217 protein-coding genes (2 of these 217 only partly in view) are annotated in these 223,976 nt (G+C 70.1%); 117 read left to right on the plus strand and 100 right to left on the minus strand.

Annotated elements, in window-relative coordinates; genetic code table 11:
* Window positions 1-101, plus strand: the 3' portion of a protein-coding gene (locus tag AC4PMY_RS08110) for a zinc-dependent alcohol dehydrogenase (protein ID WP_491622409.1). 904 nt of this gene lie to the left of the window's left edge; the window shows 101 of its 1,005 coding nt (coding positions 905-1,005); its start codon lies off the left edge, out of view; the stop codon is at window positions 99-101.
* A 6-nt stretch (window positions 102-107) separates the two neighbouring features.
* Here AC4PMY_RS08110 and AC4PMY_RS08115 read toward each other — a convergent pair whose 3' ends face one another.
* Window positions 108-350 carry a hypothetical protein gene (locus tag AC4PMY_RS08115; protein WP_064295884.1) on the minus strand — a complete coding sequence of 81 codons (243 nt, stop codon included), beginning with the start codon at window positions 348-350 and terminating at the stop codon, window positions 108-110.
* A gap of 123 nt (window positions 351-473) precedes the next feature.
* On the opposite strand from AC4PMY_RS08115, the gene AC4PMY_RS08120 reads away from it, so the two are divergent.
* Window positions 474-1,322, plus strand: coding sequence for a DNA/RNA non-specific endonuclease (locus AC4PMY_RS08120; RefSeq protein WP_064295993.1), 849 nt, complete (start codon window positions 474-476; stop codon window positions 1,320-1,322).
* Between the two features lie 45 nt (window positions 1,323-1,367).
* On the opposite strand, the gene AC4PMY_RS08125 is transcribed toward AC4PMY_RS08120, so the two are convergent.
* The gene (locus AC4PMY_RS08125) at window positions 1,368-1,868 is read right to left on the minus strand and encodes a MarR family winged helix-turn-helix transcriptional regulator (protein WP_071261330.1); all 501 of its coding nucleotides are present in this window, start codon (window positions 1,866-1,868) and stop codon (window positions 1,368-1,370) included.
* A gap of 107 nt (window positions 1,869-1,975) precedes the next feature.
* Window positions 1,976-2,587 carry a TetR/AcrR family transcriptional regulator C-terminal domain-containing protein gene (locus AC4PMY_RS08130; RefSeq protein ID WP_491622410.1) on the minus strand — a complete coding sequence of 204 codons (612 nt, stop codon included), beginning with the start codon at window positions 2,585-2,587 and terminating at the stop codon, window positions 1,976-1,978.
* A 96-nt stretch (window positions 2,588-2,683) separates the two neighbouring features.
* Between AC4PMY_RS08130 and AC4PMY_RS08135 the strand changes: the two genes are divergently transcribed.
* From AC4PMY_RS08135 to AC4PMY_RS08160, 6 genes are read left to right on the plus strand one after another with little or no spacing between them, the layout of a single operon-like run.
* Window positions 2,684-3,289 carry a biotin transporter BioY gene (locus tag AC4PMY_RS08135; protein ID WP_491622411.1) on the plus strand — a complete coding sequence of 202 codons (606 nt, stop codon included), beginning with the start codon at window positions 2,684-2,686 and terminating at the stop codon, window positions 3,287-3,289.
* Window positions 3,286-4,443 (plus strand): class I adenylate-forming enzyme family protein, encoded by a 1,158-nt coding sequence (locus AC4PMY_RS08140; protein WP_491622412.1) that lies wholly within the window; start codon window positions 3,286-3,288, stop codon window positions 4,441-4,443. Before AC4PMY_RS08135 ends, AC4PMY_RS08140 begins: the two co-directional genes overlap by 4 nt.
* Window positions 4,436-5,593, plus strand: coding sequence for a thiolase family protein (locus AC4PMY_RS08145; RefSeq protein WP_491622413.1), 1,158 nt, complete (start codon window positions 4,436-4,438; stop codon window positions 5,591-5,593). The genes AC4PMY_RS08140 and AC4PMY_RS08145 overlap by 8 nt, the downstream gene beginning before the upstream one ends.
* Window positions 5,590-6,300: an energy-coupling factor ABC transporter ATP-binding protein gene (locus AC4PMY_RS08150; protein WP_491622414.1), complete on the plus strand. Its 711-nt coding sequence runs from the start codon at window positions 5,590-5,592 to the stop codon at window positions 6,298-6,300. The genes AC4PMY_RS08145 and AC4PMY_RS08150 overlap by 4 nt, the downstream gene beginning before the upstream one ends.
* Before the next feature lie 4 nt (window positions 6,301-6,304).
* Window positions 6,305-6,901: an energy-coupling factor transporter transmembrane component T family protein gene (locus AC4PMY_RS08155; RefSeq protein ID WP_491622415.1), complete on the plus strand. Its 597-nt coding sequence runs from the start codon at window positions 6,305-6,307 to the stop codon at window positions 6,899-6,901.
* Entirely contained in the window at window positions 6,898-7,230 is a 333-nt protein-coding gene (locus tag AC4PMY_RS08160; protein ID WP_314137968.1) for a CHY zinc finger protein, read from the plus strand. Before AC4PMY_RS08155 ends, AC4PMY_RS08160 begins: the two co-directional genes overlap by 4 nt.
* Here the strand turns inward: AC4PMY_RS08160 and nhaA are convergent.
* Window positions 7,184-8,500, minus strand: coding sequence for a Na+/H+ antiporter NhaA (gene nhaA / locus AC4PMY_RS08165; protein WP_491622416.1), 1,317 nt, complete (start codon window positions 8,498-8,500; stop codon window positions 7,184-7,186). The genes AC4PMY_RS08160 and nhaA overlap by 47 nt on opposite strands.
* Before the next feature lie 160 nt (window positions 8,501-8,660).
* On the opposite strand from nhaA, the gene AC4PMY_RS08170 reads away from it, so the two are divergent.
* The 3 genes from AC4PMY_RS08170 (at window position 8,661) to AC4PMY_RS08180 (ending at window position 11,256) form a co-directional block, all read left to right on the plus strand.
* Entirely contained in the window at window positions 8,661-9,389 is a 729-nt protein-coding gene (locus tag AC4PMY_RS08170; protein ID WP_491622417.1) for a VIT1/CCC1 transporter family protein, read from the plus strand.
* Window positions 9,390-9,590: 201 nt separating this feature from the next.
* Window positions 9,591-9,764 (plus strand): CsbD family protein, encoded by a 174-nt coding sequence (locus AC4PMY_RS08175; RefSeq protein ID WP_064295874.1) that lies wholly within the window; start codon window positions 9,591-9,593, stop codon window positions 9,762-9,764.
* Between the two features lie 175 nt (window positions 9,765-9,939).
* Window positions 9,940-11,256, plus strand: a complete 1,317-nt coding sequence (locus AC4PMY_RS08180) for an HNH endonuclease signature motif containing protein (protein WP_491622418.1) — start codon at window positions 9,940-9,942, stop codon at window positions 11,254-11,256.
* A gap of 68 nt (window positions 11,257-11,324) precedes the next feature.
* Here AC4PMY_RS08180 and AC4PMY_RS08185 read toward each other — a convergent pair whose 3' ends face one another.
* Complete coding sequence (locus AC4PMY_RS08185; RefSeq protein ID WP_064295872.1) at window positions 11,325-11,978, minus strand: hypothetical protein; 654 nt, start codon at window positions 11,976-11,978, stop codon at window positions 11,325-11,327.
* 207 nt (window positions 11,979-12,185) lie between these two features.
* On the opposite strand from AC4PMY_RS08185, the gene AC4PMY_RS08190 reads away from it, so the two are divergent.
* Window positions 12,186-13,706 (plus strand): glycosyltransferase family 39 protein, encoded by a 1,521-nt coding sequence (locus AC4PMY_RS08190; RefSeq protein ID WP_491622419.1) that lies wholly within the window; start codon window positions 12,186-12,188, stop codon window positions 13,704-13,706.
* 10 nt (window positions 13,707-13,716) lie between these two features.
* The gene (locus tag AC4PMY_RS08195; RefSeq protein ID WP_064295870.1) at window positions 13,717-14,208 is read left to right on the plus strand and encodes a GtrA family protein; all 492 of its coding nucleotides are present in this window, start codon (window positions 13,717-13,719) and stop codon (window positions 14,206-14,208) included.
* 10 nt (window positions 14,209-14,218) lie between these two features.
* Here the strand turns inward: AC4PMY_RS08195 and AC4PMY_RS08200 are convergent, their stop codons facing one another.
* The gene (locus tag AC4PMY_RS08200) at window positions 14,219-14,710 is read right to left on the minus strand and encodes a MarR family winged helix-turn-helix transcriptional regulator (RefSeq protein ID WP_064295869.1); all 492 of its coding nucleotides are present in this window, start codon (window positions 14,708-14,710) and stop codon (window positions 14,219-14,221) included.
* Window positions 14,711-14,832: 122 nt separating this feature from the next.
* Here AC4PMY_RS08200 and AC4PMY_RS08205 point away from each other — a divergent pair, with 122 nt between their 5' ends.
* The 11 genes from AC4PMY_RS08205 (at window position 14,833) to AC4PMY_RS08255 (ending at window position 25,279) form a co-directional block, all read left to right on the plus strand.
* Entirely contained in the window at window positions 14,833-16,059 is a 1,227-nt protein-coding gene (locus AC4PMY_RS08205) for a TerC family protein (RefSeq protein WP_491622420.1), read from the plus strand.
* Window positions 16,060-16,187: 128 nt separating this feature from the next.
* Window positions 16,188-16,781: a TerD family protein gene (locus AC4PMY_RS08210; RefSeq protein ID WP_064295867.1), complete on the plus strand. Its 594-nt coding sequence runs from the start codon at window positions 16,188-16,190 to the stop codon at window positions 16,779-16,781.
* Between the two features lie 58 nt (window positions 16,782-16,839).
* Window positions 16,840-17,418 carry a TerD family protein gene (locus AC4PMY_RS08215; RefSeq protein ID WP_064295866.1) on the plus strand — a complete coding sequence of 193 codons (579 nt, stop codon included), beginning with the start codon at window positions 16,840-16,842 and terminating at the stop codon, window positions 17,416-17,418.
* A gap of 52 nt (window positions 17,419-17,470) precedes the next feature.
* Window positions 17,471-18,682, plus strand: coding sequence for a toxic anion resistance protein (locus AC4PMY_RS08220; protein WP_079000817.1), 1,212 nt, complete (start codon window positions 17,471-17,473; stop codon window positions 18,680-18,682).
* Window positions 18,683-18,736: 54 nt separating this feature from the next.
* On the plus strand, window positions 18,737-19,252 hold the full coding sequence (locus AC4PMY_RS08225; RefSeq protein ID WP_491622421.1) for a hypothetical protein: 516 nt from the start codon (window positions 18,737-18,739) through the stop codon (window positions 19,250-19,252).
* Window positions 19,252-19,803 carry a TerD family protein gene (locus AC4PMY_RS08230; protein ID WP_064295863.1) on the plus strand — a complete coding sequence of 184 codons (552 nt, stop codon included), beginning with the start codon at window positions 19,252-19,254 and terminating at the stop codon, window positions 19,801-19,803. Before AC4PMY_RS08225 ends, AC4PMY_RS08230 begins: the two co-directional genes overlap by 1 nt.
* Window positions 19,804-19,806: 3 nt before the next feature.
* Window positions 19,807-20,643: a hypothetical protein gene (locus AC4PMY_RS08235; protein WP_491622422.1), complete on the plus strand. Its 837-nt coding sequence runs from the start codon at window positions 19,807-19,809 to the stop codon at window positions 20,641-20,643.
* A gap of 2 nt (window positions 20,644-20,645) precedes the next feature.
* The gene (locus AC4PMY_RS08240; RefSeq protein ID WP_071261351.1) at window positions 20,646-21,839 is read left to right on the plus strand and encodes an HpcH/HpaI aldolase/citrate lyase family protein; all 1,194 of its coding nucleotides are present in this window, start codon (window positions 20,646-20,648) and stop codon (window positions 21,837-21,839) included.
* A gap of 85 nt (window positions 21,840-21,924) precedes the next feature.
* Window positions 21,925-23,319, plus strand: a complete 1,395-nt coding sequence (locus AC4PMY_RS08245; protein WP_491622423.1) for a phosphoribosyltransferase domain-containing protein — start codon at window positions 21,925-21,927, stop codon at window positions 23,317-23,319.
* Entirely contained in the window at window positions 23,316-24,470 is a 1,155-nt protein-coding gene (locus AC4PMY_RS08250) for a cysteine protease StiP family protein (RefSeq protein ID WP_491622424.1), read from the plus strand. The genes AC4PMY_RS08245 and AC4PMY_RS08250 overlap by 4 nt, the downstream gene beginning before the upstream one ends.
* Entirely contained in the window at window positions 24,467-25,279 is an 813-nt protein-coding gene (locus AC4PMY_RS08255; RefSeq protein ID WP_064295858.1) for an HAD family hydrolase, read from the plus strand. Before AC4PMY_RS08250 ends, AC4PMY_RS08255 begins: the two co-directional genes overlap by 4 nt.
* A 12-nt stretch (window positions 25,280-25,291) precedes the next feature.
* On the opposite strand, the gene AC4PMY_RS08260 is transcribed toward AC4PMY_RS08255, so the two are convergent.
* The 3 genes from AC4PMY_RS08260 to mobA are packed head-to-tail and all read right to left on the minus strand — an operon-like array spanning window position 25,292 to window position 27,476.
* Window positions 25,292-26,530: a molybdopterin molybdotransferase MoeA gene (locus AC4PMY_RS08260; RefSeq protein WP_491622425.1), complete on the minus strand. Its 1,239-nt coding sequence runs from the start codon at window positions 26,528-26,530 to the stop codon at window positions 25,292-25,294.
* Window positions 26,527-26,799: a DUF6457 domain-containing protein gene (locus AC4PMY_RS08265; RefSeq protein ID WP_064295856.1), complete on the minus strand. Its 273-nt coding sequence runs from the start codon at window positions 26,797-26,799 to the stop codon at window positions 26,527-26,529. The genes AC4PMY_RS08260 and AC4PMY_RS08265 overlap by 4 nt, the downstream gene beginning before the upstream one ends.
* Window positions 26,796-27,476 carry a molybdenum cofactor guanylyltransferase gene (gene mobA, locus AC4PMY_RS08270; protein ID WP_491622426.1) on the minus strand — a complete coding sequence of 227 codons (681 nt, stop codon included), beginning with the start codon at window positions 27,474-27,476 and terminating at the stop codon, window positions 26,796-26,798. The genes AC4PMY_RS08265 and mobA overlap by 4 nt, the downstream gene beginning before the upstream one ends.
* Window positions 27,477-27,569: 93 nt before the next feature.
* Here mobA and fdhD point away from each other — a divergent pair, with 93 nt between their 5' ends.
* Both fdhD and AC4PMY_RS08280 read left to right on the plus strand, forming a co-directional pair.
* On the plus strand, window positions 27,570-28,448 hold the full coding sequence (gene fdhD, locus AC4PMY_RS08275) for a formate dehydrogenase accessory sulfurtransferase FdhD (RefSeq protein ID WP_491622427.1): 879 nt from the start codon (window positions 27,570-27,572) through the stop codon (window positions 28,446-28,448).
* Window positions 28,445-30,736: an FdhF/YdeP family oxidoreductase gene (locus tag AC4PMY_RS08280; protein ID WP_491622428.1), complete on the plus strand. Its 2,292-nt coding sequence runs from the start codon at window positions 28,445-28,447 to the stop codon at window positions 30,734-30,736. Before fdhD ends, AC4PMY_RS08280 begins: the two co-directional genes overlap by 4 nt.
* Window positions 30,737-30,776: 40 nt before the next feature.
* Here AC4PMY_RS08280 and AC4PMY_RS08285 read toward each other — a convergent pair whose 3' ends face one another.
* From AC4PMY_RS08285 to AC4PMY_RS08300, 4 genes are all read right to left on the minus strand, one after another.
* A complete protein-coding gene (locus AC4PMY_RS08285; RefSeq protein WP_064295852.1) occupies window positions 30,777-31,037 on the minus strand; it encodes a hypothetical protein in 261 nt (86 codons plus the stop codon).
* A 90-nt stretch (window positions 31,038-31,127) separates the two neighbouring features.
* Entirely contained in the window at window positions 31,128-32,072 is a 945-nt protein-coding gene (locus tag AC4PMY_RS08290; RefSeq protein WP_491622429.1) for an alpha/beta fold hydrolase, read from the minus strand.
* 209 nt (window positions 32,073-32,281) lie between these two features.
* On the minus strand, window positions 32,282-33,469 hold the full coding sequence (locus AC4PMY_RS08295) for a hypothetical protein (protein WP_491622430.1): 1,188 nt from the start codon (window positions 33,467-33,469) through the stop codon (window positions 32,282-32,284).
* Window positions 33,470-33,601: 132 nt separating this feature from the next.
* Window positions 33,602-34,003 carry a (R)-mandelonitrile lyase gene (locus tag AC4PMY_RS08300; protein ID WP_491622431.1) on the minus strand — a complete coding sequence of 134 codons (402 nt, stop codon included), beginning with the start codon at window positions 34,001-34,003 and terminating at the stop codon, window positions 33,602-33,604.
* 132 nt (window positions 34,004-34,135) lie between these two features.
* Between AC4PMY_RS08300 and AC4PMY_RS08305 the strand changes: the two genes are divergently transcribed.
* Window positions 34,136-35,029: a DUF808 domain-containing protein gene (locus AC4PMY_RS08305; RefSeq protein WP_491622432.1), complete on the plus strand. Its 894-nt coding sequence runs from the start codon at window positions 34,136-34,138 to the stop codon at window positions 35,027-35,029.
* Window positions 35,030-35,053: 24 nt separating this feature from the next.
* Here the strand turns inward: AC4PMY_RS08305 and AC4PMY_RS08310 are convergent, their stop codons facing one another.
* Entirely contained in the window at window positions 35,054-35,548 is a 495-nt protein-coding gene (locus AC4PMY_RS08310) for a GNAT family N-acetyltransferase (protein ID WP_491622433.1), read from the minus strand.
* Window positions 35,549-35,708: 160 nt separating this feature from the next.
* Here AC4PMY_RS08310 and AC4PMY_RS08315 point away from each other — a divergent pair, with 160 nt between their 5' ends.
* Window positions 35,709-36,644 (plus strand): alpha/beta hydrolase fold domain-containing protein, encoded by a 936-nt coding sequence (locus AC4PMY_RS08315; protein WP_491622434.1) that lies wholly within the window; start codon window positions 35,709-35,711, stop codon window positions 36,642-36,644.
* Window positions 36,645-36,717: 73 nt separating this feature from the next.
* On the opposite strand, the gene AC4PMY_RS08320 is transcribed toward AC4PMY_RS08315, so the two are convergent.
* Window positions 36,718-37,029: a metalloregulator ArsR/SmtB family transcription factor gene (locus AC4PMY_RS08320; protein ID WP_064295846.1), complete on the minus strand. Its 312-nt coding sequence runs from the start codon at window positions 37,027-37,029 to the stop codon at window positions 36,718-36,720.
* 65 nt (window positions 37,030-37,094) lie between these two features.
* Here AC4PMY_RS08320 and AC4PMY_RS08325 point away from each other — a divergent pair, with 65 nt between their 5' ends.
* Window positions 37,095-37,994 carry an NAD-dependent epimerase/dehydratase family protein gene (locus AC4PMY_RS08325; protein ID WP_491622435.1) on the plus strand — a complete coding sequence of 300 codons (900 nt, stop codon included), beginning with the start codon at window positions 37,095-37,097 and terminating at the stop codon, window positions 37,992-37,994.
* Window positions 37,995-38,045: 51 nt separating this feature from the next.
* On the opposite strand, the gene AC4PMY_RS08330 is transcribed toward AC4PMY_RS08325, so the two are convergent.
* Window positions 38,046-39,104, minus strand: coding sequence for a LacI family DNA-binding transcriptional regulator (locus AC4PMY_RS08330; protein ID WP_491622436.1), 1,059 nt, complete (start codon window positions 39,102-39,104; stop codon window positions 38,046-38,048).
* 162 nt (window positions 39,105-39,266) lie between these two features.
* Here AC4PMY_RS08330 and AC4PMY_RS08335 point away from each other — a divergent pair, with 162 nt between their 5' ends.
* On the plus strand, window positions 39,267-41,705 hold the full coding sequence (locus AC4PMY_RS08335; protein ID WP_491622437.1) for a glycoside hydrolase family 2 TIM barrel-domain containing protein: 2,439 nt from the start codon (window positions 39,267-39,269) through the stop codon (window positions 41,703-41,705).
* 51 nt (window positions 41,706-41,756) lie between these two features.
* Here the strand turns inward: AC4PMY_RS08335 and AC4PMY_RS08340 are convergent, their stop codons facing one another.
* The 3 genes from AC4PMY_RS08340 to AC4PMY_RS08350 all read right to left on the minus strand — a co-directional run bounded on the left by AC4PMY_RS08340 (window position 41,757) and on the right by AC4PMY_RS08350 (window position 44,721).
* A complete protein-coding gene (locus AC4PMY_RS08340; RefSeq protein ID WP_071261372.1) occupies window positions 41,757-42,743 on the minus strand; it encodes a helix-turn-helix domain-containing protein in 987 nt (328 codons plus the stop codon).
* Window positions 42,744-42,807: 64 nt separating this feature from the next.
* Complete coding sequence (locus tag AC4PMY_RS08345; protein WP_064295841.1) at window positions 42,808-43,776, minus strand: alpha/beta hydrolase; 969 nt, start codon at window positions 43,774-43,776, stop codon at window positions 42,808-42,810.
* A 189-nt stretch (window positions 43,777-43,965) separates the two neighbouring features.
* Window positions 43,966-44,721: an SDR family oxidoreductase gene (locus AC4PMY_RS08350; protein ID WP_491622438.1), complete on the minus strand. Its 756-nt coding sequence runs from the start codon at window positions 44,719-44,721 to the stop codon at window positions 43,966-43,968.
* A 100-nt stretch (window positions 44,722-44,821) separates the two neighbouring features.
* Here AC4PMY_RS08350 and AC4PMY_RS08355 point away from each other — a divergent pair, with 100 nt between their 5' ends.
* Complete coding sequence (locus AC4PMY_RS08355) at window positions 44,822-45,667, plus strand: helix-turn-helix transcriptional regulator (RefSeq protein ID WP_491622439.1); 846 nt, start codon at window positions 44,822-44,824, stop codon at window positions 45,665-45,667.
* 21 nt (window positions 45,668-45,688) lie between these two features.
* Here AC4PMY_RS08355 and AC4PMY_RS08360 read toward each other — a convergent pair whose 3' ends face one another.
* Window positions 45,689-46,105: a hypothetical protein gene (locus AC4PMY_RS08360; RefSeq protein ID WP_491622440.1), complete on the minus strand. Its 417-nt coding sequence runs from the start codon at window positions 46,103-46,105 to the stop codon at window positions 45,689-45,691.
* Window positions 46,106-46,210: 105 nt separating this feature from the next.
* Here AC4PMY_RS08360 and AC4PMY_RS08365 point away from each other — a divergent pair, with 105 nt between their 5' ends.
* Both AC4PMY_RS08365 and AC4PMY_RS08370 read left to right on the plus strand, forming a co-directional pair.
* On the plus strand, window positions 46,211-46,780 hold the full coding sequence (locus AC4PMY_RS08365; protein WP_064295837.1) for a hypothetical protein: 570 nt from the start codon (window positions 46,211-46,213) through the stop codon (window positions 46,778-46,780).
* A 62-nt stretch (window positions 46,781-46,842) separates the two neighbouring features.
* Entirely contained in the window at window positions 46,843-47,655 is an 813-nt protein-coding gene (locus AC4PMY_RS08370; protein WP_491622441.1) for an isocitrate lyase/PEP mutase family protein, read from the plus strand.
* Between the two features lie 13 nt (window positions 47,656-47,668).
* On the opposite strand, the gene AC4PMY_RS08375 is transcribed toward AC4PMY_RS08370, so the two are convergent.
* The 4 genes from AC4PMY_RS08375 to AC4PMY_RS08390 form a co-directional block, all read right to left on the minus strand.
* Window positions 47,669-48,211 carry a P-loop nucleotide/nucleoside kinase family protein gene (locus AC4PMY_RS08375; protein ID WP_491622442.1) on the minus strand — a complete coding sequence of 181 codons (543 nt, stop codon included), beginning with the start codon at window positions 48,209-48,211 and terminating at the stop codon, window positions 47,669-47,671.
* Complete coding sequence (locus tag AC4PMY_RS08380; protein ID WP_064295991.1) at window positions 48,208-48,525, minus strand: helix-turn-helix domain-containing protein; 318 nt, start codon at window positions 48,523-48,525, stop codon at window positions 48,208-48,210. The genes AC4PMY_RS08375 and AC4PMY_RS08380 overlap by 4 nt, the downstream gene beginning before the upstream one ends.
* 20 nt (window positions 48,526-48,545) lie before the next feature.
* Window positions 48,546-48,803, minus strand: coding sequence for a type II toxin-antitoxin system RelE/ParE family toxin (locus AC4PMY_RS08385; protein ID WP_071261382.1), 258 nt, complete (start codon window positions 48,801-48,803; stop codon window positions 48,546-48,548).
* A 73-nt stretch (window positions 48,804-48,876) separates the two neighbouring features.
* Complete coding sequence (locus AC4PMY_RS08390; protein WP_491622443.1) at window positions 48,877-49,509, minus strand: Type 1 glutamine amidotransferase-like domain-containing protein; 633 nt, start codon at window positions 49,507-49,509, stop codon at window positions 48,877-48,879.
* A gap of 108 nt (window positions 49,510-49,617) precedes the next feature.
* Between AC4PMY_RS08390 and AC4PMY_RS08395 the strand changes: the two genes are divergently transcribed.
* The 4 genes from AC4PMY_RS08395 to AC4PMY_RS08410 all read left to right on the plus strand — a co-directional run bounded on the left by AC4PMY_RS08395 (window position 49,618) and on the right by AC4PMY_RS08410 (window position 54,159).
* On the plus strand, window positions 49,618-50,502 hold the full coding sequence (locus tag AC4PMY_RS08395; RefSeq protein WP_491622444.1) for a hypothetical protein: 885 nt from the start codon (window positions 49,618-49,620) through the stop codon (window positions 50,500-50,502).
* Window positions 50,503-50,674: 172 nt separating this feature from the next.
* Entirely contained in the window at window positions 50,675-51,598 is a 924-nt protein-coding gene (locus AC4PMY_RS08400) for a pentapeptide repeat-containing protein (protein ID WP_491622445.1), read from the plus strand.
* 1 nt (window position 51,599) lies between these two features.
* A complete protein-coding gene (locus AC4PMY_RS08405; protein WP_064295832.1) occupies window positions 51,600-52,133 on the plus strand; it encodes a hypothetical protein in 534 nt (177 codons plus the stop codon).
* Between the two features lie 133 nt (window positions 52,134-52,266).
* The gene (locus AC4PMY_RS08410) at window positions 52,267-54,159 is read left to right on the plus strand and encodes an FAD-binding monooxygenase (protein ID WP_064295831.1); all 1,893 of its coding nucleotides are present in this window, start codon (window positions 52,267-52,269) and stop codon (window positions 54,157-54,159) included.
* A 54-nt stretch (window positions 54,160-54,213) separates the two neighbouring features.
* Here the strand turns inward: AC4PMY_RS08410 and AC4PMY_RS08415 are convergent, their stop codons facing one another.
* The 6 genes from AC4PMY_RS08415 to AC4PMY_RS08440 form a co-directional block, all read right to left on the minus strand.
* Window positions 54,214-54,435, minus strand: a complete 222-nt coding sequence (locus AC4PMY_RS08415; protein ID WP_491622446.1) for a hypothetical protein — start codon at window positions 54,433-54,435, stop codon at window positions 54,214-54,216.
* A gap of 9 nt (window positions 54,436-54,444) precedes the next feature.
* Window positions 54,445-55,821, minus strand: coding sequence for an acyltransferase family protein (locus AC4PMY_RS08420; RefSeq protein WP_491622447.1), 1,377 nt, complete (start codon window positions 55,819-55,821; stop codon window positions 54,445-54,447).
* Between the two features lie 118 nt (window positions 55,822-55,939).
* Window positions 55,940-56,608 carry a response regulator gene (locus tag AC4PMY_RS08425; protein ID WP_064295829.1) on the minus strand — a complete coding sequence of 223 codons (669 nt, stop codon included), beginning with the start codon at window positions 56,606-56,608 and terminating at the stop codon, window positions 55,940-55,942.
* The gene (locus AC4PMY_RS08430; RefSeq protein ID WP_491622448.1) at window positions 56,605-57,843 is read right to left on the minus strand and encodes an ATP-binding protein; all 1,239 of its coding nucleotides are present in this window, start codon (window positions 57,841-57,843) and stop codon (window positions 56,605-56,607) included. The genes AC4PMY_RS08425 and AC4PMY_RS08430 overlap by 4 nt, the downstream gene beginning before the upstream one ends.
* Before the next feature lie 5 nt (window positions 57,844-57,848).
* Window positions 57,849-58,529 carry a DedA family protein gene (locus tag AC4PMY_RS08435; RefSeq protein WP_064295827.1) on the minus strand — a complete coding sequence of 227 codons (681 nt, stop codon included), beginning with the start codon at window positions 58,527-58,529 and terminating at the stop codon, window positions 57,849-57,851.
* Window positions 58,530-58,642: 113 nt separating this feature from the next.
* Complete coding sequence (locus AC4PMY_RS08440) at window positions 58,643-59,962, minus strand: ammonium transporter (protein WP_491622449.1); 1,320 nt, start codon at window positions 59,960-59,962, stop codon at window positions 58,643-58,645.
* Window positions 59,963-60,125: 163 nt separating this feature from the next.
* On the opposite strand from AC4PMY_RS08440, the gene AC4PMY_RS08445 reads away from it, so the two are divergent.
* Both AC4PMY_RS08445 and AC4PMY_RS08450 read left to right on the plus strand, forming a co-directional pair.
* Window positions 60,126-60,590 carry a type II toxin-antitoxin system Phd/YefM family antitoxin gene (locus AC4PMY_RS08445; RefSeq protein ID WP_064295825.1) on the plus strand — a complete coding sequence of 155 codons (465 nt, stop codon included), beginning with the start codon at window positions 60,126-60,128 and terminating at the stop codon, window positions 60,588-60,590.
* A 2-nt stretch (window positions 60,591-60,592) separates the two neighbouring features.
* Window positions 60,593-60,943 carry a hypothetical protein gene (locus tag AC4PMY_RS08450; protein ID WP_491622450.1) on the plus strand — a complete coding sequence of 117 codons (351 nt, stop codon included), beginning with the start codon at window positions 60,593-60,595 and terminating at the stop codon, window positions 60,941-60,943.
* A 4-nt stretch (window positions 60,944-60,947) separates the two neighbouring features.
* On the opposite strand, the gene AC4PMY_RS08455 is transcribed toward AC4PMY_RS08450, so the two are convergent.
* From AC4PMY_RS08455 to AC4PMY_RS08480, 6 genes are all read right to left on the minus strand, one after another.
* Window positions 60,948-61,685, minus strand: a complete 738-nt coding sequence (locus tag AC4PMY_RS08455) for a TetR/AcrR family transcriptional regulator (RefSeq protein WP_491622451.1) — start codon at window positions 61,683-61,685, stop codon at window positions 60,948-60,950.
* 58 nt (window positions 61,686-61,743) lie between these two features.
* Window positions 61,744-62,742 carry an alpha/beta fold hydrolase gene (locus AC4PMY_RS08460; protein ID WP_491622452.1) on the minus strand — a complete coding sequence of 333 codons (999 nt, stop codon included), beginning with the start codon at window positions 62,740-62,742 and terminating at the stop codon, window positions 61,744-61,746.
* A gap of 5 nt (window positions 62,743-62,747) precedes the next feature.
* Entirely contained in the window at window positions 62,748-64,109 is a 1,362-nt protein-coding gene (glnT, locus tag AC4PMY_RS08465; RefSeq protein ID WP_491622453.1) for a type III glutamate--ammonia ligase, read from the minus strand.
* 191 nt (window positions 64,110-64,300) lie between these two features.
* Window positions 64,301-65,347 carry an NAD(P)-dependent alcohol dehydrogenase gene (locus AC4PMY_RS08470; RefSeq protein WP_079000745.1) on the minus strand — a complete coding sequence of 349 codons (1,047 nt, stop codon included), beginning with the start codon at window positions 65,345-65,347 and terminating at the stop codon, window positions 64,301-64,303.
* Between the two features lie 142 nt (window positions 65,348-65,489).
* Entirely contained in the window at window positions 65,490-66,023 is a 534-nt protein-coding gene (locus AC4PMY_RS08475) for a P-loop NTPase family protein (RefSeq protein ID WP_491622454.1), read from the minus strand.
* Window positions 66,024-66,056: 33 nt separating this feature from the next.
* Entirely contained in the window at window positions 66,057-66,425 is a 369-nt protein-coding gene (locus AC4PMY_RS08480) for a VOC family protein (RefSeq protein WP_079003789.1), read from the minus strand.
* Window positions 66,426-66,489: 64 nt separating this feature from the next.
* Here AC4PMY_RS08480 and AC4PMY_RS08485 point away from each other — a divergent pair, with 64 nt between their 5' ends.
* Window positions 66,490-66,936, plus strand: coding sequence for a MarR family winged helix-turn-helix transcriptional regulator (locus AC4PMY_RS08485; RefSeq protein WP_071261399.1), 447 nt, complete (start codon window positions 66,490-66,492; stop codon window positions 66,934-66,936).
* Between the two features lie 8 nt (window positions 66,937-66,944).
* Here AC4PMY_RS08485 and AC4PMY_RS08490 read toward each other — a convergent pair whose 3' ends face one another.
* The 5 genes from AC4PMY_RS08490 to AC4PMY_RS08510 form a co-directional block, all read right to left on the minus strand.
* Window positions 66,945-68,075 (minus strand): epoxide hydrolase family protein, encoded by a 1,131-nt coding sequence (locus AC4PMY_RS08490; RefSeq protein WP_491622455.1) that lies wholly within the window; start codon window positions 68,073-68,075, stop codon window positions 66,945-66,947.
* A gap of 57 nt (window positions 68,076-68,132) precedes the next feature.
* Window positions 68,133-69,407: an alpha/beta fold hydrolase gene (locus AC4PMY_RS08495; protein ID WP_491622456.1), complete on the minus strand. Its 1,275-nt coding sequence runs from the start codon at window positions 69,405-69,407 to the stop codon at window positions 68,133-68,135.
* A 396-nt stretch (window positions 69,408-69,803) separates the two neighbouring features.
* Window positions 69,804-70,772: an NAD-dependent epimerase/dehydratase family protein gene (locus tag AC4PMY_RS08500; protein ID WP_064295814.1), complete on the minus strand. Its 969-nt coding sequence runs from the start codon at window positions 70,770-70,772 to the stop codon at window positions 69,804-69,806.
* Window positions 70,769-73,447 carry an alpha/beta fold hydrolase gene (locus AC4PMY_RS08505; RefSeq protein WP_491622457.1) on the minus strand — a complete coding sequence of 893 codons (2,679 nt, stop codon included), beginning with the start codon at window positions 73,445-73,447 and terminating at the stop codon, window positions 70,769-70,771. The genes AC4PMY_RS08500 and AC4PMY_RS08505 overlap by 4 nt, the downstream gene beginning before the upstream one ends.
* The gene (locus tag AC4PMY_RS08510) at window positions 73,441-74,427 is read right to left on the minus strand and encodes a 3-oxoacyl-ACP synthase III (RefSeq protein WP_064295813.1); all 987 of its coding nucleotides are present in this window, start codon (window positions 74,425-74,427) and stop codon (window positions 73,441-73,443) included. Before AC4PMY_RS08510 ends, AC4PMY_RS08505 begins: the two co-directional genes overlap by 7 nt.
* A 252-nt stretch (window positions 74,428-74,679) precedes the next feature.
* On the opposite strand from AC4PMY_RS08510, the gene AC4PMY_RS08515 reads away from it, so the two are divergent.
* Window positions 74,680-75,906, plus strand: coding sequence for a pyridoxal phosphate-dependent aminotransferase (locus AC4PMY_RS08515; protein ID WP_064295812.1), 1,227 nt, complete (start codon window positions 74,680-74,682; stop codon window positions 75,904-75,906).
* A 32-nt stretch (window positions 75,907-75,938) separates the two neighbouring features.
* Here AC4PMY_RS08515 and AC4PMY_RS08520 read toward each other — a convergent pair whose 3' ends face one another.
* Window positions 75,939-76,607, minus strand: a complete 669-nt coding sequence (locus AC4PMY_RS08520; protein ID WP_079000727.1) for a YitT family protein — start codon at window positions 76,605-76,607, stop codon at window positions 75,939-75,941.
* A 91-nt stretch (window positions 76,608-76,698) separates the two neighbouring features.
* Here AC4PMY_RS08520 and AC4PMY_RS08525 point away from each other — a divergent pair, with 91 nt between their 5' ends.
* Complete coding sequence (locus AC4PMY_RS08525; protein ID WP_079000726.1) at window positions 76,699-77,190, plus strand: Lrp/AsnC family transcriptional regulator; 492 nt, start codon at window positions 76,699-76,701, stop codon at window positions 77,188-77,190.
* 5 nt (window positions 77,191-77,195) lie between these two features.
* Here AC4PMY_RS08525 and AC4PMY_RS08530 read toward each other — a convergent pair whose 3' ends face one another.
* A complete protein-coding gene (locus AC4PMY_RS08530) occupies window positions 77,196-78,431 on the minus strand; it encodes an MFS transporter (protein ID WP_205847560.1) in 1,236 nt (411 codons plus the stop codon).
* An 83-nt stretch (window positions 78,432-78,514) separates the two neighbouring features.
* On the opposite strand from AC4PMY_RS08530, the gene AC4PMY_RS08535 reads away from it, so the two are divergent.
* Both AC4PMY_RS08535 and AC4PMY_RS08540 read left to right on the plus strand, forming a co-directional pair.
* Window positions 78,515-78,829 (plus strand): ArsR/SmtB family transcription factor, encoded by a 315-nt coding sequence (locus AC4PMY_RS08535; protein WP_079000723.1) that lies wholly within the window; start codon window positions 78,515-78,517, stop codon window positions 78,827-78,829.
* A 101-nt stretch (window positions 78,830-78,930) separates the two neighbouring features.
* Complete coding sequence (locus AC4PMY_RS08540; RefSeq protein WP_491622458.1) at window positions 78,931-79,248, plus strand: DUF7882 family protein; 318 nt, start codon at window positions 78,931-78,933, stop codon at window positions 79,246-79,248.
* 284 nt (window positions 79,249-79,532) lie between these two features.
* On the opposite strand, the gene AC4PMY_RS08545 is transcribed toward AC4PMY_RS08540, so the two are convergent.
* Entirely contained in the window at window positions 79,533-80,054 is a 522-nt protein-coding gene (locus tag AC4PMY_RS08545; protein WP_491622459.1) for a MarR family winged helix-turn-helix transcriptional regulator, read from the minus strand.
* A 131-nt stretch (window positions 80,055-80,185) separates the two neighbouring features.
* Here AC4PMY_RS08545 and AC4PMY_RS08550 point away from each other — a divergent pair, with 131 nt between their 5' ends.
* Genes AC4PMY_RS08550 through AC4PMY_RS08565 form a run of 4 tightly spaced genes read left to right on the plus strand, consistent with a single transcriptional unit; the run spans window position 80,186 to window position 82,041 of the window.
* On the plus strand, window positions 80,186-80,488 hold the full coding sequence (locus tag AC4PMY_RS08550) for a hypothetical protein (RefSeq protein ID WP_064295807.1): 303 nt from the start codon (window positions 80,186-80,188) through the stop codon (window positions 80,486-80,488).
* A gap of 7 nt (window positions 80,489-80,495) precedes the next feature.
* On the plus strand, window positions 80,496-81,047 hold the full coding sequence (locus AC4PMY_RS08555) for an RNA polymerase sigma factor (RefSeq protein WP_491622460.1): 552 nt from the start codon (window positions 80,496-80,498) through the stop codon (window positions 81,045-81,047).
* Complete coding sequence (locus tag AC4PMY_RS08560; RefSeq protein WP_314138055.1) at window positions 81,044-81,658, plus strand: Asp23/Gls24 family envelope stress response protein; 615 nt, start codon at window positions 81,044-81,046, stop codon at window positions 81,656-81,658. Before AC4PMY_RS08555 ends, AC4PMY_RS08560 begins: the two co-directional genes overlap by 4 nt.
* The gene (locus tag AC4PMY_RS08565; RefSeq protein WP_314138057.1) at window positions 81,658-82,041 is read left to right on the plus strand and encodes a hypothetical protein; all 384 of its coding nucleotides are present in this window, start codon (window positions 81,658-81,660) and stop codon (window positions 82,039-82,041) included. Before AC4PMY_RS08560 ends, AC4PMY_RS08565 begins: the two co-directional genes overlap by 1 nt.
* A gap of 6 nt (window positions 82,042-82,047) precedes the next feature.
* On the opposite strand, the gene AC4PMY_RS08570 is transcribed toward AC4PMY_RS08565, so the two are convergent.
* Window positions 82,048-82,986 (minus strand): DMT family transporter, encoded by a 939-nt coding sequence (locus AC4PMY_RS08570; protein WP_491622461.1) that lies wholly within the window; start codon window positions 82,984-82,986, stop codon window positions 82,048-82,050.
* Window positions 82,987-83,058: 72 nt separating this feature from the next.
* Here AC4PMY_RS08570 and AC4PMY_RS08575 point away from each other — a divergent pair, with 72 nt between their 5' ends.
* Window positions 83,059-83,982: a LysR family transcriptional regulator gene (locus AC4PMY_RS08575; protein ID WP_314138059.1), complete on the plus strand. Its 924-nt coding sequence runs from the start codon at window positions 83,059-83,061 to the stop codon at window positions 83,980-83,982.
* A 90-nt stretch (window positions 83,983-84,072) separates the two neighbouring features.
* Window positions 84,073-85,254: an alcohol dehydrogenase catalytic domain-containing protein gene (locus AC4PMY_RS08580; protein ID WP_491622462.1), complete on the plus strand. Its 1,182-nt coding sequence runs from the start codon at window positions 84,073-84,075 to the stop codon at window positions 85,252-85,254.
* An 84-nt stretch (window positions 85,255-85,338) separates the two neighbouring features.
* Here AC4PMY_RS08580 and AC4PMY_RS08585 read toward each other — a convergent pair whose 3' ends face one another.
* The 5 genes from AC4PMY_RS08585 to AC4PMY_RS08605 form a co-directional block, all read right to left on the minus strand.
* On the minus strand, window positions 85,339-86,775 hold the full coding sequence (locus AC4PMY_RS08585; protein ID WP_491622463.1) for a glucose-6-phosphate dehydrogenase: 1,437 nt from the start codon (window positions 86,773-86,775) through the stop codon (window positions 85,339-85,341).
* Window positions 86,776-86,859: 84 nt separating this feature from the next.
* A complete protein-coding gene (locus AC4PMY_RS08590; RefSeq protein WP_491622464.1) occupies window positions 86,860-87,873 on the minus strand; it encodes a LacI family DNA-binding transcriptional regulator in 1,014 nt (337 codons plus the stop codon).
* A 73-nt stretch (window positions 87,874-87,946) separates the two neighbouring features.
* Window positions 87,947-88,849 carry a carbohydrate ABC transporter permease gene (locus AC4PMY_RS08595; protein WP_079000706.1) on the minus strand — a complete coding sequence of 301 codons (903 nt, stop codon included), beginning with the start codon at window positions 88,847-88,849 and terminating at the stop codon, window positions 87,947-87,949.
* 4 nt (window positions 88,850-88,853) lie between these two features.
* On the minus strand, window positions 88,854-89,840 hold the full coding sequence (locus AC4PMY_RS08600; protein ID WP_079000704.1) for a carbohydrate ABC transporter permease: 987 nt from the start codon (window positions 89,838-89,840) through the stop codon (window positions 88,854-88,856).
* A gap of 59 nt (window positions 89,841-89,899) precedes the next feature.
* Window positions 89,900-91,201, minus strand: a complete 1,302-nt coding sequence (locus tag AC4PMY_RS08605) for an ABC transporter substrate-binding protein (protein WP_064295800.1) — start codon at window positions 91,199-91,201, stop codon at window positions 89,900-89,902.
* A 228-nt stretch (window positions 91,202-91,429) separates the two neighbouring features.
* On the opposite strand from AC4PMY_RS08605, the gene AC4PMY_RS08610 reads away from it, so the two are divergent.
* Both AC4PMY_RS08610 and AC4PMY_RS08615 read left to right on the plus strand, forming a co-directional pair.
* Window positions 91,430-93,466 (plus strand): beta-galactosidase, encoded by a 2,037-nt coding sequence (locus AC4PMY_RS08610; protein WP_314138065.1) that lies wholly within the window; start codon window positions 91,430-91,432, stop codon window positions 93,464-93,466.
* 317 nt (window positions 93,467-93,783) lie between these two features.
* Window positions 93,784-95,073: an HNH endonuclease signature motif containing protein gene (locus AC4PMY_RS08615; protein ID WP_491622465.1), complete on the plus strand. Its 1,290-nt coding sequence runs from the start codon at window positions 93,784-93,786 to the stop codon at window positions 95,071-95,073.
* Window positions 95,074-95,206: 133 nt separating this feature from the next.
* On the opposite strand, the gene AC4PMY_RS08620 is transcribed toward AC4PMY_RS08615, so the two are convergent.
* A complete protein-coding gene (locus tag AC4PMY_RS08620; protein WP_491622466.1) occupies window positions 95,207-96,007 on the minus strand; it encodes a sugar phosphate isomerase/epimerase family protein in 801 nt (266 codons plus the stop codon).
* A gap of 188 nt (window positions 96,008-96,195) precedes the next feature.
* Between AC4PMY_RS08620 and AC4PMY_RS08625 the strand changes: the two genes are divergently transcribed.
* The gene (locus tag AC4PMY_RS08625) at window positions 96,196-96,384 is read left to right on the plus strand and encodes a hypothetical protein (RefSeq protein WP_064295796.1); all 189 of its coding nucleotides are present in this window, start codon (window positions 96,196-96,198) and stop codon (window positions 96,382-96,384) included.
* Between the two features lie 20 nt (window positions 96,385-96,404).
* Here AC4PMY_RS08625 and AC4PMY_RS08630 read toward each other — a convergent pair whose 3' ends face one another.
* Window positions 96,405-96,608 (minus strand): three-helix bundle dimerization domain-containing protein, encoded by a 204-nt coding sequence (locus tag AC4PMY_RS08630; RefSeq protein WP_064295795.1) that lies wholly within the window; start codon window positions 96,606-96,608, stop codon window positions 96,405-96,407.
* Window positions 96,609-96,822: 214 nt separating this feature from the next.
* Here AC4PMY_RS08630 and AC4PMY_RS08635 point away from each other — a divergent pair, with 214 nt between their 5' ends.
* Together AC4PMY_RS08635 and AC4PMY_RS08640 are read left to right on the plus strand one after the other, a co-directional pair.
* On the plus strand, window positions 96,823-97,266 hold the full coding sequence (locus AC4PMY_RS08635) for a YciI family protein (protein ID WP_491622467.1): 444 nt from the start codon (window positions 96,823-96,825) through the stop codon (window positions 97,264-97,266).
* Between the two features lie 22 nt (window positions 97,267-97,288).
* Window positions 97,289-97,417, plus strand: a complete 129-nt coding sequence (locus tag AC4PMY_RS08640; RefSeq protein WP_491622468.1) for a hypothetical protein — start codon at window positions 97,289-97,291, stop codon at window positions 97,415-97,417.
* Between the two features lie 18 nt (window positions 97,418-97,435).
* Here AC4PMY_RS08640 and AC4PMY_RS08645 read toward each other — a convergent pair whose 3' ends face one another.
* From AC4PMY_RS08645 to AC4PMY_RS08665, 5 genes are all read right to left on the minus strand, one after another.
* On the minus strand, window positions 97,436-98,071 hold the full coding sequence (locus tag AC4PMY_RS08645; protein WP_491622469.1) for a DUF805 domain-containing protein: 636 nt from the start codon (window positions 98,069-98,071) through the stop codon (window positions 97,436-97,438).
* Between the two features lie 52 nt (window positions 98,072-98,123).
* Window positions 98,124-100,100: a glycoside hydrolase family 127 protein gene (locus AC4PMY_RS08650; RefSeq protein ID WP_491622470.1), complete on the minus strand. Its 1,977-nt coding sequence runs from the start codon at window positions 100,098-100,100 to the stop codon at window positions 98,124-98,126.
* A gap of 2 nt (window positions 100,101-100,102) precedes the next feature.
* On the minus strand, window positions 100,103-101,026 hold the full coding sequence (locus tag AC4PMY_RS08655) for a carbohydrate ABC transporter permease (protein ID WP_491622471.1): 924 nt from the start codon (window positions 101,024-101,026) through the stop codon (window positions 100,103-100,105).
* 2 nt (window positions 101,027-101,028) lie between these two features.
* Window positions 101,029-101,946, minus strand: coding sequence for a carbohydrate ABC transporter permease (locus AC4PMY_RS08660; RefSeq protein WP_064295793.1), 918 nt, complete (start codon window positions 101,944-101,946; stop codon window positions 101,029-101,031).
* A 76-nt stretch (window positions 101,947-102,022) separates the two neighbouring features.
* A complete protein-coding gene (locus AC4PMY_RS08665; protein WP_491622472.1) occupies window positions 102,023-103,318 on the minus strand; it encodes an ABC transporter substrate-binding protein in 1,296 nt (431 codons plus the stop codon).
* 159 nt (window positions 103,319-103,477) lie between these two features.
* On the opposite strand from AC4PMY_RS08665, the gene AC4PMY_RS08670 reads away from it, so the two are divergent.
* Both AC4PMY_RS08670 and AC4PMY_RS08675 read left to right on the plus strand, forming a co-directional pair.
* A complete protein-coding gene (locus AC4PMY_RS08670) occupies window positions 103,478-104,524 on the plus strand; it encodes a LacI family DNA-binding transcriptional regulator (RefSeq protein ID WP_175116743.1) in 1,047 nt (348 codons plus the stop codon).
* Window positions 104,525-104,594: 70 nt separating this feature from the next.
* Window positions 104,595-104,864 carry a hypothetical protein gene (locus tag AC4PMY_RS08675; protein WP_175484387.1) on the plus strand — a complete coding sequence of 90 codons (270 nt, stop codon included), beginning with the start codon at window positions 104,595-104,597 and terminating at the stop codon, window positions 104,862-104,864.
* A gap of 29 nt (window positions 104,865-104,893) precedes the next feature.
* Here AC4PMY_RS08675 and AC4PMY_RS08680 read toward each other — a convergent pair whose 3' ends face one another.
* Window positions 104,894-105,472 (minus strand): hypothetical protein, encoded by a 579-nt coding sequence (locus AC4PMY_RS08680; RefSeq protein WP_491622473.1) that lies wholly within the window; start codon window positions 105,470-105,472, stop codon window positions 104,894-104,896.
* Between the two features lie 73 nt (window positions 105,473-105,545).
* On the opposite strand from AC4PMY_RS08680, the gene AC4PMY_RS08685 reads away from it, so the two are divergent.
* A complete protein-coding gene (locus AC4PMY_RS08685) occupies window positions 105,546-106,691 on the plus strand; it encodes a hypothetical protein (protein ID WP_491622474.1) in 1,146 nt (381 codons plus the stop codon).
* Window positions 106,692-106,757: 66 nt separating this feature from the next.
* Here the strand turns inward: AC4PMY_RS08685 and AC4PMY_RS08690 are convergent, their stop codons facing one another.
* Window positions 106,758-107,324, minus strand: a complete 567-nt coding sequence (locus tag AC4PMY_RS08690; protein ID WP_491622475.1) for a TetR family transcriptional regulator — start codon at window positions 107,322-107,324, stop codon at window positions 106,758-106,760.
* A gap of 100 nt (window positions 107,325-107,424) precedes the next feature.
* On the opposite strand from AC4PMY_RS08690, the gene AC4PMY_RS08695 reads away from it, so the two are divergent.
* A complete protein-coding gene (locus AC4PMY_RS08695; RefSeq protein ID WP_491622476.1) occupies window positions 107,425-108,540 on the plus strand; it encodes a zinc-binding alcohol dehydrogenase family protein in 1,116 nt (371 codons plus the stop codon).
* Window positions 108,541-108,565: 25 nt separating this feature from the next.
* Here AC4PMY_RS08695 and AC4PMY_RS08700 read toward each other — a convergent pair whose 3' ends face one another.
* On the minus strand, window positions 108,566-109,150 hold the full coding sequence (locus tag AC4PMY_RS08700; RefSeq protein ID WP_083397322.1) for an NADPH-dependent FMN reductase: 585 nt from the start codon (window positions 109,148-109,150) through the stop codon (window positions 108,566-108,568).
* A gap of 59 nt (window positions 109,151-109,209) precedes the next feature.
* On the opposite strand from AC4PMY_RS08700, the gene AC4PMY_RS08705 reads away from it, so the two are divergent.
* A complete protein-coding gene (locus tag AC4PMY_RS08705) occupies window positions 109,210-110,298 on the plus strand; it encodes a GrpB family protein (RefSeq protein WP_491622477.1) in 1,089 nt (362 codons plus the stop codon).
* A gap of 51 nt (window positions 110,299-110,349) precedes the next feature.
* Here the strand turns inward: AC4PMY_RS08705 and AC4PMY_RS08710 are convergent, their stop codons facing one another.
* Together AC4PMY_RS08710 and AC4PMY_RS08715 are read right to left on the minus strand one after the other, a co-directional pair.
* Window positions 110,350-111,624, minus strand: coding sequence for a threonine/serine exporter family protein (locus AC4PMY_RS08710; protein WP_491622478.1), 1,275 nt, complete (start codon window positions 111,622-111,624; stop codon window positions 110,350-110,352).
* A 50-nt stretch (window positions 111,625-111,674) separates the two neighbouring features.
* Window positions 111,675-111,881, minus strand: coding sequence for a hypothetical protein (locus AC4PMY_RS08715; protein WP_064295384.1), 207 nt, complete (start codon window positions 111,879-111,881; stop codon window positions 111,675-111,677).
* Window positions 111,882-112,028: 147 nt separating this feature from the next.
* On the opposite strand from AC4PMY_RS08715, the gene AC4PMY_RS08720 reads away from it, so the two are divergent.
* Entirely contained in the window at window positions 112,029-112,241 is a 213-nt protein-coding gene (locus AC4PMY_RS08720; protein ID WP_064295385.1) for a hypervirulence associated TUDOR domain-containing protein, read from the plus strand.
* A 69-nt stretch (window positions 112,242-112,310) separates the two neighbouring features.
* Window positions 112,311-113,219 (plus strand): cation diffusion facilitator family transporter, encoded by a 909-nt coding sequence (locus tag AC4PMY_RS08725; RefSeq protein ID WP_064295386.1) that lies wholly within the window; start codon window positions 112,311-112,313, stop codon window positions 113,217-113,219.
* A 21-nt stretch (window positions 113,220-113,240) separates the two neighbouring features.
* Here the strand turns inward: AC4PMY_RS08725 and AC4PMY_RS08730 are convergent, their stop codons facing one another.
* The 3 genes from AC4PMY_RS08730 to AC4PMY_RS08740 form a co-directional block, all read right to left on the minus strand.
* The gene (locus AC4PMY_RS08730) at window positions 113,241-114,428 is read right to left on the minus strand and encodes a cobalamin-independent methionine synthase II family protein (RefSeq protein ID WP_491622479.1); all 1,188 of its coding nucleotides are present in this window, start codon (window positions 114,426-114,428) and stop codon (window positions 113,241-113,243) included.
* A gap of 46 nt (window positions 114,429-114,474) precedes the next feature.
* Window positions 114,475-114,678: a hypothetical protein gene (locus AC4PMY_RS08735; protein ID WP_124768057.1), complete on the minus strand. Its 204-nt coding sequence runs from the start codon at window positions 114,676-114,678 to the stop codon at window positions 114,475-114,477.
* Between the two features lie 169 nt (window positions 114,679-114,847).
* Entirely contained in the window at window positions 114,848-115,405 is a 558-nt protein-coding gene (locus AC4PMY_RS08740) for a GNAT family N-acetyltransferase (protein ID WP_491622480.1), read from the minus strand.
* 53 nt (window positions 115,406-115,458) lie between these two features.
* Here AC4PMY_RS08740 and AC4PMY_RS08745 point away from each other — a divergent pair, with 53 nt between their 5' ends.
* From AC4PMY_RS08745 to AC4PMY_RS08780, 8 genes are all read left to right on the plus strand, one after another.
* Complete coding sequence (locus AC4PMY_RS08745) at window positions 115,459-115,746, plus strand: hypothetical protein (protein ID WP_071261441.1); 288 nt, start codon at window positions 115,459-115,461, stop codon at window positions 115,744-115,746.
* Between the two features lie 62 nt (window positions 115,747-115,808).
* Entirely contained in the window at window positions 115,809-116,537 is a 729-nt protein-coding gene (locus AC4PMY_RS08750) for an alpha/beta hydrolase (RefSeq protein ID WP_064295390.1), read from the plus strand.
* Window positions 116,538-116,676: 139 nt separating this feature from the next.
* Complete coding sequence (locus AC4PMY_RS08755; protein ID WP_079000664.1) at window positions 116,677-118,029, plus strand: purine-cytosine permease family protein; 1,353 nt, start codon at window positions 116,677-116,679, stop codon at window positions 118,027-118,029.
* Between the two features lie 81 nt (window positions 118,030-118,110).
* The gene (locus AC4PMY_RS08760; protein WP_064295392.1) at window positions 118,111-119,664 is read left to right on the plus strand and encodes a hydantoinase/oxoprolinase N-terminal domain-containing protein; all 1,554 of its coding nucleotides are present in this window, start codon (window positions 118,111-118,113) and stop codon (window positions 119,662-119,664) included.
* Window positions 119,661-120,755, plus strand: coding sequence for an S-methyl thiohydantoin desulfurase family protein (locus tag AC4PMY_RS08765; RefSeq protein ID WP_491622481.1), 1,095 nt, complete (start codon window positions 119,661-119,663; stop codon window positions 120,753-120,755). The genes AC4PMY_RS08760 and AC4PMY_RS08765 overlap by 4 nt, the downstream gene beginning before the upstream one ends.
* A complete protein-coding gene (locus AC4PMY_RS08770; protein ID WP_491622482.1) occupies window positions 120,752-121,900 on the plus strand; it encodes an S-methyl thiohydantoin desulfurase family protein in 1,149 nt (382 codons plus the stop codon). Before AC4PMY_RS08765 ends, AC4PMY_RS08770 begins: the two co-directional genes overlap by 4 nt.
* Window positions 121,901-121,909: 9 nt before the next feature.
* On the plus strand, window positions 121,910-122,950 hold the full coding sequence (locus AC4PMY_RS08775) for an S-methyl thiohydantoin desulfurase domain-containing protein (protein WP_491622483.1): 1,041 nt from the start codon (window positions 121,910-121,912) through the stop codon (window positions 122,948-122,950).
* Window positions 122,947-124,455, plus strand: coding sequence for a PucR family transcriptional regulator (locus AC4PMY_RS08780; RefSeq protein WP_064295396.1), 1,509 nt, complete (start codon window positions 122,947-122,949; stop codon window positions 124,453-124,455). Before AC4PMY_RS08775 ends, AC4PMY_RS08780 begins: the two co-directional genes overlap by 4 nt.
* 73 nt (window positions 124,456-124,528) lie before the next feature.
* On the opposite strand, the gene pdxY is transcribed toward AC4PMY_RS08780, so the two are convergent.
* Window positions 124,529-125,377 carry a pyridoxal kinase PdxY gene (gene pdxY / locus AC4PMY_RS08785; protein WP_491622484.1) on the minus strand — a complete coding sequence of 283 codons (849 nt, stop codon included), beginning with the start codon at window positions 125,375-125,377 and terminating at the stop codon, window positions 124,529-124,531.
* Between the two features lie 170 nt (window positions 125,378-125,547).
* On the opposite strand from pdxY, the gene AC4PMY_RS08790 reads away from it, so the two are divergent.
* A complete protein-coding gene (locus AC4PMY_RS08790) occupies window positions 125,548-126,558 on the plus strand; it encodes a diacylglycerol/lipid kinase family protein (RefSeq protein WP_064295398.1) in 1,011 nt (336 codons plus the stop codon).
* Window positions 126,559-126,569: 11 nt separating this feature from the next.
* Here the strand turns inward: AC4PMY_RS08790 and AC4PMY_RS08795 are convergent, their stop codons facing one another.
* Together AC4PMY_RS08795 and AC4PMY_RS08800 are read right to left on the minus strand one after the other, a co-directional pair.
* Window positions 126,570-127,898 (minus strand): MFS transporter, encoded by a 1,329-nt coding sequence (locus AC4PMY_RS08795; RefSeq protein ID WP_491622485.1) that lies wholly within the window; start codon window positions 127,896-127,898, stop codon window positions 126,570-126,572.
* A 10-nt stretch (window positions 127,899-127,908) separates the two neighbouring features.
* Window positions 127,909-128,187, minus strand: coding sequence for a hypothetical protein (locus tag AC4PMY_RS08800; protein ID WP_064295400.1), 279 nt, complete (start codon window positions 128,185-128,187; stop codon window positions 127,909-127,911).
* A gap of 176 nt (window positions 128,188-128,363) precedes the next feature.
* Between AC4PMY_RS08800 and AC4PMY_RS08805 the strand changes: the two genes are divergently transcribed.
* Window positions 128,364-128,879: a GNAT family N-acetyltransferase gene (locus AC4PMY_RS08805; RefSeq protein ID WP_491622486.1), complete on the plus strand. Its 516-nt coding sequence runs from the start codon at window positions 128,364-128,366 to the stop codon at window positions 128,877-128,879.
* Window positions 128,880-128,886: 7 nt separating this feature from the next.
* Here the strand turns inward: AC4PMY_RS08805 and AC4PMY_RS08810 are convergent, their stop codons facing one another.
* From AC4PMY_RS08810 to AC4PMY_RS08845, 8 genes are all read right to left on the minus strand, one after another.
* Window positions 128,887-130,818: a D-apionate lactonase family protein gene (locus tag AC4PMY_RS08810; protein ID WP_491622487.1), complete on the minus strand. Its 1,932-nt coding sequence runs from the start codon at window positions 130,816-130,818 to the stop codon at window positions 128,887-128,889.
* A 10-nt stretch (window positions 130,819-130,828) separates the two neighbouring features.
* Window positions 130,829-131,581, minus strand: coding sequence for an SDR family NAD(P)-dependent oxidoreductase (locus tag AC4PMY_RS08815; RefSeq protein ID WP_064295403.1), 753 nt, complete (start codon window positions 131,579-131,581; stop codon window positions 130,829-130,831).
* Between the two features lie 223 nt (window positions 131,582-131,804).
* Window positions 131,805-132,719 carry a phosphogluconate dehydrogenase C-terminal domain-containing protein gene (locus AC4PMY_RS08820; RefSeq protein WP_254773616.1) on the minus strand — a complete coding sequence of 305 codons (915 nt, stop codon included), beginning with the start codon at window positions 132,717-132,719 and terminating at the stop codon, window positions 131,805-131,807.
* Complete coding sequence (locus AC4PMY_RS08825; RefSeq protein WP_491622488.1) at window positions 132,674-133,471, minus strand: sugar phosphate isomerase/epimerase family protein; 798 nt, start codon at window positions 133,469-133,471, stop codon at window positions 132,674-132,676. Before AC4PMY_RS08825 ends, AC4PMY_RS08820 begins: the two co-directional genes overlap by 46 nt.
* Window positions 133,468-134,271, minus strand: coding sequence for a triose-phosphate isomerase family protein (locus AC4PMY_RS08830; RefSeq protein WP_491622489.1), 804 nt, complete (start codon window positions 134,269-134,271; stop codon window positions 133,468-133,470). Before AC4PMY_RS08830 ends, AC4PMY_RS08825 begins: the two co-directional genes overlap by 4 nt.
* Complete coding sequence (locus AC4PMY_RS08835; RefSeq protein ID WP_064295405.1) at window positions 134,271-134,741, minus strand: ribose-5-phosphate isomerase; 471 nt, start codon at window positions 134,739-134,741, stop codon at window positions 134,271-134,273. Before AC4PMY_RS08835 ends, AC4PMY_RS08830 begins: the two co-directional genes overlap by 1 nt.
* Window positions 134,738-136,522 carry a dihydroxyacetone kinase family protein gene (locus AC4PMY_RS08840; RefSeq protein WP_491622490.1) on the minus strand — a complete coding sequence of 595 codons (1,785 nt, stop codon included), beginning with the start codon at window positions 136,520-136,522 and terminating at the stop codon, window positions 134,738-134,740. The genes AC4PMY_RS08835 and AC4PMY_RS08840 overlap by 4 nt, the downstream gene beginning before the upstream one ends.
* On the minus strand, window positions 136,519-137,898 hold the full coding sequence (locus AC4PMY_RS08845) for an MFS transporter (RefSeq protein WP_231884344.1): 1,380 nt from the start codon (window positions 137,896-137,898) through the stop codon (window positions 136,519-136,521). The genes AC4PMY_RS08840 and AC4PMY_RS08845 overlap by 4 nt, the downstream gene beginning before the upstream one ends.
* Window positions 137,899-138,038: 140 nt before the next feature.
* Here AC4PMY_RS08845 and AC4PMY_RS08850 point away from each other — a divergent pair, with 140 nt between their 5' ends.
* Window positions 138,039-138,776, plus strand: a complete 738-nt coding sequence (locus AC4PMY_RS08850) for a FadR/GntR family transcriptional regulator (protein ID WP_064295407.1) — start codon at window positions 138,039-138,041, stop codon at window positions 138,774-138,776.
* A gap of 111 nt (window positions 138,777-138,887) precedes the next feature.
* On the opposite strand, the gene AC4PMY_RS08855 is transcribed toward AC4PMY_RS08850, so the two are convergent.
* Complete coding sequence (locus tag AC4PMY_RS08855; protein WP_491622491.1) at window positions 138,888-139,487, minus strand: NAD(P)H-dependent oxidoreductase; 600 nt, start codon at window positions 139,485-139,487, stop codon at window positions 138,888-138,890.
* Between the two features lie 117 nt (window positions 139,488-139,604).
* Between AC4PMY_RS08855 and AC4PMY_RS08860 the strand changes: the two genes are divergently transcribed.
* Entirely contained in the window at window positions 139,605-140,735 is a 1,131-nt protein-coding gene (locus tag AC4PMY_RS08860) for a VanZ family protein (RefSeq protein WP_491622492.1), read from the plus strand.
* 96 nt (window positions 140,736-140,831) lie between these two features.
* Here AC4PMY_RS08860 and AC4PMY_RS08865 read toward each other — a convergent pair whose 3' ends face one another.
* The gene (locus AC4PMY_RS08865) at window positions 140,832-141,542 is read right to left on the minus strand and encodes a TetR/AcrR family transcriptional regulator (protein WP_254773617.1); all 711 of its coding nucleotides are present in this window, start codon (window positions 141,540-141,542) and stop codon (window positions 140,832-140,834) included.
* A 97-nt stretch (window positions 141,543-141,639) separates the two neighbouring features.
* On the opposite strand from AC4PMY_RS08865, the gene AC4PMY_RS08870 reads away from it, so the two are divergent.
* From AC4PMY_RS08870 to AC4PMY_RS08910, 9 genes are all read left to right on the plus strand, one after another.
* On the plus strand, window positions 141,640-143,160 hold the full coding sequence (locus AC4PMY_RS08870) for an ABC transporter substrate-binding protein (RefSeq protein ID WP_491622493.1): 1,521 nt from the start codon (window positions 141,640-141,642) through the stop codon (window positions 143,158-143,160).
* A 207-nt stretch (window positions 143,161-143,367) separates the two neighbouring features.
* Window positions 143,368-144,309, plus strand: a complete 942-nt coding sequence (locus tag AC4PMY_RS08875) for an ABC transporter permease (RefSeq protein ID WP_064295411.1) — start codon at window positions 143,368-143,370, stop codon at window positions 144,307-144,309.
* On the plus strand, window positions 144,306-146,165 hold the full coding sequence (locus tag AC4PMY_RS08880) for a dipeptide/oligopeptide/nickel ABC transporter permease/ATP-binding protein (RefSeq protein ID WP_064295412.1): 1,860 nt from the start codon (window positions 144,306-144,308) through the stop codon (window positions 146,163-146,165). Before AC4PMY_RS08875 ends, AC4PMY_RS08880 begins: the two co-directional genes overlap by 4 nt.
* On the plus strand, window positions 146,162-147,013 hold the full coding sequence (locus AC4PMY_RS08885; RefSeq protein ID WP_491622494.1) for an ATP-binding cassette domain-containing protein: 852 nt from the start codon (window positions 146,162-146,164) through the stop codon (window positions 147,011-147,013). The genes AC4PMY_RS08880 and AC4PMY_RS08885 overlap by 4 nt, the downstream gene beginning before the upstream one ends.
* A gap of 138 nt (window positions 147,014-147,151) precedes the next feature.
* Entirely contained in the window at window positions 147,152-149,629 is a 2,478-nt protein-coding gene (locus tag AC4PMY_RS08890) for a beta-glucosidase family protein (RefSeq protein WP_491622495.1), read from the plus strand.
* The gene (locus tag AC4PMY_RS08895) at window positions 149,626-152,454 is read left to right on the plus strand and encodes a family 78 glycoside hydrolase catalytic domain (RefSeq protein WP_491622496.1); all 2,829 of its coding nucleotides are present in this window, start codon (window positions 149,626-149,628) and stop codon (window positions 152,452-152,454) included. The genes AC4PMY_RS08890 and AC4PMY_RS08895 overlap by 4 nt, the downstream gene beginning before the upstream one ends.
* Window positions 152,455-152,544: 90 nt before the next feature.
* The gene (locus AC4PMY_RS08900; RefSeq protein WP_491622497.1) at window positions 152,545-154,287 is read left to right on the plus strand and encodes a DUF5605 domain-containing protein; all 1,743 of its coding nucleotides are present in this window, start codon (window positions 152,545-152,547) and stop codon (window positions 154,285-154,287) included.
* A gap of 247 nt (window positions 154,288-154,534) precedes the next feature.
* Window positions 154,535-154,885 carry a hypothetical protein gene (locus AC4PMY_RS08905; RefSeq protein WP_071261463.1) on the plus strand — a complete coding sequence of 117 codons (351 nt, stop codon included), beginning with the start codon at window positions 154,535-154,537 and terminating at the stop codon, window positions 154,883-154,885.
* Window positions 154,886-155,000: 115 nt separating this feature from the next.
* On the plus strand, window positions 155,001-156,632 hold the full coding sequence (locus AC4PMY_RS08910; RefSeq protein WP_491622498.1) for a beta-N-acetylhexosaminidase: 1,632 nt from the start codon (window positions 155,001-155,003) through the stop codon (window positions 156,630-156,632).
* An 81-nt stretch (window positions 156,633-156,713) separates the two neighbouring features.
* On the opposite strand, the gene AC4PMY_RS08915 is transcribed toward AC4PMY_RS08910, so the two are convergent.
* From AC4PMY_RS08915 to AC4PMY_RS08935, 5 genes are read right to left on the minus strand one after another with little or no spacing between them, the layout of a single operon-like run.
* A complete protein-coding gene (locus tag AC4PMY_RS08915) occupies window positions 156,714-157,211 on the minus strand; it encodes a DUF2087 domain-containing protein (protein WP_491622499.1) in 498 nt (165 codons plus the stop codon).
* 18 nt (window positions 157,212-157,229) lie between these two features.
* Window positions 157,230-157,949, minus strand: coding sequence for a 4'-phosphopantetheinyl transferase family protein (locus AC4PMY_RS08920; protein ID WP_491622500.1), 720 nt, complete (start codon window positions 157,947-157,949; stop codon window positions 157,230-157,232).
* Window positions 157,942-158,949: a nitroreductase family protein gene (locus AC4PMY_RS08925; RefSeq protein ID WP_491622501.1), complete on the minus strand. Its 1,008-nt coding sequence runs from the start codon at window positions 158,947-158,949 to the stop codon at window positions 157,942-157,944. The genes AC4PMY_RS08920 and AC4PMY_RS08925 overlap by 8 nt, the downstream gene beginning before the upstream one ends.
* Window positions 158,950-161,106 (minus strand): MMPL family transporter, encoded by a 2,157-nt coding sequence (locus tag AC4PMY_RS08930; RefSeq protein ID WP_491622502.1) that lies wholly within the window; start codon window positions 161,104-161,106, stop codon window positions 158,950-158,952.
* A complete protein-coding gene (locus tag AC4PMY_RS08935; RefSeq protein WP_491622503.1) occupies window positions 161,103-165,806 on the minus strand; it encodes a type I polyketide synthase in 4,704 nt (1,567 codons plus the stop codon). The genes AC4PMY_RS08930 and AC4PMY_RS08935 overlap by 4 nt, the downstream gene beginning before the upstream one ends.
* A 251-nt stretch (window positions 165,807-166,057) precedes the next feature.
* Here AC4PMY_RS08935 and AC4PMY_RS08940 point away from each other — a divergent pair, with 251 nt between their 5' ends.
* On the plus strand, window positions 166,058-166,801 hold the full coding sequence (locus AC4PMY_RS08940; protein WP_071261472.1) for a dienelactone hydrolase family protein: 744 nt from the start codon (window positions 166,058-166,060) through the stop codon (window positions 166,799-166,801).
* Window positions 166,802-166,896: 95 nt separating this feature from the next.
* Here AC4PMY_RS08940 and AC4PMY_RS08945 read toward each other — a convergent pair whose 3' ends face one another.
* The gene (locus tag AC4PMY_RS08945) at window positions 166,897-168,288 is read right to left on the minus strand and encodes a glycine--tRNA ligase (protein ID WP_071261474.1); all 1,392 of its coding nucleotides are present in this window, start codon (window positions 168,286-168,288) and stop codon (window positions 166,897-166,899) included.
* 184 nt (window positions 168,289-168,472) lie between these two features.
* Here AC4PMY_RS08945 and AC4PMY_RS08950 point away from each other — a divergent pair, with 184 nt between their 5' ends.
* Together AC4PMY_RS08950 and AC4PMY_RS08955 are read left to right on the plus strand one after the other, a co-directional pair.
* The gene (locus AC4PMY_RS08950) at window positions 168,473-169,777 is read left to right on the plus strand and encodes an alpha/beta hydrolase (protein ID WP_491622504.1); all 1,305 of its coding nucleotides are present in this window, start codon (window positions 168,473-168,475) and stop codon (window positions 169,775-169,777) included.
* A gap of 93 nt (window positions 169,778-169,870) precedes the next feature.
* Window positions 169,871-170,305 carry a hypothetical protein gene (locus AC4PMY_RS08955; RefSeq protein ID WP_064295426.1) on the plus strand — a complete coding sequence of 145 codons (435 nt, stop codon included), beginning with the start codon at window positions 169,871-169,873 and terminating at the stop codon, window positions 170,303-170,305.
* 36 nt (window positions 170,306-170,341) lie between these two features.
* Here the strand turns inward: AC4PMY_RS08955 and AC4PMY_RS08960 are convergent, their stop codons facing one another.
* A complete protein-coding gene (locus tag AC4PMY_RS08960) occupies window positions 170,342-171,355 on the minus strand; it encodes a LacI family DNA-binding transcriptional regulator (protein ID WP_231884346.1) in 1,014 nt (337 codons plus the stop codon).
* Window positions 171,356-171,538: 183 nt separating this feature from the next.
* On the opposite strand from AC4PMY_RS08960, the gene AC4PMY_RS08965 reads away from it, so the two are divergent.
* The 6 genes from AC4PMY_RS08965 (at window position 171,539) to AC4PMY_RS08990 (ending at window position 177,973) form a co-directional block, all read left to right on the plus strand.
* Window positions 171,539-172,768, plus strand: coding sequence for a Gfo/Idh/MocA family protein (locus tag AC4PMY_RS08965; RefSeq protein ID WP_071261477.1), 1,230 nt, complete (start codon window positions 171,539-171,541; stop codon window positions 172,766-172,768).
* Window positions 172,769-172,838: 70 nt separating this feature from the next.
* Window positions 172,839-174,098, plus strand: a complete 1,260-nt coding sequence (locus AC4PMY_RS08970; RefSeq protein ID WP_491622505.1) for a sugar ABC transporter substrate-binding protein — start codon at window positions 172,839-172,841, stop codon at window positions 174,096-174,098.
* 5 nt (window positions 174,099-174,103) lie between these two features.
* Window positions 174,104-175,102 carry a carbohydrate ABC transporter permease gene (locus tag AC4PMY_RS08975; RefSeq protein WP_491622506.1) on the plus strand — a complete coding sequence of 333 codons (999 nt, stop codon included), beginning with the start codon at window positions 174,104-174,106 and terminating at the stop codon, window positions 175,100-175,102.
* A gap of 14 nt (window positions 175,103-175,116) precedes the next feature.
* Entirely contained in the window at window positions 175,117-175,998 is an 882-nt protein-coding gene (locus AC4PMY_RS08980) for a carbohydrate ABC transporter permease (protein ID WP_082916066.1), read from the plus strand.
* A 59-nt stretch (window positions 175,999-176,057) separates the two neighbouring features.
* A complete protein-coding gene (locus AC4PMY_RS08985; protein ID WP_491622507.1) occupies window positions 176,058-176,837 on the plus strand; it encodes a ThuA domain-containing protein in 780 nt (259 codons plus the stop codon).
* Complete coding sequence (locus AC4PMY_RS08990) at window positions 176,834-177,973, plus strand: Gfo/Idh/MocA family protein (protein WP_491622508.1); 1,140 nt, start codon at window positions 176,834-176,836, stop codon at window positions 177,971-177,973. Before AC4PMY_RS08985 ends, AC4PMY_RS08990 begins: the two co-directional genes overlap by 4 nt.
* A 50-nt stretch (window positions 177,974-178,023) precedes the next feature.
* Here AC4PMY_RS08990 and AC4PMY_RS08995 read toward each other — a convergent pair whose 3' ends face one another.
* Complete coding sequence (locus tag AC4PMY_RS08995; protein ID WP_491622509.1) at window positions 178,024-178,800, minus strand: hypothetical protein; 777 nt, start codon at window positions 178,798-178,800, stop codon at window positions 178,024-178,026.
* A gap of 87 nt (window positions 178,801-178,887) precedes the next feature.
* On the opposite strand from AC4PMY_RS08995, the gene AC4PMY_RS09000 reads away from it, so the two are divergent.
* Both AC4PMY_RS09000 and AC4PMY_RS09005 read left to right on the plus strand, forming a co-directional pair.
* A complete protein-coding gene (locus tag AC4PMY_RS09000) occupies window positions 178,888-180,432 on the plus strand; it encodes a leucyl aminopeptidase (protein ID WP_491622510.1) in 1,545 nt (514 codons plus the stop codon).
* A 240-nt stretch (window positions 180,433-180,672) separates the two neighbouring features.
* On the plus strand, window positions 180,673-181,317 hold the full coding sequence (locus tag AC4PMY_RS09005; protein ID WP_064293892.1) for an SAM-dependent methyltransferase: 645 nt from the start codon (window positions 180,673-180,675) through the stop codon (window positions 181,315-181,317).
* A 223-nt stretch (window positions 181,318-181,540) separates the two neighbouring features.
* On the opposite strand, the gene AC4PMY_RS09010 is transcribed toward AC4PMY_RS09005, so the two are convergent.
* Complete coding sequence (locus tag AC4PMY_RS09010; protein WP_064293893.1) at window positions 181,541-182,611, minus strand: LacI family DNA-binding transcriptional regulator; 1,071 nt, start codon at window positions 182,609-182,611, stop codon at window positions 181,541-181,543.
* A 208-nt stretch (window positions 182,612-182,819) separates the two neighbouring features.
* Between AC4PMY_RS09010 and AC4PMY_RS09015 the strand changes: the two genes are divergently transcribed.
* The 5 genes from AC4PMY_RS09015 (at window position 182,820) to AC4PMY_RS09035 (ending at window position 187,535) form a co-directional block, all read left to right on the plus strand.
* Entirely contained in the window at window positions 182,820-183,692 is an 873-nt protein-coding gene (locus AC4PMY_RS09015; protein ID WP_064294108.1) for an ABC transporter substrate-binding protein, read from the plus strand.
* Between the two features lie 69 nt (window positions 183,693-183,761).
* Window positions 183,762-184,550, plus strand: coding sequence for an amino acid ABC transporter permease (locus tag AC4PMY_RS09020; protein ID WP_064293894.1), 789 nt, complete (start codon window positions 183,762-183,764; stop codon window positions 184,548-184,550).
* Entirely contained in the window at window positions 184,547-185,317 is a 771-nt protein-coding gene (locus tag AC4PMY_RS09025) for an amino acid ABC transporter ATP-binding protein (protein WP_064293895.1), read from the plus strand. The genes AC4PMY_RS09020 and AC4PMY_RS09025 overlap by 4 nt, the downstream gene beginning before the upstream one ends.
* Entirely contained in the window at window positions 185,317-186,402 is a 1,086-nt protein-coding gene (locus AC4PMY_RS09030) for a Gfo/Idh/MocA family protein (RefSeq protein WP_491622511.1), read from the plus strand. Before AC4PMY_RS09025 ends, AC4PMY_RS09030 begins: the two co-directional genes overlap by 1 nt.
* Complete coding sequence (locus tag AC4PMY_RS09035) at window positions 186,399-187,535, plus strand: NAD(P)/FAD-dependent oxidoreductase (protein WP_064293896.1); 1,137 nt, start codon at window positions 186,399-186,401, stop codon at window positions 187,533-187,535. The genes AC4PMY_RS09030 and AC4PMY_RS09035 overlap by 4 nt, the downstream gene beginning before the upstream one ends.
* A gap of 249 nt (window positions 187,536-187,784) precedes the next feature.
* On the opposite strand, the gene argG is transcribed toward AC4PMY_RS09035, so the two are convergent.
* Entirely contained in the window at window positions 187,785-189,224 is a 1,440-nt protein-coding gene (gene argG, locus AC4PMY_RS09040) for an argininosuccinate synthase (protein ID WP_071261487.1), read from the minus strand.
* 361 nt (window positions 189,225-189,585) lie between these two features.
* A complete protein-coding gene (locus tag AC4PMY_RS09045; RefSeq protein WP_491622512.1) occupies window positions 189,586-191,565 on the minus strand; it encodes a M13 family metallopeptidase in 1,980 nt (659 codons plus the stop codon).
* Window positions 191,566-191,715: 150 nt separating this feature from the next.
* On the opposite strand from AC4PMY_RS09045, the gene AC4PMY_RS09050 reads away from it, so the two are divergent.
* The 7 genes from AC4PMY_RS09050 to AC4PMY_RS09080 all read left to right on the plus strand — a co-directional run bounded on the left by AC4PMY_RS09050 (window position 191,716) and on the right by AC4PMY_RS09080 (window position 200,676).
* Window positions 191,716-194,616, plus strand: a complete 2,901-nt coding sequence (locus AC4PMY_RS09050; RefSeq protein WP_491622513.1) for a VTT domain-containing protein — start codon at window positions 191,716-191,718, stop codon at window positions 194,614-194,616.
* A gap of 65 nt (window positions 194,617-194,681) precedes the next feature.
* Window positions 194,682-196,022, plus strand: a complete 1,341-nt coding sequence (locus tag AC4PMY_RS09055) for an MATE family efflux transporter (RefSeq protein WP_491622514.1) — start codon at window positions 194,682-194,684, stop codon at window positions 196,020-196,022.
* A 92-nt stretch (window positions 196,023-196,114) separates the two neighbouring features.
* Window positions 196,115-196,687, plus strand: coding sequence for a hypothetical protein (locus tag AC4PMY_RS09060; RefSeq protein ID WP_491622515.1), 573 nt, complete (start codon window positions 196,115-196,117; stop codon window positions 196,685-196,687).
* Between the two features lie 221 nt (window positions 196,688-196,908).
* Window positions 196,909-197,832 (plus strand): ABC transporter ATP-binding protein, encoded by a 924-nt coding sequence (locus AC4PMY_RS09065; RefSeq protein WP_079003784.1) that lies wholly within the window; start codon window positions 196,909-196,911, stop codon window positions 197,830-197,832.
* Window positions 197,829-198,689 carry an ABC transporter permease gene (locus AC4PMY_RS09070; protein WP_079000574.1) on the plus strand — a complete coding sequence of 287 codons (861 nt, stop codon included), beginning with the start codon at window positions 197,829-197,831 and terminating at the stop codon, window positions 198,687-198,689. The genes AC4PMY_RS09065 and AC4PMY_RS09070 overlap by 4 nt, the downstream gene beginning before the upstream one ends.
* Before the next feature lie 86 nt (window positions 198,690-198,775).
* The gene (locus tag AC4PMY_RS09075; RefSeq protein WP_064293903.1) at window positions 198,776-200,050 is read left to right on the plus strand and encodes a sensor histidine kinase; all 1,275 of its coding nucleotides are present in this window, start codon (window positions 198,776-198,778) and stop codon (window positions 200,048-200,050) included.
* Window positions 200,047-200,676, plus strand: a complete 630-nt coding sequence (locus tag AC4PMY_RS09080) for a response regulator (RefSeq protein ID WP_064293904.1) — start codon at window positions 200,047-200,049, stop codon at window positions 200,674-200,676. The genes AC4PMY_RS09075 and AC4PMY_RS09080 overlap by 4 nt, the downstream gene beginning before the upstream one ends.
* A gap of 101 nt (window positions 200,677-200,777) precedes the next feature.
* On the opposite strand, the gene AC4PMY_RS09085 is transcribed toward AC4PMY_RS09080, so the two are convergent.
* The 4 genes from AC4PMY_RS09085 to AC4PMY_RS09100 form a co-directional block, all read right to left on the minus strand.
* Window positions 200,778-201,020, minus strand: a complete 243-nt coding sequence (locus tag AC4PMY_RS09085; protein WP_314138171.1) for a hypothetical protein — start codon at window positions 201,018-201,020, stop codon at window positions 200,778-200,780.
* A gap of 144 nt (window positions 201,021-201,164) precedes the next feature.
* A complete protein-coding gene (locus AC4PMY_RS09090) occupies window positions 201,165-201,566 on the minus strand; it encodes a YbjQ family protein (RefSeq protein ID WP_064293905.1) in 402 nt (133 codons plus the stop codon).
* Complete coding sequence (locus tag AC4PMY_RS09095) at window positions 201,563-202,849, minus strand: amidohydrolase (protein ID WP_491622516.1); 1,287 nt, start codon at window positions 202,847-202,849, stop codon at window positions 201,563-201,565. The genes AC4PMY_RS09090 and AC4PMY_RS09095 overlap by 4 nt, the downstream gene beginning before the upstream one ends.
* A 79-nt stretch (window positions 202,850-202,928) precedes the next feature.
* Entirely contained in the window at window positions 202,929-203,996 is a 1,068-nt protein-coding gene (locus AC4PMY_RS09100; protein ID WP_491622517.1) for a LacI family DNA-binding transcriptional regulator, read from the minus strand.
* A gap of 114 nt (window positions 203,997-204,110) precedes the next feature.
* On the opposite strand from AC4PMY_RS09100, the gene AC4PMY_RS09105 reads away from it, so the two are divergent.
* Both AC4PMY_RS09105 and nucS read left to right on the plus strand, forming a co-directional pair.
* Window positions 204,111-205,355, plus strand: coding sequence for an MFS transporter (locus AC4PMY_RS09105; protein WP_314138179.1), 1,245 nt, complete (start codon window positions 204,111-204,113; stop codon window positions 205,353-205,355).
* Between the two features lie 94 nt (window positions 205,356-205,449).
* Window positions 205,450-206,145 (plus strand): endonuclease NucS, encoded by a 696-nt coding sequence (gene nucS / locus AC4PMY_RS09110; RefSeq protein WP_064294112.1) that lies wholly within the window; start codon window positions 205,450-205,452, stop codon window positions 206,143-206,145.
* Between the two features lie 199 nt (window positions 206,146-206,344).
* Here the strand turns inward: nucS and AC4PMY_RS09115 are convergent, their stop codons facing one another.
* Genes AC4PMY_RS09115 through AC4PMY_RS09130 form a run of 4 tightly spaced genes read right to left on the minus strand, consistent with a single transcriptional unit; the run spans window position 206,345 to window position 211,474 of the window.
* On the minus strand, window positions 206,345-207,814 hold the full coding sequence (locus AC4PMY_RS09115; RefSeq protein WP_491622518.1) for a GntP family permease: 1,470 nt from the start codon (window positions 207,812-207,814) through the stop codon (window positions 206,345-206,347).
* Window positions 207,815-207,852: 38 nt separating this feature from the next.
* Window positions 207,853-209,490, minus strand: a complete 1,638-nt coding sequence (locus tag AC4PMY_RS09120; RefSeq protein ID WP_491622519.1) for an N-acyl-D-amino-acid deacylase family protein — start codon at window positions 209,488-209,490, stop codon at window positions 207,853-207,855.
* Window positions 209,487-210,146, minus strand: a complete 660-nt coding sequence (locus AC4PMY_RS09125) for a bifunctional 4-hydroxy-2-oxoglutarate aldolase/2-dehydro-3-deoxy-phosphogluconate aldolase (protein ID WP_064293910.1) — start codon at window positions 210,144-210,146, stop codon at window positions 209,487-209,489. Before AC4PMY_RS09125 ends, AC4PMY_RS09120 begins: the two co-directional genes overlap by 4 nt.
* 23 nt (window positions 210,147-210,169) lie before the next feature.
* Window positions 210,170-211,474, minus strand: coding sequence for a type III PLP-dependent enzyme domain-containing protein (locus AC4PMY_RS09130; RefSeq protein ID WP_491622520.1), 1,305 nt, complete (start codon window positions 211,472-211,474; stop codon window positions 210,170-210,172).
* Between the two features lie 158 nt (window positions 211,475-211,632).
* On the opposite strand from AC4PMY_RS09130, the gene AC4PMY_RS09135 reads away from it, so the two are divergent.
* From AC4PMY_RS09135 to AC4PMY_RS09150, 4 genes are all read left to right on the plus strand, one after another.
* Window positions 211,633-212,682: a sugar kinase gene (locus tag AC4PMY_RS09135; RefSeq protein ID WP_079000554.1), complete on the plus strand. Its 1,050-nt coding sequence runs from the start codon at window positions 211,633-211,635 to the stop codon at window positions 212,680-212,682.
* Complete coding sequence (locus tag AC4PMY_RS09140; RefSeq protein WP_071261505.1) at window positions 212,679-213,452, plus strand: IclR family transcriptional regulator; 774 nt, start codon at window positions 212,679-212,681, stop codon at window positions 213,450-213,452. The genes AC4PMY_RS09135 and AC4PMY_RS09140 overlap by 4 nt, the downstream gene beginning before the upstream one ends.
* Before the next feature lie 79 nt (window positions 213,453-213,531).
* The gene (locus tag AC4PMY_RS09145; RefSeq protein WP_064293914.1) at window positions 213,532-213,936 is read left to right on the plus strand and encodes a RidA family protein; all 405 of its coding nucleotides are present in this window, start codon (window positions 213,532-213,534) and stop codon (window positions 213,934-213,936) included.
* A 239-nt stretch (window positions 213,937-214,175) separates the two neighbouring features.
* Entirely contained in the window at window positions 214,176-215,066 is an 891-nt protein-coding gene (locus tag AC4PMY_RS09150; RefSeq protein ID WP_491622521.1) for an EamA family transporter, read from the plus strand.
* A gap of 116 nt (window positions 215,067-215,182) precedes the next feature.
* On the opposite strand, the gene manD is transcribed toward AC4PMY_RS09150, so the two are convergent.
* From manD to uxaC, 3 genes are all read right to left on the minus strand, one after another.
* Window positions 215,183-216,421, minus strand: coding sequence for a D-mannonate dehydratase ManD (gene manD / locus AC4PMY_RS09155; RefSeq protein WP_491622522.1), 1,239 nt, complete (start codon window positions 216,419-216,421; stop codon window positions 215,183-215,185).
* Between the two features lie 80 nt (window positions 216,422-216,501).
* Window positions 216,502-217,962, minus strand: a complete 1,461-nt coding sequence (locus tag AC4PMY_RS09160; RefSeq protein WP_491622523.1) for a mannitol dehydrogenase family protein — start codon at window positions 217,960-217,962, stop codon at window positions 216,502-216,504.
* 5 nt (window positions 217,963-217,967) lie between these two features.
* On the minus strand, window positions 217,968-219,386 hold the full coding sequence (gene uxaC, locus AC4PMY_RS09165; protein WP_491622524.1) for a glucuronate isomerase: 1,419 nt from the start codon (window positions 219,384-219,386) through the stop codon (window positions 217,968-217,970).
* Between the two features lie 184 nt (window positions 219,387-219,570).
* Between uxaC and AC4PMY_RS09170 the strand changes: the two genes are divergently transcribed.
* The 5 genes in view from AC4PMY_RS09170 to AC4PMY_RS09190 are tightly spaced (at most 52 nt apart) and all read left to right on the plus strand, a layout consistent with a single transcriptional unit that may run on beyond the window.
* Complete coding sequence (locus AC4PMY_RS09170) at window positions 219,571-220,833, plus strand: ABC transporter substrate-binding protein (protein ID WP_168223364.1); 1,263 nt, start codon at window positions 219,571-219,573, stop codon at window positions 220,831-220,833.
* Window positions 220,833-221,807, plus strand: a complete 975-nt coding sequence (locus AC4PMY_RS09175; protein ID WP_491622525.1) for a carbohydrate ABC transporter permease — start codon at window positions 220,833-220,835, stop codon at window positions 221,805-221,807. The genes AC4PMY_RS09170 and AC4PMY_RS09175 overlap by 1 nt, the downstream gene beginning before the upstream one ends.
* Window positions 221,804-222,748, plus strand: a complete 945-nt coding sequence (locus AC4PMY_RS09180; RefSeq protein WP_491622526.1) for a carbohydrate ABC transporter permease — start codon at window positions 221,804-221,806, stop codon at window positions 222,746-222,748. Before AC4PMY_RS09175 ends, AC4PMY_RS09180 begins: the two co-directional genes overlap by 4 nt.
* A 2-nt stretch (window positions 222,749-222,750) precedes the next feature.
* Entirely contained in the window at window positions 222,751-223,584 is an 834-nt protein-coding gene (locus AC4PMY_RS09185) for a sugar phosphate isomerase/epimerase family protein (RefSeq protein WP_491622527.1), read from the plus strand.
* A gap of 52 nt (window positions 223,585-223,636) precedes the next feature.
* A protein-coding gene (locus AC4PMY_RS09190; RefSeq protein WP_491622528.1) for a Gfo/Idh/MocA family protein crosses the window boundary here: on the plus strand, window positions 223,637-223,976 show its 5' end (the start). 758 nt of this gene lie beyond the right edge of the window; the window shows 340 of its 1,098 coding nt (coding positions 1-340); it begins with the start codon at window positions 223,637-223,639; the stop codon falls past the right edge of the window.

Consider the following 223,976-nt stretch of genomic DNA (forward strand, 5'->3'; position numbering starts at 1 on the left):
TGATCGGCACGGTCATCGGACTGGACGACGTGCCACGGGTGTTGACCGACGGCCTCCCCCGCGCGGCCGGCGCCGGACCGAAGACGCAGATCCGCTTCTGAGTCGGCTCAGGCGATCGACGCTCGGGCGAGGCGAGCGAGGACGACGACGACCACGAACTGCACCGCGAAGAGGACCGCGGTCAGGATCGTCGCCGTCGCCACGGTGACGCCGCCGTCCATCCCTGAGACGCCGGGGAGGAATCCGATTCCGAACACGATCAGGGCGTCGACGAGGAAGGTCGCCGACACGAGCGCCGCGAGGATGCGGGCGTCGCTGGCTCGGTGCGGGTTCTGATAGATCGTGGTCATGAGTAAAATATATCAAACTTCATACTGAAACAAAAGTATGAGCATTGCAGCGCTCGCGCCGGTGACAACAGCGCCACCGCTCCGCGCTTCCTTTCCACCCGAAATCATGATCGACTCATGTTCATGACTGGCTTCGATTCAGGCTTCCTCGACCTCTCCGAACCACTCACCATCCCCGCTCCAGCCGACCCCACGGCCAAGGCGCGACTCCGGACCCTCGACTACACGCACTTCTCCGTGCTGCTCGACCCCGACCGCCGCCTGGCAGCCGCGACCGGGGTCGACATCGACGGCGCCGCCCTCCTCGACCTCGGGCGCGGGGACGACTGGCACCTCGACGACCGCGTGCCGGTCGAGGAACAGGCCGGCCCGGAGCTGTACGCCCGCAACGACCTCGACCGCGGCCACCTCGTGCGCCGGAGGGACCCGGTCTGGGGGTCCGTCGAGATCGCCCGGCAGGCCAACGTCGACACCTTCTGCTACACGAACGCCGCACCGCAGGCTGCGGACTTCAACCAGTCTCTCGAGCTGTGGAACGGCCTGGAGGACCTCGTCCTCGAGTACGCCTCGGCCGGGCGCCGGCGGCTGTCGGTCTTCACCGGGCCGGTGTTCGCCGACACGGACCCGCTCTACCGAGGCGTACAGATCCCACGCCGATTCTGGAAGGTGGCGGCGTGGTCGAACGGCGGAGCGCTCGCGACGAGCGGCTACCTCCTCGACCAGTCGGCGCAGCTCGACGACATCGACCTCGGCCGGTCCAGTGCGATCGACGACACGCAAGACGCCACCGCCGTCCCCCCACTCGGCCCGTTCCGGACCTTCCAGCTGCCGATCCTCGACCTCGCGAGCCTCACCGGTCTCGATTTCGGGGCCCTCGCCTCCGCCGATGTCCTCGAGCCGGCTCCCGCGACGGTACGTCCCGACACCGACACCTGGATCGAGCTGAGCGACCCGTCCGACCTGCGGTTCTGAGGCGGGTCCGGTCCCTGAGCTTGTCGAAGGGCGTCGAGCAGACCCCTACCGACGCTCGAGCGCCGCGCCGATGACCCGCAGGCTCTCGATGAGCACGGCCACCTGCTCATGGCTGAGGTCGGCGAGCATCGCGTTCTCGTCGTCCACCAGCCGACGCATCGCCTCGTCGACCCGCTGCTGACCGAGGGTCGTCAGCACGACGATCTTGCTCCGGCCGTCGGCCTCGTTCTTCTGACGGGCGACGAGTGAGCGTGCTGCCAGGCGGTCGAGCTGACTCGCGAGGTTGCCGCTCGTGATGCCCAACCGCGTTGCGAGCATGGACGGCGTCAGCCCGTCCGCTCCGTGCTGGCGAAGGATGGAGAGGAACTCGAACTCCCACGGCCGCAGGTTGCTCGCGGCGAACGACAGGCGTCGGACCTCCTGCAGGTGCGGCACGAGCCGGCGGAGGCGGGACACCACGTCGAGCGGTGCGAAGTCCACATCGGGCAGCGCGTTCGCCCAGGCGTCGATGACGATGTCGACGTCGTCGTCATCACCCTTCGCCATCACCGGCCTCCCTCACGTCCTGCCTGCTCCAACGCTACCGTGGGCCGCCGCCGATCCAGACGGTGGGCGGTTCCATCCACGCTGTGCTATCGGCGTACCGAGAGCCGTCAGCGGACGGAGAGCGCCGCCAGGCCGTCGACGAGCAGACCGACCCCGAAGGCGAACGCGTGGGCCTGGTCCTCCTGGCCGAGCGGATCCGTCGCACCGTCGGCCAGCACACCGACGCTGTCGTACTGCATCCGTTGCTGCTCGTGCGACACGTGCCCGAGGATGAAGTGGAGCAGCACCGTGCCCGCACGTCGACTCGTCGACTCGTCGAACCCGGCCACCGACACCGCGTCCGTCAGCCGGGTGAGCGCCCGTCCGGAACCGAGCCCGAGCGCGTAGGTGCTCGACACCACCTCGGCGCCGTCGCGATAGGCGAGGAGGGCGTCACGCAGCGCCTCCGCCTCCACGCGCGTCCGCTCGCGCCAGTCGGAGCCGGCCTCGGACACGGCGTCGACCGGTGCCGGGTGGGCGTCGACGATCCGGTCGGCCAGCTCGGCGATGAGGGTCTGCTTGTTCTCGAAGTGCCAGTACAGCGCACTCGGCTGGACGTCGAGGGACGCGGCGAGGCGGCGCATCGTGAGGTCGGCCAGGCCGTGATCGTCGAGGATCCGCAGCGCCACCTGAGCCACGTCGTCGCGCCGATGGCGACGCACTGTTTCGGGACCGGACATGAGCACCACTATAGTGAACGCTGTTCAGGTGAACACCGTTCAGGTGCGATCCACCCGCCCCCAAAGCGAACCGACCATCCCGACGAAGGACCCAGCATGAGCAGACTCCGGATCGACGCGACCGACATCGCACGCATCGCCGTGTTCGCCGCCATCGTGGCCGCCCTCGGCCTGCCCGGCGCGTTCTCGGTGCTCGGCGCGGTGCCCATCACGGCGCAGACCCTCGGCGTCATGCTCGCCGGCGCGATCCTCGGCCCGTGGCGAGGCATGCTCTCCATGCTCGTGCTGCTGGCGCTCGTCGCCATCGGCCTCCCGCTCCTGTCCGGCGGTCGCGGCGGGGTCGGCGTCTTCGTCGGACCGAGCGCCGGATACCTCCTCGGCTGGATCGTCGGCGTCTTCGTGATCGGGCTCATCGTGCACGCCGGTGGGCGTCGGCTGCGCTGGTGGCGCACCGCGCTCGGGGTGTTCGTCGGCGGCATCGGCGTCATCTACGCGTTCGGCATCCCGGTGCAGTCGCTCGTCACCCGCCTGCCACTCGGCGAGACCGCCCTGCAGAGCCTCGTGTTCGTACCCGGCGACCTCGTCAAGGTCGTGCTCGCGACGGTGATCACGATGACGCTCGCCCGCGCCTACCCGCGCGCGTTCCGCAACGCGGCCGGCGCCGGCTCCACGCGTCCCGGCGAGCCCGCCCGGATCGGATGACCGTGCGTCCAGGGCACCTCGTCCCGCTGCGCGGCGGGGCGCCGACCGACCTCGTCCGTCGGGCGCTCGAGGTGCGGGCGTCCGGCGGCGTGCCGTTGCTCGGCGACGATCGATGGAGCGAGTCGTACTGGCGTTCCGTCCGCGACCGCAGCACCGCAGCCGGTCCACAGCCGGACCAGGGCTGGGCGACGCTGACCTCCGGCACGACGGGCGAGCCGCGCATCGTGCTCCGGGCCGCCGCATCGTGGGCGGACTCCTTCCCGGCCGTCGGCGCGCTGCTCGACCTCGGGCCGGACGACGTCCTGGCACTGTCGTCGCCGCCCGCGTCGTCGCTGTCGCTGTTCTCGGTCGCCCACGCGGCCGCCGTCGGTTGCTCGCTCGCCCTCCCGACGTCTCACGCGCTCACCCCCGACGACGCCCGTGACGCGACCCGGTTCCACGGGACCCCGAACGGCCTCCGGGCGCTCCTCGACGGCGAGGTGCCGCCCCGCCTGCGGGTGGCGTTGATCGGAGGCGCCTCACTCGACCCCGGACTCCGCGCCACCGCGGAGGGCCTCGGCATCCGCGTCGTGTCCTACTACGGTGCCGCCGAGCTCTCCTTCGTGGCCGTCGACGACGGTGTCGATCCGGATCGACCCGGCCTCCGCGCGTTCCCCGGTGCCGAGCTCGAGGTCCGGGACGACGATGTCCTGTGGGTCCGATCGCCGTTCGTCGCGACCGGGTACCTCGAGGGCGATGGCCCGCTCCGACGCGACGGCGACTGGTCCACCGTCGGCGACCGCGCGCGGATCGACGACGGAATCGTCACGCTCCTCGGCCGAGCCGACGACGCGATCCTCACGGCCGCGGCGACCGTCATCCCCGCCGATGTCGAGGAGGCCCTGCGCCGACTCGACGAGGTGGACGACGCCGTCGTGCTCGGTCTGCCGAACGCCGGGGTCGGATCGCTCGTGACGGCCGTGTTGGAACTGCGCCCGGGCTCGCGGCCGAGCCGTGCGATGCTCCGCGACGCCCTCGAACCGCTGTTGCCGCCGACCCACCGGCCCCGACGCTGGTTCGTCGTCGACGAGCTCCCGCGGACCGTCACCGGCAAGGCCGCCCGCGCGGAGCTCGCCGACCGACTCGCGGCCGGGACGGTGGCGTCCCTTGACTGAGTCGCACACCCTCCCGCGCATCGTCGCCGCCCGACGGACGCCGATCGCGACGCGCGGGCGCGCTCTCGCCACGCTCACGGTCGAGCAGCTGGCGGTCCCCGCCGTCCGGGCCGTGCACGACGACGCGACGCACATGCTGGGTCTGCCGCCGGTGGTGGCGGACGTCGTCCTCGGCAACTGCATGGGGCCTGGCGGCAACCCTGCCCGCGTCGCCGCACTCGGAGCGGGCCTCGGCTTCGCCGTGCCAGGGGTCACCGTCGACCGGCAGTGCGGCAGCGGCCTCGCGGCGATCATCGAGGCGTCCACGGCGATCAGCGCCGGCGACGGTCGGCCTCGGATCGCCGGCGGTGTCGAGAGCGCGTCGACCGCGCCGACCCGTTCCGTCGACGGCGTCGCCTATGCACGCGCACCGTTCGCGCCGGCGGGTTGGCACGACCCCGACATGACCAGGGCCGCCGAGGATCTCGCGGAGCACGACGGGATCTCCCGCGAACGCCAGGACGCCTACGCGGCGCGCAGCACGCACCGTGCGGCGAGCGCCGTCGCCGCCGGGCGGTTCACCGGCGAGCTCGTCCCGCTGGTCGGGGCGGCCGAGCACGATGAGGCGCCGCGCAGCGGGATCGAGCGGCTCCTCCCCCGGTTCGCGCCGCTCTTCAGCGACGGCTCCCTCACCGCAGGCAACACCTGCCGGGTGAGCGACGGTGCCGCCGCGGTGCTCGTCGTGCCCGGCGGACTCGGCGGGCCCGCCCACGGGAGCGCGACGCCCGGTCTCGCCGTCCGGGCGCACGCCGTCGTCGGCTGCGACCCGGCACTCCCGGGGATCGGGGCCGCGCCGGCGATCCTCGACGCCCTCGAACGGGCCGACGTGGACCTCGCGCAGGTCGCCGCGTTCGAGATCGTGGAGGCGTTCGCGGCCCAGACGCTCGCCGTGCTCGACCGGCTCGGTGTCGCCGAGGACGATGAGCGACTCTGCGCCGACGGTGGAGCCCTCGCGCTCGGTCACCCGTGGGGCGCGAGCGGTGCGGTCGCCGTGGTCCGCCTGTTCTCGCGGCTCGTCCGCGGCGGGGCTCCAGCGGGCACGATCGGGGTGGCGGCAGCGTCGGTCGGCGGCGGTCTCGGCGTCGCCGCGGTGTTCGAGGTCGTGCGATGATCGGGGACATCGACCAGTCATCCGCCATCCGTCTCGACCGCGTCACCGCGCGTCTCGGCGACACCGTCGCACTCGACGATGTGACGCTCCACCTCGAAGACGCGCGCATCGCGGTCATCGGCGCGAACGGCTCGGGCAAGTCCACCTTCGCCCGGCTCGTCGGCGGCCTCACCCGCGCGACCGACGGCAGCGTGCAGGTCCACGGGGTCGACGCCGCGAAGGACACGGCGACCCTTCGACGACTCGTCAGCATCGTGTTCAGCAACCCGGACGCGCAGATCGTCATGCCGACGGTGGCGGAGGACGTCGCGTTCTCCCTCCGCGGCACGAAGGCGTCGAAGGCCGACATCGCCACGCAGGTCGCCGATGCGCTCGACGCGTTCGGCCTGACGGCGCTCGCCGACCGGTCCGCCTACGAACTCTCCGGTGGCCAGAAGCAGCTGTTGGCGCTCTGCGGGGCCGTGATCCGCCGGCCGGCGCTGCTCATCGCCGACGAACCCACCGCCTACCTCGACGCCCGCAACAGCGCCGCCGTCGCCGACCACCTCCTGCGTCCCGAGGCGGGCCATCAGCTCCTCCTCGTCACCCACGACCTGGAACTCGCCGCCCGCTGCGACACCGCGCTGCTCTTCGACGGCGGGCGGGTCGTCGCGCAGGGCGCACCGGACGACGTGATCGCGGCCTACCGCGCGAGTCTGCGGTCGTGACGGCGTGATCACCCTCTACCGCCCCGGCTCCGGCTGGCTCCATCGCGCGCCGGCCGGCCCGAAGGCGCTCGGCATCCTCGTCGTGGTGCTCGCGATCTCGCTCCTACCGACGAGCTGGTGGACCGCGGGCATCGCCACCACCGTGACCGTCATCGCCTACCTCGTCTCGGGTCTCGGCCTCGGCGAGCTCGGACGGCAGCTCCTGCTCATCCGCTGGATCATCACGATCACGGTGGCCGGCCAACTGCTGTTCCTCGACGTCGAGTCCGCCGTGTCGAACACGTCCCGCATCGTCGCCGCCATCCTGCTCGCGGGCCTCCTCGTGCTGAGCACGCGCGTCGCCGACCTGCTCGACGCCTTCGAGCGCGTCCTCCAGCCCCTGGGTCGCTTCGGTGTCGACCCCTCGCGCATCGCCCTGATGCTCGCCGTCGCGATCAACACGGTGCCGGTCCTCGCCCGCTTGGCCATGAGCGTCCGGGAGGCGCAGCGGGCGCGCGGGGCGGGGTCGAACCTGGTGACCTTCGTCGTGCCGTTCCTCGTGGTGTCGCTGAAGCACGCCGACGAACTCGGTGAGGCCCTCACCGCCCGGGGCGTCCGATGAGCGGCGGCGGCGACACCGTGCACGTCCTCGGGAAGACGGTCGACGACGAGACGCGCTGCGTCCACTACGCGACCACGCTCGACGTCATCGCGATCCGCTTCGCCTGCTGCGGCGAGTACTACCCGTGCCACCTGTGCCACGCGGAGTGCGCCGACCACCCGGCCGAGCAGTGGCCGCGCGAGCAGCGCGACCGCGAGGCGATCCTGTGCGGCGTGTGCTCGACGGAGTTGACGATCGACCGATATCTGGAGGTCGACGCCTGCCCGAACTGCGACGCCCGGTTCAATCCGGGCTGCCGCCTGCACTCGGCGTACTACTTCCAGCCGTGACCGCACGCCGGTAGACCCGGTTGCGGGCGGCGAGGATCGCGGCACCGATGGCGGCGGCGATGAGCGAGCCGGCGAGCACGCCGACCTTGACGTGGTCGTCGGACTCGCTGCCGACACCGAAGGACAGTTCACCGACGAGCAGCGACACCGTGAATCCGATGCCCGCGACGAACGCCATGCCGACGAGGTCGACCCAACGGATCGACGGGTCGAGGCCGAGGCCGGGCAGTCGGGTGACGAAGAACGTCGTCACCAGGATGCCGATCGGCTTGCCGAGGACGAGTCCGGCGATGATCCCGAGTGCGATGGTGTCCTGGAAGGACTCGACGAGCCCGGAGATCCCGCCGATGACCACGCCCGCGGAGAAGAAGGCGAAGATCGGGACGGCGACCGCCGTGGACACGACGCTCCAACGATCGGCGAAGTGCGCGGCGAGCCCGTCGTAGACCGGGCGCCCCTCGGCGGTGGTCCCCACCTGGACGCGGGCGCGCTTCGTCGCGAAGACGGGCACCATGAAGCCGAGCAGCACGCCGGCGACGGTCGCGTGGATACCGGAGGCGTGGATGAGCGCCCAGGTGCACAGGCCGAGCGGGATGAGGACCCACCAGGCGCGGACGCCGCGCTGGACGAGTACGGCGAAGATGGCGAGCGGCACCGCGGCGAGCGCCAGCGGCAGGAACTCGATGTGGTCGGTGTAGAAGATCGCGATGATGCTGATGGCGATGAGGTCGTCCACCACGGCGAGCGTGAGCAGGAAGGTCCGCAGTGCCGGCGGTAGGAACTTGCCGACCACCGCGATCACGGCGACGGCGAACGCGATGTCCGTGGCGGCCGGGATCGCCCAGCCCTGCAGCGCGTCGGGCCCTGCGCTCAGGTTCACGAGGACGTAGATGACGGCGGGCACGACCACACCGCCGACGGCTGCGGCGATGGGGAGCGCCGCGGTCTTGGGGTTCCGGAGCTTTCCGGCGACGAACTCCTCCTTGAGTTCCAGGCCCACGACGAAGAAGAAGATCGCGAGGAGGCCGTCGGCCGCCCAGGCGCCGACGGAGAGGTTCAGATGGAGCGCCTCCGGACCGAAGGTGAAGTCGCGGACGCTCAGGTAGAAGTCTGAGGCACCGGTGTTGGCGAGCACGAGCGCGAGTGCGGTTGCGACGACGAGGAGGGCACCACCGACGGTGTCCTGTTGGAGCGTCTGGTGGATGCCACGCCAGATCGAGTGCGGGGCCTGGTCGGCCGGCAGGTCGTGTGAGCGGTGAGCGTCGGGCATACGGATCCTTCGGGGGAGGGTTCGGTCGAGCAGCAGAGCGATCCCGATCGATCGCCCGCCGACCAGACTTCCCGGCGCACCAGCCTCCAGTCTAGGCGACCGGGCACGCGATCGGGCGGGAACCGTGCGCGGGCGGCCCGCGGAGTGCTTGGATGCATCCATGAGCTCCTCACCACCGACCGGCGGCCACCCGGACGAACCGCACCGCGGTGACCTCGCTGGCCGCTTGAACTGGCTCCGTGCTGGGGTGCTCGGCGCGAACGACGGCATCGTCTCCGTCGCGTCCCTCGTCGTCGGTGTCGCCGGTGCCACGACCGACAGCGCCCCGCTCCTCGCCGCGGGTGTCGCCGGGCTCGTCGGTGGTGCGATCTCCATGGCGCTCGGCGAGTACGTGTCGGTGAGCAGCCAGCGGGACAGCCAGCGCGCCCTCATCGCGAAGGAGCGGCGGGAGCTCTCCGACGACCCCGAGGCGGAGCTCGCGGAACTCGCCGGGATCTACGAGGCGAAGGGGCTCCAGCCGACGACCGCGAGGCGGGTCGCCGAGGAGCTGACCGCACACGACCCGCTCACGGCGCACCTCGAGGCCGAACTCGGCATCACCGAGGACGCCGTCGTGAGCCCGTGGGCGGCCGCCGGCGCATCGGCGCTCGCCTTCACGATCGGGGCACTGCTCCCCCTGCTCGCGATCCTGCTGCCGCCGCCCGAAGTGCGCGTCCCGATCACCTTCATCATCGTGCTCATCGCGCTGGCGCTCACCGGGTTCACGAGCGCGAGGATCGGCGGCAACCCCGCGCTCCGCCCGACCATCCGGGTCGTGATCGGTGGAGCGCTCGCCCTCGCCGTCACCTTCGCGATCGGCACCCTGCTCGGCACGAGCGGCGTGGTCTGATGGCCAGGGTCCTGGTCGTCGACGACGATCCGACGACGGGCGCACGGGCACAGCGCGGTCCGGGGAGTTCTCTGGGAGTCTGCTGGAGCCCCGCCCGAGCCTGGGGCTCCCGGGTGTACAAGTGAAGGGCGTCCACCCGGTCGCCCTGTCGGATTCGATCAGTGCGGATCGACAGCCCGAAGAACATGTGAGGAGCACCATATGAGCGCAGGAGACAAGATCAAGAACGCCGCCGAAGACCTCGCGGGCAAGGCCAAAGAGGCCGTCGGCAAGGCGACAGACAACGACAAGCTCATCGCGGAGGGCAAGGCCGACCAGGCCAAGTCCGACGTGAAGCAGGCCGGTGAGAACGTGAAGGACGCGTTCAAGAACTGACCTCCCGATCACACGGACGCCGGTGACCCGCTCGGGTCACCGGCGTTCGTCTGTCCTCCCCCGGTCCCTGACTCCCCTCCCCGGTCTCTGAGCCTGTCGCAGGGCCCACGAGCAACGTCCACAACCGGTGCGACTCGGCATCTGGAATGTCAGTGGTCCATGATGGACTTGTTCCATGACCGAGACCACCGCCTCCGCAGTTCGAGCTGGCGACGAGTACGCCGCGCAGCTCGCGGAGTTCTCGGATGAATACGCAGAGATCCAGCGACTGCGGGCGGCTCTCGATGCACGCGAGGCCCGCCTCCTAGCCCGCTCCGCCGCCTACGCCGACGCCTTCGCCGACTCGGTCGTTCCGGCCGTCTTCCCGGCGGCCGAGCGTCAGGCGCTCTCGCGCCGCTCCACCTGCGCGGCCCTCGCCATGGCGACGCGCCGGCCGGAGCAGACGGTCCAGCGGGCGACGAACGACGCCGAGCGGCTCGTCAACGACGCACCGGCCGTGCTCGCCTCCCTCGAGGCCGGTCGCATCTCGGCCAGGCACGCGCAGACGATCATCGACCAGCTCAGCGACGTCCCGACCACCGGGCGGACGGTGTTCCTCGCGGAGGTCCTGCCGGTCGCGGAAGCGTCCACCAACGCGAACCTCCGCAGGCGCGCCCGCGTGCTCCGCGAGCGCCTCCACCCAGAGTCCATCACCGCCCGAGCCCGGCGGTCCGAGGCCGACCGCCGGGTGGAGTTCGAGCCCGCCGCCGACGGGATGGCGTGGGTGCACCTCTTCACGACGGCGCCGATCGCCCAGGGCATCGCCGAACGGATCGAGGCAGCCGCGGCGGCATCGCGCGCTGCGGGCGACACCCGCACCTGCGCACAACTGCAAGCGGACGCCCTCGTGGCGCTCGCGCTCACCGGTGTCACGCCGGAAGATGTCTTGTCGAGCCCGGTGCTCCCGCACCCGATCGAAGTGCAGGAGCACATCACGCCCACGGTGCAGATCACGGTCCCGGCGCTCAGCATGGCCGGCGTTTCCGATGCCCCGGCTACCCTCGACGGCTACGGTCCCATCGACCCCGAGACCGCGGCGCGTATCGCGGTGAACGCGCCGAGCTTCACCCGGATCCTCGTCCAGCCCGAGACCGGCGCGGTCTTGTCGGTCGGGCGGAATCAGTACCGCGTTCCGGCCGACCTGCAACGCGCGGTGCGGCTTCGGGACGGCACCTGTCGGGCACCGGGCTGTGGGAGGCGCGCCAGGGCGTGCGACCTCGATCATTCGGTCGCGTGGGAAGACGGCGGCACCACAGACGTCGGGAATCTCGCCTGCCTGTGTCGACATCACCACCGCATGAAGCACCTGCCCGGGTGGAACCTCGACCACGGGCCAGGGTGTGCTCGACTGGACGACACCCGACGGGAAACACCACCGAACGGAACCGGACCCCGCGCCGTTCCGACCCCGCCGACGAAGGGGTTCTCGTGGGCACTTCGACAGGCTCAGTGACCGGGAGACGTGACCCCAGAACGACGCGGTCCCTGAGCCTGTCGCAGGCACTCAGGCCCGCAGGACAGCTAGTCCTTGATGAGCAGGATCGGGTCGCCGTCGAAGGAGTCGTAGGGGTTCGGGTCGGTGAAACCGCCGTCGTACATGAGGCCGGCCGGAGCCTTGCCACCGGCGGGAGCCGCCGCGACGTAGCACTGCGTGATCGGCTCGCCGCCATCGAACTCCTCGGTGAACGACTCGGATCCGCACTCGTCCCACCCGATGAGCGTGGCCTCCTGGACCTTCTCACCATCGGCGTCGACGGGTGCGAAGGAGGTCGCGTCGCTGTTGAACGCCACCGGGTCGCCCGACACCTTGGTCATCTCGAGGCGGATAAGTGTGATGTCGTAGCCGTCGAGTTCTCCGCCGTCGAACTGCGTCTTGAGGAACGCGACCTGGTCGGCGGTCGCGGGGGTGACCTCGGTCAGCTTCGCGCTGATGAGCGCGGTGACGCCGTCGGTGCCCTGCGACTCGTAGACGATCGGCTCATCGATCCCGACCTGCGCTCCAGGCTCGGTGACCTCACCATCGGCCGATCCGGTCGAGGTCGGCTTCGACGTCGCGGACGACGAAGCCTTCTCCGTCGGCTTCGCGTCGGGGGCCGACGGCGTGGAGCATCCCGCCAGCACGAGCATGGCTGCGACAGGGAGCGTGATCAGGGCGGTGACTCGGGAGAGCTGCATCGGGGTTCCTTTCGGCGGCGGACCCCTGCAGTCTGTCCCGCGCGCCGACGCCGCGCGATGGGGACAACTCCCCACCGGGACGGCCCGCCCCCGGCCGTCAATTTCCGGCAGGATCCCCCACGCCCTCTCAGGAACCTCTCTGCTCGCGTTCATCCGAGCGGCGGACGATGAGACGACGCGCCAGGTTGTCGCGTCCGAGGGGAACCCATGACTGCGACGATCACCGTCCCGACCGCGCCCTCGCGCCGTCGGTGGGACGCCCTCCACACCCTCCTCGGCGGCCGCGCCATACCCTGGGTCGTCGGCCTGTTCGCCACCCTCGTCTCGCTCATCGGCATCGGGACGCCGTCGTACTGGGGTGACGAGGCGGCGAGCGTCCTCGCCGCCGAACGTCCGCTCCCCGTCATGTTCGGGATGATCGGCCACATCGACGCCGTCCACGGCCTGTACTACGCGTTCCTGCACGTCTGGACCGGAGCCTTCGGTACCGCCGAGGCCGTCACGCGGTTCCCGAGTGCTGTCGGGGTCGGTCTGGCCGCGGCCGGCACGGTCGTGCTCGCGAGGGCGCTCTTCACCCCGGCGATCGGCATCACGGCTGGCCTCGTGTTCGCCGTGATCCCCCAGGTCACGAGGATGGGCGCCGAAACACGTTCCTATGCGTTGGGCATGGCTGCGGTCGTGTGGCTGACGGTGTGGTTCGTGTCGCTCGTGCGTCGTCGGTCCACATCACGCCGCAGCTGGGCCCTCTTCGCCGTCGCGAGCGCCGCCTCGATGTACCTGTTCCTGTACCTCGCGATGCTCCTCCTCGTGCACGCCACGTGGATGGTGCTCCAGCGCCCCGGGCGGCGGGTGATGCGAGCCTGGGGCTGGTCCCTCGTCGGGGCACTGGTCCTCGGCGCTCCGATCGTGATCGCGGGCATCGCGCAGCGCGAGCAGATCGCGTTCCTGGGCAGGCGGGACTACGCGACGCCGGAATCGGTGCTCGTCGGCCAGTGGTTCCAGACGCCGGCCTTTGCCGTGTTCGCGTGGCTGCTGATCGTGCTCGCTCCCATCGGAGTTCTCGTGGTCCGCCGATCCTCCCGACAGCGTCGCGCACTGGCGATGATCGCCGTCTGGGCCCTCGCACCGACGGCGCTGCTCATCATCGGCAACACCCTCGTGACGCCGATGTACAACCTGCGCTACGTCACCTTCTGCGTCCCGGCCGTCGCGATCATGATGGCGCTCGGACTCCGGACGATCGTCGACGTCCTGCCGAAGCGGGTCGACCGCACGGTGGCGACCGCGGCCGGTGTCGCGCTCGTGCTGGCGCTCGCGACCCCGGTCCTCGTGGAACAGCGTGGCCCGTTCGCGAAGGACGACGGCAGCGACCTCCGGCAGACCGCGGAGGTCGTCCAGGCCCACGCCTCGCCGGGCGACGCGGTCGTCTTCGACCAGTCCGTGAAGCCCTCGCGCAAGTCGCGGCTCGCGATCGACCTCTACCCGCAGGCCTTCGCCGGCCTCGACGATGTGGCGCTCGAGACGAGCTACCGCGACCGCCCCGAGCTCTGGGACCTTGCCGCGCCGCTGGCGGACATCCACGACCGGCTCATCGGCCACGACACCGTCTGGGTCGTCGAAGGGTCGAGCACCTCCCCGGACGTAGCGGATCTGGAGGCCCTCGGCTACCGCGTCGAGCAGCGCATCCCCGTCAACCGCAGCATCGTCTTCGAGCTGGTCAGGTCGTGATGCAGTGGTGATGCGGCCCCTCCCGAACCCGCGCGCGCTGCTCCGGCGCCCGATCGTCCGCGAGGTCGCCGCCTTCGGCCTCGTCGGCGGCGTCGGCTTCCTCGTCGACGTCGGGGTCTTCAACCTCCTCGCGTACACCGTGTTCCTCCACACCGGCACCTCCGGGCTGCTCGTGGCGAAGGGTGTCTCCACGACGCTCGCCATCGTGGCCAACTGGGTGGGCAACCGGCTCCTCACCTTCCGCGCCCATCGGCGCTCGGACGTCGCCCGCGAAGCGCTCGAGTTCGGCATCGTGAGCCTCGCGGGAGGCGCGATCGCCCTGGGCTGCCTCTGGGTCTCCCACGACGCACTGCACCTGACGACACCGTTGGCGGACAACGTGTCGGCGAACATCGTCGGCCTGGCCCTCGGCTCCGCGTTCCGCTTCGTGCTGTATCGCTTCTGGGTGTACGGGCCACGGGCGGAGCGGACCGGGTCGATCCCGGTGCGCGTGGACCCGTGAGGTCGTCCGGTCAGCGACTCGCGTTGTGCCGGGAGACCGCGTCGCTGACCCAGGAGAACTCGTCGACGAACCGCGAGAGGAGTCGGGCGAGCTCCACGCGATCGTGTTCGCTCCACTTGCCGACGAGCGTGTTGTAGACCTGCTGGGCCGCCTGCCGGTGCCGCTCGAGGGCCGTGCGTCCCTCCTCCGTGGCGCTGACGAGCACCGCTCGACGGTCGCTCGGATCCGTCTCCCGGACGACGAGACCACCCTCCTCGAGGCGACGGACCTCGGCCGTCGCGGTCGACTTGTCCACGTCCATCCAGCCCGCGACCGTCGACATGCGGATCGGGCCGGCGGTGATCACGTACTCGAGGAGCCACGCGTCCGTGCCGGTCAGGGCTGCGCCTTCGGCGTCGTGCAGGGAACGGCGGTTGTCGGCCCGGGTGGACCATCGGAGCACGGACGCGAGCGACGCCTGGATGACGGCGCCGGCGTCGGCTGGGTCGACCTCATCGCTCATAGCTGAATTCTTCCTGAATACCGGCGTTCGGGTGTTGGTTCGACCATACCAACTATATAGTGGGACGGCACCAACTAAACGTCACCCGTCCCCCACCTCGAGCGCTGCGGAGAATACAGCCCATGGAAATCCCCGGATACGTCTGGCTGCTGACGATCGTCGGCATCCTGGCCCTCCTCGCCTTCGACTTCATCTTCCACGTACGCAAGGCCCACGAGCCGACGCTGCCGGAAGCCGCGAAGTGGTCGGCCCTCTACGTCGGTTTCGCCCTCATCTTCGGTGTCGGCGTCCTCATCTTCGGCGGCGGGACGCTCGGGTCCGAGTACTTCGCCGGCTACATCACGGAGAAGGCCCTGTCGGTCGACAACCTCTTCGTCTTCCTCATCATCATGTCGAGCTTCCGCGTGCCGCGTGCCGACCAGCAGAAGGTGCTGCTCTTCGGCATCGTCTTCGCGCTGATCGCCCGTACCGGGTTCATCTTCCTCGGCGCCGCCGCGGTCAACGCGTGGTCCTGGCTGTTCTACATCTTCGGCGCGTTCCTCATCTTCACCGCCGTCAAGCTGCTCCGTCCGGAGGAGGAGAACGACGACGAGGCGAACAACTTCGTCATCCGACTCGCCAAGCGCCTCTTCAAGACGACCGACCGCTACGACGGCGACAAGCTCGTCACCATCGAGAACGGCAAGAAGGTCCTCACCCCGATGCTGCTCGTCATGGTCGCCATCGGCGGCACCGACCTGCTCTTCGCGCTCGACTCGATCCCCGCGATCTTCGGCCTCACGCAGAACGCGTACATCGTCTTCACGGCGACCGCGTTCTCGCTCCTCGGCCTCCGTCAGCTCTACTTCCTCATCGACGGCCTGCTCGACCGCCTCATCTTCCTCAGCTACGGCCTGGCGGCGATCCTCGGTTTCATCGGTGTGAAGCTCGTCCTGCACGCGCTGCACGAGAACACCCTGCCGTTCATCAACGGCGGTGAGCACGTCCCGGTCTTCGAGATCGAGACGGGCCTCTCGCTCGCGGTCATCGTCGGCATCCTCCTCGTGACGGTCCTGCTGTCGCTCCTCAGCCCGGCGGGCCGTGCCCACACGATCATCAGCGACGCCCGCAGCCAGGCCAAGAAGATCGTGCTCCACGCGGACTCCCCCGAGGACATCCCGGTCGGCCACCACGTGGACGAGGTCGAGCTCGAGACGAGCTACACCCGCATGGTCGAGCGCCAGAAGTCCTTCGCCAACCTGAAGCCCAAGCACCAGGCGAAGGCGGCCGACGACGAGGAGCTCCAGCGGCTGCTCGCCCGAGCCCACGAGCTGCAGACCAAGGGCTCCGACTCACGCGGCCTGCTCTGAACGGACCGGGAATCCGGGCGCTCGCCCGGCTGAACCGATAACGTGGACGTGCGCTCCCGGCTTCGGCCGGGGCGCACGTCCCACACCTCACCACCAGCTACACGATGAAGCATCAAGGAGACGGAACCATGGGTCTGAGTCTGGAAAAGGGCCAGTCGCTCTCACTGACGAAGCAGGACGGTGGCTCGCTCACGCGGATCCGTCTCGGCCTCGGCTGGGACGGCGTCGCACCGGTGAAGCGCGGCTTCTTCGGTCGTGCAGCCTCCGCGCCCGACATCGACCTGGACGCCTCGGCGATCTTCTTCGACGCCACCGGCAAGGTCCTCGACACCATCTGGTTCCAGCAGCTCGCGAGCAAGGACGGCTCGGCCACCCACACCGGCGACAACCTCACCGGCGCCGGCGACGGTGACGACGAGACCATCCTGGTCGACCTCTCGAAGGTGGCGCCGTCGGTCCAGCAGATCGTGTTCGTGATCAGCAGCTACAGCCGGCAGACCTTCGACACGGTGCAGAACGCCTTCAGTCGCATCATCGACGACTCGACCCCCGGCTCGCCCGAGGTCGCCCGCTACCAGCTCACCGACTCCGGCCCGCACACGGCGATGATCATGTCGAAGGTCTCGCGCGAGGGCAACGGTTGGACCTTCAAGGCGATCGGCGAGCGCGCCAACGGGCGCTCCGTCATGGATCTGCTCGGTCCGGCCGCCCAGGCCCTCTGAGCACCACCCGCAGTAGTCCCCCGCGCGTCAGCGCAGTTCCGAAGGAGAAGCGATCACCATGGCAGGACTCACCCTCGAAAAGGGCAACAACCTCTCGCTCACCAAGACCAGCCCCGGCCTGACGGTCGCGACGGTCGGCCTCGGGTGGGACCCGCGCACCACGAGCGGTGAGGCCTTCGACCTCGACGCCTCGGCGCTGCTGATCGGCGCGAACGGCAAGGTGCGCTCCTCCGCCGACTTCATCTTCTACAACCAGCCCGCCTCGGCGGACGGCTCGGTCAAGCACCTCGGTGACAACCGCACCGGCGACGGCGAGGGCGACGACGAGCAGATCTCGGTCGACCTGAACGCGGTCGGCGCGGACGTCGAGCGCGTGGTCATCGCCGTGTCGATCGACAAGGCCGACGAGCGTCGCCAGAACTTCGGCCAGGTCCGCGGCGCGTACTGCCGCATCGTCGACCAGGACGGCACCGAGATCGTCCGCTTCGACCTCAGCGAGGACGCCGCTCCCGAGACCGCCATGCTGTTCTCGGAGCTCTACCGCAACGGATCCGAGTGGAAGTTCAAGGCCGTCGGCCAGGGCTACACCACCGGTCTCGCCGGCATCGCCGGCGACTTCGGCGTCCCGCTCGGCTGAGCACCGACGCCTCCACCACGAGCAAGCCACACACGAGAGCAAGGTCGACCGCATGAGCACGCCACTCACTCCGCCAGACGCCAACGAACAGGCCGCAGCCTCCCTCGTGCTGCACGCTCCGGACGCACCGGACGTCGTGCAGGCCGAAGAGGCGCCGGGCATGGTCCCGGTCCCGGCGGAGCGCCAGACGGAGATCCAGCAGCAGGCACGCTCGTTCGTGTCCGAGGTCGCGACGCTCGACCCGCGCTCCCCCGAGTTCACGCAGAAGATCGAGGGCATCTCCCAGATCGGCGGCAAGGAGATGGTGCAGTCGAGCGGGTACTCCTCGCGCATGCTCGACCGCTCGTCGACCTCGGTCGCCGGGGCGAAGCGTTCGGGTGACAGCGCGCAGATCAAGGTCGCGACCACACTCGGCGACCTCCGCAGCACCGTCGAGGACCTCACGCCCAACCAGGCGGACCTCGGCGTCGGCCGCAAGATCCTCGGGTTCATCCCAGGCGGCAACAAGCTCGCCAAGTACTTCCAGAAGTACGAGTCCGCGCAGACCCAGCTCGACAAGATCATCAAGTCGCTCATGGCCGGACAGGACGAACTCCTGAAGGACAACGCCTCGCTCGCGGGAGAGAAGGTCCAGCTCTGGGAGACCATGCAGGCGCTCAGTGAGTACGCCGTCTTCGCCAAGGCGCTCGACGCCGCGTGCGTCGCCAAGATCGACGAAGCCCGGTCCGCCGGACGCATCGAAGAGGCGCAGAAGCTCGAGGCCGACGTCCTCTTCCCCGTCCGTCAGCGCCACCAGGACATCCTCACGCAGCTCGCCGTCTCGGTGCAGGGCTACCTGGCGATGGACCTCATCCGCAAGAACAACCTCGAGCTCATCAAGGGCGTCGACCGCGCTCGCACCACGACGATCGCCGCTCTTCGGACCGCCGTCGTCGTCGCGCAGGCCCTCGCGAACCAGAAGATGGTGCTCGACCAGATCGACGCGATCAACACCACGACGAACAACATGATCCTGCAGACCAGCGAGATGCTGAAGGACCAGACGACGCGCATCCACCAGCAGGCGTCCACCTCGGGCGTCAGCGTCGAGACCCTGCAGCGCGCGTTCGACAACGTCTTCCAGACCATGGACGCGATCGACACCTTCCGTGCCGAAGCCGCCAAGAACATGGAGGGCACCGTCAACGCGCTCGAGTCGGGCCTCGAGAAGGCGAAGCCGTACCTCGAGCGCAGCCGTCAGGCCGAGCAGCGCGAACTGCGGTAGCCTCACGCTCGGGTGACCGGGCGCACGGGTCGCTGAGGACGAAGGGGACGAGGGATGGCATTCGGACGACTGCTGAACGCACTGCGAACCGGCGGGGCCGAGCCGCTCGGCGTCGTCGACGCCACGCCGGCGCCCGTCGGTGAGACGGAGGACGAGCAGACCGCTCGCCACCTCGACGAACTCCGCGACTCGGTGCGCTCCGTGGGGCGCGACCTCCCCGCGCTGATCACCTCGCAGCTCCGACAGATCGACGACCAGTTGCGCCTCGTCGTCGCGACGATCGCCGACCAGGGTGCGTCGACCGAGCAGCGCGTGCTCCTCGCCGCGATGGTGACGGACTACCTCCCGAGCCCGCTGCGTTCCTTCCTCGCGCTGCCGGCCGCGGACCGCACCGACGACTCCCGCAGCACGATCGTCTTCGCCCGTCAGCTGGAGCTCATCGAGGAGACCATCCGCGACCTCCTCAACCAGATCCGCATCGGTGCGATCGCCGAACTCTCGACGCACGGTCGGTTCCTCTCCGACAAGTTCCAGGAGCCCGACGTCGGTCTCGTGCTGGGTGCACACTGATGGCGTCGCTGATCGCGGGCGCGAACGCCGCGCTCACCGCCGAGAACCCCGGTCTCGACGCCGTGCTCATCGGGTTCGGCTGGGACGTCATCGCGAGCCGTGGGCCGCAGAGCGAACCCGTGCCGCTGGCGATCATGTGCGGCGACGACGGCAAGGCGCTGTCCGACGACCACCTCGTGTTCTTCAACCAGGTCGAGAGCCAGGACGGCGCGGTCACCTTCTCGTCCGAGGCCGACGACGAGGAGATCGACGTCGAGCTGTCGCGCGTGCCGGACGCCGTGTCGAAGATCGCCTTCCTGCTCTACATCGACCCCGACGTCCGCGGTCCCGGCGACTTCTCGCCCGTGCGCTCGGCGTTCGTCCGCGTCGCCACACCCGACGGTCGGGAGCTCGTGCGCTTCGACGTGCCGATCGCCGAGGTCCGCAGCAGCCAGGCGCTGCTGCTCGCCGAGCTGTACCGGCACCGCTCGGACTGGAAGTTCCGTGCCCTCGGGCAGGGGTACGCCGGCGGTCTCGCGGGCGTGGCGCGCGACTTCAGAATCGACCTCTGAGCCGTGCCGCTCAACACCTCCCCGGTGCGACGGGACATCGACTACCTCCGTCGTCGGGTGAAGCCGAGACCCGCGCCGGTCACGCAGGCGGAGCCCGTGGCGAGCGCCCCGGCGGCACCTGCTCCTGCAGCGCCGGCCGCATCGGCAGCACCGTCGACCGGACTCACGCTCGGTGGGCCGTCGACGCCCGCCGCCGCGACTCCTGCAGCGACGGCATCGGCAGCGTCTGCACCGTCGACGGGACTCTCGCTCGGCGGATCCTCGTCGACCGCTCCCGCTGCGCCGTCGGCACGCCCGGCCACCACGCCCGCCGCAGCTCCGACGACCCCACAGCCCTTCCCCGCCCCGACGGCCGAGGAGGTCCGCGTCCTCGACGACGAGACCCCGCTGGTCCGGCTCGACCCGCGTCAGTCCGCGATCGGCAGCCTCATCGTCGGCGGAGCGACGGCGATCGTGTGGGAGACCGTCGAGCTCGTCACGGGTGTCGCGACGGCCGACGGTGTCGACGGCACGCCCGTGACGACGCCCGGCAACCGGCCGCTGCTCGGCTTCGACGGCGGCGACGCGATCCTCGCCCTCCGACACGTGCACCTCATCCGTCGAGCGCTGTTCGTCGGCACAGCCGGTCGTCCGCTGACGGTGCAGCTCTTCGACGGCGAGAGCTTCGCAGCCGCCGATGAGACCGGTGCCGCCCCGGTCGTCTCGCTGCTGCGCATCGGTTCGAGACTCGAACTCCGCCTCGAACCGCTTCCCGCCGAGATCCCCCTCCAGACGCTCCTGCAGCAGTTCGGCTTCGAGCCGACGCCGTACGTCGTCGCCCGCGAACCCCGGAGACGATGACCATGCGCCACTTCAGTTACGTCGACGACAAGCGCGCGTCGCGGTTGTTCCACAAGCTCCCGAGCCCCATCAGCATCGACTCCCCACCGGAACACGTGGCGGCGGCACTCGGCGCGACGCTCTACAGTCCCGGCACGCGCCCGACGCTCGCGAAGGACGTCGTGAAGCAGGCGAAGCACGGCTGCCTGAGCATGGTGCTGTGCCTCGAGGACTCGGTCCCCGACGACGCGGTCGAGTTCGCCGAGACGAACGTCGCGGAGGCCATGCAGCAGCTCGCCGCCAAGAGCTCAGGGTCCAAGCGCCCGGTGCTGCCGCTGCTCTTCATCCGCGTCCGCACGCCCGAGCAGCTCGAGCGGGTCGCCGGGCTCCTCGGTCCGGGACTCGACCTCCTGAGCGGCTTCGTCATCCCCAAGTACGAGAACAGCGACGGGGTGGCGGACCGCTTCTTCGAAGCACTCGGTCGCGTGCAGCGCGACTACGGGCAGGACGGGTCGAACGGCGCGCGTCGGCTCCGGGTCATGCCGATCCTCGAGTCGCCGCGGATGATCCACCGCGAGACCCGCGACGACACCCTCTCCGGGATCGTCGACGTCACCAAAGCACACCGCGAGGACGTCCTGGCGGTCCGGATCGGCGCCACCGACCTCTCGAGCGCCTTCTCGCTCCGGCGCTCCCGCGACCTCACCGTGTACGACGTGAAACTCGTCTCCTCGGTCATCGCCGACGTCGTCAACGTCTTCGGTCGACCGGGCGACGACTTCGTCATCACCGGCACGGTCTGGGAGCACTTCCACAACGCGGAGCGGCTCATGCGCCCACAGCTGCGCATGACGCCGTTCCAGGACGCGAACGAGGCGCAGCTGCGTCAGAAGCTCCTCCTCAAAGGACTCGACGGCCTCATCCGCGAGATCGCGCTCGACCAGGCGAACGGTTTGCTCGGCAAGACGGTCATCCACCCGAGCCATGTGCCGGTCGTCCACGCGATGTCGGTCGTGAGTCACGAGGAGTACGTCGACGCCCTCTCGGTCGTCGGCGACGTGGGCGGCGGCGCCAACGCCTCCCCGTACCGGAACAAGATGAACGAGATGAAGCCGCATCAGGCGTGGGCGCGCAAGACCCTGCTCCGCGCGGAGGCCTTCGGGGTGGCCGCGGAGGAGACGACCTTCGTCGACCTCCTCGAGACGAGCATGCGGTGACGGTTCGGACGGGCCGCTACTGGGCCACGGCAGAGAACACGACCTTCGTCGACCTCCTCGAGACGAGCATGCGGTGACAGTATCGATGGGCGCATGGACAGGCGGTTTCGTGCGCGACGCCGTCGGCATCGGCCTGCGCTCGGACGCGTCCCGGAGCCTGATCCCGGTGGAGGACCTCGTCGGTCTGGCACTCCGCGACAACCCCAAACGCGCGCAGCTGCTCGTGTCGACGGTCCTCGCCAAACACGTGCCGACCGTGCCCGGCCTAGCGCTCGCCGCCGGCGAACTGCTCGGACTGCTGGTGCGCAGCGCGCTCGACGGCAGCGAACCCGAGACCGCTCCGTTCGACACGGTGGCGCACCTCCTGGCCCGTCGGGAACGGCCGGATGCCGACGGTCTCTCCGCCCTCACCGCCGTCCGTGAGCACCTCGCCCAGCTCCGCGATGCAGCCCCAGCGGCCGGCCCGGAGCTCGTCACCGTCGGCTACGCCGAGACGGCGACCGGGCTCGGCCACATCGTCGCCGACGCGCTCGGCTCGCCCTACCTCCACTCCACGAGGCACGAGGCGGACGTGCCCTTCACGCCGTTCGAGGAAGAACACTCGCACGCGAGCGACCATCGCCTGTATCCGAGCGACCCCGCGTGGGCCACGGCCGGCGGGACCACGGTGCTCGTCGACGACGAGTTGAGCACCGGCCGCACCGTCCGCAACACGATCACCGCGCTGCACGCCACCACGCCGCAGGCGCACTGGGTGGTCGCGGGACTCATCGACCTCCGTTCGGATGCGGACCGACAGCGCTTCGAGGAACTCGCCGACCGCCTGGGGACACGGATCACCGTCGTGGCGCTCGGCGTGGGTGCCGTCGACCTTCCGGAGGACGTCCTCGCCCGCGCGCGAGCGGTCATCGACGCCGCACCCGCCACGTCGGCCGCCGGATCGGCCGCAGCCGGCGACGTCGTCGTCGTGGACGCCTCCGACCTGCCGCCCGTGCGGAGCGCGCGCTTCGGTGCGCCTGGACGCCTGGACGACGCGGTGACCGCCGCGATCACCGACCGGGTCCTTCCGGAGCTGCCGGACGGCGAGGTCGTGGTGCTCGGCTCCGAGGAGTTCATCGCGGTACCGCTGGCCGTCGCCGCCCACCTCGACCGCACGCGCGGAGCGACGCGCTTCTCCACCACCACGCGGTCCCCCATCGCCGTCATCGACCGTGACGACTACGCCATCGCGAGCGCGGTGTCCTTCACCAGCCACGACCGCACGATCGACGGCTTCGGACCCCGCTTCGCCTACAACCTCTCCCGCGGTGGTTCACGGTTCGCGGCGGTGGTCCTGTTCCCGGAGCCGGGCGCCGACCGCGAGCTCCTGCTCCGGCCCGACGGCGTCGTCGAGGCATTGCGGACCGCCACCGACCACGTCATCGTCGTCCTCCTCTCCGAATCCGTCCCGACCCCAGCCGAATGGAACCCCGCACCGTGACCATCGACGCCGCCGCCCTCCCCGAGCCGCTCACCGGACCGGACTTCGGGTCCTACGACGCCTCGGAGGTGCGCTGGCTCCTGACCGACCTCGGCGACACCCGCCTCGAGGCCGACGCCTCCGAACGCGAGGCCGCGATCCAGAGCGGGCGCGCGCATTACGCCGAGTCGCTGCCCATCGAGTACCTGCCCTCCCCCGAGTACGAGGAGCTCTATCGCGACGCCCTCGCGCGGTCGAGCCGGCGCCTCGCGGTGGCCGTCGGCGTCGTCACCGACCTCGTCCTGGCCTCCCGTGCGGACCGCCCCGTGTTGGTCTCCCTCGCCCGCGCCGGAACGCCCATCGGGATCCTCATGCGTCGCTGGGCGATGGAGGTCCGTGGGATCGATGTGCCGCACTACACGATGAGCATCGTGCGCGGGGTCGGCGTCGACGGGACCGCGCTGCGCTACCTCGCGGCGCATCACGACCCGGAGCAGATCGCGTTCGTCGACGGCTGGACCGGCAAGGGCGCCATCGCGCGCGAGCTGACGGCGGCGCTGGAACTCTTCGCCGAGACCGACGGCATCCGCTTCTCCGACGAGCTGGCTGTCCTCGCCGACCCCGGCCACTGCGTGCCCGTGTACGGCACCCGCGACGACTACCTCATCCCCTCGGCGTGCCTCAACTCCACCGTCTCCGGCCTCGTGTCCCGCACGGTGTACAACCGCGAGCTGCTCTCCGACGACCAGTTCCACGGTGCCAAGTTCTACCGCGAGCTGAGCAGTCACGATGTCTCCGGCGCCTTCCTCGACGCGGTCTCGGGCCGCTTCGCCGAGGTGGTCGACGACGTCGCCGCGGGTGTGGAGGAGGCCTCGACGGCCGACCGTGAACCGAGCTGGATCGGCTGGGAGGCCGTCGAACGGATCCGGGAACAGTACGACATCCCGACCGTGAACCTCGTGAAGCCGGGTGTCGGCGAGACCACCCGCGTCCTGCTCCGCCGAGTTCCGTGGAAGGTGCTCGTGTCGCCGGACGCCCTCGACGACGTCGCGCACGTGCTCCTGCTCGCCGAGCAGCGCGGTGTGCCGGTCGAGATCGTGCCCGGGTTGCCCTACAGCTGTGTCGGCCTCATCAACCCGTTGAGCGACGCCGCGGCGGGAGACGCCCAGTGAGCGCCCTCGTCGCCTGCGACCTGGATCGCACCCTCATCTACTCGCCGAAGGCGTTCTGGCTCGAGACGCCGGACCCCGAGGCGCCGTCGATCATCGTCTCGGAGCTCTGGAACGGCGTGCCGATCTCGTTCATGACGCGCGACTCGGAGCGCCTGCTGATCGAGCTGCGCTCGCAGGCCGTGTTCATGCCGGTCACGACGCGGACGGTGGCGCAGTATCAGCGGGTGCAGCTGCCGGGCGGCGCGCCCGCCTACGCGATCACGAGCAACGGCGGCGAGATCCTCGTCGACGGCGTCCCGGACGCCGATTGGCGCGACCGGGTGCGAGCGCACCTCACCGACCACACCGCTCCGCTCGCCGAGGCGCTCGCGCGCTTCGAAGAGCTGGCTTCGCCGACCTGGATCCTCAAGACGAACGTCGCCGACGCGCTGTTCTTCTACTCGATCGTCGAGCGCGACGCGATCCCGGCGGGCTGGCTCGAGCAGGTCGAGCAGGAGTGCGAACGGCTCGGGTGGACCGTGTCCCTGCAGGGACGGAAGCTCTACTGCGTGCCGCGGACGCTCACGAAGCACGATGCGGTCAGTGAGGTCGCCCGCCGCCTCGACGGACCACTCGTCCTCGCGGCCGGTGACTCGCTCCTCGACCAGTCGATGCTGGAGACCGCCGACCTCGCGTTCCGGCCGGCGCACGGCGAGCTCGACGACGAGGGCTTCACGATCGACACGCTGACGGTCACCGAGCGGCGCGGCATCCTCGCCGGCGAGGAACTGCTGCAGCTGATGACGGCTGCGGCCGTCCGGGGCCGCTGACCCGAGGCCCGATCACCAGGGCAGGTCGAGACTCGGTACCAGGCCGCCCGCGGCCGCGCCGGAGCCCGGGCACACGAGCACGCCATCGGCGTCGGCGAGCCCGCGGAGCATGGCTGCTCCCTGCCATGGCGTCGGCTCCGCATGCGGCGTCGCCGAATCGGGATCGTGCACCGAGCGGTAGGGGCGCAGCACCGTCCCTGAGCGGGCCCCGTCGACGGGCGAGGCGAGCACCGCCGGTCGCAGGGCCGGGAGCTCGAGTCCCTGGAGGCCGGCGAGCACCGGGTGCACGAGCGTGAGGACGCTGAGCAGGGCGGCGAGCGGGTTGCCGGGCAGGCCGACGAACAGGCGACCGTCCGGCAGCCGCGCGAGCAGCGCAGGGCCACCCGGGCGGACGTCGACGCCGTCCACGAGGAACTCGGCACCCGCGTCGCGGAGCAACGCTCGGACGTGATCGGCTCGGGAGTCGCCGGTACCACCCGTGGTCACGACGAGGTCCCGCTGGTGGCGGGCGGAAGCGGTGACCGCACTCGTCAGCCCGAGGGCGTCGGCCGTGGTGGGCGCGTCATCGCCGACACGGACGCTGGATGTGACGACGCCTCCGAGCGAGGCGATTACTCCCGGGAGCGATGGGCCGAAACTGTCGCGGACGAACCCCGGGCCGGGAACACCGCTCGTGACGACCTCGTCACCCGTGAGGACCAGGCGGACCCGCGGTGTCGGCACGACGGGCACGCGGTCGAAGCCGGCGCCGGCGGCGACAGCGAGGTGGACGGGACTGAGACGCGTGCCGGCGTCGAGGACGGTCGACCCCGCGGGTGACTCGGTTCCGGCGGGTCGGATGTGCCGCCCCGGCCGCGGTTCCCCGCTCGGGGCGGACGGTGCGGGGTGGAGGCGCGCTGATCCCGAGCCATGCCCGATCACGCCGTGCTCCAGTTGGAGGACCGCATCGGCGCCCGACGGGATCAGCCCACCGGTCAGGACGTCGACCGCGACACCGTCGCTGAGTCCGACCGACCGCGCGCGCTCGGCGTCCTCACCGGTCAGCAGGGTCCACGGGCCGCTCCCGGCCACCACCCAGCCGTCCATCGCCGAGGAAGCATAGTGCGGGATCGCGATGGGCGAGACGAGCGGCGCCGCGAGCATGTGTCCGAGGGCCTCGGCGAGCGTCAGGGTGTCGACGACGTCGGACCGATGCGCCGCACCCGTCGCATGCGCGATGCTGCGAGCGTCCCACCAGGAGGCCCTCGTCATGCGGTCGTGTCCGAGGCGACCAGCCGTTCGACGGCCGCGGTCGCAGCCTCGGCGGCGGCGACCGGATCCGCACCGCTCGCGAGCGCCTTCCCGACCGCGATACCGACGAGGTAGGTGGTGAGCGGGGCGGCGGGACGCCGCACGGCGTGCGCGGCCGTGCCCGCGAGTCCGAGGACCGCGTCGATGTCGACCGCGACGTCGCCGAGCTCCAGCTCGGCGGACACTCGTTCGGTCCAGTCCGCGAGGACGGCATGCAGGTCATCGGTCATGGGAGACGCTCCTCAGGGTCGGCGGTCGGCGTGGTGGACATGTTCGGCACCGGCGACTCGGCGGCGGCACCGACCCCGAGTTCGGCGGCGTCGGCCCAGGTGTCGACGTCGGCCGAGCCGCCGTCGGGAACGGACACCTGGCGGAGGACGAGTCCGGCGAGCAGCTGGCGGACGGAGACACCCGCGAGGTCACCGCCGGGTTGTGACGTCCGCAGTGCGGCGACCCGGCGTTCCAGGGCCTCCCGGTGGTAGACGGCGAGCAGCGACTGCTCACGACCGGAGTCGTCGACCGCGACCCAGCCGTCGGCATCGGTCCCGGCCGCGGCGGCTGTGGCTGCTTCGAGCACCACGGTGAGCGCCGGCGCGGCATCCGGCATGTCGCAGGCGAGGACGGCGACCTGTGCGGGGCCCTCGGTCGCGACGCCATCACGCAGGGCGTCCAGGCCCGCGGCGATGGCCGCAGCGGGGCCGCCGAAGGCGGGGCGCTCGCGGACGAAGCGGACCGGAGCGGTCGTCTCGAGCTCGGGGCCGACCACGACGACACGGCCGCCGGCCGCCCGCGCAGCATCGATCGCGAGCTGGAGGAGCGTCCGCCCGTCGCGGAGCAACGACGCCTTCGCGACGCCGCCGAGGCGGGAGGACCGCCCTCCCGCGAGGATGATCGCATCGACGGACATGGCACCAGCCTAAGCCGCGATCCAGCCCTCGAGGCGGCTGCGGATCCGGTGAGGCACCTTGCCCTCGTCCGATGGTGGTGATAGCCATGAGCCATGACTCGCATCACGGCGCGCAGACGCGTCACCCGCATCACGGTGGGACAGCCCGCACGCACCCGCGAGGACGTCCTCGCCGTCGAGGAGCCGCTCGAGATCCGCGTCGGTGGTCGTTCGCTCGCCATCACGATGCGGACGCCCGGCCACGACGTCGACCTCGCGATCGGCTTCCTCGTCTCTGAGGGCGTCATCGGTCGGGGTGACGACGTCCGGACCGCGCGGTACTGCGCCGGCGCGACGGACGAAGGTGTCAACACGTACAACGTGCTCGACGTCGCCCTCTCGCCCGGCGTTCCCGCTCCGGATCCGAGCCTGGAACGGAACTTCTTCACCACCAGCTCGTGCGGCCTCTGCGGCAAGGCGAGCATCGACGCCGTCCGGACGAGTTCGCGGTACTCCGTCGCGGACGACGACTTTCGCCTCGATCCGGCGCTCCTGGTGACCTTCCCCGACCGCCTCCGGGCACAGCAGGCGGTCTTCGAGCGCACCGGCGGTCTGCACGCCGCAGGCCTGTTCGACGCCCGGACCGGCGAGATGCTCGTCCTCCGCGAGGACGTCGGCCGACACAACGCCGTCGACAAGGTCGTCGGATGGGCGGCGAAGGAGGGGTTGATCCCGCTCCGCTCCATGGTCCTGATGGTGTCGGGTCGCGCGAGTTTCGAGCTCACGCAGAAGGCCTCGATGGCCGGCATCCCGATGCTCGCAGCCGTCTCCGCTCCGTCGTCGCTCGCCGCCGAACTGGCCACCGAACTCGGGATGACGCTCGTCGGCTTCCTCCGTGGCGACTCGATGGTCGTCTACAGCGGAGCACGTCGACTCGCCGACCCGGCCGAAGGCTCGGCACCAGCAGCACTCCAGACCGGAGCGAACGCATGAGCGCCGAACCGCCCGTCGAGGACGTGACGGACGCCGACATCGAGGTCAGCCAACCGAAGCACGTCGCCGTCGGCCTGCCCGGCATCCTGCACTCGATGGAGCCCGCCCTCCGGCAACTCGGGCCGAAGCGGACCGCGGAGCTGTTCACCTCGATCAACCAGCGCGGCGGCTTCGACTGCATGAGCTGCGCCTGGCCCGACCCGGACGACCGCAAGAAGCTCGAGTTCTGCGAGAACGGCGCGAAGGCCGTCATCTGGGAGGCGACGCCGGTCGTCATCCCGAGCGCCTTCTGGGCCGAACACTCGCTCACCGATCTCGCCGACAAATCGGAGTACTGGCTCGGCATGCAGGGGCGACTGTCGGAGCCCGTCTACAAGCCGGCCGGTTCGGACCACTACCGGCCGGTGAGTTGGGACGAGGCGTTCGCCATCGTCGGCGAGCAGCTGCGCGGTCAGGAGTCCCCCGACGAAGCCGTGTTCTACACGAGCGGCCGGGCGTCGAACGAGGCGGCGTTCGTCTATCAGCTCTTCGTTCGCGCCTTCGGGACCAACAACCTCCCCGACTGTTCGAACATGTGCCACGAGTCCACCGGCACGGCGCTCGGCGAGGTCATCGGCGTCGGGAAGTCGACCATCCGGTACGAGGACTTCGAGCAGGCCGACCTCATCATCGTGATGGGCCAGAACCCGGGCACGAACCATCCCCGCATGCTAACGGCGCTCGAGGACGCGAAGCAGGCGGGCGCGACGATCGTCTCGGTGAACCCGCTGCCAGAGGCGGCGCTCGAGCGGTACAAGAACCCGCAGACGGTCCGCGGCATGGTCGGGCGCGGCACGGTCATCTCCGACCAGTTCCTGCAGATCCGGCTCGGCGGCGACATGGCGCTGCTGCAGGCGGTCTCGAAGCGGGTCCTGGAGGCCGAGGCGGCGGCTCCGGGGACGATCCTCGACCACGCGTTCCTCGCCGAGCACTGCCTCGGACTCGAGGAGCTGACGGCCCACCTGGCCGACCTCGACGAGGCTGCGGTGCTCGAGGCGACCGGCCTCACGAGCGAGCAGATCGACGAACTCGCCGAGCGCTACATCGCGTCGAACGCGACGATCGTCACCTGGGCCATGGGTCTGACCCAGCACAAGGCGGCGGTCAACGGGATCAAGGAGATCATCAACCTGCTCCTCCTCCGCGGGAACATCGGCAAGCCCGGCGCCGGTGCGTCGCCGATCCGCGGGCACAGCAACGTGCAGGGCGACCGGACGATGGGTATCTGGGAGCAGATGCCCGAGTCCTTCCTCGCCGCCATGGAGCGTGAGTTCGCGGTCCCGATGCCGCGCGAGCACGGGGTCGACGCGGTGAACGCGATCCGAGCGATGCAGCGGGGCGAGGTCCGCACCTGGATCTCGCTCGGCGGCAACTTCGTCGCGGCGATCTCCGACACCGCCGCCGCCGAGGCCGCGATCCGTGGAACGCAGCTGTCCGTGCAGATCTCCACGAAGCTCAACCGCTCGCACGCGGTCACGGGCGAGGCGGCGATCATCCTGCCGACCCTCGGGCGCACCGAGATCGACCTGCAGGCGAGCGGGCCGCAGATGGTCAGCGTGGAGGACTCGGTGTGCGCTGTCCACGCCTCGCACGGCCGCATCCCGCCGGCAGCGCCCGGTCTGCTCTCCGAGGTCGCGATCATCACGCGCCTCGCGCGAGCGACGCTCGGCGAGGACTCGGGCATCGCCTGGCAGGCGTTCGAGGACGACTACGACACGATCCGCGATCACATCGGACGGGTCGTGCCGGGCTGCGAGGGGTACAACGAGCAGATCCGCCGCGAGGACGGCTTCGTCCTGCCGAACGGGCCGCGGGACTCCCGCACGTTCACGAACCCCGAGGGTCGCGCCCTGCTGACGGTCAACGAGCTCGAACCGATCCACTGCCCGCCCGGTCGGCTGCTCCTGCAGACCCTGCGCTCACACGACCAGTTCAACACGACGATCTACAGCCTGAACGATCGGTACCGCGGCATCAAGAAGGGCCGGAACGTCGTCTTCGTCAACCCGGACGACCTCCGCGACATCGGCCTGGAGGACGGGCAGACGGTGGACGTCTTCAGCGAGTGGGCCGGGCAGCCGGATCGGGAGCTCCGCGGCTTCCGCGTCGTCTCCTACCCGACCGCTCGCGGATGCGCCGCGGCGTACTTCCCCGAGGCGAACGTCCTCGTCCCGCTCGACTCGACGGCCGACCGCAGCAACACCCCGGTCTCGAAGGCGATCGTGGTGCGGTTGCAGCCGGCGGCCTGACAGCCGGAGCGACGTCGACCCGGGCGACGGTCTGAGCGGTTCATTCGTACGCTCGGAGGAGTTGCCAGCGTCCGCGCGCGGCATCGAGTCGGATGTCGAAGACGAAGGACCGGCCGTCTGCAGCGGTCGCCTGGAACCGCCAGGCGGGGGTCGCCGCGGGCGGATGGGTGACGAACGAGACGTTCGGCTCGAGCGGGGTCGGGGTGTCGGTGACGAGGTACCGGGCTCCATCCCAGAACAGTCGCTCCGGCACGCCTGCCGGCGTCGTCCAGACCGCGATCTCGGTGCTCGTGATCAACATGCGTGGCCTCCCGTCGTTCGAACATACGTTCGATAGAGAGTGAGCCTAACCCGACATCCGACGACACGCCAGCCCGGATCGGCCGGGGATTCAGTCTCCCGGCGTGTCGGCGAGGAACCGCTCGATGTCCTCGCCCATCACCGTCGCCTCGGTGTGGTGCAGGTAGTGGCCGCCGTCGAGTCGGACGAGCTCACCCCGCTCGACTCCGGCGAGCTGCTCCTCGTGGAGGGGCACCCAGTCGGAGAGTTCCGGGTCGTCGCCGACGACGAACATGAGGATCGGCAGGTCGGCCGGGAACGCTTGGGATCGGGCCGCCTGGAAGTTGCCGGGCGTGTGGGCGATCTCGTCGAGCAGCGTCGGCGACATCGCATTGCGGTTCGTCAGGATCGCGAGTTGGCGCTTCGTGTCGGCGTCGTACGGGAGGCCCTCGTACGGGTCGGGCGCGATGGCGGTGAGGAGGCGGAGGATGCCGAGTGCCTGCAGCGCCTCGACCCCGTCCGTCGGCGTCGGCTCGTCGCTTCCGGGCTGGGTCGGGACGCTCGTGTCGATCCCGATGAACGCCGTCACCTCGGCGCGGAACCGCTCCAGATACTCGAGGGCGTAGACACCGGCGATCGAGTGTCCGGCGAGGACGTAGCGGTCGATGCCGAGGTGCCGCAGGGCGGCGTGCACCTCGCCGGCGATGTTGGCCGAGGTCCGGGGCACGTCCGTCTGATCACTGAGGCCGTAGCCGAACGGCTCGACGACCACCACCCGGTACTGGTCGCGGAGCTCGTCGACGAGCGGCTCGAAGTCGAGGCCGGGTGCCGCGGTGCCCTGACCGGGCAGCAGGACGATCGTCTCGGCGCCGGATCCACTGATGACGACGTTCATGTCCTTGCCGTCGACGTCGACCGTCTGCCCATAGGGCTGCAGTTCGCCCGCTTCCGACGAACTCGCGACGGCGTTCACGATGCTCGTCGTCGCGAGGCCCGCCGCGACGAGACCGGCGATCGTGGCGATCGAGATCAGTGGAACCTTCAGGAGCTTGCGCATCGTCACCCATCGCGTGGAGTCTGTGGCGGGCGGTCGCACCGCGCCGATTCCATACTCACGGGGCGAGCGCATCACCACATCCGCCGCTGGGCGAAGACGTGCCGGGTGTGGCTACGCAGTTGTACGCAAGCAGAACCCGGCTCCGAATGCGACCGACGACGGAGCCGGCTGGAAGCGGTCGGCTTCCAGCCGGCTCGGGGTCGGTTCGCCTACTCGGCCGGCGGCGGGCTCTTCGGCTGCGCCGGCTGCTGTGACTCCGCCGGCTGCTTCGGCTCCTGCGGAGGGCGGGACTCCTGCGGACGCTCCTGGTCCTGCTGCGGAGGCGCGGGCGGAACCGGCGACGACGGAACCTGCGGCTGCGGAGGGCCCCACTGTTGCGGCGCGGGCTGTGCCGGAGCAGGCTGGCCGGGCGCGGAGCCCTGCCAGGACGGCGTGGGCCACTGCTGGCCCGGCTGCGGCGGGGTGGGCTGCTGCGGTGCGGGCTGCCCCTGGTACGGCTGCCCCTGGTAGCCCTGCCCGGGGTGCCCCTGCCCGTACTGGCCGGGGTTCGGCTGGGCGGGGTTCGGCTGGCCGCCGTACGGCTGCTGCTGCCCCTGGCGCGGCGGCTGCGGGTACGGCTGGGCCTGATACGACTGCTGCGGCTGCTGTCCCGGGTAGAACTGCTGGCCCTGGTATCCCTGCTGCCCCGGATAGCTCTGAACCGGGTAGCCGGGTGCGGCCTGCTGGTACACCTCCGGACGGTACGGCTGCTGCCCGTAGGTCACCCGCTCACCCTCCGGCTTCGGAGAGAACGCCCGCACGATCACGGGGATCACGGCGGAGATCGCCGCAGCGAGCGTCGTGGCCGCGGCGATGCGCCACCACCAGTCCGCCCAGGTGCCCTCGGGGAACGCCATGGGCAGCACGAGCACGAGGACCGTGGCGATGATCAGCGCGATCGTCACGATGCCGGTGGCCCTGACCACGGTGGACGTGGCGCGGGTGACGAAGTGGAGGAAGTACACCTGGATGATGATGAGCGCCAGACGCACGATGATGAGGATGCCGAGGAACAGCATGATCTGCGTGGACCAGACGAACCCGTCGGAGGTGTTCGGCGGCTGGAGCCACCCGTTCCACAGCTTCAGGAGGCCGACGGTGACGAGGAAGATGTTCACCAACGTCGACGCCGCGAGATACCACTTGTTGGGCCCGTGCCCTGCTGCGGCGTCGAGTGACACGGCACCGACGAAGGCCGCGAGCAGCAGCAGCGTGAGCCAGACCCGCCCGGCGATGTCGGCCTGATCGCCGACGATGATGAAGTACCCGCCGATGATCGCCGCCGCGACGAGCGTTCCGATCGTCAAGGTCAGCGCGAGCACGGCCGACCGTGAGCGGCGCGGTGTGGTCTCGACCATTCGAAATCCCCAATCTGTCGTGAGTGCCAACAGTACCGGGGTGGCATCCGCATGGAAGGGAGGCCTCCCTACCTCTGGGGAGGACGCCCGCTTCTCCACAGCGGAGAAGCGGGGTCGCGGTCAGGCAGTCGGTCAGGCGCGGTGGTAGTCGGCTTCGGCGACGTGCTCGAGCCAGGTCGTGCTCGCGGCCGGGTCGTCCGCCCGCTCGAACATCGCGAGGTGCTCCATGTAGTCGTCCGGCGTGGCCCCGTGCCAGTGCTCCTCGCCGGGCGGGGTGTAGACCGTCTGGCCCGGCTGGACGACGAGAACGGTACCGTCGCGCGTGCCCATGAGGGCGACGCCCTCGGTGACGTGGAGGGTCTGCCCGTTGGCATGGGAGTGCCATGCGGTGCGGGCGCCGGGGAGGAACCGCACCTTCGCGACCACCATGTGCTGGCCGTCCTGCTGCGGCGCGGCCAGCAGGTCGAGGTAGACATCGCCGGTGAACTGCTCGGCGGGGTTCTTGATCGTCGCGGGTTTCGGTTGGATCTGCATACGGACGACGCTACGGCCGTGCACGTCGGCGAGGGAGTGTCCAGCAGTACACCCTTCGGCGATCACGACAGTACTGTGGACTCCGTCCCCGCAGAGCCCGCAGCGGTGTGACCCCGAGCCAAGGAGAAGCACATGTCGGTCGGCCTGCTCGCCGTTGTCGATGACATCCTCAGCGCAGCCCTCAAGGCGAGTGCGAAGACCGCCGGCGTCGTCATCGATGATGCGGCCGTCACCCCGCAGTACGTGCAGGGCCTCACCCCCGCCCGGGAGCTGCCGGTCGTGTGGCGGATCGCCCGCGGCAGCCTCATCAACAAGTTCGTCATCATCATCCCGATCGCCCTGCTGCTCACGGCGTTCGCCCCGTGGGTCCTGCCGTTCCTCCTCATCATCGGAGGCACGTACCTCTGCTTCGAGGGTGCGGAGAAGGTCATGGAGTGGTTCGGCATGCACCACGCGGAAGCGGAGGAGGACGTCCGCGACGAGAAGAAGCTCGTCTCCGGCGCCGTCCGCACCGATCTCATCCTCAGCACGGAGATCATGCTCATCTCCCTCGCCAGCCTCGACTCGGGGCTCGGCATCTGGATGACGCTGGGGGCCCTCCTCGTCATCGGCCTCGTCATGACGGCGGTCGTCTACGGCGCGGTCGCCCTGCTCGTGAAGATCGACGACATCGGACTCCGGCTCATGAAGAACCCGTCACGCGGCGTCCGCCGCACCGGTGCGCGGATCGTCGCCTCGATGCCCGCGGTCTTCCGCGTCATCAGCATCGTCGGCACGGTCGCGATGCTCTGGGTCGGCGGCCACCTCGTGATCGCGAACCTCGCCGAGACCCTCTGGCACGGCCCGTACGACCTCCTGCACGTCGTCACCCACGCGATCGAGGCCGCAGGACCGGTCGTCGTCTGGATCGCCGACACCGCGATGTCCGCCGTGTTCGGACTCGTCCTCGGCCTGATCGTCGTCGCGATCGTGACCGGGATCTCACGCCTGCGCTCACGGAACCGGCCCGCGAAAGCTGCTCACTAGCGGCGACAGCCGCGCTGCCGACCGTCAGCGGAGCGGGCGGGCGTAGCAGAGCGACATCGGGATGACCTCGTACGGCGAGTAGATCGGGATGGGTTCGTACCCGAGCCACTCATAGAGCCGCACGGCTTCGGGCTGGCGGTCGCCGGTCTGCAGGATGAGGCGGGAGGCCCCCTCGACACGGGCGGTGTCCTCGACGGCTGCGATCAGGCGCTTCGAGACGCCCCGGCCGCGGTGGCTCGGGAGGGTGACGACGCGCTTGAGCTCCCATTCGCCGCGCAGACGGCGCAGGGCGGCGTGGCCGACCGGCTCGCCGTGGATGAGGGCCAGGAAGGTGGCGCTGATGTCGGCAGGATCGACGGTGAACGCGGTCTGCGCGCGCTCTGCGGCCTCGGGGTCCCAGTCCTCCCAGGCCGACGCGTACCGCGCACCCATCTCCTCGTCCATCGCGGCGCGGAGCCGTACGGCCCGCTCGTCGTCCCAGGCGACTCGCTCGATGACGACGGGGTTCAGCTCGGGCATGCGGTTCCTTCGGGACGGGCTGCTGCGGCGCGATCGGCACGTCGACGCCGTCTGCCAGTGTCCCACGCGAAATCCGCACCGGCCCCGCCAAGGGCGATCCGTCCCCGCAGCGACCGAGCAGAGCGGCGATGGGGACTCCTGCCCAACCTGCGCTGCTAGCGTGGCGATCCCCAGAGAACCCGTCAACCGCGGAGGCACCGTGCTCACCATCCCAGGCGTCGTCGTCGGCCCCGCCCTCCGACTCATCCGGGCGAACCGGGCCTTCGTCAGCGAGGCCGGAGCGCGCCGCCGGATCCGGGAGCGCACCCTCAGGCCGGCGTCATACGGTCCGCCCGGCACCCTCCGAAGCGATGTCCGGGTCGACGTCGAACGTGTCGGTGACTGGCCGGTGTACACCGTGTCCCCCACGCGGCGACCGACGATCGGCGGGGTCGTGTACGCGCACGGCGGCGGCTGGGTCGGCGAGATCGCACCGCAGCACTGGACGCTGGCCGCCACCATCGCCGCGGAGACCGGCGCCGTGGTCACACTCCCGATCTACCCGCTCGTGCCCTACGGCACCGCGGCCGAGGCACAGACCGGCGTCGTCGAGCTCGTCCGGCGCAGCATCGAGCGGCACGGGCCGACCGTCCTCGCGGGCGACTCGGCCGGCGGTCAGATCGCCCTATCGGCTGCGCTCCGACTCCGGGACGAGGGCGTCGTCCTGCCGATGACCACCCTGTTGTCACCGGCGCTCGACCTCACCTGGAGCAACCCGCGGATCCCCCTCGTGCAGCCGAGTGACCCCTGGCTGGCGACGCCCGGCGGACGCGTGTTCGCGGAGCACTGGCGCGGCGATCTGGACATCACTGATCCGACCGTGAGTCCGCTCTTCGGCGACCTCGCCGGGCTCGGGCCACTCACGGTCTTGAGCGGGACCCGCGACGTCCTCAACCCCGATGCCGAGGTGCTCGTCGAACGAGCCGAAGCGGCCGGCGTCACGATCGACTACCACGAGGGCGCCGGACAGTTCCACGTCTGGGCACTGCTGCCGACCCGTGCCGGACAGGCCGCCACGCAGACGATCGTCCACAGCGTCACGCGCGGGCTGCGCTGAGTCGCCCGAAACGGCTCGAGATCGCGGCGGAATCGAACACCTTCGGGCGACTCAGGGCCGGATCGAGACCAGGCTACGCGGTGCGGCGTTTGCGGACCTCACGCAGGACCATCTGCTCCGGGCACACGGTGGACAGGAAGTCGCCCACCGAGAGAGCGAGGCGCTCACCGACGAGTGAGTAGAGGATGCGGTTCGCGTCGCGGCGCTCGGAGACGAGGCCGGCCTGGCGCAGGACGCTCAGGTGCCTGGAGATGGTCGGACCGGTGGCGTCGAAGCGTGCGGCGATCTCCCCCGCGGCGAGCTCGCCGTCTTTGAGGTCCTGCAGGATCTGCCGTCGCGTCGGGTGAGCGAGCGCGGCGAAGATGTCCGACGCTGTATCTGCCATGTTTGCAATCTAGCACAATTGCGATATACATTTTCGCTATATTGCTAACAAGCGAAGGAGACAGCATGCGAGTGGCCATCACCGGTGGGACCGGATTCGTCGGACGGCACCTCGTCGAGCGGCTGCGGCACGACGGGCACGAGATCGTCGTCGTCTCCCGACGCACCGGCGTGGAGATCGACGACGTCGAGGCGTTGACCGCCGCGTTCGCCGACTGCGACGCGGTCGCGCACTGCGCCGGGATCAACCGCGAGCTCGGTGATCAGACCTTCCAGCGCGTGCACGTCGACGGCACCCGGGCGGTCGTGGACGCGGCCCGTCGCGCCGGCGTCGGTCGCATCGTGCTGGTGAGCTTCCTCCGCGCGCGCCCCGACTGCGGCTCCGGGTACCACGAGACGAAGTGGGCTGCCGAGGAGATCGTGCGGGGCTCGGGTATCGCGCACACCGTCCTCAAGTTCGGCATGATCTACGGCGCAGGCGACCACATGGTCGATCACGTCACCAAGGCCGTCCGCACCTTCCCGGTGTTCGCGACCGTCGGCTACCGCGAGCGCCGCGTGCGTCCGGTGCCGGTCGCGGACGCCGTCGACGTCCTCGTCGCAGCGCTCGAGGGCCGGGTGCCGGAGCCGACCGTCGCGGTCATGGGCGCCGAGGAACTCGAGCTGGGTGCGGCCGTGCGCCGGATCGCGCACGTGGCCGGACGCCGCCCGCTGTACGTCCCGGTACCCGTCTGGACGATCCGCCTGCTCGCGCGCGCGACGGAACGCCTGATGAAGACGCCGCTCGTGGCGAAGGCGCAGGCGCAGATGCTGGCCGAAGGGGTGAGCGAGGCGGCTCCACCGGCACCGGAACTCCCTGCGGACCTCCGTCCCTCACGCCGCTTCGACGAGTCCCGGATCCGCGCCGCGCTCCCGGTAGGCCGCTTCACGCTGCACGACCTCCGCCTGCCGCGCTCGTCCCACTGAGTCGCCCGAAACTGCTCGAAATTCGGGCTGAAACGCACAGATTCGGGCGACTCAGGGCGTCGAGGGCGGGACCGGCCCCGTCGACTCCCGCACGATGAGCGTCGTCGCGAGCTCGAGATGATGGGAGAACGGCTTCTCGCCGGCATGCAGGCGGAGGACGGTGTCGACCGCCGCCCGGCCGATGTCGTGCATCGAGGTGTGGACGGTCGTCAGGAGCGGAACGGTCAGCATCGCCGAGTACGTGTCGTCGTAGCCGACCACGCTCACGTCCTCCGGCACGCGGAGACCGGCCTGGACGACCGTGCGGATGACGGCGAAGGCGTCGGCGTCGTTGGTCGCGAACACGGCGGTCGGCGGGTCGTCGAGTGCGAGCATGCGCTCGACCGCCCGCGCCGAGGTGCCCATCCCCTCCTCCGAGACGAGCCCTGGGTCGAGCGTGACACCGGCCGACAGGAGCGCCTCTCGATAGCCGGCCGCCCGCGCACGGAGGCCGGGATTCGCCGGATGTCCACCCACGAAGGCGATCCGCCGGTGCCCGAGGCCGACGAGGTGCTCGACCGCCTGCTGACCACCGGCCGCATGGCTCGACCCGATGCTCGCCACCGAGCGGTCCAGCGGATCCGGTGAGTCGACGGCGACGAGCGCCAGCCCCGTGTCCAGGCAGGCGTCGACTACGTCGGCGGCGAGCGGCGTCGTCACGACGATCATGCCGAGTGCGCCTCGCGACGCGACGTCGTCGACGAAGGCGCGATCGAGCGGCACGTCGTCACCGCTCGCCCCGGCGGCGCCGAATCCGGAGGCGGGCGACAGCACACGGGTCACGAGGTCGACACCGACGCGCTGCGCCGCAGCGACCATGCCGTCGAGGACCCTGAGGGAGTAGACGCTGTGGAGGGTGTCGAAGACCACGTGCACCTGACGCACACCAGGCAGCCCTGAGCGCGTCGCCCGACGGTACCCGACTTCGCGGATCGCCGCCTCCACCCGCGCCCGCGTCGCCTCGGACATCCCCGGCCGCTCGTTGACGACCTTCGAGACGGTCGCGACGGAGACGCCGGCGCGTTCGGCGATGGACGCCAGGGTGGGACCGGTCGTCCTCGTGCGTGCCATCCGGCCCTCCGTCCGACGGCGGTCGAGCCGCCGTGCGGTCCAGCGTAGCGAAAGTGTTTCGTCACTGGCGCATTGCTCTGGCAGCTGCAGCTCGCCTACCTTCGGAAAGGCGGCGAACAGCCGCCGAAATACTTTTGTCATCGACCCGCACTGGAGCGCCCCATGGCCATCGCCTCGTTCACCGACGGCTGGATCGTGCGGGCCCCGCGCGGGCCCTTCGCGGCCGTGCAGGGCGGAGCGGACGACTCCCGAGCTGTGACCCTCCCGCACGACGCCCTGCGCGACGCCGAACGCTCGCCGGACGTACCCGCCAAGGGAGGGGCCGCGTACTATCCGGCCGGGGCGTTCAGCTACGTGAAGGAGTTCGAGGTCCCCGCCGAGTGGGCGGGTCGAGTGGTGCGCCTCGAGGTCCAGGGCGCCTTCCGTCACGCGATGGTGTACCTCAACGACGAGTTCGCGGGCAACCGCTCCGACGGCTTCGCGCGGTTCTTCGTCGACCTCACGCCGTACCTCCGGTTCGGTGCGGTGAACGCGCTGCGCATCGAGGTGCGTTCCGGTCAGGACTCACGGTGGTACGCCGGCGCCGGCCTGCACCGGCCGGTGCTCCTGCACGTCGACGAGCCGACGCACGTCGCACCCGACGGCGTCCGCATCACCACTGTCCGGATCGAGGACGATCAGGCCGTGCTGGAGGTCACGACCACCGTCGCCAACCGCGGTCTCACGACGAGCTCGAGCGTCCTCACCACCCGGCTCACCTCCCCCGAGGGCGTCGTCGTCGAACAGGACCGCACACCCGTCACCGTCGCACCGGCCGGCACGGCGACCATCCGGCAGCGGCTCTACGTGCAGGATCCAGCGCTGTGGAGCGTCGACTCCCCGTCGTTGTACTCGGCTCGGACGACCCTCGCGCCGAGCGGCGAGGAGGCGGACGACGGAACAGTGGTGCACACGGTCCACGGCATCCGCACGGTCACGGTCGACCCGCGGAAAGGTCTCCGCATCAACGGCGAGCCGGTGCTCCTCCGCGGCGCCTGCATCCACAGCGACAACGGTCCGCTCGGTGCAGCGTCGATCGCGCGCGCCGAGGAACGGCGTGTCCAGCTCCTCAAGGACGCCGGCTTCAACGCGATCCGGGCGGCCCACAATCCGGCGTCGCCCGCCATGCTCGACGCCTGCGACCGCATCGGCATGCTCGTCATGGACGAGGCCTTCGACATGTGGGGTCGGGGCAAGACGGACAACGACTACTCCCTCGACTTCGCGCAGTGGTGGCGGGCCGATCTGGAGTCGATGGTGGCGAAGGACATGAACCATCCGAGCGTGATCATGTACTCGATCGGCAACGAGATCGTCGAGGTCGGCACCCCGCACGGCGCGATCCAGGCGCGGGAACTCGCCGAGCACGTGCGCTCGTTGGATCCGACACGACTCGTGACGAACGGCGTGAACGCGACCCTGGCCGTGCTCGACGATCTGGACGGCATCATGGCGTCGGACCAGGGGTTGAACGAGCTGATGGGCGAAGCGGGCGCGAACATGATGAGCCTCATCGGTTCCTCCGACGCCGTCACGACGCGCACCGAAGAGTCCAGTGCAGCCCTCGACGTCCTCGGCCTCAACTACGCGGACGGCCGCTACGCGAGCGATGCCGAGCGGTTCCCGCACCGCGTGATCGTCGGCTCGGAGACCTTCCCGACCCAGATCGGCGACCTCTGGCCACTCGTCGAGGCGAACCCGAACGTGATCGGCGACTTCACCTGGACCGGCTGGGACTACCTCGGCGAGGTCGGCATCGGTGCGACCTCCTATGCCGAGGACCCCGAGTCGAACGGTGCACTCGAGCGCGAGTTCCCCTACCTCACCGCGTGGTGCGGCGACTTCGACATCACCGGCTGGCGGCGGCCGGTGTCGTACTACCGGGAGATCGTCTTCGGTCTGCGGTCCGAGCCGGCCATCGCGGTGCTCCGACCGGAACGGCACGGGCAGACGATCACGATGCAGTCCCCGTGGGCGTGGAGCGACTCGGTCGACTCGTGGACGTGGCCCGGTTTCGAGGGCGCGCCGGTGAGGGTCGAGGTCGCCGCCGACGCCGACGAGGTGGCCCTGCTGCTCGACGGTGTCGAGGTGGCGCGGGGCCCGGTGGGTGGACGCCGGCCGAAGCTCGCCGAGTTCGAGACCGTCTACCGGCCGGGCATGCTCGAGGCGGTCGCGTTCCACTCGGGCGCGGAGGTCGGCCGCACTGCGCTCGTCTCCGCCACCGGCCCGACCAGACTCGTGGCGACCGCAGACCGGACGACACTCCGCGCCGACGACACCGATCTCGCCTTCATCGCGATCGAGCTGCGTGACGCGGCCGGCGTCCTGGTGACCGGCGCCGACCGCGAGGTCTCGGTCAGCGTCACGGGCGCGGGTCGGCTCGCGGGCTTCGGAACCGGTGCCCCGAAGACGACCGAGCGCTTCGACGCGACCACGCGCACCACGTTCGACGGACGGGCGCTGGCGATCGTCCGGCCGAGCCGGGCCGGCGCCATCACCGTGACGGTGAGCGGTGCCGGCCTCTACGACGTCGTCCTGGATCTGGAGGCAGCGGCTTACTGAGTCGCCCGATTCTGCACGGATGTCGCCGGATTCCGTGCAGAACCGGGCGACTCAACGCCCCATGGATCTGAGCAACAGCGAGGCGAGTTCGTAGCGCGCCCGTCCGACTGGCTCGCGAGGGTCGTATCCCAGGATCCGGGCGAAGTGCTCGTGCTTACCCTGCAACGTCGAGTGGTGGATGCCGAGTTCCTGCGCAGCGGACCGCACGCTGTCGCCTCGCACCAGCGCGTCGAGTACCCGTGCGGCACGGTTGTCGAGTGCGGCGAGCGCCGAGACGTCCGGAGACCGAGCGGCGGTGGCGGCCAACTCCCGGACGGCGTCGGCGAGAACGCCGAGGTCGGCGATGTCGACGACCCGGTGGGCGGCGTCCGTCAGGGTGATCGCCTGCTGCGCCTCCGCCCATGATCGCACCAGCTGGGTCGCGACGCCCGCGCGTCCGATCCCGGCGACGCCGTCGACATCCGACAGACCTGCCGCCCCGTCCGGCCCACTGACGATCGTCGCCCGCAGCATCCCACCAGCGCCGACCACGAGGGCCGACGGACCACCCGGTGGGTGCACCGACGGCGCCGTCGCGACCGCCCGCAGGGCGGAGCCGGAGAGGGACAGTCGTTCGGCGGCCTGCGATCGTTCCGATTCGGAACGGTCGGCATCGAGCAGGATCTGCACCGACGAGTCCGCCTGCGGGTGACGCCGCGACCGCAGCAGGGCCACGGCGAGCGCGAACCGCTCGAGCACGATCGCGTCGTTGGCGTGGGCGGCTCCGACGCGTTCCAACCAGACGGACCCGTCACCGGCGACCGTGCGCGTCGGCCAGTCCGAGGGGCCGACGGGCAGGCGGTGGCCGGCAGGATCTACGCGGACGGCGGCCTCCGGGCTACGCACTCCTGCGGGTACCCCGGTCAGAACGGCTGCGCCGCGGGCAAGCGCTTCGGTGTTCACCCCGCCCGCGACGAGCGCGTCGAAATAGGCGATGACCTTCAGGCCTTCACTCGCCTCGGGATCCAAAGCGGTGAGGCGGCCGACGAGTTCCTGCATGGCGTCACTCCGATGTGCCTGTGACGACCCAGCATAGGGAACCGGGCCGTCACAGGCGATGACCTCAGGGCGCGAGCAGGCGAGCGACCCAGGCGTTCCGAGCCGCGGTCATGGCCCGAGCGAGTTCGGCGTGCGGCGCGAGCATGTCGAACCCGTGGAACCCACCCGGCCACACGTGGAGCTCGGCTTGGACACCGGCCTGCCAGAGCGACGTCGCATAGGTGACGTCCTCGTCACGGAAGACCTCTGCACTGCCGCAGTCGATGAAGGCGGGTGGGAGGCCGGTCAGATCGGTTGCGCGTGCCGGGGCGGCATAGATGGAGACGTCCTCGCCACCGACACGGTCGCCGAGCAGTGCGGTCCAGCCGGTGATGTTGCTGCCCCGGTCCCAGACGCCGACGCCGTCGATCTGGGCGGTCGAGACGGTGGCGTCGCGGTCGTCGAGCATCGGGTAGATGAGGACCTGGCCGGCGAGCTCCGGGCCGCTCCGGTCGCGGGCCAGAAGCGCGACACCAGCGGCGAGCCCTCCACCGGCACTCGCTCCGGCGATGATGAACCGAGCTGGATCGATGCCGAGTTCCTGCGCATGCTCCGCCGTCCAGACGAGTGCGGCGTAGCAGTCCTCGACGGGATACGGATCGGGGAACTCGGGCGCGAGTCGGTACTCGACGGTCACGACGGTGGCGTCGAGTTCGACGATCCACGGCAGGAACTGGCCGAGTCCCACGAAACGGTCGCCCATGACCATCCCGCCACCGTGGGTGTGGAACACGCCTGGCCCGGTGCCGGTCTTGCCCGCTCGCGCGAGCACGGACACGGAGATCTCGGCACCCTCGTACCCGGCGATGGTCACATCGCGGCGCACGACCCCGGCGTCGGCGAGCATCTCGTCTACGGGGAGTGAGACCGGCGACGCCTGGCGCAGCATCGGGATCATGTCGGCGGTGAGGGTCGAGGGCATCAGATCACCGACGGCAGCGAGGACCGCGGCGAGCTCGGGATCGAAGGGTGGGTGGTTGACGGTCGCGGTCATGATGAACTCCTCTGTCCACAGCGGATGACGGTGTCCCCAGTCTGCTGCTCGCGGCGATCCACCTCACCCGCCGAATGTGCCCGAATTCCGCACATCACACCGCCATCTGGCGGGCTCCGGGCGCGCCGAGTCGCCCGGATCTGCACGGATTCAGGCGGAGATCGTGCAGATCCGGGCGACTGAGTCCGCCTAGTGCGGGTCGAGGCGGTTGAGCATCGCGACCGTCTGATCGTACTCGCCGCGCACCTCGGCGTAGCGGAGGAACTTGACGTTCTCGACCTGGATCTCGGTGGCGTCGGGCTGCGACTCGATGAGGCCCATGACCTCGTCGGCGAACGCGTCGAGGGGCATCGCGAAGTCACTCTCCTCCTGGCCGGGCATGAGCGAGGTGCGGACGGCCGGCGGGACGAGCTCGACGACGCTGACGCCCGTGTCCGCCAGCTGAAGGCGGATGGACTCGCTCAGCATGTGGATGGCCGCCTTGCTCGCGTTGTAGGTCGGCGTCACCCGCAACGGGGTGAAGGCGAGCCCTGACGAGACGGTCATGATCGTCGCGTCCGGTCGACTGCGGAGCTGCTCGATGAACGCACCGATGAGCCGGATGGGCCCGAGGACGTTCGTCGTGATGATCTCCTCAGCGGTCGCGACGAAGTCGGAACCGGTCCAGTCCTCCCCGCGCATGACGCCGGCCATCGTGATGAGCACGTTCAGCTCCGGGTGCTCCGCGATGACCTGCCTCGCCGCGGCTTCGATGCTCGCGGGGTCGGCCGTGTCGATCCGCACGGTGTGGAGGCCGGGCTCGTCGACTGCGATCGACTCGAGGAGTTCGGTGCGTCGCCCGCCGATGATGACGGTGTTGCCGGCTGCGTGGAGGCGTCGTGCGAGAGCGAGGCCGATGCCGCTCGTCGCGCCGGGGATGAAGACGGTGTTTCCGGTGATCTGCATGCATCGAGTCTCCGTCGGCGACGACGGCCGCACCAGGGTCCGGCCATCCATGGATCCGCGATCCCTGGATCGCCTGGCCGCGGAGGCGGATACTGGCGGGATGGATCGCCAAGCGCTCGCCGACTTCCTCCTCCGACACCGATCGACGTTGCAGCCCGCGGACGTCGGTCTGAGCAGCGGACCTCGGCGACGGACGGCGGGGCTCCGACGCGAGGAGGTCGCGCAGCTCGCAGCGATGTCGACCGACTACTACGCGCGGCTCGAGCAGCAGCGGGGTCCACAGCCGAGCACGCAGATGCTGGGTTCACTCGCCCGCGCCCTCCGGCTGAGTGCCGAAGAACGCGACTACCTGTACCGGATCGCCGGGCACAACGCTCCGACCCGTCTCGCAGCGACCGACTACGTCGCGCCGGCACTCCTGCGCGTCCTCGACCGACTCACCGACGCACCAGCGCTCATCCTGTCGGCGCTCGGCGAGACGCTCGTCCAGAACGATCCTGCCCGGGCGCTGTTCGGGGATGCGAGCCGGTACCGGGGCCTGGAGCGCAGCGCGATCTACCGCTGGTTCGTGCACCCGGAGGAACGCGAGCGATATCCCGCCGAGGACCGGGACCGGCAGAGCCGAGCGCAGGTCGCGTCGCTCCGCGCGGCCTACGGCTCGCTGGGGGCGCAGTCGCCGGCGGGCGAGATCGTCGAGGCACTCACCGGGCACAGCGAGGAGTTCCGGCGGCTGTGGGCGACGCACGAGGTCGGGCGGCGCTTCGAGGACCACAAGGTGCTCATCCACCCAGAGATCGGCCCCATCGAGCTGGACTGTCAGGCCCTGTTCACCGAGGACCAGTCGCAGGCGCTGCTCGTCCTCACGGCCGCGCCGCACACCGAGGCCGCAGGCAAGCTCAAGCTCCTCGCCGTCCTCGGCACCCAGACCTTCGAGGGTGCGCGGTAGCGGAGGCGCCGGCCGAGCGGTTCAGGCCGTCGGTGCTGTCCGCAGCTTCCGACGCCGGACAGCCCCGCCGATCGCGACGCCGACGACCCCGACGACCACCGGGACGACGAGCCCGAGGACGACGACCGCGAGGAGCGCCAGGACGAAGCTCGGCATCAGGCCGCCGCCGATCAGGTCGACCACGAGCAGCGGGACGAACGCCAGCAGGACGAGCCAGGCGAGCCCCGGCTGACGCGACACCGCGAGGATGCCGACCGCAAGCCAGACACCCGCACCCCACAGCAGGAGGCCGAGGACGAAGCGCCACGAGTCGTACGCCTGGTACGGCAGGAGTTGCGGACCGGGAGCGGCCAGATCCGGGTTGCCGATCACGACCAGCGAGGCGACCACGAGGCCGACGGCGGCGAGCACGAGGGCAAAGACTCCGAAGACACGCACGGCTACCTCCTAGGGTGACGCATTCAATCAGGTGTGGCCCAGCCAACCACACCGAGGGGAGATGTCCCCATTCCCCAGCCGTCGCCCACCGCGTACGTTCGAGGGATGAACGACGACGGACGCACCGAGACCGGCGAGCAACCACACGCACCGGAGCAGGACAAGCTGCTGATCGAGTGGCTGGAGATCATGCACCCGCGCCTCGCACGATTCGAGGACTTCCTCACACCGCGCGAGGTCGTCACCGATTACTCGCGGGACTCGCTCGTCTCCCTCGAGCAACTCATCCTCCACCGTTGGCCGGACCGCCACGCCTTCGCGCAGGAGCAGGACACCGATTTCAACGACGGTGCCACGCGATACATCGGCGAGACCTACCTGCGGATCGCCGGGGGCGGGTGGTTCGTGAACCACGATCCGAAGTTCTTGTACTCGGGTCGGCTCTGCATCCTGCTCGACGTCGAGATGCCCGTCCCGATCTCGCCGCTCAACCTGATCATCACGATGTTGAGCCGGCGCACCGGCAATGTCCTCACAAGGATCTGGGACGGGCAGACGACGAACGTCACCGAGCGTCGTCTCGCCGAACCGGGCTGGGAGCCGAAGCGCGAGCCGTTCCCCGGCGCGATCCCGATGTCCCGCTTGAGCTCAGCCCTCACGCCTTCCGTCCGCTGACCCCTTGGGTCTCAGCCACCCACGCGGTCGAACGGCCAGGCGAGATGTGCTGGACTTGCCTGATGACCACACCGCTCGAACGCGCGCTCGCCCTGCAGGCGATGCACGTCCCCGGAGACCCGCTGATCCTCCCGAACGCCTGGGACGTCGCCTCCGCCCGCGCCGTCCTGGCGTCCGGCGCCCGCGCCATCGCGACGACGAGTGCCGGGGTCGCCTGGTCACTCGGGCACCGCGACGGGAACGAGCTGACCCGCGACGTCGCACTCGATACCGTGCGACGGATCGCATCGTCGGTGTCCGTCCCGGTCACCGCGGACATCGAGGGCGGCTACGGGGAGACACCGGACGAGGTCGCCAGCACGATCGCCTCCTGCATCGACGCGGGCGTCTCCGGGGTGAACCTCGAGGACTCGCTGCGCCCGATCGAGGAACAGGAACGACGGATCGCGGCAGCGCGGTCCGCCGCTGACGACGCGGGGGTCCCGCTGTTCATCAACGCCCGCATCGACACGCATCGACTCGGCGACATCGGAAGCGACCGCTGGTTCGACGAGACGGTCACGCGAGCCGCCGCGTATGCACGGGCCGGCGCGAGCGGGATCTTCGTGCTCGGCGCCCTCCGAGCCGACACGATCGAGCGGCTCGCCGATGCGACGACCCTGCCGCTCAACGTCGCCTTCGGCCCGGGCACACGGTCGATCAGCGAGCTCGCGAGAGCCGGAGCGAGTCGTATCAGCGCGGGTTCGTCGATCGCGGAAGCCGCCTACAGCCTCGCGCAGCAGTGGGCGACGGGGATGCTCGAGACGCCCGATGCGGCTCCCGCATCACCGCCCACGCTCGGCTGGGCCGCACTGAACCAGCTCATCCGGGACTGAACCCCCGGCGGGATCAGCGGGACACCGACCACACGCCGCGGATCGCCTCGAGCTGTCGGTCGATCGTGAAGCCGGAGACGTCCAGGACGACGTCGACCTCCGGCGGCGACGCGAGCAGGTCGTGCAGCAGATCGAACTCGGCGTCAGTCAGATACGCGGGGCGCGTCGCGGCACGTGCTCGCGCCTCCTCCACCGGGAGTGCGAGCTGGACCACGAGGCAGTCGGGGAGTTCGGAACGGTAGGCCGCGAGCGCGTCGGCCGGCACGACATCCGCGATGACCACGTCGAAGCCGGCGTCACCGAGATTGCGAGCGAGCGCCGCGGCGTTCCGGACCGCGAGCAGGTGCTGTGCTCGCCCCTCAGGACCGCTCCAGAGCGTCGCGTCACCGGCGACGATCAGCTGTCGAACGTCGTCGGCATCGATGAACGCCGCTCGTTCACGCTCGTCGGCCAGGCGCCTGCCGCAGGTCGACTTCCCGACCGCAGGACCGCCCGAGAGCACCAATGGACGCTTACTCATCTGCTCGATGCGATCACCGGCCTGCGAGAAGGTCAACTCGCAAGGGTGACGCTGCGATCCCCGAAGTCGGCGACAACCCGGACCTGACCGCCCAACGCGGCGACGTACTTCCTGATGGTGTCGAGTTCGAACGACTCAAGCTGCCCGTGTTCGATGGCCGACACGCGACGCTGCGATACGCCCATCGTCTTACTGAGCTCAGTCTGCGTCAGATCAGCTTCCTTCCGCAGCGTGACCAGTTGATAAGCGAGCACTTCTGCCTCGGCGGCGTGGCGAGCGGCTGCGACGCGCTCCGGATCTCGGCCCAACTTCGCGCGCGCGCTCCCCCAACTCACTGGCTTCTCACTCATCGTCATCACCCTTCTGCCATTCACGAAATCGCTGTTCTGCGGTCTTGATCGCCGGCGGATACCAGCCTCTCCAGTCGCCGCGCTTGAAGCTCCTCCATCTTGTGGATCGTGCTGCCTGTGATCCGATCCACGATGGGACGTCCCAGCGACGGGCCATATTCGGACAGCATGTCGATACGGGCGGTGATCTGGTCGCAGAGATCAGGATCGAGCTCGGCTAAAGCAAGGATCTGCTTCTCGACATCGGGCCAGAGTCGAATGTCCCAGGTGTACTCCACCACGTCATTTTAGAATGCTTGAGTTCTCAAGACAACCCGATCGAGCATCCCGATCCGACGCCGCGCGATACCCTCACGGACTCGACGGGATCACCGTCGCCGTCGCGCCGTCGATCAGCAGGGCCTGATCGTCGCGGAGCGGGACCAGCGGGTAGTCGTCGGCATACTGCTCCAGCGTCCGGCTGATGAGCTCCGGCGGGTACGGCGGCAACTGGCCGTCGGCGTGCGGGATCACCGTTCGGTCGACCAGCGCGAGCCCGGCGAAGCCGGTGAGTGTCGGGCCGTCGGCAGGGTCGTCCAGGAGCGAGGCTGGGGTGGCGTCCGGTCCGGCGATGATCGATCCGGCGCTGGCACCGATGTACGGCAGGCCCGCCCGCACGTGCCTGGTGATCACCGTGTCGTTCCCGGAGCCCCGCAACGCCTCGAGCAGGGCGAAGGTGCTTCCACTCGCGACGTAGACCGCGTCCAGGTCCGCCAGCGTGCGGTCGAGGTCGGCAGGCGCGGTCTCGCGGACGGTGACCCGGACGACCTCGTGGCCGAGGGCCTCCACCGACTCGCGCTCGGCGCGGACGAAGGGAGCCTCGGCGAACGCCACCTGTGCGTCGTCGACGTACCCGAGTCGCAGCCGACGACCCGCCGCATCGGTCGACTCGGCGAGGAACGGCGCCATGGCGCCCGGTTGGCGGGACAGCAGGAGGATCTTCACGGAGACACGCTAGAAGATACCGCCGACACGGCCGCTCCGGGCCTGTACCACCATCACCGCGAATGCGCGGGATTGGACCGGCTCCCGTGGCTGTGCTGGAGTGGACGTATGACATCACCGCAGGTCCTGGACCGGGAACAGGTCCGTGCCGCCGTGGACGTCGAGCAGCTCACCGAGGAACTCGGTGCAGCACTCCGCTCGTACACGGGTGAGGGTGCGCCGCAACGCATCCGCGTCCCGATCAACGACGACCTCACGGCCATGGTCCTCGTGCCCGGTCGCCACAAGGGCATCCCGGCCTACACGGTGAAGGTCCATGCGAAGAACCCGACCGCACGCGAGGCCGTGCACGGGACCATCCTGCTCCACCGCCTGCCCGACGGCGCCCTGTTGTCGATCATGGACAGCGGCTGGCTCACGGCACAACGAACCGCGCTCAGTGCCGCGTACGTCCACGACTACCTGACCGCAGCCGCGACACCGGGACCGGTGGCGATCATCGGAGCCGGCGTCCAAGGGGCGACCTTCGCGCGAGCCCTGCAGCGTCGACGCCCCTCGGTCGGATTCCGGATCCACGACCCGGATGCCGCCCGAGCCGAGTCACTGCGGGCCGAGCTGGGCGAGGGCTCGACGGTCACGGCGACGGTCGAGCAGGCGTTGACGACAGCGACCTCGGCGATGACCGCGACCTGGGGACGCCGGCCGGTCGCCGAAGCCGCGGCGCTCGCGGCCTGCGAGCACATCACGGTGCTCGGCATGGACGAACCCGGCAAACGCGAGCTTCCCGAGGAGACCCTGGCGGGTGCGACCCGCTACGCCGACGACCCAGCCCTCGTCGAGCCGATCCTGCGGCAACCGACCACGCCGATCAGCCTGGTTCTCCGGGGTGAGCGGATCGCCCGGTCCGCGCACGATCGCACCGTCTACCTCGCCGTCGGCCTGCCGATGCAGGACTGCGTCGCAGCCTGGCACGTGCACAACCGGGCGGGGTAGCCTGAACGCAGTGAACCGTTCTTCCGCTCTGTGACCCAGAGGCCTTTCAGCGACACCCGTTCGCTCCTCCCACGAGGGGCGGTGATTTCGTGCGCCCGGAACGGGAGCTCCCTGCGGAGTTCCCCTGCACCCCGGCCTCCACTCGAAACCGCTCCGGAAAGAACACCCACGCATGACGTCCATCAACGCTTCTTCCACCCCCTCCGACGGCCGCTCGGCGCTTCGCGCGAACTGCGCTGACTGCTTCGCGCTCTGCTGCACCGCCTTCGGGTTCCAACGATCGACCGACTTCCCGATCGACAAACCAGTGGGAACGCCCTGCCACAATCTGGCGGACGACTTCTCCTGCACCATCCACGAATCCCTGCGTCCGAGAGGATTCCGCGGGTGCACCGTCTTCGACTGCTTCGGCGCGGGCCAACTCGTCTCGCAGGAGCTCTTCGGCGGCACGAGCTGGCGGGAACGCCCCGACACGAGCGCCGAGATGTTCGCCACGTTCTCCGTGGTGCGCCAGCTGCAGGAGATGCGCTGGTACCTCGTCGGAGCCGCCGAGCGGACGACCGCGTCAGACCTGATGGCGCACATCAGCCGGCTCCGTACCGGGATCCAGCGGACGCTCGACGGTGGCACCTCCGAGGTGCTCGCCTGCGACGTCGATTCCCTCCGCGCCGAGGTCCGGCACCTGCTGATCGACGTCAGCGAGGAGGCGCGGGGCGGGTACCTGGCCGACACCGCGCCGGACGACGACCTCCGCTCCTCGGCGGACCTCGCCGGCCGCGACCTGCGCGCTCGTCGACTGTGCGGAGCCGACCTGCGCGGTGCGGTCCTGATCGGCGCAGACCTCCGCGGAGCGGACCTGGCAGGCGTGGACCTGCTCGGTGCCGATCTCCGCGGCGCACGATTCGACGGGGCCGACCTCTCGGACGCCCTGTTCCTCACCCAGATGCAGCTCAACGCGGCCCGAGGTGACGAAGTGGCTCTGCTCCCCACCACCCTCGACCGACCGGGTCACTGGACTGGCCCCTTGCCCGCCTTCCCGACGGATGGGGAGTTGTCCCCGTGGGCCTCGAGCACCCATCCCCGATACCGTCGATGACATGATCCGGAAGAACCGCACCCTCGCACTCGCCGCACTCGTCTCCGCAACCGTCGGGATCGCCCTGACGGGCTGCTCGAGTCCGCAGCAGGCACCCGACGACGCCCTGGCTCTCGGCACGGGCGTGGCGGTCGAGGTCGGGACGGGCGTCGAGATGTCGTTCGCCATCGACGACGTCCGGGAGGGGAAGCTCAGCGACCTCGCCGACATGGGTGTCCAGTCGAGCCCGTCGGATGAGGGGAAGACTCCGTACTTCGTCACCTATTCGGTCACGCTGACGGACGGCGACATCAAGGACGCCGACCGATCCGCCCTCCCGGTGCCGACGACGGACGAGTGGAAGCTCAGCGGCACGGGCAGCTACCAGCCCATCAAGGTCCTGGGCCAGTTCGACTGCACCCCGGACGGCAACGCGACGGCCGGGGTGTCCCCCGACGCCCCGCTCGTCGCCTGCCAAGCCTTCCTCGGCGACGAGGACGCCCTGCCCACGGTCATCGAGGTCAAGGACCTCGGCACCTGGGCGACGAAGGACTGAGCTTCCGCGACTCGAGCTGCACCTGCACCGGCGAACGGTCTTCCACCGTGCGCCGGTGCAGGGTAGTGTCTGCCGTGCGATAAGCGAACAGCCTGTTCCATTATCGAATTCTTGACGATGAAGTGAGGAATCGATGCAGTTCCACCACCACGGCTATGTCTCCGGTGATCCGCGGGTCCTGCCTGCAGCGGGCGTCGGGGTCGATCGACCCGACGAGCTCCCGGACGAGGTCGACGTCCTCATCGTGGGCAGCGGGCCGGCGGGCATGATCGCGGCCGCGCAACTGTCCCGATTCCCCTCCATCATCACGCGTATCGTCGAGCGCCGACCGGGACGCCTCGCGATCGGCCAGGCGGACGGCATCCAGGCGCGCAGCGTCGAGACCTTCGACGCCTTCGGCTTCGCCGAGCGCATCACCGCCGAGGCCTATCGCATCACCGAGATGGCGTTCTGGCAGCCCGACGCCGACGACCCGGGTCGGATCGTCCGCGGCGCCCGACCACTCGATGACACCACCGGCGTCAGCGAGTACCCGCACCTCATCGTGAACCAGGCCCGCGTGCTCGACTACTTCGCCGAGTACATGGCGAACGCCCCGACCCGGATGCGCCCCGACTACGGGTGGGCGTTCCAGCGACTCGAGATCGACGATGCGGAGCACCCCGTCGCGGTCACGCTGCTGGACACGAGCGACGAGTCCTCCGGCGCGACCAGGACCGTCCGCGCGAAGTACGTCATCGGAGCCGACGGCGCCCGGAGTGCCGTCCGCCAGGCGATCGGGTGCACCTTGGCCGGTGACCAGGCGAACCACGCGTGGGGCGTCATGGACGCCCTCGCCGTCACCGATTTCCCCGACATCCGGACGAAGTGCGCCATCCAGTCGGGTTCCGGCGGCAGCATCCTGCTCATCCCCCGCGAGGGCGGGCACCTGTTCCGCATGTACGTCGATCTCGGCGAGGTGCCGTCCGGCGGAAGCGAAGCCGTGCGGTCGACCTCGATCGAGCAGATCATCGACCACGCGAACACCATCCTGAGCCCCTACCGGCTCGACGTGAAACACGTCGCCTGGCACAGCGTCTACGAGGTCGGCCATCGCCTGACGGACCGCTTCGACGACGTCCCGATCGACGAACTCGGCTCGCGCACACCGCGTGTCTTCATCACCGGCGACGCCTGCCACACCCACAGCGCGAAGGCCGGGCAGGGGATGAACGTGTCGATGCAGGACGGCTTCAACCTGGCGTGGAAGCTCGGCCACGTGCTCGAGGGTCGGAGTCCCGAGAGCCTGCTGGCGACGTATTCGGCCGAGCGTCAGGTCGTGGCCCGGGAGCTCATCGAATTCGACCGCGAGTGGTCGAGCCTCATGGCCAAGCGGCCGGAGGAGTTCGCCGACCCCTCCGAGCTCGCCGACTTCTACGTGCGGACGGCGGAGTTCCCGGCCGGCTTCATGACGGAGTACGGCCCGTCGGCGATCGTCGGCGAAGCGACCCACCAGCACCTCGCGAGCGGCTTCCCGATCGGCAAGCGGTTCAAGTCCGCCCTCTCCTCCCGTGTCGCGGACGCGAACCACATCCATCTCGGACACCACGCGACGGCCGACGGACGCTGGCGGATCTACGTCTTCGCGGATGCCGCCTCGCCAGCGTCTGGCCGATCGGCGGAGCTCGCCGTCTGGCTGCAGGACGCACCGGAGTCACCGCTCCGCGCGGTGCCCGACGGCGTGCGGGCCGACGACTGGTTCGATGTGAAGATCGTCTACCAGCAGCGCCACACCGACATCGACCTCGGCACCGTTCCGCAGGTGTTCCTGCCGCGCGTCGGCCCCTTCGACCTCGTCGACTACGAGAAGGTCTACGCCCGCCATCCCGACGTCGACATCTTCGCCGAGCGCGGCGTCGACCGAGCGGGTGCCGTCGTCGTCGTGCGGCCGGACCAGTACGTCGCCCATGTGCTCCCGCTCACGGCCACCGCGGAGCTCGCGGCGTTCTTCGACGGCGTGATGGGACGGCAGACGACGCACTCCTGATCGTCAGGCGAGCGCGGCGTCGATGCCACAGCGCCGGCCGCGACGACGCCGCCGTCACCAGCTGTCGGGCGTCTGCTGGTGGTTCGTCGAGCCCGGCTTGGCGACGCGACCGCGCTGCGACCGACGTCCCCCGGCGTGCCGCGCAGCCGCGTCGCCGTACTGTTCCTGTCGGCGACGGGCGTCACGTCGCTGCCGAAGATGGTTCAGCACGAGCGCGAGCACGGACAGCACCACGAATGCGACACCGACGACGAGCGCCACGGTCCAGAACTCCATGGGCCAACCCTATGCGCCGGACGCTCCGACGACCTCTGCACCTGTCACATCGGAGCGCAGCAGACGGATCGTCGGTCGCTCCGATCGCGAGGACGACCGCGATACGCGCAGCGCGGTGAGGACCGCCAGCACGGCGAGCGTCGCCGTGGTCATTGACGTGCCCGCCACGAGGAGGAGCACCACAGCAGCCAGCCCGAGGAGGACGGCGACCGTGATCCGGCCGCGCGAGTGCGTCGCCATCGGCGTCGGAACCGCCTCGACGCGGGCGAACACCGTCGCGACCAGCGCGGTCAGTGTCAGTGCCGCCCCCAGCCAGAGGGGTCGCCCGAGCCACCACCCGAGGCTGTCCGGCGCGGGGAGGACGACGCCGGTCGTCAGCGCGAACACGGCGGACGCACCGGCCATGGCGAGGAGCACCGGCATGTGCCAGAGGTAGATCGTCATGGCGCGACGGGTGACGAAGTCGGTGACGAACGCGACCCGGCGATGCGCGCTCAGCCGAGCGAGTCGCTCGCGGACGAGCGACAGCAGTGCCGTGTGGGCGACGCCGACGAGGAGCAGCGCCGCGGTGGGCGGGTTGATGTTCGCGATGAGGTCACTCGAGTAGACGCCGGTCCACCAGGTGACGACGAGGACGACGACCGCCCCGACACCGGCGAGCGACCGGACACGTCGGCTGAGCGCGCTGATCGAGCCGTCGGCCAGGAAGAACCCGAGTTGCTGGAGCGCGGTCCAGACGAGGACGAGGTTGATGAATCCGAGGGCGTCGACACCAGTGGCCGCACGCAGGACGTCGACCAGCACGGCCGCAGAGGCGAGCGACGCGATCGACCGGAGCGGTGCGCGCTCGTGGGCGGCGGCGAGCGCAGGCAGCAGTGCCTGGCAGAGCAGGAAGACGCCGAGGAACCAGAGTGGCTGGCCGAACCGGAAGCCGGCCATGGCGACGAGGTCGGCGGGGACACCGGCCAGGGTCAGCATCGCGAGGGCTACACCCACGCAGCCGATGGTGACGACCGCGGGGAGCAACAGGCGATGGAGTCGCGCGGCGACGAACGCCGAGGCCGGTGCACCGTGCGACCGGTGGCGTCGGTACGCGAGCAGGCCGGCGAATCCACCGATGACGAAGAAGAGCGGCATGACCTGCAGAGCCCAACTGAGCGGGGCGATCCAGGCGGTGCCGTCACTCGCATTCTCGAACACGGGACCGGCGGAGGTCACCGTCACGCCGACCATCATCGCGTGCAGGACGACGACCCCGACGATGCAGCAGGCACGCACGAGGTCGATGCCGCGGTCGCGTTCGCCCCGGGTGCGATCGAGCCCGGTGCGGACCGGTCTGGCGCGATCGGTTCCGGCGTCGATCCGTACTGCGTGGGTGATGGCCATGTCGGTCCTCCTCGGTGGTGTCCGAGGAGGTTACGAACGCGGTACCCGAGGGCACATCACCCGGCGGTGTCGTCGCGCCCCGTACCCAGGGGTGAGGTGTCGACGCGCGGCGTCCGGGTCAGGACGGGGCGACGAGTCCGGTGTCGTAGGCGAAGATCACGGCCTGCACGCGGTCGCGCGCGCCGACCTTGGCGAGCACTTTGCCGACGTGGGTCTTCACGGTCTGCTCCGCGATGAACAGGGTCGCGGCGATCTCGCTGTTCGACCGCCCCTGGCCGATGAGGACGAGCACCTCGCGCTCGCGCTCGGTGAGCTCCGCCAGCCGCGCGGCACCATGCGAGGCACGGGGCTTCTGCGCGGCGAACTGGGCGATCATCCGCCGGGTGACGCTGGGTGCCAGCAGTGCATCACCGGCCGCCACCACCCGGACGGCGTGCACGAGGTCCTCGGGCAGCGCGTCCTTGAGGAGGAAGCCGCTCGCCCCGGCCTGCAGGGCGTCGTAGACGTAGTCGTCGATGTCGAAGGTGGTGAGCATGATGATGCGAGGCACCTTCGCCGCCGGGTAGCCCGGGCCGAGGATGCGCTTCGCCGCCTCGATGCCGTCGAGCTCGGGCATGCGGACGTCCATGAGGATGACGTCGGGGTCGAGTCGCGCCGACAGCGTGACCGCTTCGGCACCGTTCGCGGCCTGCCCTGTCACCCGGATCCCGTCGTGGGCGTCGAGGAGCGCGGCGAACCCGGCTCGGACCATGGCCTGGTCGTCGGCGATGAGGACGTCGATGGTCACTGGCGTTCCTTCGTCGAGCTGGGTCGGGGGCGGGATGGCGTCGAGGTCGGTTCCCCGGTGGGCAGCACGGCCGTCACGAGCCAACCGCCTGCGCCGTCGGGGCCGGCGTCGAGGGTGCCGTCGAGGAGGGCGGCGCGTTCGAGCATGCCTCGGAGGCCGTGTCCGGCGCCGTGCTCCCCCGTGCTCTGCGCAGGACCGTTGTGGATGCGCAGCTGTACCGCGGTCGTATCGACTCGGACATCGACGACGATGGGCGCGCCCGGCGCGTGTCGGACGGCGTTGCTCATCGCCTCCTGCACGATGCGGAACGCGGCGATCTGCACGGTCGGAGGGACGGGCAGCGCGCCCTCGTCGCCGCGGTCCATCGAGAGGGTGATGTCGGCACCCACGCGGCGCAGGCCGTCGGCGAGTGCCGGAAGGTCGTCCAGGCCCTGTTGCGGCGCGAGTTCCGCGATCTGGTCCTCGGTGCGCAGCACCCCGAGCAGACGCCGCATCTCGACGAGCGAGCCCCGAGCGGTGGCGGCGATGTCGTCGAACTCCGCTGCGGCGTCCTCGGCGAGGCCGGGCACGCGGTACTTCGCCGTCGAGGCCTGCACCTGGATCACGGACATGCTGTGCGCGACCACGTCGTGGAGCTCGCGGGCGATCCGGGTGCGCTCCTCGACGAGCACGCGCCGGGACTGCTCAGCGGCGGAGGTCTCGCGCTCACGAGTCAGCTCCTCTCCCAACCGCACCCGCCCGGAGATGAGCAGAGCCACGAGGTACGCCACCCCCGCAACGGAGGACGCGACGATGAGGTCCGCGGCCATGGCGGTCGCGTCGGCGGCGGACGGGACGAGGAGTGCCGCGACGAGCGAGCCCGCGATGCCGACGAGCAGCGGGATGAGTCCCAGCAGCCAGCCGTGGAGGAAGGTGACGACGCCGACGAACACGGCGAAGGCGATGAGCGCGGGCACCGACCACGGCCACGGCCAGACCGGGTCGTGGTCGGGCGAGGCGACCAGCGGGAGCACGAAGGCAGCAGCGGAGAACAGCACGATCGCGACGCGCGGGAGCACGACGGACAGGAGCGGCGCGCCGCAGACCGCGGCTCCGAGGAGGAACGACGCCGGGAGCACGGTGCCGTAGAGGAGGCTCTGGATCGGAACGAGGACGCTCAGCAGGACGACGCCGACGCCCGCGAGGACGAAGCGTCCGACGGTGCGGCGGGAGGTGCCGCGCGCCGTCCGATCCATGAGGGTCATTGTCCCATCAGCGCCAGGGCCGGCGGGTGTTCCTCGGTGTCTGACCCGGCCGGCGTCCCGTCGCTGGCCGCATCGGACCGCTCACGGCGACGACGACGGACGGCTGCGACCCGGTCGACGACCAGACCGAGGACGAGCGCGACGCCCACACCGAGCACGGAGCTGAGGAACGGCTGGTCCTCGAAGAGCTTGCCGGCGACGACGCCGATGATCGCGCTGTAGGCGGCCCAGGTCACTCCCCCGATGACACTGAGCGGCAGGAACCGTCGCCACGGGTATCGGAGGGCACCGGCGGACATGTTGACGACGACGCGGCCGACCGGGATGTACCGCGCCCCGAGGATCAGCGGGGCGCCTCGACGCCCGAGCGTCCGCCCTGCCCGATCGAAAGCCGCCGCGATCCGGGGACGCCGCATCCACGCGAAGCGCGTCGTGCCGACCCCGCGGCCGATGAGGTAGGCGATGTTGTCGCCGATCGCCGCGCCCACGGCCGCGACGGCGCAGAGGAGCAGGAGGTTCGATCCGCCGGTCGAGACCGCGACGGCCGCCGCGGCGACGAGCACCGTCTCGCTCGGGATCGGCGGGAAGAACCCGTCGATGACGGCGGTCGCGAACATCACCACGTACAGCCACGGTGAGGTCACTGCGTTGAGGATGAGCTCGTTGATGACGTCCATGCTCCGACGCTACGAAGCGGACGGCACCGCAGCATCACCCTGGGGTATCGCGGACCCCCTACCCCGGTGGTGTTCTGCGGCGCCGTCAGTGCCGTTCCCCCTCGGTGCCGGTCCTAGTCGACGACGGCCGGGACCGTCGGTTCGGCGTGCCCACGCGGGGCGAGCGCTTCGTGCGTGCTGATCTCGTAGGCGTTCTCGGCGTGGAGGACGACGTCGAGGCCCTGCGCCTCCGTCTCGGCCGGGACACGGATGCGCATCGTCTTGTCGAGCACCTTCGCGAGCACCCAGGTGATGGAGAAGGTGTAGACGAAGACGCCGACGATCGCGAGCGCCTGCTTGCCCAGGAGCAGGAAGCCACCGCCCGCGAGGAGCCCCTCTCCACCGCTCGGCGCGAGCGGCACGGCGAGGACACCGATGAGGAGGCCGCCGACGACACCGCCGACGAAGTGCAGCGCGGTGACGTCGAGGGCGTCGTCGAAGCCGAGGCGGACCTTGAGGCTCACCGCGAAGTAGCAGACGACCGCCGCGGCGGCACCGATCGCGAGGGAGCCGAGCGGGGTGACCGCACCGCAGGATGGCGTGATGGCGACGAGTGCGGCGATCGCGCCCGAGCAGGCACCGAGGGTGGTGGGGTGACCGTCGCGCAGCTTCTCGACGACGAGCCAGACGATGACGCCCGCGCAGGTCGCGGCGACGGTGTTGAACACGGCGACGGCGGCGTTGTTGTCGGCGGCACCGAGGGCGCTGCCGTCGAAGCCGATCCAGCCGACGAAGAGCAGGCCGGCGCCGAGGAGCGTGAGCGGGAGGCTGTGCGCCTTGGGCTGCGACGGGAAGCCGTTCCGCTTGCCCAGGACGATGGCGAGGGCGAGGGCGGCGACCCCGGAGTTGACGTGGATCGCAGTGCTGCCGGCGTAGTCGATCGAGCCGATCGTGTTGGCGAGCCACCCGCCCTGCACGCTGCCGTCGGCGGAGTCGAAGGCGAAGACCCAGTGCGCGACCGGGAAGTAGACGAGCGTCGACCAGACACCGGCGAAGACCATCCACGCGCTGAACTTCATCCGACCTGCGGCCGCTCCGGCGACGATCCCGATCGTGAGACCGGCGAACATCAGGTGGAGTGCGGCGAGCGCCAGCGGCGGGAGCGCGCTTCCCTCAGGGGCGACGAGCAACTGACCGAGGCCCGGGTACTCGGTGGGGTCGCCGACGAGTCCGAGGCCACCGAGGCTGTCGCCGAAGACCATCGAGTAGCCGAACGCGACCCAGAGGATCCCGACGAGACAGAACGACGCGAAGATCATCATCATCATGTTCATGGTGATGCGACGACTGACCATGCCGCCATAGAACATCGCCAGGCCGGGCAGCATGAGCGCCACGGCCACCACCGCCGTCAGGAGCCATGCCGTGTTGCCCGCGATTGCAGCCGTGTCCATCCGGACCTCCAGGGTTCGCGCGGGATCCGAAACGGACGACCGCATTTTCAATAGGTCATCCAATTGTCGTGACGACCGGTTTCGATGCAGTATCGAATCCGTTTCGTGTTCGTTACGTCGCGTCTCCATAGACTTCCGAACACATTCCGAATACCATGAGTGGATGAGCGCTTCGACCTACCTCCCGACACTCAGCCGCCGTTCTTCCGATCTGAGCAAGCACTCGGCCGAGGTCTTCGCCGAGGCCGACGATCACCCAGTCACGGTGACCCGACGTGACGGCGAGCCACTGGTCCTCATGTCACAGCGTGAGGCCGAAGCCCGCGCGCACCTCCTGGACTTCGCTGCACAGCTCATCACCGTGACCCTCGACGACACCGGCACACTCGCTGAGCGGATGTCCCGGGCGTTCCCCTGGATGCTCGCGCTCTCGAACGCGGACCGGGCTACGTGCGCGCAAGACCTGGTCGACGCAGCCCGCGCGTCGATCGCGACCGATCAGCCGCACCTGGCGATCACCCGGCTGACCTCCTGGAAGGAGACGGCCACGGCCTTGGCTGCGGGCCTCGGCGCGGTCGATCTCGTGTGGCTCGAGACCGACGAGGTCGGGCCGGTGGAGCGCCCCTGACCGTGGCGGCATCCAAGAGAGGAGCGCTGGTTCCGCGCCCGCCGAAGAAGATCCAGTACGAGATACGCTTCGCGACCGCCGAGGCCAGCCGCGGGTGGCAAGACCTCGTCGCCACCATTCGGAACTCCATGGCCGACACCTGGGACTTCCTCACCTCGACACCGTTGGACACCACGCTCACGAATTACCGACTCATGGGCGATCTCGGCGTCATCACCCGAGCTGGGCAGACGCACGAACGCTGGCAACACAAGCCGACCGCGAAGGGGACGGCGCGTATCTGGTACTACGTCGACGGACGCACCGTCTATCTGAAGCAGGTGCACACGAGCCACCCGAACGAGACGAAGTAGCGGCTCACTCCCCGGCGAGGTCGAGGTGGAGCGCAGCCCGCTCGACGTCGGCGAGCGCTGCGCGGTCGACCAACAGGCTGTGGAGGGTGGCGGAGGCGGTGCGCCGCGCGAAGGCCCTGATGCGGTCCGCCTCGCTCGCACCCTCGGCGGCCTCGACCGGCGGGTACTGGGCGGCGATGTCGCCGGAGCCATAGCGGAAGGCCTTCTGCATGCCCTCGTTGGCGTGGAGCGCGGCGGCCGCAGCCCACTCCGGGGTCTCGCTGCCGCCGAGGACGAGGGCCCCCTGCTCGACGCCGTCTCGGATGAGTCCGGCGATGAATGTGAACAGCGTGCGGTAGTCGTCCCAGAACGACGCGAGGTCGTCGGGATGCTCCGCCGCGAGCCGCTCGATCTCGTTGTAGTCGAAGGGCGCCTCGCAGATCGCGACACCGTCCTCGTAGAGGACGCGGTAGAGCTTCGCGGGGACGTCGGCCTCGATCGGACCGAGGGCCTCCGCGGCGCCGACCGACTGGCGGTTCGAGGCGGCGGTCGCCCGCAGCACCTCGCGCTTGTTCGCGAACCAGTAGTAGAGCGAGGACTGCTTCATCCCGCACGCCTCGGCCAGCATCGTCATGCTCGTGCGCTCGTACCCGCGCTCCGCGAACAGCCTGGTCGCGACCTGGATGATCTCCTGACGAGGATCCTCGGCGGCGACCCCGCTGGCGCGAGGACGCCCGGGCGATGCTCCTGTGCGGCCGGCCATCGATCACCACTCCCTGCTCGCGGACACCTCCGCCAATCCTACGGGCGGGCACAGCGCCTCAGCCCTCGGCCAGCAGCTCCCGCATGGCCGCCTCGATCACGGCCGTCTCGGCGGCACGCACGCCAGGCCGCCCAGCCACGTGTCCGAGGTCGGACTCGATCACCCGCACCTCGCTCCGACGCATCATCGCCGACTCCAGGACGTTGTCCTCGACGGTGAAGTAGAGGTCGGTCGACGACGGCATGACGATGCTCCGCGCGCGCACTCGCCCGAGCGCCGCAGCCAACCCGCCCTCGACCCCCTGCCCGGGATCCGCCCGCTGCCAGGTGCGCAGCATCGCGAGCAGGTCGTTCGCGTCCCACCGCTCGTGGTCGGCCGCCCAGTCCTCGAGGAGGTCTGCGACGTCGGTGTACCCGAGCTCGCGGTAGGTGCCATCCCGGAAGAACGCCTGCGAGTAGGCCCACCCCGCATAGACCGTCCCGAATGCGCGGAGTCCGGCCCGTGGCGGTGTCGTGTAGCGGCCGCCGTCGAAGGCCGGATCCGCCCGGAGCGCCGCCTCGACGCCCGCCAGGAAGACGGCGTTGTGGGGCGAACACCGCGCGGCACCGGCGACCGGGAGGAACGCGTCGACGAACTCCGGATACCGCACCGCCCACTCGTAGGCCTGCAGCGCGCCCATCGACCAGCCGGCGATCAACCGCCAGCGGCGGACACCGAGGTGGTCGGCGAGCTGCCGTTGCGCACGGACGTCGTCACCGATCGAGACCTCGGGGAACGCGGCACCGCGCACCTCCTCAGCCGCGTTCGACGGCGACGTCGAGACGCCGTTGCCGAACAGGTTCACCGAGACGATGAACCAGCGGTCGGGGTCGAGCGCCAGGCCCGGACCGACCCACGGCTCGTAGCTCGCGTGCGTCCCGGTGTAGTAGCTCGGGAGCAGGACGGCGTTGTCACCGTCGGCGTTCAGCGCGCCCTGCGTCGTGTACGCGAGCCGCGCCTCCGGGAGGTCCGCGCCGGACTCCAGCGCGAACCTCCCGAGGTCGAGGACCTGGTGCATCGGGATCAGAAGAACTTCAGGTAGCGGGCGGTCTCCCAGTCCGACACGTGCGCCTGGTACTCGTTCCACTCCTGACGCTTGTAGTCGATGAACGCGTCGTACATCGCCTCGCCGAACACGGCACGCGACAACGAGTCGGTGGCGAACTCGTCGACCGCCTCACCGAGGCTGCGCGGCAGCATGCCGATGCCGAGCTGCGCGACCTGCGCCTCGGTGTAGTCGTACATGTTCTCGGTGTGCGGAGCTCCCGGGTCGAGGTCCTCGCGGATGCCCTCGAGGCCCGCGGCGAGGATGAGCGCCGCCCCGAGGTACGGGTTGCAGCTGATGTCCGCAGCCCGGCACTCCACGCGCCCGCCCTGGAGCGGCACGCGCAGCATGTTCGTCCGGTTGTTGTTGCCGTAGCTCACGAAGACCGGAGCCCAGGTGGAGCCCGACATGCTCCCCTGACGCACGAGCCGCTTGTAGCTGTTGACCGTCGGCGCGATGACCGCCGAGAGCGCGGGCGCGTGCTTGAGGACACCGGCGATGAACTTGTAGCCGAGCTCCGAGATGCCGCAACCACGTGGGTCGTCGTCGGTCTCGAAGAGGTTCTCTCCGGTCTCGATGTCGGCGAGCGACATGTTGAAGTGCGCACCCGACCCGCTCCGGTCGGCGAAGGGCTTCGGCATGAAGGTCGCGAAGTAGCCGTGCTTGCGGACGATCTCGTTGGCCATCAGCCGGAAGAACACGGCGCGGTCGGCCATGGTGAGCGCGTCGGAGTAGTTGAAGTCGATCTCGAACTGCCCCGGGGCGTCCTCGTGGTCGAACGAGTACACACCCCAGCCCATCTCGGTCATCGCCTCGACCAGCTCAGTGAGCCAATCGAGGTTGTCGAGCGCGGCGGTCGCCGTGTAGCAGGGCTTCGCGAGGTCGTCGCGGTCGCTGACCTCGGTCACACCCTCCGGGGTGTCCTTGAGGACGAAGAACTCGGTCTCGATCCCGAGGTTGAAGGTGAAGCCCATCTCGGCCGCGGCATCGAGCTGGCGCTTGAGGATGTTGCGCGACGCCGCCTCGAACGGCTCGCCCTTCGTGTAGAGGTCGCTCGCGAAGAAGGCGACGTCCTTCCGCCACGGCAACTGCACGGCGCTGTCGAGGTCGGGACGGGCGGAGAGCTCCTCGTCACTGATCGCCTGCGGGAGGCCGTCGAGCGCAGCCCCCGTGAAGAGCTCCGATCCCCCGGCCATGCGCTCGAGGTGGGACAGCGGGACGAACTTGGTCTTGATGCTGCCGTGCATGTCCACGAAGCTCGCCATCGCGTACTTGACGCCGGCCTCCTGCAGGCGGGCGCGGACGGAATCCACGGTGGTAACGGTCTCGACGACGGTCATGGGATGCTCCTCCGGTTGCGTCGCGGCCCTCGCCGCGACTCATTTCGATACTGTATTGAAAGTATGCGCGGATGGAGTTTCGATGCAGTGTCGAAAGTGTTTCGAGGGTGTGAACGCTGTGCCGAGGTGCACTGGAACACAGAACCGGCGCCCGCCGCGAGTGCGACGGACGCCGGTTCCGAGCGTCGTGGTTACGGAACGATGACCGCACGCCCGCGGATCGTTCCCGCGTGCAGGTCCTCGTAGGCCTTCGGGGCGTCGGCGAGGGAGTACGGCTGCACCTCGACGTCGACCTTGCCCGCCTTCGCGAGCTCGAAGACCTCGATGAGCTCGCTCCGCGAACCCCAGTACGGCACGCGCACGGCGGCGTCGTAGGCGATCGACCCGAAGCCGACGGTCGCCGAACCGCCGCCGATGCCCACGATCGTCACGTCGGCCTCCATGGCGGCGACCGCGGTGGCCGTGGCGATGGTCGGGCCTGCGCCGACGAAGTCGAACACGGCGTCGACCCCGATACCGCCGGTCAGCTCGCGGATCTTGCCTGCAGCCGACTCGTCGCTGATGAGCGTGACGTCGGCACCGACGTGCTTGGCCAGCTCGAGCTTCTCGTCGCTCACGTCGAGGACGATGACCGTCGCACCGGAGAGCGCCTTGAGCATCTGGATGCCGACGTGACCGAGGCCACCGGATCCGATGACGACGGCGAAGGTGCCGGCACCGAGCTTCGGCAGGCTGCGCTTGATCGCGTGATACGGCGTGAGGCCCGCGTCGGTGAGCGACACGTTCTTCACGGGGTCGAGGTCGCCGATCGGCACCAGGTGACGCACGTCGTCGACGATCATGTACTCGGCCATCGAACCCTGGCTGCCGAGCCCGGGAGGACGGATCCCCTCGGCGACGGCGTTCGTGCAGTAGTTCTCCTTGCCCTGCGAACAGTTCAGGCAGTGGCCGCAGCCCCACGGCCCGTAGACGGCGACCGCGTCACCGATCTGCAGGCCCGTCTCGACACCCTCACCGAACGACTCGATGACACCGGCACCCTCGTGTCCGAGCGTGAGCGGCAGCGGGTACTGCTGCGCGAGGTAATCCTCCTCGGGGAGGCTCATGACGTAGTCGTCGGAGTGGCAGACACCGGCGGCGGTGACCTTCAGCAGGATCTCACCCGGCCCCGGTGTCGGCTTCTCGATCTCGACGACCTCGGGGGCCGAGCCGATCTTCGTGTACCGCAGTGCCTTCATGGTGAGACATCCTCCTCGAGCGTCGGAACCGCACGCCGCAGTCGCTCACTAAGCGACGTGTGTCAGATAAGTCTGACCGTTCCAGTATGCGCCTCGATCCGTCGGCCGGCACCCCGTTGACAGGCCGGGCCGTCGACACCCGTCAGGACGGTTCCCAGGCCAGGACGACGTCGAGGAGCTCAGCACGCGACAACCCGCTGTCGACCTGGAGGATCGGTTGCGGCAGCGTCGCGAGCCAAGCCTCGTGCGACGCCCGACTCCGGCCGTCGAACGCAGGGTCGTCGTAGCCACTCGCCCAGGCTCGGAACTGCCGCCACGCACGGTCGTCGTGCGGTTCACCGGCCCGCCGCTCGATCTCTCGGGCCTCCAGACGCCGCAGCCGTTCCGCCGGGTCGAGGGTCACGAAGACGATCGCGTCGCATTCGGCGACGATCTCGTCACCCCAGCCGGGCATCGAGCCCGACAGGACCCAGGCCTCGCGCGGCACGAACAGCTCACGCATGAGCCGCACCCGCTCCGCGTCCGAACGCTTGGTCACGTAGGGCGGGTCGGTCGGCACCCAGAAGTAGTCGTCGGCGTCGGCGTGCGGGACGGACCAGTGGTCGGCGAGCGCCCGCCCGAGCGTCGTCACGCCACTCCCGCTCGCCCCCATCACGTGCACTCTCGATCGTCGCATCCGTCCATTCTGACCGGTCGGACGCGGACGAGGTCAGGCGCGGTCGTGGAGGGTCAGCTGGTAGCCGTCCGGGTCGGCGAAGGTGAAGGTGCGACCGAACGGGCCGTCGATCGGCGCCGAGACGATCGTGTGCCCGTCGGCGACGAGGGCGTCGTGGATCTCCTGGACGTCCGTGGCGTGCAGCCAGATCGCCGCGCCGATCCCAGGCTGGGGCGCGGAGGCGAGATCGGTTCCGGGGACGATGTCGCGCAGGGCGAAGGCGGTCGGCGTCGTCTCGAAGACGACCGCGTGCGGCGGGCCGGCCTGCGAGCGGACGAGGCCGAGGTACTGCTCGTAGAAGGCCTGCGAGGCGTCGAGGTCGGCGACCTGGAGGGAGATGAAGTCCGGTCCGGTGACGGGCATGATGTGCATCCAATCGTGTCGTGTCAGTTATCTGACACATACCACTCTATGTCAGAATACTGACATGGGTCAAGATCGGATCGAACTGGACACGTCGCTCGGCTACCTCCTGAAGGAGGCGGCGAGCGCGCTCCGCTCGGCGATGGAGGCGGTCTTGCGGCCACTCGGCATGACGATCACGCACTACTCCTGCCTCGAACTCCTCGCCCAGCGACCTGGGCTGTCGAACTCCGAGCTCGCCCGCGGGGCCTTCGTGACCCGCCAGTCGATGAACGTCCTCTTGCAGGCCCTCGAGCGCGACGGCTTCGTCAGCCGCCCCGAACAGGCCCCCGTCGGCAAGGCGCTACCGACGCGACTCACCCCGCTCGGCCGCGAGCAGCTCGCGCAGGCGTCCGCCGCCGTGCGATCGGTCGAAGTCCGGATGCTGAGTGGCATGACCCCCGATCAGCAGCGGGAGGCGCTCGTCGTCCTGCGCAGCATGATCCGATCACTTCGCGACGACGAGGACTGAGGAGCCGATCAGTCGGTGACGGGAAGCGTCTCGACGAAGGCCTGGATCCGGTCCGCCACAGCGACCGGCACCTGCCAGGCCGTGAAGTGCGCCCCGCGATCCAGTTCCGTCCAGCTCCGGATGTCGCTGTACGCCCGCGCCGCGTAGGAGCGCGGGAGTCCGCGTTCGCCCGTCTGCACGGCGACGGTCACGGGCACCTCGATCAGCGGGAGTTCGGGCTGCTTCGGGTGGTCGCGATACGGCCGGAACGATGATCCGATGCTCTGCGTGAACCAGTACAGCGAGACCGTGGTCAGGAGCTCGTCGTCGGTCCACCAGGTGCCGTCACCCGCCCACGCGAGGAGCTTCTCCGCGATCCATGCGGCGAGGCCCACCGGTGAGTCGTTCAGGGCCGTCGCGAGGATCTCGGGCCTGGTGGCCTGCACCCGGGCGTAGGCGAGACCGCGAGCCCACTCCTGGTCGTGTCGATCGAGCCAGCCCTGCTCTTCGGCGGTGAGGTCGCGGGCTCGGGACGCCGCCGGGAAGGCGGCGTGGGTCGCGAACTGGCCGATCACCGATTCGGGATGCAGCGCCGCGAGCCAGTCGCTCGTCGTCGAACCGACGTCCTCGCCGTAGGTGAGGTAGCTCACGTGCCCCAACACCTCGGTCATGAGCGCGTGCATCAGTTCGGCGACCACCGGACCGGTGAACGGCCGGTCCGAGAGCGGCGCCGAGAACCCGTACCCGGGCAGGGAGGGGACGACGACCTCGAAGCCGAGTGTCCGGCCGCCGCCGAGGTCGACCGTGCGTCCTGCGAGTTCCCTCGCCAGCGGCAGCATCTCGACGAAGGAGTACGGCCAACCGTGGAACGCGATCACCGGGACCGTCACCGTGACGCCGCCCGACGGCGGTAGCCGCGCGACATGCAGCAGCTGCCCGTCGACCTCCACCTCGAACTGCGGCACCTCCTGGAGCTCGCGTTCGACGCGCCGCCAGTCGAAGCCGTCCCGCCAGTGGGCGACGAGTGCCCGCAACCGGTCGAGCGAGAGCGCGCTCTCCTCGGCCGCATCACCGATCGCGGCGGGGAGGCGAACCGTGTCGAGTCGCCGCCGCAGGTCCTCGAGGTCGGCATCGGGCACCTGGATCCGGAACGAACGCATGCGCTCGACGCTAGAGCAGAGGTCCGACAGGGGAGGCGAACCGGATCCGCTAGCGCATCACAGTGTGCGCATCCAGGCCCGGAGGTCGGCGAGGGCAGTGAGGGCGACAGTGGCGTGATCGGCGTCGGGGTAGACGCGTGAGGTCACCGAGGCGCCGGCCTGTTCCTGCGCGGCGACGTAGGCGGCGGTCACGGCAGGCCGGATGAGCGTGTCCTTCGATCCCTGCGCGACGAACCGCGGCACGGTGATCCGCTCGGTGGGCGTGTTCTCCCGCAGGAGGTCACTCCAGACGGGGGCTGTCGCCGGGTCCTCCGTCAGGAACGAGCCGATCATCGGGTCGGCGATGTCGTGCAGCTGCTGGTTCTCGCCGAGGAGACACAGCTTCGCCATCGCGGGCACGGCCGCCACTCCGGCCGGAGAGAGGATGGTGCTGAGCGGCTCCGCAGGGAGTCGGTCGGCATAGGCCTCGGCGTAGGCGTTGAAGGCGTAGGCCCCGATCGTGACACCGGAGACGTCGCGGATGTCGTCCTCGAGGAGCGCCGCCAGGTCGCTCGCCGGAGCCGCGACCGCGGCGCCCCGCACGTCGAGGTCCGGCGCGTAGGTGGCGGCACGCTGCGCCGCGAACAGGGCGGCGTGTCCACCCTGCGAGTGCCCCCACAGCACGACGCGGTCGCTCGCGCCGATGCCCTCGACGTGCTGCGCGGCACGGGCGATGTCGAGGACGTTCGCCGCCTCGGTCGCGCCGATGAGGAACGACGCCGGGCCGGGGATCCCCATACCCGCGTAGTCGGTGGCGACGACGACGTTGCCGTCCGCGAGGAGGTCGGTGAGCCCCTCGATGAGCGCGAACGGCGCGATACCGCTCGACGGCGCACAGTGCGGTGCGGTGCCGGTCGTCGGGTGCGCCCAGGACACGACCGTTCGGCTCCCGGCCGCCGCCGGTCCGCTCGGTGCGACGATCAGGCCGGAGACGAGGATGTCGGCGCCGTCGACGTCGGTCGAGTGGTAGACGACCCGCAGCGCCGTGGCACCATCCGGCGCGCCGACGACGGGCTCACTCCGCACGATCGTCCCCGGCGTCGCGGAGGTCGACGCCGGTGTGGGCGTAGCCGACCCGTAGAAGCCCTCCACCGAGGACTCGACCGCCGCCCCCTCCCCCACGCGGACGCCGAAGTCGAGCAGCCGCGCGACGGCAGGTACCGCCACGATGAACGCCACCAACGCGGCGACGCCGATGATCCGTCCGACCACCCGACGACGGGACGTGGGCGCCTGCTCGCGTCGTCCACCGTCGTCTGCTGGACCGGGTTCGGAGTCACCGCGTGTCGCCATGACTCATACGGTAGACCGAGGATCGGACGGGCGCGATGGCGAACGCCCACTGATGACATGGCCCGGCCTGGCGCGTACCATCGTCCGTACCGGGACTTCCCTCCCCGGTCGTGGCCCAGACCCCGCCGCCGCTCGAGCCGGCACCCGAATGTCTGGATCGCTGCGGCGGGGCTGGGTCGACGCACCGGGAGCGGGATGGCCATCTTGCGAACGGATGGGCCCTTCCGACGACACAGACCAGGCCCAGCACGTACCATGATGCGTACCGGGCTCCCTCGCCCGGGTGTGGCCCAGACCCCGCCGCCGCTTGAGCCGGCACTCGGGTGCCTGGACCGCGGCGGCGGGGCTGGGACTGCGCATCGGTGACCGCCCCCAGGCCGCACCGGCCGGCCGGGGTCAGCCGCGGTAGTGGGCCGCCAGGCGCTCGAGACCCTCATCGATCGAGACCGCCGGCGTCCAGTGCAAGGCCGCGCGGGTCTGTCGCTGGTCGAACCAGTGCGCGGTCGACAGCTGCTCCGCGAGGAAGCGCGTCATCGGCGGCTCATCGGCGCCGGGGCGGATGCTCCACAGGCGCTCGACGAGCCCACCGGCAGCTCGCGCGACGCCGGCGGGGACACTGAAGGCGGGCGGCTTCACGCCGGCAGCACGGCAGATGCCCGCGAGCAGCTCGCCGACCGGACGCGGCTCCCCGTTCGTCACCACGAACGCCCGACCGTGTGCCGTCTCCGCGTGTTCGAGTGCCGCGGCGATGGCCGACGCCGCGTTCGCGACGTACGTGCTGTCGATGAGCGCGGTGCCGTCGTCGAGCAGGGGCAGGCGACCGCGGCGCGCACGGTCGACGATGCGCTCGACGAGCTGTGGATCGCCCGGGCCCCAGACGAGGTGCGGCCGCACGACGACGACCGCGAAGCCGCGGCGGTCCCGCGCGAGGGCGAGCAGCTCGCCCTGCGCCTTCGTGCGCGCGTACTCACCGCGAGCCGCGCCCGGATCGGCCGGTTCCGCACCCACACCCACGAGCGCCGAGCCACCGTGCGCGACGGACGGCGAGGAGATGTGGACGAACCGTGAGACGCCTGCGGTCTCGGCCGCGTCGAGGACGACCTCGGCCCCGGCGACGTTGACGCGTTCGAACTCCGCCGGGTCACCCGCCAACGAGACCTTCGCGGCCAGATGCACGACCGCGTCGACACCGTCCATCGCCGACTCGACGACGGCTGCGTCGGTGATGGATCCGCGCACCTCTTCGACGTCGGTGAGCGCCGACGGTCCACGCTGCAACACCCGGACGCGATGTCCGCCACGGAGCAGCTCGAGGGCGACCTCGCGGCCGAGCATGCCGCTCGCACCGGTGACGAGGACGGTCACGGGGTGCTCAGCCGTTCACCGGCCAGGATGCCTTCCGCCCACACCGACAGGCGGGTGCGGTCGATCTTGGAGTTGTGGCGGATGTCGGTCGGCAGCTCGGGGACCACGAAGACGGCGACGAGCGGCTGCGGTGAGGCGTCGCGCACCTGCCCTGCGAGCTGGGCCTCGGCGAGCTGGACCCGCTTCGTACCCGTGGTGGTCTCGACGATCGCGACGCACTGGCGGAGACCCTCGGGACCGACGCCCACGACGGCGGCGCGGCGGACGAGCGGCACCGTCTCGATCGCCTGCTCAGGTCCGACCGGAGCGATCGGTCCGTCCTGGGTCGCGATCACGTGCGGCAGACGGCCCTCGATCCAGAGGCGGCCATCGGCGTCGAGATGCCCGACGTCACCGGTGCGGTGCCAGCGTCCGTCCTCGGCGACGTCGCGGACGGCGGCCCGGTCGGTCAGCCAGAGCCGGTCGTACTGCGACTTGAGGTGCTCGGCCGAGATGATGACCTCGCCGAGGCGGTCCGCGTCCTGCGTCGGCGCACCGGTGGCGCGTCCGGCCTCGTCGAGCGGGCTGATGCGCACGTCGACCCCGCCGATGGGCGTCCCGACGCACACCCCCGTGTGCTCGGTGTCCTCGTCGGGCAGCGTGTCGAGGGTGATGTCCGAGACGAGCAGACACTCGGTCATGCCGTACACCGCGTGTGCGGACGCATTGGGCAGGACACCCACGAGTGCCGTGAGGAGCTGGCGGCTGACGGGTGCGCCCGTCGAGAGCACGGTCCTGACACCCTGGAGCGCCTGTCGGTCCCCTGCGTCGAGCGCATCGGCGGTCGCGACCACGTTCAGGATGGCGGCCGGCGAGAGGAAGACGATGTCGGCGTCCGTCTCGGCCACGGCCGCAGCGACCGCTCGAGCGGTGAGTGTCCGGGGCGCCGAGATGTCCATCTCCGGCGTCGAGGAACGGGCTCCGAGCGCCGGGCCGAGCAGCGCGAACGGCGCGAACCCGGTGACGAGCCCCGAGTCGGCGGTGATCGAGAAGTGCTCCGAGAGGACGTCGCGCAACGACGACAGCTGAGCGTGGGTGTACTTCACGCCCTTCGCCGGACCGGTCGATCCCGAGGTGTAGAGGATCGCCGCGAGGTCGGTCGGGCCGGGTTCGCCGGGCAGCTCAGGCGTTGCACGGGCGTCGAGCAGGTCCTTGAGGCTGTGCGAGACGCCGAGAGCCGTCGCGGTCGCGCGGGGGAGGCGGGCCGCGGAGATCTTCACACCCGGCCAGCCGAGCGCACGAGCGGCGGCGAGGCCCTTGGTCTCGCCGATGACGTAGGCGGGCCACGCGCCTCGGACCGCACGGTGGAGGCCCTTGACGCCGAGACCGGCGTCGGCGACGACCACGACCGCGCCGATGCGCAGGCAGGCGTAGATCACGGCGGTGAGCGTCGCGCCGGGCGTGACGAGCAGGGACACGCGGTCGCCGCGCCGGACGCCGATGCGGTGCAAGCCGGCGGCCAATCGCGTCACGCGGTCGTCGAGCTGCTTCCAGCTGACGCGACGGGCCGCACCCGAACCGCGCTGTTCGACGATCGCGTCGCTGTCGTCGGTGCGTCGCTCGTCCAACCGCCGCCAGAGCGGTTCGAAGTCGGGCTGCTCGGTCGCAGCGGCAGCGGACTCCACAGGCGTCGCTTCGACCGGCGCGCCCTGCGGCAGCCGGTCGTCGAGCCAGGCGAGCAACGACTCGGCGACCGGGGCGTCCTCGATGACGAGGTGACCCGCGCCGGCGAAACGGTGGACCTCGGCGTGCGGGAGGCGGTCGGCGAGGTCGTCGAGGTAGCGGTCGCTGAAGATCGGGTCTCGCGGACCCCACAGCATGAGCGCAGGGACGCGGAGCTGGGCGACGTCGTCGGCGAGGCGCTCGAGGCGCGGGAAGCTGACATGCTCCGGGGTCGCCGGGATGTCGGCGACGAACGCACCGATGCCGCGGCGTCGCGCAGGAGCGGAGTAGGGGCTGCGGTACGCGTCGCGGACGTCGCGGTCGAGCGGCGGGGACGCGAGCGACAGCGTCGTGTCGAGGAAGGCGGTCGTCTGGACCGAGCCGGCGCCGAGCATGCCGCGAGCGCCGGCGAGCCGCAGTGGCGCGGGGATCGGGGTGCCCTCCGGGTGGTGCACGGCCGTGTTGAGCAGCATCGACCCGACGAGGAGCTCAGGATGCTCGGTGGCCCAGCCGAGGGAGATGACGCCGCCCCAGTCGTGGCCGAGGGTGACGACGGGACCGGTGAGGCCGAGCGCGTCGGAGAAGGCTGCGAGGTCGGCGATCCGCTGTTCGAGGGTGCGGGTGACCTCGGTCCGCTCGGACCAGCCCATCTCGAGCTGGTCGACGGCGACGACGCGCCAGGCGGTCCCGCCGGCCTGGGCCTGCTCGACGGACCGGGTGATGAGCGAGCGCCAGAGGTACGACCAGGTCGGGTTGCCGTGGACGGCGAGGACGGTGCCGACCGGCTCGACACCGGCTTCGCTGAGCGCCTCGGCGGTGTCGAGGTAGTGCCAGTTCCTCGTCACGCCGTCGTCCGCCAGCCGACCGGGGACGTCGACGCGGCGTGAGTACCGCGCGGGGAGGCCGGGCAGACCGGCGGCGCGCACACCCATGGTCCGCAGGCCGACGTTCGCGGCGACCGTACCCGCTACCACGCGAGTTCCATGAGGCCGGTGTTCAACCCCGAGCCGACGCCCATGAGGAGGACGCGGTCGCCCTTGTTCAGGGTCGACTGCTGGTCGGCGAGGGTGATCGGGATGGAGGCCGGTCCGACGTTGCCGAGGTAGGGATAGGTGACCGGCACGCGACTGCGGTCGAGGGATGCGGCCTTCACCATGGAGTCCGTGTGGATGGACGACACCTGGTGGGTGATGTAGCGGTCCATCTTCGACCACCGCCACGAGTCGCCGGCGGCTTCCTTCCACGCGGAGACGACGAGGTCGAGCCCGCCCTTGAGGAGTGCTCGGGCATCGGTGAACATGCCGTCGACGCTGCCGACACAGAGGTGGTTGAACTCCGTCGCGGCGCGGGTGACGCCGCCGAGGATGCGGTGCCCCTCGGGGTGGCGGTCGGCCGGCCCGATGACGGCGGCGGCTGCCCCGGAGCCGAGGGTGAGGGAGGCGAACTCGCTCATGAAGTCGTCGCGGTCGATGGTGCTGCCGCTGAGGCGCTCGATCGTGTTGGCGTGCACCTCGCTCGCGTCCTCGCCGTTGACGATGAGCGCGTACTCGATCTGGCCGGACTCGATCATCGCGGCCGCCATGGTCATGCCGGTGACGAAGCCGAGACAGGCGTTGGCGATGTCGAAGTTGATGGCCGAGCTCGGCAGGCCGAGGCCGTCGTGGATGCGGACGGCGACGGAGGGCTCGAGGTGCTGCCGCGTCACCGAGGTGTTGATCATGAGCCCGATCTGCGAGGGCGAGATGCCGGCCTCGGCGAGCGCGCGGCGACCGGCCGACACCGTGGCGTCGTCCGAGTTCTCGCCGGGCCCCCAGTGTCGTCGCTCGACCACACCGGCGACGCGTCGCAGGATGCCCTTCGGGAGGCGCGCGCGTTTCATCGCACCCGCGAGACCTTCTTCGATCTCGACCGAGGTCACCACTGCGGACGGCAGCGTGCTCGCCACCGACAACATGGCCACATTGTCGAATCGGGTAGTTGCGTTTCCGGTCACGATTCCTCCGTGCCTCTGACCAGGCAGTCTTGACCGCCAGCGTCTGACGGTACTCCTCTACCCTGAACGTGGACGAATCGTGTCCCCGTTGTTGACAGCGGGTACCCAGCCCGACAGCGTGACTCGGGCTCGCCGAAGCGCCGGTGCAGCCAGGAGCCGCGATCCTGCAATCGGCAGTGCCACGCGCGCAGGTCGCCGCAGTAGCCTGTGGGGATGACCACCCGCCGCACCCTCGACCAGTCCTCCAAGCTGAAAAGCGTCCTCTATGAGATCCGGGGGAAGGCCCTCGTCGAGGCCGTGCGTCTCGAGGCCGACGGGCACCGCATCCTCAAGCTCAACACCGGCAACCCCGCCATCTTCGACTTCGAGGCACCGCACCAGATCGTCCGCGACATGATCGCCGCGCTCCCCCACTCGCACGGGTACAGCGACAGCCGCGGCATCCTCTCCGCGCGCCAGGCCGTCTCCTACCGCTACGAGGAGATGGAGGGGTTCCCCCGCGTCGACCCGGAGTGGGTGTTCCTCGGCAACGGCGTCTCCGAGCTCATCACGATGACGATGCAGGCCCTGCTCGACGACGGCGACGAGGTCCTCATCCCCGCGCCCGACTACCCGCTGTGGACCGCGATGACGAGCCTCGCGGGTGGCACCCCGGTGCACTACCGCTGCGACGAAGAGGCGGACTGGGCACCGGACATCGAGGACATCCGCTCCAAGATCACGCCGAACACCAAAGCGATCGTCGTCATCAACCCGAACAACCCCACGGGTGCGGTGTACTCCCGCGAGGTGCTGGAGCAGATCGCCGGCGTCGCGCGTGAACACGGGCTCCTCCTACTCGCCGACGAGATCTACGACCGCATCCTGTACGACGACGCGGTCCACATCCCGATGGCGACCGTCGCCCCCGACCTCCTCTGCCTCACGTTCAACGGCCTGTCGAAGACCTACCGGGTCGCCGGCTACCGGTCCGGCTGGCTAGTCATCACGGGGCCGCGTGACCATGCGCGCGGCTTCCTCGAGGGCATCACCCTCCTGGCGTCCACGCGCCTGTGCCCGAACGTGCCCGCGCAGCACGCGGTGCAGGCGGCGCTCTCCGGCGTGCAGTCGATCGACGCCCTCATCGCACCCAGCGGCCGTCTGCTCGAGCAGCGCGACGCCACCTGGGCCGGCCTCAACTCGATCCCGGGCGTCTCCTGCACGAAGCCGATGGGTGCGCTCTACGCCTTCCCGCGCCTCGACCCGGAGGTCCACGAGATCCACGACGACGAGCTGCTCGTCCACGATCTGCTCGTGGCGGAGCACATCCTGCTCGTCCAGGGCACGGGCTTCAACTGGCCGGACCCCGACCACCTGCGGGTCGTCACCCTGCCGGAGGAGCGCGTCCTCACCGACGCGATCGAGCGGCTCGGCAACTTCCTGTCGTCCTACAAGCAGTAGGCGCAGCGGGCACGCACTCGGCGTCCGGCCTGCTACACCCCCAGGTACCGGCCCGGCCGATGGTTGAGCGCGAGGATGAGGTTCAGCAGGACGGCGCCCAGCGCCGAGACGAGCACGTTGAGCGGCGGCACGGCCACGAGTGACACGAGCACCACCACGGTGTCGACGGCCATGAGCACGTAGCCCGCGCGGATGCCGAACCGGTCCTGGAGGATCAGCGCGACGATGTTGAACCCACCGAGACTGGCTCGGTGTCGGAACAGGATGAGGATGCCGACGCCGCAGAGCACGTTGCCGACCACGGCCGCGTAGAACGGGTCGATGTGCCCGACCGGCAGGAACAGCGGGTGCACCCCGGACAGGACGGACACGAGCACGATTGCACCGCCGCTCCGCAGCGTGAACACCCAGCCCTTGCCGCGGATCGCGAGCAGGAAGAACGGCAGGTTGATCGCGATGAAGAGCACCGGGAACGGCACGGGTGCGAGGTAGCTGACGAGGAGCGACAGGCCGGCCGTCCCGCCGGTCACGGCCGATCCCGCCTTCAGGATGAACAGCCCGAACGACACCACGGTGACGCCGACGAGCAGCCCGAGGATGTCCTCGACCACCCCGTGTCGGACCGGAGAGGGCGCCGGGGCAGGTGTGGAGGGAGCCTGCTGCGCGCTCGACGTCGCGGTGCTCGGCTGCTGGGTGCTCATTCCGACAACGATGCGTAAGCTCATCGTGTTGCGCAACACGAGTAGAGTGCAGTGGTCATCGTGCTCGATTCCCAGCCCGAGAGTGAGCAACATGCCTCATCCCGCGACCATCGACCACCTCGACGCGCGCATCCTGACCGCGCTCGACGACGACCCGTCCATGACGGCGCTCGCCCTCTCACGCACCCTCGGCGTCGCGAGGAACACCGTCCACGCCCGCCTGCGCCGACTCGAGACGAGCGGCGCACTTGGCGCTCCGAGTCGCCGGGTGCGACTGTCGGCGCTGGGCTACCCGCTCACCGCGTTCATCGAGATCTCCATCCGGCAGGACCTCGCGACGGAGGCCTACGCGGCCCTCGAGTCGATCCCGGAGATCGTCGAAGTGCACGCGACCACTGGCGATGCCGACCTCTTCGCGAAGGTCGTCGCGCACGACACGGAGGACCTGCACCGCATCGCCGGTGTGCTGCTCGCGGCTCCGGGCGTGGTCCGGACGAACACGAAGGTCTCGCTCATCGAGGTCATCCCCTACCGAGCGTCGACCCTCCTCGATCGCCTCGCCGAGGGGTCGTCAGCGCACTGAAGCCCTCAGCGGGCTGAACGGGCACGCACCACGGCGGCCGTGCCCGCGGCGATCGCGACGACCGTGCCGTAGCCGAGGACCGTGGCGTGGAGCCCGATCGCCGAGGCGAGGAGACCCGCGATGACGGCCGGGACCCCGAAGGACAGGTAGGCGACGATGTACAGCGCGGCGAACAGCTCAGCGCGTTCGTCCGCCGGCGCGAGCGGGACGAGCGAGGCGATCGTGCCCATGAACGCCGTGCCGAACCCGGTTCCGGCGATCACGACGGCGACCACCGCGATCGGGAGCGACCCGAGGATCAGGGCGACGAGCAGGAGCACGGTCCCGGCGGACAGTGCGGAGGCGCCGTAGACGGCCGCGACGACGGGTCGGCGACGGTGCAGCACCGCGGCGGCGACGGCCCCCGCGGCCGGCAGCAGCCCGATGAGCAGTGCCCCGCCGAGCTGGCCGTCCACGCCGAGCTCCGTGTGCATGATGCTCGGCCCGAGGGAGAGGAACAGGCCGCCGGTCGCCCACCCGCCGAGGACGATCGGGATGCTCACGACGAACAACCGTCGAGCGTCGACGGGGACGGCTGCGCGAGGTCGGATGGCACGGGCCCATCCGGGAGCGCGGGCGGAGGTCTCCGGCACGATCCAGATGGACACCGCGATGAGCAGGTAGGCGACCGCCAGCGGCAGGAACGTCCAGCTCGACGGATCGGCGACCGTCTGCAGCAGAACACCCGCGAGGATCGTGCCGGAGGCGAGACCGATCATCGGTGCGATGGCGTTCAGCAGGGTCGCCGCCCGTGGCCGCTCGGGCGGGGCCAGGTCGATGATGGTCGCCGACAGCGTGGAGAGCAGCGCCCCGCTGGCAAGACCTTGGAGCACGCGGGCGAGGTACAGCAGCGCGCCGGAGTCGACGTGCCACAGCAGCAGCATGCTCGCGGCGAGCACGACGAACCCGGCGGCGATCACCGGGCGGCGTCCGAGGTGGTCCGAGATCGAGCCGATCGTGAGGAGCGCGACGAGCAGGGCGAGCGCGTAGGCCGAGAAGGCGATGGTGACGCCGATCGGTCCGATGCCGAGGCGCTCCTGGAGCTCCGGGTAGAACGGTGATGGAGCGCTGGCGCCGGCGAGCATGAGCGTGCTGCCGAGTCCCGCGAGGACGAAGCCGAAGCGGCGACGCGGAGTCGCCGGCACGGCGGCGGCCGCGGTGGGCATGGGTCGGGTCGAGGGTGACGGGGTCGTCGTCTGCACGGGGCGGGCATCCTTTGGTTCCAAAAATATCGAACGATTGGACGATACGCGCTTTCCACCGATTGTTCAACTATTATCGAACCATGCCTGCACCCGCCGATCTCACGCACCCCGACCGCGAGGCGATCGAGCTGCCGGCCGTGCTCTTCGCGCTCAGCGATCCCGACCGGCTCGAGATGGTCCGGCAACTGCGAGACGGCCCGATGGACGCCGCGAACTGCACGGCCCTCGACCCCGCGATCCCGAAGTCGACGAAGTCCCACCTCATGAAGGTGCTCCGCGAGGCCGGCGTCATCCGGAACGAGCCGAACGGTCGCCACCGCACACTCACCCTGCGGCGTGACGACCTCGACACCCGGTTCCCGGGCCTCCTCGACGCCGTCCTCGACGCCGACTGACCGGCACCCCCACCCCTCGGGTTCGCAGCCCATGGACGGGAGCTGCCAGAATTGTCGGCGCGGTGATCCACCGCGCACACGACGACAGGGGGCTGGGGAACATGGGAACGCTGCGGTACGGGAACGAAGCACTCGAGCTCGAGGACCGGACCCTCGCCCACGTGCAGATGGTCGTCGTCTCGAAGCTCCGCAAGGGTGAGGCGTTCCTCCTCTCGTGGACGATCGACCCCGCACACGGCTCGGGCCGCTACGCGATCTGGATCGAGACCGGCGTCCCCATCGTCTTCCGGTTCACCGGCTCCCGCCCGGTCGCACTCAACCGCGCCTGGTTGCAGGCCATGCTCGACCGCACCTACACGCCGGCGGGGCTCGAGCTGATGCCGGAGACCGACTACCCGGAGCTGGCCGCCGACAACTGAGGCGCGGCAACCGGAACGACCGCGAGTAGCACAAGCGATCCGACCGTTCAAGCATCGGCCGTCCGACACGTGCTCGATTACCATCGGATCATCGAAGGTCGGGGACTTCTGAGAGTCGGCTCGAGCGGTGCCTGGAGGGCCCGCAGCGCGCGGTCGAAATCGTCGAAGACATTCGGAGGCGGGTCACACGGATCAGACCGTGCGGCCCGCCTCGCTGTTTCACATGAGGCCAGGTGGAGCCGGCCGAGTGGCCTGCCGGCTCATCGACGGCTCGGCGCCACCGTTCAGTGTTGCGACTGCCCCTCGGGCTCGGTGCGATCGATCGAGTCGACGGCCTCGCGCATGCGGTCGAGGAAGTCGACGATGCCGGCCGCCATCTCGGGGTCGATCCCGGTGGTGGCCTCCATCATGCGGTGGTGCATGTGACTGAGCGTCTTGCGGACCTCGGCGTCGGCGAAGTCGGTGGTCGAGACCGTGACGCGACGGCGGTCCGTCTCGCTCGGCTGCCGGACGACGTGACCGGCCGCTTCCAGGCGGTCGAGCATGACCGTGACCGACGAGGTCTTGATGCCGAGGTAGGCACCCAGATCGGTCGGACTGACCAACCGGTGCTCCTGCTTGGCCCGCAACATGAAGCGCAGGGCCAGCAGATCGTTCTCGCCCATGTGCATCTCGTCGCGCGTGCGACGACGCATGGCGGCCTCCGCCGCGCGGTACAGCCGCATGGCTTCGAGGATGTGGCGGCCGCGCTCGTGCTCGTCCTGCTCGTACCAGTAATGCTGCGCTTCAACGGCTTGGGCGGTCATGAAGTTCAACAGTAGTGGTTCTCGTAACGAGTTTGTCTAGCGGAGTCCGAATCGCAATGTCAAGTGGGGTACATGCAGACGCATGAATCGCTAGATTCTCTAACAACACGACGGTTGAGCAAGGAGAAGTCATGAGCACGGTGTTGGAGCGAGGCACGACGACCACGGTCGCCTGGGCTGAGCCGGACGCGACCCTCTGGGTCGCCTCGATCGACGGCGAGTACGCCGGCATGGTCGAGTTCCGGGACGGCCGCTTCGTCGCCGCCTCGAGCACCGGGAAGGACCTCGGGGTCTTCGTCTCCCTGCTCCGTGCCAAGGAGGCGGTGGAGAACGGCCCGGCGAGGACGCTCCAGTTTCCGTACGTCGCCACGGTCGCCGCGTCCGCGATCGTGTCCGCGACCGCCGTCGCCCTCACCGCGTTCGCCGTCCTCTAGCCACACCGTGAAGCGCTCGCTCGAGGTCCTCTCGGACGGCATCCTCGCCGAGCGCGCGGCCGACGGAGACGTCACCGCCTTCGAAGTCCTCGTCTTCCGGCACGGTTCCCTCATGCGCGCCTACGCCGTCCGCGTGTTGGGCAACCAGTCGGAGGCGGAGGACGTCGTACAGGACGTCCTCATCCAGGCTTGGGGTCAGCTGGACCGACTGAACGACCCGAACGCGGTGAAGTCCTGGCTGATGCGCATGGTCTCGAACCGGGCGATCGACCGCATCAGGCGCCGCCGTGAGCACAGTGAGATCGAGGATTGGAATGCACCCGCCCCGTCCCATCAATCCCCGGAACGGGTCGTCGAGGTGCGCATGCAGATGAGCGCCCTCGCTTCGGTCCTGGACCGACTCCCCGCCATGCAGCGTGAGTGCTGGATGCTCAAGGAGACGGGCGGGCTGTCATACGTCGAGATCGCCGAGTCGCTCGGGGTCCCGGTGTCGACGGTGCGCGGTCAGCTCGCGCGGGCCAGACAGACCGTCCTGCGGGAGATGGAGGTGTGGCGATGAACGACGACGACGAGTCCATGCTCGACGGCCTGGCCGGCGCCGACCTCGACGGGCACACCATCGACGAGCTCTCCGACTACCTCGACAGCGGCCGCGAGCCCCTCGACCCCGACATCGAAGCCTCCCCCGGCTGCCAACTCGCCCTCGACGCCCTCCTCCGGCTGCGCACCCAGACCTGGGCGCTGCTCAAGTCGGAGGCCGCGACGCACTCCGAGCAGGACCGCTCCTGGATGCACGCGGTGCTCCAGAACATCTCGCTCGAGGCGCACGCCGGTCGGGACATCCCGCTCAGGCATCCGGACCCCGAGGTGCACCTGCGCATCACGGAAGGTTCGGTCCGCACCCTGATCCGCGGGGTGGGCGACAGCGTCGGCGGGGTCATCGTCGGTCGCGTCCGCCTCGACGGCGATGTGACGACCCTGGACGCGCCCATCACGGTGGCGATCACCGCCTCGGCCGCGTTCGGCAACAACCTCGAACGACTGTCGCAGCTCATCCGGGATCGCGTCGTCGCGGAACTCTCCACGCACACCGAACTCAATGTTGTCGCCGTCGACGTCACGATCATCGACATCCACACGCAGCGCGTCGCCCGGCCGGAGGACTCCTGATGGACACCGATGCCGCACTCTCGCAGCAGCTCACCGCCGTCGTCGCCGCGACACCGGGGGTCACGACGGTCTACGCGACCGGGTCGCCGATCCGTGTGGTCCTGCGGACCGTCGCCGATGCGGTCGGTCCTGACGACGAGGAGCCCGCGAAGGTGGCCGTCGGTCGCGAAGCAGACGGTGCGCTGACGATCGGCGTGACCATCGGCGTGACCGACGGCGCTCCGGTGCCGGCGACCCTCCGCCTCGTCGGCGATGCGATCCGCGGGGTGCTCGCGACGTCGAGGGAGGGGACACCGATCCATGAGATCGACGTCCGCGCCTGCCGGATCGAGGACGCAGCACCGCTGGGAACGCCGTTCACCGGCTCGGCGACCACGCTGTAGACCCCGTCAGACGGGCGCCGGCTCCTGCTGCGCCGTGGGTGCCGTACCGGTCGTCCGCGCGCGGTGGCGACGTTCGATCGCCTGGCCGACATAGCTCGCCACGATGATCAGCGCCGCACCGAGCACACCGAGCGGGCCGATCACCTCCCCCGCGATGAGCACGCCGACGAGGAGCGCCCAGACGGGTTCCGTCCCCATGAGGATGCTCGCGCGCGAGGCCGAGGTCCGCCGCACCGCCCACAGCTGGACGACGAAGGCGAACACGGAGCACAGGAGGCCGAGGAACAGCACGTCCAGCCATCCGCGCACGTCGAGCCGGGTGACGGCCGCGGCGAGCCCGTCACCGGCGATGAGGCTGAACGCGCCGGCGCACACGAGCATCTGGACGAAGACCACGCCGAGCGTGCTGTCGGTGCGGCCTCGGGTCAGGTGCGCGCTCGACGTCACGTGCACCGCGCGGACGACGGCGGCGGCGATCACGAGCGCGTCGCCCGCGGTGGGTGCGCGGAGGCCGCCGTCCGACACGAGCAGCGCGACACCGACCACGGCTGCGACCGCGGCGACGAAGTAGGACCTCGGGAGCCAGGACCGCGAGGCGACACCGTCGAGCACCGGCGTCATGACGAGCGCGAGGCTGATGAGCAGCCCGGCGTTCGTCGCCGAGGTCAGGTGCACGCCCCACGTCTCGAGGCCGATGATCGCGGCCTGCGAGCAGCCGAGTGCCGCCGCGATCAGCAGGCCCCGTCCGCGCGGCAGGCGCTCCCGCCGCACGAGGCAGATGAGCCCGATGGCGATCACCGCCACCAGGAAGCGCAGGGCGACCGCGGCCGGCACACCGGTGACGGCCGCGAGGTCCTTCGCCGCGAGGAAGCTGGCGCCCCAGACCGCTGCGACCCCGACGAGCAACACGTCGACGATGAGTTCGGAGGGTGCGCGGCGAGCCATGCCGCTACTCTCCAGGAGACGGACACGATAGAACAACGGCCAGTGTCTGGATCGACGATGAAGGAATCACTTATGGATCCTGCCCGCCTCCGGCTCCTCCGCGAACTCGGCGACCGCGGGAGCGTCGCTGCGGTCGCCGCGGCCATGCACGTCAGCGCCTCGGCCGTGTCGCAACAGCTCGCCGCACTGCAGGCCACCATGCCGGTGCCCCTCACCGAGAAGCACGGGCGTCGCCTCGTCCTCACCGAGGCCGGTGAAGCCCTCGCCGTCGCCGCCGCGCGCGTGGAGGAGGCACTCGCCGAGGCCAGGGACGCCGTGGACTCCTTCCTCCAGCACGAGCAGCGCCCCGTGAGCGTCTCCGCGTTCCACAGCGCTGGGCTGGCGTTCTTCGGACCGCTGCTCGCGGGCGGTCCCGTCCCCGGAGTCGATGCGACCGGTCCGGTTCCGCGGCTCCTCCTCGCCGACGCCGACGTCGCGCAGGACCGCTTCGCCGGTCTCACCGCCGATTACGACCTCGTCGTCGCCCACCGCCTCCCGCACGAGCCGGCGTGGCCGCTCGACCGCCTCGTCGTGACGCCGCTGCTCGTCGAGCCCCTGGACATCGCGATGCACGAGACGCATCCGCTGGCCGCACAATCGGAGGTACGGCCGGAGGATCTGCGGGACGAACGCTGGATCTCGACGCACGAAGGGTTCCCGCTCGCCGGCGTCCTCCACCAGCTGGGCGCACTGAGCGGACGGGCGCCGCGGATCGACCACCGCATCAACGAGTTCTCGGTCGCCGCCCAGGTCGTCCGCACGGGAGCTGCGATCGCCGTCATGCCTCGCACCACGGCGGCGCCGTTGGCCGTCGACGGCATGATCCTCCGACCGGTCGCCGGCGCGGTCCTCGTCCGGCACGTCGACGTCCTGGCCAGACCGGAGGCGATGGCGCGGTCCGCGGTCCGGTCGGTGCTCGCCAGTCTCCAGCGCGTGGCCGCCGACGCGGCACGCTGAGCTCGTATCAGCCCTCCGACGACACGTCCACCCCCGGTCGCCGGACGCCCGGGAGGCGCAGGGTGGACGGACAACGACGAAGGAGCATCCATGCGCGCACTCACGTACCAGGGTCGCCGGTCGGTGTCGGTCGAGACCGTCCCGGACCCCGCGATCACCGCCCCCACCGATGCGATCATCCGTGTCACCTCGGCAGCCATCTGCGGCTCCGACCTCCACCTCTACGAACTGTTCGGCCCGTTCCTCGACCGCGGCGACGTCCTGGGCCACGAGACGATGGGTGTCGTCGAAGCCGTCGGCTCCGAGGTCACCCGCGTCGCGGTCGGCGACCGGGTCGTCATCCCGTTCACCATCGCGTGCGGCGAGTGCTTCATGTGTCGCAACGGGCTGCAGTCGCAGTGCGAGACGACCCAGGTCACCGAGCACGGCAGCGGCGCCTCCTTGTACGGCTACACGAAGCTCTACGGTCAGGTGCCGGGTGGACAGGCCGAGTTCCTGCAGGTGCGGCTCGCCGACGCGAACTGCATCGTCGTCGGTCGCGACCTGCCCGACGAGTCGTACCTCTACCTGAGCGACATCCTCCCGACCGCCTGGCAGGGTGTCGACTACGCCGCGGTGCCGGACGGCGGCTCGATCACCGTGCTCGGCCTGGGCCCGGTCGGCCAGCTCGCGGCCCGCATCGCCAAGCACCGCGGTCTCGAGGTCTTCGCCGTGGACCCGGTGCCGGAGCGCCGCGCCCTCGCCGAGCGCCACGGCATCCGTGCCCTCGACCTCTCGGACGACGTGGTCGCGGAGCTCCGCGACGCCACCGGCGGACGCGGCCCTGACGGGGTCGTCGACGCCGTCGGCATGGAGGCCCACGGCTCACCGATCGCGGCTGCGGCACAGACGGCCGTCGGCGTGCTGCCCGACGCGATCGCGCGACCGGCCATGGAGCACGCCGGCATCGACCGACTCGCCGCCCTGCACACCGCGCTCGAGCTCGTCCGCCGTGGCGGTGTCGTCTCCCTGAGCGGCGTGTACGCCGGTGAGGCGGACATCATGCCGATGAAGTCGATGTTCGACAAGCAGGCGTCGCTGCGGATGGGTCAATGCAACGTCGCCCGCTGGATCCCGACGCTGCTCCCCCTCGTCGAGGACAGCACCGACCCGCTCGGCGTGCTCGACCTCGCGACCCACCGGGTCCCGCTCGCCGAAGCTCCGGCGATGTACGAGACCTTCCAGAAGAAGGAGGACGGCTGCATCAAGGTCGTCCTGAAGCCGTCGGCGTAACCACCCACTGAGCGAAACGACCCGCGCCGATCATTCGGCGCGGGTCGTCTCATGTCAGGCGGTCAGCAGTGCGTCAGAGCCCGGTCACCAGTCCGTCGGACCGGCGCTCCCCGCCTCGTACTCCTCGAGCGGCGTCTCGCCGGCGGCCCAGGCGGTGACGACCGGGGTGACGATGCGCCAGCACTGCTCGGCGATGTCGCCGCGCACCGACAGCAGCGTGTTCTCCTGCAGGAGGCCGGCGAGCACCTGCGCGTAGGCACTCAGGGTCGCGGCTCCAGGGTCCGTCTCGAGCTCGACCCGGCGCAGGCCGTCGACGTCATCGGCTCCGGTCACGATGAGGTCGAGGTGCACCGCGCCGCCCTTGAGTGACATCCGGAGGACGGTGTCGGCGTGTCCGTCGGGAGCGTCGAGCCCCGTCGGCGCGGCCGAGCGGCGGAAGTGGACGGCCACCTCGCGGCGCGGGTCGCCGATCCCCTTGCCGGAGCGCAGGACGAACGGCACCCCCTGCCAGCGCGGGGTGTCGACCTGGAGCAGGAGCTGTGCGAGCGTCTCCGTCTCACGGGAGGCGTCGACGTCGGGCTCGTCCACGTAGGAGGGGAAGAGCCGGTCGCCGACCCGACCCTCGGTGTACCGGGCGCGACGGGCGGTCGACGGGTCGTCCTTCCACAGCCGGACGGCGCCGAGGACCTCGGCGATGCGGTCGTGGACGTCGGTCGGCGTCACCGCGTCCGGCCGCTCCATCGCGGTGAGCGCGAGGACCATCAGCAGGTGGCTCTGCAGCATGTCGCGGAGCGCGCCGGTCTGGTCGTAGAACGCCGCACGACCCTCGAGCCCCAGCTCCTCGTCGTAGAGGATCTCCACCTTCTCGATCTGTTCCGCGTTCCAGCCCGCCTCGAGGAGTCGGTTGCCGAAGCGGAGGCCGAGCATCCCGAGGACGGTCGCGTTACCGAGGAAGTGGTCGATGCGCCACAGACGCTCCTCCGGCACGACCTCGGCGAGCGCCGCGTTGAGCGCCTGGGCGTCGGCGAGGTCGTCGCCGAAGGGCTTCTCGATGGCGATGAGGAGGTCGTCGGGCAGGTCGATCTGCGCGAGCGCCTCGGCGACCTTGCGCCCTGCGGACGGTGGGAGCGCGATGTAGAGGATCGGCGAGCCGGTGCAGGCGTCGAGCAGTGCACGCAGTTCGTCGGGGTCGGAGGCGTCGGTCGGGATGAACTCCGTCGTCGACACCAGCGCATCGACGGTCCGGGCCCCGATCCCGGCGTCCTCGAGGCTGGCGCGGACGGTCGCACGCCACTCCTCGTTCGGCTGCGGCGTGCGGGCGGCACCGATGATCTGCAGCGAGATGTCGCGTGCGGCGTCGACGACCTCGCCGAGGCCGGGGATCAGGAGCCGCTTGGCCAGGTCGCCGTTGGCACCGAGGATCGCGATGGTGCGCTTCGTCGGTTCCAGCGACTCCGCGTCCGGGATGCCGGGTACGGTGTCGGGATCGTGCTGGGTGGTGGTGTCGGACTGGTCGCTCATGCACTCAATCCTCATGGACGGAGCCGCGAGACGCTCGGGGTTGCGCAGGCGGGCGCCCCTCGACAAGCTCCCGGACAGATCCGCTCACGCCGAGTCGCGGACCACGAGTTCCGTCGGGAGCGTGATCGCCGCGGGACGCTCGCCCTCGATGACCTGCAGGAGGAGGCGCACCATCTCGGCGCTGATCCGCTCGAACGGCTGGCGCATCGTCGTGAGGGCGGGATCGGTGCCGACCGCGATGCTCGAGTCGTCGAAGCCGCCGACGGCGACGTCCTCCGGCACGCGTCGGCCGGTGGTTCGCAGAGCGTCGATGGCGCCGGCGGCCATGCGGTCGTTGGCCACGAAGACGGCGTCGATCGTCGGGTCGGCCTCGAGCAGCTCGCGCATCGCCGCTTCACCACTCGCGCGGCCGTAGTCGCCGTGCCGGACGAGCCGGTCGTCGTACGCCTCGCCGAGTTCGAGCCGGTAGCCCTCGAGCCGTGTGACGCCGCCCGGGGTGTCCTCGGGTCCGGCGATCGTCGCGATCCGCTCCCGGCCGAGCCCACGCAGGTGCGCCACCATCTCGCGGGCGCCCTCGAGGTCGTCCGCGGCCACGTACCCGAGGCGCTTCTGGAACCCGAGCGGGATGCCGCACGCGATGGCCGGGACCTTCGAGTCCACGATGTCGCTGATGAGCCGCTGTCCGCTGTGCGCCGAGACGAGCAGCACGCCGTCGACGTGACCCGCCTCGATGTAGGCGAGCGCGCGCTCCTGCTCGGCAGCGCTGCCCGCCATGATGAGCACGAGCGACAGCTGCCGTTCGGCGAGCGCCTGCGCGGCCCCCGTCAGCAGCATCGAGAAGTTCGGGTCCTCGAAGAGCAGCTGGTGGTCCTCGGTGAGGAGGAACGCAACCGATCCGGTGCGGTTCGTCGCGAGGCTCCGCGCGTGCGGGTTGACGCGGTACCCGGTCTTCCGGATGGCCGCGTCGACGGCCGCCTTCGCGTCCTGGCTGACCCAACGCCCGCCGTTCAGCACCCGTGACACCGTGCCGCGGGAGACACCGGCGGCCTCCGCGACGTCGTCGATCGTCGGGCGCCGACGGGACGGGACGGTGGTCATCCCTTCAGCCTAGTGCTGAGGCTTCGCGCACGACGGCGGCACGTTCTGATGCCACCGCGCGGGCCACGGCGGCTCATGCCTTCACGGCACCGGCCGCGAGGTCCACCCGCCAGAAGCGCTGCAGGATGAGGAAGATCAGGATGAGCGGCACGATGGCGAGCAGGGCACCCGTGATCACGAGGGTGTACAGCGCGGGGGCGGAGGCGCCCTGGTTGAGCAGCCCGTTGAGGCCGACGGTGATCGGGAACAGCGAGTCGTCGCCGAGCATGATGTACGGCAGCATGAAGTTGTTCCAGATGGCGACGAACTGGAACAGGAAGATCGTCACGAGTCCGGGCAGCATCATCGGCATCGCGATGCGTCCGAAGATGCGGAACTCACCCGCGCCCTCCGTCCTGGCCGCCTCGATGACGTCGGTCGGCACCGCTGCGGCCGCGTAGATGCGGGCGAGGTAGATGCCGTACGGGCTGATGATCTGCGGCAGGAGCACACCCCAGAAGGTGTTCGTCAGCCCGACGTTCGCGAGCAGGAAGTACTGCGGGATCGCGAGGATGACCCCCGGCACGAGCACGCCCATGAGCAGGATGCTGAAGACGGTGCGCTTGCCCGGGAAGTCGAACTTGGCGAGCACGTAGCCCGAGATCGCGGAGACCCAGGTGGAGGCGATGGCGCCGATGCCCGCGTAGAGCGCGGTGTTCACCATCCAGCGCCAGAAGAGTCCGTCGCGGTACTGGGTCAGCTCGACGATGTTGTCGAACAGATGGGTGCTCGGCACGAGGGTGAAGGTGGAGAACAGTTCGCCGCTGCTCTTCGTGGAGGCCATGAGCACCCAGAAGACGGGGAAGAGGCAGTAGATCGCGCCGAGGATGAGGATGCCCGTCGAGATGCCGCTGGGCCGGTCGGAGCGCATGGTCGTGCTGCCGGCGCGTTCGCGGCGTCGCGCACCGGCGGGTCGGTCGAGTCGAAGTGTGGTCATGGTGTCAGTCCTCCTGACCGAAGGCTCGCTTCTGCACGACCCGGAGGAAGAGGAAGGAGACGATGAAGGTGGCGACGGCGATGATGATCGAGGTCGCGGCGGCCGAGTAGATGTCGTCACGGGTGAACGCGTCGCGGTAGACGAGCATGAGCGGCGACCAGCTCGTGGAGAGGCTGTTCGTGAGCGGCCGCAACGTCGTCGGCTCGGCGAACACCTGCAGGGTGGCGACCATCGAGAACAGGGCCGTCATGACGAGCGCTGGGGCGACGATCGGGATCTTGATCCGCAGTGCGATCTGGATCTCGCTCGCACCGTCGATGCGGGCGGCCTCGTAGATCTCACTCGGCACGGCCTTCAGCGAGGTGTAGATGACGATCATGTTGAAGCCGACGCCACCCCAGAGGGCGATGTTCGCGATGCCGAAGATGATGGTCCCCGAGGACAGGATCTCCGGGGCGTCCCAGCCGAGGCTGTCGAAGATCGCGTAGAAGGGGCTCACGGCCGGGAGGTAGAGGAAGCCCCAGAGCAGCGAGCTGATCACCGCGGGCACCGCGTACGGCAGGAAGATCGAGATGCGCGAGAACGAGACCGCCCGGGTGCGACGGGAGTCGAGCAGCAGCGCGAAGAGCAGGGCGAGTCCGAGCATGCACGGGATGAGGATGAGGCCGTACAGCAGCACTCGTCCGACACTCGCCGCGAACTCCGGGTCGTTGAATGCACCGAGGTAGTTCTCGAAGCCCGCGAAGGCCGTCGTGCGAGCACCGGAGCCGAGGCCGAGCCCCGTGACCTGCTTCTTCTGGAAGCTCAGGAACAGCGTGTAGACGATGGGCGCCGCCATGAACACCAGGAACAGGATGATGCCGGGGGCGAGCATCGCGTACGGGATGAGCACCCGACTCTTCAGGTTCTTGCGCGATCGGGCCGGCGGACGCGAGCCCGTCGGCGGATCCTGGGTGGGCCGGATCGTGTCCAGCGCGGATGGTGCAGCCATGCCGATTCCTTGGGTCGAGGGCGGGAGCGGGGCCGGCTCGATGAGCCGGCCCCGTGGGACTACTTGACCGAGAAGCCGCTCTTCTTCAGGTCGTCGATGGTGATGGACTGCATCGCGGCGACGGCGTCGGAGAACGCCTGCGCGGTCTTCGCCTCGGCCGCCTTCGCGAACTCGTCGTTGTAGGCGCTGAAGGCGACGTTGACGTTCGGGCCGTAGGTGAACGGCGCGACGGTCTCGGAGGCCTTCGACGCGATGTCGTAGAAGTCGCTCTGCTGGCTGAAGAACTCGGGCGACGTCTTCAGGGCGTCGGCGGCGACCTTCGTCGCGGCCGGGTAGACCCCGGACACGTCGGCGAGCGCGGCGACGGCCTTCGGGTCGGTGTTCAACCAGGTGGCGAACTCGACGGCGGCTTCGGCGTGCTTCGACTGCGTGGTCACCGCGGTGGACGACCCACCCCAGTTGCCGTTGGAGGGCTTCGAGGCGTCCCACTGCGGCAGCTCGGCCGCGGTCCACTTGCCGGCAGTGTCGGGGGCGTTGCCGCCGAGGACGCCGGGTGCCCAGACGGAGGAGATCCAACCGACCTGCGAACCGTCGTTCAGCCCGGCGTTCCACTCGGGCGTGTACATCGGTTTGTTGTCGATCGCACCCTCCTCGACGAGTCCGCCCCAGTACGAGGCGACCTGCTCGGTCGGGCCGGCGTCGATGTCGACTCCCCAGCTGTCGCCGTCGATCGACCACCACGAAGCACCCGCCTGCTGCGCGAGTCCGGCGAACCAGCCGGCGTCGTTCGCGGAGAAGGTGCCGAGGTACTTCGTCGGGTCGGCCTGGTGAACGGCCCGGGCGACCTGTGCGTACTCGTCCCACGTCGTCGGCACGCTGAGGCCGAGGCTGTCGAGGATGTCGGTGCGGTAGTAGGCCATCATCGGGCCGGAGTCCTGCGGGACGGCGTAGACCGCATCGCCACCGAGCGTGACCGAGTTCCACACGCCGTCGGAGAAGTCGTCCTTGAGATCGGCTGCGCCCTGCTTCGAGATGTCGGCGAGCGCGTCGGACGCCACGAGCGTCGGGATCTTCTGGTACTCGGCCTGGATGAGGTCGGGAGCGCCACTGCCGGCCTTGATGGCCGTGAGCAGCTTGGTGATGGCGGGGTCGCCGCCGTCCTGCTTCTGCACGACCACCTGGATGTCGGGGTGGTCCTCGTTCCACAGCTCCACGACCTGCTCGAGGTTGGGCGCCCAGGCCCAGTAGGTGAGTTTGACGGGGCCGGACTCCGTGCCGCCCGAGGATGCCGAGCATCCGGAGAGCAGTAGGGCCGTCGTGGCGACCGTGGCGATGCCGATGTGGCGAAGCGTGCTGCGCATTCGTCCTCCTTGTCGAAAGCTGGGGCGCTCTGGTGCGGGGCAGCGACGTTTCGATGGAGAACGTCGTTGTACCTGTGAGCGGTTACAGTTATTCACAACCGTTTCACGTTGTCAACATCGAAAATCCTTCGAAATGTGTCGCACGAGTCTGTGATAAAACTGGGAGCGCACACAGCCAGGCGATCGAATGGATTCGCTCTCGGCCCACTGAGTCACAGGAGACGCAGCATGACCATCGAGCTCGACCCGCTCACCGCACGAGCCACCTGGATCCCCGGCACCACCGGCCTCCGCTACGGCGGCGACTACAACCCCGAGCAGTGGCCGCGGGAGACCTGGCTCGAGGACATCGCCCTCATGCAGGCGGCCGGTGTCGACCTCGTGAGCGTCGGGATCTTCTCCTGGGCGGTCCTCGAACCGCGCGAGGGCGAATACGACTTCAGCTTCCTCGACGACATCATCGGTCTGCTGCACGAGGCCGGCATCTCGGTCGACCTCGCGACGCCGACGACGGTGCCACCGGCCTGGTTCTGGAAGCGCCACCCCGAGGCTCACCCGGTCACCCGCGAGGGACTGCGACTCGGCCACGGCTCACGCGGCATCGCGAGCCCCAGCTCCCCCGCCTACCGTCGCGCTGCAGCCGCGATCACCGAGCAGCTCGCCGCCCGCTACGGATCGCACCCGGCCGTCGTCCTCTGGCACGTGCACAACGAGTACGGCGCACCGATCAGCGAGGACTACTCCGACGGCTCGGTGCTCGCCTTCCGGGCGTGGTTGCAGCGGCGCTACGGCTCGATCGAAGCACTCAACGCCGCCTGGGGCACCCGCTTCTGGGGCCAGGACTACGGCGAGTGGGACGAGATCGACGCACCGCGCGTCTCGGCCTCCGTCGTCAACCAGACGCAGCGACTCGACTTCGCCCGCTACACCTCGGACATCCTGCTCGAGTGCTACGTCGCCGAGCGCGACATCATCAAGCGGTACGCACCGGAGACCCCGGTGACGACGAACTTCATGGCCACGAACTGCCGCTCGATCGACTACTGGGCCTGGAGCCGCGAGGTCGACATCGTCGCCAACGACTACTACCTCGTCGCGGAGCGGGAGGACAACCACATCCTGCTCGCGCTCGACTCGGACCTCACCCGCTCGCTCGCCGGCGGCGACCCGTGGATCCTCATGGAGCACTCCACCTCGGCGGTGAACTGGCAGCCGCGCAACATCGCGAAGCGCGCAGGCGAACTCGCCCGCAACAGCGCCAGCCACCTGGCCCGCGGGGCCGACGCGATCCTCTACTTCCAGTTCCGCGCCTCGCGGTACGGCGCGGAGAAGTTCCACTCGGCGATGCTCCCCCATGCCGGCACGGAGAGTCGCATCTGGCGTGAGGTCATGGCGCTCGGTCATGACCTCGGCAAACTGGACGAGCTGGTGGGCTCCCGGGTGCGCAGCGAGGTCGCGATCCTCTGGGACGTGCAGTCGTTCTGGGCCCAGGACCTGGAGTGGCGCCCGTCGGTCGAGCTCGACCATCGCGAGCGCGTTGAGGCCTATTACGCCGCCCTCTGGCGGGCTGGCGTCACCGTCGACTTCGTGCACCCGCACGACGACCTGAGCGGCTACCGCCTCGTCCTCGCCCCGTCGCTGTATCTGGCGGACCGCGAGACCTCCGAGAACCTCACCGCGTATGTCGAGGGCGGCGGCGCCTTCGTCGTGTCGTACTTCTCGGGCGTCGTCGACGAGCACGACGCCGTCTGGGAGGGTGGCGCACCGGGAGCGTTCCGTCGCGTGCTGGGCCTCTCGGTCCCGGAGTTCCTGCCGTTGCACGAGGGCGAGACCGTCCAACTGGACGACGGACGGACCGGCTCGAGCTGGAGCGACGACATCGTGCTCGAGGGCGCCGAGGCCGTGTCGGGCTACGTCACCGGCCCCGCCGCCGGTCAGCCCGCAGTGACCCGCAACCGGTTCGGCGCCGGCACCGCCTGGTACGTCTCCACGAAGCTCGACGAGGCCGGACTGTCGGAGCTGCTGTCCGAAGCCTTGGAGCAGGCAGGCGTCGACGCGCCGCCGGTACCGCCGCTCGGGCTGGAGGTCGTGACCCGCTGGGGCGAGGAGGCGTCGTTCACGATCGCGATCAACCATGGCGACGAGGATGCGCAGCTCACGACGACCGGTGCGGTCGAGCTCTTGACGGGCGAGCCGGTGGTCTCGGATGCGGTGGACATCCCGGCGGGTGCGTTCCGCGTGATCCGGACCCCGCTCGGCGGCTGAGCGAGGAGCGGGCTCAGACGCCCGTCGACAGGCTCGGGGACCGGATTCCCGTTCACCGATCGCGCCCGTCGACAAGCCCGCGGACCGCGTTCCCGTTCACCAGTCGCGCCCTCCGACAAGCTCAGGGACCGGGTCTCCGTTCATCAGTCGCACCCCTCGACAAGCTCACGGACCGGGGTCCCGGTCACTGAGCCACACACCCGGTCACTGAGCCTGTCGAAGTGCGACCCCGCTCCACATCCCGACCGCTCGTCGAATCCATCAGAGCCTCGTCACTGACCATCTCGAATGTCAGTGGTCCGTGGTGGACTGGAGTCATGACCGAGACCTCCACCACCCTCCCGGTGCGCGCGGTGGACGTCTTCGAAGAGCGCCTCGCGCAATTGTCCGACGAGTTCGCCGGCATCGCGCGCGAGCGTGCAGCACTCGACGCCCGGGAGGCTCGTCTCCTCGCGAGGTCGGCAGCCCTGGCCGACGCCATGGCGGACAGCCTCGTGTCGCACGACGAGACGCCCGCACAGCGGAAGGCGCTCATCCGTCGTTCCACCTGCGCAACGCTCGCCATGGCGACGCGTGCCTCCGAGCAGACCCTGCACCGAGCCACCGGCGATGCCGAACGGCTCGTCGCCGATGCCCCGGCCGTCCTCCGTGCGCTGGAAGACGGTCGCATCTCGAGCCGGCACGCGCGGACCATCACCGACCAACTCCAAGACATCCCGGTGCACGGGCGAGCCGCGTTCCTCGAAACGGTCCTCTCCATCGCGGAGCAGTCCACCGTCGCACGACTGCAGCACCAGGCCCGCACCCTCCGCGAGCGCCTGCACCCGGAGTCCATCACCGTGCGGGCGGCCAGGTCGGAGGCCGACCGTCGGGTGGAGATCGAGCCTGCAGCAGACGGCATGGCGTGGGTGCACCTGTTCACCACGGCACCCGTCGCCGTCGCGATCGGAGAACGCCTCGACGCGCTCGTCGGTGCCGCCCACCTGACGGACGACGACCGCACCTGCCAGCAGCTGCGCGCCGACGCGCTCGGCTCGCTCTGCATCAGCGGTACCACCTCGGCCGACCAGACCGACCCCGAGGGCCGGCGCTCACCGATCGCCCGGCCGGTGGAGGTGCTCGACGACATCCAGCCCACGGTGAACCTCACCGTGCCCGTGCTCAGCCTCCTGGGGCTGAGCGAGGCCCCGGCGACCCTCGACGGCTACGGCCCGATCGACCCCGAGACCGCGGCGCGGCTCGCGGTCAACGCCCCCTCGATGACGAGGGTGCTCACGCACCCGGAGACGAGTGCGGTCGTCTCCGTCGGGCGGCAGCAGTACCGCGCGCCCGCGGATCTGCAGCGAGCGGTCCGCCTCCGCGACGTCACCTGTCGCGCGCCGGGTTGCGGGAGACGGGCTCGGGCCTGCGATCTCGACCACTCCGTCGCCTGGGCCGACGGCGGCACCACGAGCGTCGGCAATCTGGCGTGCGTCTGCCGACATCACCACCGACTGAAGCATCTGCCCGGGTGGTCGCTCGACCATCGACCCGAAGGCGTCCTCGAGTGGACCACACCCGACGGCAGGCGACACCGCACGGAACCGGACGCGGTCCCGCCGTTCTGAGTGCCGGCCGCCGAGCCGACCCCGGTCACCGCGCCAGCCCCGGTCACTGAGCTTGTCGAAGTGCCCCGAACACTCGTCCACGCCTAGAACACGCATCCCCGCGGGCCACCGAGCCTGTCGAGGTGCCGCGCGCCTACTTGTCGTTCTCGGCGAGCCAGGCGTAGGACTCGGCGACGCCGCCGAAGATCTCCTTGCTGTAGCCGTCGAACTCCACGACGCGGGTCGCGTGCGGTGCGGCGGCGAGGATCGCCGGGATGTCGACCTGGCCCTGACCCGCGGGCTGCTGGTTCGCGAACGCCTGGGCGAGCGCGTCGGGCACGACGAGCGCGCTCTCGCTACTCGGCAGTGCGGTGGCGATGTCACCGGAGATGATGCCGTCCTTGATGTGCAGGAACTGCACGCGGTCCCCGAGCGAACGGAGGAACGCCGGGGTGTCCGCTCCGCCGACCGTCGACCAGAAGGTGTCGATCTCGAGGACGACCTCGGGCGACAGCTGCTCGACGAAGAGCTCGAAGATCGGGCGCCCGTCGACGTGGGTCGAGAACTCCCAGTTGTGGTTGTGGTAACCGAACTTCAGGCCGGACGCCGCCGCCTGGACGGCGAGCTCGTTGACGCGCTCGGCGAGACGTGCGGCGTCGTCGGCGGTCTGCCAGCGGCCGGTGGGGATGAACGGGTCGATGACCGTTCCGATCCCGAGCCGCGACGCCGCGTCGAACGCGACCGCCGGGTCGGCGGCGTCGATGACGGGCGCGTGGCCGGACGGGGCCGTGACGCCGGCCGCGGCGAAGGCGGTCTCGAACTCGGCCGCACGCTCGACGAACGCGTAGGGCTCGACCTTCGTGAAACCGATCTCGGCGATGCGGGCGACGGCGCCCTGCAGGTCCTCGGCGATGGCGTCGCGGACGGTGTACAGCTGCACGGACGGTGCGCTCATGGGTACTCCTTCGTAGCTTCGGGCGGGCACCGACGGACGCTTCCCCGCCTGTCTCACACGGCACGGAACCGCTTCTGTCGACTCGTCGACAAAAGTACCCGAGGTGAGTCTACCGACTGAGACTGGACGCGCGGGTGGCCGGGCACTCATCGTCTGGAGATTCGACCGACCATCAGCGAGGGGGCACCATGGCAGACCTGGACCGGACGAGGCGGAGATCACCACGCCGTGCGATCGTCATCATCGGTGTCCTGGTCCTGGTCGCCGTCGTCGTCTATGCGCTGACCCTGAACCCGAACGTGTTCACCCTGCTCGTCGTCTGCATCGTCATCGTGGTCGCGATCGAGGCGCTGACGAGCAGACCCCACCGGCCGTAGTCCGACTCGGGCCGGGACCGCTACTTCTCGGAGCGCTTGAGCGACTTCTTGACCGCACGCTCGGCGAGGACGGTCACGTAATCCTGGACCGGACGCTCAGCGAGCGCGCTGACCTCTTCGCGCACGAGCTCACCGATCCGAGCGGAATCGACCCCCGAGTACTTCTCGCTCAACTTCGCGGTGAGCTGACGGATGATCTCTTCGTGGTCGATCTCAGTTGCCATGGACCCAGTATCGACCCACAGTTGTTGCCTGGGCTGTGAACGTCGACGTCCGTCCGCCGCTGTTCTCCGGCCGGACACCTGATCGCCGCGCTCCGTTCACCCTCCCCGTCGGGCACCCGCCGAGGATATTCTGACCGCGATGTCGATCTCCGTGTTCGCCGTTCGACGTCAGAGTGAGGCGGGCGATCGGCGCCCCCGACGACAGGAGAAGACGATGTCGAGATACATGCTCATCATGCGCAACAGTGGGTCCGTCGAGAAACTCGAGGACATGGACTTCGAAGCGGTCATCAACGCGATGGGCGCCTACAACGAGTCGATGATCAACGCCGGCGTGATGGTCGGCGGTGACGGCCTCACCGATGCCGCGCAGGGTGCCGTCGTCGAGTTCACGACCGAGGCGCCGATCGTCACCGACGGCCCCTACGGCGAACTCCACGAGCTCTTCAACGGGTTCTGGACCATCGAGGTCGCCACGCGCGAGGAGGCCATCGAATGGGCGAGCCGCGCTCCGCTCGGCCCCGGCAACAAGATCGAGGTGCGCCGCGTGACCGACGAGACGGACTTCGCCGACCACGCCGACAACGAGTACCTCCAGAAGGAGAAGGAGTGGCGGGCACAGGAAGGTGTGGCGAAGCCGTCGGTCGACCCGGCCTGAGCACGACCGGCGCGAGACGGACATGACCGGCGCCGGCGCGGAGGACGACGACGAGGAGGCGCGCTCGGACCTCCTGACCGCCGCGCACCTCGCAGCGAACGACCGCGAGCGTGAGGTCCTGCTGCGGAAGGTCGCCGCACTACCGCAGTGAACCGCGTCTCCTGCGACCTCAGCGTCCGGACGACACCTGTGAGGGGCGATCGAAGCGCTGCCCCTCGGGCTTCGACGGCAGCAGCATGAGGACGAGGACGATGATGCTCCCGACCGACGGCACGAGGGTGAGGAAGTAGTAGGGGCCGGGGAACCCTGCATCGTGCAGGCGCCGCCAGGCGATCGCCAGACTCGGCACGATGAGCGCCACCCAGGCGACGAGCAGCAGCACGACGCCGGCGATGAGCAGGACGCGCACGCCGAACCCCATGGGCCCAGGGTCCGCGAAGTCGTATCCGCTCCCCGACAGGTCTCGCTCCTCTGCAGCGGCCGCTGCCGCGGAGACAGCGGTCATGATCGCGCCGACGGTGATCAGCAGCGTCGGGACGAGCATCAGGAGCGTCGTCAGCAGCGAACTCCACCAGTACTCACTGAGCGATGCACGACCCGAGAAGTTCGCGTACTGCTTGAAGAACCGCTTGGTCGCCTGACGGAACGTCGCCCCGTAGAGCGGCAGCGTCAGGTCGTCCGGCGAGCTGGCGCCCCGGGGCGGGGGCGCGACCCACTGCGGCTGGCCGTACGGCGCCTGGCCGTAGGGTGCCTGGCCATACGGCGGCTGGCCAGAAGGGACCTGAGGGTTCGGAGGATACGTCATGGCTGCTTCCGGATCGCTGGTCGACGGGACACCAGTATGACGCGCTCCGCCCTCACGCCCGGGCGATCGGGATCCAGACACGCATCGTGGACGGCCCGCGCTCGGCCCAGGAATGGTACGGCGCGATGCTCGCGGTGAACGTCTCGTCGGCTCCCGTCGCGACGAAGGCGTCGCCGTACGGCCAGGCGGTGTCGGCGAGACTCCGGGTGCGCAGCTCGATCGACAACCGACCGTCCGCGTCCTCGACGGGGACGACACCTTCCCCCACCTCGATGCGGGCGATCGTCTCGTCACCGCCCGGGAGGTCCACCGACTCGACGCAGTAGACCTCGGGTCCGCGCTCGATCGCGACGCTGCCACGGATGGCGTCCACGCGGGGATCCGGCAGGGTGACCCGCGGACGGACGCTGAACGTCAGCTCCACGACGTCACCGGGGACGAAGGGCCGCTCGACGTCGGCGTAGCCAGGGGCGACGGCACGATCCACGGATGCACCGCCGACGGGTCGGACGGTCACCACCGCGTCATCAGCCCACGACGGCACCCGGAGCGAGACGGTCACCGGTCCGCTCGGCGCCTCCACGATGCGCACGGTGACGACACCGGACCGCGGGTAGTCGGTCACGAGCTCAACCCGGAACCGCCCGCCGTGCTCGCCGCCGATGACCATGTCGATCGTCGCCGACGCGAACTGGTGGATCTGCACGCCGTGGTCGTCGCTCGTGGCGACGAACGCCGCCAGGCTCGCGAGCGTCCGGGCCACGTTCGGTGGACAGCACGACACGTCGAACCAGGGCGCACGCTCGGAGGACGACGCCCGCGGCGACACCTCGTCGTCCGGACTCGACTCCCCCGGCGTGCGCTGGTGCAGGGTGTTGGCGTAGAAGAACGCGGTGCCGGCGGCCGACGGCGAGGTCGCGACGACGTTGTACAGGACGCGCTCGATGTGGTCGGCGTAGCGGACGTCGCGGTCTTCGAGCAGCAGCCGCCAACTGAACATGACCGATGCGATGCCCGCACAGGTCTCGGAGTACGCGCGGTCGGACGGCAGCTCGAAGTCCTCGCCGAACGCCTCGTCCTGGTGGTGCGATCCTTGACCGCCGGTCAGGTAGGTGCGGCGTGCGATCGTCCGGCCCCACTGGCCGCGGAGCGCGTCGAGCAGGCCGTCGTCGCCGTGCTCGACCGCGATGTCGGTGGCACCGGCCGCGAGGTAGTTCGCGCGGACCGCATGGCCCCGCAACGCCTCCGCCTCGCGGATCGGCATGTCGTCCTGGAAGTACGCGCGGCCCCACTCGATGTCCTGGAGCACGCCGGTGCCGCGACGCTCGACGAACAGCGACGCGAGTTCGAGGTAGCGCGGCTCGCCCGTCACCCGTGACAGCTCTGCGAGCCCCACCTCGACCTCGGCGTGCCCGCACACGGACTGGATGCCGTCAGTGCCGAAGACCTCGCAGATGAGGTCCGCAGCCCGCGTCGCGATCCCGAGGAGCCCGTCGTCGGAGCCCGGGCTCGTCCGCTCCCGGGCGACGGCCGCCTGGAAGAGGTGGCCGAGGCAGTACAGCTCGTGCCCCCACTCGAGATCCGACCAGCGCTCACCCTGACCCGGGCGACCGAAGCGGGTGTTCACGTACCCGTCGGCCTCCTGCGCGGCGGCGACCCGGTCGACGATCGCGCGGAACCGCGACTCGAGCGCTTCGTCACCGCCGAGCCGTCCGAGCTCCCACGCGACGGCCTCGAGGTACTTGTAGACCTCGGAGTCGGCGAACTCGCGTCCGCGGCGCCCATCCGGAAGGGTCCCGGCGGCGGCGAGGTCGAAGTTGCGGAGCCACCCCTCCCGCTCGAGCCAGTGCTCGACGTGGGGCAGCGTCGCCGTGCCGTTGACCTGCTGGCGGTCGGCCCAGAAGCCGTCGGTGATGCGCACCTCGTCGAGGCCGAGCGGCGTGAGCGCGCCGGTGGTGGGGACGACCGGGGCTGCGACAATCACCGACGTCGTTGGCGTCGTGGGCGTGGTGCTGGTGGTGGTGCTCATGGTTACCCCTTGAAGGCGCCGGACATGAAGCCGCGCACGTAGTGACGTTGGAGGATGAGGAAGAGGAGGATGCACGGCAGCGCGAGGACAACGACGCCGGCTTCGGTCGCGCCGTAGTCGACGACGCCCTGGACCTGGCCGCGCAGGTTCGAGACCGCGAGCGGCAGGGTCATCTTCGCCGAGTCGTTGATGAGGATGAGTGGCGCCATGAAGTCGTTCCACGCCGCGAGGAACGCGAACAAGCCGACCGTGATCAGCCCCGGCTTCACGGCCGGCACGAGGACCTTCCACAGCACGCTCCAGGACGTGCAGCCGTCGACCATCGCGGCCTCGTCGAGCTCCTTCGGGATCGACTCGAACGCGATCCGCATCATGAAGGTCGAGAACGGCAGCTGGAACATGGTGAGCACGAGCGCCACGCCGACGAGCGAGTTGGAGAGCCCGACCAGGTTGAGCAGCACGTAGAGCGGGATGAGCAGCGTCGCGTACGGGACCATCAGGATCGCGATGGTGGCGAGGAACAGGGCGTTCTTGCCGCGGAACTGGAACCTCGCGAAGGCGTACCCGCCGAACAGCGAGATGACGAGCGTGAGGATCACGGTCAGCAACGAGACGAACACCGAGTTGCCGATGTACTGCAGGATGCCGTCCTGGTACCCGGCGAGGGTGATGTAGTTGCCGAGCCCCCACCCCTCGGTCTGGTTCGTACCGGCGAGCGGCGACACCGAGCGGACGGTGGTCCAGACGAGCGGGTAGAGGAAGATCACGGCGAGCGCCGCGGTGAAGATCCAGAACGGCATCCGGATGGCGATGCCGAAGAAGTTCGTCGGCTTCCCGTCGCGTCCGCGGCCGCGCGTGCGCCCGTGACCACGGACGTCGGGCATCGTCGAGGTGACGGTGGCCGGTTCCTTTCGGGTGATGGTCATGCTCAGTCCTCGACCTTCTTGCTGAACGCGCGGATCTGCACGATGTTGATGACGATGAGCGCGGCGAGCACGATGACCGACAGCGCGCCGGCGACGCCGAGGTTGTTCGGGCCCTGGAACGCCACGTTGTAGATGAGCTGCACGATGGTGATCGTGCTGTTGTCGGGACCGCCCTTGGTGAGGATGTAGAACTGCTCGAACGCGAGGAGTGAGCCGGTGACGCACATCACCGTCGTGAGGGCGAGGGTCGGCTTCAGCAGCGGGACGGTGATGTCGCGGAAGGTCTGCCAGCGGGATGCACCGTCGATGCGCGCCGCCTCGTAGACCTCCTCCGGGATGCCCTGCAGGCCCACGAGCATGAGCAGCATGTAGAACCCGGCGAAGCGCCAGACGATGAGGAACACCGTCGACCAGAGCGCCGCGTCCGGAGTCCCGAGGAAGGTGAAGCCCATGGCCTTCGTGAGGTCGGCGAAGGGCCCCGCGATCGGCGAGTACAGCACGTAGAAGAGGAGCGACGCCGAGGCGAGGCCGAGGGCGCTCGGGATGAGGAACGCGGTGCGCAGGAAGCCTTTCCACCGGCTGGACTCCTGCACGAGGAGCGCGAGGCCGAGGCCGAGGCCGATGAGCAGGACCGTCGCGATGGCCGTGTACTTGAGTGTGAAGACCACCGAGTCGAGGAAGAACCGGTTGTCGATCGCCTTGGGGAAGTTCTCGGGGAGGTTCCACCCCTGGTTGCCACCGAGGAGCGGCCAGTCGGAGGCGGCCATCTGGAACACGAGACCGAGCGGGACGAGGAACAGGAGGATGACGAACACGGCGGTGGGGAGCGCGAACAACCAGCCGGTGCGGGCGTGCACGGCGCGACGCTTCCTGGCACCGACCGAGTCCGTCGGGCCTCGTCTGGCGAGGGTGGTACTCATGGGTGGACCTTTCAAGACGAGTGGGTGCCGGTGCGCCGTCGCGGTGATGGATGCGGCGGCGCACCGGCGGATCGGACTACTGCGAGAGCACGTCCGTGATCGCGTCGTTGTCGGCGTCGACCGTGTCGGAGCCCTCGAGGACCGCGTTCCGCACGAGCGTCAGCCACGGGCTGGTCGGCGAGTTGAAGGCCTCCTGGAAGTTCAGCGAGTACGGGGTGTCGCCCTTCGAGGCGACCTCGTTGATCGTGACGAGGCGCGGGTCCTTGCTCGAGTACTCGTTCTCGGCGAGGTCGGAGCGGGAGACGACGTCGTTGTCCTTCGCGAGGACACCGACCTGCGCGTCCTCGGACATCAGCCAGCTGAGGAAGTTCCACGACTGTGCGGCCTTCTTGCTGTCCTTCGAGACGCCGATCCCGTCACCGCCGACGAAGGTCGAGTCGCCGCCCTTCGGGCCCGGGATGCCGGACACGCCCACGTCGAACGGGGTGGATGAGAGCAGCGTCGCCGGGTACGGCATGACGCCGACCTTGCCCTCGGTGAAGCCGGCGGTCCAGGTGGGTCCGGCCTCGTCCTTCGAGGACGGGAGCACGGCGCCCGACTTCCAGAGGTCGGCCCACGTACTGTAGACCTCCTTGGCGCCGTCCTCGGCGAGGAGGGACTCGGTGCCCTCCTCGTTCATGACCTGCTCGCCGTCGGCCCACACACTGGGGAACCAGGTGAAGACGAGGCAACCGCCGCAGTTGAGGCCGGTCGCGGTGCCGTAGGTGTCGGGCTTGTTCAGGGCTTGGACGGCCTTCGCGTCCTCGGCGAACTCGGCAAGTGTGGTCGGGCCCTGCTCGGGGTCGAGCCCGGCTTCCTTGTAGAGCTCCTTGTTCCAGAACAGCATCGAGAGGTCGAGGACGAACGGCAGGACGTGCTCCTTGCCGTCCGCGGTGCCGGCGGCGAGGTGGCCCTGGTTGATCTCGTCCTTGAAGTCGAGCCCGTCGATGTTCGCGGTGAGGTCCTGGAAGAGGCCCTGTTCGACCCAGTTCGGGACGTACACGATGTCGGCGGCGATCAGGTCGGGGAGGCTGTCGGAGCCGGCCGCCGCACCGACCTTCGCGACGTAGTCGTCGTTCGGGACCACGGTGAGCTTCACCTGGTTCTCGTGCGAGGCGTTGTAGGCCTCGACGAGGAGCTTCGCCTGCTTCTCGAGTGGGGCGCGGGTCCAGAGCGTGAGCTCGGATCCATCGTCGACGCCCTCGGGCCCGGCGCTGGCGAGTGGGGAACTGCCACCGCCCCCGGAGGAACAGGCGGCGAGGCCGACGAGGAGGGCGCTGGCGGCCAACACCCCTCCGACCCGCTGCATTCGTCTGGTGTGCGTGCTGCGCATGGTGACTCCTCTGACTCATCGTTGAGCGGACCGGTCGGGCCCGGCGGTGCATGGGAGGTTTTCGAAACTGTCGAAACGCCTTTCGGTAAAGCTAGCCTGGGATCGGTGTAGCGTCAAGAGCGAAGTCCGGTAACGTTTCGGAAACGAAGAGGGGGAGCAATGCCAGACAGTGATGTCGGAGCTTCGGCAACCGGTACCCCCGGTCGTGCTGCGACGTTGGGCGACGTCGCCCGGATCGCAGGCGTCTCGATGGCCACCGCTTCAAAGGCCATCAACGGACGGAGCGAGGTCGCCCCGAAGACGCGACAGCGGGTGCTCGACGCCGCGAAGGAGGTCGCCTTCACCCCCAACGAGCTCGCCCGGAGCCTGATCAACGGGCGCACCGGCACCGTCGGCCTCCTGACGAGCGACCTCGAGGGCCGCTTCGTCATCCCCATCCTCATGGGCGCAGAGGACGCGTTCGGCGCCGGGCAGGTGAACGTGTTCCTGTGCGACGCCCGCGGGGACGCCATCCGCGAACAGCACCACCTGAACGCGCTCCTCACCCGGCGCGTCGACGGCATCATCGTCGTGGGCCGCACGACGGATCCACGCCCCTCGCTCGGCCACAAACTGCCCGTCCCGGTCGTCTACGCCTACGCGCCGTCCGACGACCCGACCGATGTGTCGATCACCCCCGACAACCGCGACGGCGGGCGCCTGGCCGTCGAGCACCTGATCGCGTGCGGCCGTTCCCGCATCGCGATGATCACGGGCGAACCGCAGTACGCGGCGGCCAGGGACCGCGTGACGGGCGTGCAGAACGCCCTCGCCGCGGCGGGCCTGGACCTCGTCGGCACGCCGATGTTCTCGGAGTGGACCGAGCATTGGGGTCGCGATGCGGCGGCGATGCTGCTGGCACAGCACCCGGAGATCGACGGCATCGTCGCCGGTTCCGACCAGATCGCCCGCGGCGTCCTCGACACCGTCCGCGACCTCGGGCGCGACGTCCCGAGCGACGTCGCCGTCGTCAGCTTCGACAACTGGGAGATCCTGGCCACCAACTCGCGGCCGGAGCTGTCGTCGATCGACGCGAACCTGCAACAGCTCGGCCGACTCGCCGCCACCCGCATCTTCGAGGCGATCGAGGGCACGGACGTCGCGCAGGGTGTCGAGTATCTGCCGGGCCGCCTCGTCCTCCGCGGTTCCACGATCCCGAGGCGCTGAGGTCCGGCCTGACGCCGATACTCGCCGCGCGGGTGATGCGACAGCCGTCGGACATCGCTACGGTCGAGCCATGGACAGCTCAACCGTCATCATGATCGTGGTCCTCGCCGTCGTCGCGGTCATCGTCGTCACGATCACCGTGCAGGCCGGACGACGTGCCGGCGGGTCGAAGCATCGCGGTGGTACGACGTCGGACTCCGGCATGCCGTTCATCGTCGGCAGCGACGGTCACCACGGCGGTGGCCACCACGGCGGCTCCGACTCCGGCGGTTGGGACGGCGGCGGCGGTGGCGACTCCGGCGGCGGAGGAGACGGGGGCGGTGGGGGCGGCGGCGACTGAGCGGTCGACTCCGTGATCACCTCGACCGATCAGCGGCGTCGCTGCTGCTTCGAGCGGCGCTTCGGCTTCGTGCGCGGCTTGCGCTTCGATGGCGGCACAACCGCGTCCCCCTCGCCCGAGCGCTTCCGGCGCGAGACGTCGACGCCGCCTGCCGGTCCACCGATCCACATCGGCACCCCACTCCCCCAGCCGGCGACGAAGAACAGCACCCCGCCGACGACCAGGCCGGCGACCCCGACGACCTGCCAGATCGCCTCGTCATAGATCACGGGCCCGACGGCCTGACCGTCGAAGAGCAGATGGAACCCGTTGTCCACGACGACGACGAGCAGCGTCAGCCACCCCACACCGAACACCGTGCCGGCCACCCACCCCCATGAGGCGATCGCCAACCCGCCCAGAACCGCTGCCGCAGCGACGGGCACGCCGAACGCCAAGAACAGGACGATCGCGACCCAGGACTCTGCACTGTCGCCGCCGATGGCGGCCAAGACGATCGCGACGACGACGAGCAGCACCACGGAGGCGATGAGCGCGCCAGTCCACGTCGTGATGCGCCGTCGACTCATCCGGTACGGGTTGGCGGTGGACGATTCCCGGTTCGGCATGGCTCCATCCTCGACCATCGGAGGCCCCGCCGCCCGCCGGACGACGAGCGCGGCGTCGCGATAGCCTCCCTGCATGGGGGAATCACGAGGCGCCCGCGCGCGCCGGAACGCACAACGGGCGATCGCCGTCGGACTCGGCGCGATCACAACCGCCGTTCTGCTCACCGGATGCGGTTCGAGCGCCGGCGCCGACGCGGCACGAGCGTCGATCATCGAGGCCGTCGAGGGCCTGCCCGATGTGGCGGACGTCACCGGAACGGTCGAAGCGTCGAACGGCGGCGGGCTGGAGACGTATTACAACGCCAGGATCACCGTCGAAATGGACGACGGCGCTCCGCCCGAGTCCTACACCGACGTCGCGACGGCGGCTGCCCGGTCGACCGATGGCAAGGAATCCGGCGAGGTGATCGTGGAGGATGCCGCGGGTGGTTCGGTCACATTCGACACCGGTGCACCGCGGAAGACGATCGACGCGACCGTGACGGCCTGGCGCGACTGGGCGGCCGACCCTGATCCGGTCGCGGTCGATGCGGTCCAGGTCGCATCAGTCGAGGTCGAGCTCATCGCGATCTCCGCCCGCGAGAACCGGCCGGCATCGTCCGAGCTCAAGGTCTTGTTCCTGTACGCCGACCCGCTGACGCCGACGGATGCCGCGCGACTGGTGGGCGGGTTCCAGGCAGAGCTCCCGAAGCCGCTGGCGTCCGCGGACATTTCGCTCGTGTTGACCAACCGCGACCCCGGATCCGCAGGCGTGCACGTCCTGGCATGGGGCCTGCCGGTGCCGACATCCGTGCTGGAGACCATCGCGGCGATCGAGGGGACGACCGCCGCCCTCGGACCCGTCGGGGGCTCGGTGACAGCCATCGATTGGTACGGGCAGCAGCATGATCGCGGCCGCGACCGGCCCGATGAGCTCCGCATCGCGGTCGCGTTCCTCGAGGACGCGCGACTGGGAGGAGCGCCCCTCGCGGAGCTGCAGGCGAGTCCGCAGTGGGCGGCCTACCAACAGGTGACGACGCTCGCGAACACCTCGGAGACGACCATCTCGTTCACGATGAGCGCTGACAATCCGCGGATCGCCGGCTTCACGGCCCAGCCGTGCGGGAGTGCCGACGACGAGCTGGACGCACCACGCGACCCCAGCGAGGCTGACCGGGCGATCGCAGCCTGGTGGCTGGCCCAGGCGCCAGCCTGCCCGGGTGTCGGTCGGCACGAGTGAGCAGGGCCGGGGCGGCGTGAACCGGGCCGGGGCGCGCCGAACCTCGCTCGATCGACGCCCGGGTGATCAGCGCCCCGCGAGGTCACCGAGGCGGACGCGCATCGCGCGGAGCACGTCGACGAGGAGCACGTCGTCGGGTCCGGCGAGCCACTGCTCGAGGGAGGCGTCGAAGAGTGCCGAACCGATGGACGCGGCGAGCGCCGCGTCGGCTGACGTGACACCACTCTCCACGAGGGCGTCGCGCATCGCGTCGGTGAGGACCGCCGACTTCAGCCGTTCCCGCTCGCGCAGCTGCGGTTCCGACCGGACGACGGCGCGGCGGGCGGCGATGTCGTCCCGCCAGCGCTGCAGCTCGCCGGCAGCCACGGTCTCGAGGCCGGACATCACGAGCGCGAGCGCGTCGAGTCCTGGTGGCGCCGCAGCGACCAGCCGTCCGACCACGGTCGGGAGCTCGCGCTCGCGGAGGAAGAGCACGTCGCGCTTGTCGGCGAAGTGACGGAAGAACGTGCGGGTGGTGAGCCCGGCGGCTTCGGCGATCTCCGGGACGGTCGTCGCCGTGAAGCCCCGCTCGGCGAACAGCGCAATCGCAGCGCTCTCGAGTCGGAGAGCCGCGTCGGGTGCCCAGCGTGCCATGCGATCAGGATAGCCGATGACACGTCGTGTCGTCGGGTGTAGAGTGATGGCACATCATGTCGTCATCACGACATCCACCCGCATGCTTCCTGGAGACCCCATGCCGACGAACACCGCAGCCTGGCTGCCAGCACCTCGCGCCGACCTCGTCGTCGGCACCGCCGCGATGCACGAACCCGGCCCGGGCGAACTCCTCATCCGGAACCGTGCGGTCGCGGTGAACCCGCTCGACGACGTCAAGCAGCAGACCGGGAACCTCATGTACCGGTGGCTGCCGGTACCCGCCGTGCTCGGTGAGGACGTCGCGGGCGAGGTCGTCGCCGTCGGGTCGAATGTCCGTCGCTTCGCGGTCGGCGACCGCGTCGTGGCGTACGCGGTCGGCATGGAGCGCGGTCGGCGCCATGACGCCGAGGGCGGGTTCCAGCAGTTCACCGTCGTGCGGGCGGACCTCGCCGCCCCGATCCCGGACGGTCTCCGAGACGAGGAGGCCGTCGTCCTGCCGCTCGGGATCTCCACGGCCGCGACCGCCCTCTTCCAGCGAGACCACCTCGCGCTCCCCCACCCCTCGGAGCACCCCACCCCCACCGGGACCACCGTCGTCGTCTGGGGCGGCGCCACGAGTGTCGGGAGCAACGCCATCCAGCTCGCGGTCGCCTCCGGCCACCGGGTCGCGACCACCGCCTCGCCGCACAACCACGACCGGATGCGCGAGCTCGGTGCCGACCTCGTGTTCGACTACCGCAGCCCGAACGTCGTGACGGATCTCGTCAGCGCCCTCCATGGCTCCTCGGTCGTCGGCGTCCTCGCCGTCGGGACCGGCTCCGCAGAACCAGCCCTCGCCGTCGCCACCGCCACCGGGGCACGCCGCGTCGCGCTCGCGAGCCCATCGGTGTCGTTCGGGTCCCTGCCTCGTCGGGCCGGCCCGAGTCTGACGTTCATCCGCACCATGACCCGGCTCGTGGCGGCCAACGTCGCACTCCAGGTGCGTGCCCGACGGGCGGGGATCTCGGCACGGTACGTGTGGGGCAGCTCGCTCATGACCAACGAGGTCGGGCCGATGCTGTGGGAGGACTACCTGCCGGGCGCGCTCGCCGGCGGACGACACCTCTGCGCGCCAGCCCCCGAGGTGGTCGGCGAAGGCCTCGAAGCGATCCAGCCGGCCCTCGACCGACTCCACGGCGGCGTCTCAGCCCGCAAGCTCGTCGTGCGGTTGTGAGGCGCGGGACCGTGGCGCTCCGCCCTCACACTTCCCAGACCGAGCGGTAGCTCCGCTCGGCGAGGAGCCCCGACAGCTCCGCGTGTACGGTCATCGTCTTGGCGAGCCGCTCGGCGCGGTCCGCCTTCAGCACGTCGGGACGCTCCCAGTCCCGCTCCGACAGGTAGGCCGTGTACGGGTTGATGACGCACTTGAAGTCCAGCATGAGCGACTGCCCGAGCGTGGCGGTCGCCATGTAGCTGTGCGGCAGGCCGGCGGCGCAGACGAAGGTCACGACCTTGTCGAACCAGGCGGCGACCCTGCCGTCCTCGCCGGTCGCGCCGGTCGCCTCGATGAGCGATTTCACCGTCGCGGCCGGTGCCCAGTTGTAGACCGGGAATGCGAGGACGACGCCGTCGGCAGCCGTGATCAATGCATGCAGTCGACGGAACGCAGGGCTCTCGAAGACCCGATCGTTGTCGAACGGCGGCAGTTCCATCTCGGCCAGATCGATGACGGACGAGTCATGACCCTGCTCGCGCAGGAGCTCGCTGCTCGCCGAAGCGAGGGTCCGGCTCCGACTCGACGGATCGAGGCTGCAGGAGATCACGGGCAGGTTCAGAGCGGCCATTCCTCTACGCTAGCCCGGCAGCCCACACGGCGAGCGTGGCGGGTGTGCGAGGGTGGAACATGCTCTCGCCGCAGTCACTCAGTGAAGCCGACCGCCGTCTCGTCGCCTCGTGGGCCGCCGATTGCGCCGAGCGGGTCCTGCCGCTGTTCGAAGCGGAGGCGCCGGACGACGATCGCCCACGTGACGCGATCGCCCGCGCCCGCGCGTTCGCCGCCGGCGACCTCGACACCGCCGGGGAGATCCGCCGACGCTTCGTCGCCAACCGGGCCTCGCAGGCGGTGTCCTCACCCGCCGCCAAGGCCGCCGCGTGGTCGGCCGGGCAGGCCGCGGGTGTCGCGCACATGGGAGCCCATGCGCTCGGCGCCGCCGCCTATGCGATGAAGGCCGCCGAGCTGCGTCAGGCCGGAGCAGGCGCGGCCGAGATCGCCTGGCAGCTCGACCACCTGAGCGACGCGGTCCGGTCGGCGCTCCGCCTCCTGCCGGCACTCGGCACGGACTCCTCGGGTCCGCTCGGCACCGGGCTGCTGGCCTCGGGAGTGCTCGGCGACAACATCCGTGCCATCCAGAGCGGCTTGCGCCGACGCCGCCGCCGCCCGGATGTCACGACGCTCGAGCTGGTCGGAGGCCCCGAGCCGGTCCGGGTCGAGCTGCACGACGCCGACCCGGAGTGGCCCGAACGGTACCGGGAGCACCGGCAACGGATCATCGAGGCCCTCGAGACGAACGCGGGCCGGACCAGTACGGTCGATATCGAGCACATCGGCTCGACCTCGGTGCCCGGACTCGCGGCGAAGCCGATCGTCGACATCGTGGTCGCCGTGGAGGATATCACCGCGGAGGAGGACTACCTCGACCCCCTGCTGGCCGCCGGCTACGTGCTGCGCGTCCGTGAACCCCGCCATCGGATGGTGCGGACGCCGGAGCGCGACGTCCACGTGCACCTCTACGAGCAGGGCGCGCCGGAGATCGGCGAGTACCTCCTCCTCCGCGACCACCTGCGGTCCGACGCCGACGACCGCGCGCTGTACGAGCGCACCAAGCGGGAGCTGCTCGGGAGGCCCTGGGACGACATGAACGACTACGCCGATGCGAAGACCGAGGTCATCGTCGCGATCAAGGCGCGAGCGCGGGCAGCGCGGAGCCGCTGACTCGCCCGAATCTGTACGAATTCGGCACCGTTTCGGACCATTCCGGGCGACTCAGGGACGGGCGGTCGCACGTACCGGCGGGATGATGACCCCCGTCACGACCGCCGCCGTCTTGATGCCGACGCAGAGACTGATGAAGACCGTCAGCGCCGCCGTGACCGCTGAGCCCTCGAGCGTCGCGAGCGACACGAGTCCCACGGTGCCCGGCACGAGCATGAGGAGGGCCGGCTGGAACGTGAAGTTGGACGGCACCGCCGCCGAGTACCGCTCGACGATGCGAGCGACGACGAACACGAGCCCGGCGGTGAGCCCCGTCGCGACCGCGTTCCCCACGAGCGGGGCGAACAGGACGATGCCCGCGTAGGTCAGCGCCATCACGCAGATCGTCAGCAGGGTCAGGGAACGACCCGAGCCGAACGCGATCCCGATCCCCGCCGCGAGCATCACGACGCCGATCCAGGTGAACCACAGCGGTGGCACCGCCTCCCACCCGACGAGGTCCGAACTCCCACGGACGACCTGACCGACGAGCGCCGTCGAGTCCGGGTCGATCGACAGGCCGGTGAGCAGCGCCCCGGCAGAGATCCCGGCCGCCATGAAGGCGAGCACGATGAGCCCGTACATCAGGCGTGCCGAGCCCGTCACGATGTCGGTCGCCGTCAACTCCAGCAGGGCGTTGGTGATGAGCGCACCGGGTACGAGGATCGCGATCGGCGCGCAGACGGCGAACAGCGGCACGGGGCCGAGATCCATCGCCGATGCGAGCGTCCCGACGAGCGTCGTCGACACGAACGCCGTCACGAACGGGGCGATCGCGACCGCTCCCCGCCACCGTGCCAGCAGGGTGATGACCAGGCCGACGAAGGCGCCGACGAGCATCGATGCGACGATCGCCCACCATGGGCAGCGGAACAGCAGCGCGAGCCCTCCCGCGAGCAGCAGGTTCCCGACCACCCAGTGCATCGACGCATGCGGGCGCGGCGTCTCCCGAATCGACTGGATGCGGGCCGGCAGGTCACCGACCGGCCAGTGTCCGAGCTCGAGCTCGCGCATGAGCCGGTTCGCCCGCGCCGCGCCGCGGAACGACAGCTCGCCGTGGGTGTTGCCGGCCGCGAGCACCGCACCGGTGCGCACGTCGTTCACGATGATGAGCTGCGGCAGCACCGAGAAGGCCAGACCCTCGTCGCCCGATGCGACCGTGGCGCGCTCCAGGGAGTCCCGGACGTCGGTGACGGAGGTGCCGGCGTCGAGGAGGAGGCAGCCGAGCGCGCTGTAGGCGTGCGCAGCCGTCCTGCGGTGCTCATCGGTCGCGGCGGCGTCATTCATCCCGCCAACGGTACGCGAGATTCCAGGGACGCCTGGGGCCGCCGCGGACCTCAGCGGCGGTTGCGGAGCGCGACGGCTCCGGCCACACCAAAGTACAGGCCGGCGAGGATCGGGACGACGACGATCCACCAGAAATGGAAGCCGAAGTCGCCGTGGGCGTTCGCGACGGCGACCGGGATGAGTGCCACCCCGAGTACGACTCCGACGATGCCGATGCCGAGCGCGAGTCGGGGTCTTCCCGGGGTGAACGAGGCCATGGGGACACGCTGGACCTGCGGGGCTCGCGGAGCCCGGGGGATATCCCCTTTCCCTCGCGCGACGCAAGCGCTTGTGCGGCCGCCGTCACGCTGGCATCCTCGCTCACACGTCGCTCGCTCGCGGCGTGTGAGCGCCGAGGAGGCAGCATGGCAGACGTACGAGTGGGCGACCGCGTGTCGTGGGGCACCTCGCAGGGGCGGACGCAGGGGAAGGTCGTCGAGCGGAAGACCGCGGACTTCCAGTTCGACGGCCAGCACTTCACGGCGTCGAAGGACGAGCCCGCGTTCATCGTGGAGTCCGAGAAGACCGGCGCGAAGGCCGCCCACAAGGGCTCCGCGCTGCGCGTCCTGAAGTCCTGAGGCCCTGACCGCGGTCGTCCGGATGTCCGGGCGTACGCGGCGCACCCCGGCTGGGCGTAGCGTTGGCGCATGACCGTCGTGATCGCCTTCCTGGCCAACGTCATCGTCGCCATCGCCAAGTCCATCGTCGCCGCGCTCACCGGGTCGGCGTCGATGCTGGCCGAGGCCGCGCACTCGTGGGCCGACGCGGGGAACGAGATCTTCCTCCTCATCGCCGACAAACGGGCCGACAAGCGACGCGACGCCGCACATCCGCTCGGCTATGGCCGTGACGCGTACATCTTCTCGCTGTTCGCCGCCTTCGGGATCTTCACCGTCGGTGCGGTCGTCTCGATCCAGCACGGCATCCAGAGCCTCACTGCACCGGAGGCAATGGAGGACTACGCCCTCAGCTACCTCGTGCTCGGTGTCGCCTTCCTCCTGGAGGGTTTCTCCTTCACCCAGTCGATCCTCGAGGGCCGGCGCACGGCGAGGAAGTACGGCCGCGGCTTCTTCGACTACATCGTGAACGGCTCCAACACGACGCTCCGCTCGGTGTTCTTCGAGGACTCCGCAGCACTGCTCGGCCTCATCATCGCCGGTGCCGGCATCGGCCTCCACCAGGTGACCGGCGACCCGGTGTGGGACGCGATCGGCTCGATCGCGATCGGTGTCCTGCTCGGCGGGGTCGCGCTGCTGCTCATCAACCGCAACCGGCGCTATCTTCTCGGAGCCTCACCGAGCCCCGCGTACCGCGCACAGACCGTCACCGCGCTCCTGTCGCACCCGGAGATCGAACGGGTCACGGCGCTGTACCTCGAGTTCAGCGGGCCGGAACGCCTCTTCCTCGTCGCGTCGGTCGACCTCGTCGGTGACGACCGCGAGAACGACGTCGCGCGCCAGCTCCGCCGACTCGAGGGCGACCTCGAGCAGGACGACCTCATCGGCAAGGCCGTGCTCACGCTCTCGGTGAGCGACGAGCCGTCGATCACCGTCTGAGCGCGACGCCGAGCCGAGGACTCAGGCGCCGAACAGCCGCTTCGACGCGATCGCAGCGCCCTCGACGAGCGCACCGAGCTTCGCCCACGCGACATCGGTCGCGACGAACTCGTAACTCGCGAAGGTGGAGAGCCCGCAGTCGGTGCCCGCGATGACGCGCGTCGGGTCACCGACCGCTTCGGCGACCTCCACGATGCGGTTCGCGATGACCTGCGGGTGCTCCAGGTAGTTGGTGGTCACGTCGACGACCCCCGGGATGAGGAGCGCGCCCTCGGGGAGCGGATGCTCGCGGAACGCCGGCGCCTCGTGCTGGTGCCGCGGGTTGCCGAGCGGGATGCTGAACGCACCGACCCGTGCCCGGTAGAGGTGCGGGAGGAGCACGTCGACCGGGACGTCGTCCTGGTGTGGGCCCTGCCAGTTGCCCCAGCAGACGTGGAGCCGGAGCTGCTCGCGGGGGATGTTCCGGATGGCGTGGTTGAGCGCGTCGACGTGCAGGTCCACGGCCGCGAGGAACTCCTCGAGCGTCGCGTCACCGAACTGGATGACCCGCTCCATGGCGAGGTCCGGGGCGTCGAGCTGCAGGACGTGACCTCGGGCGACGATCGCCTCGTACTCGATCCGCAGTTGCTCGGCCAGCGCGAACACGTAGGCGCGGTCGTCGCCGTAGAAGGGGTTCGCGGCGTCGAGCAGCAGCGTCGTCGACACGATTCCGGGCGTCGCCGCCGAGAAGAAGGTGCCGGCAGGTGTGCGTCCCTGGTCCGCCTGCACGGCGAGCTCCCGCTCGAAGCCGTCCAGATCGGCGGTGATGCCGGCGAGCGTGGGGTCGTACACGAGCTGCCCCTGAGCCATCGGCGGATCCCACACCCGTGCGACGTCCGCACCCTCGACGATCTGCTTCGCCTGGAACGCCGCGTAATCCGGGAATCGCACGGAGTCGAGCGTCGGCTTGCGGTGTCCTGCACCGCCGAACCCCTCGATGCGTTCGAGGACGTAGGTCGAGAACCCGACGCGCGGGACCTCGCCGTCGTTGATGAGATCGAGACCGGTGGCGAGCTGTGCGGCGACCGTCGAGGCCACCGCATCCGCCGTGACCTCCTCCAGCTCGGCCCCGTCGAACGGCCGCCGCTGGTCGCGGGCCACGAGCAGCCGGGTCAGCTCGGGCGTGCGCGGCAGGCTCCCGGCGTGCGTGGTCAGGATGCGGTCGGTCATGCGTGAGCTCCTCGGTGCGTGGCGGAGGTGGAAGTGGACGGCACGCTCACGCCATGCAGGGAGCCCACTCCTGGTTGGAGAGTTCCCGCTGCTCGTTCTCGGTCTGGAGGAGCCAACCGGTCTTCGTCGCGCCTCGGTACTGTCCGCTCACGAGGTCGGCGCACCAGGACCGACCGTCGAAGGCCCACCGGACGAAACTCGCCTCACTCCCCTTGCGCAGGAGCGGGCGTTCGCGTTCTACCTGACTCATGTGTTCCATCTCGACGGTGGCTGACATATCTTCCAACCGTATCGAGGAATGCAGTCGGTGAACAGACTGCGCACGCTCCTTGCGTTTCACGGCCACTTGCCCGAAAATACCCGGTCGCGCCCGGAAGTGGCGTCCTTCGAGATGCTCGGAGAGCGAGCGCAACGATCGTTCAGCCCACGAACACGCGGAGCGCCTCGTCGCTGAGCGCCCGGTCGGCGAACACGAGGCGCACGGCATCGGGATCCGGGTTGCCCGCGTCGGGGCCACGCCAGACGACCTCCAACCCCGCGCGTTCGGCAGCCCGTCGTGATCCCTCGTTGTGCTCCAGGAGGAACGCCACCACGGGCAGATCCGGTGCCGACGCCGATGCCGCGGCTCGCGCGGCCGCGATGAGCTCCTGCGCATATCCGCGCCCCCAGGCCGCGGGCGCCAGGCGGTAGTACAGGTTCCAGGCGAGCCCTCCCCGCAGACTCGGGCCACCGATGCCGACCAAGGCACCCGTCGTGGTGTCGCGCGCGACCCACACGTCGAGGCCGTTCGCCTCCCAGCCGGCCTGATACCGCTCGATCAGTGCGCGGGTCTGGGCGAGCGCCGTGTGTCGGGCGGACGGCAGGTGCGTCCAGACCGCGGGGTCGGCATGGAGCTCGTGGAGTTCCGGCAGGTCGCGCTCGGTGGGGCGGGCGAGCGTCAGTCGCTCCGTCAGGGTCGGCGGCGTCGCGTCGGTCATGCCTTCCATTCTGCGGTCTGGTCGACGGCTGCCCCACTCGATACCCTGAGCCCATGGCTGCGAAGAACGAACCGATCTCGGCGCGCGCGTGCGCGATCCTCAGTATCGCCATCGCCGCGTTCTCCATCTACCTCGTCGCCGCGACGGCGAGAGACGGCGGTTCATGGACGTTCTCGGTGCTCGCCTGCTTCGTGCCGCTGCTGTTCGCCGCCCAGGGCATCAGGATGAGTCGCCAACCCGGAGCGCCCTGGCCCACCTTCAGCCTCATCGGGTCGATCGTCGGCGGAGCACTCGGACTCGTGTCGTTCGCCGCGTTCGCCTGGTTGCTCGTGCGCTCCTGAGTGCAGCGACGCAGCGCGGCGTCGCCGCGTAGAGTCGTCCCCAGCGCCGACGGAGGAGGGCCATGCGACTGCACGTCGAGGAACACGGTCACGGACCGGTCCGGATCGCCCTCATCCACGGGTTCCTGGCCGACGGGGCCGCCTGGACCGACGTCGTCGCAGCGTCCGACCCGGAGCGGTACACGTTCCTGCTCGTCGACCTGCGCGGTCACGGCTCCAGCCCACGCGCCGATCGCACCCGGGGTGAGCGGTACGACATCGCCTCGCTCGCGGCCGACCTCGTCGAGACGTTGCCGACCGGCCTCGACGCGATCGTCGGCCACTCCCTCGGCGGGCGGCTCCTCATCGACATCGTCGGCCCCCTCCGTCCGGCGCGCGCGATCTACCTCGATCCCGGGTTCGGCCTGAAACTGCCGGGCCGAGGCCTCGGCGCACGACTGTTCTGGAGCATCCCCGGGCTGCCGCGGCTCTTGGCCTGGCTGTACGACCGCACGGATCCCGCGACGGGTCCCGCGAACGTCGCGCTCGCCGAGGCCGCCCATGCCGCGTGGGACCGCTCGATGGTCGCGGAGGTGCTGCAGGACGTCGCAGCGAATCCGGTGACCCCGGCGGCGCCGGCCGTCCCCTCGACGCTGGTGCTGTCGGACGACGCGAAGCTCGTCCTTCCGAGCAGCCACGTCCCTCGCTACGAACAGCTGGGCTGGACCGTCACGCGGTTCCCGGGGATCCGCCACGACATGGCGGCGCTCGACGGGGCACGGACCTTCGAGGTGATCCAGGCCTCGCTCTGAGCGCCAGCGGACAGGAGCACTTGTGCAGAGTGCCGGTTCGAGGATCGAATTCCTGCATCATGCACATTCTGCTGCGGGCGGGCCGTCAGTAACGTTGCCGCCACCCGCACCGCTCCCTCCCCCACTTCTGGAGACCAGCATGGCTCGCATGGCACACGCAGACGACTTCGCCCTGTCCCGCGTCCGTCCCGACGCACAGAAGCCCTGGTTCGGCATCGCCGTCCAGCGCTTCGGACAGGTGTCGGCCCTGTCCCAGTTCCTCCTCGGCGCCACCCTCGGCTACAGCATGACCTTCGGTGAGGCGTTCCTCGCGCTGCTCCTCGGCTCGATCATCCTCGAGGTGATCATGTGCATCGTCGGCATCATCGGCCAGAAGGAGGGCCTCAACACCGCGCTCCTCGCCCGCTGGACCGGCTTCGGAGAGGTCGGCGCCTCCCTCGTCGGACTCGCGATCGGCATCAGCCTCATCGGGTGGTTCGGCATTCAGAGCGCGATCTCCGCCGAATCGCTCGACGCCCTCCTGCCCGGCTTCATGCCGGTCTGGGCCTGGAGCCTCATCTTCGGCCTCGCCGTCACCGCCATCGTCGCCTACGGGTTCAAGGGCATGCAGTGGCTCGCGAACATCACCGTCCCGCTGTTCCTCATCCTCGTCGGCTGGTCGATCATCAGCGAACTCACCCAGCACGACTTCATGGAACTCGTCACCGGCCCGGCACCCGGCCCCACCATGAGCGTCTGGGCCGGCACCGGCATCGTCGCGGGCGGCCTCATCGTCGGCGCCATCATCACCGCCGACATGACCCGCTTCAACCGGTCCCGCGCCGACGTCATCAAGCAGACCGTCGTCGGCGTCTCGCTCGGTGAATTCGTCATCGGCCTCTCGGGCGTCCTGCTCGCCCACGCCGCCGCCTCTGGCAACGTCGTCGCGATCGTGACGTCCTCGGTCGGCCTCATCGGCCTCATCATCGTCATCACCGGGACGCTCAAGATCAACGACTGGAACCTGTACTCGTCGACGCTCGGCCTGGTCAACTTCATCTCGACCGCGTTCGGCAAGAACCTCAACCGCGTGACCACCACCATCGTGCTCGGTGTGGTCGGCTCCATCCTCGCGGCGGTCGGCATCCTCGGGCAGTTCTCCGGCTTCCTCATCATCCTCGGCGTCGCCTTCCCACCCATCGCCGGCATCATGGTCGCCGAGTACTTCATCGTGAAGCGCTGGCGCGGCGAGCTCGACGAGACGCGCGCCTCCGGCCGCCTCCCCACGACCGCCCCGCGCATCGTCCCGGCGACCATCATCATCTGGGCCGTGTCCGCGATCACCGGCTACTTCGTCACCTGGGGCATCCCCGCCGTCCTGTCGCTCATCCTCTCGATGGTGCTGTACATCGCCGCCGGCAAGCTCGGCCTGGTCCGCGGGGTCGGCGTCGCCCACACCTCGCAGATCGAGGCGGATGTGACGACGGACAGCCCCGCCACCGCCTCGAGCTGACCCGGGGGACGTCCGTTCCACCCCGTCAGACCGTTCCACCGCACACCGCTCCACCGCACCAACAGAAAGCGAACCCCTCATATGCACATCGGTATCGATGTCGGCGGCACCAACACCGACGCCGTGCTCATGGACGGCACCACCACCCTGGCGGCCGTCAAGCACGCGACCACCCCGGACGTGACCGACGGGATCGTCCAGGCGATCGGCGAACTGCGGAGCGGCCACCACTTCGACGGTGATCAGATCACCGCGGTGATGATCGGCACGACGCACTTCATCAACGCCCTCGTGCAGGCCAAGCGGCTCGCACCCACCGCGGCACTGCGGCTCGGGCTCCCGGCGACCCGCGCGTTGCCGCCCCTCGTGGACTGGCCGGCCGAGCTCGTCGAGGCGATCAGTGCACGCAGCTACCTCGCGCACGGCGGCTACGAGTTCGACGGACGCCCCATCTCGCCGATCGACCCCGACGAGCTGCGGGCACACGCCGAGGACATGCGTGCGAACGGCATCCGCTCCGTCGCGATCTCCTCCGTCTTCAGCCCCGTCAACCACGACCTCGAGGTCGAGGCGGCGCGGATCGTCGGCGAGGTCCTCGGCCCGGACGTCGCCATCTCGCTCTCGCACGAGATCGGGCGCATCGGCCTCCTGGAACGCGAGAACGCGACGATCATCAACGCAGCCCTGCGCGAGCTCGCCTCGGAGATCGTCGATGGGCTCACCGCCGCCGTCCGGAAGCAGGGCATCGAGGCGCCCATCTTCCTCAGCCAGAACGACGGCACACTCATGGACGAGGACTACGTGCGCCTCTACCCGGTCGCGACCTTCGCCTCAGGCCCCACCAACTCGATGCGCGGGGCGGCACTGACGAGCGGACTCGCGACCTGCGCGGTCGTCGACATCGGCGGCACCACGGCGGACATCGGGCTGCTCATCAACGGCTTCCCCCGCGAGACGGCGAACGAGGTCAAGGTCGCCGGCATCCGCACCAACTTCCGCATGCCCGACGTCCTGTCCATCGGGATCGGCGGCGGCAGCATCGTCGATGAGGAGACCGCCGAGGTCGGGCCGGCGTCCGTCGGGTACAAGCTCATGACCGAGGCCCTCGTCTTCGGCGGCAGCACCCTCACGGCGACGGACATCGCCGTGGCCGCCGGTCGCGCGTCGATCGGTGACGCGTCGAAGGTCGCGCACCTCGACCCGGCCTTCGTGGAGCGCGTCCTCGAGCGGATCGGCGAACGCATCGCCGAGGCCGTCGACCGCATGCGCACGTCCCCAGAGCCGATCCCCGTGGTGGCGGTCGGCGGTGGGTCGATCCTGCTCTCCGACGAACTCCCCATCTTCGGCGCCGTCCACCGGCCCGACAACTACGCCGTGGCGAATGCCATCGGTGCTTCCATCGCGCAGGTCGGGGGCGAGATCGACAAGGTCTACGCCATCGAACCCGGCCGGCGTGAGGAGGCGATCGCCGAGGTCCGTGCCGAGGCGATCGACAAGGCGATCGCGGCCGGCGCCTCCCCCGCGTCGGTCGCGATCGTCGACTTCGACGAGGTCCCGATCCCCTATCTCCCGGGGAACGCCACGCGCATCCGGGTGAAGGCCGTCGGCGACCTCGACATGGGAGGCCTCCGATGAGCTGGACCATCTCGGCCGAGCTCATCCCCGGCCTCGCCCGTGGCGCGGCCGTCCTCGGGACCGGCGGCGGCGGCGACCCGTACATCGGCGCACTCCTCGCCGCGCAGGCGCTCCGCGAGCACGGCGACGTCACCGTCGTCACCCTCGACGAGGTCCCCGGGGACGCGCTCGTCCTCACCGTCGCGATGATGGGCGCCCCGACCGTCATGGTCGAGAAGCTGCCGAGCCTCACCGAGGTCGTCGCTCCGGTCCACGCCCTCAGCGCGTCCCTCGGTCGCCCGGTCACGCACATCGCGTGCGCCGAGGTCGGCGGCGTGAACTCGACCATCCCGATCGCCGCGGCCGCCGCGCTCGGACTCCCCCTCATCGACGCCGACGGGATGGGGCGGGCCTTCCCCGAGCTGCAGATGGTGCTCCCGACCCTGTACGGGATCGACGCCTCCCCGCTCGCGTTCAGCGACGAGAAGGGGAACACGGGCGTCCTCACGACCGTCGACAACAGCTGGACGGAACGCATCGCCCGCGTCGCCTGTGTCGAGATGGGCTGCTCGGTCATGATCTCCGGCTTCCCGATGTCCGGTGTGCAGGCGCGCGAGGCACTCGTAGCCGATTCGCTGTCGCTGTGCCGCGAGATCGGCGACGGCATCGAAGCGGCCCGAGCCGAGAAGGCCGACCCTGTGGAGCGGACCGTGCGGCTGCTCGGCGGTCGCGAGCTGTTCTCCGGCAAGGTCGTCGACGTCGAGCGCGCGACCACCACCGGGTTCGCCCGCGGTCGAGCCCGCATCGACGGTGTCGACGCGAGCCTGGAGCTGTCGTTCCAGAACGAGCACCTCATGGCGGCACTCGACGGCGTCACCCTCGTGACGACGCCCGACCTCATCATGGTGCTCGAGCACGATTCCGGCGAGCCCATCACCACCGAGGGGCTCCGGTACGGGCAGCGCGTCCGCGTGATCTCGGCACCGAGCGACGACCGCTGGCACAGCCCCGAGGCGCTCGCGATGGTCGGGCCGGGGTACTTCGGGTACGAGGTGCCGTCGCACCGCTTCGACGGCACGGCCGAGACGCCTGCGCCGGAGGTCGCCGCATGAGCTGGACGCTGACCGCGGACGACCTGCCCGACCTCGCCCGAGGCGCCACCCTCCTCGGGACCGGCGGCGGCGGCGACCCGTACATCGGCATGATGCTCGTGAAACAGGTGCTCGGCGACCGCTCCATCACGATCCTCGACCCCGACGAGCTCGCCGACGACCTCTTCGTCATCCCCACCGCGCAGATGGGCGCTCCGACGGTCATGGTCGAGAAGATCCCGGCCGGCTTCGAACCGACCATCGCCCTACGGACGCTCGAGGAGCACCTCGGGCGCACCGCCGACGCGACCATGCCGATCGAGTGCGGTGGCATCAACTCGATGATCCCGCTCATCGTGGCCGCCGAGACCGGGCTGCCGGTCGTCGACGCCGACGGCATGGGCCGGGCCTTCCCGGAGCTCTCCATGGAGACCTTCGCGGTCTACGGCGTGCACGGTTCGCCGCTCGCCATCGCCGGGGAACGCGGCGAGCGCGTGATCATCGACACCGGCGACGATGACCGGCAGATGGAGTGGTTGGCGCGCGGCATCGCGATCCGCCTCGGCGGCGTCGCCCACATCGCCGAGTACGCGATGAGCGGGGCGGACGTGCGCCGCACCGCGGTACCGCGGACGATCTCGATGGCGCTGGCCCTCGGCCGGGCGATCCGGATCGCCCGCGAGGAACACCGTTCGCCGTTCGCCGCCATCGCCGACACCCTGTCCACGACGCTCTACTCCCACGTCCGGGATCTGTTCGTCGGGAAAGTGGCCGACGTCGAGCGCCGCACCACCGAGGGCTTCGCCAAGGGCACGGCCGTCATCTGGTCGGCCGATCCGTCGAGCTCCGAACGCCTCGAGATCTCGTTCCAGAACGAGAACCTCATCGCCCGGTGGAACGGCGAGGTCGTCGCGATCGTGCCGGACCTCATCTGCATCGTCGACCACGAGACCGCCGAGCCGATCACCACAGAGGGCCTCCGCTACGGCCAACGCGTGCGGGTCCTCGGGATCTCGACGCCGGCACTCATGCGCACGCCGGACGCGCTGCGCGCCTTCGGGCCGAGCGCGTTCGGGCTGACGGAGCCGTTCGTCCCGGTCGAGGGCGAGGCGGCGGCTGCGGAAGCCGCGGATGCGTTCGCCGCTGGTCAGGCGGTCCGAGCCTAGGCTGAGGGCATGCCGACCCTCCTCGAGCGCGATCGCCTCCCCGCCCTGGCGACGGGGTTCGCGATCCTGGGCTCGGGAGGTGGCGGCGCGACGACGATGCTCGAGCTGGCGCTCCGCGACGAGCGCGCCTGGCCGTTCGACCTCCACAGCGTCGACGACCTCGATCCGGAGACCCCGTGTCTCGCCGTCGGCTTCGTCGGTTCCACGATGCTGCTCAGCGAGCGCCTCCCCGGCACGGATCCGTTCGGGCGGCTGATCGGAGCTGCGGAACGCTGGCTCGGACACCGCATCCCGGCCATCTGTTCGTTGGAGGGTGGCGGGGTCAACGGGCTCACCCCCTTCGCGTTCGCCGCAGGGCGGACCATCGTCGACGCTGATCTGACCGGACGCGCCGTCCCCTCGCTCGACCAGATGTCGATCCTCGTGGACGAGGTCCCGGGCATCGTCGTCACCTGCGACACCGGTGCCGGCGGGGTCGCCCTCGTCGAGACCGAGCGGGCCCTCGACATCGAACGCGTCGTCCGCGCGGCGATCGTGCAGGCCGGTGGGAGCGGCGGCATGGTGTTCGCTGGCTTCACGGTCGGCGACCTCCGAGCGCACGCCGTCGTCGGGAACGCCGCCCGGGCACTCGAGCTGGGCGGAGCGTTCCTCGCGCGGATCGACGGCCCGCTGACCGCCCTGGCCGAGTCGCTGGGTGGACGGCTCCTCGCGGAGGGTCGGGTCAGCAGCATCGAGCCGGACTCACGGGACCCGCACGTCCTCACCTTCGGGATCGACGGGAGCAGTGGCGCGCTGCACCGCCTCGTCGCCCGCTCCGAGACGCTCGCGTTCATGACGGACGGACGACTCGAAGCCGCCGCGCCGGACCTCATCGTCGTGGTCGACGCGGTCTCCCGGGACATCCTCGAGGTCACGGCGATCTCGATGGCGAGGCACGTCGCCGTCATCCGGGTCGACGGTCCGGAATGGTGGTCCGGCTCCCCGGAGCGACTCCGCCATGTACTCCCGTCCGCCTACGGCCTGGACGAGCTCGACGAGGTCCCGGCATGAGCGATCGCCTGCAGCTGGGCGCACTCCTCGCCCACCCCGACAATGGTGGCGTGCGGCTCGTCGCCGGCCCGGCCGACGCCAATTGGGCCGGCGTGGTGGTCGAGACGAACGAGGCGGCCCTCCCCGAGGACGGCGCCGGTCGACTCGCCGTGGTGACCGGCGTCCCACCCACGAGGCCGTGGCAGCAGGATGCGCTCGTCCGTCGCACCCGGGATCGTGGCTTCCTCGCCCTGGCGATCCCGGAGGCCGACGGCTTCGGCGCGGGGACGCGCGCGCTCGCCGACCGACTCGGCTTCTCGCTCCTGCACGTCGACCGACCGATGCTGCTCGCGAAGGCGTGTTGGCAGCTCGTCGAGGCCCGCGACTCCCTGACCCTCGGGTACGTCCGCAAGGTCGCGCAGTCCATCGAGTACCACGCCGAGGGCCTGGCCGACCTCCTCCGCCACCTTTCGACGAGTATCGGCCACGGGATCGCCCTCATCGACAGCGAGGGGGTCTTGCTCGAGGCCGGCGGGCGGTTGCCGTCCGAGGTGCACGCGGCGATCGACTTCGGCCCCTGGGTCGACCTGACGAAGGCCGGGCGCGGCGCTGCGGCATCGGTCCGGGTGGACAGCCCGAGTCGGGAGGGCCTCCGGGTCGCGTTCTTCGGGGACGGACTCGACGACCGACAACTGAGCGCGCTCGCGGTCGCCGCCGAGGTCGCCATGCCCGCCGTCGCGGCGCGGATCCTCATCGACGAGGTGGCCGAGGTCAGTGACGCGTCCGTGTCGTCCGGCGTCCTGCGGGACTTCGTGGACCTCCGAGGCCGCCCCGATCCCGACGTCGAACGTCGCATGCTCGAGCGGGGCTGGCGGACGACCGGCTACCACCTCGCGTTCCGCATCGTCGGCCGGAGCCGGGTGGACGCCCTGCAACTCCTCCGCTTCGTCACCGGCGCGCTCGGTCGGATCGCCGTGGACTCCCACGCGACGACGAGCGGGCGCGGGGTGAGCGGTTGGCTGACCTTCGCCGAACCGCCGGAGCCGCCGCAGGTCGAGCGGTACATCGCCGCCCTCCGCGACCTGCACGTTGAGGCGCGGCGATCGTTCAACGTCGCGACGGCCGTCGGGTCGCTGGCGAGCGGATCGGCGGGTCTCACCTCATCACTCGGGGAGGCGTCCGACGCGGTGCGCATCGCCGCGAACCGGTCGACGACGGGCTGGTTCGTGCGGGTGGATGGCCTCGGCCTGGAACAGCTGCTGCTCGCGTGGACCGGCAACGACACCTTCGTCCCGGCTGCACGGTCGCTCCTCGCCCCGTTGCAGACCGGCAACGGCGAGCTGCTCACGACGCTGTCGGCCTACCTCGACCACGAGTCCGCGGTCGCGCCGACGGCGGCCGCGCTCGGGCTGCACCGCAACACCGTCGCGACGCGGATCACCCGCGCGCAGGAGCTCCTCGGCGTCGACATGGCGGACCCGGAGGTGCGCCTCGCGCTCCACCTCGCCTGCCGCGCCGTGCGGTGAGCGTGGGTCGCTGAGTCGCCCAGAACTGCACAGAGATCGCCCGGCTCCGAACAGATCCGGGCGACTCAGCGGCTCAGACCGCCGTCGCGGTGAACTGCATCCGCGGGTTCGCGTAGAACTCCTGCGCCTCCACCAGCTGCAGCTCGCGCTGGCCGGAGCGGTACGTGAGCTCCACGAGGTCGAACACACTCGACGCCGTGCGCTCGAGGGCGAGCTTCGCGTCGCGGGTCTCGCCGTAGTGCGCGGCGAACAGGGCGGCCGTGACGTCGCCGGACCCGTTCGCCTTGAACGGCAGCAGCGGCGTCTGGACGATCCACCGACCGGCGTCGTCCACGACGAGCATCTCGATCGTCTCCGGGTCGCGGTCGGGACGCTCGACGCTCGTCACCAGGACGACCGACGGGCCCATCGCGCGGGCGAGTTCGACCGACGCCAGCGTCGACTCCAGCGAGCCGGGCTCGGTACCCGTGAGGAAGCCGAGCTCGAACTGGTTCGGCGTGATGATGTCGGCGTTCGGCACGACGCGGTCGCGCAGCAGGTCGGGGATCTCCGGGGCGACGAAGCACCCGGACTTCGCGTTGCCCATGACCGGGTCGCACGCGTACAGCGCGGCGGGGTTCGCCGCCTTGACCCGCTGCACCGCGTCCACGATGACGTCGCCGATGCCGACGCCGCCCTGGTAGCCCGAGAGCACGACGTCGATCTGCGGGAACGCTCCGCGCTCCTCGACACCCGTGATGACCTCGCCGACCTGCTCGGGCGAGATGAGCGGGCCGCGCCACGCGCCGTACCCGGTGTGGTTCGAGAAGTTCACCGTGTTGACCGGGATCACCTCGACGCCGATGCGCTGGAGGGGGAACACGGCCGCGGAGTTGCCGACGTGCCCGTAGGCCACGGCTGACTGGATGGAGAGGATCTTCACGATGTCGCAATCACGATGGGGAGGCCGCCGCGGACACTGCGCTCGTGGCGGGCATGGACGGTGCCTGCAAGGACTCAACGATACTCTTCCGCCGCCTGCAGAACCCACGTGCCACGTCAACCCACGGACCGGATCCCCCTCGCCCCTGCCTCCGCTCCTATGCTGATCGGATGACGACACCTGAGAGCACGACCGCGCCGAGCGACACGACGGCGACCAAGATCGCCGCCGTCATCTACAACCCCGTGAAGGTCGACCTCGACGTGCTCCGCGAATCGGTCGAACGGTCCGCCGCCGATGCGGGCTGGGGCGAGTCGCTCTGGTTCGAGACGTCGGTGGAGGATGTGGGCCAGGGCGTCACCGCCGAGGCGATCGCCGCGAAGGTCGACCTCGTCATCGCGGCCGGCGGCGACGGCACGGTCCGCGCGGTCTCGGAGGCCCTGCGCGGGAGCGACATCCCTCTCGCGTTGCTGCCGTCCGGCACCGGCAACCTGCTCGCGCGCAACCTCGACCTCACCCTCAATGACCTGCCCGGCTCCGTCATCGCGGCGTTCACCGGCGAGGACAAGGCGATCGACCTCGGTGTCATCGACATCGAGCGCGCCGACCACTCACGCGACCGCCACGTGTTCGTCGTCATGGCCGGCATGGGCATCGACGCGAAGATGATCAAGAACACCGACGACGACCTCAAGGCGAAGGCCGGCTGGGCCGCCTACGTCGACGCGATCGTGAAGTCGCTGCGCGATCCGGACGAGCTGCACCTCCGGTTCCGGATCGACGACGAGCCGCAGGTGCGCGCCACCGTGCACACCGTCATCATCGGCAACTGCGGCTCGCTGCCCGCCAACATCCTGCTGCTGCCGGACGCGGTCGTCGACGACGGACTGTTCGACCTCATGTTCATGCGCCCCGGTGGGATCCTCGGCTGGATCCGCATCTGGGCGAAAGTCGCGTGGGTGAACGGTGTCCTGCGACGGACGAAGACCGGCCGGGCGTTGGCCGGCAAGAAGAAGGACGACGACGACCTCCAGTACGGCACGGCGAAGCGGTTCGTCGCCCGGATGTCGAAGCCGGAGGAGATCGAACTCGACGGCGACGGCTTCGGTAAGGCCATCGCGATCAACACCTGGATCGAGCCGGGTGCCCTCACCGTCCGCGTTCCGGCCGCGGCGGAGTAGCTCGCGCGCCCTCAGCTCACCGCTGTGCGTGGGGTGACCCGCCGGGCCCAGAGCAGCACGGGGATGAGCAGGAGGGCCAGCACGCCTCCCGCGATCGACAGCGCGCCGTAGCCGACACCCGCCATCACGACGCCGGACATGACGCCGGCTCCGGCGCCGGCGAGCGCGATGAGGACGTCGAGCGTGCCCTGGGTGCGTGCCCGGTTGGCGGGCACCGTGTGGTCGACGACGAGCGCGGTGCCCGCGATGAGCCCGAAGTTCCAGCCGAGTCCGAGGAGGGCGAGCGCCAGGATGAGCAGGCCGAGCGAGTCCGCCGGCGCGAGTGCTCCCGTGACACCGGCGAGCAGGAGGGTCACGCCGGCGGCGATCGCCATCGGGGTGCGGCCGATCCGGTCGACGAGGACGCCGGTCACGAGCGAGGGGAGGTACATCGCGGCGATGTGGATCCCGATCACGAGCCCGACCTCGCCGAGGCCGTGGTGGTGGGCCCGCATGTGCACCGGGGTCATGGTCATCACCGCGACCATGGCGATCTGCGTGACCACCATGACCGCGGCGCCGACGTAGGCACCGACGCCGGGACGCGGGCGTGCGGCGGTCGTCGGAGATGCCTGCTTCGGCCCCGCCTGCTCCGCGGCGGTCTGCTCCACCTCCAGCTGCGCGAGCTCGGCGTCGAGACGGCGGGCGAGGAGGAACGGGTCGGGTCTGAGCAGCACGAGCAACGCCGTCCCGGCCGCGAGGTAGGCGACCGCGGCGAGCAGGAACGGCCCGGCGAGCGACGGCAGTCCGAGGCCGGTCGCGAACGCCCCCAACGGCTCGACGAGGTTGGGTCCGGCGACGGCGCCGAGTGTCGTCGACACCATCGCGACGCTGATCGCCGAACCACGTCGGGCCGGGGTCGCGAGGTCGGTGCCGGCGTAGCGCGCCTGGAGGTTGGTGGCCGTGCCAGCGCCGTAGACGAAGAGCGACAGGAAGAGCAGCGGCACCAGTGCGGTGGTGGCGGCCACGACCACTCCGATCGCACCGACGCCGCCCGCCGCGAATCCGAGTCCGAGCCCGATGCGCCGGCCGAGCCGCTGGGTGACGCGCCCGACGAGGAAGGCGGTGAGCGCGGAGCCGAGGGTGAGGAGCGCGGCTGCGACGCCCGCGAGGCTCATGCTGCCGAGGACGTCCTGCACGAGGAGCGCCCCGACCGTCACCCCGGCGGCGAGACCGGCGCCGCCGAGGACCTGGCTGATGACGACGACCGTGAGTGTCCGCCGCTGGACGCGGGCTCGCTCGGCGGCGATGGCAGCTCTGGCGTCGGAATCCCGGGAATCGCTCTCTCCGCGCTCGCCCATGCTCCGACCGTCAGCGTCGCGTGGAGATGCGACCGTAGGCGTCGACAGTCACGATGAGCGACTCGACCTTGCGGTTCACGACGCGGATGATCACGACGATGAGCCAGAGCCCGCCGGTGAGGAGCGTCAGGATCAGGTTCCAGAACCAACCGATGCGCTTCTGTCGCTGCAGCACGGCCTGCTGGCCCTGCACCGACGACACCGTCCAACCGCGCGCGGCGTAGCGGGCGACTTCGGCGTTCAGGACGGCGGTGAGCTGCTCCATCGGGAGCGGTGTGGAGGAGGACATGCCTCGAATCTACCCGTCGCGGGCGCCAGGCCCGCGAGCCCGACACCGCCGGTGCCTGAGCTCGTCGAAGGGCACCCCGGCTCCCGACGGCCGACCCCCTGAACCCGACATCACCGGTCCCTGAGCCCAACACCACCGGTCCCTGAGCTTGTCGAAGGGCACTCTACGATCGATGTATGCGCATCCGTCTCGCCGAACCCGCCGACCTGCCTGGCGTCCTCGCCATCCACACCGACGCCGTCGCGAACGGTGTCGCGATCTGGACCGAGGTCACGCCCGACCTCGCCGAGCGCGAGGCATGGCTCGCGCGCCACCAGGAGCCGGGCAGGGTCGCGCTCGTCGCCGTCGCCGACGGCCCCGACGACACCCTCCCCGAGGGTGACGTCCTCGCCTACGGCAGTTACGGTCCGTACGCCGCGAAGGACGGGTACCGCCACACCGTCGAGAACTCCGTGTACGTGCACCCGGACGCGCAGGGGCGCGGCCTCGGCAAGGCGCTCGTGGTCGAGTTGCTGGAACGTGCCACGGCCGACGGCCACCACGTCATGCTCGCCCTCATCGAGGCGGAGAACACCGCATCGATCGCCCTGCACACGAAGCTCGGGTTCGAGCAGGTCGGCCTGCTGCCGGAGGTCGGGACGAAGTTCGGCCGCTGGCTCGACCTCGCCATCCTGCGCCGCACGCTCGCCTGAGCGGGATCTACGAACCCGAACGGGCGATCACGACCCGGGCGACCGCACCCGCGGCGAGTTCCGCGGTGTGCGGCTCGGATGCACCGGTCAAGACGACCCGGACCGGTGTCTCGCCGAGGTTGCCGAGGATGACGACGGTGTCGCCGGCGGCATCGACGGCGGCGATCGCGGTCACACCTGCCGGCGAGACGGGCGACCCGGCACCGGGCGACACCCCGCCGACCTCGACCGCGACGCGCCGTCGGCCGCTGAGCTCGGCGATCCACCCGAGGGCCCGGCCCGCGGCGGTGAGCGTGCCGTCGGCCGCGACGAGCCCACGCGGTCCGGTCGCCTCGAAGTACGACAGCGACTCGACACCGGAGACGGCCAGGGCCGCAATACTGCCGACGACCCAGGCGCCGAGCGCCTCCGCCGACTGCCGCTCGTCCGTGGCGCCGGGCACGTGCTCCGCGCCGAAGCCCGCGCGGAGTTCCGGGTCGCGGGAGTCACCCGCGCTCGCCCGGGTGGTGGCGACCGCGTTGTAGCGGGCGCCGAGCGTGACCGGCCCGACGTGCAGCGGGCGGCCGTCGGCGATCCTCACGGCGTCCGCCACGACGACGGCCTGCATCCCGAGCGACTCGACGAGCTGGTGCCCGCCGCGGTCGTGCATGAACGGCGTGATGCTGAACGCCACGGGGCCCGTCCAGCGCTCGAGGCGCGCGTGGTTGCGGTTGAGCTCCGTGAAGTGCGCGCGCGTGCCGCCGACGAGCTCGGGGTGCGGCGTCGGGACCTCGGCCCACAGGGTTCGCAGGACCTCGCCGAGCGCGGTCAACAGCGTGACCTCCGAGAGGTGGGTCCGGCGATGGAACGCCCCGACGCGCACGACGGGCACGGCCGCGTCGCGGAGCCGCCGCAGCACCGGCTCGGCCTCCTCGCCCGTCCCGAGCACGAGCCGGAGGTCGAGGGGCCCGCCGCCGGCCTGGCGCACGGCGCGATCGAGGATGGCCGGCCAGTCCTGGTTCGTCGGGTCGATCTCCACGAGGATCCCGGTGATCGTGTCCGGGACCACCGCACCAGCGCGTCCGCCATCGGGGTCGCTCGACACCGAGGTCGAGATCGTGGGGACGACACTGTCGAGTGGCGCGCCGATCCACCCTTCGACCACCTCAGGGACAGAGTCCTCTCGTTGCCCCGCGAGCTCCGTCTCGGGCACGACGGTCACGGCGAGCGGCGTCGCCAGTGGGGCGTCGGCTGGCTCGGCAGCGCCGACCCGTGCACAGCTGACCTCGACGGACTGCTCCACGACGTCACCGACCGCCAGTGCGACGGGGAACGGCAGCGAGAGAGGCGTCGAATAGGTCTTGAACGAGGCGTCGGTCCAGTTGCGCTGGTCCTCCATCTCGAAGACGTCACCGCTGAAGCGGACCGTGGTCGCGACGCGGTCGCCGGTCCAGGCGAGGGACCCGATGCGGATCGCCGGCTGATGCGGAGCGACGTGCTCCGGGAGGCGCACGGTCGTCGTGGACCCCTCCGGGTGGCCGACGACGAGCTCGGCGCCGGCGAGCGCCGGTGACTGCAGCACGATGAGACCGATGCGCGCGCGCCGGAACGCGGCGGTCACCTCGGCCCGGACGGCGACCCGGAGTGTCGACGCTCCGAGGTCGACCGACAGGGACCAGGCGACGGTCTCGCCATCGTCGCCGACCCGGCCGCGCAGGGCCAGGCCGCTCGTCGTGCGGTCGACCGCGTCGACGATGACGGGCAGTGTCTTCCAGTCCTGGTCGCGGACGACGAAGCGGATGCTGCGCAGCACGGGCTCGCCGTCGAAGGTGATGTCGTCGAGCTCCGAGCCGCGGAGCGAGGCCGACCAGGGCCCTCGGCCGACGGTGAGGGCGTCGCGCTCGCGGTCGAGCAGGAGGTCGGATGCGACGCGGAAGGTGGTTCCCGAACGCGAGGTCATGATCGTCGGCTCAGAGGCTCGTCATGCCGCCGTCGACCCGGAAGGTCGCTCCGGTGGCGAAGCTCGACTCGTCGCTGGCGAGGTACACCATGATGCCCTCGACGTCCGAGGCCTGGCCGGGACGACCGAGCGGGATGCGCCCGACGATGGCGGCACGCGACTCCGGGTCGCCGGAGATCGCGGTGACGAGCGGGGTCTCCGTGTAGCCGGGGACGACGGTGTTCACGCGGATGCCCTGATCGGCGTAGGCCGCTGCGACGGTCCGGCCGAGGCCGTGGATCCCGGCCTTCGTGGAGCTGTACGCCGTGAAGTCGGCACCCTCGCCGTTGAGACCGGTCGGGCTGCCCGTGAGGATGATCGAGCCGCCGCGGCCGAGCATGGCGCGGACGGCGTGCTTGGTCGTGAGGAAGGTGCCGGTGAGGTTGATGTCGACCGTGCGCTGCCAGACCTCGAGGTCGAGGTCGGCGATTTTCGCGTCCTGGCCGAAGAGCTGTACGCCGGCGTTCGCGACGACGACGTCCGGGGTCTTGCCGGCGGCGTCCATGACCGCGAAGGCGGCCTCGACGCTCGCTTCGTCGGCGATGTCGAGTCGCACGGCGATGGCGGTCGGGAAGGGTGCCGCCGCATCGCGGGCGGCCTGGATGTCGCGGTCGGAGAAGACGACGGCGGCGTCCTCCCGCGCGAACCGTTCGGCGACCGAACGTCCGATACCCGACCCGGCACCCGTCACGAGCGCGGTCTTTCCTGCAAGTCGTCCAGTCATCGTCGCCTGTCTCTCGTGCGGTGTTGCGGGGGGTGGTGTCGCGGGTGTCGCAGTGGCTGTCGTGGGTGCGACATCGGGTCGTCTGCAGCCTATCCGGCGCAACCGGTTGACCGCATGTGACGTTCGCAATTCAGGACGGCCGCGGCGCGCCGACCCGGATCGGGGGAGGGAGCGGGCCGACGCACCGGGCACGTCCTGAATTGCGAACAGCTGGCGAAGCGGGTTACCGCTCGATCTTGTCGAGGTGGAGCATGGCGGCGAGGTTCTTGTCGAGCTCGTCGTCCTGGAAGACCTTCTTCCAGTCGTCCTTGATGATCGCGCTGCGGCCGTAGTCCATCGCGATGAGGCACGCGTCGGAGAACGGGTTGTCGCCCTTGAGCGAGTTCGCGAGGGCGACCTGCGTGTGGCCGAGCAGGATCGCACGAGCGGCCGGCTCCGGCACGCCCATGGTGTTGACGGCCTCGTCGAGCGACTCCTTGAGGAGCGCACCGATCATGCAGGCGATCGTCTCCACGAGGGTCGGCTCGAGCTGCGCGAGCTGCTTGACCGTGACCCAGTGGACCTCGCCGACGGGGGCGAAGATCGCCCGGACGACGGCCTCGACCTGCGCCTGCTTCTCAGCGTCGTCGGACTCGATCGCCGCGATGGCGTCCTGGAGGGCGGCGATGCCACCGAAGGTGTCCGCGTACTCCTCGGGCGTGTGGCGCTCGACGAAGACGGAGGGGTGGCAGGGGTGCGTGACGGCCTGGATGACGTCGTCGCGACGGGTCAGCAGACCCGCGTACGCGGCGGCCGGGTCGAGCGTGAGGAGCACGGCGCCCGACTTCATGAGCGGGACGACGCCGGCGGACACGGCCTTCAGGGCGAGGTCCGGGACGGCGAGGATGACGACGTCGGCGTCGGTGACGGCCGCGTCGGTCTCGGTGAGCTCGCGACCGGCCTCGGTCACGCGCTCCTGACCGGCGGGCGACACCTCGCTGTAGAAGACGGTGTGGCTGGTCTTCACGAGGTTGTTGGAGACGCGCATGCCCATCTTGCCGCCCGCGCCGATGACGGCGATGGTGAGCTGGTCCGCGACGGTGGTGGTGTCGGTCATGATCTTCCTTCTCTCAGGTACTGCAGGTTGTGTGCGGTCCACGTGCGCTCGAGTTCGATCGTCTCCGTGATGGAGTCGCCGAGCGGGAGCCAGTGTTCGATGATCTGGTTGACACCGCGCTCGTCCGGTTGGACGACGGCGGTGAGGGCTGGGTAGTCGAGCAGGCCGGTGCCGAGCAGGGCACCCTCGAGGGTGAAGCCGACCCAGCCACCCCGGCGGGTGAACGCGAAGTCCTTGACGTGGATGTTGCGGACGTACGGAGCGGTGCGCTCGATGACGTCACTCGGGTGCTCGAGCCGGGCGACGGTGTTGGCGGGGTCGAGGCAGATGCCGAGGTTCGGGTGGTCGACGGCGGTCACGAGGTCGACGAGCTCCTGCGACGACAGCTGCTCGTAGGTCTCGAGTGCGATCGTCACGCCGGCCGCCTCGAACGCCGGGAGCACCGCGCGGAGACGATCGACGGCGTCCGTGTGTGACGGCCGGTCGTCGCCGGAGGTGACCATGCTGCGCAGGAGCTTCGCACCCAGCACGGTGGCGATGTGGAGGAAGCGTTCGAGGTGCGCGACCGCGATCCCCTTCGTCCCGAGTTCGAGGGCGACCCCGCGCTCGCGGGCGACCTCGGCGATCCGGCGCAGCTCATCGTCGGACATCGACTCGATGCGGGCGTCGTCGCAGATCTGGAAGAGCTCGACGCCGGCGTCGGCCGTGCGCTCGATCATGCCGATGACGCTCAAGCGCTCGGGTGCGAGCTCGGAGCCCTCCCAGAAGAAGGTGTAGGTGCCGAAGCCGATCATGCTGTCCTCGGTCCCTGAGCCTGTCGGAGGGCCTCGTCGAGCACGGCCTCGAGCGCCGCGACGTCGTGGGCGAAGCGTCCGAGGAACACACCGTCGACGTCGTCTCCGAGCGCGGTCAGCAGACCGGGGCCCGCACTGCCGCCGTAGATGACGGAGCTGCCGACCCGGTCGGCGCGCTCGGCGATCGATCGCTTCAGGATCGCGCCGACAGCTCGCACGTACTCGGCAGACGCGGGTTCAGCCGCACCGATCGCCCACACGGGCTCGTAGGCGACGATCACCGGTCCCGCCACGGCGTCGGCGAGCGCGGAGTCCAGCTGGCGCACGCACTCCGTCGCAGCCGCCTCGGGCGTCGTGCGCTCGACCTCGCCGATGCAGAGGACCGGTGAGAGTCCGTTGCGGAGGGCCGCGGCGGTCTTCTCGGCGACGACCTCGTCGGTCTCGCCGAAGAGCGAGCGGCGCTCCGCGTGGCCGACCTCGACCACGGCGACGCCGACCTCGGCGAGCTCGGGGCCGCCGACCTCACCGGTGAACGCGCCACGGTCCGCGCTCGCGAGGTCCTGTGCTCCGACCAGCACGCCCGTCCCGGCGAGGGCCTCGATCGACTGCACGACCGCGAGGTAGCCGGGGATGACGAACAGTCGCACGCGACCATCGACCACGGCCTCGTGCCGACGGGCCAAGGCGCCCACCTGCTCGATCCACTCGAGGGTCTGCGCATGGCCGAAGTACATCTTCAGACTCACACCGACCACGCGGGGCGCGGTCGACGTGCTCGCGGTCGACGGGGAGGCGGTCATCAGCAGGAGCCCGTCGCCTCGTACTCACCGATGACGGCGACCTTCTCGGCGCTCGCGCTGGTCTCGTCGAAGCGGTAGGTGAGCCACTCGCGGACGAGGCGGCGGGCGAGCTCGATGCCGATGACGCGCTGGCCCATCGTCAGGACCTGCGCGTTGTTGCTGAGGACACCGCGCTCGACGGAGAAGCTGTCGTGTGCCGTGACGGCGCGGATGCCGGCGACCTTGTTGGCGGCGATCGCGACGCCCAGGCCGGTGCCGCAGAAGAGGAGCGCGCGGTCGGCCTGGCCGGACGCGACGAGCTCGGCAGCGGCGATGGCGACCCGCGGGTAGGCGGTGTGACCATCGGCGTCCACGCCCACGTCGACGAGCGAGGCGACGCCGTCGTGCTGCTCGAGGTCGCGCTTGACGATCTCCTTGTAGTCGAACCCGGCGTCATCCGAGCCGATGACGATGCGCAGCTGATCGGTCATGCGTGTACTCCTTCGTTGGTGGTGGTGCTGGTGGAGCCGTCCGGCGTAGTGGTGCCGGCGGCGCGCTCGAGGACGGGGACGATCGCCGTGACGATCAGGCCGAACGAGTAGGCACCGGCGTCGACCGTACCGAGGCTCTTCTCCGCGTGCGGACGGGCGCGGCCCATCTTCGGCAGGAGGTCCGCCGTCTCAGCGGCAGCGGTCGAGGCAGCCGCAGCGGCGGTCGTCCAGGCGGCGACGAGGTCGGAACCGTCGGCGACGGCTGCACGCAACGTGGTGGTGAACGGCACGAGCGCGTCGACCATCGTCTTCTGTCCGACCTCGGCCTTGCCGAACGACACGATGCCGTCGACCGCGGCCTGCACGCCGGTCGCGACGTCGGTGCGGTCGGGGGCGACCTCGTCACCGAGGGCGGTTCCGACCGAGCGGAGCGCGAGTCCCCACAGGGCACCGGACGTGCCGCCGGCGCGGTCCGCCCAGGCGTCGCCGGCCAGGTGCAGGACGGTGTGGGCACCGGCCCCGGCATCGGCGGCGGCGTGTGCGGCGGTGACGGCGGCACGAGCACCGCGCTGCATGCCGATGCCGTGGTCACCGTCGCCCGCGACGGCGTCGATCCGGCCGAGCTCCTCGACGTTCGTGTCGATGACCTGGACGAGCGCGTCGAGGGCCTCGACCACGACCGCGGCGGCGGCCCGGGACGCGTCGGAGGCGGCGGGGATCTCGGCAGCCGTCTCGGCGACGATCTCCGACGGGTCGAGCTGTTCGGCCGCTGCGACGACGCCCTTGCGGTAGGCGGGGGTGTCGGCGCCGGCCGCCCAGAAGCCCTCGAGCTCCTCGTCCAGCCAGAAGAGCGTGAGCGAGACGCCCGCCATGTCGAAGCTCGTGACGAGCTCGCCGACCTCGGGGTCGACGATCTCCACCCCTGCGGCCTCGAGCTGCGCGGCGACCGCACGGTAGACGACGAACAGTTCCTCGTACTTCACCGAGCCGAGGCCGTTGAGGATGACGCCGACGCGAGCGCCGGTGGCCTCGGAGACGCCCTCGGGCAGTTCCGCGAGCAGCGAGGAGACGAGCAGGGTGGCGAGTTCATCGGCCGTCGGCACGTCGGTCTCGTCGATGCCGGGCTCGCCGTGGATGCCCATGCCGACCGCCATGCGCCCCTCGGGCACGGTGAACAGCGGCTCGGTCGCGCCCGGCAGGGTGCAGCCGCTGAACGCGACGCCGAAGGACCGGGTGCGCTCGTTCGCGTGGGTGGCGACGCGGACGACCTCGTCGAGGTCGTAGCCCGCCTCGGCCGCGGCGGCGGCCGACTTGAAGACGGTGAGGTCGCCCGCGATACCGCGACGCTTGTGCTTCTCAGCGACGGGCGCGCTCGAGATGTCGTCGGTGACGGCGACGCTCCGGGTGGGGATGCCCGCTGCATTCAGCGCGTCCTGCGCCTGGGTGAAGTGGAGCACGTCGCCCGCGTAGTTGCCGTAGCTGAGGAGGACGCCGCCCCCGCGCTGCGCCGCCTTCGCGACCGACTCGACCTGATGGGCGGACGGCGACGCGAACAGGTTGCCCATCGCCGCACCGTGCGCGAGGCCCTGGCCGACGATGCCGCCGAACGCCGGGTAGTGGCCGGAGCCACCGCCGATGACGAGCGCGACCGTGCCCTCGGGCGTCCGGGTGCTCCGGACGACACCACCGGTCACGCGCCGGACCTGGTCACGGTTCGCGGCGACGAAGCCGTCGATCATCTCATCGGCGAAGTCCGCCGGGTCGTTGAAGAGGCGCGTCATCGGGTCTTACCCGTGAGGTCGTCGTGCGAGACGCGCAGCTCGCGAGAGCTCCGCTGCTTCGAGAGGATCACCATGAGCGTGGCGGAGATCATCATGAAGCCACCGACGATGAACATCGGGACGACGTACTGCGGGGTGTCGCCGACCTTGGTGAGGTCCGCGACGGCACCGGTGATGTACGGCGCCGAGAACCCGGCGAGGTTGCCGACTGTGTTGATGAGCGCGATACCAGCGGCCGCTGCCGCACCGGTGAGGAACTGCGTGGGCAGCGTCCAGAAGTTGGGCAGCGCGGCGAAGATCGCCATGGCGGTGACCGCGATGATCGCGATGGTGAGGGCGGGCGAGTTGGCGAAGAGCGCGAGCGGGATGCTCACGGCACCGACGATCGCGGGGATCACGATGTGCCAGGTCTTCAGGCCACGGCGCGTCGCGTCACGAGACCAGAAGTACAGGGCGATGGCGGCCGGCACGTACGGGATCGCCGTGATGAGGCCCTTCTGCATGACGTTGAACTCGGTTCCGAACGTCTCCTGGAAGCCCTCGATGATCGTGGGGAGGAAGAAGCCGAGCGCGTAGAGGCCGTAGATGAAGCCGAAGTAGATGAACGCGAGCATCCAGACGCGACCGCTCGTGAACGCGTGTTTGAGGCTGACGTGGCCCTGCTTCTGCTCCGTGGTGGCCTTCTCGTGTGCGAGAGCCGCGGTGAGCCAGGTCTGCTCCTCGGGGGTGAGCCACTTGGCCTCGGACGGACGGTCCTTCAGGTAGAACCAGGCGATGACACCGATGAGGATGGCCGGGAGTCCGACGCCGAGGAACATGAAGCGCCAGCCCTCGAGACCGAAGAACACGCCGTGCTGACCGATGAGCCACCCGGCGAGGGGTGCGCCGATGACGGTGGTGAGCGGCTGCGCCAGGTAGAAGAGGGCGAGGATCTTGCTGCGGTGCTTGGCCGGGACCCAGAGGCTCAGGAAGAGGATCGCTCCGGGGAAGAAGCCGGCTTCGGCGACACCGAGCACGAAGCGGAGGATCGCGAGCTGCTCGAAGTTGGCGACCCAGGTGAACAGGACCGCGACGATACCCCAGGTGACCATGATGCGGGCGAGCCAGCGGCGGGCACCGAACTTGTTGAGCGCGAGGTTGCTGGGCACCTCGAGCAGGATGTAGCCGATGAAGAAGACGCCGGACGCGAAGCCGAACTGGGCGGCGGAGAGCGCGAGGTCCTCGTTCATGCCGTTGGGGGCGGCGAAGCCGATCGCGGTGCGGTCCAGGTAGTTGATGAAGAACATCAGCGCCACGAACGGCACGAGACGGATCGAGACCTTCCGGATGGCTGATCGCTCGACAGCCGGGTTGGCCGCGGGGGCGGTGGTGTCCACTATGACTCCTCGGGTGGGCGGCATCGATGCCGCGGGCAGGGCGTGGTCCGGGCCGGACCGGAATGAACGATACATCAACCGGTTGACCAATTCAAGCAGTGGGCTCCGGGCATGCCGACCCGCCGCGATACAGTGAACCCATGCCTGCGTTCCCGGATCGGCCGACCGACGACATCTCGTCCAGCCTCGGACCGGTCGCCGTGGGATCCGCCGTCTCCGCCGTCGCGAAGCGCCTGCTCGACCACTTCACGAGCGGTGAGATCGCCCCGGGGACCCGCCTCCCACCGGAGCGTCAGCTCGCCGCGTCCCTCGGCATCGGGCGGTCCGCCGTCCGCGAGGCCCTGGCGGCGCTCGAGATCCTCGGCGTCGTCGACGTCCGCCCGGGCAGCGGCACCTACCTCCGCGGCAGCGTCTCCGAGCTCCTCCCCGAGACGCTCAGCTGGGGCCTCATGCTCGGCGAACCGCGGACCCGCGAACTCATCGAGGTGCGCGGTCAGCTGGAGGTCTTCGCTGCCGGCCTCGCCGCGACGCGCATGGACGACATGGCACGCAACCGGCTGCGCAACCACCTCACCGCCATGAGCGAGGCGGGCGCCAATCGCACCAAGTTCATCGAGGCCGACCTGAAGTTCCACCTGGAGCTCGCCTCGGCCACCGGGAACCGCGTGCTCTCCGACCTCCTGCAGAGCATCCGCTCGCTCCTCCGCATCTGGGTGGAGCGCGGCATCCACGAGGACGTCGACGCCCAGCGCGCCTTCGAGGAGCATGAGGCCGTCTACGAGGCGATCATGTCGGGCGACCCCGCGGCGGCCACGGCTGCGATGCAGCACCACATGGACACCGCGACCGAGCGCCTCAACCGCACCCTCACGGCGTAGCATTTCGACAGGCTCAGTGACCGGGGTTCGGTTCAGTGACCGGGGTTCGGGTCAGTGACCGGGGTTCGGGTCAGTGACCGAGTCCCGGTCCCTGAGCCCGTCGAAGGGCGGTCAGGCGCGGATCGCCTCGACGACCGCGTCCACCGCGGCCTCGGCCGCGCGCGTTCGCGCGTCGGCGTCCTCGCCCTCCGAGTCATGGAGGAAGGTCGTCACGCCGCGGCGAGCGCCACAGAAGTCGACGATGCCGTGCTCGAGCTGCGTCCGCATCGCCTGCTCGTAGCCGTGGCGGTCGTAGACCCCGGCGTCGTCGCCCGCGATCGGCACGAGGTGCACGCGCAGGCGGTCGAGCTTCCGGACGATCCCGCCGTCCGCGTCGAGGCCGAACGCCCAGCCGTTGACGAAGACGCGGTCGAACCAGCCCTTGAGGAGCGCGGGCGTCGACCACCAGTACACCGGGAACACGAGCACGAGGTCGGTGGCCCGGTCGAGCCGCTCCTGCTCGGCGGCCACGTCCGGGGTGAAGTCCCCGCCGACGCGGTAGGTGTGGCGGTCCGCGAGCGTGTACCGCGGGTCGAAGCCCTCCGCAGCCAGGTCCGCGACCTCGACGCCGGCCGGGTCCGAGGTCGAGCGCAGCTCCTGCGCGAGCCGCTGGGCGAGGTGATGGGTGAGGGAGTCGGGGTCGGGATGGGTGGTCACGATGAGCGTCGGCACACTCCATCATCGCCTGCATCGAGCGCGGGATCCGCCGTTCGGCACCCTCTGCAGGATGACCGGGGTCCGTCCGCCGACTGATGCCGAGGGTGCCACGAGCGCCCTACAGTTGTCGGAATGAGCGGGTGGACATGGCAGGCGTGGGTCGGACTCGTCGGCGGCACGGTGATCTTCTTCGCCGTCCTCGGTCCGATCCTGCTCGTGCAGCTCCGTCGCTACGGCCAGATGTCACTCCCTCGGGTGATCGGTGCTGCGGCGGTCAGTGTCTACGCGGTCGCCCTCGTCGCCTACACGCTGCTGCCACTGCCCGATGAGCGCGCGAACTGCAGCACGGCCCATGGGGCGCTCGAGCTGATCCCCGGGCACTCGATCGGGGACATCGCACGGGAGACCGCCGGGCTCTCGGTCCTGAGCACCCTGACGAGCCACGCGTTCCTGCAGGTCGTCCTGAACGTGATCCTCTTCATCCCGTTCGGCGCCATCGCGCGGCGGTACTGGAACCGTGGGCTCGGTGTCTCCATCCTGCTCGGGGCGCTCGTCTCCCTGCTGATCGAGTCGACGCAGTACACGGGCATCTGGGGTTTGTACGAATGCGCCTACCGGGTGGCCGACGTCGACGACGTGATCACGAACACGGCGGGCGCCGCGATCGGAGCACTCATCGCCCCGATCGTCCTCGGGTGGATGCCGAGCGCGCGAGCCCTGCGCGCCACCCGCGACCGGGCGCGACCCATCACCGTCTGGCGACGCTGGTTCGGCATGGTCCTCGACGCGTTCGCCGTGAACCTGTCGATCACGGTGCTGTCGCTCGTGTTCGTCGTCCCACGCGTCCTGCTCACAGGTGCGACCGGGACCGCCAACGACCCGACGCTGCCCGAGGTGCTCAGCATCGGCGCTGGCACGGTCGTCCTCGTGATCGTGCTGCCGGCGCTCATCGGGAGCGGCGCGTCGCTCGGGCAGCGCCTCGTCTGGCTCGCTCCGGAGTGGCCGGACGGACGCGGATCGGCGGCTCGCCGCCTCTACCGCGGGTCCGTCGTTGCCCTGCCGTACATCGCCACGACGACCGCCGCGCAGATACCCGACGCCACGAGCGGCCTCACGCAGACGATCGTCGGGATCATCGGGATCCTCAGCTTCATCATCGTCGCCACGGCCGTCGCCTCTGTACCGTTCACCCGACACCGCCGCGGCGTCTCGTACGCCTCCGTCGGCGCGGACCTGCGCGACGCACGGGCGACGACGCCGTAGCGCGACAGCAGGAGATCAGCGCCGCAGCAGGACGCACTCGCTCGACGGCTCCTGCCCAGGGGCGGACCTCCTGGTGCCGCGCCGGCCGCTCGGCGCCTAGAGCTCGGTACCGAGGAGCCCCGACAGGAAGGCGTGGAGCTCGTCCGCCATGTCGACCGATTCCGGTGCGAGCAGCCACTGCACCTGCAGGCCGTCCATGAGCGCGAGGGTCATGAAGGCCGCGCTGGTGGTGGGGAAGCCGGCCCGCACGCGTCCTGCGGAGACGAGCAACCCGAAGGTGCGCTCGAGCCGCGCGCGCGTGCCCTCGTAGCGCTCGACGAAGTAGTCGTGCGCCGGGTGGTCGGGCGAGGTCGCCTCCGCCGAGAGCGTGCAGTAGAGCGCGACCACGCCGGGCACGGAAGCGTTGTACCGGGCGAGTGCGACCAGCCCCCGGAGCGTCTCGATCGGGTCGTCGCCGTCCATCGGGACGAGCGTCGCCGAGAGGTCGTCGCGGTGGGACAGCACGGCGGCGAGCAGCGCGCTCTTGTTCGGGAAGTGGTGCAGGAGTCCTGCCTCGCTCATCCCCACCTGCGCGGCCACCTCCCGAAGCGAACCCGCGCGATATCCCCCGTTGGCGAAGACGGCGAGCGCGGCGTCGAGGATCGCGACGCGCTTCATACCGGTTTTCGCATATGCACCGCGGGGCTTCCCCTGCGGCTTGTTCCCGGTCTTGACCGATGTCATCGGACGACCTCCCCCTTCGGACGGCTTCACGATAGCGCGTTCCCCGTCGAACGCCGCGGCCTGGTCGTGATCCAACTGTGACATGGTCGAAAACAAAAAGCTAGTGACCACTCGGCTTTCGTGCTAGCGTCCTCAATCACCAGCGATCCGATGAGGGATTGCTCACAGCGAATGGACAAAGATGTTCCGATGGAAGACGACCGCAGCCGTCGCGGTCACCGCTGCTGCACTCGTGCTCACCGGATGCTCCGGTAGCACCTCCGCCTCTGACAGCGGCTCCGGTGGCACCCTGATCCTGGGTGCGATCACTCCCCCCACCACGTTCGACCCGGCCGGCTCCGAATGGGGCAACCGCTCACCCTTCTACCAGGCCGTCTTCGACACCCTGCTCGTCGCCACCGCCGACGGCGAGATCGTCCCGTCGCTCGCGACCTCCTACGAGTACAACGACGACAACACCGTCCTGACGCTCAAGATCCGCGACGACGTCACCTTCACCGACAAGTCGAAGCTCACCGCCGACGTCGTCAAGCAGAACCTCGAGCGCTTCAAGACCGGCACGTCCCCCGACGCCGGCTACTTCGCGGGTGTCGCCTCCGTCGAGGCGCCCGACGACACCACCGTGGTCATCACCCTGAGTGCACCCGACCCGGCCATGCTCAACTACCTCACCCGCGACCCCGGCCTGATCGCCAGCGCGGAGTCGTTCGACAGCCCCGACCTCGCCACCAACCCGGTCGGCTCCGGACCGTACGTGCTCGACACGGCCGCGACCGTCACCGGCACGAGCTACAGCTACACCGCGAACCCCGACTACTGGAACAAGGACTGGCAGCACTACGACAAGCTGACCATCAACGTCCTCCAAGACGCGACCGCCGGCCTGAACGCCGTCAAGTCGGGCGAGGTCAACGGCATCAAGCTCGCGAACAACGACAACCTCGCCGAGGTCGAGGGTGCCGGCTGGACCGTCAACGCCAACGAGCTCGACTTCCAGGGCATGCTGCTCCTCGACCGCGCCGGCACCATGAACCCGGCGATCGCCGACGTCCGCGTCCGCCAGGCCATCAACTACGCGTTCGACCGCCCGGCCCTGCTCAAGGCGCTGCAGAACGACAACGGCACGGTCACGGGTCAGGTCTTCCCGGAGAACTCCCCCGCCTTCGACAAGTCGCTCGACGACCGCTACGGCTACGACCCCGAGAAGGCCAAGGAGCTGCTCGCCGAGGCGGGTTACGCCGACGGTCTGACGCTCTCGATGCCGTCCTCCACGGTGCTCGGCGCCACCACCTACACGCTGATCTCGCAGCAGCTGGCCGACGTCGGGATCACCGCCGAGTACACGGACCCGGGCAACAACTTCATCGCCGACCTCCTGGCCCCGAAGTTCCCCGTCTCCTTCATGGCGCTGGAGCAGAACCCGGACTGGCAGCTCATCCAGTTCATGATCGCCCCGAACGCCGTCTTCAACCCCTTCAAGTACGACGACCCGGAGGTCGACGAGTACATCAAGCAGATCCAGTACGGCGATGAGGCGACGCAGGGCAAGGTCGCGAAGGAACTGAACCAGTACATCGTCGAGCAGGCGTGGTTCGCCCCGTTCTACCGGGTGCAGGGCAGCTTCGCGACGGACGCCAACACGACCGTCAAGATGATCCCGACGAACGCGTACCCGTCCATCTACGACATCCAGCCGAAGTAGTCCGCTGGTCCTGAGCCTGTCGCGGGTCCGCCCTTCGACAGGCTCAGGGACCGGAACCGGAACCCGTCGCAGGCCCGGCCGTCGACAGGCTCCGGGACCGGGACCGACCGGTCGCACGTGTCGTATCGACCCCGGCCCGCCAGAGTGTCCAGCGCTCGGGCGGGCCGGCCCCAACACCCCTCACTCACCCACTTCCTGGAGTGACCCATGCTCGGATTCATCCTCAGACGCCTGGTGTCCGGCGTCGTCCTCATCTTCGTGATCTCCGTGATCGCGTACTCCCTCCTCTACCTCGGCGGCGGCGACATCGCCCGCCGGATCCTCGGCCAGAGCGCCACCACCGAGACCGTCGCGAAGAAGGCCGCCGAACTCGGCCTCGACCGCCCGTTGCCGGTGCAGTACCTCGACTGGATCGCCTCCGCCTTCCAGGGCGACCTCGGCCGCTCGTGGTTCACCGGCCAGCTCGTGTCCTCGGGCGTCACCGGCCGCCTCGCCGTCACCCTCTCGATCGTGCTCGGCGCGACCATCATCGCCGCGATCGTGTCCGTCATCCTCGGTGTCCTCGCCGCCCGTCGCGGTGGATGGATCGACAACGTCGTCCAGTTCATCTCCGTCATCGGCTTCGCGATCCCCAGCTTCCTCATCGCGCTCGTGCTCGTCATCACCTTCGCGATCAACCTCCGCCTGTTCAAAGCCACCGGGTACATCCCGATCACCACGTCCTTCTCCGGCTGGGTCGCCTCGGTGACATTGCCGATCATCGCCCTCGCGATCGGCGCCATCGCGACGGTCTCGCAGCAGGTGCGCGGTTCCGTCGTCGACGCGATGTCGAAGGACTACGTCCGGACGCTCCGCAGCCGCGGGCTCGGTACGGGCCGCGTCATCTACAAGCACGTGCTGCGGAACGCCGGCGGCCCCGCCCTCGCCGTCCTCGCCGTGCAGTTCATCGGCCTCCTCGGCGGCGCCGTCATCATCGAGCAGATCTTCGCCCTCCCGGGCATCGGTCAACTCGCCGTGCAGGCCACGACCCAGGGCGACATCCCCATCGTCATGGGGGTCGTCATCGCGACGGCCATCATCGTCGTCGTCGTCAACCTGCTCATCGACCTCGCGCAGGCTGCGCTCAACCCGAAGGTGCGACTGTCATGACCGCCATCGAAACCCCGCTCACCGTCCCGACCCCGCAGGTCCGCGTCAACCTCCTGCGCCGGCTCCTCAAGCGCCCGATCGGCGCCGCGTCCCTCGTGTTCCTCGTACTCATCGGGGTCGTCGCGATCTTCGGACCGCTCATCGCCCCGCAGGATCCGAACCTCGCGTCCCTGCAGCAGGTCCTGGCGCCACCGAGTGCCGACCACCTCCTCGGAGCGGACAGCGCCGGGCGCGACGTGTTCTCCCGCCTGCTCGCCGCCACCCAGATCAGCGTCGCCGCAGCACTCCTCGCCCTCGTCGTCGCGATCGTCATCGGGGTCGTCGCCGGGCTGATCGCCGGGTACTACCAGGGGTGGTTCGACTCCGTGTCCTCGTGGTTCACGGGCCTCATCATGGCGCTGCCCGGCATCGTCGTCCTGCTGGCCGCCCGCGCCGTCCTCGGCCCGTCGGTCTGGATCTCGATGGCGATCTTCGGCATCCTGCTCTCGCCCTCCTACTTCCGCCTCGTCTACGCGGCCGTCACGGCCGTCCGCTCGGAGCTCTACGTGGACGCCGCCCGGGTCTCGGGACTCAGCGACCCGCGCATCATCGGCAGGCACATCCTCTCGGTCGTCCGCGCACCGATCATCATCCAGTCGGCGATCATCGCGGGCATCGCCATCGCGATCCAGTCCGGCCTCGAGTTCCTCGGTCTCGGCGACCTGTCGGTGCCGACCTGGGGCTCGATGCTCAACGACGGCTTCACGAACATCTACAAGGCACCGATCCTCATGGTGTGGCCGTCGCTCGCGATCGCGCTCACCTGCATCGCGCTCACCCTGCTCGCCAACGCGATGCGTGACGAGCTCGAGCGCACCGTGTCCGTCCGCCGGCGCCGTCGCAAGATCGTGACGACGTCGAAGACGGGCTCGAACACGATCGTCACCCAGTCGATCAGCACTTCCGGGATCAGCGAGGACGAGATCGTCGGTGTCCCGCCCATCCGCCACGACGACGACGCCCGCGCCGCCGTCCGTGCCGAGGAGCTCGTCCTCAGCGTCCGCGACCTCCGCGTCGGCTACGACCAGGAGGGCGGCCGAGTCACCGAGGTCGTCCACGGCGTCGACCTCGACATCCGCAAGGGCGAGGTCCACGGCCTCATCGGCGAATCCGGCTCGGGCAAGACGCAGACGGCGTGGGGCGTCCTCGGGCTCCTGCCCCGCGGCGGCCGGGTCACCGACGGGACGATCCGCTACGAGGGCACCCGGCTCGACACCCTCGGGGAGCGCGAGTACACGGCCATCCGCGGCAAGCGCATCGGCTACATCCCGCAGGAGCCGATGTCGAACCTCGACCCGGCGTTCACGATCGGCAGCCAGCTCGTCGAACCCCTGCGCGTCACCCTCGGCCTCAGCAAGAAGGAGGCGACGGACAAGGCACTCGCCCTGCTCGAGCGGGTCGGCATCCCGAACCCCAAGCGCACCTTCGCCGCATTCCCGCACGAGGTCTCGGGCGGTATGGCGCAGCGTGTGCTCATCGCCGGCGCCGTCTCGACGGACCCGGACATCATCATCGCCGACGAGCCCACCACCGCGCTCGATGTGACCGTGCAAGCCGAGGTCCTGGACCTGCTGCGCGACCTCCAGGCGGAACGCCACATGGCGATGCTCCTCGTGACGCACAACTTCGGTGTGGTCGCCGACCTCTGCGACCGCGTCTCGGTCATGCAGAACGGCCTCATCGTGGAGACCGGGCCGGTGCGCTCGATCTTCAACCACGCGCAGCACCCGTACACGCAGTCGCTGCTCGGCGCGATCCTCGACGAGGGTCCCGCCCGACCGGCACTCGCGACGAACCTGACAGGAGAGACCCGATGACGTCGTCACTGCTCGAGGTGAAGGACCTCGAAGTCGAGTACCCGGGCAAGGGGTTCCGCGCCCAGTCGTTCAAGGCGCTCAAGGGCGTGTCGATCGACATCAAGCCCGGTGAGACCGTCGGCCTCGTCGGCGAGTCCGGCTCCGGCAAGACCACGCTCGGTCGCGCCGTGCTGGGCCTCGCCCCGGTCACCGGCGGCAGCGTCCGCTACCGCGACCAGGAGATCGGGCACCTGAAGCGCAAGGAGCGCCGGGCGCTGAGCTCGGAGATCCAGGTCGTGTTCCAGGACCCGTACTCCTCGCTCAACCCCTCGCTCACGATCGAGCAGATCCTCACCGAGCCGCTCACCGTCCGCGGCGTCTCCGGTGCTGACGCCCGCAAGCGCGTCGGATCCCTGCTCGACCAGGTGCAGCTGCCGACCGGCGCGGCCTCACGGCTCCCCCGCGAGTTCTCGGGCGGGCAGCGGCAGCGCATCGCGATCGCCCGGGCGCTCGCCCTCGATCCGAAGCTCATCGTGTGCGACGAGCCCGTGTCGGCCCTCGACCTGTCGACGCAGGCGCGGGTCCTCGACCTCTTCATCGACATCCAGGAACAGACGGGCGTCGCGTACCTGTTCATCTCGCACGACCTCGCGGTCGTCCGGCACATCAGCCACCGCGTGGCGGTCATGTACCACGGGGAGATCGTCGAGTCCGGCGACGGCGACCAGGTGACGGCGCACCCGGCCCACCCCTACACGCAGCGCCTGTTCATGGCGGCACCGATCCCCGACCCGGACCGCCAGGAGGACCGCCGGGTGGAGCGCCGCCGCCTCATCGACGAGCAGCGTGCGGCGGAGTCCGCCGCCTGACCGTCGCTTCGACCGCCCGGTCGGCCGGGGCCAGGAACCCGGCCGGCCGGGCGCAGCACCCACACCATCCGGTCCCTGAGACCCACCATCCGGTCCCTGAGCTTGTCGAAGGGCCACCCCAGAACGGACCAACACCGCATGACCATCACCACTCCCCGGCACGCCGCCGTCACGAAGCCCGTCGACACCGCGGCGATCGACGCCCTCGTCGCCCGGCTCGACCTCGAGGAGAAGGTCGCACTCGTCTCCGGCGCCGACTTCTGGACCACGGTCCCGCTCGAGAAGATCGGCCTGCGCGCCATGGTCCTGTCCGACGGCCCGGCCGGCGTCCGCGGTCCGCTGTGGGACGAGCGCTCGCCGTCGATCAACCTCCCGTCGGCGACCGCGCTGGCGTCCTCCTGGGACCCGTCGCTCGCCTACCGATACGGCGCCGTCGCGGCGGCCGAGGCCCGCCGCAAGGGCGTCGACGTCGTCCTCGGCCCGACCATCAACCTCCACCGTTCCCCGCTCGGCGGGCGGCACTTCGAGGCGTTCAGCGAGGACCCGGAACTGACCGGCTCGCTCGCGGCCGCCTACGTCAGCGGCCTGCAGGACAACGGCGTCGCCGCGACCCCGAAGCACTACGTCGCCAACGACTCCGAGACCGACCGCTTCACGGTCGACGTGCACGCGAGCGAGCGCGCCCTCCGCGAGCTCTACCTCGCGCCGTTCGAGCGCACGGTGACCGAGGCCGGCACTTGGGCGATCATGAGCGCCTACAACTCCGTCGACGGCGTCACGATGAGCGAGAACGACCTGCTGGAGACGCCGCTCAACTCGGAGTGGGGCTTCGACGGCGTCGTCGTCAGCGACTGGACCGGCGTCCGCAGCCTCGGCTCGGCGCCGGCGTCGCAGGACCTCGCCATGCCCGGTCCCGCTCCCGCATGGAGCGCGGCACTCGTCGAGGCCGTCCGCGACGGACGCGTCGCCGAATCCGACGTCGACCGTAAGGTCGCCCGACTCCTCGCCCTCGCGGTCCGCGTCGGCGCACTCGGTGACGAGGCGCTGGCGCCGGCCCCGGTCGACGGGGTCGCCTTCTCCCGCGAGGCCGAGACCGAGGGCGTCGTGCTGCTCGACAACGACGGCACCCTGCCCCTCGACGCGGCCACGCTCACCCGCGTCGCCGTCATCGGGCACAATGCTCGCGACTCCCGCACCCAGGGCGGTGGCAGTGCGACGGTCCTCCCCGAGCACACCGTCAGCCCACTCGAGGGACTGCGACTCGCACTCCCCGAGGCGACGATCGACTACGCCGTCGGCGCGATCGTGCAGGAGGGTGTCGCAGAACTCCCGCTCGAGCGCCTCACCAACCCGCGCACGGGTGACCCCGGTCTCGTCGCCACGTTCCTCGACGCCGACGGTGCAGAGCTCTTCACCGAGGACCGCCGATCCACCGCGCTCGTCTGGTTCGGCGGCGACGCCCCGGTCACCACGGCGTCGCAGCTCGTGCTCACCACCACGTACGCGCCCGACGCCACCGAGCAGCTGCGCCTCGGCTTCGCCACGGGGCTCCACGGCCGGCTCTTCGTCGACGGCGTCCTCCTCGTCGACGAGCAGCCCGTGGTCGTCGGGAACGACCTCGGCGCGGCGCTGCTCGCCCCGCCGTCGGCGACGGGTGCGTTCGCCGCCCAGGCCGACGTCGCCGTCGAACTCCGCGCGGAGTTCGACCTCTCCCCGAGCGAGAACGGTCTCGGCGCGATCAGCGTCACCGTCGGTCGCGCTCCCGACGACTCCGACCCCGACGCCCTCATCGCCCAGGCGGTCGAGGCGGCCCGCGCGGCCGATGTCGCCGTCGTGGTCGTCGGCACGAACTCGAAGGTCGAGTCGGAGGGTTGGGACCGCAGCGACCTCACACTCCCCGGCCGTCAGGACGAGCTCGTCCGGGCCGTCGCCGCCGTGAACCCACGCACCGTCGTGATCGTCAACTCCGGCGCCCCGGTCCTGCTCCCCTGGAGCGACGAGGTCGCCGCCGTGCTCCTCGGTTGGTTCGGCGGGCAGGAGATGGGCAACGCCCTGGCCGACGTGCTCCTCGGTGTCGCCGAACCCGGTGGTCGCCTGAGCACCACCTGGGCTGCAGCGCTCGACGACGTCCCGGTGCTCGACGTCACCCCGGTGGACGGCGTGCTCCGCTACGAGGAGGGCATCCACATCGGCTACCGCGCATGGCTCCGCTCGGGTGCCACGCCCGCCTACTGGTTCGGGCACGGGCTCGGGTACACGAGCTGGTCCATCGACGGTGGCGAGGTCGCGGGTGACGTCGCCTCCGGTGACGCCCGCGTCTCCGGGACCGCGACGAACACCGGTGACCGCGCCGGCAAGCACGTCGTGCAGGTGTTCGCGGAGCGACCGGACTCCTCGGTCGACCGCCCTGTGCGCTGGCTCGTCGGATCGGCCGTCGTCCGCGCGGGCGCCGGCGAATCGGTCGCCTGGGAGGTCGCCCTGCCTGCGCGGGTCTTCGCCCACTGGGCGGACGGCTGGCAGGTCGAGCCAGGTGACGTCACCCTCCGGATCGGATCGTCCGTCGTCGACCTCGTGGACGAGCACGTCGTCACCATTGCGGCAGGGACCTCCCGATGACCGCGCACGTCGCGCAGATCGGCCGTCTGCGTGCGGAGACCCGTGACGACAGTCCCGCGGTCGCGACACCGACGCCTCGATTGAGCTGGACCGTCGAGACATCGGGCGCCGACTGGGTGCAGGCCTGGGCCGAGCTCCGGGACGGCAGTGGTGCCACGGCGCGCGTCGAGGGCCGCGACTCCGTCCTCGTCTCCTGGCCGTTCCCGCCGCTCACCCCGGACGAGGTGCGCACCGTCGAGGTCCGTGCCGCGTCGACCGCGGGCGAGGAGACACCCTGGAGCGAGCCGATCGACGTCGAAGCCGCGTTCCTCGCCGGCGGCGCCTGGACCGCCAGCTTCATCGGTCTCGCGGCGCCCGAGCGTGCTGCGCAACCGATCCGGGTGCGCCGCGCGTTCACCGTCGACCGGCCCGTCCGTCGCGCCCGGCTGTTCTGGACCGCGCTCGGTGCAGCCGAGCCACAGCTCAACGGGGTTCCCGCCTCGGAGGACGTGCTCTCCCCCGGCTGGACCGCCTACGGCGACCGCCTCGTGCACGAGACCGTCGACGTCACCGTGCTCGTCGAGCCGGGCGAGAACGTCCTCGCCGCGACCGTCGCCGGTGCCTGGTACACCGAGCGCTACGGGTTCTTCCAGTTCGCCGAGCGGATCTACGGCGACCAGCCACGCTTCGCCGCCCAGCTGCAGCTCGACTACCTCGACGGGACGACGGAGACGCTCGTCACCGATGCGAGCTGGTCGGCGGCCGACGGTGCCGAGCTCGTCGACAGCGGCATCTACGCCGGCGAGGCGATCGACACCACCCTGGCCGAACCCGGCTGGTCGACGACGGCGTTCGACGCGTCCACCTGGGCCCCGGCCCTCGTCGACGACGCTGCGCACCCGGTGCCGGAGGCCCGCATCGCAGCGCCCGTCCGCCGCATCGAGGAGCGCGCGGTGGCGGAAGTGCTCACCTCGCCGTCCGGCGCGACCATCCTCGACTTCGGCCAGAACCTCGTCGGCCGCCTCCGGCTCACCGTCGCCGGCCCGCGGGGCACGACGCTCACGCTCCGGCACGCGGAGGTCCTCGACGAGGGCGAACTCGCCCTGCGTCCCCTCCGCAACGCCGCGGCCACCGACCACGTCACGCTCTCAGGCGACGGCGAGCAGACGATCGAGCCGCGCTTCACCTTCCACGGCTTCCGCTACGCGCAGATCGACGGTTGGCCGGGCACGTTCGACCCGGCGTCGGTCACCGCCGTCGTCCTCCACAGCGACCTCACGCGGACGGGTTGGTTCTCCTCCTCGCACGAGCTGCTCGACCGCCTCCACGAGAACGTCGTCTGGGGCATGCGCGGCAACTTCCTGAGCATCCCGACCGACTGCCCGCAGCGCGACGAACGACTCGGCTGGACGGGTGACCTGCAGGTCTTCGCCCCGACCGCGAGCTTCCTCTACGACAGCTCCGCCTTCCTCGACTCCTGGCTGCGCGACCTCGCGCTCGAACAGGGACACCAGGACGGTGTCGTCCCGATGGTGGTCCCGGCCGCGCTGTCCGGCTTCGCCGGTGGCGGTCCGACTGCGGCCTGGGGCGACGCGGCGACCGTCGTGCCGTGGGTGCTCCACGAGCGCTACGGCGACCTCGGGATCCTGCGCGAGCAGTACCCGTCGATGCGCTCCTGGGTGGAGGCCGTCCTCCGGGTGAGCACCGACGGTCTCTGGTCGAACACCTTCCAGCTCGGCGACTGGCTCGACCCGAGCGCGCCGCCGGACCAGCCGGCGAAGGCCAGGGTCGACTCGGACATCGTCGCGAGCGCCTATCACGCGCGGTCCCTCCGGATCCTCGCCGACACCGCCGGGCTCCTCGGGGAGACGGCGGACGCCGAGCGGTACGGCGACCTGGCCGAGCGGAGTCGGGCGGCCTTCGCCGCCGAGTACGTGACGCCCGCCGGCCGGATGATGTCCGACGCGCCGACCGCGTACGCCCTCGCCCTGCGGTTCGACCTCGTCGACGATCCCACCGTGCGACAGCGCCTCGCGGACCGCCTCGCCGACCTCGTCCGTGCCGACGGCTACCGCATCGGCACCGGTTTCGTGGGGACGCCGCTCATCACCGACGCACTCGCCGACGGCGGACACCTCCGCGCGGCCGGCCGCCTCATGCTCCAGACCGAGAACCCGTCCTGGCTCTCGCCCGTCACCAAGGGCGCGACCACGATCTGGGAGCGTTGGGACAGCCTGCTCGAGGACGGCTCGGTCAACCCGGGCGAGATGACCTCGTTCAACCACTACGCGCTCGGTGCCGTCGCCGACTGGCTGCACCGCACCGTGGCCGGCCTCGCGCCCGCGGCTCCCGGCTACCGTGAACTCCGGATCGCGCCGCGGCCGATCGACGGGCTCGACCACGCCGAAGCCCGACATGTCACGCCCTACGGCGAGGCGTCGGTGGCGTGGCGACGCGACGGGTCCTCACTCCGCGTGTCGGCGGTCGTGCCGCCGAACACGACGGCGACGGTCGCGTTGCCGGGTGCCCCCGAGGAGACGATCGGGTCCGGTCGTCACGACTGGACGGTCGAGGTCACGGACGCCGGCTCGAGTGCCGATGACGACATCACGCTCGGCCTCGACTCGCCGCTCTCCGAGATCATCGACCGACCGGCCGCGTACGACGCCCTCCTGCGCTCGGTGGGTGCCCACGATCAGGCCAAGGCCGACGACATCCGCCGCGGCACCCAGTGGAGTCGCGGTCGGACCGTCCGTCAGCTCCTCATGTTCACGCCGCAGTCGATGCTCGACGAGGTGGACGCGGCGCTGGCTGCAGCCACTCCGGCACCAGGAGTTGCGCGATAACCCCCACTCCACTGTTCCACGTGCAACACTCGCACCGCCTGCACCAGTAGCACCCCGCCGCCGACCCGCTCGGCCGATCACAGGAGATCCATGTTCGACCGCAGTTCCGCCTTCGGAGACGTCATCGAGAGCCCGGCGGGTCGCACCGTCCTCGAGCAGTTCCTGCCCGGCATCGCCGCATCGCCGATGGCCAAGCAGTTCCGGAGCATCCGGCTCGGGCAGCTGTCGGCGATCGTGCCCGAGCTCCAGGACGACGCGGCGAAGGATCGTCTCTGGGCGGCGCTCGCACAGGTCGACGACGGTCCCGAGGCCCGCGCACCCTACGGCGCCGCGATCGAGCCCGCTCTCGACTACGAGGGCGAGGACGTCCAGCGCGGCTCGGCGACCCTGACGGTCCCCGGCGACGTCCCGCAGTACGGCGTCGTGGAGATCCGGCTGGACGGGCCGTCGCACGGCAACCCGTTCGTCGACGTCGAACTCGGCGCGACGTTCACGAACGGTGCACGCGAGCTCACCGTCGGCGGGTTCTACGACGGCGACGGCCGGTACCTGGTGCGGCTGCTCGCCGAGGAGCAGGGCGAGTGGTCGTTCACCACGAGTTCGACCGCCCGCTCGCTCGACGGCGTCGCCGGCATGTTCACCGTGTCGGCCGCGGCGACGGACAGCCACGGACCGGTGCGCGTCGACGGCTTCCACTTCGCCCATGCGGACGGCACCCGCCACCGCCCGCTCGGCACGACCGCCTACGCCTGGACGCACCAGCCCGAGGAACTGCAGGAGCAGACGCTGCGCGCCCTGGAGGCCGCGCCGTTCACGAAGATCCGCATGTGCGTGTTCCCGAAGTCGTACCTCTACAACGCGAACGAGCCGGAGACGTTCCCCTTCGTCGGCTCGCTCGCGGACGGGTTCGACCACGAGCGGTTCGACCCGGCCTACTGGGCGAACCTCGAGCGCCGCATCACCCAGCTCGGCGCGCTCGGCATCGAAGCGGACCTCATCCTCTTCCACGCCTACGACCGCTGGGGCTTCGCGGACCTCGGTCCGGCCGTCGACGAACGGTACCTCCGCTACGCCGTCCGCCGGCTCGCCGCGTTCGCGAACGTGTGGTGGTCGATGGCGAACGAGTACGACCTGCTCTGGGCGAAGACGAACGACGACTGGGAGCGGCTCGCGACGGTCGTCGGCGCGGAGGACCCGCACGGCCACCTCAACTCCATCCACAACTGCCAGGGGTTCTACGACTACACCAAGCCGTGGATCACGCACTGCAGCGTGCAGCGCGTCGACGTCTACCGGACCGCGGAGAACACCGACGCCTGGCGCGAGCAGTGGGGCAAGCCGATCGTCATCGACGAGTGCGCCTACGAGGGCGACATCGACCAGGGCTGGGGCAACATCACCGGTGAGGAGATGGTGCGACGGTTCTGGGAGGGTGCGATCCGCGGCGGCTACGTCGGCCACGGCGAGACCTACCTCAACGACCGGGAGGAGCTGTTCTGGTCGAAGGGCGGGCCGCTCATCGGTTCGAGTCCCGACCGCGTCGCGTTCCTGGAGCGCATCTCGGCGGAGTCCCCGACGGGCGTCCTCGACCCGCTGCCCGGCGACTGGGACGTGCCGTGGGGCGGGGTGGCCGGCCGCTACGTCATCGGCTACTTCGGCTTCAACCGGCCGCGGTTCCGCAACGTCTTCCTCCCCGAGGGCGAGTTCCACGTCGACGTGCTCGACACCTGGAACATGACGGTCGAGACCCTCCCCGGCACCCACACCGGTACCGTCCGGGTCGACCTGCCCGGTCGCCAGTTCATGGCGGTCCGCCTCCGCCTCGTGGAGTAAGCGCCCCGACCGCGGAGCCGAGGCCCTCCCCCGGTCACGGGGCCACACTCCCCCGGTCACTGAGCCGCCCTCCCCGGTCACTGAGCCGCCATCCCCGGTCAATGAGCCTGTCGAAGTGCCGAGCAACCCGCCCCGCCACACCGTCTCCACACCGTTGACACGTTTGTTCGGACCCTTTACAGTTGTCGGGCATTGACGCAACCCCCGTTGCAACATGCGCAATCGCCCGACGACTGGAGAGCGGCCCATGGATCACGGCACCGGCACCATCCTGCTCGACGGCGTCCTCCGCGGCACCGCCCTCACCGCCCTGCTGCCCACCTGGGTGACCGGCGGTGGCGGCGACGCCGTCATCGACCGCCTCCGTGACGACGCCGTCGTCGACGAACTCGAACGGGCCTTCGCCGAGCCGCCGTTCGACGAGCGCGTCGACTGGTCCGCTGTGCGCATCGCGCAGGTGTCGCACCCCGACCTCCGCGAGCTCGTCGGCCGCAGCATCGCCGAGCTCGCCGCCGAGGCCGGTCAGTCGCCGCTCACCGTCGTCTCGGATACGCTGATCGCCGACCGCCTCACCACCCTCGTCGACCGCCCGTCCTGACCTCCACCATCCGGAACCGTTCTCAGGAGTCCTCCGGCGTGTCACCGGGTTCCCGGCCAGCCGCGCCGCGGATGTCCTGAGAACGGCCCATCAGCACTCGAGGAGAGAACCACCGATGCTTCCACTGCCCGTGTCCATCCAGCAGCACGACGGCGCCTTCACGCTGAGCGAGACGACCGGGCTCGGCGGTGACCGCCGCTTCACGGCCGCGACCCGCTGGTTGCGCGGGGTGCTGCAGACGTCGACCGGGTTCGACCTCGACGCACGGATCGACATGCGGACCGACAGCATCGCGTTCATCCACGACGACACCGTCGCGGCCGGCGGCTACCGACTCGTGGTCGACACGGACGGTGTGCGCATCGTCGCCGCCGACGCCTCCGGCGCGTTCTCCGGTGCGGTGACCCTGACCCAACTCCTCCCACCGGTGGTCAACCGCCGTGCGCTCGTCCCCGGCGTCGACTGGACCGTCCCGGCGACGACCATCGACGACGCCCCGCGCTTCGGCTGGCGCGGCGTCATGCTCGACGTGGCACGGCACTTCCTCCCCACGTCCGACGTGCTGCGGTTCATCGACCTCGCCGCACGCCACAAGCTCAACGTCCTCCACTTCCACCTCACCGACGACCAAGGCTGGCGCATCCAGATCGACGCCTTCCCGAAACTGACCGAGGTCGGCGGGTGGCGGACCGAGAGCCAGCACGGTGCAGCGCGGCACGCTCCCGGCGACGGCCGCCCGCACGGCGGCTTCTACACGAAGGACGACCTGCGCGAGATCGTCGCCTACGCCGCTGAGCGGTCCATCACGGTCGTCCCCGAGATCGACCTACCCGGCCATGCGCGAGCGATCATCGCCGCCTACCCCGAGCTGGGTGTGCCGGACGTCGCGCAGGACGCGGACGAGCCGTCGGTGTGGACACGGTGGGGCATCAACGAGGCGATCCTCGACATGGGCGAGGAGACGGTCGCGTTCTTCCGGACCGTGTTCGACGAGGTCATGGAGCTGTTCCCGTCGACCTTCATCGGCGTCGGTGGCGACGAGGCGAAGAAGACCCGCTGGGCGGCGAGCGCTCGGACGCAGGCACTCATGGCTGAGCGCGGGCTCGACACCGTCGAAGCGCTGCAGGCGTGGTTCATCCGCCAGCTCGAAGCGCACCTGTCAGCCGCGGGCCGGCGCCTGTACGGCTGGGACGAGATCCTCGAGGGCGGCGGATTGCCGAAGGACGCGACCGTCGCCTCATGGCGCGGCGAGTTCGGTGCGGTCGCCGCCGCACGACAGGGCTACGACGTCATCGCCTGCCCGGACGACCGGGTCTACCTCGACTACCGCGAGTCGGAGCTGCCGGGTGAACCGATCCCGGTCGGGCCGCCACTGGCGGTCTCGGAGGTGTACACCTTCGAGCCCGTGCCGGCGGAGCTGACGGAGGCGCAGGCCGAGCACATCATCGGGGTGCAGGCGAACATCTGGACCGAGCACATGGACTCCGCCCGCGTCATCGACTACCAGGCGTATCCGCGACTGTGCGCCCTCGCCGAGGTCGCCTGGGTCGGCCGCGAGCGCGACCTCGCGGGCTTCGAGGCACGGCTGCAGCAGCACCTCGCCCGCCTCGACGCCCTCGGGGTCGAGTATCGCCGCGCTTCGGGACCGTTCCCGTGGCAGGAGCGTCCCGACGCCGAAGGTCGGCCGTCCACCCGCGAGCAGCGGGCAGCCCTCGTGGAGGAGCTCACGAAGGACATCCGCGCCTGACGCAGTCGGTCCCGGGCACTGAGCCTCACCCCGCTCCCTGAGCCTCACCCCGGTCCCTGAGCCTGTCGAAGGGCGGCTGACTCAGGTGACGAGCGCGTACTCGGTCCCCGAGCGCGTGCGCTCCACGAGCTGCGCATCGACGAGGTACCGCCGAAGCACAGCCACGTCGTCGTGGAAGGCAGTCAGTCGCTCGTTGATCTCGGTTTCGTCGACCACCTCGCCCGGCTGGAGCGCTGATGCCGCGACGCGCTGTAACAGCGCCTGCCGCTCGTCGGGATTCGACGGGTACTGCACGATCCGACCGTCGACCAGGAAGCGGTCGATCCCTTCGCGCTTCGGCGGTGCTGCGGCCGCGAGGAGGTCCCGGAACACCCCGCCCGAGACTCGCCCGCCGTCGTCCAGCAGGCCCACCCGGGACAACGTCTGGACGCTCTGCTCGGCCCGTCGCACAGCACGCTGGGTGGCGCCCAGATCGGGCTCTTGCCCGAGGACGAGTTGCGCGTACACCGTCCGGGTGTCATCGTTCGCGAGGGCGGCGGCCAGTGCACGCCAGTCCGTCGTCTGTTCCTCGTCCGGCATGACCCCTCCTCCTGCGGTCTACGACATCGTCCTCAACGGTACCCGCGTGGACCGGATCAGCCGATCCCCGTCCTGTCGCCGCGAGACCGGGACGATGACGACGCTGCAGAGGTGGGTGCCCACCACCGACCATCGTCCGGCGAAGGTGCGCGGCGTGGTCGGGCCAGCCGGCGGGACGACCCGCGCCTCGAAGGAACCACGATCCGGGTGGATCACCACCTCACATGACGTGTAGTCGACCCATCGCCCGGTGAGCGGGTACCACGCCTTGAAGACGCTCTCCTTGACGCTCCACAACACGGCGCTCCACGCGACGGTCGGATGGCTCGAGGCGAGCCGTGTGAGCATGGACGCCTCATTCCCGCAGACGATCGTCGCCGCGACGGCTGGACGGACGGGCCGGTGCACCTCGACGTCGATCCCGATGGCGCTCACGACACCGACGTGACCGACGGCTGCGACCGTGAAACCCGGGCAGTGCGAGAGGCTCCCGACGAAGCCGGTCGGCCAGACCGGTTGCCCGCCCTCCCCCGTCGGGATGTCCGCGGAGCGCTGGCCGAGCATCGCGAGTGCCGCCCTGGCGCAGTCGCGCGCCGAGTGAGACTCGGCGCTGCGACCAGCCGAGGTCGGACGGGCCCGGAACGGTCCGGGTGCGGTGCCGACGGACGCCGAGACGACGACCCCCGGCGGCACCTGCATCCGGAGCGCATCGACCACAGCGGCTGCGGATTCAACCACCCGACCGACGCGGGGACACCACACGCGTCGCGGGGTCGGAGGCGGGGATGCCGACCCGGAACCAGGCGACGAGCTGCTCGTCCCGGGCGACCTGCCAGCGTTCGTCGAGCATGGCCCGGGTCTCCGGACAGTCGAGCGGCGCGCTCTGCGGGTGCACGTACAGGCCGTGGCGCTGGAACCCGAGCCAGAGCCGGGTGAGCAGTCGCCCCGCGGCGAGTTCATGCCGGGCCCCGGTGGGTCCGACGACACCGAGGACGGCGCCGGAGCCCTGGGTCGCGGAGGCCGACATCCTCGCCAACAACCCGGGCAGCCCGACGCCGCGAAGCGCGCGGAACACCCGCGGGCTGATCAGCGTCCGCAGGCCGGCTCGTTCGACCTTCGACAGCACGAGCATCGCGTCGTTGAGGCCGTCCTCGTCGTACCGCGGATGTCCTGGTGAGAGCCTGGTCCACTGATCGAGCTCGGCGACGATCGCCTGCTCGCCGAAGAACCACCGGTTGGCGCGCACGAGGATCAGGCGCGCGTCCCGGGTCGGCATGGAGACGAGCCGGAAACCCCTGCGCTCCGCCTCCACCGCGGCCTCCTGGAGGAGGTCCGGTCCGGGAGCGCCGTCCCGCCATCGCCCTCGCCAGACGCGTCGTCCACGGACGTCCGCCGAGGAGAACCTCGTCCGGTAGCCCTCCGGGTGGCGCGAGAACCGGCCGACCTCATCGGTCTCCGCGTCACCGCCGGTTGCAGCCTCGAAGCGCAGTCCGACACCGGCGGAGGCCGCACAGATGAGGAGTGACTCGACGAACGCCCCGAACGACAACATCGTGTCGCGTCCTCGCGGATCGCTCGCGCCGAGGGTGCGAGTGCGATCCCGGCGGAGGACGAGTTCGTCGCCCTGAGGGTCCACGACCCACGGCTGCGTGTTGTGGGCGTTCGCCGCGCGAGCCGCCTCGGACACGAGCGCCGAGAGGTCGTCATCGGCCGACAGGCCGCTGAACCGCGTGTCCATTCAGTCCTCCGTGATCCCGATGCGGCGATGGATCGCTGCGAGCCACCGCGGCGCCCACCAGTTGTATCGTCCGGCGACGCGCATGAAGACCGGGACGAGCACGCCGCGGATCAGGATGGCGTCGATGAGGATCGCGATACCGGTTCCGATGCCGAGCATCTTGATGATCGACACTCCGGAGGTCGCCATGGCGAAGAACGACACCGCGAGGATCGCCGCAGCGGCCGTGATGATCGGACCGCTCGCGCCGAGTCCGCTCCGCACCGCCTCCGCGAGATCACCCGTGGCACGGAACCGTTCCTGGATCCGAGCGAGGAGGAACACCTCGTAGTCCATCGAGAGCCCGAAGGCGATGCAGAACAGCAGGATCGGGATCGAGATGGCGATGGGCGACGGGGTGAAGCCGAGCACGTCCGACAGGTTGCCGTCCTGGAAGAGGAACACGATGACGCCCAGGATGCCGACCAGCCCGACCACGTTCAGCACCAGCGCCTTGATCGGCAGCAGCACGCTGCCGGTGAACAGGAAGAGGATGATCAGCGTCATGAGCGCGATGGCCGCGGCGGCGAACGGCAGACGCGCCGAGATGGAGTCACCGATGTCGATCATCTGCGCCGCGAGGCCACCGACCAGGACGGTCGAGGCGGCTCCAGGGTCCACCGCACGGACGTCGCGGACGAGCTCCGAGCCCTCGGGCGAGTACGGGACGACGTCGGTCGCGACCTGGAGCCAGAGCGCCGAACCGTCGCGGAAGTGCTGCTCCGTCCGCGCGTCGGCCGGGGCCACGAGGCGTCCGTCGACGAAGCTGCCGAGGGAGGTCGTGACGGCCTCGACGCCCGTGATCGAGGAGAGTTCGGCGGCGTACTCGTCGAGCTCGCGGTCCGTCCCCGCCCAGTCCTCGGTGACGACGGAGACGGCGTCCGCCTCGGCGACGTCGAAGTCGGACCGCATGATGTCCGCCACGACACGACTCTCGGCGTCGGCTGGGAGCACTCGTTCGTCGGGCACCCCGAACTCCGCGTGCGCGAACGGCGCGGCCATGGCGATGAGCAGCGCGATCACGGGCACCGCCAACCACGGACGGCGGTACGCGTGGTCTCCCACCCGGTACCAGAACCGGCCCTCGGCCCCGGCCGGGCGGCGGGAGCGCAGACGGCCCCAGTCGATCCGGCGACCCAGGAGGGTGAGGGCGGCGGGCAGCAGGACGACCGCGCCCACCACGGAGCAGGCCACGATGACGAGTCCCGCGATGGCGAACGAGCGCAGGAAGTACTGGTCGAACAGCATCAGGGTGGCGAGCGCCGCGGCGACGACGACGCCGCTGAACACGATGGTCCGGCCGGTCGTCCGCCGAGCGATCCGCAACGCCTCCTCGTCGGTGGCTCCGCCCGAGCGTTCGTCCCGATAGCGGGTGAGGAACAGCAGGCAGTAGTCGATGGCGAGTCCGAGGCCCAATGCGGTGACGAGGTTGACCGCGAACAGGGAGACCGAGGTGAGCTGCGCGACCACGTTCAGCAGGCCGAGGGAACCGAGGATCGTGACGCCCGCGACGCCGACGGGCAGCAGCGCGGCCACCACTCCACGGAACGCGAAGAACAGCAGCACGAGGGTGATCGGGATGGCGATCGTCTCCGCGACGATGATGTCCGTCTTGACCTGCGCGTTCAGGTCGTCGTTGATCCCCGCGATGCCGCCGAACCGGACCGTGGCCGACGTCACCTCGTCGGTGATCGTCCCGCGGAGCGCGGTGGTCGCGCGTTGCACGGTGTCCTCGTCTCCGGCGAGCGCCACGAGCACGACGCCGCGGTCGGTGCCGCTCCGCAGCTGCTCCGAGTCGGCGTAGGAACCGGTGACGCTGGCGCCGTCCACCTCGTCCACAGCGCCGACGATGTCGTCGAGCGCCTCCCTGCCGGCGGCGCTGTCGAGTCCGTCGGAGACGTCCACGACGAGGACGAGTTTCGGGTCGCTGCCCGGAAACCGGTCGGCGAGCACGTCCGCTGCGGCCACGGAGTCGGACTGCGGGTCGTCGAACCCGCCCGTCTTGAGGTTGTCGAGGACGTCGGCCCCCGCGATGCCCGCCACGATCGCGAACACCAGGCCGATCAGGAGCGTGATCACCGCCCGTCGTCTGGGTGTCGTTCTGGAGTGGTTCGTCATGCGGATACCTTCATGTCGTGGGTGATGCGGTCGAGTTCGGATGCCGTGATGTCCACGACCCGCTGGATCTGCTCGGTGGTGTGCTCCGCGGTGATGAAGAAGCGGAGCCGCGCCTGGTCGTCCGGCACGGCCGGGTACAGGATCGGGTTGACGCTGAAGCCGTGGTCGAAGAGCGCCGTCGCCAGGGCGAGTGCCCGTTCCGAGCTGCCGACGATGCACGGCACGACGGGCGAGTCGGCGCTGTCGCCGATGTCGATGCCGGCGGCCCGGGCCGTCTCGCGGAAGCGGTCGGCGTTCTGCCGCAGGCGGCTGAGGCGCTCGGGCTCGTCGCGCATGAGCCGGAGGGCGGCGAGTGACGCGGCCGCGTTCGCCGGGGTGATGCCGACGCTGTACACGAACCCGGGCACGGAGTACTTGAGGTAGTCGATCGCGGCGGCGGTGCCACCGACGTAGCCGCCGCATCCGGCGAGCGACTTCGACATCGTGCCGGACCAGAGGTCGATGTCCGAGCGGTCGACGCCGAAGAACTCGCCGACCCCGCCCCCGTTGGCGCCCACCGTTCCGATGCTGTGCGCCTCATCGACGAGCACCAGTGCGCCGTGCCGCCGCTTCAGCTCGATGAGCTGCGGGAGCGGCACGAGATCGCCGTCCATGCTGTAGACGCCCTCCACGACGATGAGGACTCGGCGGAACCCGCCGCGGATCGCGCTGAGGAGCTCGTCGAGCGCGTTCACGTCGTTGTGGGGGAAGGACCGCCGGGTGGCTCCGGAGAGTTTCGCCCCCTGGATGATGCTGTCGTGCGCGAGGCTGTCGTGGACGATGAGGTCCCCCGGCTCCACCAGGTGCCCGATGACGCTCACGTTCGTCGCGTGGCCGCTCACCAGGGTGAGCGCCGACTCCACCTGGAGGAGGTCGGCGAGCTCCTGCTCGAGCTCGGCATGGATCGGGCGCTCACCGGACAGGAACCGGCTGGCGGACACCGAGCTGCCGTATCGGGCCACGGCGTCGGCGATCGTCTCGGCGACCACGGGGTGGCCGGTGACACCGAGGTAGTTGTAGCTCGAGAAGCTCACGAGCTGGGCGTCGCCGATCGTGGTCGTGGCGTCGATGATCCCCTCATGCAGCAGGAAGTAGGGGTTGCGGTCCGTCTGCTGCCGGCGTTCCCGCATGGCGACCGCCTCCGGGAAGCACTCGATGCGGGCGTCGGCCTCGGTCCATCGGGTCGGGCGGTCGGCCGGCGCCGGGGAAGCGGCAGCCACCGGGTTCGTCTCGACCCGCGGGAGCCGGTGCTGCGGCTCCTCGGCGAACGGGTGCAGCAGGGAGCCGACGCCGTCCAGCACCTGCTCGACGGTGGGCCGTCCGGCGAAGCGCTCGCCGAGCTGGGCGGGGGTCGGCAACGATGGCCACTCCGTGTGCAGCTGGGTGATCAGCTCACGCATCATCAGCGAATCGAATCCCAGCTGCTCGACGAGGTGCATGTCGGGCCGGATCAGATCCAGCGGGAACCCGCTGATGCGCGACACCATGCCGAGGATGACCGCGTCGGACTCCGCACGATGCGACCGGGAGGCTGCGAGGCCCATCCGTGCGACCACCTCCGCCTGCGGCGAGCCGGGTTCCGTCGACCAGCGGAAAGGATCCGTCGACGCCGGCGCGTGACCGGCCTGCCCGGAACCCTCGATGAGGCTCAGCTGGCGGTTCATGAGGGCGAGCAGTCCGGGCAGGTGGTCGGCCTGGGCGTCGGCGGCTCGCGGCTGGATCGGCGGTCCCGCCGACGGTCGTCCGGCGAGGGGGGAGGACGGCAGGTCGTGAGGGTTGTGGTGCATGGAGTGGGGATCCTGTTCGACGGGGGAGGGTGGTCGGTGCGGCTCGGATGCGGGTTCTCGAGGTGTGCTCGTCGGGTCGGAGGCGTCCGGTCGGACGACCCAGTACGGCTCGGTCGGCAGCGGAGCGATCGGCAGCGCCACACCCGCGGTGTCCGGTGGGACGAGCGATGCCAGGTCGAGGTCGGCACCCAGCACCGTCAGCCGACCGAGCAGTCGGAGGAAGGTCGACGCGTCGTCCGGCGCCGACGCGCTGCTCGGGATGACGTGCACGTCGGGCGCATCGCCCAGGGAGCGTCGGATGGACCCGAGCAGTGCCGAACCTCCACCGATCTGGACGTAGACGCCGACGTCGGATGCGGACGCCGACTCGATCGCCTCGCGGAACCGCACCGTGGAGAAGACGTTCTCCTCGAGCTGACGACCCAGCTCCTCGCCCGTCTCGACCGTGCGGCCCGTCACGGTCGACACGAGCTGCACCTGCGGCGCGCGAGGTCGGAACCGCGACAGGTCCGCCACGAGGGCCGGCCGGATCGGCTCGAGCAGGGGCGAGTGGAACCCGGCGGCGACGCGCAGCGGTTGTGTCGACACCCCGTGCTCGACGCACCGTTCCGCGACGGCTCGCAGGGCCTCGCCGGTTCCACTCACCACCGTCTGCCGGGGATCGTTGGCGGCCGCGATCCACGCGTCGTCGATGCCGCCGAGGAGGACTGCGACCTGCTCGGCGTCGCAGCCGAGGGCCGTCATGCCGTCGCCGGGCCGCGTCGTAGCCGACCGCATGTGATGTCCTCGGACCGCGGCCAGCCGCACGGCGTCGGGTGCATCGAGCACGCCCGCCGTCGCCATGGCGGGCAGCTCACCGACGCTGTGCCCGATGACGAGGTCGGGCTCCACGCCGATCTCGCGCAACAGCGCCACGGCGGCGAGCGCCGTCACCGCGAGCGCGGGTTGGCAGACCTCGGTGGACGTGAGACGGTCGACTCCGGAGGGGGTGTCGGCGTCGGCCGCGGAGAGCGCCGCGAGCACATCGACCCCGGTCTCGTCGAGCACCTGCTCGTTCAAGGTCTCGGCCGCTGTGCGGAAGGCGGGGAATCGATCGAGGAGGTCCGACTGCATCCGCGGGGTCTGGCTGCCCTGCCCGGGGAAGACGAAGGCGATCCGCCGAGCGGCCTCGTCGACATGGACCCCGGTGCAGACGTCCGCGGAGATCACCCCGGTGGTTCCGTGGGCGAGCTGCTCCAAGGCGGCCGACAGCCCGGAGATCAGCTCGGCGGCGGTGCGGCACACGATCGCCAGACGGGTGCTCGCGAGCGCCCGAGAGTTCAGGGTCCGTGCGAGGCCGGCGATGGACGGTGCGTCGGCGGCCTCGAGGACGGCGAGGACCGCACGAAGGTGCTCGCCGAGCAGCGTGAGGTCGGCGGCCGAGAACACGAGGAGGTGCGGGAGCGTTTCGTCGGCCGGTCCCCCAGCGGCACGCCGACGGACTCGACCTGCTCGCGTCGGCGGTGATTCGAGCACCACGTGCGCGTTGGTGCCGCCGAAACCGAACGAGCTGACGCCGATGAGGCCCAGACCGTCGTCGCCCGGGTCGGTGGCGTGTGAGGCGAGCGCCAGGCGGCCGTCTCGGAGCGCCTCGGAGTGCGCCTCCGAACGCAGACGGGGCTGCCCGGGGACGACCTGATGCCTCGCCATGAGCGCCGCTTTGACGATGCCGGCGATCCCGGCCGCCGCCATCGTGTGCCCCACGAGCGCCTTCACGGCCGTGACCGTGGCGGTCCGGTGCGGCGATGCCCCGAGACGACGCAGCGCCGCCAGCGATTCCAGCTCGGTGCGGTCGCCCACCGGGGTGGCCGTGCCGTGCGCCTCGACGACGCCCAGGTCGGCGGGGTCGGCCGCGGCGTCCTCGTAGGCCCGGCGGAGCGCCGCCAGCTGTCCATCCGTCGTCGGCGTCATCGGCCCTTCGGCCCGGCCGTCGTTGGACACCCCGGAGCCGCGGATGACCGCATAGACGTCGTCGTGGTCGTCGATGGCGGCCTCGAGCGGTTTGACCACGATCATGCCGACGCCCTCGCCGAGGAGGAATCCGTCGGCATCGCCGTCGAACGGTCGGCACACCCCGTTCCGTGACAGTGCACCGATCCGCGAGAAGGCGACCATCGCATCCGGGACGAGGCTCAGGTTGACGCCGCCGACGAGCGCCGCCGAGCACTGCCCGGATCGGATGGCGGCGACCGCCTGGTGCAGCGCGACGAGGCTGCTGGAACAAGCGGCGTCGACGGCGAAGCTCGGGCCGCCGAGGTCGAGCGTGCTGCTCACCAGCGCCGGCCCCATGTTCGGCAGGCACCCGGGCATCGAGAACGCGTGGAACGGACGCACGCCGGCGACGCGCGCCGCCATCGCCGCCCCGAGGTCCGCTGCGGCGGGCTCGGGATGGATGGAGTCGTCGCCGAGGAACTTCGCCCGGATGCGGAGGGAGGTGAGTTCGCGGTAGTCGTTCGCAGCCATCCCGACGAACACGCCGATGGACGACCGGTCGACACGACGACGTTCGAACCCGGCGTCGATCCAGGCGGCTCGCGCAGCCTCGAGGAGCAGGCGATGTTGCGGGTCCATCGCGTGCGCCCGGCTGGGCGGGATGCGGAAGTGCCGCGCCGCGAACTGCTCGACGTCGTCGATGAAGGACCCCTGGTCGGAGTAGGCGTGATGCACCGCTCTGGGGTCGTGCGGCGCGAAGAAGGTGGCGTGATCCCATCTCGAGCGCGGGACGGCGGAGCCGCTGCGTCGGGCCGCCAGGATGTTGTGCCAGTACTGGTGGGCGTCTGCCGCGCCACCGAAGCGGGCGGACAGGCCGACGATGGCGAGTGGTCGAACGGGCACGACGAGAGAACCTCCGAGGGTGTTGATCGCGGATGGAACGAGGGGGCAGGTCGGCATGTCGACGACTCCGAGCGGAGTGGGTCGAGGTCCAGGGGCCGCCTCGCGGTGAGGAGAGCCGGCCCGTGGGCACGCCACAGCTCGACTGTAGTCATCTGAAACATCAGGTCGGATGCTCGTTCAGGATCTGTGGATAACTCGCGAGGCAGCGCAACCCCCAGCCGGTGCGGAGGGTCGGCTGGAACACTGGCGATATGACGACCATCACGCTGACCAAGGGCCTCACCGCCTACCGCGCCGACCCGCCGAAGGGCGTCGAGCTCCGCGGCGGGCTCGTGCTCATCCATGAGATCTGGGGCCTCGTCCCACACATCACCGACGTCGCCGACCGGTTCGCCGCGGAGGGGTACCTCGTCATCGCGCCCGACATCCTGAGTGGCGCCGGCGTCACACCCGAGATCGGTGCGGAGCTGGAGAGCCTCGTCTTCAACAGCGACGAGGCGACGAGGACCGCGGCACAGCCGAAGCTGCGCGAGAAGCTCTCGGCCTCGAAGTCGCCCGAATACGCCGAGGAGGCGCTCGGGTACCTGGGGAAGGCCGTCGACGCCCTGTTCGACGAGGAGGGGATCGACGGCCGCGTCGCCGTCGTCGGCTTCTGCTTCGGTGGCGGCTACAGCTTCGCGCTCGCCGCGGCCGACCGCCGCATCCGCGCCGCCGTCCCGTTCTACGGCTACCCGCCCGAGCCCGAGGCCGTGACGAGCATCGCCTGCCCCGTCCTCGCGTTCTACGGCGACCAGGACGAGGGCCTCATGAAGAGCCTGCCCGAACTGACCACGACGATGGAGGACGCGCGGGTCGAGTTCACCGCGACCGTCTACCCCGACGCCGGTCACGCCTTCTTCAACGACACCAACACGATCACCTACCGCGAGGACGCGGCCGCCGACGCCTGGGTGAAGACGCTCGCGTTCCTCGACACCTCACTCGGCAACGCCTAGCCCGAGCGATCCGCATCCGTTCGCCCATTCTCGGGCGAAGAAACGCCCGCTCGCCCATACATGGGCGAGCGGGCGTTCAGGTGTGCGGCGGAGGCCTACGCGCCCTTGAGGCGGGTGGCGAGGTAGGCGTACAGCTCGTCGATGGCGACGCGCTCCTGCTGCATGCTGTCGCGGTCACGGACCGTCACGGCGTTGTCCTCGAGCGAGTCGAAGTCGACCGTCACGCAGTACGGGGTGCCGATCTCGTCCTGACGACGGTAGCGGCGGCCGATCGCGCCCGAGTCGTCGAAGTCGATGTTCCACGAGCCGCGCAGCTCGTCGCCGATCCGGCGGGCGAGCGGCGACAGCGCCTCGTTGCGGGACAGCGGCAACACGGCGACCTTGACGGGTGCGAGACGCGGGTCGAGGTGCAGCACGGTGCGCTTCTCGATCTTGCCCTTGGCGTTCGGCGGCAGCTCCTGCTCCTCGTACGCGTCGACGAGGAAGGCCATGAGCGCACGGGTCAGACCGAAGGACGGCTCGATGACGTACGGCATGTACCGCTCGTTCTTGGCCTGGTCGAAGTAGCTGAGGTCCTTGCCGGACTGCTCGGCGTGCACCTTGAGGTCGTAGTCGGTGCGGTTCGCGACACCCATGAGCTCGCCCCACTCGCTGCCGGCGAAGCCGAACTTGTACTCGATGTCGACGGTGCGCTTCGAGTAGTGCGCCAGCTTCTCCTGCGGGTGCTCGAACCAACGGATGTTGTCGGGCGTCATGCCGAGGTCGATGAACCAGGCCCAGCAGAGGTCCATCCAGGTCTGCTGCCACTCGTCGTCCGTGCCGGGCTCGACGAAGAACTCGATCTCCATCTGCTCGAACTCGCGAGTGCGGAAGATGAAGTTGCCGGGCGTGATCTCGTTGCGGAAGGCCTTGCCGATCTGGCCGATGCCGAACGGCGGCTTCTTGCGGGCCGTCTGCAGCACGTTCGCGAAGTTCGTGAAGATGCCCTGCGCGGTCTCGGGACGCAGGTAGTGGAGACCAGACTCGTCGTCGACGACACCGAGGAAGGTCTTCAGGAGGCCGGACATCTGACGGATCTCGGTCCACTGGCCGACCTTCGAGGGGTGCTCGGGGTCGGGGATGTCGGCGAGGCCGTTCTCCGGCGGGTGGCCGTGCTCGGCCTCGTACGCCTCGAACAGGTGGTCGGCGCGGTACCGCTTGTGGGTGATGAGCGATTCGGTCAGCGGGTCGCTGAAGACCTTGACGTGACCGGACGCCTCCCAGACCGGGGTGGGCAGGATGACGGCGGAGTCGAGACCGACCATGTCGCCGCGGCCACGCACGAACGCGTTCCACCACTGACGCTTGATGTTCTCCTTGAGCTCGACACCCAGGGGCCCGTAATCCCACGCAGACCGCGTACCGCCGTAGATGTCTCCCGACGGGAAGACGAAGCCGCGGTGCTGCGCCAGGGTGATGACGGACTCGAGATGGGACTGCTCTGCCATGGGTGTGGATCCTCCGTGCCGCTTGCCACGCGGCGGTACCTTCCGGTGCTGACGCCTGGCTGGCGCCCGCTCCCGGAACCCCTCAATCCTATGGGCGAGCCCGTGAGGACGCCCAACGACCCTTGTCCGGCACCGGATGGCCGCTTAGCCTGACAACCATCGCGGTACGCAGGATGGAGCACCGATGGACTGGCTGTGGAACCTCGACGTCATCGACGGTCCCCTCGTCTGGGTGCTCGACGGGCTCAGCATCGCCGGCCTGCTGTACCTCGTCATCCGTCGGTCCGGGCTGCTGTGGTACCTGAGCGCCGCCATCGCCCTCCTGGCGGGCGCGCTCCTCGCCCTGGGGACGGTCTGGCTGGTCTTCGACGTGCTCAACCTCTTCGGCGGGCCGTTGATCCGCTCCGCGGAGCCCTGGTTGATCGGCGTCTTCGCCGGCATCGCGCTCGCCGTCCTCACGATCTGCTGGCGCGTCTCGTGGAAGCGGCGCGTCATCGCCGTCGCGTGCATCCTCGTCTTCGGCGCGACCGCGGCGCTGGGCGTCAACGGCGCGTACGGCGTCCAGACCACCCTCGGGTCGATGTTCCACGTCCAGAACCGCAAGCCGATCACCCTCGTGACGCCGACGAGCACGCCCACCGGCGATCCGGCCCGTCCGCTGTACGAGACGTGGAAGCCGCCGGCCGACCTGCCGAAGACGGGCAGGTTCGGCCCGCTCCCCACAGGCGACCGGATCCCGAACACGAACTCCGGGTTCGACGCACGCCCGGCGCAGATCTACTACCCACCCGCCGCGCTCGTGAAGGATCCCCCGGCGCTCCCGTTCGTCCTCATGATGATGGGACAACCGGGCGACCCCGACGCGAAGTGGATCGGCGAGGCGCTCGACGCGATCGCCGCCGACCACCAGGGGCTCGCTCCCATCGCGCTCGTCGTGGATCAGCTCGGCGACCCTTCCGTGGATCCGCTGTGCATCGACGGGCGGTACGGGAAGGTGGAGACGTACGTCACGCAGGACGTGCTCCCCTGGGCGAAGGCGAACCTGCACATCCTCCAATCGCCGAAGGATTGGACGGTGGCCGGATACTCGGCCGGCGGCAGCTGTGCGATCTACTACGGAGCCAAGTACCCGCAGACCTTCGGCAACGTCGTCAGTGTCTCGGGTGAGGAGTATCCCGGAGCCGGGCTCCCGGCGGACAACCTGCGCGTGATGTTCAACGGCGACCAGAACGCGTACGACGCGATCAAACCGTCGACCATCATGGCGAAGACGAACTACGCCGACACGGAGGCGTTCTTCTCCGCTGGGACGGCGGACGCGGTCTACACCGACATGATGCGGCGCGCCGCAGCCACCGCAACGTCGGCCGGCTGGAAGGTTCAGACCTTCGCGATACCGGGCGGCGACCACGGCGCCAGCTCGCTCACGGGCGGGCTGGACCAGACGCTCCGTGCGCTCTACCCGCGGATCGGCCTCCAACGACCATGACGGCGGCGGGGCTCCACGACCCGGCCTCCACTCCACCGTGGGCTGTGGAGAACTCCGGCGGCGATCTGAACCGATTGGTTATGGTCGATGCCCATGACCAGCCAGCTCCCGCCGATGCCACAGCCCCTCCTCGTCCAGATCGGGAACATCAGGGTCACTGAGGACGTGATCATGACACCCGCCGGCACGTGGCCGCTCGCGGACGTCAACGTGACGTCGAGCGATCAGACCTCGACGACCACCCACACCCCGGCGTGGGCCATCGTGCTGGTCATCGTGTTGATCTGGTTCTTCTTCCTCAGCCTGCTGTTCCTCTTCGCGAAGGAGAGGCGTGTCTCGGGGTTCGTCTCCGTGAACGTCCAGGCCGGCCCGTACACCTACACCGAGCAGGTCCCGATCTCGACCGACTTCGCCCGACACGACACCATGAACCGCGTCGGCTACACCCAATCACTGATCGGGCAGGCAAGGCACCGGGCGATCGCGAACCGAGCGGCGGAGTCCTCCCGGCACCCTGAGGTGCGGTGACCGGTCGGTCGAAGGCCACGCACGCGACGAGTTGGCTCAACCGGGCGGCGGTGCGAGAGACGCGCCCTCGAGGAAGGCACCCATGACGAGTTCGTGGCGCAACTCGCCGAGAGTGCCGTCGAGACGGCCGACGAGGGTCTCGACGCCCATCCGGCCGAGCTGGGCGGCGGGCGAGACCAGGACGGCGAGTTCGGGGTCCGCGGTCTCCGACACCTCCGTGGTCGAGCCGATGAGGACGACCGACAGGTCACGCGGAACCGAGACGCCGAGCCGGCCGAGTTCGCTCACGAATCCGACGGCAGCCCGATCGTTGAGGACGAGCAGTGCGGTGGCCTCGGGCGCCTCCTCGAGCAGCGTCGTGGCGAACGCACGACCTCCCGCGGGGTTCGGTGGGCACCGCAGCGTCCGGCCACGGAGTCCACGGGCGGCGCAGACGGCGTGGAACGTCTCCCGGACACGGACCACCGGCCCGTACCCGTCGAGGTCCTCGCGCTCCGGTTCCTCCAGGAGCACGAGGTCGCGGTGGCCGAGCGCCTGCAACCGATCTATCGACTGCTCGACCATGCCCTCGAAGTCGACGTCCACGTAGTCGAGGCCTGATGGGTCACGCGTGCGGCCGATGAGTGTGAGCGGGGTCTTCGCCGCGAGGAGCTGGTCGACGCGTCGGTCGTCGAGACGCACCTCCATGAGGATGACGCCGTCGATGAGGCCGTCAGAGGTGAGGTCACGGAGCGCGTCCGGATCGTCCGGTTCCGGCCAGAGGACGACGGTGTAGCCGAGTTCGGCAGCGGCCTCCGCAGCCCCCGTGAAGAAGCGGGCCGCCGTATCCGACAACCGATGCTGCAGCACCGGGAACAGCAGTGCGATGATGCGGGTCCGACGGCTCGCGAGCGCGCGGGCGACCGCGTTCCGGCGGAAGTCCAGCTCGACCATCGCCGACTCCACCCGCAGTCGGGTGGCCGGGGACACCGGCTTCGAATCGTTGACGACGAACGACACCGTGGCGACCGAGACCCCTGCGAGTCGCGCGACGTCACGCATCGTTGCCATGGATCCCCGTTCAGGTGCGGTGCTGTCCGGTCAGTCTCTCACGGATCACAATTCGGTAAACCGGTTAAATTGCTCCTTGACGATTCCGACGACGCGGTGCATGCTGATTCCCGAAGCGCGCAGTAAACCGGTTAACTTTCTGGTCCGCGCGATCCGACCTCGACCGGCGAAGGAGCCGTGCTGATGCCTGTACCGACCACCGACGACCACCGGACCGAGCAGCCACTGCGCGTCGCGATCGTCGGGTACAGCTTCATGGGCACGATCCACGCGCAGGCCTGGACCACCGCTCCCCGCTTCTTCGACCTCGGCCGCGGAGTCGACCTCGTCGCCGTCTGCGGTCGCGATGCCGACGCCGCCCGCGCGTTCGCCGACCGGTTCGGGATCGCCGACGTCGAGACCGACTGGCGAGCGCTCCTCACCCGTGGCGACGTCGACGTGATCGACATCTGCACCCCGGGCCACCTCCACGCCGAGATCGCGATCGCCGCACTCGACGCCGGCATCCACGTCCTGTGCGAGAAGCCGCTCGCGAACACGATGGAGGAGGCCGAGCGGATGAACGCCGCGGCCGAACGGGCGGCGGCGCGCGGCGTGCACGCGATGGTCGGCTTCAGCTACCGGCGCACCCCCGCGCTCGCCTATGCGCGACGGCTCGTCACCGACGGTCGCCTCGGGACGATCCGCCACATCCGTGCTCAGTACCTGCAGGACTGGATCGCGGATCCCACCTTCCCGCTCGTCTGGCGGCTCGACGCCGACCAGGCTGGCTCCGGTGCGCTCGGTGACCTCGGCGCCCACATCATCGATCTCGCGCGGTTCGTCACCGGGCAGGAGCTGACCGGCGTGAGCGCCCTGACCTCGACCTTCGTCACCGAGCGGCCGCTCCCCACCTCGTCGAGCGGCCTCAGCGCCACCGCGGGCGACGACCCAGAGGATGGCGAGGCCACGGAGCCGCTCACCGGGCAGGTGACCGTTGACGACGCGGTCGTGTTCATCGCCCGGACCGACGGCGGCGCCCTGGCGACCTTCGAGGCCACCCGCTTCGCCACCGGTCGCAAGAACGCGATGCGGCTCGAGGTCGACGGTTCCGATGGATCGCTCGTCTTCGACTTCGAGCGCATGAACGAGCTGCAGTTCCACGACCACACCCTCCCGGCCGAGGAGGCGGGCTTCCGGCGCATCCTCGTCACCGAACCCGGTCACCCGTATGCGGACGCCTGGTGGCCGGCCGGCCACGGCCTCGGCTACGAGCACACCTTCGTCCACGAGGTCGCCGACCTCGCCCGCGACCTCGCCGCGGGCCGGGCGCCCGAACCGGGCTTCGCCGACGGCCTCCGGGTGCAGCGCGTGCTCACCGCAGTCTCGGCGAGCGCCGACGCAGGCGCCGCCTGGATCCCACTTCACCACTGACCGAACCACCCACCGCACCACGATCACCACCGCATCACGAACACCACTCACCAGGCAAAGGAGCCATGACATGAGATCCACGACCACCCGCGACACCCGGCCACGCATCATCCGTCGGCCGCACGTGCTCGGATCGCTCGCGATCCTCGCGATCACCCCGTTCGCCCTCACCGCGTGCAGCGGGGGCGGTGGCGCGGCTGCCGGAGGCGACGCCGGCACCCTCACGATCCTCGACTACTACAACAACGAGCCCGACAAGACCCTCGTGGGCGACGCCCTCGACCGGTGCGCGGACGACGTCGGCGTGAAGATCAAGCGCGAGACCGTCCCCGGCAAGGACCTCATCCAGAAGGTGCTCCAGCAGTCGTCGTCGAAGACGCTGCCCGACGTCCTCATGCTCGACAACCCGGACGTCCAGGAGATCGCCGCGACCGGCGGCCTCTCGCCACTCAGCGACTACGGCGTCGACACCTCGGGCTTCGCGAAGGGCATCCTCGACGCCGCGAGCTACGAGGGCGAGGTCTACGGCCTGGCACCGACGGTCAACACCCTCGGCCTCTTCTACAACGAGGACCTCCTCGCGGCGAAGGGCCTCACCCCGCCGACCACGTGGGACGAACTCAAGACCGCAGCGGCTGCACTGACCGAGGGCGACACCTACGGGCTGGCGTTCAGCTCCATCGCCACCTACGAGGGCAGCTGGCAGTTCCTGCCGTTCATGTGGACCAACGGTGGCGACGAGGCCGACCTCACGACGCCCGCCGTCGCCGAGGCCCTCCAGCTGCAGGTCGACCTCGTGAACTCGGGTTCGGCGTCGAAGAGCGTCATCAACTGGTCGCAGGCCGACGTGAACGACCAGTTCATGGCCGGCAAGGCCGCGATGATGATCAACGGTCCGTGGCAGATCCCGGCCCTCAGCGCTGACACGAACCTCAAGTACGGCAGCGTCCAGGTTCCGGTCAACAAGGCCGGCCAGACGCCCGTCGCCCCGCTCGGTGGCGAGGTCTGGACCGTCCCCGTGACCGGCGACAAGGACAAGCAGGCGAAGGCGGCGAAGTTCGTCGAGTGCATCTCGAGCGACGAGAACCAGCTCGCCCTCGCGGAAGCCCGCTTCACCGTCCCGACGAAGACGGCCCTGGCCGAGCAGTACGTCGCGAAGGTCCCCGAGATGGCCGCGTTCACGGAGCAGGTCGCCAATGCCCGCTCGCGCACCGGCGAGCTCGGCGAAGAGTGGCCCGAGGCCGCGACCGAGATCTACACCGCCATCCAGCTCGCCCTGACCGGGCAGGCGACGCCTGAAGAGGCGTTCAAGCAGGCGGCCGCGGGCTGATCCCGATGAGCAGTGGCATCGCCGGAGCATCGCTCCAGGACCGGAAGTCCGACCAGCGGTCCAGCGGCACCGACGGGGGCGCGCCGACCAAGCGCACCCCCGCAGGGGCCGGCCGCCGGTCCCGACGCTTCCGCCGGGAAGACCTGATCAAGCTCGGCTTCGTCCTCCCCGCAGCGCTCTACATCGTCCTCTTCTTCGGCTATCCGGTCGTCAAGAACGTCACGATGAGCTTCCAGGAGTACACGACGAAGACGTTCTTCACGGGCGAGGCGCCGTGGGTCGGGTTCGCGAACTACGTGACCGTGTTCAGCTCCCAGCTGTTCACACCGGCACTGCTCAACACGGCGCTGTTCACGGTGGGGTCGATCGCCGGGCAGTTCGTGATCGGGCTCGCGCTCGCCGTCTTCTTCAAGCGTCGCTTCCCCCTGAGCTCGTTCCTCCGCGCGATGCTGCTGCTCCCCTGGCTCCTCCCCCTGATCGTGTCGAGCGCCACCTGGCGGTCGATCCTCGACCAGGACAGCGGCGTCCTGAACGCCGCCCTCGGCTCCATCGGCCTGTCGGGCGTCCCCTGGCTGACGAGCCCGTCGGTGGCCCTGTTCGCGGTCGTCCTCGTCAACATCTGGATCGGCATCCCGTTCAACGTCACGATCCTCTACGGCGGCCTCCAGGACATCCCCGACGAGCTCTACGAGGCGGGAGCGCTCGATGGCGCGACCGGCTGGAAGGCGTTCCGCCACATCACCTGGCCGAACCTCCGCCCCGTGGTCAGCGTGGTGCTCGTGCTCGGCGTCGTCTACACGATCAAGGTGCTCGACATCATCCTCGGCCTCACGAACGGCGGGCCGGCGAACGCCACCCAGACCCTCGCGGTGCGGTCGTATCAGGAGTCGTTCGTGAACTTCGAGTTCGGTGTCGGTGCGGCCTTCAGCAACATCCTCATCGTCATCTCGCTCCTCTTCGCCATCGTCTACCTGCGCGTGAACCGACGCGCGGTCGACGAGTAAGGACACGGACCCTCATGACCACGACCAGCATCGTGACCGGCGGCCGGCAGACGCGCCGCTTCGCCCCGGTCGGCCCGCGTCGCCACCGCGGCGACCGGCGCCACCTCGGTTACACCGTCCTCGGCATCCTCATCCTCGCGATCATGCTCTTCCCCGTCTACTGGATGGTGAACGCGTCCCTGCAACCCTCCGGTAACACGCTCACGGGGGACTTCTTCCCGGTGAACCCGAGCTTCGCCGGGTACGAGAAGGCGATCGCCGACCAGGGCGGGCACCTCGTCACGAGCCTCGTCATCTCGCTCGGAACCGTCGTCCTCAGCCTCGCGATCGCGGCCCCGGCGGCCTACGCCCTCGCACAGTTCCGGTTCCGCTGGATCAGCATCGCGCTCCTCGTGATCCTGATCGCCCAGATGATCCCGGGCATCGTGATCGCGAACGCCCTCTACTCGGCCTACAACGACCTCGGCCTGCTCAACTCGATCCCCGGGCTGATCCTCGCCGACGCCTCGCACGCCATCCCGTTCGCGATCCTCATCCTGCGGGCGTCGATGCAGACCATCCCGCCGTCGATCGTGGAGGCGGCACGGGTCGACGGCGCGGGGCACGTGCGGGCCTTCGTCTCGATCGTCCTCCCGGTGAGCCGCAACGTGCTCATCACCGCCGGCCTGTTCGCCTTCCTCTTCTCCTGGAGCGACTTCCTGTTCGCCCTGACGCTGACGACGACGGAGGACGTCCGGCCAGTGACGCTCGGCATCTACCAGTACCTCGGCTCGCAGGTCTCGAACTGGAGCGCGGTGATGGCGACCGCCGTCCTGTCGTCCCTGCCCGCGATCCTGCTGCTCGTCATCGCCCAGCGGTTCATCGCCGCGGGTGCGACGGGCGGTGCCGTGAAATGACCGACGACCACTCCGACACCCTCTCCGACCACGCAACGCATCCTCGAAGGAGCACCACCATGTCCGACAGCAGCACCCCCATCCGCGTCCTCGTCTGGGGCGAGAACCGCCACGAGCAGATCGAGGAGAAAGTCCGCGCCATCTACCCGGACGGCATGCACACGACCATCAAGGAGGGCATCGAAGAGCACCTCGGTGCCGAGGCCGTGGTGACCACGACCACGCTCGACGAACCGGAGCACGGGCTCACCGAGGAGGTGCTCGCCGCGACCGACGTGCTCGTCTGGTGGGGCCACGCGGCTCACGGTGAGGTCGCCGACGAGGTCGTCGAGCGCGTGCACCAGCACGTGCTCGCCGGCATGGGCCTGCTCGTGCTGCACTCCGGCCACTGGTCGAAGATCTTCGGCAAGCTCATGGGGACCTCGTGCACGCTCCGGTGGCGGTCGGAGGAGGACCGCGAGATCGTCTGGACCGTCGACCCCACCCACCCGATCGCCCAGGGGATCCCGCACCCGTTCATCATCCCGGCGCAGGAGATGTACGGCGAGTTCTTCGACGTCCCCGCGCCCGACGAGCTCGTCTTCCTCTCGACCTTCACCGGTGGCGAGGTCTTCCGTTCCGGCATGACCTACAAGCGCGGCTTCGGCAAGATCTTCTTCTTCTCCCCCGGCGACCAGGACTACCCGGTCTACCACCACGAGCACGTCCGTCGCGTCCTCGCGAACGGCGTCCGGTGGGCGCAGACGCTGCGTCCAGCACGCGCGGTGCCGGTCCTGCTTCGGTATGAGACCGAGGACTTCTACAACGGCCGCGGGTACGAAGGGGCGCTCGCGCGATGAGTGCTCCTGTCGACGGTGGCTTCGCGACGCTCGCGGACGCCACCAGGCCGGTCCGGCTCGTGCTCGTCGGTGCGGGCGGGATGGGACGGGCCTGGTTGCGGACGATCCTCGCGAACCCGGACACGGAACTCGTCGGCGTCGTCGACCTCGACACGGCCCTCGCCGAGTCGGCGGTGACCGAGGCCGGGCTCCGGGCGGGGCCCGAGGGTGTCGTCGTCGGCACCAGCGTGTCGGTCGTCGCCGAGGCGACGGGGGCGGACGCGGTCGTCAACGTCACCGTGCCCGCCGCGCACCACCCGGTGAACACCGAGGCGCTCTTCGCCGGGTTGCCGGTGCTCTGCGAGAAGCCGATCGCACCGACGGTGGCGCAGGCCCTCTCAATGGCGGCGACGGCCGAGGCCAGCGGGCAATTGCTCATGACGAGCCAGTCGCGTCGCTACTACGCATCGATTGCCGCCTTCCGGGAGCAGGTCGCCACGCTCGGTCGGCTCGGATCCGCGACGACCGAGTTCTTCAAGGCACCGCACTTCGGCGGCTTCCGCGAGGAGATGGCGCACGTGCTGCTCGTCGACATGGCGATCCATGCCTTCGACGCCGCCCGCTACGTCCTCGGCAGCGACCCGATCGCCGTGTACTGCGAGGAGTACAACCCGGGGTGGAGCTGGTTCTCCGCCGACGCCGCCGCGACCGCGGTCTTCGAGTTCGCCGGAGGCGTCCGCTACACCTACAGCGGCAGCTGGTGCGCGGACGGCGTGGAGACCTCGTGGAACGGCAGTTGGCGGGTGAACGGCGAGTACGGCACGGCCGTCTGGAACGGCGACTCCGCTCCGCAGCGGCAGCTCGCACCGCAGGGCGGCTCACCGTCGGCGGTCGAGACCGCCGAGCTCGAGCCGGACGTGCCGGAGGAGATCGCGGGCTCGCTCGTCGAGTTCGTCGACGCCCTGCGCACGGGGCATGTCCCCTCGGGTGAGGTGCACGCCAACGTGCTGAGCCTCGCGATGGTGGAGGCCGCCGTGCGGTCCGCCGAGTCCGGCGAGCGCGTGGTCATCGCGGACGTGCTCGCCCAGGCGCACGCGCAGGCGATCGAGACCGAGCCGCGCGCCGACGTCCGGGGCGCGCTCGTCGCCTCCCGCTGAGGTGAGGCGGATCGTCGCCCGCGCACCCCGCGAGCGACGATCCGCTCAGCTCACCAGGTCCCGTCGAGGAGGTCGCGGGTCACGACCAGGTTGAGGACCCGCCAGAGGCCGGAGTGACCAGGGGTCCGGCCCGGCCGGTTCGGCCACCCCTCGTGGCGTGCGACACGGACGAAGCCGACCTCGTGCCACACCGGGTCCGTCTTGCGGAACCGATCCGGCCGCCAGACGACCGGACGCTCCGGCAGATTGCCCGAGGCCGGCTCGCGCTTCGCTCGCAGCGTCGCCAGGGTCTCCGGCCCGGGGACCTGCTCGCCCACCCAGTCGAGCACGTCGAGCTCGGGTGAGTCACCGTATCGGGACCGATGGATGCCGGCGACCCGGAACAGGGCGGTCCGTCCGTTCGGCGCCGTGAACGCGAGGACGTCGCCCGGCGTCAGGTCGTCCTCCACATGGCGCCACGATCGCCGGAGGCGCTTCGGTGCGGGCTGCGGGCCGAGGAGCTGCTCGCGGAGGCGGTCGAGGGCCGCGGTCCGCCTGGCGACCTCCCCCGGGCCCGCTTCGGCCCACAGCTCGAGGTCGGCACCGCGATCGATCGCCGCGAGCGCCCGCGTCCGCACGTCGGGATCGAGCCGGCCGACCTCACTCTGCGCGGCCGCGAGCGGGATCCACAGCTCGCCGTCCTCGCGCTCCACCAGATGGGCGAACGACGCGATGGTCTGTCGCGTCGCCTCGTCGTCCGGCACCCGGTCCTGCACGTACTCGCGGTACTCGGTGCGGATGTCCGAGGCCGTGTCGTTCGAGAAGATCGCCGTTCCCCATGCACCCATCCCGGCATCCTGCCAGACCCCTCGCGTCAGCGGCCAGGTGAGGCCCATACGATGGATCCAGCCCGATTCCGAGACGAAGGACGCTGCATGCCATCCCGCCCCACCAAGCTGATCCCGCCGACCTTCTCCCGCACCCCCTCACTCGATGCCGAGGCGGTCGAGCTGAGCATCGCGATCGAACTCCCCGAGGGCGTGGAGGCGATCGGCCTGGCCGTCGCCCCCGCAGCCGACGGCGCCGGCGACGACATCCCCGCCGCGCTCGGACTCGACCGCGCGGCACTGACCCGCGCCGGCTTCACCGGCGAGATCGGCCAGACGCTCGTCATCCCCAGCCAGGACGCCCCGACGTACATCGCGGTCGGCGTCGGTGCACCCGAGAAGCGCACCCCGGCAGCCCTCCGCGACATCGCTGCGGCCTTCGCCCGTGCGGCATCCTCCTTCGCGAGCATCGGCCTCGACGTGGCGCGGTCGTTCGACCTCGACCCGGCCTCCGCCGGGCAACTCGTCGTCGAGGGCGCGCTCCTCGCCCGGTACCGCTACACCGAGTTGAAGCGGGAGACGAAGCGCACCCCGCTCGTCGCGCTCCACCTCGTCGCCGGTGCTGAAGACCTGCCCGAGACTGCGACGGGCGCACACCGTGGCGAGGTTCTCGCCCGTTCGGCGAACCTCGCGCGCGATCTCGCGAACACGCCTCCCGGACACCTCACGGCGACCGACCTCGCCGAGGTGGCCGAGACGCTCGGTGCCGCCAACGGGCTCGACGTCGAGGTCTTCGACAAGGACGCGCTCATCGAGCTCGGTCTCGGGGGCCTGCTCGGCGTCAACGCCGGTAGCGTCGAGGAACCGCGCATGATCAAGCTGCGGTACACGCCAAAGGACGACGACGGCTCGCCGATCGAGGCCGCAGGACACCTCGCGCTCGTCGGCAAGGGCATCATGTACGACTCGGGCGGCATCTCGCTCAAGCCGTCCGACCCGTCCCACGCGGCGATGAAGATGGACATGGCGGGCGCCGGAGCGATCCTGTCCGCCATGACGGCGCTGGAGGAGTTGCACTGCACGAGTAGCGTCACGGCGTTCCTCATGTGCACGGACAACATGCCCTCGGGCTCGGCCACGATGCTCGGCGACGTGCTGACGTTCCGCAACGGCACCACCGTGGAGATCAAGAACACCGACGCGGAGGGTCGCCTCGTCCTCGCCGACGGCCTGAGCCTCGCCGTCGAAGAGGAGCCGGACGCGATCGTCGACATCGCGACGCTGACCGGTGCCGCGATCATGGCGCTCGGCACGAAGACGGCGGCCGTGCACGGCACCGACCAGGGCATCGTCGACCAGACGCTCGCCTCATCGAAGGCCACCGACGAGCAGCTGTGGCAGCTGCCGCTCGAACGCAGCTACCGCAAGCAGCTCGACTCGGACGTCGCGGACCTCGCCAACATCGGCGGCCGGTTCGCCGGTTCGACGCTCGCCGCACTGTTCCTCGCGGAGTTCGTCGGCGACATCCCGTGGGCGCACCTCGACATCGCCGGCACCATGCTCGTGGAGTCGGACGAGTCGTGGCGGTCGAAGGGTGCGACCGGGTACGGCACGCGCCTCCTGATCGACCTGGCGCTCAACTTCCGCGCCTGACGCAGGACGCGGCGTCGATGCCCGGTCCCTGAGCCTGTCGAAGGGCGGCGACCGGACCGTCTTTCCCCGCGAGCACTTCGACAGGCTCAGTGACCGGATCAGCCCATCCGCAACCCGGTCACTGAGCCGCAGCCCGGTCCCTGAGCCTGTCGAAGTGTCGAAGGCCGCGCGGCGACAACCTCCGTTGCCGTTCCGGCAAGAAACGGCCGTTCGCAGCCGCTGCCACGGCAGGCTGATGCCATGACCGCTGAGCACGAGCCCGCCATCACCGATCCCGCCGCCTTCTGGGAGCACCGCTACAGCAGCCGCGGCCAGGTGTGGAGCGGCAAGCCGAACGCCGCCCTCGAGCGGGAGGTGGACGCGTTGGCGCCCGGCACCGCGCTCGAACTCGGCAGTGGAGAGGGCGCGGACGCCGTCTGGCTCGCCCGGCAGGGCTGGTCCGTGACGGCGGTCGACATCTCCCCGAGCGCGCTCGCCCTCGGAGCGTCGACCGCGGCAGAGGCGGGGGTCGCCGATCGCATCACCTGGGTGCAGGCCGACCTCGTCGAGTGGGAACCGTCGGCGTCGTTCGATCTCGTCACCGCGACGTTCCTGCACTCCCCCGTCGAGTTCCCGCGCGAGGCGGTCCTCCGTCGCGCGGCATCGGCGGTCGCTCCCGGCGGCACCCTCCTCGTCGTCGGCCACGCCGGTCCGCCGCCCTGGGCGACCGAGCACATCGCGCACGCGCACTTCCCGACGCCCGACGAGGTCCATGCCTCGCTGGAGCTTGAGGCGACCGACTGGGAGGTCGTCACCGCAGGCCTCGTCGTGCGCGCTGCGATCGGGCCCGATGGCGAGCCCGCCGAGCTCGACGACAGTGTCCTCGTCCTCCGTCGCCGTCCCTGACTCAGGAGCGTCTCGGCGTGTCGCGCCGTCCGCCCGGCGTGTCGCACCCGACACGCGGCAGAGGTCCTGAGTTAGGGACACAACAACACCCGCCGCGCATCCCGGCTCAAACCGGATCCCCCCGTCCCTACCTCAGGAGCGTCCCGGCGCGTCGCGGTGCCCGGCCGGCGTGTCGCGCCCGACACGCCGCGGCGGTCCTGAGTTACGAACCGAGGTCGACGGATCAGCGGGTCGGGGGCGCACCCACCGAGCCGCGCTCGATGAGCTTCTGGGCGAGCACGAACTCCTCCGCGTCTGCCCCCGCCCCACCGATCCGGGCGATCAACCGGCGTGCGGATTCCGCACCGAGTTCGTAGATCGGCTGCGACACGACGGTGATCGGTGGCGTGGTGAGGCTCGTCCAGTCGGCGTCGTCGAAGGCGATGAGCGACACGTCGTCGGGGATCGCGAGGCCGAGTTCGCGGATGGTCCGGAAGACCGCGGAACCGACCAGGCTGTCGGAGGCGATGATCGCGGTCACGGGGTCCGGGTCGCCGAGGACCTTCCGGGTGATGACGTCGATCCCCTCCGCACGCGCGTTGAGGTGGACGGACGCGGCCGGGTCCTCGACGCCGGCCTCGCGGAGTGCACCCGTGAAGCCGTCGATGCGATCGCCGACCGAGGAGGATCCGACATCGTCCCCTGCGGCATACGGCTCCCCGTGGCCGAGCGTCGAGATGAACGCGATCCGACGGTGTCCGGCGGCGAGGAGGTGCCGGGTGGCCACGGCCGCCCCGGAGGCGTTGTCGGCGACGACCGTGTCGGCCTCCATACCGGCCGCACGGCGGTCGAGGAGCACCACGGGACGCCCCTCGGCGAGCGCCGTTTGTAAACTTCTCGTTTCGATCGAGGAGGCCGGCGTGACGATGAACCCGTCCACGCGCTTGTCGAGGAGGAGCTCGATCGCTGCCGTCTCGGCATCGACCTCCTCATCGGAATTGGCGAGGATGAGATCGAATCCGGCGGCCTGCGCGACGTCGGATATCCCCCGGGTCGCACGAGCGAAGAACGGGTTCTCGATGTCGCCGATGACCACCCCGATCGTGTTCGACTTCCCCGTGTTCATGCTCTTCGCGAGGGCGTTCGGGCGGTAACCGAGGCGTTCCGCGGCCGCCTGCACGCGGTCCCGCACATCGTCGCTCACGGCCCCGTAGTCGCCGAGCGCGCGGGCCGCCGTGGCCTTCGAGACCCGAGCGGCCTTCGCGACGTCCGACACCGTCGCCTCGCGTCTGCCGGTACCCGGATCCGTTGCCATGTGCCCTCCGATGGGGTCTGCTGCGTCGTTGACGTTGTCCGAGAACCAGGGTACTGTCCTGGACAACCTGTTGAGACCGGTCTCAACCTACGACATTGAGACCGGTCTCACCAGCAGAACGACAGCAATGGAGCTGACGGCGTCCACAAGACACGAGCCGACGGTTCCCTCCACGCACCACGAACTCCTCCCCACGATTGGACTCGCCGTGACGAATCGCTTCACCCTCCGCAGGACGGCGCTCCTCGCCGTCGCTGCGGCGACCGCCCTCATCCTCTCCGCGTGCTCCGGTGGTGCCGGAACCGCCAGCAGCACCGAGGACAACCCGTACGGACTCATCACCCCCGGACAGATCCGCGTCGCCAGCCTCGGCGACTCGAAGCCGTACACCTTCACCGACGCCGACGGGACGTTCACCGGCTTCGACGTCGAGCTCTTCACCGACGTCGCCAAGCGGATCGGGATCGACGACGTCGTCTTCACCGGGCAGGACTTCTCCGGCCTCCTCTCCGCCGTCGCGAATGGCCAGTTCGACGTCGGCGTCGCCGCCATCGGCATCACCAAGGAACGCGAGCAGACCGTCGACTTCTCCAACGGTTACCTCGCCGGGTACCTCACGGTCATGGCGGCGAAGGACTCCGGCATCACCGACGCGGACAGCCTCGCCGGCAAGCGCCTCGGCGTCGTCCAGGGCACCCTCCAGGAGGCCTACGCGGTCAAGCACTTCACCGACACCGAGCTCGTGCGCTTCCCCGACAACAACTCGGCGATCTCGGCCGTCAACAGCGGCAGCATCGACGCCCACTTCCTCGACTACGAGGCGGCGAAAGAGTACGCGGCCCAGTACGGGCTCGTGAACGCCATCGACATCCCGTCCTTCGACGCACCGGCCGGGTTCGCCATCGCGAAGGACAAGCCCGAGTTCAAGAAGGCCCTCGACAAGGCCCTCGCCGAGGCGATGGAGGACGGCACCTGGAAGAAGCTCTACCAGAAGTGGTTCCCGGGCTCTCCAATGCCCGAGCAGTACCTCCCGAAGGCGGAGCAGACCTCCAGCCCCAGCCCGACCTCGTCGACCGAGTAGTCCCCGTCTCGTGGTGCGGGCCGAGCACCGGCCCGCACCACACCATCCCACCCCTCAGGAGCAGACAGCATGGACTGGCTCGACAGCATCATCAAGACCTTCTTCGACTTCGACGCGATGTGGCAGGTGTTCCCGCAGCTGCTCGGCACCGGGCTCGTCAACACCCTCGTCATCTCGATCGCCGCCACGGTGATCGGCGTCGTCCTCGGCATGATCATCGCCATCATGGGCATCTCGCCCTCACGCTGGCTCCGAGTACCCGCGCGGATCTACACCGACGTGTTCCGCGGCCTGCCGGCGATCCTCACCATCCTCCTCATCGGCCAGGGCTTCGCCCGCTTCAGCCAGCAGCTGTTCGGCCCCTCGCCCTATCCGCTGGGCATCCTCGCGCTCAGCCTCATCGCCTCCGCCTACATCGGCGAGATCTTCCGCGCCGGCATCCAGAGCGTCGACCGCGGCCAGCTCGAGGCCTGCCGGGCGCTCGGCATGAGCTACGGCAAGGCGATGCGACTCGTCGTGGTGCCGCAGGGCATCCGCCGGGTCCTCCCTGCGCTCGTGAACCAGTTCATCGCCATCGTGAAGGACTCGAGCCTCGTCTACTTCCTCGGGCTCCTCGTGAGCGAACGCGAGCTGTTCCGGGTCGGTCAGGACGCCGCCGTCCTCACCGGCAACCTCTCCCCGCTCGTCATGGCGGGGCTGTTCTACCTCGTCATCACCGTGCCCCTCACCCACCTCGTCAACTTCTTCGACAACCGCTTCCGGACGGGGCGCCGGAAGGCCACCCCGCCGAAGAGTGGCCTCGACGAACTCGACGAGGTGCAGCCACCCCTGCCAGTCACCACCGGGAGCAACACATGACCTACACCTCTCCCCTGCCCGTCACCGACGGGCACTTCTACCGCGGCTCGAGCCTGGAGCTCCGCGACGTCTCGATGGCGTACGGCGACATCGAGGTCATCCGCGAGGTGAGCATCGACGTCGAGCCCGGCACCACGACGTGCATCATCGGGCCGTCGGGCTCGGGCAAGTCGACGCTGCTCCGCGGGGTGAACCGCCTGCACGAGCCCACGTCCGGCGACGTCCTCCTCGCCGGCGAGAGCGCCCTGAAGATGAAGCCGGAACGGCTCCGGACGCGGGTCGGCCTCGTCTTCCAGCACTTCAACCTCTTCCCCGACCACACCGCGCTCGAGAACGTGGCCCTCGCGCTCCGCAACGTGAAGGGCATGTCGAAGAGCGAGTCGCTCCGGGTCGCGGCAGCACGCCTCGACGACGTCGGACTCGGCGAACGATCGGACCACCGACCCCGCGACCTCTCGGGCGGCCAGCAACAGCGCGTCGCGATCGCCAGGGCACTCGCGATGGAACCCGAGGTCATGCTGTTCGACGAGGCCACGAGCGCCCTCGACCCCGAACTCGTGAAGGGCGTCCTCAACCTCATGGCCGGCCTGGCGCAGCGCGGCATGACCATGCTCGTCGTGACCCACGAGATGGGCTTCGCCCGCAAGGTCGCCGACCAGGTCGTGTTCATGGACGAGGGCCGTGTGGTCGAGGCGGGCACCCCGTCGCAGCTGTTCGACGCCCCGCAGAGTCCCCGCCTGCAGCGCTTCCTCTCCGAGGTCCTCTGATGGCGGCACGCGTCTCCGGCACGATCAGGACGGGCGTCATCGGCTTCGGCACCTCCGGCGCGGTGTTCCACGCGCCGTTCCTCGCCGCGGATCCCGACTACTCGCTCGACCTCGTCGTGACCTCCGACCCGGATCGACGGGCCGAGGCGCTCGGCCGGTACCCGGGTGTCCAGGTCGTTTCGACCGCCGAGGAGCTCTTCGCCCGAGCCGACGAGCTCGACCTCGTGGTCATCGGCTCGCCGTCCGGCACGCACGCCGCGCTCGCGACAGCCGCCCTGGACGCCGGCCTGCACGTCGTGGTCGACAAGCCGTTCGCCGTCACCGCGGCCGAGGGCCGGGCCGTCGTCGATCGTGCTGCAGCTGCCGACCGCCTCGTCACGGTCTTCCAGAACCGCCGCTGGGACGGCGACTTCCTGACCGTGCGGCGGCTGCTCGACGAGGGCGCGCTCGGGCACGTCCATCGCTTCGAGTCACGCTTCGAGTGGTGGAAGCCCGATCCGCCCGCATCGTGGAAGACGGCCGCGACCGCAGCGGTGGGCGGCGGCATCCTCTACGACCTCGGCACGCACGTGATCGATCAGGCCATCCAGCTGTTCGGCGTGGTCGACGACGTCCAGGCGGAACTCGGCGTCGTCCGGCCCGGAGCGGTCGCGGACGACGACGCCTTCGTGGCGCTCCGTCACCGTTCGGGGGTCCGGTCGCACCTGTGGATGGGGTCGCTCGTCGCCCAAGCCGGCCCGCGGTTCCGCCTCCTCGGCTCCTCCGGTGCCTACACCTCGTGGGGACTCGACTGCCAGGAGCCCGCACTCAAGGCCGGCGCCGATCCACGCGACGACGGGTTCGGTCGGCGTGACCCGTCCGGCTGGGGCTCGATCGGAATCGACGGCGCGACGGAAACCGTCCCGATGGCCGACGGCGACTACGCCGCCTTCACCCGCCTCCTGGCGACCGCCCTCCACGACGGCGGTCCTCCACCGGTCGATCCGGCCGACGCGATCGCCGTCCTCGAGATCATCGAGGCCGTCCACGCGGCCGCAGCACCTCACGAACGCAGCACTCCAGAACAGAAAGAGCAGACAGCATGAGCAGCACCACCCAGACCAGCCGACGCGTCGTCGTGATCGGCGGCGGCATCCTCGGAACGTCCAGCGCCGTCGCCCTCGCCCGCCGAGGTGCCGACGTGACCCTCGTGACCGACCGCTCTCTCGCCAGCGGCGCCTCGGGACGATCGCTCGCCTGGTTGAACTCCGCAGCCCAGCGGTCGAGCGAGTACCACGCGCTCCGCGTCCTCGGGATCGATCGCTGGCGGACCTTCGCCGCGCAGATCCCGAGCGCGGACTTCCTCCGCTTCGACGGCGGACTGATGTGGGCACCGGAGGGCGAGTCCTACGCGGAGACCTTCGCCTACGAGCGCGGCATCGGCTACGACGCCCGCTGGCTGGCTCCGGAGGAGGTCGCCTCGGTCACGCCGGGTGTCGATCCGGCCGCCGTGGCTGCGGAGGGCGCGATCTTCAACCCGGGCGAGGGCTGGGTCGAGCTGCCGTCCGTGATCGAGGTGCTGTCCCGCGAGTTCGTCGCCCGCGGCGGGCGGATCGTGACGGACGCCGGCGCCGAGATCGCCTCGTCCGGTGGACGTGCCGTGGGTGCGGTGCTCGCGAACGGCGACCGCATCGAAGCCGACGCGGTCCTGCTGGCGACAGGTCCCGACGTCCCGGCCCAGCTCGCCGCACTCGGCATCACGATCGGCGACCAGAGCCCGGCCGCGTTCGTCGCGTTCACGAAGCCCGCCGCATCCGAGCTCGTCGCCGTCCTCAACACGCCGAAGGTGGCCGTCCGTCGCACCAGGGAGGGCGGCTTCGCGCTGGACTCCGCGTGGTCGGAGGAGGAGATCGAGGTCCGCGACGACGGCTCGCTGCACATCTCGGACTCGACCGTGGAGCGGCTGTTGGCCGAGGGATCGCGGGTGCTCGCCGGCAACCCGACCCTCGAACTCGACCACATCGGGGCCGGCTACAAGCCGATCCCCGGGGACGGCGAGCCGGTCTTCGGTGCGGTCCCGCAGCTGCCGGGCCTCTTCACGGCCTTCAGCCACAGCGGTGCGACACTCGGGCTCATCGCCGGTGAACTCCTCGCGGACGAGATCGTCGACGGCGAACCCTCGCCGCTGCTCGCGACCTTCCGGCCCGAGCGGTACGCGGAGTCACCCGTCCCCGCGTAGGCCTGGTCGGTTCACAACTCAGGATGGCCCCGGCGGGTCACATCGGCCACCCGGCGTGTCCGGCGGGACGCGCCGCACCGGTCCTGAGTTGTGAACCCCTGCCGTCCCCAACTTAGGAGTCGGCCGGTGTGTCGGCGGAGTTGCAGGTCGACACGCCGCAGGACTCCTGAGAACGGAACGGGAGGGACCACGACAGAACGCCCGCCGCACTCCTGGAGTGCGGCGGGCGTCCGGCGTTGCGAGGTGCGACTAGTCGGTGCCGGAGTCGAACGCGGCGCCCTCGGAAGCGAGGTCGGTCGCGCGCTCGAGGGCGTCGGCGGTCGGGTCGAGGAGTTCGCCGCCGAGGATCTCCTGCGCCTCACCCTGCTCGAGCTTGCCGACGAGGTCCGCGGTCGCGCCGCCGACGATGCCGGCCGCTGCGTACTGCTCGAGACGCGAGCGCGAGTCCGCGATGTCGAGGTTGCGCATGGTGAGCTGACCGATGCGGTCGTCGGGACCGAACGCTGCGTCGCCGACGCGCTCCATCGAGAGCTTGTCGGGGTGGTAGCTGAGGCCCGGGCCCGAGGTGTCGAGGATCGTGTAGTCGTCGCCGCGGCGCAGACGGATCGAGACCTCGCCGGAGACGGCGGAGCCGACCCAGCGCTGGATGGACTCACGGAGCATGAGCGACTGCGGGTCGAGCCAGCGGCCCTCGTACATGAGGCGGCCGAGTCGGCGACCCTCGTTGTGGTAGTTGGCGACCGTGTCCTCGTTGTGGATCGCGTTGAGCAGACGCTCGTACGCGATGTGGAGGAGCGCCATACCGGGGGCCTCGTAGATGCCGCGGCTCTTCGCCTCGATGATGCGGTTCTCGATCTGGTCGCTCATGCCGAGGCCGTGACGACCACCGATGGCGTTGGCCTCGAGGACCAGCGCGACCGCGTCGGCGTACTCGACGCCGTTGAGCGCGACCGGGCGACCGGCCTCGAAGGTGACGGTGACGACCTCGGAGGCGATCGCGACGTCTTCACGCCAGAACGGCACGCCCATGATCGGCTCGACGAGTTCCATGCCGGAGCTGAGCTCCTCGAGGCGCTTGGCCTCGTGGGTGGCGCCCCAGATGTTGGCGTCGGTGCTGTACGCCTTCTCGGTGGAGTCGCGGTACGGGAAGTCTCGGGCGACGAGCCACTCGCTCATCTCCTTGCGGCCACCGAGCTCGTTCACGAAGTCGACGTCGAGCCACGGCTTGTAGATGCGCAGGCGCGGGTTGGCGAGCAGACCGTAGCGGTAGAACCGCTCGATGTCGTTGCCCTTGTACGTGGAGCCGTCGCCCCAGATGTCGACGCCGTCCTCCTTCATCGCGCGGACGAGCATGGTGCCCGTCACGGCGCGACCGAGCGGCGTCGTGTTGAAGTACGTCTTGCCGGCGTTGCGGATGTGGAACGCACCGCACTGGAGGGCGACGAGGCCCTCCTCGACGAGCGCCGACTTCGCGTCGACGAGGCGCGCGATCTCGGCGCCGTACTCCTTGGCGCGGTCGGGGACGGCGCCGATGTTCGGTTCGTCCGCCTGGCCGATGTCGGCGGTGTAGGTGCACGGGACGGCACCCTTCTCGCGCATCCAGGCGACGGCGACGGAGGTGTCGAGACCTCCGGAGAAGGCGATGCCGACGCGCTCGCCGACGGGGAGGCTGCTCAAGACTTTAGACACGCCTGCGATTCTACGGGTTCGCGCGCCACGGTGTTCATTCGCCCATTCTTGGCGACGGAAGGCCCATTCGCCCAGGAATGGGCGAATGAACCGGAGCGGAGCACGTCGCCGCCGGTACCGCCTCGCCCGGGCCGGGGGACGGCGGGGGCTGTGGCGATATCGACGGCGACGCTGCTGTGAACCGGACGGATCGGACCAGGTCCACTCAGGCGCTGTTCGGGTCTCGCGCCATGAGCTTCTCGAGTGCATCGGGATGACGATTCGTCGACTCCAGAGTGATTCTCGCAGCGTCGACCGCCCTCCCACATGTCCCACTACTGGGGTCATCGGCAGGGGGCGACAGGCTCCGCGAGACGCGGCACTACCAGATGGTGACGCGCTCCTCGGGGGCGAGCCATGCGGCGTCGGACTCGGTGACGCCGAACGCCTCGTAGAAGGCGTCGATGTTCCGGACGATCTGGTTACAGCGGAACTCGTTCGGCGAGTGCGGGTCGATCGACAGCAGTCGGATGACCTCCGCGTCGCGTCCCTTCTGCTGCCAGGCCTGCGCCCAGGAGAGGAAGAACCGCTCCGCGCCGGTGAGGCCGTCGATGACCGGCGGCTCGGCGCCTTCGAGCGACAGCAGGTACGCCTTCCAGGCGATGCCGAGCCCGCCGAGGTCGCCGATGTTCTCGCCGATCGTCAGGGCGCCGTTGACGTGGTGGTCGGGCACCTGGGCGGGAGCCAGCGCGTTGTACTGCTCGATGAGCGACGCGGTGCGCTCCTCGAACGCCGCGCGGTCGGCCTCGGTCCACCAGTCGGTGAGTCGGCCGTCGCCGTCGAACTTCGACCCCTGGTCGTCGAAGCCGTGCCCGATCTCGTGGCCGATGACCGCGCCGATGGCCCCGTAGTTCGCGGCGGCTTCGCGGCCGGCGTCGAAGAACGGGTACTGGAGGATAGCGGCCGGGAACACGATCTCGTTGAAACCGGGGTTGTAATAGGCGTTGATCGTCTGCGGCGTCATGAACCACTCGTCGCGGTCGAGTGGCTTACCGATCTTGCCGAGCTCGCGGTCCAGCTCGAACCGGCTGGCGCGACGGACGTTGCCGAGCAGGTCGTCGGCTTCGAGCTCCAGCGCCGAGTAGTCGCGCCACTTCACGGGGAAACCGATCTTGGGCGTGAACTTGTCGAGCTTCTCCAGCGCGCGCGTGCGGGTCTCGGGGCTCATCCACTCGAGGTTCTCGATGCTGTCGCGGTACGCCTCGACGAGGAAGCCGACGAGGACGTCCATCTCGTCCTTCGACGTGGCGCCGAAGTGCCGGTCGACGTAGATGCGGCCGACGGCCTCGCCGAGCATGCCCTCGACGAGCGAGACGCCGCGCTTCCAGCGCTCGCGCTGCTGCGGCGTGCCGGTGAGGGTCTTGCCGTAGAAGTCGAAGTTGGCGCGACCGAACTCCTCGGAGAGGTACGGAGCGGCACCGTGGACACCCTTCCAGGCCAGCCAGTCCTTCCAGGACTCGAGCTGCTCCGCGACGAGGAGCTCGCCGAGGCCCTCGAGGAAGCTCGGCTCGCGGACGACGATCTCGGCGAACACGGCGTCGGCGGCGCCGATCGCATCGCGCCAGACGGCGAGGTCCGGGCCGTCGAGGTCGGCACCCGCGGCGAGCGCCGCCGCTTCGTCCCACGAGTACAGGTTGTACGTCTTCTGGCTGTCGCGGGTGGCGACGTTGTCCCAGTGCTTGGACGCGATCGCCGTCTCGAGGGCGAACACGCGGTCGGCGCGTGCGGCGGCGTCGTCGATGCCGGCGAGCTCGAACATCGTCTGGAGGTGTGCGCGGTAGGCGTCGCGGATCTCGGCGAAGGTGTCTTCACGGAAGTAGGACTCGTCGGGCAGCGTGATGCCGCCCTGTTCGGCGAAGACGAGGTAGCGCTCGGGGTTGCCCGGGTCGTTGTCGACGAAGAGCTGCAGGAAGCCGCCGACCCCTTCCGCCTCGAACTCGCCGGACAGACGGAGGAAGGACTCGATGGAGTCGACCGCTGCGACGCGGGCGAGCTGGTCGGCGAGCGGGGTCGCTCCGAGGGCGTTGGCGCGGTCGACGTCCATGAAGCTCGCGTACAGGGCGCCGATCTTCACGCCCTCCTCGCCGTCGGGGTTCGTCTGCGACTCCTCGATGATGTCGCGGACGGCGTTCTCGGCGTCTTCCGCCAGCTGGTGGAACGATCCCCATCGAGCTTTGTCGTCGGGGATCTCGGTGCGGTCCATCCACTTGCCGTTCACGTGGCGGAAGAGGTCGTCCTGCGGCCGCACGGCCGGGTCGAGTTCGGAACGGTCGATGCCGGAGGCGAGCTGCGCGTCAGTCATGCGGATCAGCCTAGCGACGGCACCTGACCACGGCTCGGGTGTTCTCTCAGAGCGGGCGTGCCGCTCTGGACGGAGTCCTGTGGAGGAGTGTCGCGAGCGCTCCGGGGAACGAGGGACTACCGTTGACCCACCCGGCCGGAAGGAGCCCGCGTGGACTGGTTGGCCGACTTCCCGCCCGGCGTCCTGCTCCTCGTCGTCTTCCTGGTCGTCGCGGTCGAAAGCCTCGGCGTGCCGTTGCCGGGAGAGACCGTGCTCATCGGGGCGACCCTCTTCGCCGCGTCGAGCGGCCTGAATCCGGTGTTCGTCGCCGCTGCGGCCGCCGGTGGTGCGATCCTCGGCGACTCGATCGGGTACTGGATCGGCAAGCGATACGGTCGGCGGCTCCTGTCGGTGCTGAACCGCAGGTTCCCGAAGCACGTGGGGCCGAAGCGGCTGGGCGCCGCGGTGCACCTCATGCGGCGGTGGGGGCCGTGGGCGGTGTTCGTCGGACGGTTCATCGCGGTCCTCCGCATCTTCTCCGGGCCGCTGGCCGGTATGTTCCGCATGACGTACCCGCACTTCCTCGTCGCCAATGCGGCGGGTGGCATCGCCTGGGCCTCACTCGTGGTGACCGTCGTCACCATCCTGGGGAGCGCTGCGACCGAGTTCCTGCACCGCTTCTCCTGGGCGGCACTCGCGTTGGCCGGCGCCGCGGCCGTCGTGATCGCGGTGGTCGTCGTGTTCCGGATCCGTCGTCGGGCTGCCCAGCCGGCCGCCGATCGCGCGCCCGTGTCGATGACCGAGGCGGAGCTCGACGAACTGCTGTCGCCATCCGGGTCGGCCTCGGCCACGACCGACGCCGGAGACCGCGTAGACACGCCGCCCACCCGGGCCGCCAGCTCGGCCCCCGTCCGCACCGATCTGCGCGCCGCGATCGCCGTCGTTCTGACGCCGCTGCGCTGGGCCCTGCGGATGACCCCCGCGACCACCGCCTTCGTCACCGTCTTCGTCGCCCTCGGCGTCGTGACCGGTGGCCTGTGGCGCCCGATCGACCAGGCCGCCTGGTACCCGGCGTTCGCGTACGGGGTGCCGAGCCTCGAAGCCGGGCGCTGGTGGACGGTCCTGACGGGCATGTTCATCACCGCCGACCCGCTCGCCTACCTCATCGCGATCGTCGGCGCGGCCGTGTTCGGCGGGTGGGTGGAGGTCCGATTCGGCACGCTGCGGGCGTCGGCGATCTTCGTGGCCGGCCATCTCGTCGGTATCCTCGGGGCCCTCGGCGCGGCCCTGGCGCTGGCTCGGCTCGACTGGCCGTGGGCGCAGTCCCTCGTGACGACGCTCGACGTCGGTCCGAGCTGCGGCGTCCTGGCCTGCGTCGCCACCACGACCGCGTTCATGCGTTCCCCCTACCGGCTGCGCTGGCGGCTGCTACTCCTGTCGTGGGTGTCGATAGCGCTCCTCTACATCGGGAAGATCGACGACCTCGAGCACTTCATCACGACCGTCGTCTTCGTGATCGTGACCCGCCTCCTCCTCGGCGAGCACCGGTCGACCCCGCGACCCACCATGCGCGACTGGCGACTCTTCGCGGTCGCCGGGTTGCTCGTGATCGGTGCGGTGCAGCTGCTCGTCACGCTGGTGCCGCTCGACGGGCCGCTCGGCTCGACCACCCTGACGCAGGGCTCCATTTTGGACGTCGGATTCGACACCGTCGCGATCCTGGTGATCGCGAACTGGCTCCGCCGCGGACACCGCTGGGCCTGGTGGGCGGCGATGGCACTCACCCTCGGCAACCTGCTGGTCACCCTCGCCCTCATCGCCCTCGCCTGGCTGGCCCAGGTGCCGGTCGTGGCGTCGACCATCTGGATCTCCGCGAGCGTCCTGTGGGTGGGACAGGCGGTGGTTCTCCTCCTGTCGCGCCACGCGTTCCGGGTCGCGGCGAACCAGACCAGGCGACGCCTGCCGGGCGCGATCGGTCCTGGTGCGCGGCGAGCGCGCGCCCGGACGGCGCAGCTGCTGCGCGAACACGGCGGCGGACCGCTGGCGGCCTCGGCGCTCCGCCCCGAGAACCGGGTGTTCGTCACGGCCGACGGTGGACACGCGGTCGCCTACCAGCAGCACGCCGGCGTCGCGCTGGCCCTCGGCGAGCCGATCGGCGACCCCGGCGGTGCAGCAGCAGCGGTGTCGGCGTTCGCGACGGCGGCCGAGCAGGAGGGGCTCACCCCGGCGGTCTTCGCCACTCGCGACGCGCGCATCGTGCCCGAGGGGTGGCGGGTGTCGCCGCTCGGTCGAGACCTCGTGCTCGACCTCGGCGAGGCGGATGCATCAGAACCCGCTGGTCCGGACGATGCGACGGGAGCCATCGGCGCGGATTCGACGACCTCGATCCTGCTGCCCGCTCGCGAACTGCCGTGGGAGCTCCGCAGCCAGATCCGCGCGCTGTCGTCGGTGTGGGTGTCCGACCGGCACGTGCCCGAGCTCGGTCTCACGGTGGGTTCGAGCATCGACGCCCCCGATGGCGACGACCAGGAGCCGGCTGTCGCGGTCCGGGTCTCCGTCGTGACCGACGCCGCAGGCACCGTGCTCGCGGCGGTGTCCTGGTTGCCGATCCCCGGGGCCGGAGGCATCGTGCACGGGTGGGCGCTCGACGCGGTCCGTCGTGCTCTGCCGGACGACGACGTCGACACGGCTACGCGTGCGGGTACAGCGTCGGGGGAACGCACCGGCCGAGCCGTCGAGCGGGCCCTGACCGACGCCTGCCGACGATTCTCGTCCGAAGGTGCGTCCATGGTCTCGTTCGCTGCCTCCGGGCTGGCACAGGACGGCACCGAGCCCGACGGCGTCGCCGTGCGCACGATGGCCGGCATCGCCCACCGGGTCGACCCGCTCGTCGGCTTCACCGAGATCGCCGACGTCGCCGAGCGCCTGGGCGCCACCGCCGTGCCGCTACTCCTCGCCTGTCGCGAGGACGCCGACCAACCGCGGGTCGCCTACGCCGCTGCCGCGGGATTCCTCACCGGCATCCGCCTCCGCGACCTCCCCGGCCTGAGCGGGTCACTGCTCGCGCGGTAGGCCGTCGACTCGTCCCGTCTCGGACGGCGAAGCGGCGTGTCACCACCCGCGGCTAGGCTCGGCGGGTGACCACGGGACAGGACAGGCGGCGGCTGCGGGCCGTCGACCGCGACATCCTGCGGCTCGCGGTCCCGGCGCTCGGGGCGCTGATGGCGGAGCCGCTGTTCCTGCTCGCCGACTCGGCGATGATCGGCCACCTGGGCGTCGTGCCACTCGCCGGTCTCGGGGTCGCGAGCGCGGTCCTGCAGACGGTCATCGGACTCATGGTGTTCCTCGCCTACGCGACGACACCGGCGGTCGCCCGACGCCTCGGACACGGCGACGAACGCGGTGCGGTGTCGCTCGGGGTGGACGGCCTCTGGTTGTCGCTCGGGCTCGGCGTCGTGATCGGTGCGGCCGGCTGGTTCTTCTCCCCCACGCTCGTCGGGCTGTTCGGCGCGACGGACGACGTCGCCCAGCAGGCCGACACCTACCTGGGTATCTCGATGCTCGGCATCCCCGCCATGCTGCTCGTCTTCGGTGCGACCGGGCTCCTCCGCGGCCTGCAGGACACCACCACGCCCCTCGTGGTCGCCGGCGCCGGGTTCGCCGCGAACATCGGCCTCAACTTCCTCTTCATCTACGGCCTCGGACTCGGCATCGCGGGATCCGCCATCGGCACCGTCATCGCGCAGTGGGGCATGGTCGTCGCCTATCTCGTCGTCGTCCTGCGCCACGTGCGGCGGACGGGAGCGAGTCTCCGCCCGCACCGCGCCGGCCTCGGTGGAGCGGCCCGTTCCGGTGGGTGGTTGTTCCTCCGTACGGTCAGCCTCCGTGCCGCGATGCTCATCGCCGTGTTCGTCGCGACCGACCTCGGCACCGACGAACTCGCCGGGTTCCAGCTCGTGATGACCCTCTTCGCCACCCTCGCGTTCGCGCTCGACGCCCTCGCGATCGCCGCGCAGGCGCTCGTCGGCAAGGGACTCGGGGCCGGCGACGTGGCAGGGGTGCGCGCCGTCCTCGTCCGCTGTCTGCAGTGGGGCATCGGGTCGGGCATCGTCCTCGGCCTGGTCATCGCGCTCGCGAGCCCGGTCATCGGCCTGCTCTTCACGAGCGACCCCGACCTCGCGGCGCTCATCGTGCCCGCGATCATCGTGCTCGCCGTCACCACCCCGCTCGGTGGCGTCGTCTTCGTCCTCGACGGCGTCCTCATCGGCGCCGGAGACGCGAGGTACCTCGCGATCACCGGGTTGCTCAACACGCTCGTGTTCCTTCCCCTCGCGCTCGCGGTGCTCGTCTGGGCACCCGGTGGGCAGGCGGGACTGACCTGCTTGGCGCTCGCCTTCTTCGTCGGCTACCTCGGTGCGCGGGCGACGACGCTCGGCCTCCGTGCCCGGACGACCACCTGGATGCGCACCGGCGCCTGAACGACGATTGGGGAGTTGTCCCCATTGAGGCCGCAACGCCGGCACGCCAGTCTGGAGGCGACATCGATCCACACCGTTCAGGGGGAACCACCATGCCACTCCACTTCGCTCACCACCGCCTCCGCGTGTCCGCCGTGACCGCGGTCGCCGTCCTCGGACTGTTCGGGCTCTCCGCCTGCAGCGGTGGGGAACCGGCCGACTCCAAGCCCGCGTCGACCTCCTCGGCGAGCAGTGAGCCGGAGACGGAGGCCACCGAGGAGGCGCCCGCTGCGAGCGGCGCGAAGTGCACGGAGGAGCAGGTCAACACCCTCAGCGCGGCGAGCGGCGTGTCCGTCCCGGCAGCCGGTATCGCTGCTGCGAAGGCCTCCTTCACACCCGCCAGCGTCGTGGGCGATCTGCCGGTCGTATGCATGTTGAGCTTCGAAGCCGGCGCGGCTTCCGGCAGCTACGCCGTCCTCTCCGGCGGTGCCGCATCACTCACCGCGGCCGCTGCCAATGCCACCGCCGCGGGCGGCGAGGTCACCGAAGCCGGCGGTACCTTCACCACCTCGATCGACGGGCAGACCGTCGTCGGCGTGCCGTTCACGACGCTCACGAAGGAGACCGCGGGCTTCGAGAACGTGGAAGATCTGGTCGTCATCGCTGCGACCGCGCTGGCCGGATAGCGACTCCGCTCTGCCAGGCCGACGCCCGCCCGCCCGCGCAAGGGTGGGCGGGCGTTCCCGTCGGCGCGGCTCAACTGGGCCTGGAAGAACAGCACTCGACCCGGGTACCGCGGTGCGGCCACGCCGGCGCCCGTCCATGCCCGTATCAACCGATCGGTGGATACGAGGATCAGCCCCTCCACCGCTACCGGCGCGCGTCGGAGCGGACGAGCATGGTCACCATGAGCACACGACCGATCATCGAGGTCCGCGAGCTGCGCAAGCAGTACGGCGATTTCACCGCCGTCGACGGGGTCTCCTTCGACATCCACCCGGGCGAGACCTTCGCCCTGCTCGGCCCGAACGGTGCCGGGAAGAGCACCACGATCGAGATCCTCGAGGGCTACCGGCACCGGACAGGCGGCGAGGCGAGCGTCCTCGGTGTCGACCCGGCGAAGGGCGGTCTCGACTGGAAGGCCCGCCTCGGCATCGTCCTCCAGTCGAGCGCCGAGGCCGCCAACGTCACGGTCCGGGAGCAGCTCACACAGTTCGCCCGGTACTACGCGGACCCGCGGGACGTGGACGAGGTCATCGAGGCGGTCGGGCTCACGAGCAAGGCGGGCACGCGCATCGGCAAGCTCTCGGGCGGTCAGCGTCGCCGGGTCGACGTGGCCCTCGGGGTGGTCGGCCGCCCGGCCCTCCTCTTCCTCGACGAGCCGACGACCGGGTTCGACCCCGAGGCGCGTCGGCAGTTCTGGGACCTCATCCGCTCGCTCAAACGCGACGGTACGACCATCCTCCTCACCACCCACTACCTCGACGAAGCCGCCCAGCTCGCCGACCGCGTCGCCGTCATCGCGGCGGGTCGACTCGTGGAGATCGGCGCGGTCGACGAGATCGGCGGCGCCGAGGCCCGGATCCCGGTGGTGCGCTGGCGCGACGAGCACGGCCTCCGCGAGGAACGGACCGAGACTCCGGCTGCCCGCGTCGCCGCCCTCACCGCTGCCGCAGGTGGAGAACCGCGTGACCTGGAGGTCATCCGTCCGAGCCTCGAGGACATCTACCTCGGGCTCGTCCACGCGGCCGACGGCGCGGCGTCGTCGACCACCCCATCAGCAGCACCGTCACCGGCCACGCAGGTCACCACGACAGGAATCGGCGCATGACCGCCATCGACCGCACCACGACCCCCCTCGTCCCGGCACTCCCCCGCGGACGCACCCTCCGGCTCGGAGCCAGCAGGATCGGTTATGAGACCCGCATCTACTTCCGCTCCGGCGACCAGGTGTTCTTCACCTTCCTCTTCCCCGTCGTGATGCTCGCGATCTTCTCGACCGCCTTCAGCGCGATGGGGAACGTGGGCGAGGCACCCGACGGCACCGGCGGGGTCAGTCAGGCCGCCTTCTACCTGCCCGGCATGATCGCCGCGGGCATCCTCCTCTCGGGCGTCCAGAACCTCGCGACCGACATCGCGACGGAGAAGAGCGACGGCACCCTCAAGCGTCTCGGCGGCAGCCCGCTCCCGGTGATCTCCTACTTCCTCGGGAAGATGGGGCAGGTCCTCGTCACCTCGGTGCTCCAGATCGCACTGCTGCTCCTCGTCGCGCGGTTCCTGTTCGACGTCACCCTGCCGACCGAGCCCGAGCGGTGGCTCACCTTCGCCTGGGTCTACCTGCTCGGCATCGCCACGTCGGCGGTCCTCGGTATCGCCCTGTCGGCGCTCCCCCGCACGGGCAAGAGCGCGACGGCCGTCATCATCCCGATCGTGCTCGTGCTGCAGTTCATCTCCGGCGTCTACCTCTCGTTCACGATGCTCCCCGAGTGGCTGCAGAACGTCGCGAGTGTCTTCCCGCTCAAGTGGATCGCGCAGGGCATGCGCTCCGTCTTCCTGCCGGAGGGGTTCGCCTCGCAGGAGCCGTCCGGTGGCTGGGACCTCCCGACGGTCGCGCTCGTCCTCGTCGTCTGGGCGATCGTCGGCCTCGTCCTCACCCGACTCACCTTCCGCTGGGTCCGCCGCTCCTAGCCCGCGAACTGTCAGTTCCGGAGGGTGTACGCCACCGGAACCAGCAGGAAGTGACAGTTCGCGAGCAGGGATGGGAGGGTTGGGACATGGACGGACGACGGTGGTGGGATGTCGCGTTCGGCGCGGGGTGCGTGATCGTCGGCGCGCTCGTGAGCGTCAGCGCGGCCGGGGCATCGGAACGGGTCGTCGGCGTCTGGATCGTGCTGGCGGCTCTCTGCCTCGTGTACTACACGGTCGGGCGACGCACCCTGGAGCGACCGCAGGGCGGACTCTGGTTCGCGATCACCCTCATCGCGCTCACCGCCGTCGGGACGGCGTTCTCCCCGAACGTCCTGACCCTGCAGTGCCTCGTGTTCCCGCTGCTGTGGGTGCTGACACCGAACACCCGGAACGCGATCATCCTCAACATCGCGAGCGCCGCGACCCTCGCCCTCGGCTTCATCGTCGGGCTGGGCGCCACCCCCGACGTGATCCTGCAGGGACTCGCGATCCAGAGCGTCTCGCTCGTCTTCGCGCTGTCCCTCGGTCTCTGGATCACCCGGATCGCCGAGCTCGGCGACGAGAAGGCACGACTCCTGGTCAGTCTGCAGGCGGCCCAGGCCGAAACGGAACGGGCGAGCCGGGAAGCCGGAGCGGCCGCCGAACGGGAACGCATGGCGCGCGACATCCACGACACGATCGCGCAGAGCCTCACGAGCGTGGTGCTGCTCGCTCAACGGGCCCGCTCCGAGGTCGGCGCGACCGTCGCAGGCACGCCGGATGCCTCCCCGCTGGACGGTCGCCCGGTCGCCGCCCTCGACAGCATCGACCTCATCGAGAGCACGGCGCGCGACGCCCTCCGCGAGGCGAGGTCCCTCGTGGCCACGACGGCGGCGATGCCCGCTGCCGACACGACGCTCGGTGACAGCCTCCGACGCTTGGGCGAGCGGTTCGCCCGCGAGACCGGCGTGGCTGTCGACATCGACGCCCCGTCCGAACGGTTCGAGCGGGCACCCGAGGTCGTGCTGCTCCGGAGCGCCCAGGAAGGGCTCGCGAACATCCGGAAGCACGCCGCCGCCGACCGCGCCGAGCTCGTGCTCAGCGTCCACGACGGCTGGGCCGAACTGCGGGTCACCGACGACGGCGTCGGGATCGCGGACCCGGACGGCGCGCTCCTCGGGACCAGCCCGGGCGCGGGCTTCGGGCTGCACGGCATGCACGACCGGGTGACGCTGCTTGGTGGGACGGTGGAACTCACGAGTGCCGCCGGAGCGGGGACGACGGTTCGGGTGCGAGTGCCGGTGACGATCGAAGCGAGCCCTTCGACGAGCTCAGGGACCGGGATTTCGACAAGCTCAGGGACCAGACAGGACACACGATGACACGGATCAGGATCGTCGTCGCGGACGACCACCCCATCGTGCGATCTGGCATCGTCGCACTGCTCGGGCGCGCGGACGACCTCGAGGTCGTGGCCGAGGTGGCGGACGGCGCTGCGGCGGTCGCGGCGGCCGAGGAGCACCGGCCGGACCTCGTGCTCATGGACCTGCGCATGCCGGTCCTCGGCGGCGCGGAGGCGACAGCGCGCATCGTGCTGCGCGTGCCAGGCGTCCGGGTGCTCGTCCTCACGACCTACGAGACCGACGACGACATCCTCGGCGCGATCGAGGCCGGAGCCGGAGGCTACCTGTTGAAGGCGGCGCCCGAGCAGGAGATCCTGGCCGGCATCCGTTCGGTGGTCGCCGGTCAGACGGTGCTCGCACCCACGATCGCGGCGACCCTCGTGGGCCGCATGCAGGGTGGGGCACCGACCCGCCCGCAGCTCAGCGCCCGCGAGCTCGAGGTCCTCGCGCTCGTCGCCGCCGGCAACAGCAACCGCGCGATCGCGGCGGCACTGTTCATCTCGGAGTCGACGGTGAAGACGCACCTGCTGCACGTCTTCGAGAAGCTCGAGGTGGCCGACCGCACCCGGGCCGTCACCCGTGCCCAGGAGCTCCGCCTACTCTGAGCCGCACCGCACCGGCGCGAGCCACGGGGCGGGTCGGACGACTTCGACCTCGACCAGCTCGCGCTGCAAGGCCGACCGACGAAGGCCTCCGGCTCCGCGGCTCAGCTCGGCCAGTAGTAGGAGAACGCCCACTGCTTGTCGTAGGAACGCTGGTGGCATCCCGTGTAAATGCGAGCTCCGAGGCCCCGGTACTTGGCGGACATGGCCGAGCAGTCGGCCTTCACCGACCCGGTGATCTGGTACCAGACCTGCGGCGCGGCGCTCGCCGGCGTCGTTGCACCACCCACCACCAGTGCCGCGCCGAGGCCTACCGCGGCCAGGAACCTCGCCATTCGTCTGCGCATCAGATCCCCCGATCCTCCTTGCGGCGACCCCCTGTCGCCGCAGTGCAGCCACGCTAGCGCGCGGACACCACAGCCATCAACCACCGATTTCGCGAGCGGCGGGTGCGATCGATTCACTCCCGCCGTTCGCGACCGATCGTCGGACTAGACCTGACCCCGGGGCTTCGGGGCGTCGGGCTGCGCCGCTGCGTAGGCGGACTGGCCGGTCGCTCCGGGCTCGCCCGCGGGGATCGGGACGAGATACGCCGCGGTGCCGTACGCCGTCAGCTGCGTCCACGCCCCGCCGATGTCGGTGGTCTCGAGACGCATGGCGAGGACCGCGTTGGCGCCGCGCTGTTCGGCGTCCGCGACCAAGCGCCGCATGACCTCCTGACGGGACTCGAACAGCAGCGCGGTCATCCCCGGGACTTCTCCGCCGCCGAGCGCGGAGAAGCCGATCGACATGGAGGAGCCCCAGTCGCGAGCGCGCACCGTGAGGCCGATGACCTCGCCGAGGACTGCGTCGATGCGGTGACCGGCGACCGAGTCGGTCGTGACGACGATCATGCGTCGGCCACCGCTCCGGTGAGCCGCGACAGGGCGGCGAGCGAGAGGGCGGCGATGCCGGTGTCGAGCGTCGGGTGGATGAGCGGGGCGAACTTCGAGGAGTGGTTGCCCGGGAGGTCTTGCTCCATGCGCCCCGACGCGTAGGCTGCGGCGAAGGCCTGCGGGTCGGCGCCGCCGAGGATCCAGTAGACGATTGGCGCGTCTGCGGCCGTCGCCAGCATGCCGACGTCCTCGCTGCCCGTGACGAGACCGGGGTCGACGACGCGGTTGGCACCGAACGCGTCGGCGAACACCGCCGTCACCGTACCGGTCGCCGCGGGATCGTTCACGAGCACCGGGAAGGCCTCGGTGTGTTCGATCACCGGTTCCCGCTCGGCGCCCGAGGCGGCGGCCTCAGCCCGGATGATGCGCTCCATGGAGCCGACGACGCGGTCGCGCACGTGCGGCTCGTAGCTGCGGATGTTCACGCCGATCTGTGCCGTGTCGGGGATGATGTTGTTCTTCGTGCCGGCGTGCATCGTGCCGACGGTGAGCACGGCGGTGTCGGTCCCGGCGACCTCGCGGGACACGATGCTCTGGAGCCTGACGACCGCCGACGCCGCCATGACGATCGGGTCGATCGTCGACTGCGGGCGGGATCCATGCCCGCCGCGGCCGTGGAAGGTGACGCGGTAGGCGTCGGTCGCGGCGAACGACGGCCCGGCGTGCGTGCCGACGACACCGGCCGGCAGCGGACCGACGTGCTGGCCGAACACGATGTCGGGCTTCGGGACGCGTGCGTACAGGTCGTCGTCGACCATCGCCTGCGCACCGCCGCCGGCCTCCTCGGCCGGCTGGAACAGGACGACGAGCGTCCCGGACCAGGTGTCGCGCCGTGCGGCGAGCAGTTCAGCGGCGCCCAGCAGGCAGGTGACGTGGACGTCGTGGCCGCAGGCGTGCATGACCGGGACGTCGTTGCCCTCCGGGTCGACCCCGCGCGCGACGCTCGCGTAGTCGAGGCCCGTCTCCTCGAGGACGGGCAGGCCGTCCATGTCGGCCCGCAGCAGGACCGTCGGCCCCTCGCCGTTCTCCAGGACGCCGACGACGCCGGTGCCGCCGATCCCCGTCGCGACCCCGTACCCGAGGCCGGTGATGCGATCCGCGACGAGGGCGGCGGTCCGGTGCTCCGCGAAGGAGAGCTCCGGATTGGCGTGGAGATCCTTGTAGACCGGGGCGAGAGACGCGGCGAGCGCTGCCGCCTCCTGCTGGACGAGTGCTGCGGTGGCGATGGGCTGGTCGGTCATGGGTCTCCTTCGAGCGTCGCCTCCACCCTACGGGGCGGGTCCGCCGCACGGCAGGATCTGTCGAAACCCCGGCGAGACCTCAGCGCTGTGGAGCGGGGACCCGTGCCGTCGTCGCGCCGCGGTGGAACCGGACGCTGAACTGCTCACACTCCGGATCGCGGCCGTCGAGCATGGCGATGATCGCGCGGCCCGCGGCCGAACCCTTCTCGCGGGAGGGCTGCCACACCGTTGTGAGGTCGTAGTCGAGCCCCTCGACCCGGATGCCGTCGAACCCGACCACGCTGAGCTCCGCGGGGACGGAGATGCCGAGCTCCTCGGCTGCTCGGATGACACCGGCGGCCAGGAGGTCGCTCTGCGCGGCGATCGCCGTCGGGCGTTCATCCGCCGGGACGTCGAGGATCGAGTGTCCGGCGACCCGGCCCTCTTCGAGCGATGACCCCGTGGTGACGAACCCCTGCGCGTCGGGGAAGACGTCGCGGAGGCCCTGCAGGCGCTCGATCGCGGGGACCGTCGTGGCGGATCGCTCCCACTCGGGCGTGAGCGCCCCGCGGCGTTCGGTCGGATCGAGATTGAGGGTGACGACGGCGACGCGCTCGTGGCCGAGGTCGGCGAGGTGCTGGGCCTCCGCACGCACGCCGCCGCGGTTGTCGACGGCGATGTCGGGCACGCCGAGGGCTGCGAGGCCCTCGATCGACACGATCGGCATCCCCCGTCGACTGAGGATCGCGACCGAGCTGTCGAGGTTCGGGCTGCAGCCGATGAGGACGACGCCGTCCATCGGCGCGTTGCTCAACTGCAGGGTGCCCTCCTGCGCGTCGTTCAGCAGGAGGAGTCCCGCGCCGACCGCACCGAGCTCGTCGGCGAGTCCGTCGAGGGACTGGACCATCACGGGGTCGCGGAAGGAGTGCCCGATCCGGCCGGCGACGACGGCTCCCACGATGCCGCTGCGTCCCTGACGGAGGGAGCGGGCCCGGGGGTCGGGTCCGGCGTAGTCGAGGTCGGCGGCAGCCTGCAGCACGCGCTGCTTGGTCGCTTCGGACACGGGTCCGGCGCCGCTGAACGCGAGCGAGGCGGTCGATGGTGACACCCCCGCGCGCTCGGCGACATCGGCGAGCGTCGGTCGCGAGGGGCGTGTTTCCTGGTCCACGGTCTGCTAGCTTAGTCGACGGAATCGAATCGATTCGATAGCCTCCCGATCCACGGGCTTCGCCACCCGTTCCACACGGCGCCCAGGCGCACCAGCACCGAACCCGAGGACCACGTGTCAGAGCCGACCAACCCGCACACCGCCCCCGTCGCCCTGCGACCACGCCGCGAACTGCTCGCCTGGCGGAACGCGATCTTCGTGGTCTTCGCCCTCAGCGGCCTCAGCATCGCGACGTGGGTGGCCCGCATCCCCGCCATCCGCGACAACCTCGGACTCACCACCGGCACCGTCGGGCTGCTCATCCTGGGCATGTCGATCGGATCGGTCGTCGGCCTCGTCGCCTCCCAGCACCTGCTCGCACGACTCGGACCGCGGCGAGGTATGCAGCTGGTGCTCGGGCTCGTCGCGACCGGACTCCTCCTCATCGGCGTCGGCGCGAGCCTCGTACCGCTCGCTGGGATCGTGCTGGTCGGGCTCATCGTCTTCGGCTTCGGAAACGGAGCCCTCGACGTGATGATGAACGTCGAGGGAGCCGCAGCCGAACAGGAACTCGGCAAGACGGTGATGCCGCTGATGCACGCGTGCTTCAGCTTCGGCACGGTCGCCGGAGCGGGGCTCGGCGCTCTGGCCTCGGCGATCGGCCTCGAGGTGTTCTGGCACGCGCTCATCATGGCGGTCGCCATCACCGTCGCGACCGTCGTCGCCGTACGCTTCGTCCCGGTCCAGCAGGACGTGGCCGCCGAGGCCGACGACGCACCGAAGACGCCGTGGCAGGAGCGTCTCCGCGAGAGCCTCTCGGTCTGGGCGGACGGCCGGCTCATCCTCATCGGCGTCATCATCCTCGGTATGGCGTTCGCCGAGGGCAGTGCCAACGACTGGCTCGCTTTGGCCGTCGTCGACGGCCACGGGCAGAGCAACACGACCGGCGCGCTCGTCTACGGGGTCTTCGTCACCGCGATGACCGTCGGTCGCATCGTCGGCGGGCCCCTCATCGACCGCTTCGGACGGGTGCCGGTGCTCCGGGTGTCGGCTGGAGCCGCGATCGCCGGGCTCGTCCTCTTCATCCTCACGCCGGTGACCGGACTGATGATCCTCGGCACCGTGCTCTGGGGACTCGGCGCCTCGCTCGGGTTCCCGGTGGGCATGTCAGCCGCGGCCGACGACTCCAAGCGCGCCGCGGCACGGGTGAGTGCCGTCGCGATGATCGGCTACTGCGCGTTCCTCGTCGGTCCGCCGCTCATCGGCATCCTCGGCGACGCCATCGGTCTCCTGAACGCCCTGTTCGTCGTGCTCGTGCTCATCGTGTTCGCCGGCCTTGCCTCTCCGGCCGCCCGCGAGAGCAGCCGCCGCAAGCGCTGAGCCCGTTCGTTCGCCCATCTTCGGGCGATTCGGGGTTCCGTCGCCCGAGCATGGGCGAATGGACGTGCTGCGGTGTCGCGGTAGGCTCGTCGTCGTGCGTTTGGTGATTGCGGAGTGCTCGGTCGACTATGCCGGACGGTTGTCGGCTCACTTGCCGCTCGCCAAACGGCTCCTCATGGTGAAGAACGACGGCAGCCTGCTCGTCCACTCCGACGGCGGCTCCTACAAGCCGCTGAACTGGATGAGCCCGCCCTGCGTGCTCACGACGGTCGAGCCCGACGAGACGCAGGCCGCGGCCGGGATCACCGAGCTGTGGAAGGTCACGCACAAGAAGACCGGTGACGCCCTCATCGTGTCGATCCACGAGGTCCACCACGACAGCGCGCACGAACTCGGCGTCGACCCGGGCCTCCAGAAGGACGGCGTCGAAGCACACCTGCAGAAGCTCCTCGCCGAGCAGATCGAGCTCCTCGGCGACGGCTACCGACTCATCCGCCGCGAGTACATGACCGCGATCGGCCCGGTCGACATCCTCGCCACCGACGCGACCGGGGCGTCCGTGGCGGTCGAGCTGAAGCGCCGCGGCGACATCGACGGCGTCGAGCAGCTCACCCGCTACCTCGAACTCATGAACCGCGACCCGCTCCTCGCTCCCGTGCAGGGCGTGTTCGCCGCACAGGAGATCAAGCCGCAGGCGCGCACCCTCGCCCAGGACCGCGGCATCCGCTGCGTCGTCCTCGACTACGACGCGATGCGCGGCCTCGACGACAGCGACTCCCGCCTCTTCTGACGTCGACTGAGTCCCTTTCTCAGGAGTCCTCCGGCGCGCCGACTTCACCAGGCACCGACACGCCCGGACACTCCTGAGAAAGGCACCACCTACCGCTCAGTGACCTTTCTCAGGAGTCCTCCGGCGCGCCGGCTTCACCAAGCACCGACACGCCCGGACACTCCTGAGAAAGGCACTGGACCGACGGTCACGACTCGGGCTAGACGAACAGCCAGATGAGGGCGACCATCCCGAAGCCGACGATCGAAAGGATCGTCTCGAGCACGGTCCAGGTCGCGAGCGTCTGCTTCACCGACATGTTGAAGTACTTCGCGATGATCCAGAATCCGCCGTCGTTGACGTGCGAGAGCGTGATCGAACCCGCGGCGATCGCGATGCCGATGAGCGCCAGCTGCGGCTGCGAGTAGTCACCCGCGAGAACGACCGGCTGCAGGATCCCCGCCGTGATCACGATGGCCGCGGTCGCCGAGCCCTGCGCGATACGGAGGCCGGAACTGATGAGGTACGCGGACACGATGATCGGCAGGCCGAGCGAACCGAGCACCTCGGCCAACGCCGCGCCCACCCCCGTCGCCGAGATGACGGCGCCGAAGAACGCACCCGCACCGACGACGAGCAGGATCATGCCGATCGGTCGGAGCGACTGGCCGGAGAGCTCACCCAGTTCGGCGAGCGTCATGCCGCGCCGCACCCCGAGCACGTAGTACGCGAGGCAGACGGCGATCGTGAGCGCGACCGCCGGGTTGCCGATGAGCGTCAACGCTTCGAGGACGGGTCCGTTCGGCAAGGCGAGGGCACCGAAGGTGGCGGCGAGGATCAGCAGGATCGGCGTGATGATGATGAGACCGACGCTCCAGAGCGAGACGTCCTTGCGCTCGGGGGCGTCGTCCTCGGGCTCCAGGACGTACTCCTCGGGAACCGAGACCATGACGCGCTTCCCGATCCAGAGCGGCCAGGCGATGCCCGACGCGATGAAGGCGGGGATGCCGCAGAGGAAGCCCATGAGGATGAGCCAGCCGAGCCCGACCTCGAAGGTGCCGGCGAGCGCCGTCGGGCCCGGGTGCGGCGGGAGGAACGCGTGCGTCATCGAGAGGCCGGCGAGCATCGGGAGCGCGTAGAGCACGAGCGACTTCCCGCCGCGACGCGCGGTGATGTAGACGAGGGGCGCGAGGACGAAGATGCCGACGTCGAAGAACACGGGGATACCGAAGATGAGACCGGTGAGCCCCATCGCGATCGGAGCACCGCGTTCCCCGAAGCGACCGAGCAGCTTCCGGATGAGGACGTCAGCACCACCGGAGCGCTCCAGGATCGCGCCGAGCACGGTGCCGAGACCGATGATGATCGTGATGTGCCCGAGGATCCCACCGAAGCCGGTCTCGAGGAGCGACGCCCCCGGCTTGATCTGCTCGTCGTCGAAGGGGTCCGGCACGGCCACGCCGACGATCTGGTAGATGCTCGTCCCGGTCGCGAGAGCAAGGCCGATGCCGACGATGAAGAGCGAGATGAACGGTTCGAGCTTCACCCGGATGATGAGGAACAGCAGCACCGCGATGGCGACGGCACACAGGATGAGCAGGCCGGGCGTGGTCTGCTGCAACCAGCCGATGGGGTCGCTCGGTGCTGGAGCGGCGGCCGCGACGCTGCGCGCGAGGGCGTTGATGGGCATGGGAGACCTTCTGGATCGGTGGGAGGCGGGGGAAGCGGTCAGGCCGGGCGGCGGATCGAGCGGCCGGGGACGGCGTCGGTGCGTCGACCGTCGGCGATGACGGCGGCACCGTTCACGAACACCCACGGGATGCCGGCGGCCTGCTGCCGGGGCTCGGCGAACGTCGCGCGGTCGGCGATGGTCGTGAGGTCGAACAGGACGAGGTCGGCCACGGCTCCGACGCGGAGCACGCCGCGGTCGCTGAGGCCGAGGCGCGCAGCCGGCCGCGAGGTGAGGTGGGCGACGGCGTCTTCCAGCCCGAGCACCCCCTCTTCGCGGACGTAGTGGCCGAGGTAGCGCGGGAAGGTGCCCCAGGCACGCGGGTGTGGCTTCGCGCCGATCAGGATCCCGTCGCTCCCGCCCGTGTGGGCCGGGTGCACCATCATCGTGCGCACGTTGGCCTCGTCGCCGACGTGCTGGAGGATGCCGGTCGCGAGCCGGTCGGCTTCGAGCAGCGCGAAGAACAGGGCCGTCGGGTCGCCCGACCATGCGTGTCCCGCATCCTCGGCGGCGATGTCGGCGACGGTCCGCCCGACGAAGCCGGCGAGCTCGGGGTTCGCGACGCCGGAGATCTCGATCGTGGCCCAGTCGGTGACGACACCGTGACAGCCATCGGTGCCGAGCACCTCGAGCTCGTATCGGATCCGCGCCCGGACCTCCTCGTCGCCCAGACGCTCGATCGTCGCGTCCGGCCCGCCGACCGCCGCCCAGCTCGGCAGCAACGCCGACAGGGTCGTCGAACCCGGCAGGTACGGATAGGTGTCGAGCGTGATGTCGACGCCGTCCGCGATGGCGGCGTCGATGAGGGCCACGAGTTCGGCGGCCCGGCCGGCGTTGACGCCGAAGTTCATCGTCGCGTGCGTGAGGTGCAGTGCGCAGCCGGAACGACGACTGATGTCGATCATCTCCGCGTACGCCTCGAGTGCACCCTTGCCGTACGAGCGCTGGTGCGGTGCGTAGAGGCCGCCGTGCTCCGCGACGGTGCGGCACAGCGCGACGAGTTCCTCGGTGTCGGCGAACATGCCGGGCACGTAGGTGAGGCCGGAGGACATCCCGACCGCGCCCTCCCGCATGCCGGCGGCGACGAGCTCCTGCATCCGAGCGATCTCGTCGGCGGTCGCAGCCCGGTTCTCGGTGCCGACCACGAGCATCCGGACGGAGCCCTGCGGCACCAGGTAGGCGACGTTCAGCGCGGTCCCGCGGTCGACCCGGTCGAGGTACTCGCCGACGGTCCGCCAGGCGAAGTCGACGTCGTCGGGTTGCCCGTTCCAACCGGCGATCTGCTGCCGGACGATGGCCATCGTGCGGTCGTCCGTCGGGGCGTAGGAGAGCCCGTCCTGTCCGAGGACCTCCGTGGTGACGCCCTGCGAGACCTTGGCGAGGTGCTCGTGGTCGCGGAGGACCGCGAGGTCGGAGTGTGCGTGCATGTCGATGAAGCCGGGCGACGCGACGAGACCGTCAGCATCGATGATCAGGGCGTCAGCAGGTGCGTCGGCCTCGGCGGACGCCCCGATCGCGACGATGCGGCCCCCGTCGATGCGGAGCGACCCATGCACGCTCGGTCCGCCGGTGCCGTCGACGATGCGAGCGCCGCGGATGACCACCGCGCGCGCTCCGTCCGTCGGTCGCGAAGTCACGGCAGGAGGGCCGCCGCGGTGAAGGCGGTCGCACGCTCGGTGACGCCGGCCCAATCGGCCGCGGCGACGTCGGCCGCACCGACCACACTCGAACCCGCGGTCACGGCGGCTGCGCCGGCCTGGATGTACTCGCGGGCGTTGCCGGCGTGCAGTCCGCCCGACGGCACGAGCCGGAGACCCGGGAACGGACCCTTGAGGTCTTTGAGGAAGCCGGACCCCATGGCGGCGGCCGGGAAGATCTTCACCGCGTGGGAACCGAGGGACGCGGCGCGCATGACCTCGCTCGGCGTCATCGCACCGAGCAGGAACGGGATGCCGGCGGCGGTGGCGACCTCGGCCACCTCCTCGCTCAGCCCGGGCGTGACCAGGAACTGCGCTCCGCTGTCGATGGCGCGCTGTGCGGTGTCGCGGTCCACGACCGTCCCCGCGCCGATCACGGCCCCGTGGTCGCCGATCGCGTCGGCCGCGGCACGGATCAGGGCTTCGACGCCCGGCGTCGTGAAGGTGAACTCCACACTGCGGATCCCGCCCGCGGCGAGCGCCCGGCAGAGTTCGACCGGGTCGGGGATGACGGGCACGCGGACGACGGCGATGGCGCGGTCGGCGTACAGGGCGTCGAGGGGGTGCGGCGTGGTGGGAGGGGTCTCGAGCGTCATGCGGGGCTCCTGTTCGGTTCGGCTCAGCCGAAGGTGGTGGTGACGGCGTCGACGGCGCTCGGTTCGGCGAGACGGACGTCGTCGATGACCACGAGCGCACGCCACTTGTCGAAGGTGGTGCACGGGTGGGAGAGGCCCAGGCGGATGACGTCGCCGACCTCGACGTCGCTGCCGGGCGGCAGGGAGACGAAGGTGTGCTGGTCGTTCATGGCCGTGGTCGTCGCGCCCGGAAGCGGTTCGACGGTGGCGGATCCGGCGCGGCGGACGCCCTGCACCTCGGGGAGCCCTTCGTCGAAGGGGAAGTCGCGCTTCCCGCCGTCGACGAGCGCGAGGCCGGGCTCGGGGCGGGAGACGATCGTCGCCCAGCCGTGGATCGCGGAGCGGAAGTCGCCGGTGCCCTCGTGGCGGCCCAGCGGCGTGATCCCCCGGTAGAAGCCGTCGTCGTGGGTCACGTAGGCGCCGGAGCGCAGCAGCACGTCGACGGCGCGTCCGCGAGCACCGTCGAGGTCGCGCAGTTCCGCGAGGACCTCGGCGACCACGTCGAAGTAGGCACTGCCCCCGGCGGTCACGATGAGGGTCTCGACGCGATCGTCGTAGCGGCCGGCGGCGAGGAGCCCGGTGTGCAGCTCGGCGAGCGAGGTCAGGTAATCACGCACGATCTGCAGCGAGCCGTCGTCGCCGTGGTGCGCGAGGGCCCCCTCGTAGCCGCTGACGCCGGCGAGCGCGAGCTCGGGCGAGGCGACGACGGCCTCGGCGATCTCGAGCGCGGTGGCGTGGTCCCGGGCTCCGGTGCGGCCACCCGGCGCACCGAGTTCCACGAGCACGTGGAGCGGGCGACGCGGTGGCTGCTCGGCGAGCACGCGCGACATGATCTGCACGGCGCGGACGGAGTCGGCCCACACGACGATCTCGGCGTCGCCGCTGGCGAGGGCCCGCCCGACGGCGCGCAGGTGTTCGGGCTGTACGAGGGCGTTGGCCAGCATGATGTGGGGAATCGACCAGTCGAGCGCGACGGAGAGCTGCCACGGGGTCGCGACGGTGATGCCCCAGGCACCCGCGTCGAGCTGACGCTGCCACAGGGCCCGGTTCATCGTGGTCTTGCCGTGCGGCGCGAGGCCCACCCCGGCGCGGTCGCACCACTGGCGCATGGCCTCGACGTTGTCGGTGACCGCCGAGCGGTCGAGCGTGACGAGCGGCGTCGTGAAGTCGGCGAGCGCCGGTCGACCGGCGAGGAACGTGGCGGCGTCGGTCCCGACGGACGCCGGTGGGAAGCCCTTGAGGCTGCCGTCGAGCACGCCCAGTGCACCGGCATCGAAGTCGTCCGTCATGGTCTCCTCGTTTCGCGATCGAGCGCTGCACCCACCGACACCGTGAGCGTCAGACGTTGCGCATCTTGCAACGTACATTGCATCCGGCGCTACGTCTGTTCTAGCATTGCATCCACAGGCCGTCAACCGGACCCGGCCGAGACGCGAGGGGAACCGTGATGACGACGTCACCGTCCACCGTGAGCACGATCGGCGAAGCGATGGTCGTCCTCCTGCCCGAGGGCCAGCTCCCGGTCGCCGAAGCCCGCGAATACCGGACGGGCGTCGGGGGTGCCGAGTTCAACGTCGCCTCCAGCCTCGCGCGCCTGGGCGTCCCCACCCACTGGATCTCGCGCCTCGGCGACGACGGGTTCGGTGACTACATCCTCGAGACGGCCCGGCACGACGGCGTCCTCACCGACGCCGTCGAACGCGACGACCACCGGCCCACCGGCCTCTACGTCAAGGAGACGGTCGTGAGCGCGGGCGGCGACCGTCGACCGCGGATGCACTACTACCGCAGCGAGTCCGCCGCATCGCAGCTCGGCGCCGACACCCTTCGACACGAAGCGACCCGGGCGGCCATCACCGCCTCGGCCATCGTGCACACCTCCGGCATCACCCCGGCCCTGTCCGACTCGACCGCGCTGCTCGTGGGCGAGCTTGGCGACGCACTCCCCCGAGACACCGTCCTGAGCGTCGACCTCAACTTCCGGCCGCGACTCTGGGAGCGTCGCTCGACCGCCCCGCTGCATCGCCTGCTCGACCAGGCGTCCGTCCTGTTCCTCGGCGTCGACGAAGCGGAGCTGTTCTTCGGCCACACGGACGCCACCCGCCTCTTCGCCGAGCTGCCGACCCTGCGGCGCATCGTGCTCAAGGACGAGGAGAACGCCGCGACCACCCTCCACCGCGGGTCCGAGGCGGGCGTCGACGTGCGGTCGTTGTCGGTCGACGTCGTCGAGACCGTCGGTGCGGGCGACGCGTTCGCCGCCGGCTACCTCGCCGGGCTGGCCTCGGGTCGCTCCGACACCGCCTGCACGCGGCTCGGCCACGCGGTAGCGGCGTCGACGCTCGTCTGCCACGGCGACCGCCCCGAGCTCGTGCCGGACGCCCAGGGTGTCAGCACCATCGTCGAGGCGACCGATGAGGAATGGGCGTCGTGGCGCATCACCGCGGAGCGCCCACTGCCGTGGACCACCGTCGGCGCACACGGGATGATCGACGCATGAGCCAGTCCCTGTCCCGCGCGCTCGACCTCCTCCGCGAGATCGTCTCGGGCACCAACTCCCTCGACGCGCTCGCGGCGACGGCCGGTGTGCACAAGACCACGGTGCTGCGCCTGCTCAACACGCTCGAGGAGCACGGCTTCGTCACGCGCGACGCGTCGTTCCGGTACCACCTCGGGCGCGCGATGTTCGAGCTGACCCAGACCGCGCTCGACGAGCAGGACGTCCGCGGCGTCGCCGCTCCGCACATCCGGGCGCTGGGGGCGGCCACGGGCCAGACGGTGCACCTCGCCGCCTACGAGGGCGGCTCCGTCTTCTACATCGACAAGGTCGAGTCGCGTCAGCCCCTCCGCATGTATTCGCGCGTCGGCCTGCCGGCCTCCCTGTACGCGACCGGCGTCGCGAAGGTCCTCCTCGGCGGACTCGACGAGGCGGAGCGTCGACGCGTCGTCACGGGCATCGTGTTCGAGCGGTACACCGACAAGACCATCACCGACGCCGACGCCCTGCTCGCCGAGATCGAGCGTTCGACCGAACGCGGATGGGCCGAGGACCACGAGGAGCACGAGAGCTTCATGAACTGCGTGGCCGCTCCGGTCTTCGGGCCCGACGGCCGGGTCACCGCGGCGGTGTCGATCTCCGTCCCCACCATGGTGCTCCCCCACAGCGGCGTCCGCGCCCTCCTGCCGCAGCTCCTTGCCACCACAACCGCGATCTCCACCGAACTCGGCTACGCGCCACCGGCGCCCGCGGAGGCACCCGTCACCTCCTGACCTCCCACCCGTCCCGTCCCTGATCACCTACCCCGGTCCCTGAGCTTGTCGAAGGGCCACCAACCGAAGGACACACCCCATGACCGAACGCACCGCCATCTCCACCACCGACGCCCCGGCTCCCGCGCACACCTTCTCCCAGGGCGTCCGCAAGGGCAACTTCGTCCAGGTCTCCGGCCAGGGCCCCGTCGACCCCGCGACGAACGAGTACCTGTTCCCGGGCGACGTCGCCGCGCAGACCACCCGCACCCTGCAGAACGTCGAGGCCATCCTCGCGGCCGGCGGCGCGACCTTCGACGACGTCATGATGCTGCGCGTCTACCTCACCAAGCGCGAGGACTTCGCGATCATGAACGACGCCTACGGCGAGTTCGTCGGCTCGCGCGTCAAGGGTGGCGTCCTGCCCTCCCGCACCACGGTCTTCACGGGCCTCCCCCGCGAGGAGATGCTCGTCGAGATCGACGCCATCGCGATCGTCGACTGACGCACGTCCATTCGCCCGAGTTCGGGCGAACGAGCGTTCGTTCGCCCATCTTCGGGCGAACGGACACGTCTCGCCGGAGGCTGGTAGCGTGGTGCGCGATAGCGCCTAGGGTTCCGGAGCGACAGCTCGACTGGTCCGAGCGGCGCCACGGTCGGCGGCCAGCCGACGGCCGTCATCTGACAGGACAAAAGCCCGGAGGACCCTGATCGTCGCGCCCGCGAGGATCGGAAGGGTCTCACGTGTCTCTGCTCGCCGTCACCATCGTCCTCGCCGCCGCGGTCTGCCACGCGGCGTGGAACATCGTCGCCCACGGCGTCAGCCGGATCGGCATGCCCTTCCTCTGGTGGGGGGCCGTGTCGAGCACCGTGCTGTGGGCGATCGTCGTCCCCTTCACCGGCGGGCTCGGTACGGACGACCTCACCGGCTTCGCCATCGGCGTCATGGTCTCCGCCGTGCTGCACTACGTCTACATGCTCGTGCTGCAGCGCGGCTACGCCAGCGGACGCCTCTCCACCGTCTACGCCACGGCGCGCGGCACCGGCCCGACGATCAGCGTGATCATCGCCGTCCTCATCCTCGGTGAACGCCCGTCACTGCTCGCGCTTCTCGGTGTCGCGGCGATCGTGGTCGGCGTCGTCGCGATCGGGTTCGTCGATCGCGGGAGCGACCCGGCACCGGTCGCCGTCGACGTACGCGCCACGCGACGACGCATCGATCCGGCGGTCGCCTTCGGACTCCTGACCGGGGTCGCGATCGCGGCCTACACGATCTGGGACGCGCACGCCGTCCGCACGTGGGGCGCCTCGCCCGTCGCGTACATGGTCGGCTGCACCGCGGTCGAGGTCGTGCTGTTCTCCGGTTCGCTCGGTCGCCGGGCACGCGAGCTGCCGGCGGTCCTGCGCGCCCACTGGCCACGCATCCTCGCCTTCGGGGTGCTCTCGCCGATGTCGTACATCCTCGTGCTCGTCGCCATCACCATGGCGCCGGTCGCCCTCGTCGCGCCGATGCGCGAGGTGAGCGTCATCCTCGTCAGCCTGTTCGGTGCACTCGTACTCCGCGAGGGCCGACCCGTGCGCCGGATCGCCGCGGCGACCGTCGTCGTGATCGGCGTCGCCCTCCTCGCGGGCTGACCCGGCTCCGAGGCGTTCGCGAGCGCGCCCCTGTGACGTGAGCGCGGGCCTCCGGAGGGGCGCACTCACGTCACAGGGGCGCGGTCGGGTCAGCGCACCGCGCTGGCCGCGGGGGGTCACCAGTCGTGGACGGTGCCGTCGGCGAGGCGGTTGTAGGGCAGGTAGGCGCGCTGGTACGGGTACTTGCCCGCCTCGTCCACGTTCAGCTCGACACCGAGACCCGGTGCTTCTCCCGGGTGCAGCATGCCGTTCTCCCAGGTGTACGACTGCTGGAACACGGCATCGGTCTTCTCGCCGTGCTTCATGTACTCCTGGATGCCGAAGTTGTGGATCGCCAACCCCAGGTGCATCGCGGCCGCCATCCCGACCGGGGAGATGTCCGTCGGGCCGTGCATGCCCGACTTGATCTGGTACTGCGCCGCATAGTCCAACGTCTTCTTCAGATGCGAGATCCCACCCATGTGCGTCACCGCACCACGCACATAATCGATGAGCTGTTCCCGGATGATCTGCTGGTAGTCCCACACCGTGTTGAAGATCTCCCCGATCGCCAACGGCGTCGTCGTGTGCTGCCGCACCAGGCGCAACGCCTCCGGGTTCTCCGCCGGCGTGCAGTCCTCCAACCAGAACAGGTCGTACGGCTCCAGGCTCTTGCCGAGCTTCGCGGCCTGGATCGGCGTCATCCGGTGATGCCCGTCGTGCAGCAACGGCAGCTCCGGACCGAACTCGTTCCGCACCGCCTCGAACACCGTCGGCAGGTGACGCAGGTACGACCTCGTGTCCCAGTCCTCCTCGTTCGGCAGGCCGCCACGCTGCGCCGGCTCGTGGTCGTAGCGGACGCCGGTGTTGCCCTCGAACGTGGCGTTCGACGCGATGCCGTAGATCGACTGCAACCCCGGCACCGCCGTCTGGATCCGGATGGCCTGATACCCCTGCGCCTGGTGCTCGCGCACACTGTCGAACAACTCCTCGTTGCTCTTCCCCGACGCATGCCCGTAGGCGAGCAGCCCCGTCCGCGACGCACCGCCCAGCAACTGATACACCGGCATGCCCGCAGCCTTGCCCTTGATGTCCCACAACGCCATGTCGACCGCCGCAATCGCCGCCATCGTCACCGGACCCCGCCGCCAATACGCCGACCGATACAGGAACTGCCACGTGTCCTCGATCCGCGACGCATCACGCCCCAGCAACAACGGCACCACGTGCTCGGACAGATACGCCACCACCGCCAACTCGCGCCCGTTCAACGTCGCGTCCCCCAGGCCGATCAGACCGTCATCCGTCGTGAGCTTCAACGTCACGAAGTTCCGATCGGGACTCGTGACGATGACCTCAGCCTTGTCGATGTTCATGGGTACTACTCCTTCGTGCGTTGCGGCCGATGTGGCCGGGGTGGTTCCGACGGACTGCGGGTCGGCTGCAGTGGCGGGTGTCAGGGGTTCCGTGGGCGTCCGGTCAGTTCGTCGACCAGGTGCTCCAGCTCGGTGACGAGCTTGGAACCGCCATCCGGCTCCGAGTCGAGGAGGCGGGGATCGATCAGGCGCACGAGCGCCGCGGTCCGCTCCCGACCCTGGAACCTGAGCGCCTCGGCGACGGCGGCACCGCTCGCGTCACCCGGCCGGTCGTCGCCCTGGACGGCCGCGACCCACGCGGCGATCACGCGCAGGGACCCGGTTCCCGGCCGACCGGCGGCCCGTTCCGCGAGGAGGGTCGACACGATCCGCACCCGCAGCTTGGTGACCCCCTCGAGGGCGATCTGCTGCAGCCGGTGCTCGATGCGCGCGTTGTCGAAGCGCTCCAGGAGCGCGGTGCGATACGCCGTCAGCCCGAGGTCGTCCGGCAGGTGGCGCTCCGTCTCGTCCCAGTACTCGTCGACCCAGGCCCGGCACTGCTCGTCGCCGACCGCCTCGGCGACCGTCGCATGACCGCGCAGCGGGCCCGCGTAGGCGAGGAGGCTGTGGGCGCCGTTGAGCAGCCGCAGTTTGCGTTGCTCGTAGGGCTCGAGGTCGTCGACGAACCGGGCACCCGCAGACTCCCACGCCGGCCGCCCGGCGGGGAAGTCGCCGCTCAGCACCCAGTCGGTGAAGGGCTCGGTGACGACGGGAGCGGCGTCGGCGAATCCGGTGAGCGTCGCGGCCGTCGCTTCGTCGGCGGCCGTGGGACGCGGCGTGATGCGATCGACCGAGGACGAGACGAACGAGACCTCATCGGTGATCCACCGAGCGGTCTCCGGGTGGACCCGGTCGACGAGGGCGAGCATCGCGCGACGGACGAGCGCACCGCCGTCGGCGATGTTGTCGCACGGCAGGATCGCGATCGGACCGGCCCCGGCACGACGACGGGCTTCGAGGCCGAGGAGCAGTCTGCCGAGCGTCGTCGTCGGTCGGGCGTCGCGGAGGTCCGCCGGCTCGACGAAGGCCTCGGACAGCAGGGCGACGTCGTGCTCGACCGCCGGATCCGACGTGTCCGGCCTCCCCTCGGCATCGAGCCGGTACCCGGACTCGGTGACCGTGAGCGTGACGATGGCGGTGGTTTCGGCGGCGAGGAGGTCGTGGAGCCGTGCGACGTCGCCACCGTCCCGCGCCTCGACGATCGAACCGACGATCGTCGCCGAGTCGCCGTCCGCCGATCGCTCGACGACCGTGTAGAGGCAGTCCTGGGTGTCCAGATCGACTGCGGCCTGCGGACTCCGGCCGGTGAAGGCGGCGATGCCCCACTCGTGATCGGGGTCGGCGAGCTGGGTGTACCAGGCCTGATGAGCACGGTGGAAGGCGCCGAGTCCGAGGTGGACGATCCGGACCGGCGCCGACGGCAACTCGGGCAGCCGCGCGCGGGACAGAGGCGGGACCGCCTGCTCCCCCTGGGCTCCGGCAGCGCTGTCCGCGGTCGTCACGGTGCTCACAGTTTGAACACCCGTCGCGGCTGGTCGACGACGAGGTCGAGGATGATGCGTTCGGCCGTCGCCTCGTCGATGCGCCCCTCCCGCACGAGTCGCGCGAGGAACGACGCGTCGAGGCGCCTGGACATGTCGTGTCGGGCGGGGATCGAGAGGAACGCCCGCGTGTCGTCGATGAACCCCGATCCGCGTGAGAACCCGGCCGTCTCCGTCACGGCGGACCGGAAGCGCAGGACGGCGTCGGGCGCGTCGAGGAACCACCACGGTGCGCCGACGAAGACACTCGGGTAGAACCCGGCGAGCGGTGCGATCTCCCGCGAGTAGCTCGTCTCGTCGACGCTGAAGAGGACGAGGTGGAACCCCGGAGCCGTGCCGAACCGCTCCAGCAGCGGGCGCAGGGGGCGGACGTAGTCGGTGCGGACCGGGAGGTCGTGCCCGGTGTCCGGCCCGAAGCGGGCGAGCGTCGGCGCGTGGTGGTTGCGGTGGACGCCGGGGTGCACCGTCATGACGAGGCCGTCCTCGACGCTCATCCGGGCGCTCTCGAACAGCATGTGCGCAGCGAACCGCTCGAGGTCCGCGGCGTCGGCGGTCCCCGACAGCGCGCGGTCGAACAGCGTCGCGGCGTCCGCCTCCTCGAGTTCGATCGTGAGCGGCTGCGGGACACCGTGGTCGGCCGACACCGCCCCGTGCTCGATGAAGTGGCTACGGCGCCCGACGAGCGCCTCGAGATACCCGCGGTAGCTGGACTCCGGTGTCCCGTTCCAGGCGGCGAGTGCCGCGACCCGCTCCACCCACCCGGCCTTCGTCGGATCGAGGTACGCGTCGGGCCGGAAGGTCGGCAGGACGCGCCCGCTGAAGGCGGGGTCCGCCGCGAGGGCGGCATGTGCGGCGAGGTCGTCCATCGGGTCGTCGGTGGTCGCGAGCACCTCGATGCGGAAGCGGTCGAACAGCGCACGCGGACGGAACGCCGGCGCTTGGAGCGCCTCGTGGATCGTGTCGAAGAGCCGGTCGGCGTTCGCTCCGTCCGGCTGCTCCGTGACACCGAACTGCTCACCGAGGATCGAGCTCAGCCAGTACCCGGAGGCGGTGCCGGCGTACAGGTGCCAGTGCTCGCAGAAGCGTCGCCAGGCGTCCCGCGGCGCGGCGACGGCACCACCCTCGGCGAGGTCGGGCACGCCGACGTCCGCGAGCGAGAACCCGGCGGCGTGCAGCAGGCGGGTGACGTAGTGGTCGTGCCGGAGGAACAGCTCGGTGGCGTTCGCGAACGGGGTGTCCTCGACGAGGATCACCGGATCCACGTGTCCGTGCGGCGAGACGATCGGCAGGGCCTCGACCGAGCGGTAGAGCGCCCTGGCGACGTCGCGGGTCCCCGGGTCGGCGGGGAGGAGGCGGTCTGGATCGTTCTGCAGCGTCGTTGGCACGCCTCCATTGAAACCGGGAGACCTCCGCCTGTCAACCGATTGCCATGTCCTTCTGGCAATCGCTTGCCAGATCGACGACCGTCTGCGAGACTGATCCCGCTTCCGCCCGGAACCGTCGTGGTCCAGCACCACTGAAACGCTTCAGCGACGCGAGGAGCAGACCCCGCTATCAAAGGAGATTGCAGTGGCAAACAGCGTTCGTATCGGAATCGCGACCGCGGGAATCCTCGCCCTCGCGCTGACCGCGTGCTCGGGGCCGGGCGGCGACGACTCGGCCGACGGCCCGGTGACGCTCGAGTTCTGGGCCTGGGGCTCGAACATCGACAAGCGGGTCGAGGTGTGGAACCAGGCCAACCCCGACATCCAGGTCAACATCTCGCAACCCGCGAGCGGAGCGGACATGCCCGTTCGTGTCCTGAGCGCGGTGCGAGCCGGCGACGGCCCCGACATCGCGCAGGCGGAGTACACGCAGCTGCCGACCTACGTGTCGGCCGGCGTCCTCGCCCCACTCGACAGCGCGAAGCAGGACCTCGAGGAGGCCTACTCCCCCACGGTGCTCGAGAGCGTGTCCTTCGACGACACGGTCTACGGCGTCCCGCAGGATCTCGGGCCGGCGCTCTTCGTCTACCGGAACGACCTCTTCGCGCAGTACGGTCTCACCCCGGCCGCGAGCTGGGACGACTTCCGAGCCCTCGCGGAGCAGGTCCGCACCCTCGACGGTGACCGCTACCTCTTCAACTTCAGCTCGATCGACGCCGACCAGTTCATGGGACTCGCCCTGCAGAACGGCGCCCAGTGGTGGGACTACTCCGACGAGCAATGGGGTGTCGACATCGACAGCGCCGAGACGCAGGAGGTCCTGGACTTCTGGCAGGGCATGGTCGAGGACGATCTCGTGAGCACCTACCAGACCGGCAGCCCCGAGCAGATCGAGGCGACCGCGAGTGGCCGGGTGCTCGGCACGATCGCCGGCGCCTGGGCTCCCGGTCCGCTGCTCAACCAGTACCCCGACACGGTCGGGCTCTGGTCGGCCGCGCAGATCCCGCAGTGGGACGCCGCCGATCCGCGGGTCTTCGCCCGCGGCGGGTCGGCCAACGTCATCCTCAAGGAGAGCCCGCACTACGATCAGGCGCTCGAGTTCATCACCTGGCTGAACGCGTCCGATGAGGGCGCCGAGGGGCTCGTCGAGGTCAACAAGTTCACCGGGGCCCTGCACGGCCAGGAGATCGATCGCACGCCGCCGGAGCTCATGCCCGAGGACACCACCTACTGGCCGAGCGCCACGGAAGCGGCGTCGAAGCTCGTCACCGTGCAGTGGGGACCGAACACGCAGGTGGCCTTCACCGCCATCACCGACGAGCTCGGCAACGCCATCGAGGGGACGAGCCCGTGGGCCGACGTGCTCCCGAAGGTGCAGGACATCGTCGAGAAGGACCTGGCGGGCTGATGACCGCGCCGACCATCGAGCGGGACCGCGGTCGGACGGAGGACGATCCGACCGCGGTCCCCACCAGACGGCGCGTCTCGCTGACCCGCCCGCATCACCTGTTCGCCTGGGTGCTCATCGCCCCCGCGGTGGTCCTGTTCGTCTTCGTGTTCGTCATCCCGATCGTGTACTCCGGCGGGCTCAGCCTCATGGGCACCGCGGCCGGCGCGAGCGCGTACGGCGTGCGCGAGGAGGTGTTCGTCGGCCTCGGCAACTACACCAAGGTGCTCCAGGACCCCACGTTCTGGACGAGCCTCGGCAACCTCGCCGTGTACGCGCTCTTCCTCGTGCCGATCATGATGCTCACGGCGATGCTGTTCGCGCTGCTGCTCGACCTCCCGAGAGCCCGCCTCCGTGCCTTCAGCCGGATGGCGATCTTCCTGCCGTATGGCGTGCCGAGCGTCATCGCGGCGCTCATGTGGGGCTTCCTGTACGTGCCCGAGATCAGCCCGATCTACCAGCTCGCCGAGACCTTCGGCCTGCAGTTCCCGACGCTGCTGCGCGGCGACCTCGTCATGACGGCGATCATCAACGTCGTGCTGTGGGGCGGGATCGGCTTCAACACGATCATCCTGTACACCTCACTGCAGTCGCTGCCGAAGGAGCAGATCGACGCCGCCAGGATCGACGGCTGCAACGAACCACGCATCGCCTGGTACATCAAGTTGCCGCACATCGTGCCGGCCACGATCCTCACCGGGCTCTTCTCGATCATCGGCGCCCTCCAGGTGTACAGCGAGCCGCAGATGCTCTCGAGCCTCACCCCGGCCATCAGCTCGACCTACTTCCCGTTGATGCGGGTGTACCGGGACGCCTTCGCCCACGACGACCTCAACTCGGCATCGGCGGCATCCATCATCCTCGCCCTCGCCACGGTGCTGCTGTCGCTCCTGGTGCTCGGCGGGCAACGCCTCGCGGCTCGGAGGAACGCATGACCACCACCGCACGCACCGCGGAACGCGCGGAGGAGGACCGTCTCGCTCGCGAGACCGTCGTCCGCGCCGATCGCGGCCGCATCCGCAAACCGAAGGAATCCGTCAGCCTCGTCCACAAGCTCGGCGGAATCCTCCCGACGATCGTCCTCCTGATCGCCGTCCTCTACTTCCTGCTCCCGATGGTGTGGGTCGTGTTCGCCGCCACCAAGAGCACCGGCGAGCTGTTCTCCACGAGCGCGTTCACCTTCGGGTCGAGCCTCGTCGACAACATGACCGACCTGTTCGCCTACGAGAACGGCTCCTTCGCACGCTGGTTGGGTAACAGCTTCATCTACTCGATCGGCGGCGCTCTCCTGTCGACCGCCGTCTCGGCCGCCGCCGGCTACGCGCTCGCGCTCTACCGGTTCCCGGGCAAGAAGGCCGTCATGGTCGGACTGCTCGCGGGCGTCCTGCTCCCGACGATCACGCTCGCGATCCCGCAGTACATGCTCTTCGCGCAGCTGAACCTCACGAACACCTACTGGGCGGTGCTCATCCCGATCTCGATCACCCCGTTCGGGATCTACCTCTCCTACGTGTTCGCGCGGGGCTCGGTGCCGCAGGAGCTCCTCGAGGCGGCCCGGGTGGACGGGTCGAACGAGGGGCGCACCTTCGTCTCGATCGGCCTGCCGCTGTTGTTCCCCGGTCTCGTGACCGTGTTCCTGTTGCAGTTCATCGGCGCCTGGAACAACTTCCTGCTGCCGTACATCATGCAGTCGAAGTCGGAGCTGTCGCCCATCACGGTCGCCATGTTCCTCATGCTCAACCGTGGCGGCAGCGAACCGGTGCTCTACTCGGTCGCCATCGCCGGGGCGCTCATCGCCGTCATCCCCGTGGTGATCTTCGTGCTCGTCCTCCAGCGGTTCTGGCGCCTCGACCTCATCTCGGGGAGCCTGAAGTAGCGATGACCATCCCACCGACGACGGAACGGAACCACATGTCCGACACGAACCCGACCGCCCAGCGGCACCCGCTCACCGGGTACGGCGTGATCGTCCCCTCCGAACGCATCCCCGGTGCGTTCGCGTCCGGAGCCGACTACGCCGAACCGACCATCGTCGGCAACCTCGTCGTCGCCGACGGAGCCAGGTGGACGCGCCATCCCGACTACGACACGAGCGTCCGACGCGGGTCGTTCGCCATCCTGTTCCCCGGCGACCTGTCGCTCGCCGACCCCGGCTTCCCGGCGAAACGCGTCACGGCGTACCTCGACGCCGTCATGCCGATCATCGGTTCGGTCTCGGAGCCCGGCGCGAAGATCGTGTTCGGGAGCGGGACGGCCCGCACCATCCCCGCCGGGGTGGATGTCACGGCCGCCCGCGCGCGGTTCGCGGAGGTCGTCGTCGAGACGCGCGACGCGGCGGAGCGGAACGGACTGCAGATCGTCCTCGAGCCATTGAACCGGGACGAGACGAACCTGCTCAACTCGCTCGAGGAGACGGTCGCCTTCCTCGACGAGTTCGGGATCGACCGCGTGCCCGTCGTCGCCGACCTCTTCCACATCATGCTGGAGGAGGAGCCACTCGCCGTCGTCCAGGCCCTGGGCGCCCGCATCGGACACGCCCACATCGCCGACGCCGGACGACGGCCGCCCGGCCAGGGCGACTGGCCGCTCACCGAGTTCATCACGGCCCTGCGTGACGGCGGCTACGACGGCCCCATCACCGTCGAGTGCCTCTTCGAGGACTTCGAACCGGAGCTCGAGGCCGCCCTCGCACACCTCCGCCAGCTCGCCTGAGCCGGCCCGGACACCGACACACCCCACGCACAGAACTGGAGCGAACCCCCGCATGTCCCGACCGCACCGCATCGCCATCGCCGGCGCCGGCATCATCTCGAAGCAGCACGGCATCGTCATCGACCAGCTGCGCGACGAGTTGGAACTCGTCGCCGTCGCCGACCCGGAGCTCGCGAAGGCGGAGGCCCTCGTCGCCGAGCGCGGCGGACGGGCGTTCACGACCCTCGCGGAGGCGCTGGCGCAGACCGACCCCGACATCGTCGTCGTCTGCACGCCCACCGGTCTGCACGCCGACCTCGCCATCGAGGCACTGGAGGCCGGCAAGCACGTCATCATCGAGAAGCCGGCCGACGTCACCGTCTCGCGGACGGACGACATCATCGCCGCCCAGG

It is taken from the genome of Plantibacter sp. MDV22-iso1 (assembly GCF_058408345.1).

Coding starts and splice junctions, on each gene's coding strand:
- AC4PMY_RS08350 (WP_491622438.1), bottom strand. CDS start 44,721: ATGCAGATCACCGGAAACACCGTCTTCATCCCCGGCGCGACGAGCGGC.
- AC4PMY_RS08445 (WP_064295825.1), top strand. CDS start 60,126: ATGAGCGCTTCGACCTACCTCCCGACACTCAGCCGCCGTTCTTCCGAT.
- AC4PMY_RS08130 (WP_491622410.1), bottom strand. CDS start 2,587: ATGTCCGGTCCCGAAACAGTGCGTCGCCATCGGCGCGACGACGTGGCT.
- AC4PMY_RS08585 (WP_491622463.1), bottom strand. CDS start 86,775: ATGAGCGACCAGTCCGACACCACCACCCAGCACGATCCCGACACCGTA.
- AC4PMY_RS08190 (WP_491622419.1), top strand. CDS start 12,186: ATGACTGCGACGATCACCGTCCCGACCGCGCCCTCGCGCCGTCGGTGG.
- AC4PMY_RS08955 (WP_064295426.1), top strand. CDS start 169,871: ATGACCAGCCAGCTCCCGCCGATGCCACAGCCCCTCCTCGTCCAGATC.
- AC4PMY_RS08300 (WP_491622431.1), bottom strand. CDS start 34,003: ATGCAGATCCAACCGAAACCCGCGACGATCAAGAACCCCGCCGAGCAG.
- AC4PMY_RS08815 (WP_064295403.1), bottom strand. CDS start 131,581: ATGACTGGACGACTTGCAGGAAAGACCGCGCTCGTGACGGGTGCCGGG.
- AC4PMY_RS09045 (WP_491622512.1), bottom strand. CDS start 191,565: ATGACTGACGCGCAGCTCGCCTCCGGCATCGACCGTTCCGAACTCGAC.
- AC4PMY_RS08310 (WP_491622433.1), bottom strand. CDS start 35,548: ATGCCCGAGCTGAACCCCGTCGTCATCGAGCGAGTCGCCTGGGACGAC.
- AC4PMY_RS08620 (WP_491622466.1), bottom strand. CDS start 96,007: ATGAGCGCACCGTCCGTGCAGCTGTACACCGTCCGCGACGCCATCGCC.
- AC4PMY_RS08885 (WP_491622494.1), top strand. CDS start 146,162: ATGACGTCGTCACTGCTCGAGGTGAAGGACCTCGAAGTCGAGTACCCG.
- AC4PMY_RS08765 (WP_491622481.1), top strand. CDS start 119,661: ATGAGCTGGACCATCTCGGCCGAGCTCATCCCCGGCCTCGCCCGTGGC.
- AC4PMY_RS08480 (WP_079003789.1), bottom strand. CDS start 66,425: ATGCCCGTCACCGGACCGGACTTCATCTCCCTCCAGGTCGCCGACCTC.
- AC4PMY_RS08495 (WP_491622456.1), bottom strand. CDS start 69,407: ATGGCGACACGCGGTGACTCCGAACCCGGTCCAGCAGACGACGGTGGA.
- AC4PMY_RS08240 (WP_071261351.1), top strand. CDS start 20,646: ATGCGCCACTTCAGTTACGTCGACGACAAGCGCGCGTCGCGGTTGTTC.
- AC4PMY_RS08705 (WP_491622477.1), top strand. CDS start 109,210: ATGCTCTCGCCGCAGTCACTCAGTGAAGCCGACCGCCGTCTCGTCGCC.
- AC4PMY_RS08615 (WP_491622465.1), top strand. CDS start 93,784: ATGACCGAGACCTCCACCACCCTCCCGGTGCGCGCGGTGGACGTCTTC.
- AC4PMY_RS08150 (WP_491622414.1), top strand. CDS start 5,590: ATGATCGGGGACATCGACCAGTCATCCGCCATCCGTCTCGACCGCGTC.
- AC4PMY_RS08745 (WP_071261441.1), top strand. CDS start 115,459: ATGGCTGCGAAGAACGAACCGATCTCGGCGCGCGCGTGCGCGATCCTC.
- AC4PMY_RS08325 (WP_491622435.1), top strand. CDS start 37,095: ATGCGAGTGGCCATCACCGGTGGGACCGGATTCGTCGGACGGCACCTC.
- AC4PMY_RS09005 (WP_064293892.1), top strand. CDS start 180,673: ATGACCGCTGAGCACGAGCCCGCCATCACCGATCCCGCCGCCTTCTGG.
- AC4PMY_RS08215 (WP_064295866.1), top strand. CDS start 16,840: ATGGCAGGACTCACCCTCGAAAAGGGCAACAACCTCTCGCTCACCAAG.
- AC4PMY_RS09060 (WP_491622515.1), top strand. CDS start 196,115: ATGCCACTCCACTTCGCTCACCACCGCCTCCGCGTGTCCGCCGTGACC.
- AC4PMY_RS08340 (WP_071261372.1), bottom strand. CDS start 42,743: ATGCAGGAACTCGTCGGCCGCCTCACCGCTTTGGATCCCGAGGCGAGT.
- AC4PMY_RS08710 (WP_491622478.1), bottom strand. CDS start 111,624: ATGAATGACGCCGCCGCGACCGATGAGCACCGCAGGACGGCTGCGCAC.
- AC4PMY_RS08460 (WP_491622452.1), bottom strand. CDS start 62,742: ATGCACCAGGTCCTCGACCTCGGGAGGTTCGCGCTGGAGTCCGGCGCG.
- AC4PMY_RS08950 (WP_491622504.1), top strand. CDS start 168,473: ATGGACTGGCTGTGGAACCTCGACGTCATCGACGGTCCCCTCGTCTGG.
- AC4PMY_RS09090 (WP_064293905.1), bottom strand. CDS start 201,566: ATGATCGTCGTCACGACCGACTCGGTCGCCGGTCACCGCATCGACGCA.
- AC4PMY_RS08760 (WP_064295392.1), top strand. CDS start 118,111: ATGCACATCGGTATCGATGTCGGCGGCACCAACACCGACGCCGTGCTC.
- AC4PMY_RS08230 (WP_064295863.1), top strand. CDS start 19,252: ATGGCGTCGCTGATCGCGGGCGCGAACGCCGCGCTCACCGCCGAGAAC.
- AC4PMY_RS08260 (WP_491622425.1), bottom strand. CDS start 26,530: ATGACGAGGGCCTCCTGGTGGGACGCTCGCAGCATCGCGCATGCGACG.
- mobA (WP_491622426.1), bottom strand. CDS start 27,476: ATGTCCGTCGATGCGATCATCCTCGCGGGAGGGCGGTCCTCCCGCCTC.
- AC4PMY_RS09075 (WP_064293903.1), top strand. CDS start 198,776: ATGGACGGACGACGGTGGTGGGATGTCGCGTTCGGCGCGGGGTGCGTG.
- AC4PMY_RS09095 (WP_491622516.1), bottom strand. CDS start 202,849: ATGACCGACCAGCCCATCGCCACCGCAGCACTCGTCCAGCAGGAGGCG.
- AC4PMY_RS09130 (WP_491622520.1), bottom strand. CDS start 211,474: ATGACGGACGACTTCGATGCCGGTGCACTGGGCGTGCTCGACGGCAGC.
- AC4PMY_RS09025 (WP_064293895.1), top strand. CDS start 184,547: ATGACCTACACCTCTCCCCTGCCCGTCACCGACGGGCACTTCTACCGC.
- AC4PMY_RS08875 (WP_064295411.1), top strand. CDS start 143,368: ATGCTCGGATTCATCCTCAGACGCCTGGTGTCCGGCGTCGTCCTCATC.
- AC4PMY_RS08160 (WP_314137968.1), top strand. CDS start 6,898: ATGAGCGGCGGCGGCGACACCGTGCACGTCCTCGGGAAGACGGTCGAC.
- AC4PMY_RS08595 (WP_079000706.1), bottom strand. CDS start 88,849: ATGACCACACTTCGACTCGACCGACCCGCCGGTGCGCGACGCCGCGAA.
- AC4PMY_RS08140 (WP_491622412.1), top strand. CDS start 3,286: ATGACCGTGCGTCCAGGGCACCTCGTCCCGCTGCGCGGCGGGGCGCCG.
- AC4PMY_RS08895 (WP_491622496.1), top strand. CDS start 149,626: ATGACCGCGCACGTCGCGCAGATCGGCCGTCTGCGTGCGGAGACCCGT.
- AC4PMY_RS08810 (WP_491622487.1), bottom strand. CDS start 130,818: ATGACCTCGCGTTCGGGAACCACCTTCCGCGTCGCATCCGACCTCCTG.
- AC4PMY_RS08635 (WP_491622467.1), top strand. CDS start 96,823: ATGTCGAGATACATGCTCATCATGCGCAACAGTGGGTCCGTCGAGAAA.
- AC4PMY_RS08905 (WP_071261463.1), top strand. CDS start 154,535: ATGGATCACGGCACCGGCACCATCCTGCTCGACGGCGTCCTCCGCGGC.
- AC4PMY_RS08965 (WP_071261477.1), top strand. CDS start 171,539: ATGCCTGTACCGACCACCGACGACCACCGGACCGAGCAGCCACTGCGC.
- AC4PMY_RS08925 (WP_491622501.1), bottom strand. CDS start 158,949: ATGGACACGCGGTTCAGCGGCCTGTCGGCCGATGACGACCTCTCGGCG.
- AC4PMY_RS09070 (WP_079000574.1), top strand. CDS start 197,829: ATGACCGCCATCGACCGCACCACGACCCCCCTCGTCCCGGCACTCCCC.
- AC4PMY_RS08910 (WP_491622498.1), top strand. CDS start 155,001: ATGCTTCCACTGCCCGTGTCCATCCAGCAGCACGACGGCGCCTTCACG.
- AC4PMY_RS08290 (WP_491622429.1), bottom strand. CDS start 32,072: ATGCGCAAGCTCCTGAAGGTTCCACTGATCTCGATCGCCACGATCGCC.
- AC4PMY_RS08395 (WP_491622444.1), top strand. CDS start 49,618: ATGACATCACCGCAGGTCCTGGACCGGGAACAGGTCCGTGCCGCCGTG.
- AC4PMY_RS08825 (WP_491622488.1), bottom strand. CDS start 133,471: ATGATCGGCTTCGGCACCTACACCTTCTTCTGGGAGGGCTCCGAGCTC.
- AC4PMY_RS08945 (WP_071261474.1), bottom strand. CDS start 168,288: ATGGCAGAGCAGTCCCATCTCGAGTCCGTCATCACCCTGGCGCAGCAC.
- AC4PMY_RS08515 (WP_064295812.1), top strand. CDS start 74,680: ATGACCACCCGCCGCACCCTCGACCAGTCCTCCAAGCTGAAAAGCGTC.
- AC4PMY_RS08670 (WP_175116743.1), top strand. CDS start 103,478: ATGCCAGACAGTGATGTCGGAGCTTCGGCAACCGGTACCCCCGGTCGT.
- AC4PMY_RS08170 (WP_491622417.1), top strand. CDS start 8,661: ATGAGCTCCTCACCACCGACCGGCGGCCACCCGGACGAACCGCACCGC.
- AC4PMY_RS08280 (WP_491622428.1), top strand. CDS start 28,445: ATGAGCGCCGAACCGCCCGTCGAGGACGTGACGGACGCCGACATCGAG.
- AC4PMY_RS08410 (WP_064295831.1), top strand. CDS start 52,267: ATGCAGTTCCACCACCACGGCTATGTCTCCGGTGATCCGCGGGTCCTG.
- AC4PMY_RS08805 (WP_491622486.1), top strand. CDS start 128,364: ATGCGCATCCGTCTCGCCGAACCCGCCGACCTGCCTGGCGTCCTCGCC.
- AC4PMY_RS08610 (WP_314138065.1), top strand. CDS start 91,430: ATGACCATCGAGCTCGACCCGCTCACCGCACGAGCCACCTGGATCCCC.
- AC4PMY_RS08740 (WP_491622480.1), bottom strand. CDS start 115,405: ATGACCGACGCGACGCCGCCGACCCTGACGGAGCGACTGACGCTCGCC.
- AC4PMY_RS08535 (WP_079000723.1), top strand. CDS start 78,515: ATGCCTGCACCCGCCGATCTCACGCACCCCGACCGCGAGGCGATCGAG.
- fdhD (WP_491622427.1), top strand. CDS start 27,570: ATGACTCGCATCACGGCGCGCAGACGCGTCACCCGCATCACGGTGGGA.
- AC4PMY_RS08930 (WP_491622502.1), bottom strand. CDS start 161,106: ATGACGAACCACTCCAGAACGACACCCAGACGACGGGCGGTGATCACG.
- AC4PMY_RS08125 (WP_071261330.1), bottom strand. CDS start 1,868: ATGGCGAAGGGTGATGACGACGACGTCGACATCGTCATCGACGCCTGG.
- AC4PMY_RS08800 (WP_064295400.1), bottom strand. CDS start 128,187: ATGTCCTCCTCCACACCGCTCCCGATGGAGCAGCTCACCGCCGTCCTG.
- AC4PMY_RS08415 (WP_491622446.1), bottom strand. CDS start 54,435: ATGGAGTTCTGGACCGTGGCGCTCGTCGTCGGTGTCGCATTCGTGGTG.
- AC4PMY_RS08115 (WP_064295884.1), bottom strand. CDS start 350: ATGACCACGATCTATCAGAACCCGCACCGAGCCAGCGACGCCCGCATC.
- AC4PMY_RS08335 (WP_491622437.1), top strand. CDS start 39,267: ATGGCCATCGCCTCGTTCACCGACGGCTGGATCGTGCGGGCCCCGCGC.
- AC4PMY_RS09000 (WP_491622510.1), top strand. CDS start 178,888: ATGCCATCCCGCCCCACCAAGCTGATCCCGCCGACCTTCTCCCGCACC.
- AC4PMY_RS08985 (WP_491622507.1), top strand. CDS start 176,058: ATGTCCGACAGCAGCACCCCCATCCGCGTCCTCGTCTGGGGCGAGAAC.
- AC4PMY_RS08345 (WP_064295841.1), bottom strand. CDS start 43,776: ATGACCGCGACCGTCAACCACCCACCCTTCGATCCCGAGCTCGCCGCG.
- AC4PMY_RS08725 (WP_064295386.1), top strand. CDS start 112,311: ATGACCGTCGTGATCGCCTTCCTGGCCAACGTCATCGTCGCCATCGCC.
- AC4PMY_RS08440 (WP_491622449.1), bottom strand. CDS start 59,962: ATGGACACGGCTGCAATCGCGGGCAACACGGCATGGCTCCTGACGGCG.
- AC4PMY_RS08630 (WP_064295795.1), bottom strand. CDS start 96,608: ATGGCAACTGAGATCGACCACGAAGAGATCATCCGTCAGCTCACCGCG.
- AC4PMY_RS08640 (WP_491622468.1), top strand. CDS start 97,289: ATGACCGGCGCCGGCGCGGAGGACGACGACGAGGAGGCGCGCTCGGAC.
- AC4PMY_RS08995 (WP_491622509.1), bottom strand. CDS start 178,800: ATGGGTGCATGGGGAACGGCGATCTTCTCGAACGACACGGCCTCGGAC.
- AC4PMY_RS08865 (WP_254773617.1), bottom strand. CDS start 141,542: ATGTCACAGTTGGATCACGACCAGGCCGCGGCGTTCGACGGGGAACGC.
- AC4PMY_RS08840 (WP_491622490.1), bottom strand. CDS start 136,522: ATGACGCGCCTCTTCAACGACCCGGCGGACTTCGCCGATGAGATGATC.
- AC4PMY_RS08560 (WP_314138055.1), top strand. CDS start 81,044: ATGAACGACGACGACGAGTCCATGCTCGACGGCCTGGCCGGCGCCGAC.
- AC4PMY_RS08655 (WP_491622471.1), bottom strand. CDS start 101,026: ATGACCATCACCCGAAAGGAACCGGCCACCGTCACCTCGACGATGCCC.
- AC4PMY_RS08245 (WP_491622423.1), top strand. CDS start 21,925: ATGGGCGCATGGACAGGCGGTTTCGTGCGCGACGCCGTCGGCATCGGC.
- AC4PMY_RS09030 (WP_491622511.1), top strand. CDS start 185,317: ATGGCGGCACGCGTCTCCGGCACGATCAGGACGGGCGTCATCGGCTTC.
- AC4PMY_RS08780 (WP_064295396.1), top strand. CDS start 122,947: ATGAGCGATCGCCTGCAGCTGGGCGCACTCCTCGCCCACCCCGACAAT.
- AC4PMY_RS08580 (WP_491622462.1), top strand. CDS start 84,073: ATGCGCGCACTCACGTACCAGGGTCGCCGGTCGGTGTCGGTCGAGACC.
- AC4PMY_RS09080 (WP_064293904.1), top strand. CDS start 200,047: ATGACACGGATCAGGATCGTCGTCGCGGACGACCACCCCATCGTGCGA.
- AC4PMY_RS08420 (WP_491622447.1), bottom strand. CDS start 55,821: ATGGCCATCACCCACGCAGTACGGATCGACGCCGGAACCGATCGCGCC.
- AC4PMY_RS08590 (WP_491622464.1), bottom strand. CDS start 87,873: ATGACCACCGTCCCGTCCCGTCGGCGCCCGACGATCGACGACGTCGCG.
- AC4PMY_RS08135 (WP_491622411.1), top strand. CDS start 2,684: ATGAGCAGACTCCGGATCGACGCGACCGACATCGCACGCATCGCCGTG.
- AC4PMY_RS08330 (WP_491622436.1), bottom strand. CDS start 39,104: ATGGCACGCACGAGGACGACCGGTCCCACCCTGGCGTCCATCGCCGAA.
- AC4PMY_RS09140 (WP_071261505.1), top strand. CDS start 212,679: ATGAGCCAGTCCCTGTCCCGCGCGCTCGACCTCCTCCGCGAGATCGTC.
- AC4PMY_RS08850 (WP_064295407.1), top strand. CDS start 138,039: ATGCCTGCGTTCCCGGATCGGCCGACCGACGACATCTCGTCCAGCCTC.
- AC4PMY_RS08795 (WP_491622485.1), bottom strand. CDS start 127,898: ATGGGCGAGCGCGGAGAGAGCGATTCCCGGGATTCCGACGCCAGAGCT.
- AC4PMY_RS08200 (WP_064295869.1), bottom strand. CDS start 14,710: ATGAGCGATGAGGTCGACCCAGCCGACGCCGGCGCCGTCATCCAGGCG.
- AC4PMY_RS08695 (WP_491622476.1), top strand. CDS start 107,425: ATGCCGACGAACACCGCAGCCTGGCTGCCAGCACCTCGCGCCGACCTC.
- AC4PMY_RS08990 (WP_491622508.1), top strand. CDS start 176,834: ATGAGTGCTCCTGTCGACGGTGGCTTCGCGACGCTCGCGGACGCCACC.
- AC4PMY_RS08195 (WP_064295870.1), top strand. CDS start 13,717: ATGCGGCCCCTCCCGAACCCGCGCGCGCTGCTCCGGCGCCCGATCGTC.
- AC4PMY_RS08915 (WP_491622499.1), bottom strand. CDS start 157,211: ATGCCGGACGAGGAACAGACGACGGACTGGCGTGCACTGGCCGCCGCC.
- AC4PMY_RS08320 (WP_064295846.1), bottom strand. CDS start 37,029: ATGGCAGATACAGCGTCGGACATCTTCGCCGCGCTCGCTCACCCGACG.
- AC4PMY_RS08770 (WP_491622482.1), top strand. CDS start 120,752: ATGAGCTGGACGCTGACCGCGGACGACCTGCCCGACCTCGCCCGAGGC.
- AC4PMY_RS08355 (WP_491622439.1), top strand. CDS start 44,822: ATGGATCGCCAAGCGCTCGCCGACTTCCTCCTCCGACACCGATCGACG.
- AC4PMY_RS09035 (WP_064293896.1), top strand. CDS start 186,399: ATGAGCAGCACCACCCAGACCAGCCGACGCGTCGTCGTGATCGGCGGC.
- AC4PMY_RS08625 (WP_064295796.1), top strand. CDS start 96,196: ATGGCAGACCTGGACCGGACGAGGCGGAGATCACCACGCCGTGCGATC.
- AC4PMY_RS09125 (WP_064293910.1), bottom strand. CDS start 210,146: ATGACGCTCGAGACCCCTCCCACCACGCCGCACCCCCTCGACGCCCTG.
- AC4PMY_RS08870 (WP_491622493.1), top strand. CDS start 141,640: ATGTTCCGATGGAAGACGACCGCAGCCGTCGCGGTCACCGCTGCTGCA.
- AC4PMY_RS08575 (WP_314138059.1), top strand. CDS start 83,059: ATGGATCCTGCCCGCCTCCGGCTCCTCCGCGAACTCGGCGACCGCGGG.
- AC4PMY_RS08715 (WP_064295384.1), bottom strand. CDS start 111,881: ATGGCCTCGTTCACCCCGGGAAGACCCCGACTCGCGCTCGGCATCGGC.
- AC4PMY_RS08835 (WP_064295405.1), bottom strand. CDS start 134,741: ATGACCGATCAGCTGCGCATCGTCATCGGCTCGGATGACGCCGGGTTC.
- AC4PMY_RS08475 (WP_491622454.1), bottom strand. CDS start 66,023: ATGCGACGATCGAGAGTGCACGTGATGGGGGCGAGCGGGAGTGGCGTG.
- glnT (WP_491622453.1), bottom strand. CDS start 64,109: ATGACCGTCGTCGAGACCGTTACCACCGTGGATTCCGTCCGCGCCCGC.
- AC4PMY_RS09115 (WP_491622518.1), bottom strand. CDS start 207,814: ATGCCCATCAACGCCCTCGCGCGCAGCGTCGCGGCCGCCGCTCCAGCA.
- AC4PMY_RS09085 (WP_314138171.1), bottom strand. CDS start 201,020: ATGCGCAGACGAATGGCGAGGTTCCTGGCCGCGGTAGGCCTCGGCGCG.
- AC4PMY_RS08120 (WP_064295993.1), top strand. CDS start 474: ATGACTGGCTTCGATTCAGGCTTCCTCGACCTCTCCGAACCACTCACC.
- AC4PMY_RS08600 (WP_079000704.1), bottom strand. CDS start 89,840: ATGGCTGCACCATCCGCGCTGGACACGATCCGGCCCACCCAGGATCCG.
- AC4PMY_RS08755 (WP_079000664.1), top strand. CDS start 116,677: ATGGCTCGCATGGCACACGCAGACGACTTCGCCCTGTCCCGCGTCCGT.
- AC4PMY_RS08285 (WP_064295852.1), bottom strand. CDS start 31,037: ATGTTGATCACGAGCACCGAGATCGCGGTCTGGACGACGCCGGCAGGC.
- AC4PMY_RS08405 (WP_064295832.1), top strand. CDS start 51,600: ATGATCCGGAAGAACCGCACCCTCGCACTCGCCGCACTCGTCTCCGCA.
- AC4PMY_RS08380 (WP_064295991.1), bottom strand. CDS start 48,525: ATGAGTGAGAAGCCAGTGAGTTGGGGGAGCGCGCGCGCGAAGTTGGGC.
- manD (WP_491622522.1), bottom strand. CDS start 216,421: ATGAACATCGACAAGGCTGAGGTCATCGTCACGAGTCCCGATCGGAAC.
- AC4PMY_RS08205 (WP_491622420.1), top strand. CDS start 14,833: ATGGAAATCCCCGGATACGTCTGGCTGCTGACGATCGTCGGCATCCTG.
- AC4PMY_RS09010 (WP_064293893.1), bottom strand. CDS start 182,611: ATGGCAACGGATCCGGGTACCGGCAGACGCGAGGCGACGGTGTCGGAC.
- AC4PMY_RS08210 (WP_064295867.1), top strand. CDS start 16,188: ATGGGTCTGAGTCTGGAAAAGGGCCAGTCGCTCTCACTGACGAAGCAG.
- AC4PMY_RS08455 (WP_491622451.1), bottom strand. CDS start 61,685: ATGGCCGGCCGCACAGGAGCATCGCCCGGGCGTCCTCGCGCCAGCGGG.
- AC4PMY_RS08305 (WP_491622432.1), top strand. CDS start 34,136: ATGTCGGTCGGCCTGCTCGCCGTTGTCGATGACATCCTCAGCGCAGCC.
- AC4PMY_RS08790 (WP_064295398.1), top strand. CDS start 125,548: ATGACGACACCTGAGAGCACGACCGCGCCGAGCGACACGACGGCGACC.
- AC4PMY_RS08650 (WP_491622470.1), bottom strand. CDS start 100,100: ATGAGCACCACCACCAGCACCACGCCCACGACGCCAACGACGTCGGTG.
- AC4PMY_RS08220 (WP_079000817.1), top strand. CDS start 17,471: ATGAGCACGCCACTCACTCCGCCAGACGCCAACGAACAGGCCGCAGCC.
- AC4PMY_RS08690 (WP_491622475.1), bottom strand. CDS start 107,324: ATGGCACGCTGGGCACCCGACGCGGCTCTCCGACTCGAGAGCGCTGCG.
- AC4PMY_RS08645 (WP_491622469.1), bottom strand. CDS start 98,071: ATGACGTATCCTCCGAACCCTCAGGTCCCTTCTGGCCAGCCGCCGTAT.
- AC4PMY_RS08900 (WP_491622497.1), top strand. CDS start 152,545: ATGTTCGACCGCAGTTCCGCCTTCGGAGACGTCATCGAGAGCCCGGCG.
- AC4PMY_RS08430 (WP_491622448.1), bottom strand. CDS start 57,843: ATGGATCGGACGGCGCGCGGCACCTCCCGCCGCACCGTCGGACGCTTC.
- AC4PMY_RS08185 (WP_064295872.1), bottom strand. CDS start 11,978: ATGCAGCTCTCCCGAGTCACCGCCCTGATCACGCTCCCTGTCGCAGCC.
- AC4PMY_RS09020 (WP_064293894.1), top strand. CDS start 183,762: ATGGACTGGCTCGACAGCATCATCAAGACCTTCTTCGACTTCGACGCG.
- AC4PMY_RS08365 (WP_064295837.1), top strand. CDS start 46,211: ATGAACGACGACGGACGCACCGAGACCGGCGAGCAACCACACGCACCG.
- AC4PMY_RS08940 (WP_071261472.1), top strand. CDS start 166,058: ATGACGACCATCACGCTGACCAAGGGCCTCACCGCCTACCGCGCCGAC.
- AC4PMY_RS09175 (WP_491622525.1), top strand. CDS start 220,833: ATGACCGCGCCGACCATCGAGCGGGACCGCGGTCGGACGGAGGACGAT.
- AC4PMY_RS08545 (WP_491622459.1), bottom strand. CDS start 80,054: ATGACCGCCCAAGCCGTTGAAGCGCAGCATTACTGGTACGAGCAGGAC.
- AC4PMY_RS08685 (WP_491622474.1), top strand. CDS start 105,546: ATGGGGGAATCACGAGGCGCCCGCGCGCGCCGGAACGCACAACGGGCG.
- AC4PMY_RS09180 (WP_491622526.1), top strand. CDS start 221,804: ATGACCACCACCGCACGCACCGCGGAACGCGCGGAGGAGGACCGTCTC.
- AC4PMY_RS08435 (WP_064295827.1), bottom strand. CDS start 58,529: ATGGACGTCATCAACGAGCTCATCCTCAACGCAGTGACCTCACCGTGG.
- AC4PMY_RS08225 (WP_491622421.1), top strand. CDS start 18,737: ATGGCATTCGGACGACTGCTGAACGCACTGCGAACCGGCGGGGCCGAG.
- AC4PMY_RS08680 (WP_491622473.1), bottom strand. CDS start 105,472: ATGCCGAACCGGGAATCGTCCACCGCCAACCCGTACCGGATGAGTCGA.
- AC4PMY_RS08975 (WP_491622506.1), top strand. CDS start 174,104: ATGAGCAGTGGCATCGCCGGAGCATCGCTCCAGGACCGGAAGTCCGAC.
- AC4PMY_RS08830 (WP_491622489.1), bottom strand. CDS start 134,271: ATGACCGCCTCCCCGTCGACCGCGAGCACGTCGACCGCGCCCCGCGTG.
- AC4PMY_RS09135 (WP_079000554.1), top strand. CDS start 211,633: ATGACGACGTCACCGTCCACCGTGAGCACGATCGGCGAAGCGATGGTC.
- AC4PMY_RS08520 (WP_079000727.1), bottom strand. CDS start 76,607: ATGAGCACCCAGCAGCCGAGCACCGCGACGTCGAGCGCGCAGCAGGCT.
- AC4PMY_RS08735 (WP_124768057.1), bottom strand. CDS start 114,678: ATGAGTCAGGTAGAACGCGAACGCCCGCTCCTGCGCAAGGGGAGTGAG.
- AC4PMY_RS08485 (WP_071261399.1), top strand. CDS start 66,490: ATGGGTCAAGATCGGATCGAACTGGACACGTCGCTCGGCTACCTCCTG.
- AC4PMY_RS08970 (WP_491622505.1), top strand. CDS start 172,839: ATGAGATCCACGACCACCCGCGACACCCGGCCACGCATCATCCGTCGG.
- AC4PMY_RS08605 (WP_064295800.1), bottom strand. CDS start 91,201: ATGCGCAGCACGCTTCGCCACATCGGCATCGCCACGGTCGCCACGACG.
- AC4PMY_RS08265 (WP_064295856.1), bottom strand. CDS start 26,799: ATGACCGATGACCTGCATGCCGTCCTCGCGGACTGGACCGAACGAGTG.
- AC4PMY_RS08400 (WP_491622445.1), top strand. CDS start 50,675: ATGACGTCCATCAACGCTTCTTCCACCCCCTCCGACGGCCGCTCGGCG.
- AC4PMY_RS08565 (WP_314138057.1), top strand. CDS start 81,658: ATGGACACCGATGCCGCACTCTCGCAGCAGCTCACCGCCGTCGTCGCC.
- AC4PMY_RS08675 (WP_175484387.1), top strand. CDS start 104,595: ATGGACAGCTCAACCGTCATCATGATCGTGGTCCTCGCCGTCGTCGCG.
- AC4PMY_RS08720 (WP_064295385.1), top strand. CDS start 112,029: ATGGCAGACGTACGAGTGGGCGACCGCGTGTCGTGGGGCACCTCGCAG.
- AC4PMY_RS08880 (WP_064295412.1), top strand. CDS start 144,306: ATGACCGCCATCGAAACCCCGCTCACCGTCCCGACCCCGCAGGTCCGC.
- AC4PMY_RS08490 (WP_491622455.1), bottom strand. CDS start 68,075: ATGCGTTCGTTCCGGATCCAGGTGCCCGATGCCGACCTCGAGGACCTG.
- AC4PMY_RS08890 (WP_491622495.1), top strand. CDS start 147,152: ATGACCATCACCACTCCCCGGCACGCCGCCGTCACGAAGCCCGTCGAC.
- AC4PMY_RS08980 (WP_082916066.1), top strand. CDS start 175,117: ATGACCACGACCAGCATCGTGACCGGCGGCCGGCAGACGCGCCGCTTC.
- AC4PMY_RS09145 (WP_064293914.1), top strand. CDS start 213,532: ATGACCGAACGCACCGCCATCTCCACCACCGACGCCCCGGCTCCCGCG.
- AC4PMY_RS08550 (WP_064295807.1), top strand. CDS start 80,186: ATGAGCACGGTGTTGGAGCGAGGCACGACGACCACGGTCGCCTGGGCT.
- AC4PMY_RS08295 (WP_491622430.1), bottom strand. CDS start 33,469: ATGGTCGAGACCACACCGCGCCGCTCACGGTCGGCCGTGCTCGCGCTG.
- AC4PMY_RS08525 (WP_079000726.1), top strand. CDS start 76,699: ATGCCTCATCCCGCGACCATCGACCACCTCGACGCGCGCATCCTGACC.
- AC4PMY_RS08730 (WP_491622479.1), bottom strand. CDS start 114,428: ATGACCGACCGCATCCTGACCACGCACGCCGGGAGCCTGCCGCGCACG.
- AC4PMY_RS08750 (WP_064295390.1), top strand. CDS start 115,809: ATGCGACTGCACGTCGAGGAACACGGTCACGGACCGGTCCGGATCGCC.
- AC4PMY_RS08470 (WP_079000745.1), bottom strand. CDS start 65,347: ATGAAGGCACTGCGGTACACGAAGATCGGCTCGGCCCCCGAGGTCGTC.
- AC4PMY_RS08175 (WP_064295874.1), top strand. CDS start 9,591: ATGAGCGCAGGAGACAAGATCAAGAACGCCGCCGAAGACCTCGCGGGC.
- AC4PMY_RS08510 (WP_064295813.1), bottom strand. CDS start 74,427: ATGTTGTCGGTGGCGAGCACGCTGCCGTCCGCAGTGGTGACCTCGGTC.
- AC4PMY_RS08775 (WP_491622483.1), top strand. CDS start 121,910: ATGCCGACCCTCCTCGAGCGCGATCGCCTCCCCGCCCTGGCGACGGGG.
- AC4PMY_RS09065 (WP_079003784.1), top strand. CDS start 196,909: ATGAGCACACGACCGATCATCGAGGTCCGCGAGCTGCGCAAGCAGTAC.
- AC4PMY_RS08860 (WP_491622492.1), top strand. CDS start 139,605: ATGAGCGGGTGGACATGGCAGGCGTGGGTCGGACTCGTCGGCGGCACG.
- AC4PMY_RS08180 (WP_491622418.1), top strand. CDS start 9,940: ATGACCGAGACCACCGCCTCCGCAGTTCGAGCTGGCGACGAGTACGCC.
- AC4PMY_RS08700 (WP_083397322.1), bottom strand. CDS start 109,150: ATGGCCGCTCTGAACCTGCCCGTGATCTCCTGCAGCCTCGATCCGTCG.
- AC4PMY_RS08665 (WP_491622472.1), bottom strand. CDS start 103,318: ATGCGCAGCACGCACACCAGACGAATGCAGCGGGTCGGAGGGGTGTTG.
- AC4PMY_RS09185 (WP_491622527.1), top strand. CDS start 222,751: ATGACCATCCCACCGACGACGGAACGGAACCACATGTCCGACACGAAC.
- AC4PMY_RS08570 (WP_491622461.1), bottom strand. CDS start 82,986: ATGGCTCGCCGCGCACCCTCCGAACTCATCGTCGACGTGTTGCTCGTC.
- AC4PMY_RS08540 (WP_491622458.1), top strand. CDS start 78,931: ATGGGAACGCTGCGGTACGGGAACGAAGCACTCGAGCTCGAGGACCGG.
- AC4PMY_RS08370 (WP_491622441.1), top strand. CDS start 46,843: ATGACCACACCGCTCGAACGCGCGCTCGCCCTGCAGGCGATGCACGTC.
- AC4PMY_RS08960 (WP_231884346.1), bottom strand. CDS start 171,355: ATGGCAACGATGCGTGACGTCGCGCGACTCGCAGGGGTCTCGGTCGCC.
- nhaA (WP_491622416.1), bottom strand. CDS start 8,500: ATGCCCGACGCTCACCGCTCACACGACCTGCCGGCCGACCAGGCCCCG.
- AC4PMY_RS08660 (WP_064295793.1), bottom strand. CDS start 101,946: ATGAGTACCACCCTCGCCAGACGAGGCCCGACGGACTCGGTCGGTGCC.